This is a genomic window from Streptomyces sp. NBC_00012 (genome assembly GCF_045040875.1).
Lineage (GTDB): Bacteria > Actinomycetota > Actinomycetes > Streptomycetales > Streptomycetaceae > Streptomyces.
This window is the reverse complement of the sequence record NZ_CP108309.1, coordinates 2,055,775-2,286,460: the sequence shown is the minus strand read 5'-3', so window position 1 is coordinate 2,286,460 and position 230,686 is coordinate 2,055,775. Positions and strand designations below refer to the sequence as shown.

Annotated in this window: 190 protein-coding genes, 5 pseudogenes and 1 riboswitch (2 of these 196 running past the window's edge); of the genes and pseudogenes, 133 read left to right on the top strand and 62 right to left on the bottom strand. The window is 70.5% G+C overall.

The genetic code is table 11. The annotated features are described in order from the left end of the window. The 6 genes from OHA19_RS10525 to OHA19_RS10500 all read left to right on the top strand — a co-directional run. Positions 1-816, top strand: the final stretch of a protein-coding gene (locus OHA19_RS10525) for a DNA topoisomerase IV subunit B (protein WP_317862319.1). The gene continues 1,305 nt to the left of window position 1, outside the view; 816 of the gene's 2,121 nt are visible here — the last part of the coding sequence; its start codon lies beyond the left edge, outside the window; it ends in the stop codon at positions 814-816. Positions 817-943: 127 nt separating this feature from the next. Next, complete coding sequence (locus OHA19_RS10520; RefSeq protein ID WP_405717001.1) at positions 944-1,489, top strand: DUF1453 domain-containing protein; 546 nt, start codon at positions 944-946, stop codon at positions 1,487-1,489. Beyond that, complete coding sequence (locus tag OHA19_RS10515; protein WP_405717002.1) at positions 1,486-2,649, top strand: sensor histidine kinase; 1,164 nt, start codon at positions 1,486-1,488, stop codon at positions 2,647-2,649. The genes OHA19_RS10520 and OHA19_RS10515 overlap by 4 nt, the downstream gene beginning before the upstream one ends. Further along, positions 2,646-3,320: a response regulator gene (locus OHA19_RS10510; RefSeq protein ID WP_405717003.1), complete on the top strand. Its 675-nt coding sequence runs from the start codon at positions 2,646-2,648 to the stop codon at positions 3,318-3,320. Before OHA19_RS10515 ends, OHA19_RS10510 begins: the two co-directional genes overlap by 4 nt. Before the next feature lie 131 nt (positions 3,321-3,451). Next, positions 3,452-3,895: a DUF485 domain-containing protein gene (locus OHA19_RS10505; RefSeq protein ID WP_405721936.1), complete on the top strand. Its 444-nt coding sequence runs from the start codon at positions 3,452-3,454 to the stop codon at positions 3,893-3,895. Beyond that, positions 3,892-5,484: a cation acetate symporter gene (locus tag OHA19_RS10500; protein ID WP_405717004.1), complete on the top strand. Its 1,593-nt coding sequence runs from the start codon at positions 3,892-3,894 to the stop codon at positions 5,482-5,484. Before OHA19_RS10505 ends, OHA19_RS10500 begins: the two co-directional genes overlap by 4 nt. A gap of 82 nt (positions 5,485-5,566) precedes the next feature. On the opposite strand, the gene OHA19_RS10495 is transcribed toward OHA19_RS10500, so the two are convergent. The 3 genes from OHA19_RS10495 to OHA19_RS10485 form a co-directional block, all read right to left on the bottom strand. Beyond that, the gene (locus tag OHA19_RS10495; RefSeq protein WP_405717005.1) at positions 5,567-6,250 is read right to left on the bottom strand and encodes a response regulator; all 684 of its coding nucleotides are present in this window, start codon (positions 6,248-6,250) and stop codon (positions 5,567-5,569) included. Next, a complete protein-coding gene (locus tag OHA19_RS10490; RefSeq protein ID WP_405717006.1) occupies positions 6,247-7,911 on the bottom strand; it encodes an ATP-binding protein in 1,665 nt (554 codons plus the stop codon). Before OHA19_RS10490 ends, OHA19_RS10495 begins: the two co-directional genes overlap by 4 nt. A 93-nt stretch (positions 7,912-8,004) precedes the next feature. Next, positions 8,005-9,321, bottom strand: coding sequence for a citrate/2-methylcitrate synthase (locus OHA19_RS10485; protein ID WP_405717007.1), 1,317 nt, complete (start codon positions 9,319-9,321; stop codon positions 8,005-8,007). 108 nt (positions 9,322-9,429) lie between these two features. On the opposite strand from OHA19_RS10485, the gene OHA19_RS10480 reads away from it, so the two are divergent. Both OHA19_RS10480 and OHA19_RS10475 read left to right on the top strand, forming a co-directional pair. After that, entirely contained in the window at positions 9,430-10,590 is a 1,161-nt protein-coding gene (locus tag OHA19_RS10480) for a citrate/2-methylcitrate synthase (RefSeq protein ID WP_405717008.1), read from the top strand. 21 nt (positions 10,591-10,611) lie between these two features. Next, a complete protein-coding gene (locus OHA19_RS10475; RefSeq protein ID WP_405717009.1) occupies positions 10,612-11,724 on the top strand; it encodes a CobW family GTP-binding protein in 1,113 nt (370 codons plus the stop codon). A gap of 27 nt (positions 11,725-11,751) precedes the next feature. Here the strand turns inward: OHA19_RS10475 and OHA19_RS10470 are convergent, their stop codons facing one another. Next, entirely contained in the window at positions 11,752-14,202 is a 2,451-nt protein-coding gene (locus OHA19_RS10470) for a DNA topoisomerase (ATP-hydrolyzing) subunit A (protein WP_405717010.1), read from the bottom strand. A 270-nt stretch (positions 14,203-14,472) separates the two neighbouring features. Here OHA19_RS10470 and OHA19_RS10465 point away from each other — a divergent pair, with 270 nt between their 5' ends. The 4 genes from OHA19_RS10465 to OHA19_RS10450 all read left to right on the top strand — a co-directional run bounded on the left by OHA19_RS10465 (position 14,473) and on the right by OHA19_RS10450 (position 19,448). Beyond that, positions 14,473-15,846, top strand: a complete 1,374-nt coding sequence (locus OHA19_RS10465; protein WP_405749972.1) for a M16 family metallopeptidase — start codon at positions 14,473-14,475, stop codon at positions 15,844-15,846. A gap of 26 nt (positions 15,847-15,872) precedes the next feature. Continuing rightward, a complete protein-coding gene (locus OHA19_RS10460) occupies positions 15,873-17,255 on the top strand; it encodes a M16 family metallopeptidase (RefSeq protein ID WP_405717012.1) in 1,383 nt (460 codons plus the stop codon). A 272-nt stretch (positions 17,256-17,527) separates the two neighbouring features. Beyond that, a riboswitch (cyclic di-AMP (ydaO/yuaA leader) is annotated at positions 17,528-17,693 on the top strand. A gap of 13 nt (positions 17,694-17,706) precedes the next feature. Continuing rightward, a complete protein-coding gene (locus OHA19_RS10455) occupies positions 17,707-18,528 on the top strand; it encodes a M23 family metallopeptidase (protein ID WP_405749971.1) in 822 nt (273 codons plus the stop codon). Positions 18,529-18,752: 224 nt separating this feature from the next. Next, positions 18,753-19,448 carry a GntR family transcriptional regulator gene (locus OHA19_RS10450; RefSeq protein ID WP_405749970.1) on the top strand — a complete coding sequence of 232 codons (696 nt, stop codon included), beginning with the start codon at positions 18,753-18,755 and terminating at the stop codon, positions 19,446-19,448. 280 nt (positions 19,449-19,728) lie between these two features. Here the strand turns inward: OHA19_RS10450 and OHA19_RS10445 are convergent, their stop codons facing one another. Further along, positions 19,729-20,010: an HPr family phosphocarrier protein gene (locus OHA19_RS10445; RefSeq protein WP_405717015.1), complete on the bottom strand. Its 282-nt coding sequence runs from the start codon at positions 20,008-20,010 to the stop codon at positions 19,729-19,731. A gap of 173 nt (positions 20,011-20,183) precedes the next feature. Here OHA19_RS10445 and OHA19_RS10440 point away from each other — a divergent pair, with 173 nt between their 5' ends. The 5 genes from OHA19_RS10440 to OHA19_RS10420 all read left to right on the top strand — a co-directional run bounded on the left by OHA19_RS10440 (position 20,184) and on the right by OHA19_RS10420 (position 26,570). Beyond that, a complete protein-coding gene (locus OHA19_RS10440) occupies positions 20,184-23,057 on the top strand; it encodes a GNAT family N-acetyltransferase (RefSeq protein ID WP_405717016.1) in 2,874 nt (957 codons plus the stop codon). Positions 23,058-23,152: 95 nt separating this feature from the next. After that, on the top strand, positions 23,153-23,749 hold the full coding sequence (locus OHA19_RS10435) for a DUF5998 family protein (protein ID WP_093539487.1): 597 nt from the start codon (positions 23,153-23,155) through the stop codon (positions 23,747-23,749). Then, positions 23,749-24,936: an alkaline phosphatase family protein gene (locus tag OHA19_RS10430; protein WP_405749968.1), complete on the top strand. Its 1,188-nt coding sequence runs from the start codon at positions 23,749-23,751 to the stop codon at positions 24,934-24,936. The genes OHA19_RS10435 and OHA19_RS10430 overlap by 1 nt, the downstream gene beginning before the upstream one ends. 67 nt (positions 24,937-25,003) lie before the next feature. Then, positions 25,004-25,654 carry a thymidine kinase gene (locus OHA19_RS10425; RefSeq protein ID WP_266729269.1) on the top strand — a complete coding sequence of 217 codons (651 nt, stop codon included), beginning with the start codon at positions 25,004-25,006 and terminating at the stop codon, positions 25,652-25,654. A gap of 43 nt (positions 25,655-25,697) precedes the next feature. After that, on the top strand, positions 25,698-26,570 hold the full coding sequence (locus tag OHA19_RS10420; RefSeq protein WP_405717018.1) for a PaaX family transcriptional regulator C-terminal domain-containing protein: 873 nt from the start codon (positions 25,698-25,700) through the stop codon (positions 26,568-26,570). A 19-nt stretch (positions 26,571-26,589) separates the two neighbouring features. On the opposite strand, the gene OHA19_RS10415 is transcribed toward OHA19_RS10420, so the two are convergent. After that, a complete protein-coding gene (locus OHA19_RS10415) occupies positions 26,590-27,366 on the bottom strand; it encodes a VOC family protein (protein WP_405717019.1) in 777 nt (258 codons plus the stop codon). Between the two features lie 235 nt (positions 27,367-27,601). Between OHA19_RS10415 and OHA19_RS10410 the strand changes: the two genes are divergently transcribed. Continuing rightward, positions 27,602-28,429, top strand: a complete 828-nt coding sequence (locus tag OHA19_RS10410; RefSeq protein WP_405749966.1) for a sulfurtransferase — start codon at positions 27,602-27,604, stop codon at positions 28,427-28,429. Positions 28,430-28,553: 124 nt separating this feature from the next. On the opposite strand, the gene sepH is transcribed toward OHA19_RS10410, so the two are convergent. Beyond that, a complete protein-coding gene (gene sepH, locus OHA19_RS10405; protein ID WP_351262554.1) occupies positions 28,554-29,621 on the bottom strand; it encodes a septation protein SepH in 1,068 nt (355 codons plus the stop codon). Between the two features lie 497 nt (positions 29,622-30,118). Here sepH and OHA19_RS10400 point away from each other — a divergent pair, with 497 nt between their 5' ends. Continuing rightward, positions 30,119-31,141, top strand: a complete 1,023-nt coding sequence (locus tag OHA19_RS10400; protein ID WP_405749965.1) for a hypothetical protein — start codon at positions 30,119-30,121, stop codon at positions 31,139-31,141. Positions 31,142-31,207: 66 nt separating this feature from the next. Here the strand turns inward: OHA19_RS10400 and OHA19_RS10395 are convergent, their stop codons facing one another. Both OHA19_RS10395 and OHA19_RS10390 read right to left on the bottom strand, forming a co-directional pair. Then, positions 31,208-32,524 carry a D-arabinono-1,4-lactone oxidase gene (locus OHA19_RS10395; RefSeq protein WP_405717022.1) on the bottom strand — a complete coding sequence of 439 codons (1,317 nt, stop codon included), beginning with the start codon at positions 32,522-32,524 and terminating at the stop codon, positions 31,208-31,210. Continuing rightward, positions 32,487-33,728: an MFS transporter gene (locus OHA19_RS10390; RefSeq protein ID WP_405717023.1), complete on the bottom strand. Its 1,242-nt coding sequence runs from the start codon at positions 33,726-33,728 to the stop codon at positions 32,487-32,489. Before OHA19_RS10390 ends, OHA19_RS10395 begins: the two co-directional genes overlap by 38 nt. 153 nt (positions 33,729-33,881) lie before the next feature. On the opposite strand from OHA19_RS10390, the gene OHA19_RS10385 reads away from it, so the two are divergent. Beyond that, positions 33,882-35,009, top strand: a complete 1,128-nt coding sequence (locus OHA19_RS10385) for a ferrochelatase (protein WP_405717024.1) — start codon at positions 33,882-33,884, stop codon at positions 35,007-35,009. A gap of 35 nt (positions 35,010-35,044) precedes the next feature. Continuing rightward, entirely contained in the window at positions 35,045-35,863 is an 819-nt protein-coding gene (locus OHA19_RS10380; RefSeq protein WP_405717025.1) for an inositol monophosphatase family protein, read from the top strand. Positions 35,864-35,978: 115 nt separating this feature from the next. Here the strand turns inward: OHA19_RS10380 and OHA19_RS10375 are convergent, their stop codons facing one another. Beyond that, positions 35,979-36,152, bottom strand: a complete 174-nt coding sequence (locus OHA19_RS10375) for a hypothetical protein (RefSeq protein ID WP_164495334.1) — start codon at positions 36,150-36,152, stop codon at positions 35,979-35,981. 372 nt (positions 36,153-36,524) lie between these two features. On the opposite strand from OHA19_RS10375, the gene OHA19_RS10370 reads away from it, so the two are divergent. The 4 genes from OHA19_RS10370 to OHA19_RS10355 all read left to right on the top strand — a co-directional run bounded on the left by OHA19_RS10370 (position 36,525) and on the right by OHA19_RS10355 (position 40,084). Further along, a complete protein-coding gene (locus OHA19_RS10370) occupies positions 36,525-37,178 on the top strand; it encodes a response regulator transcription factor (RefSeq protein WP_072485872.1) in 654 nt (217 codons plus the stop codon). A gap of 6 nt (positions 37,179-37,184) precedes the next feature. After that, a complete protein-coding gene (locus tag OHA19_RS10365; RefSeq protein ID WP_405717026.1) occupies positions 37,185-38,414 on the top strand; it encodes a sensor histidine kinase in 1,230 nt (409 codons plus the stop codon). 404 nt (positions 38,415-38,818) lie between these two features. Beyond that, a complete protein-coding gene (locus OHA19_RS10360) occupies positions 38,819-39,115 on the top strand; it encodes a DUF4193 domain-containing protein (protein WP_003965732.1) in 297 nt (98 codons plus the stop codon). 12 nt (positions 39,116-39,127) lie between these two features. Further along, complete coding sequence (locus OHA19_RS10355) at positions 39,128-40,084, top strand: hypothetical protein (RefSeq protein ID WP_405717027.1); 957 nt, start codon at positions 39,128-39,130, stop codon at positions 40,082-40,084. A 108-nt stretch (positions 40,085-40,192) separates the two neighbouring features. On the opposite strand, the gene OHA19_RS10350 is transcribed toward OHA19_RS10355, so the two are convergent. Further along, the gene (locus OHA19_RS10350; protein WP_405717028.1) at positions 40,193-40,648 is read right to left on the bottom strand and encodes a DUF3093 domain-containing protein; all 456 of its coding nucleotides are present in this window, start codon (positions 40,646-40,648) and stop codon (positions 40,193-40,195) included. Between the two features lie 58 nt (positions 40,649-40,706). Between OHA19_RS10350 and OHA19_RS10345 the strand changes: the two genes are divergently transcribed. The 7 genes from OHA19_RS10345 to OHA19_RS10315 all read left to right on the top strand — a co-directional run bounded on the left by OHA19_RS10345 (position 40,707) and on the right by OHA19_RS10315 (position 47,508). Then, positions 40,707-41,291: a PaaI family thioesterase gene (locus OHA19_RS10345; RefSeq protein ID WP_405717029.1), complete on the top strand. Its 585-nt coding sequence runs from the start codon at positions 40,707-40,709 to the stop codon at positions 41,289-41,291. Then, positions 41,291-41,824 carry a dUTP diphosphatase gene (gene dut / locus OHA19_RS10340; protein ID WP_405717030.1) on the top strand — a complete coding sequence of 178 codons (534 nt, stop codon included), beginning with the start codon at positions 41,291-41,293 and terminating at the stop codon, positions 41,822-41,824. The genes OHA19_RS10345 and dut overlap by 1 nt, the downstream gene beginning before the upstream one ends. Before the next feature lies 1 nt (position 41,825). Further along, a complete protein-coding gene (locus OHA19_RS10335; protein ID WP_405717031.1) occupies positions 41,826-42,590 on the top strand; it encodes a DUF3710 domain-containing protein in 765 nt (254 codons plus the stop codon). A 347-nt stretch (positions 42,591-42,937) separates the two neighbouring features. After that, entirely contained in the window at positions 42,938-43,027 is a 90-nt protein-coding gene (kdpF, locus tag OHA19_RS10330) for a K(+)-transporting ATPase subunit F (RefSeq protein ID WP_078075662.1), read from the top strand. Between the two features lie 7 nt (positions 43,028-43,034). Beyond that, positions 43,035-44,699, top strand: coding sequence for a potassium-transporting ATPase subunit KdpA (kdpA, locus tag OHA19_RS10325; protein ID WP_405717032.1), 1,665 nt, complete (start codon positions 43,035-43,037; stop codon positions 44,697-44,699). Next, on the top strand, positions 44,696-46,822 hold the full coding sequence (gene kdpB / locus OHA19_RS10320; protein ID WP_405717033.1) for a potassium-transporting ATPase subunit KdpB: 2,127 nt from the start codon (positions 44,696-44,698) through the stop codon (positions 46,820-46,822). Before kdpA ends, kdpB begins: the two co-directional genes overlap by 4 nt. A gap of 23 nt (positions 46,823-46,845) precedes the next feature. After that, positions 46,846-47,508: a potassium-transporting ATPase subunit C gene (locus OHA19_RS10315; protein ID WP_405717034.1), complete on the top strand. Its 663-nt coding sequence runs from the start codon at positions 46,846-46,848 to the stop codon at positions 47,506-47,508. Between the two features lie 60 nt (positions 47,509-47,568). Here the strand turns inward: OHA19_RS10315 and OHA19_RS10310 are convergent, their stop codons facing one another. Beyond that, entirely contained in the window at positions 47,569-49,014 is a 1,446-nt protein-coding gene (locus OHA19_RS10310; protein WP_405717035.1) for a M1 family metallopeptidase, read from the bottom strand. A 23-nt stretch (positions 49,015-49,037) separates the two neighbouring features. After that, positions 49,038-49,594, bottom strand: a pseudogene (locus OHA19_RS10305) (M28 family peptidase). A gap of 616 nt (positions 49,595-50,210) precedes the next feature. Between OHA19_RS10305 and OHA19_RS10300 the strand changes: the two are divergent. The 5 genes from OHA19_RS10300 to OHA19_RS10280 all read left to right on the top strand — a co-directional run bounded on the left by OHA19_RS10300 (position 50,211) and on the right by OHA19_RS10280 (position 55,844). Further along, on the top strand, positions 50,211-50,960 hold the full coding sequence (locus OHA19_RS10300; protein ID WP_405717037.1) for an ABC transporter ATP-binding protein: 750 nt from the start codon (positions 50,211-50,213) through the stop codon (positions 50,958-50,960). A 174-nt stretch (positions 50,961-51,134) separates the two neighbouring features. Beyond that, positions 51,135-53,678 (top strand): ATP-binding protein, encoded by a 2,544-nt coding sequence (locus OHA19_RS10295; protein ID WP_405717038.1) that lies wholly within the window; start codon positions 51,135-51,137, stop codon positions 53,676-53,678. A 131-nt stretch (positions 53,679-53,809) separates the two neighbouring features. After that, positions 53,810-54,502, top strand: a complete 693-nt coding sequence (locus OHA19_RS10290) for a response regulator (protein WP_124721532.1) — start codon at positions 53,810-53,812, stop codon at positions 54,500-54,502. 151 nt (positions 54,503-54,653) lie between these two features. Then, positions 54,654-55,070, top strand: coding sequence for an OB-fold nucleic acid binding domain-containing protein (locus OHA19_RS10285; protein WP_405717039.1), 417 nt, complete (start codon positions 54,654-54,656; stop codon positions 55,068-55,070). A gap of 3 nt (positions 55,071-55,073) precedes the next feature. Continuing rightward, positions 55,074-55,844: a DUF3159 domain-containing protein gene (locus OHA19_RS10280; protein ID WP_405717040.1), complete on the top strand. Its 771-nt coding sequence runs from the start codon at positions 55,074-55,076 to the stop codon at positions 55,842-55,844. A gap of 98 nt (positions 55,845-55,942) precedes the next feature. Here OHA19_RS10280 and OHA19_RS10275 read toward each other — a convergent pair whose 3' ends face one another. Both OHA19_RS10275 and OHA19_RS10270 read right to left on the bottom strand, forming a co-directional pair. Then, positions 55,943-56,620, bottom strand: coding sequence for a TrkA family potassium uptake protein (locus tag OHA19_RS10275; RefSeq protein ID WP_189544837.1), 678 nt, complete (start codon positions 56,618-56,620; stop codon positions 55,943-55,945). Then, a complete protein-coding gene (locus tag OHA19_RS10270; protein ID WP_124721011.1) occupies positions 56,620-57,288 on the bottom strand; it encodes a TrkA family potassium uptake protein in 669 nt (222 codons plus the stop codon). Before OHA19_RS10270 ends, OHA19_RS10275 begins: the two co-directional genes overlap by 1 nt. A gap of 348 nt (positions 57,289-57,636) precedes the next feature. Between OHA19_RS10270 and OHA19_RS10265 the strand changes: the two genes are divergently transcribed. The 4 genes from OHA19_RS10265 to OHA19_RS10250 all read left to right on the top strand — a co-directional run bounded on the left by OHA19_RS10265 (position 57,637) and on the right by OHA19_RS10250 (position 63,007). After that, complete coding sequence (locus OHA19_RS10265; RefSeq protein ID WP_405717041.1) at positions 57,637-58,293, top strand: GntR family transcriptional regulator; 657 nt, start codon at positions 57,637-57,639, stop codon at positions 58,291-58,293. A gap of 93 nt (positions 58,294-58,386) precedes the next feature. After that, positions 58,387-59,412 (top strand): 1-aminocyclopropane-1-carboxylate deaminase, encoded by a 1,026-nt coding sequence (locus tag OHA19_RS10260; RefSeq protein WP_405721939.1) that lies wholly within the window; start codon positions 58,387-58,389, stop codon positions 59,410-59,412. Between the two features lie 112 nt (positions 59,413-59,524). After that, a complete protein-coding gene (locus tag OHA19_RS10255; protein ID WP_405717042.1) occupies positions 59,525-61,573 on the top strand; it encodes an APC family permease in 2,049 nt (682 codons plus the stop codon). Positions 61,574-61,678: 105 nt separating this feature from the next. Then, complete coding sequence (locus tag OHA19_RS10250) at positions 61,679-63,007, top strand: class I SAM-dependent RNA methyltransferase (RefSeq protein WP_405717043.1); 1,329 nt, start codon at positions 61,679-61,681, stop codon at positions 63,005-63,007. Between the two features lie 884 nt (positions 63,008-63,891). On the opposite strand, the gene OHA19_RS10245 is transcribed toward OHA19_RS10250, so the two are convergent. After that, positions 63,892-64,296, bottom strand: a complete 405-nt coding sequence (locus OHA19_RS10245) for a hypothetical protein (protein WP_405722199.1) — start codon at positions 64,294-64,296, stop codon at positions 63,892-63,894. Between the two features lie 7 nt (positions 64,297-64,303). On the opposite strand from OHA19_RS10245, the pseudogene OHA19_RS10240 reads away from it, so the two are divergent. The 3 genes and pseudogenes from OHA19_RS10240 to OHA19_RS10230 all read left to right on the top strand — a co-directional run. Then, positions 64,304-64,546 (top strand): annotated as a pseudogene (locus OHA19_RS10240) (hypothetical protein); the annotation flags it as partial. A gap of 339 nt (positions 64,547-64,885) precedes the next feature. Further along, complete coding sequence (locus OHA19_RS10235; protein ID WP_405717044.1) at positions 64,886-65,740, top strand: alpha/beta hydrolase family protein; 855 nt, start codon at positions 64,886-64,888, stop codon at positions 65,738-65,740. A gap of 118 nt (positions 65,741-65,858) precedes the next feature. Then, entirely contained in the window at positions 65,859-67,259 is a 1,401-nt protein-coding gene (locus OHA19_RS10230; RefSeq protein ID WP_405717045.1) for a carboxylesterase/lipase family protein, read from the top strand. Between the two features lie 39 nt (positions 67,260-67,298). Here the strand turns inward: OHA19_RS10230 and OHA19_RS10225 are convergent, their stop codons facing one another. After that, the gene (locus tag OHA19_RS10225; RefSeq protein ID WP_405749964.1) at positions 67,299-68,480 is read right to left on the bottom strand and encodes a PucR family transcriptional regulator; all 1,182 of its coding nucleotides are present in this window, start codon (positions 68,478-68,480) and stop codon (positions 67,299-67,301) included. Positions 68,481-68,581: 101 nt separating this feature from the next. Between OHA19_RS10225 and OHA19_RS10220 the strand changes: the two are divergent. From OHA19_RS10220 to OHA19_RS10200, 5 genes and pseudogenes are all read left to right on the top strand, one after another. After that, a pseudogene (locus OHA19_RS10220) lies at positions 68,582-68,776 on the top strand (RHS repeat-associated core domain-containing protein); the annotation flags it as partial. Positions 68,777-69,211: 435 nt separating this feature from the next. Next, on the top strand, positions 69,212-69,631 hold the full coding sequence (locus OHA19_RS10215; protein WP_405717049.1) for an ankyrin repeat domain-containing protein: 420 nt from the start codon (positions 69,212-69,214) through the stop codon (positions 69,629-69,631). 618 nt (positions 69,632-70,249) lie between these two features. Next, entirely contained in the window at positions 70,250-71,443 is a 1,194-nt protein-coding gene (locus OHA19_RS10210; RefSeq protein ID WP_405717050.1) for a serine/threonine-protein kinase, read from the top strand. 106 nt (positions 71,444-71,549) lie between these two features. Continuing rightward, complete coding sequence (locus tag OHA19_RS10205) at positions 71,550-74,582, top strand: SNF2-related protein (RefSeq protein ID WP_405717051.1); 3,033 nt, start codon at positions 71,550-71,552, stop codon at positions 74,580-74,582. A gap of 1 nt (position 74,583) precedes the next feature. Beyond that, on the top strand, positions 74,584-80,130 hold the full coding sequence (locus OHA19_RS10200; protein WP_405717053.1) for a DNA methyltransferase: 5,547 nt from the start codon (positions 74,584-74,586) through the stop codon (positions 80,128-80,130). 45 nt (positions 80,131-80,175) lie between these two features. Here the strand turns inward: OHA19_RS10200 and OHA19_RS10195 are convergent, their stop codons facing one another. Next, positions 80,176-80,361: a DUF397 domain-containing protein gene (locus OHA19_RS10195; protein ID WP_405717055.1), complete on the bottom strand. Its 186-nt coding sequence runs from the start codon at positions 80,359-80,361 to the stop codon at positions 80,176-80,178. After that, entirely contained in the window at positions 80,358-81,245 is an 888-nt protein-coding gene (locus OHA19_RS10190; RefSeq protein WP_405753234.1) for a helix-turn-helix domain-containing protein, read from the bottom strand. The genes OHA19_RS10195 and OHA19_RS10190 overlap by 4 nt, the downstream gene beginning before the upstream one ends. Positions 81,246-81,882: 637 nt before the next feature. Here OHA19_RS10190 and OHA19_RS10185 point away from each other — a divergent pair. Continuing rightward, on the top strand, positions 81,883-82,947 hold the full coding sequence (locus tag OHA19_RS10185) for a MarR family transcriptional regulator (protein ID WP_405749962.1): 1,065 nt from the start codon (positions 81,883-81,885) through the stop codon (positions 82,945-82,947). A 105-nt stretch (positions 82,948-83,052) separates the two neighbouring features. On the opposite strand, the gene OHA19_RS10180 is transcribed toward OHA19_RS10185, so the two are convergent. From OHA19_RS10180 to OHA19_RS10170, 3 genes are all read right to left on the bottom strand, one after another. Then, complete coding sequence (locus tag OHA19_RS10180; RefSeq protein ID WP_405717059.1) at positions 83,053-83,763, bottom strand: class I SAM-dependent methyltransferase; 711 nt, start codon at positions 83,761-83,763, stop codon at positions 83,053-83,055. 393 nt (positions 83,764-84,156) lie between these two features. Then, a complete protein-coding gene (locus tag OHA19_RS10175; protein WP_405717061.1) occupies positions 84,157-84,903 on the bottom strand; it encodes a hypothetical protein in 747 nt (248 codons plus the stop codon). A gap of 227 nt (positions 84,904-85,130) precedes the next feature. Next, positions 85,131-85,388: a hypothetical protein gene (locus tag OHA19_RS10170; protein WP_405717064.1), complete on the bottom strand. Its 258-nt coding sequence runs from the start codon at positions 85,386-85,388 to the stop codon at positions 85,131-85,133. 9 nt (positions 85,389-85,397) lie between these two features. Between OHA19_RS10170 and OHA19_RS10165 the strand changes: the two are divergent. Further along, positions 85,398-85,634 (top strand): annotated as a pseudogene (locus OHA19_RS10165) (hypothetical protein); the annotation flags it as partial. A 24-nt stretch (positions 85,635-85,658) separates the two neighbouring features. Next, positions 85,659-86,198 carry an SMI1/KNR4 family protein gene (locus tag OHA19_RS10160; protein ID WP_405749961.1) on the top strand — a complete coding sequence of 180 codons (540 nt, stop codon included), beginning with the start codon at positions 85,659-85,661 and terminating at the stop codon, positions 86,196-86,198. 257 nt (positions 86,199-86,455) lie between these two features. On the opposite strand, the gene OHA19_RS10155 is transcribed toward OHA19_RS10160, so the two are convergent. The 4 genes and pseudogenes from OHA19_RS10155 to OHA19_RS10140 all read right to left on the bottom strand — a co-directional run. Then, on the bottom strand, positions 86,456-86,860 hold the full coding sequence (locus OHA19_RS10155) for a hypothetical protein (RefSeq protein ID WP_405749959.1): 405 nt from the start codon (positions 86,858-86,860) through the stop codon (positions 86,456-86,458). A 303-nt stretch (positions 86,861-87,163) separates the two neighbouring features. Next, positions 87,164-89,404, bottom strand: a complete 2,241-nt coding sequence (locus OHA19_RS10150; protein WP_405717071.1) for a hypothetical protein — start codon at positions 89,402-89,404, stop codon at positions 87,164-87,166. Positions 89,405-89,471: 67 nt separating this feature from the next. Beyond that, positions 89,472-89,924 (bottom strand): hypothetical protein, encoded by a 453-nt coding sequence (locus OHA19_RS10145; protein WP_405749958.1) that lies wholly within the window; start codon positions 89,922-89,924, stop codon positions 89,472-89,474. Positions 89,925-90,009: 85 nt separating this feature from the next. After that, a pseudogene (locus OHA19_RS10140) lies at positions 90,010-90,157 on the bottom strand (SAM-dependent methyltransferase); the annotation flags it as partial. A gap of 516 nt (positions 90,158-90,673) precedes the next feature. Between OHA19_RS10140 and OHA19_RS10135 the strand changes: the two are divergent. From OHA19_RS10135 to OHA19_RS10100, 8 genes are all read left to right on the top strand, one after another. After that, complete coding sequence (locus OHA19_RS10135; RefSeq protein WP_405717076.1) at positions 90,674-91,021, top strand: IS3 family transposase; 348 nt, start codon at positions 90,674-90,676, stop codon at positions 91,019-91,021. After that, the gene (locus OHA19_RS10130) at positions 91,018-91,482 is read left to right on the top strand and encodes a histone-like nucleoid-structuring protein Lsr2 (protein ID WP_405749956.1); all 465 of its coding nucleotides are present in this window, start codon (positions 91,018-91,020) and stop codon (positions 91,480-91,482) included. The genes OHA19_RS10135 and OHA19_RS10130 overlap by 4 nt, the downstream gene beginning before the upstream one ends. 127 nt (positions 91,483-91,609) lie before the next feature. Beyond that, the gene (locus OHA19_RS10125) at positions 91,610-92,068 is read left to right on the top strand and encodes an ATP-binding protein (RefSeq protein ID WP_405717082.1); all 459 of its coding nucleotides are present in this window, start codon (positions 91,610-91,612) and stop codon (positions 92,066-92,068) included. 165 nt (positions 92,069-92,233) lie between these two features. Then, the gene (locus OHA19_RS10120; protein ID WP_405717084.1) at positions 92,234-93,466 is read left to right on the top strand and encodes a DUF262 domain-containing protein; all 1,233 of its coding nucleotides are present in this window, start codon (positions 92,234-92,236) and stop codon (positions 93,464-93,466) included. Next, positions 93,463-94,653 (top strand): DUF3696 domain-containing protein, encoded by a 1,191-nt coding sequence (locus OHA19_RS10115; protein ID WP_405717087.1) that lies wholly within the window; start codon positions 93,463-93,465, stop codon positions 94,651-94,653. The genes OHA19_RS10120 and OHA19_RS10115 overlap by 4 nt, the downstream gene beginning before the upstream one ends. A 52-nt stretch (positions 94,654-94,705) precedes the next feature. Further along, entirely contained in the window at positions 94,706-95,653 is a 948-nt protein-coding gene (locus OHA19_RS10110) for a hypothetical protein (RefSeq protein WP_405717089.1), read from the top strand. A 105-nt stretch (positions 95,654-95,758) separates the two neighbouring features. Continuing rightward, positions 95,759-102,514, top strand: a complete 6,756-nt coding sequence (locus tag OHA19_RS10105; protein ID WP_405717091.1) for a DEAD/DEAH box helicase — start codon at positions 95,759-95,761, stop codon at positions 102,512-102,514. Continuing rightward, positions 102,511-104,775, top strand: coding sequence for a UvrD-helicase domain-containing protein (locus tag OHA19_RS10100; RefSeq protein ID WP_405717093.1), 2,265 nt, complete (start codon positions 102,511-102,513; stop codon positions 104,773-104,775). Before OHA19_RS10105 ends, OHA19_RS10100 begins: the two co-directional genes overlap by 4 nt. Positions 104,776-105,103: 328 nt before the next feature. Here OHA19_RS10100 and OHA19_RS10095 read toward each other — a convergent pair whose 3' ends face one another. Continuing rightward, a complete protein-coding gene (locus OHA19_RS10095; protein ID WP_405717095.1) occupies positions 105,104-105,373 on the bottom strand; it encodes a hypothetical protein in 270 nt (89 codons plus the stop codon). A 58-nt stretch (positions 105,374-105,431) separates the two neighbouring features. On the opposite strand from OHA19_RS10095, the gene OHA19_RS10090 reads away from it, so the two are divergent. The 4 genes from OHA19_RS10090 (at position 105,432) to OHA19_RS10075 (ending at position 108,253) form a co-directional block, all read left to right on the top strand. Continuing rightward, on the top strand, positions 105,432-105,749 hold the full coding sequence (locus tag OHA19_RS10090; protein ID WP_405717097.1) for an SDR family oxidoreductase: 318 nt from the start codon (positions 105,432-105,434) through the stop codon (positions 105,747-105,749). A 263-nt stretch (positions 105,750-106,012) separates the two neighbouring features. Next, positions 106,013-106,879 carry a peptidoglycan-binding protein gene (locus OHA19_RS10085; protein WP_405721944.1) on the top strand — a complete coding sequence of 289 codons (867 nt, stop codon included), beginning with the start codon at positions 106,013-106,015 and terminating at the stop codon, positions 106,877-106,879. 127 nt (positions 106,880-107,006) lie between these two features. Then, positions 107,007-107,621 (top strand): GNAT family N-acetyltransferase, encoded by a 615-nt coding sequence (locus OHA19_RS10080; protein WP_405717099.1) that lies wholly within the window; start codon positions 107,007-107,009, stop codon positions 107,619-107,621. Between the two features lie 2 nt (positions 107,622-107,623). Further along, entirely contained in the window at positions 107,624-108,253 is a 630-nt protein-coding gene (locus OHA19_RS10075) for a TIGR03086 family metal-binding protein (protein WP_405717102.1), read from the top strand. Positions 108,254-108,258: 5 nt separating this feature from the next. Here the strand turns inward: OHA19_RS10075 and OHA19_RS10070 are convergent, their stop codons facing one another. The 3 genes from OHA19_RS10070 to OHA19_RS10060 all read right to left on the bottom strand — a co-directional run bounded on the left by OHA19_RS10070 (position 108,259) and on the right by OHA19_RS10060 (position 109,669). Next, positions 108,259-108,462 (bottom strand): hotdog domain-containing protein, encoded by a 204-nt coding sequence (locus OHA19_RS10070; protein ID WP_405749954.1) that lies wholly within the window; start codon positions 108,460-108,462, stop codon positions 108,259-108,261. Between the two features lie 582 nt (positions 108,463-109,044). After that, entirely contained in the window at positions 109,045-109,410 is a 366-nt protein-coding gene (locus OHA19_RS10065) for a PH domain-containing protein (protein ID WP_405717105.1), read from the bottom strand. Between the two features lie 43 nt (positions 109,411-109,453). Further along, positions 109,454-109,669, bottom strand: coding sequence for a hypothetical protein (locus OHA19_RS10060; protein WP_405749953.1), 216 nt, complete (start codon positions 109,667-109,669; stop codon positions 109,454-109,456). A 329-nt stretch (positions 109,670-109,998) separates the two neighbouring features. On the opposite strand from OHA19_RS10060, the gene OHA19_RS10055 reads away from it, so the two are divergent. From OHA19_RS10055 to OHA19_RS10005, 11 genes are all read left to right on the top strand, one after another. Further along, entirely contained in the window at positions 109,999-110,538 is a 540-nt protein-coding gene (locus OHA19_RS10055) for a hypothetical protein (RefSeq protein WP_405749952.1), read from the top strand. A gap of 347 nt (positions 110,539-110,885) precedes the next feature. Continuing rightward, positions 110,886-111,746, top strand: coding sequence for a Gfo/Idh/MocA family protein (locus OHA19_RS10050; RefSeq protein WP_405749950.1), 861 nt, complete (start codon positions 110,886-110,888; stop codon positions 111,744-111,746). Between the two features lie 326 nt (positions 111,747-112,072). Beyond that, positions 112,073-113,005, top strand: coding sequence for an ArsR/SmtB family transcription factor (locus OHA19_RS10045; RefSeq protein ID WP_405749949.1), 933 nt, complete (start codon positions 112,073-112,075; stop codon positions 113,003-113,005). Between the two features lie 290 nt (positions 113,006-113,295). Further along, positions 113,296-114,360 (top strand): phytanoyl-CoA dioxygenase family protein, encoded by a 1,065-nt coding sequence (locus OHA19_RS10040; RefSeq protein ID WP_405717119.1) that lies wholly within the window; start codon positions 113,296-113,298, stop codon positions 114,358-114,360. Beyond that, entirely contained in the window at positions 114,342-115,700 is a 1,359-nt protein-coding gene (locus tag OHA19_RS10035) for a DUF6271 family protein (protein WP_405717121.1), read from the top strand. The genes OHA19_RS10040 and OHA19_RS10035 overlap by 19 nt, the downstream gene beginning before the upstream one ends. Before the next feature lie 20 nt (positions 115,701-115,720). Further along, a complete protein-coding gene (locus OHA19_RS10030) occupies positions 115,721-116,872 on the top strand; it encodes a type III PLP-dependent enzyme (RefSeq protein ID WP_405721947.1) in 1,152 nt (383 codons plus the stop codon). Then, positions 116,873-117,442 carry a GNAT family N-acetyltransferase gene (locus tag OHA19_RS10025; RefSeq protein ID WP_405749947.1) on the top strand — a complete coding sequence of 190 codons (570 nt, stop codon included), beginning with the start codon at positions 116,873-116,875 and terminating at the stop codon, positions 117,440-117,442. A 6-nt stretch (positions 117,443-117,448) separates the two neighbouring features. Further along, on the top strand, positions 117,449-118,663 hold the full coding sequence (locus OHA19_RS10020; RefSeq protein ID WP_405717126.1) for an MFS transporter: 1,215 nt from the start codon (positions 117,449-117,451) through the stop codon (positions 118,661-118,663). Positions 118,664-118,769: 106 nt separating this feature from the next. After that, a complete protein-coding gene (locus OHA19_RS10015) occupies positions 118,770-119,450 on the top strand; it encodes a 4'-phosphopantetheinyl transferase (protein ID WP_405717128.1) in 681 nt (226 codons plus the stop codon). Between the two features lie 11 nt (positions 119,451-119,461). Continuing rightward, positions 119,462-120,604, top strand: a complete 1,143-nt coding sequence (locus tag OHA19_RS10010) for a P1 family peptidase (RefSeq protein WP_405717130.1) — start codon at positions 119,462-119,464, stop codon at positions 120,602-120,604. A gap of 79 nt (positions 120,605-120,683) precedes the next feature. Continuing rightward, positions 120,684-121,259, top strand: coding sequence for a hypothetical protein (locus OHA19_RS10005; RefSeq protein WP_405749945.1), 576 nt, complete (start codon positions 120,684-120,686; stop codon positions 121,257-121,259). Here the strand turns inward: OHA19_RS10005 and OHA19_RS10000 are convergent. Next, on the bottom strand, positions 121,241-122,278 hold the full coding sequence (locus tag OHA19_RS10000) for an acyl-CoA thioester hydrolase/BAAT C-terminal domain-containing protein (protein WP_405749943.1): 1,038 nt from the start codon (positions 122,276-122,278) through the stop codon (positions 121,241-121,243). The two genes, OHA19_RS10005 and OHA19_RS10000, sit on opposite strands and share 19 nt — an antisense overlap. Before the next feature lie 7 nt (positions 122,279-122,285). Further along, on the bottom strand, positions 122,286-123,170 hold the full coding sequence (locus OHA19_RS09995; RefSeq protein WP_405717138.1) for an SIS domain-containing protein: 885 nt from the start codon (positions 123,168-123,170) through the stop codon (positions 122,286-122,288). 185 nt (positions 123,171-123,355) lie between these two features. Between OHA19_RS09995 and OHA19_RS09990 the strand changes: the two genes are divergently transcribed. From OHA19_RS09990 to OHA19_RS09900, 19 genes are all read left to right on the top strand, one after another. Next, positions 123,356-124,156 carry a DeoR/GlpR family DNA-binding transcription regulator gene (locus tag OHA19_RS09990; protein ID WP_405749941.1) on the top strand — a complete coding sequence of 267 codons (801 nt, stop codon included), beginning with the start codon at positions 123,356-123,358 and terminating at the stop codon, positions 124,154-124,156. Between the two features lie 257 nt (positions 124,157-124,413). After that, a complete protein-coding gene (locus tag OHA19_RS09985; protein ID WP_405749940.1) occupies positions 124,414-125,586 on the top strand; it encodes a Gfo/Idh/MocA family protein in 1,173 nt (390 codons plus the stop codon). 347 nt (positions 125,587-125,933) lie between these two features. After that, complete coding sequence (locus OHA19_RS09980; RefSeq protein WP_405717144.1) at positions 125,934-126,935, top strand: MBL fold metallo-hydrolase; 1,002 nt, start codon at positions 125,934-125,936, stop codon at positions 126,933-126,935. A gap of 50 nt (positions 126,936-126,985) precedes the next feature. Then, positions 126,986-128,356 carry an ATP-binding protein gene (locus tag OHA19_RS09975; RefSeq protein WP_405749939.1) on the top strand — a complete coding sequence of 457 codons (1,371 nt, stop codon included), beginning with the start codon at positions 126,986-126,988 and terminating at the stop codon, positions 128,354-128,356. Beyond that, positions 128,353-128,775, top strand: a complete 423-nt coding sequence (locus OHA19_RS09970; RefSeq protein ID WP_405717149.1) for a roadblock/LC7 domain-containing protein — start codon at positions 128,353-128,355, stop codon at positions 128,773-128,775. Before OHA19_RS09975 ends, OHA19_RS09970 begins: the two co-directional genes overlap by 4 nt. Then, a complete protein-coding gene (locus OHA19_RS09965; protein ID WP_405717152.1) occupies positions 128,772-129,125 on the top strand; it encodes a DUF742 domain-containing protein in 354 nt (117 codons plus the stop codon). Before OHA19_RS09970 ends, OHA19_RS09965 begins: the two co-directional genes overlap by 4 nt. Continuing rightward, positions 129,103-129,717 carry a GTP-binding protein gene (locus tag OHA19_RS09960; RefSeq protein WP_405717155.1) on the top strand — a complete coding sequence of 205 codons (615 nt, stop codon included), beginning with the start codon at positions 129,103-129,105 and terminating at the stop codon, positions 129,715-129,717. Before OHA19_RS09965 ends, OHA19_RS09960 begins: the two co-directional genes overlap by 23 nt. After that, entirely contained in the window at positions 129,714-130,988 is a 1,275-nt protein-coding gene (locus OHA19_RS09955) for a cytochrome P450 (protein ID WP_405717158.1), read from the top strand. Before OHA19_RS09960 ends, OHA19_RS09955 begins: the two co-directional genes overlap by 4 nt. Positions 130,989-131,092: 104 nt before the next feature. Further along, positions 131,093-131,488, top strand: a complete 396-nt coding sequence (locus tag OHA19_RS09950; RefSeq protein WP_266621820.1) for a cell division protein SepF — start codon at positions 131,093-131,095, stop codon at positions 131,486-131,488. 239 nt (positions 131,489-131,727) lie between these two features. Further along, positions 131,728-132,939: an ATP-binding protein gene (locus tag OHA19_RS09945; protein ID WP_405717160.1), complete on the top strand. Its 1,212-nt coding sequence runs from the start codon at positions 131,728-131,730 to the stop codon at positions 132,937-132,939. After that, entirely contained in the window at positions 132,936-133,304 is a 369-nt protein-coding gene (locus OHA19_RS09940) for a nucleotide pyrophosphohydrolase (protein ID WP_405749937.1), read from the top strand. The genes OHA19_RS09945 and OHA19_RS09940 overlap by 4 nt, the downstream gene beginning before the upstream one ends. Before the next feature lie 123 nt (positions 133,305-133,427). Further along, positions 133,428-134,003, top strand: a complete 576-nt coding sequence (locus OHA19_RS09935) for a DUF6099 family protein (RefSeq protein WP_405717164.1) — start codon at positions 133,428-133,430, stop codon at positions 134,001-134,003. A 157-nt stretch (positions 134,004-134,160) separates the two neighbouring features. Continuing rightward, positions 134,161-135,084 carry an LLM class F420-dependent oxidoreductase gene (locus tag OHA19_RS09930; RefSeq protein WP_405717166.1) on the top strand — a complete coding sequence of 308 codons (924 nt, stop codon included), beginning with the start codon at positions 134,161-134,163 and terminating at the stop codon, positions 135,082-135,084. A 136-nt stretch (positions 135,085-135,220) separates the two neighbouring features. After that, a complete protein-coding gene (gene mmuM / locus OHA19_RS09925; RefSeq protein ID WP_405749935.1) occupies positions 135,221-136,201 on the top strand; it encodes a homocysteine S-methyltransferase in 981 nt (326 codons plus the stop codon). Positions 136,202-136,490: 289 nt separating this feature from the next. Continuing rightward, positions 136,491-137,990, top strand: coding sequence for a 3' terminal RNA ribose 2'-O-methyltransferase Hen1 (locus OHA19_RS09920; RefSeq protein WP_405749933.1), 1,500 nt, complete (start codon positions 136,491-136,493; stop codon positions 137,988-137,990). Then, entirely contained in the window at positions 137,987-140,551 is a 2,565-nt protein-coding gene (locus OHA19_RS09915; RefSeq protein ID WP_405749932.1) for a polynucleotide kinase-phosphatase, read from the top strand. The genes OHA19_RS09920 and OHA19_RS09915 overlap by 4 nt, the downstream gene beginning before the upstream one ends. 112 nt (positions 140,552-140,663) lie before the next feature. Then, positions 140,664-141,896, top strand: coding sequence for an arginine deiminase (locus OHA19_RS09910; protein ID WP_405717176.1), 1,233 nt, complete (start codon positions 140,664-140,666; stop codon positions 141,894-141,896). A gap of 147 nt (positions 141,897-142,043) precedes the next feature. Beyond that, entirely contained in the window at positions 142,044-143,060 is a 1,017-nt protein-coding gene (gene argF, locus OHA19_RS09905; protein WP_405749930.1) for an ornithine carbamoyltransferase, read from the top strand. 174 nt (positions 143,061-143,234) lie between these two features. Then, positions 143,235-144,677, top strand: coding sequence for an amino acid permease (locus tag OHA19_RS09900; protein WP_405717182.1), 1,443 nt, complete (start codon positions 143,235-143,237; stop codon positions 144,675-144,677). Positions 144,678-144,687: 10 nt separating this feature from the next. Here OHA19_RS09900 and OHA19_RS09895 read toward each other — a convergent pair whose 3' ends face one another. Next, positions 144,688-145,119: an ATP-binding protein gene (locus tag OHA19_RS09895; protein ID WP_405717185.1), complete on the bottom strand. Its 432-nt coding sequence runs from the start codon at positions 145,117-145,119 to the stop codon at positions 144,688-144,690. A 297-nt stretch (positions 145,120-145,416) separates the two neighbouring features. Here OHA19_RS09895 and OHA19_RS09890 point away from each other — a divergent pair, with 297 nt between their 5' ends. Both OHA19_RS09890 and OHA19_RS09885 read left to right on the top strand, forming a co-directional pair. Continuing rightward, positions 145,417-146,244 (top strand): enoyl-CoA hydratase family protein, encoded by an 828-nt coding sequence (locus OHA19_RS09890; protein ID WP_405717188.1) that lies wholly within the window; start codon positions 145,417-145,419, stop codon positions 146,242-146,244. 4 nt (positions 146,245-146,248) lie between these two features. Beyond that, positions 146,249-148,561 carry a bifunctional salicylyl-CoA 5-hydroxylase/oxidoreductase gene (locus OHA19_RS09885; RefSeq protein WP_405749928.1) on the top strand — a complete coding sequence of 771 codons (2,313 nt, stop codon included), beginning with the start codon at positions 146,249-146,251 and terminating at the stop codon, positions 148,559-148,561. Here OHA19_RS09885 and OHA19_RS09880 read toward each other — a convergent pair. The 3 genes from OHA19_RS09880 to OHA19_RS09870 are packed head-to-tail and all read right to left on the bottom strand — an operon-like array spanning position 148,548 to position 151,449. Next, positions 148,548-148,979, bottom strand: a complete 432-nt coding sequence (locus OHA19_RS09880) for a hypothetical protein (protein ID WP_405749927.1) — start codon at positions 148,977-148,979, stop codon at positions 148,548-148,550. The two genes, OHA19_RS09885 and OHA19_RS09880, sit on opposite strands and share 14 nt — an antisense overlap. Then, positions 148,976-149,797, bottom strand: a complete 822-nt coding sequence (locus OHA19_RS09875) for a GNAT family N-acetyltransferase (protein ID WP_405749925.1) — start codon at positions 149,795-149,797, stop codon at positions 148,976-148,978. Before OHA19_RS09875 ends, OHA19_RS09880 begins: the two co-directional genes overlap by 4 nt. Before the next feature lie 47 nt (positions 149,798-149,844). After that, entirely contained in the window at positions 149,845-151,449 is a 1,605-nt protein-coding gene (locus tag OHA19_RS09870) for an AMP-binding protein (protein WP_405717197.1), read from the bottom strand. A 197-nt stretch (positions 151,450-151,646) separates the two neighbouring features. Here OHA19_RS09870 and OHA19_RS09865 point away from each other — a divergent pair, with 197 nt between their 5' ends. Together OHA19_RS09865 and OHA19_RS09860 are read left to right on the top strand one after the other, a co-directional pair. Further along, a complete protein-coding gene (locus OHA19_RS09865) occupies positions 151,647-152,774 on the top strand; it encodes an acyl-CoA dehydrogenase family protein (protein ID WP_405717199.1) in 1,128 nt (375 codons plus the stop codon). After that, positions 152,771-153,172, top strand: coding sequence for a RidA family protein (locus OHA19_RS09860; RefSeq protein WP_405717202.1), 402 nt, complete (start codon positions 152,771-152,773; stop codon positions 153,170-153,172). The genes OHA19_RS09865 and OHA19_RS09860 overlap by 4 nt, the downstream gene beginning before the upstream one ends. Positions 153,173-153,299: 127 nt before the next feature. Here OHA19_RS09860 and OHA19_RS09855 read toward each other — a convergent pair whose 3' ends face one another. The 5 genes from OHA19_RS09855 to OHA19_RS09835 are packed head-to-tail and all read right to left on the bottom strand — an operon-like array spanning position 153,300 to position 158,764. Beyond that, on the bottom strand, positions 153,300-154,433 hold the full coding sequence (locus OHA19_RS09855) for an FAD-dependent monooxygenase (RefSeq protein WP_405717204.1): 1,134 nt from the start codon (positions 154,431-154,433) through the stop codon (positions 153,300-153,302). 52 nt (positions 154,434-154,485) lie between these two features. Further along, positions 154,486-155,055 (bottom strand): GTP-binding protein, encoded by a 570-nt coding sequence (locus tag OHA19_RS09850; RefSeq protein ID WP_405717207.1) that lies wholly within the window; start codon positions 155,053-155,055, stop codon positions 154,486-154,488. A 6-nt stretch (positions 155,056-155,061) separates the two neighbouring features. Beyond that, the gene (locus tag OHA19_RS09845; RefSeq protein ID WP_405717209.1) at positions 155,062-155,463 is read right to left on the bottom strand and encodes a DUF742 domain-containing protein; all 402 of its coding nucleotides are present in this window, start codon (positions 155,461-155,463) and stop codon (positions 155,062-155,064) included. After that, on the bottom strand, positions 155,460-155,897 hold the full coding sequence (locus tag OHA19_RS09840; protein ID WP_405717212.1) for a roadblock/LC7 domain-containing protein: 438 nt from the start codon (positions 155,895-155,897) through the stop codon (positions 155,460-155,462). The genes OHA19_RS09845 and OHA19_RS09840 overlap by 4 nt, the downstream gene beginning before the upstream one ends. Continuing rightward, on the bottom strand, positions 155,894-158,764 hold the full coding sequence (locus OHA19_RS09835; protein WP_405717214.1) for a nitrate- and nitrite sensing domain-containing protein: 2,871 nt from the start codon (positions 158,762-158,764) through the stop codon (positions 155,894-155,896). Before OHA19_RS09835 ends, OHA19_RS09840 begins: the two co-directional genes overlap by 4 nt. A 163-nt stretch (positions 158,765-158,927) precedes the next feature. Here OHA19_RS09835 and OHA19_RS09830 point away from each other — a divergent pair, with 163 nt between their 5' ends. From OHA19_RS09830 to OHA19_RS09795, 8 genes are all read left to right on the top strand, one after another. Further along, the gene (locus OHA19_RS09830) at positions 158,928-159,404 is read left to right on the top strand and encodes a (4Fe-4S)-binding protein (RefSeq protein ID WP_405717216.1); all 477 of its coding nucleotides are present in this window, start codon (positions 158,928-158,930) and stop codon (positions 159,402-159,404) included. A 146-nt stretch (positions 159,405-159,550) separates the two neighbouring features. Next, the gene (locus OHA19_RS09825; RefSeq protein WP_405749924.1) at positions 159,551-162,475 is read left to right on the top strand and encodes a Na+/H+ antiporter subunit A; all 2,925 of its coding nucleotides are present in this window, start codon (positions 159,551-159,553) and stop codon (positions 162,473-162,475) included. Then, the gene (locus OHA19_RS09820) at positions 162,472-163,074 is read left to right on the top strand and encodes a Na(+)/H(+) antiporter subunit C (protein WP_405717221.1); all 603 of its coding nucleotides are present in this window, start codon (positions 162,472-162,474) and stop codon (positions 163,072-163,074) included. Before OHA19_RS09825 ends, OHA19_RS09820 begins: the two co-directional genes overlap by 4 nt. After that, entirely contained in the window at positions 163,071-164,726 is a 1,656-nt protein-coding gene (locus OHA19_RS09815; protein ID WP_405717224.1) for a Na+/H+ antiporter subunit D, read from the top strand. Before OHA19_RS09820 ends, OHA19_RS09815 begins: the two co-directional genes overlap by 4 nt. Further along, positions 164,723-165,361, top strand: a complete 639-nt coding sequence (locus tag OHA19_RS09810) for a Na+/H+ antiporter subunit E (protein WP_405717226.1) — start codon at positions 164,723-164,725, stop codon at positions 165,359-165,361. The genes OHA19_RS09815 and OHA19_RS09810 overlap by 4 nt, the downstream gene beginning before the upstream one ends. Next, entirely contained in the window at positions 165,358-165,696 is a 339-nt protein-coding gene (locus tag OHA19_RS09805; protein ID WP_405717228.1) for a monovalent cation/H+ antiporter complex subunit F, read from the top strand. Before OHA19_RS09810 ends, OHA19_RS09805 begins: the two co-directional genes overlap by 4 nt. Continuing rightward, on the top strand, positions 165,693-166,046 hold the full coding sequence (gene mnhG / locus OHA19_RS09800) for a monovalent cation/H(+) antiporter subunit G (RefSeq protein WP_405749922.1): 354 nt from the start codon (positions 165,693-165,695) through the stop codon (positions 166,044-166,046). The genes OHA19_RS09805 and mnhG overlap by 4 nt, the downstream gene beginning before the upstream one ends. Positions 166,047-166,136: 90 nt before the next feature. Beyond that, the gene (locus OHA19_RS09795) at positions 166,137-166,976 is read left to right on the top strand and encodes a hypothetical protein (RefSeq protein WP_405717234.1); all 840 of its coding nucleotides are present in this window, start codon (positions 166,137-166,139) and stop codon (positions 166,974-166,976) included. A 43-nt stretch (positions 166,977-167,019) separates the two neighbouring features. Here OHA19_RS09795 and OHA19_RS09790 read toward each other — a convergent pair whose 3' ends face one another. Beyond that, positions 167,020-167,790: an AraC family transcriptional regulator gene (locus tag OHA19_RS09790; protein WP_405749921.1), complete on the bottom strand. Its 771-nt coding sequence runs from the start codon at positions 167,788-167,790 to the stop codon at positions 167,020-167,022. 101 nt (positions 167,791-167,891) lie between these two features. Here OHA19_RS09790 and OHA19_RS09785 point away from each other — a divergent pair, with 101 nt between their 5' ends. Continuing rightward, positions 167,892-168,704 (top strand): sulfite exporter TauE/SafE family protein, encoded by an 813-nt coding sequence (locus OHA19_RS09785; protein WP_405749919.1) that lies wholly within the window; start codon positions 167,892-167,894, stop codon positions 168,702-168,704. 76 nt (positions 168,705-168,780) lie between these two features. Here OHA19_RS09785 and OHA19_RS09780 read toward each other — a convergent pair whose 3' ends face one another. The 3 genes from OHA19_RS09780 to OHA19_RS09770 all read right to left on the bottom strand — a co-directional run bounded on the left by OHA19_RS09780 (position 168,781) and on the right by OHA19_RS09770 (position 171,730). After that, positions 168,781-170,310: a helix-turn-helix domain-containing protein gene (locus tag OHA19_RS09780; RefSeq protein ID WP_405717355.1), complete on the bottom strand. Its 1,530-nt coding sequence runs from the start codon at positions 170,308-170,310 to the stop codon at positions 168,781-168,783. Between the two features lie 266 nt (positions 170,311-170,576). Continuing rightward, positions 170,577-171,209, bottom strand: a complete 633-nt coding sequence (locus tag OHA19_RS09775; RefSeq protein WP_405717358.1) for an RraA family protein — start codon at positions 171,207-171,209, stop codon at positions 170,577-170,579. Positions 171,210-171,235: 26 nt separating this feature from the next. Then, positions 171,236-171,730: a hypothetical protein gene (locus OHA19_RS09770; protein ID WP_405717361.1), complete on the bottom strand. Its 495-nt coding sequence runs from the start codon at positions 171,728-171,730 to the stop codon at positions 171,236-171,238. A gap of 36 nt (positions 171,731-171,766) precedes the next feature. Between OHA19_RS09770 and OHA19_RS09765 the strand changes: the two genes are divergently transcribed. Together OHA19_RS09765 and OHA19_RS09760 are read left to right on the top strand one after the other, a co-directional pair. Next, the gene (locus OHA19_RS09765; RefSeq protein WP_405749918.1) at positions 171,767-173,155 is read left to right on the top strand and encodes a hypothetical protein; all 1,389 of its coding nucleotides are present in this window, start codon (positions 171,767-171,769) and stop codon (positions 173,153-173,155) included. An 84-nt stretch (positions 173,156-173,239) separates the two neighbouring features. Next, complete coding sequence (locus tag OHA19_RS09760) at positions 173,240-174,166, top strand: hypothetical protein (RefSeq protein WP_405749917.1); 927 nt, start codon at positions 173,240-173,242, stop codon at positions 174,164-174,166. A gap of 185 nt (positions 174,167-174,351) precedes the next feature. Here the strand turns inward: OHA19_RS09760 and OHA19_RS09755 are convergent, their stop codons facing one another. Beyond that, positions 174,352-175,374: a S1 family peptidase gene (locus tag OHA19_RS09755; RefSeq protein WP_405749916.1), complete on the bottom strand. Its 1,023-nt coding sequence runs from the start codon at positions 175,372-175,374 to the stop codon at positions 174,352-174,354. Positions 175,375-175,562: 188 nt separating this feature from the next. Next, complete coding sequence (locus OHA19_RS09750) at positions 175,563-176,207, bottom strand: hypothetical protein (RefSeq protein WP_405749915.1); 645 nt, start codon at positions 176,205-176,207, stop codon at positions 175,563-175,565. Between the two features lie 254 nt (positions 176,208-176,461). Between OHA19_RS09750 and acnA the strand changes: the two genes are divergently transcribed. Beyond that, positions 176,462-179,176 carry an aconitate hydratase AcnA gene (gene acnA / locus OHA19_RS09745; RefSeq protein WP_405717375.1) on the top strand — a complete coding sequence of 905 codons (2,715 nt, stop codon included), beginning with the start codon at positions 176,462-176,464 and terminating at the stop codon, positions 179,174-179,176. A gap of 81 nt (positions 179,177-179,257) precedes the next feature. Here acnA and OHA19_RS09740 read toward each other — a convergent pair whose 3' ends face one another. Together OHA19_RS09740 and OHA19_RS09735 are read right to left on the bottom strand one after the other, a co-directional pair. After that, positions 179,258-179,455, bottom strand: coding sequence for a DUF397 domain-containing protein (locus OHA19_RS09740; protein ID WP_405717377.1), 198 nt, complete (start codon positions 179,453-179,455; stop codon positions 179,258-179,260). After that, complete coding sequence (locus OHA19_RS09735) at positions 179,439-180,284, bottom strand: Scr1 family TA system antitoxin-like transcriptional regulator (protein ID WP_405749913.1); 846 nt, start codon at positions 180,282-180,284, stop codon at positions 179,439-179,441. The genes OHA19_RS09740 and OHA19_RS09735 overlap by 17 nt, the downstream gene beginning before the upstream one ends. 190 nt (positions 180,285-180,474) lie before the next feature. On the opposite strand from OHA19_RS09735, the gene OHA19_RS09730 reads away from it, so the two are divergent. Together OHA19_RS09730 and OHA19_RS09725 are read left to right on the top strand one after the other, a co-directional pair. Continuing rightward, positions 180,475-181,374 (top strand): aminoglycoside phosphotransferase family protein, encoded by a 900-nt coding sequence (locus OHA19_RS09730; RefSeq protein ID WP_405717386.1) that lies wholly within the window; start codon positions 180,475-180,477, stop codon positions 181,372-181,374. 347 nt (positions 181,375-181,721) lie between these two features. Then, positions 181,722-182,381 carry a histidine phosphatase family protein gene (locus OHA19_RS09725; protein WP_405717389.1) on the top strand — a complete coding sequence of 220 codons (660 nt, stop codon included), beginning with the start codon at positions 181,722-181,724 and terminating at the stop codon, positions 182,379-182,381. Positions 182,382-182,464: 83 nt separating this feature from the next. On the opposite strand, the gene OHA19_RS09720 is transcribed toward OHA19_RS09725, so the two are convergent. Next, a complete protein-coding gene (locus OHA19_RS09720) occupies positions 182,465-186,310 on the bottom strand; it encodes a GH92 family glycosyl hydrolase (protein WP_405749912.1) in 3,846 nt (1,281 codons plus the stop codon). A 498-nt stretch (positions 186,311-186,808) separates the two neighbouring features. Between OHA19_RS09720 and ngcE the strand changes: the two genes are divergently transcribed. The 9 genes from ngcE (at position 186,809) to OHA19_RS09675 (ending at position 199,060) form a co-directional block, all read left to right on the top strand. Next, a complete protein-coding gene (gene ngcE, locus OHA19_RS09715; protein WP_405717395.1) occupies positions 186,809-188,257 on the top strand; it encodes an N-acetylglucosamine/diacetylchitobiose ABC transporter substrate-binding protein in 1,449 nt (482 codons plus the stop codon). Positions 188,258-188,307: 50 nt separating this feature from the next. Further along, positions 188,308-189,231: a carbohydrate ABC transporter permease gene (locus OHA19_RS09710; protein ID WP_405717398.1), complete on the top strand. Its 924-nt coding sequence runs from the start codon at positions 188,308-188,310 to the stop codon at positions 189,229-189,231. Between the two features lie 91 nt (positions 189,232-189,322). Further along, positions 189,323-190,240: a carbohydrate ABC transporter permease gene (locus OHA19_RS09705; RefSeq protein WP_405749910.1), complete on the top strand. Its 918-nt coding sequence runs from the start codon at positions 189,323-189,325 to the stop codon at positions 190,238-190,240. Positions 190,241-190,430: 190 nt separating this feature from the next. Continuing rightward, the gene (locus OHA19_RS09700; RefSeq protein ID WP_405717403.1) at positions 190,431-191,633 is read left to right on the top strand and encodes an ROK family protein; all 1,203 of its coding nucleotides are present in this window, start codon (positions 190,431-190,433) and stop codon (positions 191,631-191,633) included. A 118-nt stretch (positions 191,634-191,751) separates the two neighbouring features. Then, positions 191,752-192,849: a substrate-binding domain-containing protein gene (locus OHA19_RS09695; RefSeq protein ID WP_405717406.1), complete on the top strand. Its 1,098-nt coding sequence runs from the start codon at positions 191,752-191,754 to the stop codon at positions 192,847-192,849. Positions 192,850-193,153: 304 nt separating this feature from the next. Then, entirely contained in the window at positions 193,154-193,948 is a 795-nt protein-coding gene (locus OHA19_RS09690) for an ATP-binding cassette domain-containing protein (protein ID WP_405717408.1), read from the top strand. Then, positions 193,945-195,285 carry a sugar ABC transporter permease gene (locus OHA19_RS09685; protein WP_405717411.1) on the top strand — a complete coding sequence of 447 codons (1,341 nt, stop codon included), beginning with the start codon at positions 193,945-193,947 and terminating at the stop codon, positions 195,283-195,285. The genes OHA19_RS09690 and OHA19_RS09685 overlap by 4 nt, the downstream gene beginning before the upstream one ends. Positions 195,286-195,458: 173 nt before the next feature. Continuing rightward, a complete protein-coding gene (dxs, locus tag OHA19_RS09680; RefSeq protein ID WP_405749909.1) occupies positions 195,459-197,387 on the top strand; it encodes a 1-deoxy-D-xylulose-5-phosphate synthase in 1,929 nt (642 codons plus the stop codon). A 161-nt stretch (positions 197,388-197,548) separates the two neighbouring features. After that, entirely contained in the window at positions 197,549-199,060 is a 1,512-nt protein-coding gene (locus tag OHA19_RS09675; RefSeq protein WP_405717416.1) for an amino acid permease, read from the top strand. Between the two features lie 49 nt (positions 199,061-199,109). Here the strand turns inward: OHA19_RS09675 and OHA19_RS09670 are convergent, their stop codons facing one another. Beyond that, on the bottom strand, positions 199,110-200,216 hold the full coding sequence (locus OHA19_RS09670) for an LCP family protein (protein WP_405749907.1): 1,107 nt from the start codon (positions 200,214-200,216) through the stop codon (positions 199,110-199,112). A 181-nt stretch (positions 200,217-200,397) separates the two neighbouring features. On the opposite strand from OHA19_RS09670, the gene galE reads away from it, so the two are divergent. The 9 genes from galE (at position 200,398) to OHA19_RS09625 (ending at position 213,519) form a co-directional block, all read left to right on the top strand. Then, positions 200,398-201,408, top strand: coding sequence for a UDP-glucose 4-epimerase GalE (gene galE, locus OHA19_RS09665; protein WP_405749906.1), 1,011 nt, complete (start codon positions 200,398-200,400; stop codon positions 201,406-201,408). Between the two features lie 128 nt (positions 201,409-201,536). Beyond that, a complete protein-coding gene (locus tag OHA19_RS09660) occupies positions 201,537-202,598 on the top strand; it encodes a hypothetical protein (protein WP_405717425.1) in 1,062 nt (353 codons plus the stop codon). Continuing rightward, positions 202,595-204,130: a hypothetical protein gene (locus OHA19_RS09655; RefSeq protein WP_405749904.1), complete on the top strand. Its 1,536-nt coding sequence runs from the start codon at positions 202,595-202,597 to the stop codon at positions 204,128-204,130. The genes OHA19_RS09660 and OHA19_RS09655 overlap by 4 nt, the downstream gene beginning before the upstream one ends. Before the next feature lie 182 nt (positions 204,131-204,312). Further along, complete coding sequence (locus OHA19_RS09650; protein WP_405749902.1) at positions 204,313-205,602, top strand: CDP-alcohol phosphatidyltransferase family protein; 1,290 nt, start codon at positions 204,313-204,315, stop codon at positions 205,600-205,602. Beyond that, complete coding sequence (locus tag OHA19_RS09645; RefSeq protein ID WP_405717433.1) at positions 205,599-210,152, top strand: glycosyltransferase; 4,554 nt, start codon at positions 205,599-205,601, stop codon at positions 210,150-210,152. The genes OHA19_RS09650 and OHA19_RS09645 overlap by 4 nt, the downstream gene beginning before the upstream one ends. Beyond that, complete coding sequence (locus OHA19_RS09640; protein ID WP_405749901.1) at positions 210,142-210,945, top strand: rhamnogalacturonan acetylesterase; 804 nt, start codon at positions 210,142-210,144, stop codon at positions 210,943-210,945. The genes OHA19_RS09645 and OHA19_RS09640 overlap by 11 nt, the downstream gene beginning before the upstream one ends. Before the next feature lie 13 nt (positions 210,946-210,958). Further along, a complete protein-coding gene (locus OHA19_RS09635) occupies positions 210,959-211,702 on the top strand; it encodes an Ig-like domain-containing protein (protein WP_405717438.1) in 744 nt (247 codons plus the stop codon). Positions 211,703-211,755: 53 nt separating this feature from the next. After that, positions 211,756-212,997, top strand: a complete 1,242-nt coding sequence (locus OHA19_RS09630) for a phosphodiester glycosidase family protein (RefSeq protein ID WP_405749899.1) — start codon at positions 211,756-211,758, stop codon at positions 212,995-212,997. A gap of 171 nt (positions 212,998-213,168) precedes the next feature. Beyond that, a complete protein-coding gene (locus tag OHA19_RS09625; protein ID WP_405717444.1) occupies positions 213,169-213,519 on the top strand; it encodes an ArsR/SmtB family transcription factor in 351 nt (116 codons plus the stop codon). A gap of 266 nt (positions 213,520-213,785) precedes the next feature. On the opposite strand, the gene OHA19_RS09620 is transcribed toward OHA19_RS09625, so the two are convergent. The 5 genes from OHA19_RS09620 to OHA19_RS09600 form a co-directional block, all read right to left on the bottom strand. After that, positions 213,786-215,915 (bottom strand): 3-hydroxyacyl-CoA dehydrogenase NAD-binding domain-containing protein, encoded by a 2,130-nt coding sequence (locus OHA19_RS09620; RefSeq protein WP_405749897.1) that lies wholly within the window; start codon positions 215,913-215,915, stop codon positions 213,786-213,788. After that, on the bottom strand, positions 215,912-217,141 hold the full coding sequence (locus OHA19_RS09615; RefSeq protein WP_405717450.1) for a thiolase family protein: 1,230 nt from the start codon (positions 217,139-217,141) through the stop codon (positions 215,912-215,914). The genes OHA19_RS09620 and OHA19_RS09615 overlap by 4 nt, the downstream gene beginning before the upstream one ends. Before the next feature lie 329 nt (positions 217,142-217,470). Beyond that, positions 217,471-218,745, bottom strand: a complete 1,275-nt coding sequence (locus tag OHA19_RS09610; protein WP_405717453.1) for an HRDC domain-containing protein — start codon at positions 218,743-218,745, stop codon at positions 217,471-217,473. A 115-nt stretch (positions 218,746-218,860) separates the two neighbouring features. Beyond that, on the bottom strand, positions 218,861-219,523 hold the full coding sequence (locus tag OHA19_RS09605; protein ID WP_024488613.1) for a response regulator transcription factor: 663 nt from the start codon (positions 219,521-219,523) through the stop codon (positions 218,861-218,863). Positions 219,524-219,779: 256 nt separating this feature from the next. Next, positions 219,780-220,439 carry a DUF3000 domain-containing protein gene (locus OHA19_RS09600; RefSeq protein ID WP_405717456.1) on the bottom strand — a complete coding sequence of 220 codons (660 nt, stop codon included), beginning with the start codon at positions 220,437-220,439 and terminating at the stop codon, positions 219,780-219,782. A 128-nt stretch (positions 220,440-220,567) separates the two neighbouring features. Between OHA19_RS09600 and hemE the strand changes: the two genes are divergently transcribed. Next, a complete protein-coding gene (gene hemE, locus OHA19_RS09595) occupies positions 220,568-221,641 on the top strand; it encodes a uroporphyrinogen decarboxylase (protein WP_405717459.1) in 1,074 nt (357 codons plus the stop codon). Between the two features lie 84 nt (positions 221,642-221,725). On the opposite strand, the gene OHA19_RS09590 is transcribed toward hemE, so the two are convergent. Together OHA19_RS09590 and OHA19_RS09585 are read right to left on the bottom strand one after the other, a co-directional pair. After that, positions 221,726-223,111, bottom strand: coding sequence for an FAD-dependent oxidoreductase (locus OHA19_RS09590; RefSeq protein WP_405717462.1), 1,386 nt, complete (start codon positions 223,109-223,111; stop codon positions 221,726-221,728). Between the two features lie 82 nt (positions 223,112-223,193). Further along, positions 223,194-224,165, bottom strand: coding sequence for a DUF4349 domain-containing protein (locus tag OHA19_RS09585; RefSeq protein WP_405717465.1), 972 nt, complete (start codon positions 224,163-224,165; stop codon positions 223,194-223,196). Positions 224,166-224,291: 126 nt separating this feature from the next. Here OHA19_RS09585 and hemG point away from each other — a divergent pair, with 126 nt between their 5' ends. After that, complete coding sequence (gene hemG, locus OHA19_RS09580; protein ID WP_405717467.1) at positions 224,292-225,779, top strand: protoporphyrinogen oxidase; 1,488 nt, start codon at positions 224,292-224,294, stop codon at positions 225,777-225,779. A gap of 4 nt (positions 225,780-225,783) precedes the next feature. Next, positions 225,784-226,512: a hydrogen peroxide-dependent heme synthase gene (gene hemQ, locus OHA19_RS09575; RefSeq protein ID WP_360922655.1), complete on the top strand. Its 729-nt coding sequence runs from the start codon at positions 225,784-225,786 to the stop codon at positions 226,510-226,512. A 179-nt stretch (positions 226,513-226,691) separates the two neighbouring features. Here hemQ and OHA19_RS09570 read toward each other — a convergent pair whose 3' ends face one another. The 4 genes from OHA19_RS09570 to OHA19_RS09555 form a co-directional block, all read right to left on the bottom strand. Further along, on the bottom strand, positions 226,692-227,492 hold the full coding sequence (locus OHA19_RS09570) for a TIGR04222 domain-containing membrane protein (RefSeq protein ID WP_405717473.1): 801 nt from the start codon (positions 227,490-227,492) through the stop codon (positions 226,692-226,694). A 127-nt stretch (positions 227,493-227,619) separates the two neighbouring features. Then, positions 227,620-228,663 carry a TIGR04222 domain-containing membrane protein gene (locus OHA19_RS09565; RefSeq protein WP_405749895.1) on the bottom strand — a complete coding sequence of 348 codons (1,044 nt, stop codon included), beginning with the start codon at positions 228,661-228,663 and terminating at the stop codon, positions 227,620-227,622. Between the two features lie 5 nt (positions 228,664-228,668). Continuing rightward, positions 228,669-229,967, bottom strand: coding sequence for a DUF692 domain-containing protein (locus OHA19_RS09560; RefSeq protein WP_405717477.1), 1,299 nt, complete (start codon positions 229,965-229,967; stop codon positions 228,669-228,671). Between the two features lie 114 nt (positions 229,968-230,081). After that, positions 230,082-230,686 carry the 3' portion of a peptidyl-tRNA hydrolase gene (locus tag OHA19_RS09555; protein WP_405717480.1) on the bottom strand. It continues 145 nt past the right edge of the window, so 605 of the gene's 750 nt are visible here — the last part of the coding sequence; its start codon lies beyond the right edge, outside the window; its stop codon occupies positions 230,082-230,084.

Below are 230,686 nucleotides of genomic sequence, written 5' to 3'. Positions count from 1 at the left end.
GCCGTCGCGGCCGCGCGGACGCGCATCGCGGCCCGCCAGCACAAGGACGCACAGCGTCGCAAGACGGCGCTGGAGTCCTCCTCGCTGCCGGCGAAGCTCGCCGACTGCCGCAGCGACGACGTGGACCGCAGTGAACTGTTCATCGTCGAGGGCGACTCCGCGCTCGGTACGGCGAAGCTCGCCCGGAACAGTGAGTTCCAGGCGCTGCTGCCGATTCGGGGCAAGATTCTCAACGTTCAGAAGGCGTCCGTCTCGGACATGCTGAAGAACGCCGAGTGCGGCGCGATCATCCAGGTCATAGGAGCCGGGTCCGGCCGGACCTTCGATATCGACGCGGCTCGCTACGGGAAGATCGTCCTGCTGGTGGACGCCGATGTCGACGGCGCGCACATCCGCGTTCTGCTGCTGACGCTCTTTCAGCGGTACATGCGGCCCATGGTCGAGGCCGGACGGGTCTTCGCCGCGGTGCCCCCGCTCCACCGGATCGAGCTGGTCCAGCCGAAGAAGGGCCAGGACAAGTACATCTACACGTACTCGGACAACGAGCTGCGCCAGCGGCTGCTGGAGCTCCAGCGGAAGAACGTCCGGTACAAGGACTCGATCCAGCGGTACAAGGGCCTGGGCGAGATGGACGCCGACCAGTTGGCGGAGACCACGATGGACCCGCGCCACCGCACCCTGCGGAGGATCAACATCGGTGACCTGGAAGCGTCTGAGCAGGTCTTCGATCTGCTGATGGGCAATGAGGTGGCGCCGCGCAAGGAGTTCATCACCAGCTCCGCCGCCACCCTGGACCGCTCGCGCATCGACGTCTGAGCGACGCCGTCTCCACCCACGGGTGGAGACGGCACCTCCACCCGTGATCAACCCGTGAGCCCATGCTCCGGCCCGGCCGCTTCCGTAGCGTCGAAGGCGTTCACCTTCCCGCACGTCGGAGGCAGCCATGTCAGGGCTCGTCAACGTTCTGGTGATCGGCGCAGTGATCGCTGTTGTCGTCGTTCGTCAGTGCTCGGCACAGCAGATCACGGACGACCGGCGCTGGTGGATCCTGCCGGGTGTACTTCTCGTCCTGTCGCTGCGCGAGTCCGGGCTGGCGGATCCGCGTCACACGGCGCTGTCCATGGCGATCCTGGGCGCGGAGCTGATGGTGGGGCTCGTGACGGGCGCCGGCTGGGCCTGGACCACTCGGCTGTGGCGTGAGGCGGACAGCTCGCTTTGGTGCAAGGGCACCAAGGCCACCGTCTTCGTCTGGACAGCCGGACTGGTGCTGCGGGCGGCCCTCTACGGGGCTGCCGCACTGATGGGCATACACCAGGGCACCGCGGCCCTACTGGCGGCCCTCGCTGTGATGCTGGCGGCGCGCGGAGGTGCGCTGATGTGGCGGGCGGGGCAGATACGTCCGGCGTACGGCGACTCCGCGTACGGTGGATCCGGGTATGGGGGCGGCGACGGGATGATGTCGCGGTCGGCGTGGAAGGACCGCGTATGACGCGTACGACCTGGACCAGCTGGCCGTCCTGGGAAGCCCTGTCGGGGACGAGCCACACCCGTCCGCGGAGGGTGCTCACCTGGTCCGTCCGGGTGGGGCTGCTCACCGCCATGCTCTGGGGCACATTCAGTGGTGGACGGTTCGGGCCCTGGGAGATCGTGCTCGGTCTGGTGGGCGTACTGGGCTGTGCGTTCGCCGCATGGGCACTCTTCCGGACCAGTCTGGAACACCGGCTGTGGCTGTCGCTCGGACTGCTGGCGTTGTTGATGCTCATGGCGTTCGGGGCGCAGCAGGCCGGTGCCGATGTGCCTGCAGTGATCCTGTGGTGCGGCTGTGCGATCGCCGCGCTGGAGCGGTTGCCGCTCACGGCGGGCCTTCCGGCCGCGGCCGTCGCACTCGGCGCGTACGCCGCCGTCAGCACCGATGGCTGGCTCTCCACAGTCCTGTCCACAGCGGGTCTCTCGCTGGCGGGCTACGTGCTCCGGCTGGATGCCGAAGCCCGGGGCAACGCCCAGCGGCTCCTGGTGCAGGAGCGTGCTGCCCGCAAGGCCGAGGCCGAGACGGCCGCGCTGGACGAGCGGGCCAGGATAGCGCGGGAGATACACGATGTGCTTGCCCACAGCCTCTCCGCCCAGTTGGTGCATCTGGAGGCGGCACGGCTGCTGATCGAGCGGGAGCCCGCAGGGGAGTTCCGGGACCAAGTGCTGGAACGGGTCGTGGCGGCACGTTCCATGGCACGTGAGGGGCTCGCGGAGACCCACCAGGCTCTCTCCGCGCTTCGGGGGGAGGTGTCTCCGGTGGAGGAGTTCCTGCGGCAGCTGGTAGTCGGGGATCCGGCGCAGGTCAGCGTGGAGGGCGAGCAGCGTTCACTGACCGCCGAGGCATCGCAGACGGTCCGGCGGGTGGCGCAGGAGGCCCTGACCAATGTGCGCAAGCACGCACCCGGAGCCAGGGTTCTCGTACGGCTGGAGTATTTGCCGGACGAAGTCGCCTTGGAGGTCAGTGATTCGGGTGGACGAAGACCCGAGGGCGAGCTGTCCGGCAGTGGGGCCGGATACGGTCTGCTCGGGATGAGGGAACGGGCCGCGCTGTTGGGCGGGACGCTGGAGGCCGGTCCCGGCGAGGAGGGTTTTGTGGTGAGTCTGCGAGTGCCGGCGTGAACGCGCGGGTCGTGGTCGCCGACGACCAGTCGGTGGTGCGTGAGGGGATCGTGATGCTGTTGGGGCTGTTGCCCGGAATCGAGGTGGTCGGATCGGCGAAGGACGGTGAGGAGGCCGTGGAGCTCGTGGCCGAACTGGCCCCCGATGTCGTCCTGATGGATCTGCGGATGCCCCGGTGCGACGGGGCGGAGGCGACGCGACGGATCCGCAGGGAGCATCCGGGGACCCAGGTGGTGGTGCTCACGACCTTCGCGGACGACGACTCGCTCTTCCCGGCGCTGAGGGCAGGAGCCCGCGGCTATCTCACCAAGGACGCCGGGGGCGAGGAGATCGTGCGGGCCATCCAGGCGGTGCTGTCCGGCGAAGCCGGCCTCTCCCCCAGCGTGCAGCGCCGTCTGCTGGAGCGCGTGACCACGGACCCGCTGCCCCCGGTGGCGCCCGACCCGGAGTTGCCCGACGGCCTGACGCCACGTGAGCTGGAAGTGCTGGTGCTGATCGCGGAGGGGCTGTCCAATCCGGAGATCGCCCGCAGCCTGCACATCTCGCAGGCCACCGTGAAAAGCCACATCAATAATCTCTTCGCCAAGGCCGGAGTGCGTGACCGGGCACAGGCCGTTCGCTATGCGTACGTTCGGGGCCTCGCACAGCCGCCCGGACGAGCCGTCACCTGAAGAGGTGAAGACCGGCGAATGAACTGCCCGGGATCTTCCCGATCTGCCCATTCTTGGGTACACGGCCGAAGTGGTCCGTGGACAAGGGGAGTTGTTCCGTAGAGAAGGAAGCAGGGCGTGAGGCCGCAGCGATGCGACTCGACGACCCGTGGTACGACGCGCTGGCCTCCGGATGGGGCGAGCTGGACGGTACGGGAAGCTTCGCTCCCGCCGGGCCACCCGGGCCCGCGGACCCGCGGCGCGGCCACAGCGCGGCCGACATCTATCTGGAGGTGCAGCGCAGCGAGGCATTCCAGGAGGTGCGCCGTCGGTACCGGCGGTTCGTCGTCCCCGCCACCCTCGCCTTCCTCGCCTGGTACCTCGTCTACGTCGTCGCCGCGATCACCGCGCCCGGACTGATGGCCCGCCCGGTGGCGGGGGTGGTCAATGTGGCGATGGTCGCGGGGCTCGGGCAGTTCCTCACGACCTTCCTGCTCACCGGGGCGTACGCGCGCCACGCGCGGCTGCGCAGGGACCGGGCCGCACTCGAACTGCGCTGGGAGACACAGGAGATGACGAGAGGGGCCGGACGTTGAACGGGAACCATCAGACGCTGGCGCTTCTGCTGTTCAGCGCCTTCATCGCGGTGACACTCGCCATCACCGCCTGGGTGAGCCGCAACCGCCATGGTTCGGCGGAGGAGTTCTACGCGGGCGGCCGTCTGTTCTCTCCCATGGAGAACGGTTTCGCCATCGCGGGCGACTACATGTCGGCCGCCTCATTCCTCGGCATCTCGGGTCTGATCGCCCTCTTCGGCTATGACGGCATGCTCTATTCGGTCGGCTTCCTCGTCGCCTGGCTCGTCGTCCTGCTGCTCGTCGCCGAACTGGTGCGCAACTGCGGCCGGTTCACGCTCGCCGACGTGGTGGCGGCGCGGATGGCGGAGCGCCCGGTCCGGATCGCGGCAGGCACTTCGTCCGTCACCGTCTCCGTGCTCTATCTGGTGGCGCAGATGGTGGGCGCGGGCAGCCTGGTCGCTCTGCTCCTCGGCGGTACGAGCGGCGCCGCCCGCTCCTGGACCGTCATCGGTGTCGGGGCACTCATGGTCATCTACGTGTCACTCGGCGGTATGCGCGCCACCACCTGGATCCAGATCGTCAAGGCCGTTCTGCTGATGGCGGGAGCGGTCGTGCTCACCGTTCTCGTCCTGCTCCGCTTCCACGGCGATTTCAACGCCCTGCTCGACTCCGCCGCCGAACGCAGTGGTAACGGAAGCAGGTTCCTCGCGCCGGGTCTCCGGTACGGCGGATCGTGGACCGCGCGTATCGACTTCATCAGCCTGGGACTGGCGCTGGTGCTCGGTACCGCCGGGCTGCCGCACATCCTGTCGCGGTTCTACACCGTGCCCACCGCGCGTGCGGCCCGCCGTTCGGTCGTCTGGTCGATCGTGCTCATCGGCAGCTTCTATCTGATGACGATCGCGCTCGGGTTCGGAGCGGCCGCTCTGGTCGGTTCGGCCGACGTGCGGGCGTCCAACGCCGCGGGCAACACGGCGATCCCGCTGCTGGCCATGGAGCTGGGCGGCGGTGAGGGGTCCACTGGGGGCGCGATCCTGTTCGCTGTGGTCGCCGCGGTAGCCTTCGCGACCATCCTCGCGGTCGTCGCGGGGATCACCCTCGCCTCATCCGCCTCAGTGGCCCATGACCTCTACGCCTCGATCAGGCGCCCGGGCTCCAAGCAGTACAGCGAGGTCGCCGTGGCCAGGATGGCCGCGGCCGCGATCGGGGTGGCCGCCATCGGGCTGGGGCTGATCGCCCAGGACCTGAATGTGGCGTTCCTGGTGGGGCTCGCTTTCGCAGTCGCCGCCTCGGCCAACCTTCCGGTGCTCCTGTTCTCCCTGTTCTGGCGGAATTTCACCACCCGGGGCGCGGTCTGGTCCGTCTACGGCGGGCTGATTCCCGCAGTGCTGCTCGTGTTGCTTTCGCCGGTCGTCTCCGGCAGCCCCGCCTCGCTCTTCCCGGGCGTCGATTTCCAGCTCTTCCCGCTGGAGAACCCCGGATTGGTCTCCATCCCCCTGGGCTTCCTGGCCGGCTGGGTCGGCACGGTCACCTCCGCCGATCCGCCCGACGAGGCCAAGCACGCGGAGACCGAGGTCCGCGCACTGACCGGGGCGGGTGCGGTGTAGCCCCCCGCCACCGCAGCGCCCGCACCGCCCGGCCGGCCCGGCACGGCGCCGGTACGGACGGGCGGTGCGGGACCGGCCGGGGTCAGGTCTGTGTGCCGGTGGACCAGGTATAGCGGTGCTCCGGGCGGCCCGTCTCGCCGTACCGCAGTGACAGCCGCACCCTGCCGGTTCGTTCCAGCAGTTTCAGATAGCGCTGGGCGGTCTGCCTGCTCATGCCGGCGCTCTCCGCGATCTCCTGCGCGGAGAGCGGCCCGTCGGCACTCCGGAGCGCCTGCCTGACCAGTTCCGCCGTGGTCGGTGAGTGGCCTTTGGGTAGATCGGGTTCGCCCGCCGCCCACAGGGCGCCGAAGAGCCGGTCCACCTCACCCTGTTCGGCCTCGCCGCCGCGTTCCAGCGTGTGGCGCAGCGCCGCGTACGCCTCCAGTTTGGTGCGCAGCCCCGAGTACGCGAACGGCTTCACCAGGTACTGCAGCGCGCCGTGCCGCATGGCCTCCTGGACAGTGGCGACATCGCGCGCCGCCGTCACCATGATCACGTCGGTGTGGTGACCGAGCCTGCGTAGCTCCCGCACCATGGCCAGGCCGTTGCGGTCGGGCATGTAGTGGTCCAGCAGCACCAGGTCCACGGTCCGGCTCTCGATCGTGGTGAGCGCTTCGGCGGCGGAGTGCGCCTGGGCGGTCACCCGGAATCCAGGCACCCTGGCGACATAGGCCGCGTTGACCTTCGCGACCCGGATGTCGTCGTCCACGACCAGGACCTCGATCACTGAGCTTCTCCCACGATTCCGCTATCCGTTTCGGTCATTTCCACCGTGCCGGCGAGGGCCTCCGGCAGCACGACGGTGAACTCGGCGCCGCCCTCCACGCTCTCGTCGACGGTCACGCCGCCACCCTGCCGTTCCGCCAGCCGCCGCACCAGGGCGAGGCCCAGGCCGCGCTTGCCGTGTGCCGGGAGCTCCTTCGTCGACCAGCCCTCCGTGAAGATCGATTCACGCTGTCCGGGCGGCACCCCGGGGCCGCTGTCGCTGACCCGCAGCACCACCGTACGGCCCTCGGCACGCAGACCCACCTCGACCAGAGCGCCGTCCGTGCCGGCCGCCGCGTCCAGCGCGTTGTCCACGAGGTTGCCGACGACAGTGACCAGCCCGCGAGGGTCCACCAGCCGGTCCGGGAGGAGTGTCCCCGGGGCCAGACGCAGTGCGGTACCGCGCTCCGCCGCCACGGTCGCCTTGCCGACCAGGAGCGCGGCCAGCAACGGATCGTGCACCTTCTCGGTGACCTGCTCGGCGGTCGCCCGGTGGACGCCCACGATCTCGGTGACGTACTCCATGGCGTCCTCGTGCATGTCCAGTTCCAGCAGCCCAAGGAGCGTGTGCATCCGGTTGGCGTGCTCGTGGTCCTGGGCCCGCAGCGCGTCGATCAGGCCACGCGTCGAGTCGAGCTCGCGGCCGAGGTGTTCGAGTTCGGTGCGGTCGCGGAGCGTAGCGACGGCACCGCCGTCGTCGGTCGGCATCCGGTTGGCGAGCAGGACACGGGTGCCCTGCACCGTCAGCAGATTGTCGCCGAGCACCCGGCCCGCCAGCACATCGGCGGTCCGCCCCGCGCCGAGCACGGTGTCCAGCGGACGGCCCGCGGCGTCCGGACCGAGCCCGAGCAAGCGCTGCGCCTCGTCGTTCAGGAGGCGTATCCGGCCCGTCCGGTCGAGGGCGACCACCCCTTCCCTGATGCCGTGCAGCATCGCCTCGCGCTCCGTCAGCAGCGCGGAGATGTCGGAGAACGCGAGATCGTGGGTCTGCCGCTGGAGGCGCCGGGAGATCAGATAGGCGGCCAGCGCCCCGACGGCGAGAGCACCGCCCGCGTAGGCGAACAGCCCGGGGATCGTGGCGAGGAGCCGGGCGCGGACGCTGTCGTACGCGATTCCGACGGAGACGGCGCCCACGATGTGCTGCGTCTCATCGCGCAGTGGCACCTTCCCGCGGGCGGAGCGGCCGAGCGTCCCGCTGTCGATCTCCATGACGTTCCGGCCCGCGAGCGCGTCGCTCGGGTCGGTGGAGACGATCTTGCCGATCTCGTCGGCGTCGGTGTGCGACCAGCGCACCCCGTGCCGGTCCATGACGACGACGTACTCGGCGCCGGTGGCGCGCCTGATCCGCTCGGCCGCGGACTGCACCGGTCCGGCGGGGGACGGGGCCGTGGCGAGCAGCGCCTCGGTGACCTGCGGCTGGGCCGCCGTGCTCTGCGCGATGGCCAGGGCACGGCGCATCGCCTGGTCGTCGAGCTGCGCGCTGAGCGGTGCCAGGAAGAGACCGGTGGCGAGCACGGTGACGCCGGTGGCGATGGCCAGCTGCATCAGAAGCACCTGGGAGAAGACGCGCTGCGGCCAGACGGGCCGGCGTGCTCTCCTGGCGGTGGGCGGTGGGGCGCTCATCGTATGAACGGTAAGGGGCATTCCGGTGCTTTCCGAATTCCCCTCACGCATTCCTCTTGCGCATTCGCCTCGCGCGCTTCTCCCGCGGACTGTCTATCGCGGCGGTACGGGCGTGGCGGCGGGCAACGGCTGAGGCGGCCGGGGACCGCCGTACTGGCCGCTGGGCCGCATCCGCAGGGGCCGCTCGCCGTACTCCTCCAGGGCATGGGCGATCCAGCCGGCCGTGCGGGACACCGCGAACACCGTCTCGCCGGCCTCCGCGGACATGCCGCAGGAGACCGAGAGCACGGCTAGCGCCAGGTCGACATTGGCGTGCAGGGGAGCGTGCCGGGCCGTCGTGGCGACCACGTCACGCGCGGCCGCCAGCGCCGCGGCCGCCTGCGGCACCTCCGAGAGCAGGGCGAACAGTGCTCGCGCCCGCGGGTCCTCGGAGGTGTAGAGCCGGTGGCCGAGTCCGGGCACCCTGCGTCCGGTACGGAGATGGTCCGCGACCACCGGTACGGCGCTGCCCCGCTCCAGGACCTCGGTCAGCATCCGGTGCGCCAGTCCGCTCGCCGCCCCGTGCAACTGGCCCTCCAGGACTCCGAGGCCCGCAGAGACCACCGCGTACGGATGGGCGCGGGCGGACGCGGCGACCCTGGCGGCCAGCGTCGAGGCCGCCAGGTCGTGGTCGATCAGCAGGGCGAGGGCGGTGTCCAGCGCGGCGATTGACGGTTCGTCTGCCGGCCGGGGGGTGAGTTTCGGCCACAGCCGGTGGGCCAGACCGGCGTCGCCCCCCTCCGCCGGATCCTCGGACCCCCCGGCCGCCGACGGCGTGCCGACGGCCGGGGGCAGTGCGCCGACCAGCGTCGGGACGAGGCTCCGCGCGGCGGCGAGGACCGCTTCGTGCGAGAGGTCGAAGCGGAGCGGATCGGCGGTCGACGAGGCGACCACCGCCACCCGCAACCGGTCCGTCGACCCACTGTGCGCGGGCAGCGCGTCGACCGCCCGGCGCGCCGAGGCCAGCGCTTCGACCGGTGCCGTGAAGCGGACGCCGGGCCGCAGTTCGCCGGTCCAGAGCCACTCGGCGACCTCCTCGTAGGCGTACTGCCGGGCCAGCTCGACGGCGTCGACCCCACGGAAGTAGTAGCGGTCGTCCTCGATCAGCGTGATGCCGGTGCGGAAGACCAGGTCGCCGGCGGCGGGGGAGGGGGCCTTGCGGCCCGTGCGGCGGGCCAGCGCATCGACCTCGGCGGCGTCGAACGTGCTGCCGCGTCCGCCCGGAGCGCGCCTGCTGCTCAGCTGGCCCCGGCTGACGTACGCGTACACCGTCTCGGGCTTCACTCCGAGGCGTTCGGCCGTCTCCCGGGTGCTGAGCCGCTGCTGAGCCGTCGCCCCAGGACCGTTGCCGGGCGCTGCTTGATCCGTCATGTCGTAACCGTATCCATATTGATTCAATCAACATTGACAGGATTCCAGTCAAGCATGGAAGGTCTGAATCAATATCAATGAACCGTCGGAACGTCCACGGAGGAAGAGATGCCGACCATGACCAGCGGAACCCCGCTCGACGTACCCCGAGGCCTCGCCGGCGTCGTCGTCACCGACACGGCCCTCGGCGATGTCCGGGGGCGCGAGGGCTTCTACCACTACCGGCAGTACTCGGCGATCGAACTGGCACAGGTCCGCAGCTTCGAGGACGTCTGGTACCTGATGTCCGAGGGCACGCTGCCCGATGCCGACGCCCGTACCGAATTCGCCGCCCGCACTGCCACGCTGCGCCGGCTGCCCGCCGAGGTGCGCGAGGCGCTGCCCGCCATCGCACGCGCCGGTGCCGCCTCGGGGCCTCTGGCCGGTCTGCGCACCGCCCTCTCGCTCCTCGGCGCCGCGGCCGGCTTCCGGCCGGTGTACGACATCGACGCCGACCGGCGCCGCGCCGACGCCCTGGCCGTCTGCGCCGCCGTCCCCACCGTGCTCACCGCCCTGCACCGCCTCGGCCTGGGCCTCGAACCGGTCGAGCCGCGCGACGACCTGCCCCATGCGGCCAACTACCTCTACATGCTCACCGGCTCCGTACCGGACCCCGTGCGCGCCAGGGCCGTGGAGCAGTACCTGATCTCCACCATCGACCACGGCTTCAACGCCTCGACGTTCACCGGCCGAGTCGTCGCCTCCACCGGCGCCGACATGGCGGCCTGCCTGGTCGCGGCCGTCGGCGCGCTCTCCGGACCGCTGCACGGCGGAGCACCCAGCCGGGCGCTCGACACCCTGGACGCCATCGGTACCCCCGACCGCATCGACGGCTGGATCCGTGAACGAGTGCTCGCCGGCGAGCGGATCATGGGCTTCGGACACCCCGTCTACCGCACCGAGGACCCCCGCTCACGGATGCTCCGGGGCATCGCCCAAGGCTTCGGAGGCCCGCTCGTCGACTTCGCCGTCGAGGTCGAGCGCCAGGTCGAGGCGATACTCGCCGAACTCAAGCCGGGCCGGGAGCTGCACACCAACGTGGAGTTCTACGCCGGAGTCGTCATGGAGCTGTGCGGACTGCCGCGCGAGATGTTCACGCCGACGTTCTGCGCGGCGAGGGTGGTCGGCTGGAGCGCCAATATCCTGGAGCAGGCGGAGGACTCGAAGATCATCCGCCCGGCGGCCCGCTACGTCGGTACGCCCCCGCCGCAGCCGGTCCCCATGCCCTGAGGTCCCCGAGAGAGGTCCCCGTTGAACGCGTCGTCCCCGCCCCGCAAGCAGCAGATCCCGGTCGTCGTCCTTGCGGGGTTCCTGGGCTCGGGCAAGACGACGCTGCTCAATCACCTCCTGCGCAACCGCGCCGGAAACCGGATCGGTGTGATCGTCAACGACTTCGGGTCCATCGAGATCGACGCCATGACGGTCTCCGGACAGGTCGGCTCCACGGTCTCGCTGGGAAACGGCTGCCTGTGCTGCGCGGTAGACGCGAGTGAACTCGACACCTTCCTGGAGACACTGACCGGGCCCGCCGCCCGTCTGGACGTGATCGTGATCGAGGCCAGCGGACTGGCCGAACCGCAGGAACTCGTACGCATGATCCTGGCCAGCGAGAATCCGCACATCGTGTACGGGGGACTGGTCGAGGTCGTCGACGCCGCCGAGTTCGACGCCACCCGGGACCGCCATCCGGAGCTCGACCGCCATCTCGCCGTCGCCGACCTAGTCGTGCTGAACAAGACCGACCGGGTCGGGAGCGAGGAACAGGCCCGCATCCAGGACGTCATCGCCGCGGCCGGAGCTCCCGGCGGCGCAGCGGCCGTCATCGGTGCCGCGTACGGACGCATCGACCCGGAACTGCTATTCGACCCGGCACTGCGGCCGGACGGTGAGGAGAGGGTGCGCCAGCTCACCTTCGAGGATCTGCTCCGGGCCGAGCGCGAGAAGGAAGAGGGCGGGGCCGGGCACGCGCAGCACCTGCATGCTGCGTACGACAGCGTGTCCTTCACCGCGGACGTGCCGATGAACCCCCGTCGTCTGATGGAGTTCCTCGACTCTCGGCCGCAGGGCCTCTACCGGATCAAGGGATTCGTCGACTTCGGCGTGGGCGACCGGACCAACAAGTACGTCCTGCACGCGGTCGGCAGGTTCCTGCGGTTCGACCCGCAGCCCTGGAAGCGCGACGAACCGCGCCGGACCCAGCTGGTACTGATCGGCTCGGGCATCGCCCCTCAGGCGCTGCACAAGGAGCTGGCCGACTGCGGCGAAAGTGCCGCACCGGGCCCGGACGCGACGCAGGACGCCGCACATGAGCGAAGCATGTGGGGCGTCCTGCGGTACGTACAACGGCCCGACGACGACGCGTAGCGCTCCGCCACGCGTCGCCCGGCCGGGCTACACCGGTCCGGCGACCACCGCGACCGGCTTGGCCAGCGGCGTCCCCGAACCGTCGCGCCGCGGGTCCGGCTCCGGCAGCTCGCTCGGCGTGCCGTTCTCCTGCGCGGCGCGGGCGGGCGTCGCACCCGCCCAGCCGAACACCAGAACGTCCTCGCCCTTGAGGAACCGCTGGCAGCGCACCCCACCGGTGGCCCGGCCCTTGCGCGGGTACTGGTCGAACGGGGTGAGCTTGCACGTCAGCACCGAGTCGTCCAGCGTGCCGTGCGAGCCCGCGACGGTGAACACCACCGCGTCCGCTGCCGGATCCACCGCGGTGAACGAGATCACCTCCGAGTCCGCAGTGAGCTTGACCCCCGCCATGCCACCGGCGGGACGGCCTTGCGGCCGGACCTGCGACGCCGGGTAGCGCAGCAGCTGCGCGTCGGACGTGATGAAGACCAGATCCTCCTCGCCGGTCCGCAGCTCGGCGGCGCCGACGATTCGGTCGCCCTCCTTGAGGGTGATGACCTCCAGCTCGTCCTTGTTGGCCGGGTAGTCCGGCACCACCCGCTTCACGATGCCCTGGAGGGTGCCGATCGCCAGCCCGGGGGAGGCCTCGTCGAGCGTGGTGAGGCAGACGACGGATTCGTCGCTCTCCAGCGTGAGGAACTCCGCGATCATCGCCCCGCCCGACAGATTGGGCGCCGCGTGGGTGTCCGGCAGCTGGGGCAGATCGATCACCGCGAGCCGCAGCAGCCTCCCCGCCGACGTCACCACGCCCACATCGCCGCGGGCCGTTGCCGGCACAGCCGAAACGATCACATCGTGCTTGGCACGCTTGGCGTCCTCGGCGAACACGATCGGTTCGTCATTGGCCGTACGGGCCAGCAGCCCGGTCGAGGACAGCAGGACCCGGCACGGGTCGTCAGCGACCTCCAGCGGCACCGAGGCGACCTGCGCACCGGCTGACTCCAGCAGCACCGTACGCCGGTCGGTGCCGAACTTCTTGGCGACCGCGGCCAGTTCCGAAGAGACCAGCTTGCGCAGCTCGGTGTCCGATTCGAGGATGGCGGTCAACTCGTCGATCTCGCCGTTGAGCCGGTCCCGCTCGCTCTCCAGCTCGATCCGGTCGAACCGGGTCAGTCGGCGCAGCGGGGTGTCCAGGATGTACTGCGTCTGGATCTCGCTCAGCGAGAAGCGCTCGATGAGCCGTTCTTTTGCCTGCGCCGAATTGTCACTGGACCGGATGATCCGGATGACCTCGTCGATGTCGATCAGCGCGACGAGCAGGCCCTCGACCAGATGCAGCCGGTCGCGGCGCTTGCCCCGGCGGAACTCGCTGCGCCGGCGCACCACGTCGAAGCGGTGGTCGAGATAGACCTCCAGGAGCTCCTTGAGCCCCAGCGTGAGCGGCTGTCCGTCGACCAGCGCCACATTGTTGATGCCGAAGGACTCCTCCATCGGCGTCAGCTTGTAGAGCTGCTCCAGAACGGCCTCCGGCACGAAGCCGTTCTTCACCTCGATGACCAGGCGCAGGCCGTGCTCGCGGTCGGTCAGGTCCTTCACGTCCGCGATGCCCTGGAGCTTCTTGGCCGAGACCAGATCCTTGATCTTGGCGATCACCTTCTCCGGGCCGACGGAGAAGGGAAGTTCGGTGACGACCAGGCCCTTGCGGCGGGCCGTCACGTTCTCCACCGAGACGGTCGCGCGGATCTTGAACGTACCGCGGCCGCGGTAGTACGCGTCCTTGATGCCGCCCAGGCCCACGATCCGGCCCCCGGTGGGCAGATCGGGACCCGGCACGAACCGCATCAGGGTCTCCAGGTCCGCGCCCGGATGCTTGATCAGGTGCCGGGCGGCGGCGATGACCTCGCCCAGGTTGTGCGGCGGCATGTTCGTCGCCATGCCGACCGCGATCCCGGACGACCCGTTGACCAGGAGGTTCGGGTACGCGGCGGGGAGAACGGTCGGCTCCGTCTCCTGGCCGTCGTAATTCGACTGGAATGCGACGGTGTCCTCGTCGATCGACTCCGTCATCAGTGACGTCGCGTCGGCCATCCGGCACTCGGTGTACCGCATGGCGGCCGGCGGGTCGTCGTTTCCGAGCGAGCCGAAGTTGCCGTGGCCGTCGACCAGGGGGAGCCGCATGGAGAACGGCTGCGCCAGACGGACCAGCGCGTCGTAGATCGACGCGTCCCCGTGCGGGTGCAATTTACCCATGACCTCGCCGACCACGCGGGCGCACTTCACGAAGCCGCGATCGGGGCGCAGGCCCATCTCGTTCATCTGGTACACGATGCGGCGGTGCACCGGCTTCATGCCGTCACGGGCATCGGGCAGGGCCCGTGAGTAGATCACCGAGTACGCGTACTCGAGGAAGGAGCCCTGCATTTCGTCGACGACGTCGATGTCGAGGATCTTCTCCTCGAAGTCGTCCGGCGGCGGGGTCTTCGTGCTGCGGCGGGCCATCGCTGCTGCGACTCCTTCACGGATTCTGTTCGGGCAACCTCAGGTTCTGACGCGGACCATTGTGGACCGCCGCACTGACATCGCCGACCTCGACCCGTCCCAAGGGGTGTTCCGGGCCCCGGCCGAGGCGCTTTCGCGCCCCGCCGCGCGGGGGATGCGCCCCCCTTTCACGCGAACTTCCGCGATATGGGAACTTCGCCAGGTGTCCGCGCGCTTGCTTAAGGTGGCAGGTCTCGCAGGAAATCCAGTATCGCGATCGAAGGGACGTACATGCCCATGGGTCACACGGCCACCGCTCAGGCCGGCTCCGGCGGCTTGACAGCGACCGAGCACCGCCTGGCCAACGGCCTGCGCGTGGTGCTCTCCGAGGACCATCTGACCCCGGTCGCCGCGGTCTGCCTCTGGTACGACGTCGGTTCCCGCCACGAGGTCAAGGGGCGTACCGGTCTGGCTCACCTCTTCGAGCACCTGATGTTCCAGGGCTCCGGCCAGGTCAAGGGGAACGGCCACTTCGAGCTGGTGCAGGGGGCAGGCGGCTCGCTCAACGGGACCACCAGCTTCGAGCGCACCAACTACTTCGAGACCATGCCCACGCACCAGCTGGAGCTGGCCCTGTGGCTGGAAGCCGACCGCATGGGCTCGCTGCTCGCCGCACTCGACGAAGAGTCGATGGAGAACCAGCGCGACGTCGTCAAGAACGAGCGCCGCCAGCGTTACGACAACGTCCCCTACGGCACGGCGTTCGAGAAGCTGACGGCACTGGCCTACCCCGAGGGCCACCCGTACCACCACACCCCGATCGGCTCGATGGCCGACCTGGACGCCGCGACCCTGGAGGACGCGCGCACCTTCTTCCGTACGTACTACGCGCCCAACAACGCGGTGCTCTCGGTCGTCGGCGACATCGACCCCGAGCAGACCCTCGCCTGGATCGAGAAGTACTTCGGCTCCATCCCGTCCCACGACGGCAAGCAGCCGCCGCGCGACGGCACGCTCCCCGAGATCATCGGCGAGCAGCTGCGCGAGGAGGTGCGCGAGGAGGTCCCGGCACGCGCGCTGATGGCCGCCTACCGGCTGCCGCACGACGGCACCCGCGAGTGCGACGCGGCGGACCTCGCGCTGACCGTGCTCGGCGGCGGGGAGTCGTCGCGGCTGCACAATCGCCTGGTGCGCCGTGACCGTACGGCCGTGGCGGCCGGGTTCGGGCTGTTGCGGCTGGCCGGTGCGCCCTCGCTGGGCTGGCTGGACGTCAAGATGTCCGGCGGCGTCGAGGTGCCGCAGGTCGAGGCCGCGGTCGACGAGGAGCTCGCCCGGTTCGCCGCCGAGGGCCCCACGCCCGAGGAAATGGAGCGCGCGCAGGCCCAGTTGGAGCGCGAGTGGCTGGACCGCCTCGGTACGGTCGCCGGCCGCGCCGACGAACTGTGCCGGTTCGCCGTGCTGTTCGGCGACCCGCAGCTCGCCCTGACCGCTGTTCAGCGGGTGCTCGATGTCTCCGCGGAGGAGGTCCAGGCGGCCGCCAAGGCCCAGCTGCGCCCCGACAACCGTGCGGTGCTGGTCTACGAGCCGGTCGAACCGGCAGAGTCAGCTGACGCAGCGGACACCGACGAGACCGACACCGACGCGCACGAGGGGGCGGACCAGTGACCGACGCTGCCGCGACTGGAGTTTCGATGCAGTACCACCCACAGCCGGTCCCCGGCGTCGCCCGCCCCTGGGCCTTCCCCGCGCCCGAGCGCGGCGCCCTGCCCAATGGCCTCACGGTGCTGCGCTGCCACCGCCCCGGTCAGCAGGTCGTGGCCGTCGAGATCTTCCTCGACGCCCCGCTGGACGCCGAGCCCCAGGGCCTCGACGGCGTGGCCACGATCATGTCGCGGGCGCTGAACGAGGGCACCGACAAGCACACCGCGGAGGAGTTCGCCGCCGAGCTGGAGCGCTGCGGCGCCACTCTCGACGCGCACGCCGACCACCCCGGCGTCAGGGTCTCCCTGGAGGTCCCGGCCTCCCGGCTGGCCAAGGCCCTCGCGCTGGTCGCCGAGGCGCTGCGGGCGCCCGCCTTCGCCGAGAGCGAGATCGAGCGGCTGGTGCGCAACCGGCTCGACGAGATCCCGCACGAGCAGGCCAACCCGGCCCGGCGCGCCGCCAAGCAGCTCTCCAAGGAGCTCTTCCCGGCCACGGCGCGGATGTCGCGCCCGCGCCAGGGCACCGAGGAGACGGTGGAGCGGATCGACTCGGCCGCCGTGCGCGCCTTCTTCGACGCCCACGTCCGGCCGTCCACGGCGACCGCCGTGGTTGTCGGGGACCTCACCGGCATCGACCTGGACGCCCTGCTCGCCGACACCCTCGGTGACTGGTCGGGGGACACCGCCGCGCCCCGCCCCGCCCCGCCGATCACCGCAGACGACACCGGGCGGGTGGTGATCGTCGACCGTCCGGGCGCGGTGCAGACGCAGCTGCTGATCGGCCGGATCGGCGCCGACCGGCACGACAGCGTGTGGCCGGCCCAGGTGCTCGGCACGTACTGCCTGGGCGGCACCCTCACCTCCCGTCTCGACCGGGTGCTGCGCGAGGAGAAGGGCTACACGTACGGCGTACGGGCCTTCGGCCAGGTGCTGCGGTCGTCGGCCCCGGACTCCGCCTCGGGGGCGACCGGCGCCGCGATGCTCGCCATCAGCGGGTCGGTGGACACGGAGTCCACCGAGCCGGCGCTCAAGGACCTGTGGACCGTCCTGCGGACCCTGGCGGCCGAGGGCCTGACCGACGCGGAGCGCGAGACGGCCGTGCAGAACCTCGTGGGTGTGGCGCCCCTGAAGTTCGAGACGGCGGCCTCCGTCGCGGGCACCCTCGCCGACCAGGTCGAGCAGCACCTCCCCGACGACTACCAGGCGCAGCTGTACGCCCGGCTCGCGGAGACCGGCACGGTCGAGGCGACCGCGGCGGTAGTCAACGCCTTCCCGGGTGACCGGCTGGTCACGATCCTCGTCGGCGACGCGGCACGGATCGAGGAGCCCGTCCGGGCGCTGGGCATCGGCGAGGTATCGGTGGTCACCGGCTGACGACCGGCCCGGCGGGCGTCAGGACGGGGCCGGTCGACGGCCCCGCCCCGGCCGCTTCCCCTCGCCTTATCGCAAGATATCGGGACAAAAGGGAAGGTCCTTGCGAGTGCGATCTCGCCAGGGCCTTCCCTTTTGTCCGTTCTGGGTGGGAGGTTGCCTGTCTGCCCTGTGGGATGCGCTACAAAGCGGCCCGTCCGTTTGGTGAATGAAAGTAACCCCGCTTAGCGTCGGTTCGACTGCCCGTCACTCGTATGCCGCATCCGCGACGTACCGGACAGTCATCGCCGAGTCCCCGTCAGGCGCGAGCCTGGGGAGCCGGGGACCCACGCAGTCCCTGGGGTGAATCGGATGCCTGAGCCCGGACGGGCCGGGGTGTCCGTAGGAGACCTTCCTGCTCCGAACCCGTCAGCTAACCCGGTAGGCGAGAAGGAAGGAAAGGATCAGCCACTCCATGGCGTTCACCCGTGCCACCGGGAAGCACCGTGCCCCGAGCCGACTGACGCGCGGCAGCGCGAAGGTTGTCGGCGTCGCGGCTCTGGCCACCACCGGCGTCATCGGCGGCCTGGCCGCTCCCGCCTTCGCTGCGGACTCCGACGCCCCCTCCGCGAGCGAGACCGGCCTCAACCAGGTCATCGCCATCGACAAGACCCTTGCCGACCGGATCGACGCCCAGGCCGACGCCCAGCAGCATCAGGCCGACGCCGCGGCGAAGGCGAAGGCCGAGGCCCACCGGAAGGCCGAGGCCAAGAAGAAGGCCGAGGCGAAGGCCAAGGCAGCGGCGAAGGCCAGGGCCGAAGCGAAGCGCGCCGCCGAGGCCCGCGCCGAGAAGGCCCGCGCCGCCCGGTCCGCCGAGCGCACCCGACTGGGCGCCTTCCAGCTCCCGGTCGCCGGTTCGTACGTCTCCACCGGCTACAAGTCCAGCGGCTCGCTCTGGTCCTCCGGCAGCCACTCGGGCATCGACTTCCACGCCGCGTCCGGCAGCTCCGTCGTCGCCGTCGGCGCTGGCACGGTCGTCGAGGCGGGCTGGGGCGGCGCGTACGGCAACAACATCGTGCTTCGGATGACGGACGGCACGTACACGCAGTACGGCCACCTCTCCTCGATCGGGGTCTCCGTAGGCCAGAGCGTCGGCGCGGGCCAGCAGATCGGCCTCTCCGGCTCCACCGGCAACTCCACCGGACCGCACCTCCACTTCGAGGCCCGGACGACGCCGTCGTACGGCTCCGACATGGACCCGGTCGTGTACCTGCGCGCCCACGGCGTCAACGTCTGACCGACGCTCCACCGCACCACCTCGTCGAAGGCCCCGGCAGCGCGCCGGGGCCTTCGGTATTCCCGCCGCCTGCCCGCGGGGTACGACTGCCCGCCGACCGCCCCGTGGCCAAAAGATATTCATTGATTTCCGCCCGGCATCGGAAATGCAGCCGCATTGCAATAGGGTCGCGTAACCGGCGTCGGCCGGCCGCGTTTCGCGGGGATTGAGGCGGAGGTTCGGACATGCGCATTCCGGCGCATTCGGTATGCACGGCGATCCGTGACGACATCGTCTCCGGTGTCTTCGAACGCGGCAGTCGTCTCACGGAGGAGTTGCTGGCCCGCCGTTACGGGGTCTCCCGCGTCCCGGTGCGGGAGGCGCTGCGCACCCTGGAGTCCGAGGGCTTCGTGGTCACCCGCCGGCATGCGGGCGCCTGTGTCGCCGAGCCCACCGAGCTGGAGGCGGCCGACCTCCTGGAGGTCCGCACACTGCTGGAGCCGCTGGGTGCCGCCCGTGCCGCGCAGCGCCGCACCGAGGCTCACCTCAAGGTGCTCCGCGGGCTCGTGCGGCTCGGCCAGGACCGGGCCCGGTGCGGTGAGGGCGAGGACCTGCGCGCACTGGGCGGCTGGTTCCACGAGACACTGGCGCAGGCCTCCGGCAGTCCCGGCCTGATCGCGCTGCTCACCCAGCTGCGACACAAGATCGCCTGGATGTACGCGGTCGAGCAGCCCGCCCGCCCGGTGGACTCCTGGGCCGAGCACGGGGCCATCGTGGACGCGGTGGCGCGCGGCGACGCGGAACGTGCCAGGGCGCTGGCAGCGCACCACGCGGAACGGGCAGCGGCCGCGCACCGGTTGCGACGGTGGCCCGCCGCTCCCCGCGCCGGCCGGGTGAGGACCTCGCAACATTCCGTAAACACGGCGGGCGCCCGGCATTAACAATTGCGCCGTATACAAGAGAAGTAATTGCTCGGGATTTTCCCGGTCAGGTAGTTGCTCGGGATGTTCCCCGGCCGGTCGTCCCGCATTTCGCCCCGACCGAATTTCGCGCGCTGGGATCCCGGGTGGCCGAGGTCTGCTGCTCGAATTCCGACTCCCCGCATCTCGGTCATCCGGATTTCCGCCGGGCGGCCCGTTCCGGAAACAAAGCGGCCCGTTCCGGAAACAAAAGAGCCGTGGCCCCGTTCCAGGGTGCCACGGCTCTCTCTCGGAGCATGGTTCAGACGGTCTCCGGGAGCTCCTCGAGCCCCTCGGTGACGAGCTTCGCCAGGCGGTCCAGGGCGGCTTCGGAGTTGTCGGCCTCGGATGCGAGCACGATCTCCTCGCCACCCTGCGCGCCGAGACCGAGGACCGCGAGCATGGAGGCTGCGTTCACCGGGTTGCCGTCGGCCTTGGCGATCGTCATGGGGACGCCGGAAGCCGTGGCGGCACGGACGAAGATGGAAGCGGGGCGGGCGTGCAGGCCCTCGGCCCAACCGACGTTGACGCGGCGCTCAGCCATGGTTCTGCCCTTCACGAATCAACAGTTGTCTAGACCAGTCTCTCACGCGGTGCGCAGTGCTCCGGCCGACCCCGGGAGCAGCCCGCGATGCCTGCGGCCCCGCCGATCGGCCCTCTCAGACTGCCCCGGCCCCGGGACCTACGCGACCGCTGACGGAGCCGTACTCTTTGCCCATGCAGCCCGCGCCGGAGCAGAGTCCGCATCACGCTTATCCCGACCACTGGGAAGCGGACGTGGTGCTCCGCGACGGAGGCACCGCGCGCATCAGGCCCATCACCACGGACGACGCCGAACTGCTGGTCAGTTTCTACGAGCAGGTCTCCGACGAGTCGAAGTACTACCGGTTCTTCGCGCCGCACCCACGGCTGTCCGACCGGGACGTGCACCGCTTCACCCATCACGACTACGTCGACCGGGTGGGGCTCGCCGTCACGGTCGGCGGCGAGTTCATCGCGACCGTCCGCTACGACCGGATCGACGAGCGCGGCAGGCCCGCCTCCGCCCCCGCCGACGAGGCCGAGGTCGCCTTCCTCGTCCAGGACGCGCACCAGGGACGCGGCGTGGCCTCGGCGCTCCTCGAACACATCGCCGCCGTCGCCCGCGAGCGCGGCATCCGCCGCTTCGCCGCCGAGGTGCTGCCCGCCAACACCAAGATGATCAAGGTGTTCCGGGACGCCGGCTACACCCAGCAGCGCAGCTTCGAGGACGGCTCCGTCCACCTCACCCTTGACCTCGAACCGACAGCGGAGTCCCTCGCCGTCCAGCGCGGCCGTGAGCAGCGGGCGGAGGCGCGGTCCGTGCAGCGCCTGCTGGCCCCCGGATCCGTCGCGGTCATCGGCGTCGGCCGGACCCCCGGCGGCGTCGGCCGCACGGTCCTGCGCAACCTCCTCGGGGCCGGCTTCACCGGCCGCACGTACGCCGTGAACCGCGCCCTCGCCGCCGGCCAGGTGACCATCGACGGCGTCCCCGCCCACCGCTCGATCGGCGACATCGACGAGCAGGTCGACCTCGCGGTCGTCGCCGTCCCGGCCGACCGGGTCCCGGAAGCCGTCGCGGACTGCGGCGAGCACGGCGTCCAGGGTTTGGTCGTCCTCTCCGCCGGATACGCCGAATGGGGCGCCGAGGGCCGGGAACGGCAGCGCGAACTGGTCCGGCAGGCCCGCTCGTACGGAATGCGGATCATCGGGCCGAACGCCTTCGGTCTGATCAACAACGCCGAAACGGTTCGGCTGAACGCCTCGCTCGCCCCCGAGCCGCCCGCCCCCGGGCGCATCGGCCTCTTCACCCAGTCCGGCGCGATCGGCATCGCGCTGCTCTCCGGGCTCTACCGGCGCGGCGCGGGCCTGTCCACCTTCATCTCCGCGGGCAACCGCGCCGACATCTCCGGCAACGACTTCCTCCAGTACTGGTACGAGGACCCCGACACCGACGTCGCCCTGCTGTACCTCGAATCGCTCGGCAACCCCCGCAAGTTCACCCGCCTCGCGCGGCGCACCGCGGCGGTCAAGCCGGTGGTCGTGGTGAAGGGCGCCAGGCACAGCGGCTCCACCCCGCCCGGCCACGCGGTACCGATCAGCCGGATCCCGGACGCGACGGTCTCGGCGCTGATGCGGCAGGCGGGCGTGATCCGGGTCGACACGGTGACGGAGATGGTCGACGCGGGCCTCCTCCTCGCCGACCAGCCGCTCCCGGCCGGCCCCCGGGTCGCGATCCTCGGCAATTCCGAATCGCTCGGTCTCCTCACGTACGACGCCTGCCTCGCCGAGGGGCTGCGCCCGCGCCCGCCCCTCGACCTCACCACCGCCGCCACCCCTCAGGACTTCAGGAACGCCCTGGCCGAAGCCCTCGCCGACGACGGCTGCGACTCGGTGGTGGTGACGGCGATCCCGTGGGTCGGCGAGGACGGCGAGGCGGAGTCGGGCGACGGAGAGGTGCTCGCGGCCGCCCTGCACACGGCCGCCGCCGCAGGCCCGGCCAAGCCGGTGGCCGTCGTGCACGTCGAGATCGGCGGGCTGGCCGAGGCCCTCGCCGCGGCCACAAGCACGGTCGCCCAGCCCCGCCCGACCCCGGCCCCGACCTCGACCCCGGACCCGCCTTCGGTCCGGACCGCCCCGCCCGAGCCCGGCCCGGCATCCGCAGCCCCACTCACCAGCGCCCCCGGCACCCGGAACGGCCGGATCCCCGCCTACCCCGCCGCCGAACGGGCGGTGCGCGCACTGGCCGAAGCGGTGCGGTACGCGCAGTGGCGACGGCAGGCCGCCGTGCCCGGCAAGGTGCCCGAGTTCCTCGACGACACCATCGACGAGCCCGGCACCGCCGCCCTCATCGACACCCTCCTCGGCCCCGACCCCGACCCGAGGGGCCTCCAGCTGGTGCCCGACCAGGCCCGCGAACTCCTGGGCCACTACGGCATCACCGTACGGCCGACGCTCCCGGCATCCGACCCGGACGCCGCGGTCGCGGCGGCGGCCCGGCTCGGTTATCCCGTGGCGCTCAAGACCACCGCGCCGCACCTGCGTCACCGGGCCGATCTCGGCGGCGTCCGGCTCGACCTCGCCAACGAGACCGCGCTGCGCCGGGCGTACGGCGAACTGACCGACCTGCTCGGCAAGCCCGCCGAACTCCAGCCCGTGGTCCAGTCCATGGCGCCGCGCGGCGTCGACACCGTCGTACGGGCCACGATCGACCCCGCGGCCGGCGCCGTCCTCTCCTTCGGGCTCGCGGGCGCGCCCTCCGAACTCCTCGGCGACACCGCCCACCGCCTCGTCCCAGCCACCGACCGCGACGCCGCCGAGCTGATCCGGTCCATCCGGGCGGCCCCGGTGCTGTTCGGCTGGCGCGGCGCGGCACCGGTGGACACCGCCTCGCTCGAAGAGCTGCTGCTGCGGGTCTCCCGGCTGGTCGACGACCATCCCGAGGTGGTCTCCATCGCCCTGGAACCGGTCGTGGTCGCCACCCAGGGGCTGACCGTCCTCGGTGCGAGCGTCCGCCTCTCACCGCCTCCGGCCCGCACCGATCTCGGCCCCCGCCGCCTCCCCAACTACTGACGCCGACGGGGGCGGGCGCCGTCCTGCCCGGGGCTCCGGTCCGCCGTGGCGCACAACGTCCCCGGCAGTCATCCGCCCCCCGTAGGATGGTCCTCATGGCAAAGACCGGTACGACGACCCAGGGGCTGCGCGCGGCGATCGAGCGCAGTGGCTACTACCCGGCCCTCGTGGCCGAGGCGGTGGAGGCCGCCGTGGGCGGTGAGCCGGTCGCTTCGTACCTGGTGCACCAGGAGACCACCTTCGACTCCAACGAGGTGCGCCGCCACGTCACGGTCCTGGTCCTGACGGACAACCGCTTCATCGTCAGCCACACCGACGAGCAGAACGCCGACACCAGCTCCCCGACCCCGTACGCCACCACCTCCACGGAGTCGGTCAAGCTCGACCGGATCTCGTCGGTCGTGGTCAGCCGCGTCGTGGCCAACCCCGAGAAGTACGTACCGGGCACGCTGCCCCGCGAGGTCGTCCTCACCATCGGCTGGGGCGCCGTCTCCCGGATCGACCTGGAACCGGCCGCCTGCGGCGACCCCAACTGCGAGGCCGACCACGGCTACACCGGCAACTCCACCGCCGACGACCTGAGCCTGCGGGTCAGCGAGGCCGGTGACGGCCCGGACACCGTGCGCCAGACCCTCGCCTTCGCCCAGTCGCTCTCCGAGGCCACGGCCGCGACTGCGGCGACCGGCCGCTGATGGCGCAGCCGGCCTGGCAGGACCCCGTTCCGCTCTCCGTCGACAGCGCCCCGGTGCCGGAGTACGGCCGCGGATCGCTCGCCGATCTGCTGCCCACGCTCGCCGCCGGACAGGGCGTCGCCGGCTTCACCGCGGCGATCCCCGAACTCACCCCCGCCGACCGGAACTGCGTGTTCCTGATCGACGGCCTCGGCTGGGAACAGATCAGGGCCCACCCCGACGAGGCCCCGTTTCTGCACTCCCTGCTCCCCACCTCGCGCGGCGGCACGGGCCGTCCGATCACGGCGGGCTTCCCGGCCACCACGGCGACCTCGCTGGCCTCGGTGGGCACCGGCCTTCCGCCCGGGGAACACGGCCTGCCCGGCTACAGCGCACGCAATCCGGAGACCGGCGAGCTGATGAACCAGCTCCGCTGGAAGCCCTGGACCTCCCCGAAGGCATGGCAGCCCTACCCCACCGTCTTCCAGCTCGCCGACGCCGCGGGTGTGCGCACTGCCCAGGTCTCCGCCCCCGCCTTCGAGCAGACCCCGCTCACCAAGGTCGCGCTCAGCGGCGGCTCGTTCCTGGGACGGCTCTCCGGCGAGGAGCGGATGGACACCGCCGCCGAACGGCTCGCCGCGGGTGACCGGTCGCTCGTCTACACGTACTACAGCGAGGTCGACGGCAAGGGTCACCGCTTCGGTGTCGACTCCGACGCCTGGCGCGGACAGCTGATGTACGTGGACGGCCTGGCGCGGCGCCTGGCCGAACAGCTCCCGCCCCGCTCGGCGCTCTACATCACCGCCGACCACGGAATGATCGACATCCCGTTCGACGAGCAGTCCCGGATCGACTTCGACGAGGACTGGGAGCTGCGCGCGGGCGTCGCCCTGCTCGGCGGCGAGGGCCGGTGCCGGCATGTGTACGCCGTCCCGGGGGCCGAGGCGGACGTGCTGACCGTCTGGCAGGAAGTGCTCGGCGAGCAGTTCTGGGTGGCGAGCCGGGACGAGGCGATCGCGGCCGGCTGGTTCGGCCCGAAGATCGACGAACGGGTCCACGGCAGGATAGGCGACGTCGTCGCGGCGGCCCACGACGACGTGGTGATCACCGCCTCCGTCAACGAACCGAACGAGTCCGCGATGGTCGGCATGCACGGCTCGATGACCCCCGTCGAGCAGCTCGTCCCGCTCCTCGAAGTACGCTCGTAACCGCGTTTTTCCCTCCGCTGCCGTCCCCGCCCCCGATCAGCCCCGCCCGAAAGGTGCTCAACCCCTCATGCCCGAGCTTGTGTTCTTCTCCGGAACGATGGACTGCGGAAAGAGCACGCTGGCGCTCCAGATCGGCCACAACCGTTCGGCCCGCGGCCTGCAGGGCGTGATCTTCACCCGCGACGACCGGGCGGGGGAGGGCAAGCTCTCCTCACGCCTGGGGCTGGTCACCGAGGCCGTCGAGGCCGACGAGGGCATGGACCTGTACGCCCATCTCGTCGACCGGATAAGCCGGGGCGGCCGGGCGGACTACGTGATCGTCGACGAGGCGCAGTTCCTGGCTCCCGTCCAGATCGACCAGCTCGCACGCATCGTCGACGACCTCGACCTGGACGTCTTCGCGTTCGGCATCACCACCGACTTCCGGACCAAGCTGTTCCCCGGCTCCCAGCGGCTGATCGAACTGGCCGACCGGGTGGAGACGCTCCAGGTCGAAGCGCTCTGCTGGTGCGGCGCACGGGCCACCCACAACGCCCGGACGGTCGGCGGCGAGATGGTCGTCGAAGGCGCCCAGGTGGTCGTGGGAGACGTCAACCAGCAGGCGGGCGAGGTCGGTTACGAGGTGTTGTGCCGGCGCCACCACCAGCGCAGGACCACCAGCGCCACCGCTCGTGCGGGCGTGCTGTCGCCCGACGTGCTGCCCGTCACCTCCGCCTGAACCACCCGTCGGCCGCCCGCCCGGGGCTGCTTAGGATGAGGCCGTGAACACGGTGAGCGCGGAAGAGGACGACTCCGGACCGGGCCCGCTGGGCAAGGTGCAGCCCAGGCAGCTGATCGTGACCGTCTACGGGCTGTACGCGCGCGACACCGACGGCTGGATGTCGGTGGCCTCGCTGATCCAGCTGCTCGCCGACCTCGGCGTCGAGGCACCGACCGTACGCTCCTGTGTCTCCCGGCTGAAGCGGGCCGGACTGCTCGAAGCCCGGTCGGTCTCCGGAGCGGCCGGCTACCGGATCTCGCCCGAGACCGAGCGGATGCTGCGCGACGGCGATCCGCGCATCTTCGCGGCCCGGCGGGCCACCGTGTCCGAGGGCTGGGTGCTGGTCGTCTTCTCGGTGCCCGAGTCGGAACGCGCCAGGCGGCACACCCTGCGTACTCAGCTCACCCGGCTCGGCTTCGGTTCCGTTTCCGCCGGGGTGTGGATCGCACCGGGACACGTGCACGACGAGGCGGAGTCCATGCTGGCCAGGCACGGCCTGCGCTCGTACGCCGACCTCTTCCGGGCCGACTACCTGTCGGCCGGCGGGGGAGACGGCGAGGAACTCGCCGCGAAGGTCCGTTCCTGGTGGGACACCGCCCGGCTGCAGCGGCTGTACGTCGAATTCCTCGCCGCGCACCGCCCGGTGGCCGAGCGGATCGCGAACGGCACCGCGGTGACGGACCGGGAAGCCTTCACGACGTACATCAGGGTGCTCACCGACTGGCGCCGGCTCGTCTACCTCGATCCCGGTGTCGCGCGTGAGCTGCTGCCCGCCGAATGGAGCGGAACCCACGCGTCCGAGATCTTCGACGAGATGCACGCCCGGCTGGCCGGCCCCGCCCGTCGGCACGTCGAACGGGTCCGGGCCGGCTGAGACCTCCGCAGCCGGGCGGTCAGCGGGGGGTCGACCGGACGATCGTGAACGCCGCGCCCTCCGGATCCGCCACGGTCGCCACCCGGCCGCTCGACCCCTCCCTGGGCGGCTGGAGGATGTACCCGCCGAGCTCCACCACCCGCCGGGCGGCCTCGTCGGTGTCGGAGACCTCGAAGTACGTCATCCAGTGCGGGCCCCGGTCGCGCGGCAGGGCGTGGCCGACACCGTGTAGCGAGGCCACCGGGCGGCCCGCCAGATGCAGGGTCTGGTAGTCGAAGTCGGCAGAGACGACTGCCTCCGCCTCGTAGCCGAAGACCGTCTGGTAGAACTTGCAGACCGTCGCGGTCTCGCGGGTCACCAGCTCGTTCCAGACCGGCGTGCCGGGAGCACCGGCGAGCGCGGTACCGACGTGCGCGGCGGCCTGCCAGATGCCGAAGACCGCACCTCCGGGGTCGGAGGCGATGGCGAGCCGGCCCGCCTCACCCGCGTCGAGCGGCCCCACGGCGACTGTGCCGCCGCAGGACCGGATGGTCTCCGCCGTGAGATCCGCGTCGTCGGTGGCCAGGTAGGTCGTCCAGGCCACCGGCAGATGGCGGTCGGGCGGCAGCTGTCCGAGGCCCGCCACCACCTTTCCGTCGAGCAGCGCCCGGACGTACGGACCCAGCTGGTCCGGACCCGGCACGAATTCCCAGCCGAACAGATCGGCGTAGAAGTCCTGGGTCGTGCTCAGGCCGTGCACGATCAGACTCACCCAGCAGGGTGTTCCGGGCGTACGCGGGGCGGCAGCCTCGGTCATCGTCACTCTCTCCTCGGACCAGCGGGGTGGTGGCCGTACGGGGGGAACGGGGCCGGTGCGCTCTCGTGCGGTACGGGTTGTGTACGCCCCGTGCAGATGTTGGCACCACCCGGCGCACGATGCGCTCCGGCCGCGCCGCACTTTCCGGATCTCGACGCAGGGAGACTGATTTGCTGCGGTGCGCCCGTTTCGAGGGTGTTCCGGGTGGGGTGCCTCCTGCGCGAGGATGGCACCCATGAAGCCCATCATCACCGCATCGGAATACGCGAGCGAGTCGGCGGGGCCACGTCCGCCGGTGCTCCTGGACGTACGTTGGCGGCTCGGCGGCCCGAACGGGCGGCCCGACTACGAGGCCGGGCACATTCCCGGTGCGGTCTTCGTCGACCTGGACGCGGAACTCGCCGGACCCGCGGGCAGCGGCGGCCGCCATCCACTGCCCGATCCGGACGAATTCGGGGCGGTGATGCGCCGGGCCGGTGTCTCCCGGGACACCCCGGTGGTCGTGTACGACGGCGGCCAGGGCTGGGCGGCGGCCCGAGCCTGGTGGCTGCTGCGCTGGACGGGCCACCCGGACGTCAGGGTCCTGGACGGCGGTCTCGCCGCCTGGACGGGTGACCTCCAGACCGGGATCCCGGCCCCGGCCGAGGGCGACTTCCGGCCCGCTCCCGGTGCGCTGCCGCTGCTCGACGCGGACGGGGCGGCGGCGCTGGCCCGCTCGGGGCTGCTGCTCGACGCACGGGCCGCCGAGCGTTACCGGGGAGATGTGGAGCCGATCGACCGGGTGGGGGGCCACATCCCGGGCGCCGTCTCGGCCCCGACCTCCGAGAACACGGGGGAGGACGGCCGGTTCCTGGCCCCGGAGGCGCTGACGGTCCGCTTCAAGGAGCTCGGTGCCGACCAGGCGGCGGAGATCGGCGTCTACTGCGGCTCCGGGGTCTCCGGCGCCCACGAAGTCCTGGCCCTGGCCGTCGCCGGTATTCCCGCGGCGCTGTACGCGGGCTCCTGGTCCGAGTGGTCCGGCGACGAGTCCCGCCCGGTCGCCACGGGGCCCGAGCCCCAGTAACGGCGGGCGCGCCGAACGGGACCGCCGCACCCGGCCCCGTGAGTGAGGGGCACGGCCGGCGCGAACGGCGCGAGGGCCCGTACGCAGTGGCGTACGGGCCCTCGTCATGTCGCGGCTTCCCCGCTCAGTCCTGCTTCTTGCGCCGGGTACCGAAGACGATCTCGTCCCAGGTCGGTACGGCGGCCCGGCGGCCCGGCCGGACGCCGTCCGCCTCGGCCTGGCGGTCCGTCGTACCGGTCAGCCGGTCGCGGTGGCCGGCCACCGCTCGCGGCATCAGCACGTCCGCGTAGGCGGAACCGGCGCCCGCGGAGGCTGCCGCGGCCGGCGGCTCGTCGGCCTCCGGTTCCTGTGCGGCGGGCTCGATGGCGGGCGGCTCGGGCTGCGTCGGCCGTTCCGGCACCACCATGTCGCCGCGGAAGCTCGGCACCGCCTCCAGCAGGCTGGTCAGCGAATCGCGCTCACCGGCCGAGACGGACGCGATGTGCTCCTCGGGCTCGGGCGGGGGCGGCGGGGCCGTCGGCCGCTCCATCTGACGGTCCAGGGCTCGGTCCAGCGGCCGGTCCCGGGGCAGCCGGGCGATCCGGGGCACGAACGGGAAGCTCGGCTCGGGCGCGGCGACATCGTCGGTCTCGCCGATCAGCGAACGCGCCTCGTCGTCAACGGCCTGGACCAGGCGGCGCGGCGGGTCGTACGTCCAGCTGGCCGAGTGCGGCTCGCCCGCGACCCGGTAGACCAGCAGGACCTCCCAGGTGCCGTCGTCGCGGCGCCAGGAGTCCCACTGGACGGTCTCCTTGTCGGCGCCGCGCAGCAGCAGCCGCTCCTGCACCGCCTCGCCGAGCTGGGGGCCGGTGTTCTCGCCGGGACGGCGCACGGGAGTCTTCCGGGCCCGCTCGGCCATGAAGGCGCGCTCCGCGAGCACGGGGCCCTCGAAGCGTCGGACACGGTCGACGGGGATCCCGGCGAACTGGGCGACCTCCTCCGCGGAGGCACCGGCTCGTATCCGCGCCTGGATGTCGCGGGGGCGGAGGTGGCTCTCCACCTCGATCTCGATCTGGCCGAGTCGCGCGCGGTCGTTGCGCACGGCGGCGCGCAGCCGCTCGTCGATGGGAAGCGTGTACTCCGTGCTGTCCGCAGCCTTGAGCACCAGTCGTGTGCCGTCGTTGGAGACGGCCACGACACGCAGTTCGGGCATGGGGACCTCCCGGGTGGTGCCTGCCGACGTCACGTGCGTCGCTGCTTCCGCTAGTCGAGTGTGGCCTGCCCGGGTGCAGCCTGCCACAACATTGCCGTGTTGCCCGGCGTGTCGGGCGTGAGCCCTTGATCGCCGGTATGACACGGTGACCTATTCTGCAACAGAAAGTGACCGCTGGTCACCTCTTGTAGCCAGTCCCCGTGCGATGCCGTGGCGCCGCCGGATCGAGTGCCTCCTTCGGCCCCCTCCCGAAGATCCCGGACACCCGCTCGGGAGTCCGGCCCCAGGGCTCGCCACAGTACTCCATTCGGGCCACCAGAGTGGACCGCCGCGCCGTCGAAGTTCTCGTGAGGTGCGGGAGTTGGGTCATCGGGCCCGGGGTGGTGCGCCCCGCGCGCGTGTCCTGCTTCACAGAATCTCCGGAAGCGGAACTATTCACTTCGCTCAAGTGTCCCTTTCTGTTGCATGGTGGGAGAGATGTCAATCAAGGGCTGGAAATGGTGCAGAAGCCGGAAAGTGACATAGAACCCAAAGAAAGGCGTATCGATCTGAGCCTGCCGCAGGTGGCGGGCAGTGCCGTGGCAGCGGTCGCGGCAGCGGTGGCCGCCTCCCAGCTGGGTGTGTACGGAACGATCCTCGGCGCCGGAGTGATGAGCGTCGTCGCCACCTGCGGCGGTTCGGTCTTCCAGCACTTCTTCCGTCGCACGGGGGAGCAGATCCGCGAGGTCACGGTCCAGGTGAAGCACCCGGACCGCGAGGTGACGGTGCATACGCGAGAGACGAGCGGTGCGCGTGCGACGAAGGGGACACGACGTTCACCGGCCGGAACCGCGGGCGCCGCGGACGCCACCACCGTGCTGCCCGCCATGGACGCCACGACCGTGCTCCGCAGGGCGGACGCCACGGTCCCGCCGCCTGCCCCGGGCGAGGATCCGGACCGCACGCGCGTGCTGCGGCCCCTCGACGCCACCCAACTGCTCACCACGGCGCATCCGGAGCCGGACGAGGAGTTCTCCGAAGCCAGTACGCACGGCACCCGGATCCGGGGCTGGAAGCGGTCGGCGCTCGGCGCGGCGGTGGTCTTCGTCCTCACGATGGCCGGAATCACCACGTACGAGCTGGTCTCCGGCAACGACCTGAGTGGCGGTCAGGGCACGACCGTCGGTTCCGTGGTGCGCGGCGGGGAGCGGAATTCCGGGTCGGACGATCCGGCGCCGTCGACGAACACCGGACCCGGCCAGGAGCGGACGCCGGGCCGGGAGAGCAGTGCGACGCCCGGTACGGACCCGCAGGGCGGCGCGAGCCGGAGTCCGGACCCGGGACAGGGCGGCCGCTCCTCGGCCGATCCGACGCCCGGCCCCACGCAGTCCGGCAGCACCGGTGACCGTACGAGCCCGTCCCCGGCGGCCACGCCCTCCCCGTCGGCCCCCGCCGACGGCGCCACCGCCGGCACGGATCCCGCGGGCGAGGCCCCGGCGCAGGGCAACGCCGCCACCGCGGGCGCGGACACCGGGCAGTGAGGAACGGCCCCGCGCCCCGGGCGGGTACGCCTGGGGCGCGCGGGGCCGTCGCGGGCCGGGAAGGACCTACTCGCCCAGGACCCGGCGCAGGTAGTCGTTGGCGAAGAGCCGGTCCGGATCGAGCCGGTCGCGTACCGCGGTGAACTCGCCGAACCGCGGGTACACCCCGGCGAGGTACTCGGCGTCACGGGTATTGACCTTGCCCCAGTGCGGGCGGCCGCCATGGGCGGTCATGATGCGCTCAACCGCCGTGAAGTACGCCTGGTAGGGCGTGCCCTTGTAGAGATGGACGGCGATGTACGCGCTGTCGCGGCCCGAGGCGGTGGAGAGCGCGATGTCGTCCGCGGGGGCGGTACGGACCTCCACCGGGAAGCTGATCCGCAGCGGCGAACGCTCGACCATCGCCTTCACCTCGCGCAGCGCCTCCACGGCGGCCTCGCGCGGCACCGCGTACTCCATCTCCACGAAGCGGACCCGGCGCGGGCTGGTGAAGACCTTGTAGGGGATGTCGGTGTACGTACGGGCCGACAGGGCGCGGCTGGAGAGCTTGGCGATCGAGGGAATGGTGGCGGGCACCGCCCGGCCCAGCGAACAGGCCACCTGGAAGATCCCGTTGGAGAGGAGCTCGTCCTCGATCCAGCCGCTGACCTTTCCGGGCGGGGCGGCGGGGCCGGCGCTGCGGTTGTTGCGCTTGGTGTTGCAGTTCCCGGTGTGCGGGAACCAGTAGAACTCGAAGTGCTCGTTCTCGGCGACCAGCTCGTCGAAGCCGCCCATGACCCGGTCGAAGGTCATCGGCTCCTCACGGGCCGTCAGCAGGAAGACCGGCTCCACGGCGAAGGTGATCGCCGTGATGACACCCAGCGCGCCGAGCCCGATCCGGGCGACGGCGAAGATATCGGCGTTCTCCTTCTTCGAGCAGGTCAGCACCGTGCCGTCGGCGGTGACCAGTTCGAGGGCGCGGATCTGCGCGGATATGGACGCCGAGTCGCGGCCGGTGCCGTGGGTGCCGGTCGAGGTGGCGCCCGCGACCGTCTGCTCCATGATGTCGCCCATGTTGGTGAGCGAGAGGCCCTCGCGGGCCAGCGCGGTGTTCAGCCGCTTCAGCGGGGTGCCGGCCTCGACAGTCACCGTCATCGCCTCGCGGTCGATGTTCCGGATGCCGGTGAGCAGGTCCGGGCGGATCAGTACGCCGTCGGTGGCCGCCGTCGCCGTGAAGGAGTGCCCGGTGCCGACCGGCTTCACCCGCAGACCGTCCTCGGACGCCCGGCGCAGCACCTCGGCGAGTTCCGGTACGGAGGCCGGGGACACGGCCCGTACCGGCCGGGCGGTGACGTTTCCCGCCCAGTTACGCCACGCGTTCGTCGTCGTCCGTGCGTCGGTCATCTTCCGCGCGCCCTTCCATGAGAACCGGCCCGCTGAGCCGGCGATACCCCAGGAACGCCACCGCGGCCGCGAGCGCTCCCGCCACGACGGGCACCGCGTACCCCGCCTCGGCACCCGACGCGTCGACCACCCAGCCGGCGGCCGAGGAGCCGAGCGCCACTCCGACGGCCAGCCCGGTGCTGGTCCAGGTCATGCCCTCGGTCAGTTCGGTGCGCGGTACGTGCTGTTCGACGAGGGCCATGGTGGTGACCATCGTCGGTGCGATGGCGAGACCCGCGACAAAGAGCGCCACGGCCAGGAACGGCAGGTTCCCGGCCAGTTGGAGGGGGATCATACTCACGGCCATCGCGCACACGCCCACCAGCCACCTGGTGGACGCCTTCCCCTTGAGGTGGAGCAGCCCGAAGACCGCTCCGGCCAGACAGGACCCCAGCGCGTACACGGCCAGTACGAGGCTCGCGGCGGCCTTGTGGCCACGCTCCTCGGCGAAGGCCACCGTCACCACGTCGATCGCCCCGAAGATCGCGCCGGTGGCCACGAACGTCACCACGAGCACCTGGAGGCCCCGGGAGCGCAACGCCGTGCCGCCGGTGTGCTGCCGGCGCGGATGCGGGACGGGCTCGGTGGCCCGCTGCGCGGTCAGCCAGAAGACGCCGACCATCAGGAACCCGGCCGCCAGGAGCGGCCCGGCCTCCGGGAACCAGGCGGTGGACAGACCGATCGAGATGATCGGCCCGAAGATGAAGCACACCTCGTCGACGATCGACTCCCACGCGTACGCGGTGTGCAGCTGCCGCGGCGAACCGCGGTAGATCTCCGCCCAGCGCGACCGGATCATCGAACCCACGCTGGGCACACAGCCGGCGCCCGCCGCGAAGACGAAGAGCGTCCAGTCGGCCAGCCGCTGCTGCGCGCAGATCAGCAGCCCGGCCACCGCCGCCAGCGCGACCAGGGTGGCGGGACGCAGGACCCGGCGCTGTCCGTGCCGGTCGACGAGCCGGGAGATCAGCGGTCCGATCACCGCCGCCGACATCGCCAGCGTCGCGGAGAGCGCGCCGGCCAGCCCGTATCGGCCGGTGAGCTGGGAAATCATGGTCACCACACCGATGCCCATCATGGACAGCGGCATCCGGCCGAGGAATCCGGCCGCCGAGAACCCCTTGGTGCCGGGGGCGGCGAATATCGCGCGATAGGGACTGGGCAAGGAGGACTCCGGAACAGCGTGCTCGCACGCGCCTGTAATGCATGAAACCAACCGATACAGCCTACGTTCCGGGCGATCGGTCCGGCAGAGGGGTGGGTTCCGGAGCCGATGTCGGTGGGAGGGCTGTCCGAAGCGGGTGGCAGGATCGGTGTCATGTCCGATCTGCGCGATCCCGCTCCCTACGACGCCCTGCTGCTGCTCTCCTTCGGCGGCCCCGAAGGCCCGGACGACGTGGTTCCGTTCCTGGCGAACGTGACCCGTGGCCGAGGCATCCCCGAGGAGCGGCTGAAGGAGGTCGGCAAGCACTACTTCCTGTTCGGCGGCGTCAGTCCGATCAACGCCCAGAACAGGGCGCTGCTGGACGCCCTGCGCAAGGACTTCGCCGAGCACGGTCTGGATCTTCCGGTGTACTGGGGCAACCGCAACTGGGCGCCGTACCTCACCGACACGCTGCGCGAGATGACCACCGCCGGGCACCGCCGCATCGCCGTCCTCGCCACCAGCGCCTACGCCTCCTACTCCGGCTGCCGCCAGTACCGCGAGAACCTCGCCGAGTCGCTGGCCGCCCTGGCGGCGGAGGGGCTGCCGGTGCCCCGGGTGGACAAGCTCCGGCACTACTTCAACCATCCCGGGTTCGTGGCCCCCATGGTGGACGGCGTCCTCGCCTCCCTGGCCGACCTCCCCGAGGACGTACGGGCCGGGGCGCACCTCGCCTTCACCACGCACTCCATCCCCACCTCCGCCGCCGACACCTCCGGCCCCGTGGCGGCGCACGGCGACGGCGGCGCCTATGTCGCCGAGCACCTCGACGTCGCCCGGCTGATCGTCGACGCGGTGCGCGAGGAGACCGGCATCGAGTACCCCTGGCGGCTCGTCTACCAGTCGCGCAGCGGAGCCCCGCACATCCCGTGGCTGGAGCCCGACATCTGCGACCACCTGGAGGCGCTGCACGCGGACGGTGTGCCCGCCGCGGTGATGGCCCCCGTCGGATTCGTCTCGGACCACATGGAGGTCCTGTACGACCTCGACACGGAGGCCACCGCGAAGGCCGCCGAGCTGGGGCTGCCGGTGCGACGGTCGGCGACCGTCGGCGCCGATCCGCGGTTCGCCGCGGCCGTGCGCGAGCTCGTGCTGGAGCGCGCCGCCACGGAGCGGGGTCAGGGCGGACAGCGGTGCGCGCTGGGCGCGCTCGGACCGAGCCACGATCTCTGCCCGGTCGGCTGCTGCCCGGCCCGGGCCCCGAAGCCCGCCGCAGCGGGGGCCGACAGCCCCTACGCGTAACCGCCCCGTCGTACGCCCACGACCCCTGGAGAGCCGTGACCGACCCGAACCTGTCAGAACTGCTCGCCCTCGCCCTGGAGGCCGCCTCACGCGCGGGCGCGCTGCTCCGTGACGGCCGCCCGGCCGACCTGGGAGTGGCCGCGACCAAGTCCAGCCCGATCGATGTCGTCACCGAGATGGACATCGCCGCCGAGAAGCTGATCACCGGCTTCCTCAGCGAACGCCGCCCGCAGGACGGCTTCCTCGGCGAGGAAGGGTCCAGCGCCGAGGGCAGCAGCGGCGTCCGCTGGGTCATCGACCCGCTCGACGGCACCGTGAACTACCTCTACGGGCTGCCCACCTGGGCCGTGTCCATCGCCGCCGAACGGGACGGTGTGCGGGTCGTGGGCGTGGTGGAGGCCCCGATGCGCCGCGAGACCTACCGGGCGGTGCTCGGCGGCGGGGCGTACGCCGAGGGCGGCGCGTACGGGGACGGCGCCGCGCTGCGCTGCCGGCCCGCGCCACCGCTCGACCAGGCGCTCGTCTCGACCGGTTTCAACTACGTCAGCGACGTCCGTACGCACCAGGCGGCCGTGGCCCAGAAGCTGATCCCGCGGCTCCGTGACATCCGGCGCGGCGGCTCCGCCGCCGTGGACCTCTGCGATGTGGCCGCGGGCCGCCTGGACGGCTACTACGAGCGCGGGCTCCACCCGTGGGACCTGGCGGCCGGTGATCTCATCGCCCGCGAGGCGGGCGCGCACACCGGCGGGCGTCCCGGGCTGCCCGCCGACGGCGAACTGACGGTCGCCGCGACGCCGGGCGTCTTCGAGCCGCTCCAGGCCCTCCTGGAGGAGTTCGGCGCCTGGCACGACTAGGCCCTGTCGTCAAACTGCCGTCTGCCGCGCCTCGGGGCCCGACCAGGTCCGCCCGGCGCGCGAGAAGGGCCCCCGACGTCGGTCACGGCATCGGGGGCCCTTCTTATCGACGTGCTCAGACGCTGGTGGCGCCGATTTCGACGCCGTGCTCGGCGGCGAGGCGGTGAAGGTCGTCCAGCTCGCTCTGCTCGACATCCGCGAGGAAGTCGTCGCCCGTCTCCCGAGCTCTCGTGAGGTCGTACTCGGTGGTCTTGATCCGCTGCAGCAGACCTGCGGTGAAAGCGTCCATAATGCGCCCCCTCATCGTGGGTCGGTGGCACGGGGGTGTGCCCGGGGTTTCCCTCCGCACGGAGGCGGTAGGGCGGGTGATCACGCGCTCTCCGGGGACGGAGTGGCCTGTGGCACGCCACATTCAAGGCGTGATCTCGGGTGTGAATGCGTCCTCCCCGGGCCGGAACCCGGGGAAACCTCAACTGGCCCGAAAATCCGGCGAATTCTGCCGAGTCCCAGGTCGCGCAGCGTCGTCTTACCGCCGGTTTATGCGCGTTGCGGGCAGGATGGTGCCGGACACACCCGTGCCGACGGGCGTCCGGACCACGGACCGTGGGCACTCCGGGACGTTCTGCAGTTTCTACGTAGGTTTCTAAGGAAGGACAGCGCCGTGCGCGTACTCGTCGTGGAGGACGAGCAGCTGCTCGCCGATGCGGTGGCCACCGGATTGCGCCGGGAGGCCATGGCCGTCGATGTCGTGTACGACGGTGCGGCGGCCCTGGAGCGCATCGAGGTCAACGACTACGACGTCGTGGTGCTGGACCGGGACCTCCCCCTGGTCCACGGCGACGACGTCTGCCGTCGGATCGTCGAGCTGGGCATGCCCACCCGAGTGCTGATGCTCACCGCGTCCGGCGACGTCAGCGACCGCGTCGAGGGCCTGGAGCTGGGCGCCGACGACTACCTGCCCAAGCCGTTCGCCTTCAGCGAGCTCACCGCGCGGGTGCGGGCGCTCGGCCGGCGTACGACGGTGGCCCTGCCGCCCGTCCTGGAGCGGGCCGGCATCAAGCTCGACCCCAACCGGCGCGAGGTCTTCCGGGGCGAGACGGAGGTCCAGCTCGCACCGAAGGAGTTCGCCGTGCTGGAGGTCCTGATGCGCAGCGAGGGCGCGGTCGTCTCGGCCGAGCAGCTGCTGGAGAAGGCCTGGGACGAGAACACCGACCCGTTCACCAATGTCGTCCGGGTGACGGTCATGACGCTGCGCCGGAAACTCGGCGAGCCACCGGTGATCGTCACCGTGCCCGGTTCCGGCTACCGGATCTGACGGCCGATGCCCACCGCCCCCGCGCCGCCGACGGCGCCCCCGAAGCCCACCTGGGAGCCCAAACAGCAGGAGCCCCCCTACTGGCTGCGCCCGACCATCCGGATACGGCTCACGCTGCTCTACGGCGGCATGTTCCTGATTGCCGGAATCCTGCTGCTGTCGATCATCTACATGCTGGCCGCGCAGGCCCTGCACGTGGGCAGCGAGCTGCCGTTCGAGATCGTCAACGGGCAGGTCACCAGCGATGTCTGCAACCTGCCCGAGAAGGCATCTCCGAAAGCCTTCAACGCGGCGATGAACTCCTGCGTCAACCACCAGCGGCAGCAGGCGCTCGACACGCTCCTGAACCGCTCGCTGCTGGCCCTGGTCGGGCTGAGCGTCATCGCCTTCGCCTTCGGTTACGCGATGGCCGGGCGCGTGCTCTCGCCGCTGGGCCGGATCACCCGCACCGCCCGCCGGGTGGCCGGAACCGACCTGTCCCGCCGGATCGAGCTGGACGGCCCGGACGACGAGCTGAAGGAGCTCGCCGACACCTTCGACGAGATGCTCGACCGCCTGGAGCGGGCCTTCACCGCCCAGCAGCGGTTCGTCGGCAACGCGTCGCACGAGCTGCGCACGCCGCTCGCGATCAACCGCACGCTGCTGGAGGTCCACCTGTCCGACCCCCAGGCCCCGCCGGAGCTGAAACAGCTCGGCAAGACCCTGCTGGCCACCAACGAGCGCAGTGAGCAGCTGGTCGAGGGCCTGCTGCTGCTGGCCCGCAGTGACAACCAGATCGTCGAGCGCAAACCGGTCGACCTCGCGGAGGTCGCCTCACGGGCGATCGACCAGACTCGCGGCGAGGCCGAGGAACGTGGTGTGGAGATCCGCGGCGGGCGGGCCCCCGCCGTCGTCCAGGGCAATGGCGTCCTGCTGGAGCGGATCGCGCTGAACCTCGTGCAGAACGCCGTGCGCTACAACGTCCCGGCGGACGGCTGGGTGGAGGTCACCACCGAGCTCCAGGGCGGCCAGGCGCTGCTGGTGGTCTCGAACACCGGCCCCGTGGTGCCGGCGTACGAGATCGACAACCTCTTCGAGCCCTTCAGACGGCTGCGTACGGAGCGAACGGGCAGCGACAAGGGGGTCGGGCTCGGCCTGTCGATCGCGCGGTCCGTGGCGCGCGCTCACGGTGGCCGTATCATCGCGGAGCCCCGGGAAGGCGGTGGCCTTGTGATGCGCGTCTCGCTACCCGTCTGAGAGGTCGGGTGGAGCGATCCGGGCACGAATTATTTTGTTCGCTTTGAGCGGAATTTTCGGGACCTGCGCCCGGATCGTCCGTGTGTGATCGATCACAGGAGCGAATTTCCGACCGTCAACGCTCCGTGACCAGGGGCTCCCCCGGAAAACCCGCAAAAGTCGGGGTTTTCGGGGCCCGATATCACGGGAAGTACACGGGGTGGCGCCCGTGGAGCGCGACACCGGGACCGTGTACGGTCCCCATCGCCACCCAAGCCGGCCACTCCTGAGCGGCCCTTTTGGGTGTCGATTGAGTAACAGACCTTGATGTGAGGCAAAATCTCCGCCTCGGGTCGGGCACAAGTCCGGCCTCTCACGCGTTACGTGCGCTGAGACACCGCAGACACCCAGAGGGGGAGAGCGACATGGCAACGGATTACGACACCCCACGCAAGACCGATGACGACGTCGACCAGGACAGCCTCGAAGAACTCAAGGCTCGCCGGAGCGACAAGACGGCGTCCGCCGTCGACGTCGACGAATTCGACGCGGCCGAAGGACTGGAGCTGCCCGGCGCAGACCTTTCCAACGAAGAACTGGCCGTGAGGGTCCTGCCCAAGCAGGCCGACGAGTTCACGTGCATGAGCTGCTTCCTCGTGCATCACAGGAGCCAGCTGGCACGCGAGAAGAACGGCCAGCCGATCTGCCGCGACTGCGACTAGGTCGCACCGACCGTGGCAGGCGACACACCGTTCCGGAAACGGCGCTTGCGGCGCAAGAGGTCGTCGGAGGCGTATCAGGGCGGCACAGGCCCGGCAGAAGGCGTGACAGCGTCTGCCGAGCGGTCCGCCCTGCCACCCTCCCCGGGCGAGCGGGATGACGAGCGAGGCCGGCCGGCCTCGCTCGAAGCGGTCGTCGCGGCGATCGAAGAAGTCGACGCGGCCGATAGGGCCGGACAGGTCGACAGGACGGAGCCCGTGACCGGGGCAGGCCGTCTGAGTTCAGTGAAACGGGGCGTGCGCAAGGGCGGGGAGAGTGCCAAGGCGGCGGTCGGTCATATCGCCGACCTGATCATCGAGAACGCTCCCCGCATCCCTGTGCGCGATCTGGCAACCCTGCGCAAGCAGTTCCCCGGGCTCGGCCCGGAGGAGCTCGCCGACAAACTCATCGCAGGCGCGAGCAAGGGCACCGCCACCGTCGGCGCCGGAATCGGCGCGGCGGCGATGCTGCCCGTACCGCCCGCCATGCTCGCCGAGCTGGCGGCGGAGATCACCGGTGTGGCCGCGATAGAGATGAAGCTCGTCGCCGAGCTGCACGAGGTCTACGGACAGCGCCCGCCGGGCGGCCTCGGCCAGCGTTCCACCGCCTACCTCACGTCCTGGACGGAGGAGCGCGGAATCGATGTCGCGCACCCCGCGACGGTCAACGCCGCGCTGGGCGGCCAGATGAAGCGCGAGCTGCGCCAGCAGATCACGAAGCGCATGGCACGCGATCTGCCGAACCTGGTCCCGTTCCTGATCGGCGCGGCCGTCGGCGCCATGATGAACCGGCGCGACACCAGAAAGCTCGCCGAACGGGTCAGGAAGGACCTGCGCAAGCGCCAGATCCCCTGGGACCGGCTCCCCGAGCTGCCTCCGCTGGAGCGGCAGCTGGGCCCGAGCACGGCCCTGCCGGGAGAGCTGGAGGCATAAGGGCTGCCGTCCGCCGCGAGGCGTCCGGTGGTGCGCACGCTCGGCAGCCCTGGGGCCTGTGAACGGCCCTGACGGCTCCGCCGAGGGCCTGGGCACCCCCTGCTCCGGTCAGGCGCGTACGGCCGTGAGCGCCGCCACCAGGGCCTGCGGCTCGCGGGTCGAGAGATAGACGTATGGGGTCGGGTCCTGCGGGTCGGTGATCTCCACCCGGACCGCCGTCGGGATGTAGCTGCGCAGCAGCATGAACGCCCGGGTGTCCGCCTTGTACGAGCGCCACGCGCGCGCTTCCTCCTCGTCCAGCACCTCGGCCTCGCCGAGCGCCGTCACGGGGATCCGCGCGTCGCCGGCGACCAGGGCGCCCGCCACGACCCGGATCCTGGCCGAGCCGTAGGAGCTCACCGCGACCGCCGACAGGGCCGTGCCGCCCACCAGGCCGGCCAGCAGCGGCAGGGTGCCGAGCGGCAGCAGCATCAGCGCACAGGCGATGCCGACCAGAAGGGCGATGAGCCACCACGAACGGGGTGCGGTCAGTCGTTCGTCGAAAGGCGGGGTGGAAGGCTGCATGAACCCAAGCTTGGCACGGTGCGACCCGCGGGTAGCCGCGCGGGTAAGGTCTGCGCCTGTGAGTGGAACATCTGCGGCTCTGAAGCCCCCGGCCGACGCGGTGAAACCGGTCCGGCACCCCGAAGCCCCCGCCCCCGGCGAACTCCTCGGCGCGCACTACGAACACTGTTTCGGCTGCGGCGACGGGCAGCAGCACGGGCTGCACCTCCAGGCGCGGGCCGGTGACGGCGTCAGCGTCACCGCCGAGTTCACGGTGAAGGCCGCCCATCAGGGCGCCCCGGGGCTGGCGCACGGCGGCATTCTGACCACAGCGCTGGACGAGACGCTCGGCTCGCTGAACTGGCTCCTGCGGGTGATCGCCGTGACCGGCCGGCTGGAGACCGACTTCGTGCGTCCGGTGCCGGTGGACACCGTGCTGCACCTCGACGCCGAGATCACCGCGGTCCACGGCCGGAAGATCTACTCCCGGGCGACCGGCCGGATCGGCGGCCCGGACGGGCCCGTGGCGGTCCGGGCCGAGGCCCTCTTCATCGAGGTCAAGGTCGACCACTTCATCGAGAACGGCCGCCCGGCCGAGATCCAGGCGGCGATGGCCGACCCGGACCAGGTCAGGCGCGCCCGTGCCTTCGAGGTGAACCCCTGATGCGCCGGCCCGTGGACGTACTGATCCGCCGGGTCGATCCGGACGTGCCGATTCCGGACTACGGACACCCGGGCGACGCCGGGGCGGATCTCGTGACCACCGAGGCCGCCGAACTGGCCCCCGGCGAGCGGGCGGTGCTGCCCACCGGGGTCTCGATCGCGCTGCCCGACGGATACGCCGCGTTCGTGCACCCGCGCTCCGGCCTCGCCGCACGCTGCGGAGTCGCCCTGGTGAATGCCCCGGGGACGGTTGATGCCGGGTACCGTGGAGAGATCAAGGTGATCGTCATCAACCTCGACCCGCGAGAGCCCGTGCGGTTCGAGCGGTTCGACCGGATTGCCCAACTGGTCGTCCAGCAGGTCGAGAAAGTGAGCTTCCACGAGGTGGCGGAGCTGCCCGGCTCGGCCCGCGGCGAGGGAGGCTTCGGATCCACCGGAGGGCATGCTTCCGGTGATGTCGATGGCGTCAGGGGCGGGATTACCCAGGGCGGGAACAGCTACGCTTCGGTCGTACCCGACCGGGAAGGACAGTGACGTGTTCGGACGTCGCAAGAAGAGTGGTTCCGCCGAGGACGTGGCGGACGAAGCGCGCGAGGCCGAGCAGGTCGTCGACGAGCTCGATGACACCGACAGCGGCTCGCGTCGGGTGAACCTCCCGCCGGCGCCTCGGCCGGACGGGCCGTGGGACGTCTCCGAGGTCTCCCAGCCCGCCGAGGGCCGGGTCGACCTGGGCGGCATCTTCGTGCCCGGCGTCGAGGGCATGGAACTGCGCGTCGAGGTGGCCGGTGACGCGATCGTCGCCGCGACCGTGGTGCTGCGCGACAGCGCCGTCCAGCTCCAGGCCTTCGCCGCGCCCAAGAAGGAGGGCATCTGGGGCGAGGTCCGCGAGGAGATCGCCTCCGGCATCACCCAGCAGGGCGGGATCATCGACGAGGTCGAGGGCCCGCTGGGCTGGGAGCTGCGTGCCCAGGTCCCCGTACAGCTCCCGGACGGGGCGAATGGCGTGCAGCTGGTGCGCTTCGTCGGCGTCGACGGTCCGCGCTGGTTCCTGCGCGGAGTGATCTCCGGCCAGGGCGCCGTGCAGCCGGAGGCCGCCGGGCTGCTGGAGACGATCTTCCGGGACACCGTGGTCGTCCGGGGCGAGGGTCCTATGGCGCCGCGCGATCCGATCGTCCTCAAGCTGCCCGACGATGCCCAGATGGTCCCCGAAGGGGTCCAGCAGGAGAGCCAGGAGGGCTCGAAGTTCTCCGGTGGCATGGGACAGCTCCAGCGCGGCCCCGAGATCACCGAGGTGCGCTGAGCGGGTCCGGGCAGCCGCCCGGCACAGCTTCGGCCGGTGGGCCGTATCCCCTTGCGAGGGGGTGCGGCCCACCGGCCGTTCTGCGTACGGGGCGGTTTCCGGACAGCGCGCAGAGGGAGCGCGTATGGGGCGCGTATGGGGCACGTATATGCGCCGTCAAGGGCCCGCCGTTCTCCGTAAGGAAGCCATCAACGCAGGCCAGGAGGGTCGCGGCGGGAGGTTTGCTCAAGAGGTCCGAGAAATCCGTACCTCATCTAGGAGCACACGATGGCCGATGTGGCCTTCGTCGTCACCACGATCGCGGTCTTCGCACTGGTGGCTCTCGTCGCCAAGGGGGTGGCGAAGCTGTGACTGCCGAGAACATCGTCGGTCTGGTAGTGGCCGTCGCCCTGCTGGGCTATCTCGTCCTCGCCCTTCTGTACCCGGAGAGGTTCTGAGCGCGATATGAGCCCCGTCCTCGCTGGTGTGCTCCAGGTCCTCGCGCTCGTGGTGGCGCTGGGGCTGGCGTACCGTCCGCTCGGCGACTACATGGCCGGCGTCTACTCCTCGACGAAGCACCTCCGGGTCGAGAAGTGGATGTACAAGGCCGTCGGAGCCGACCCGAACACGCAGATGCGCTGGCCCGCGTACCTGCGCGGAGTGCTCGCCTTCTCCGCGGTGAGCGTCCTCTTCCTCTATCTGCTGCAGCGGCTCCAGGGCTCGCTGCCCGGCTCGCTCGGCTTCGCGTCGATCGACCCGGACCAGGCGTTCAACACGGCGGCGTCGTTCGTCGCCAACACCAACTGGCAGTCGTACTACGGCGAACAGGCCATGGGCCACGTCGTGCAGACCGGCGGCCTCGCCGTGCAGAACTTCGTCTCGGCCGCCGTCGGCATGGCCGTGGCGGTGGCCCTCGTACGCGGCTTCGCCAGGTCCCGCACCGGAGAACTCGGCAACTTCTGGTCCGACCTGGTGCGCGGCACCGTACGGATCCTGCTGCCGATCGCCGTGGTCGGCGCGCTGCTGCTGGTGGCCTGCGGCGCGATCCAGAACTTCGCCGGCATCCACGAGGTCGGGCAGTTCATGGGCGGCTCGCAGCAGTGGAACGGCGGCGCCGTGGCCTCCCAGGAGGCCATCAAGGAGCTGGGCACGAACGGCGGCGGCTACTTCAACGCCAACTCGGCCCACCCGTTCGAGAACCCCAATGGGCTGTCCAACCTGCTGGAGATCTTCCTGATCCTGGTCATCCCCTTCGCGATGACGCGGACCTTCGGCCGGATGGTCGGCTCGCTCAAGCAGGGTTACGCGATCCTCGCGACGATGGGCGTCATCTGGCTGGGCTTCACCACCCTGATGATGTGGACCGAATTCGCCCACCACGGGCCCGCGTTCGAGATCGCGGGCGGGGCGATGGAGGGCAAGGAGACCCGGTTCGGGATCGCCGGCTCGTCGATCTTCGCGGTGGCCACGACGCTCACCTCCACCGGTGCGGTGAACTCCTTCCACGACTCGTACACGGGATTCGGCGGCGGGATCACGATGCTGGGCATGCAGCTCGGCGAGATCGCGCCCGGAGGTGTCGGTTCCGGCCTCTACGGCATGCTCGTCATGGCGATCATCGCGGTGTTCATCGCCGGGCTGATGGTCGGCCGCACGCCGGAGTACCTGGGGAAGAAGATCGGCACCCGGGAGATCAAGCTCGCGGCCTGCTACATCCTGATCACCCCGGCTCTGGTGCTCTGCTTCACCGCCGCCGCGATGGCGCTGCCCACCCCGCCCCACTCGATGACCAACACCGGCGCACACGGATTCTCCGAAATCCTCTACGCCTACACCTCGGGCGCGAACAACAACGGTTCGGCGTTCGCCGGGCTCAACGCGGACACGCAGTGGTTCAACACCACGATCGGTCTCGCGATGCTGCTCGGCCGGTTCCTGCCGATGGTGTTCATCCTGGCGCTGGCCGGCTCGCTCGCCGAGCAGAAACCCGTACCGGCGACCGTGGGAACCCTGGGCACGCACAAGCCGCTGTTCAGCGGACTGCTGGTCGGCACGATCCTGATCATCACCGGGCTGACCTACTTCCCGGCCCTGGCGCTGGGGCCGCTGGCCGAAGGGCTGGCGTCATGACCACTCGTACGGAGCAAGAGGACTCGATGTCCACTGTCACCCCCACCCGGGCACCGCACCAGGACGCGCCCACGGGTCACCAGAGCGAAGGGCGCGTCGGCGCGGGCCTGTTCGATCCCGCGCAGCTGATCCGGTCCTTCCCCGACGCCGTACGCAAGCTCGACCCCCGGGTGATGGTCAAGTCCCCGGTCATGTTCGTCGTGCTGATCGGTTCGGTGTTCACCACCGTGCTGGCGTGCCTGGACCCGGGGGAGTGGTTCGGCTGGGCGATCGCGGCCTGGCTCTGGCTGACCACGATCTTCGCCAACCTGGCGGAGGCGGTCGCCGAGGGCCGCGGCAAGGCGCAGGCCGACACGCTGCGCAAGGCCAAGACCGACACCGTCGCCCGGCGGCTGATCGGCAGGAACGAGGAGCGGGTGCCCGGCACCGAGCTGCGCGTCGGCGACCTGGTGGTCTGCGAGGCCGGTGACATCATCCCCGGCGACGGAGACGTCGTCGAGGGCGTCGCGAGCGTCGACGAATCGGCGATCACCGGCGAGTCCGCGCCCGTCATCCGGGAGTCCGGCGGTGACCGCAGCGCCGTCACCGGGGGTACGAAGGTGCTCTCCGACCGCATCGTCGTCAAGATCACCACCAAGCCCGGCGAGACGTTCATCGACCGGATGATCGCCCTGGTCGAGGGCGCCGCCCGGCAGAAGACGCCCAACGAGATCGCGCTGAACATTCTCCTCGCGTCCCTCACCATCGTCTTCCTGCTCGCCGTCGTCACCCTCCAGCCCTTCGCGATCTACGCCGGGCAGCGGCAGTCGATGATCGTGCTGACCGCGCTGCTGGTCTGCCTGATCCCGACGACGATCGGCGCACTGCTCTCCGCGATCGGCATCGCCGGCATGGACCGCCTCGTGCAGCGCAATGTCCTCGCCATGTCGGGGCGGGCCGTCGAGGCCGCCGGTGACGTGTCGACACTGCTGCTCGACAAGACCGGCACCATCACGCTCGGCAACCGGCAGGCCGCCGAGTTCGTACCCGTCAAGGGCACGACGGAGGCCGAACTGGCCGACGCGGCCCAGCTCTCCTCGCTGGCCGACGAGACGCCGGAGGGCCGCTCGATCGTCGTGCTCGCCAAGGAGAAGTACGGGCTGCGCGAGCGCCACCAGGGTGAGCTGCGGCAGGCCGAGTGGGTCGCGTTCACCGCCCAGACGCGCATGTCCGGCGTCGACGTGGACGGGCGCAAGGTCCGCAAGGGCGCCACCGGCTCGGTCCTCGCCTGGGTCGAGGAGCGCGGCGGCACCGTCGCGCAGGAGGCGCAGGCACTCACCGACAGGATCTCCGAGGCGGGCGGCACACCGCTGCTGGTGGCCCTGGAGGACGGGCGGGGGGCCCGGGTCCTCGGTGTCATCCACCTCAAGGACGTCGTCAAGGAGGGCATGCGGGAGCGGTTCGACGAGCTGCGCCGGATGGGCATCCGTACGGTCATGATCACCGGCGACAACCCGCTGACCGCGAAGGCCATCGCCGATGAGGCCGGCGTCGACGACTTCCTCGCCGAGGCCACGCCCGAGGACAAGATGGCCCTCATCAAGCGGGAGCAGGCGGGCGGCAAGCTCGTCGCGATGACCGGGGACGGCACGAACGACGCCCCGGCGCTCGCCCAGGCGGATGTCGGCGTGGCCATGAACACCGGCACCTCGGCCGCCAAGGAGGCCGGGAACATGGTGGACCTGGACTCCAACCCCACGAAGCTGATCGAGATCGTCGAGATCGGCAAGCAGCTGCTCATCACCCGTGGCGCCCTGACGACGTTCTCGATCGCCAACGACGTCGCGAAGTACTTCGCGATCATCCCCGCGATGTTCGCGGTGGTCTATCCGGGCCTGGACAAGCTCAACATCATGCAGCTGTCCTCGCCCCAGTCCGCGATCCTGTCGGCAGTGATCTTCAACGCGCTGATCATCGTCGCGCTGGTGCCGCTCGCCCTGAAGGGCGTGCGCTACCGGCCCAGCAGCGCCGACTCGATGCTCCGGCGCAACCTCGGGATCTACGGACTCGGCGGTCTGGTCGCCCCGTTCATCGGCATCAAGATCATCGACATGGTCATCTCCCTCGTACCCGGGCTGAACTGAATTTAGGAATCGGCTGACCTGCCATGAACAACTCCCTGACAAACACAGCCCGGTTGCTCTGGGCCGGGCTGCGCGCCCTGCTCGTCCTCACCGTCGTCTGCGGCGTGCTCTACCCGCTCGCCGTCACCGGCGTCGCCCAGGGCGTCTTCCCCCACCAGGCCAACGGCTCCGAGATCACCGCGAACGGCAAGGTCGTCGGCTCCGAACTCATCGGCCAGCGCTACGACCTGCCGCTGAAGAAGGGGCAGGAGACCGCGGCCCCGGACCTCAAGTGGTTCCAGCCGCGCCCCTCCAACGGCCTGGGCACCAACAGCGTCAACAACCAGTACAAGCTGATCCTCTCCGGTGCGACCAACCGCTCCGGCGACAACAAGGAACTCATCGACTGGGTGACGGCCGCCAAGGCCGCCGTGGTCAAGGACAACTCCGTCCCCGGCCACCCGGTCAGCTCCTCGGACGTGCCGGCCGACGCCGTCACCTCCTCCGGCTCCGGCCTCGACCCGGCCATCTCCCCGGCGTACGCGCAGCTCCAGGTGCGCCGGGTGGCCGAGCGGAACCACCTCTCCGTCGGCCAGGTGGAGAAGCTCGTCGAGCAGCACACGGACGGCCGGATCCTGGGCTTCGTGGGGGAGCCGAGGGTCAATGTCCTCCAGCTCAACATCGCCCTCGGGGAACTGGTGAAGTGAGGGCCGAGGAAGCCGCGTGGCGGGGCGCCGGGGCCCGACCCGGCGCCCCGCCACGCCTGTTCACCGGGCCGGGGTGCCCAGGGTGCCGGGGTACAGGTACTTCCGCGGCGGGACCACCGTGCCGTCCACCCACGCCGCGAAGAAGCCCTTGAGGTCCTTGCCCGAGACCTTCGCCGCCAGCTCCTCGAACTGCCGGAACGAGGCATTGCCGTACGCGTGCTCGCGGGTCCAGGTCCGCAGCGTCCGGAAGAACGCCTCGTCGCCCACCGTGCGGCGCAGGGCGTGCAGCATCAGCGAGCCCTTGGAGTACAGGGCCGGGTCCAGCTCCCGGCCCGGTCCCGGGTCGTAGAGCCTGACGGACCAGAACGACGGGTCGTCGGCGTACTCCTCCACCTCGGACCGGTAGTAGTCCCGGTCCAGGTCGGCGCCCTTGTGCTCCTCCCACAACTGCCCCGCGTACTGGGCGAAGCACTCGGCGACGCAGCCGTCCCGCCAGTCCTTGAACGAGACGCTGTCACCGAACCACTGGTGGGTGTTCTCGTGGACCATCGAGGCGTCGAAGAGCATGGCGCCGTAGGTGGGGCGGCTCTGTGTCTCCAGGGCGAGGGGGCCGTCGGAAGGTCCTTCGGCGGCCCCGACGACGATGGCGCCCGCGGAGGAGAACGGGTACGGGCCGAACTTCGCGGCCAGGAAGTCCAGGATCTCCGTCTGCTGGGCCTCCGCCTCGGCGTCGATGACGGCATCCGGGCTGTACGCCGTGATGACCGGTGTCCCGGCGGCGGTCCGGCCGCGGTGGACGGTGAACCGGTCGATGGCGACCGTGCTGAGGTAGGTGGCCATCGGCCGGTTCTCGAACCAGCGGAAGGTCCTGCTGCCGTCCTTGACGCTCGAAGGGCCGGGCAGGCCGTTGCCGATGGCCGTCCAGCCGTTGGGGACCGTCGCCGTGAGGGCGAAGGTGGCCTTGTCGGACGGGTGGTCGTTGGCGGGGTACCAGGAGGTCGCGGAGTGCGGTTCGCCCGCCACGTTCGCGCCGCCGGTCCGCAGCGTGTGCCAGCCCTCGGGGTCGGGTCGGCCCGCATACTTCACCCGGGTCCTGAAAGTGGTGCCCTTGGCCACCGGGCGGGCCGGGGTGATGACCAGTTCATGGGCGCCGGAACGGGAGACCGCCTTCGCCGGGACGCCGTCGACCTCGACCGATGCGACGGTGAAGCCCTTGAGGTCCAGGCTGAACCGGTCCAGACGGGTCAGGGCGCGGGCGGTGACGGTGGTGTCGCCGTCGAGCCGGTCGGTGTGCGCCGGGTCGTAGGCGATGCGGACGTCGTAGTGGGAGACGTCGTACCCGGGATTGCCGTCGTCGGGGAAGTACGGGTCGCCGAGACCCGGTGCGCCGGTGGTGGCCGAGGCGGGAACGGCGGCCGAGGCGGGGAGCGCGGTCAGTACGATGCCGCTCACGACGGCGGCCGCGAGGGCGGCGGTTGTGCGGCGGTGGTTCGGCAGTCTGCGCATGTCTCGATTCCTGGGGCGGCCGGTCAGTGCCGGGGTGTGGTGGCGGCGAGTTTCCACAGCACGCCGACGAGGGCGTCGGTGCTGGTCCGTTCCGTCTCCGGATCCACGTTGGAGAGGTCGTCGCACGCCTCGTGGATGCAGTCCGAGATGCCGGTGCTGAAGCCGGAGGACGGGATGCCCGCGTTGCCGAACGACTCGTGGTCCGAGCCGCCGACGCCGATGTCGAAGGTGGGGATGTCCCGCTCGGCGAACCATGCCTCGAACGCCTGCTGGGCCTCCGTCTCACCGTGCTCGTCGTCGTGGATCACGAGCCACTGCCGGGTGTTCCTGCTGCCTGCCTGATCGAAGTTGAGGTAGACGTCGATCCTGCGGCGCTCGGCGGCGGAGAGCTTCCTGACGTACTCCGCCGAGCCGATCAGCCCGGCTCCTCGGCGCCCCACCACGCGAACCGCAGGTGCCGTTCGGGCTTCAGGCCGGTCCTGGCCACCTGGAGTGCGGTGGCCAGGACCGCGGCCGACCCCGAGCCGTTGTCGTTGATCCCCGGACCCTCCTTCACGCTGTCGAGGTGGGCGCCGGTCATCAGCACATGGTCCGGGTCGCCGCCCGGCCAGTCGGCGATCAGGTTGTTGCCTGCGGCGCCGTCATGGGTGAAGGGGACCAGCTTCGTACGGAATCCGGCCCGGTCCAGGGCGCGTTTCACGTACGCCACCGACTCCGCGTACCCCTTAGTGCCGTGCGCGCGGTTGCCGCCGTTGCGGTCCGCGATGCGCTGGAGGGCGCGCAGGTGGGGCATGACCTGCTGCTCGGAGACGGTGGGGGCGGTAGGGGCCGTGGGGGACCGGGTGTCCGCGGTGGCGGCGGGGACCGCGGACAGGGTCAGGGATACCCCGAGAACCGCGGCCGCCAGCCGGGGAAGGCTCCTGCGTGACGTCATACGCACCCTTTCGAGACGGTCCGGACGGTCAGGACGGGGCGCTCGCCCCGCCGGCCCGGACGTCGGCCAGGCTGGTCGGCCGGTGTCAGAAAGTTGTCGTGAAGTTGTCGGGAAGCGGTAGCACTTCGCAGGGCGGCGCGGCACGGCCGCCACATCGGCGTCCGGTCGGCCGGGGGCCGACAGCCGTCGGCCATTGTCCAGCGCTGTGCGCATTGCACATACTGGCGGCCTACGGGGACCGAGCACGTTTACGGGGAGAGACATGACCGAGAGCACCGACCGGGCGGGCGTCGACGGACAGGGCGGTACCGCGGTCGCGGAGGAACGGGCCGGCGGACCCATGGTCCGGGTCGAGGACCTGCACCGTTCGTACGGATCCGGCGCCGGAGCGGTGCACGCGCTGCGCGGGGTGTCCTTCGAGGTGCCGCGCGGTGAGCTGGTCGCGCTCAAGGGCCGCTCGGGCTCGGGCAAGACGACCCTCCTCAACCTGCTCGGCGGGCTCGACAGCCCCGACGGCGGCCGGATCACCGTCGACGGCACGGACCTCGCCGAACTCGGCGAGGACGGACTCCTGGAACTGCGCCGGGAACGGATCGGCTTCATCTTCCAGTCGTTCGGCCTCATACCGATCCTGACCGCGGCGGAGAACGTCGGCGTGCCCATGCGGCTGCGCAAGGCGGACCCGCGCGAGCGCGAGGACCGGGTGGCACTGCTGCTCTCCCTGGTCGGCCTCGCCGACCACGCCGCCCAGCGCCCGGGCGAGCTCTCCGGGGGCCAGCAGCAGCGCGTCGCCATCGCCCGCGCACTCGCCAACCGGCCCGCCCTGCTGATCGCGGACGAGCCGACCGGACAGCTCGACGCGGAGACCGGACTCGCGGTGATGGAGCTGCTACGGGCGGTGGTGCGGAGCGAGGGCGTCACCGCGCTGGTGGCGACGCACGACGCCCAGCTGCTGGGGCTGGCGGACCGGGTGCTGGAGCTGAGCGACGGCCACATCGTCGAGCACGCGTAGCGAGCGGGGCCGCGGGAGCCTTCCGGGGGCGCCAGCGGCCCGTCCTCGGCGTCAGAATCCTGTCAATTCGGTCCCTCACCCCACCCGCCGCCCCATTTGTCGACAATTCGCGGGGTAGCTTCGAAGCGGCTGCCACATCGGACGCAGCCGGGTTCAAGAGAAGACAATGGGGCCATGGCACGCGGCAAGCTTCGGATCTACCTGGGTGCGGCACCCGGCGTCGGCAAGACGTACGCGATGCTCTCCGAGGCCCATCGACGGGTGGAGCGGGGCACCGACTGCGTCGTCGCCTTCGTGGAGCACCACGACCGGCCGCGCACCGAGGTGATGCTGCACGGCCTGGAGCAGGTCCGGCGCCGCGAGATCGAGTACCGCTCCGCCGCCTTCACCGAGATGGACGTCGACGCGGTCCTGGAGCGCGCCCCCGCCGTCGCCCTGGTGGACGAACTGGCGCACACCAACGTGCCGGGCTCCCGCAACGCCAAACGCTGGCAGGACGTCGAGGAACTCCTCCAGGCCGGCATCGACGTGGTGTCCACCGTCAACATCCAGCACCTGGAGTCGCTCGGTGACGTCGTCGAGGCGATAACCGGCGTTCGGCAGCGCGAGACCGTCCCCGACGAGGTCGTCCGCCGGGCCGACCAGCTCGAACTCGTCGACATGTCGCCACAGGCGCTGCGCCGCCGGATGGCCCACGGCAACATCTACAAGCCGGACCGGATCGACGCCTCGCTGTCCAACTACTTCCGCCCCGGCAACCTGACCGCCCTGCGCGAGCTGGCCCTGCTATGGGTCGCCGACCGGGTCGACGAATACCTCCAGCAGTACCGCGGCGAGCACAACATCCGCACCACCTGGCAGGCCCGCGAACGCATCGTCGTCGGACTCACCGGCGGCCCCGAGGGCCGTACGCTCATCCGCCGCGCGTCCCGGATGGCGGCCAAGGGATCGGGCAGCGAGATCCTCGCCGTCTACATCGCCCGCAGCGACGGGCTGACCTCCGCGTCGCCCAAGGAACTCACCGTCCAGCGCACCCTCGTGGAGGACCTCGGCGGCACCTTCCACCACGTCATCGGCGACGACATACCCTCGGCGCTCCTCGAATTCGCCCGTGGGGTGAACGCCACCCAGATCGTCCTCGGCTCCAGCCGCCGCAAAGCCTGGCAGTACATCTACGGGCCCGGGGTGGGCGCCACCGTCGCCCGCGACTCCGGGCCCGACCTCGACGTCCACATCGTCACCCATGAAGAGGTCGCCAAGGGGCGCGGCCTGCCCATCGCCCGCGGCGCCCGGCTGGGCCGGGTCCGGATCATCTGGGGCTGGCTGGTCGGGGTGGGCGGCCCGGCCCTCCTCACGCTGCTCCTGACCCACCTGGGCAACGGCCCGGGGCTCGCCAACGACGTACTGCTCTACCTCTTCATGACGGTCGCCGCGGCCCTGATCGGCGGACTGCTGCCCGCCCTCGCGTCGGCCGCCGCGGGCTCGCTGCTGCTGAACTACTGGTTCACCCCGCCCACCCACACCCTGACGGTGCAGGACCCGGAGAACTTCGTCGCCATCTTGATCTTCTTCGCGGTGGGGGTCTCGGTCGCCTCGGTCGTGGATCTGGCGGCCCGCCGCACCCATCAGGCGGCCCGGCTGCGCGCCGAGTCGGAGATCCTCTCGTTCCTGGCGGGCAGTGTGCTGCGCGGCGAGACGACGCTGGACGCCCTCCTCGACCGGGTCCGCGAGACCTTCGGCATGGAGTCCGTCGCGCTGCTGGAACGCGAGAGCGACGTCGACCCGTGGACATGCGCCGGGAGCGTCGGGCCGGGCCCGGTGGCCCGGCCGGAGGACGCCGACGTGGACATGCCCGTCGGCGACCACATGGCACTGGCGCTCTCCGGGCGGGTGCTGCCCGCCGAGGACCGGCGGGTGCTCGGCGCGTTCGCCGCACAGGCCGCCGTCGTACTGGAGCGGGAGCGCCTGGTCGACGAGGCGGAGGAGGCCCGGCGGCTCGCCGAGGGCAACCGGATCAGGACGGCGCTGCTCGCCGCCGTCAGCCATGATCTGCGCACCCCGCTCGCCGCCATCAAGGCCGCCGTCAGCTCCCTGCGCTCCGACGACGTCGCCTGGTCCGACGAGGACCAGGCCGAACTCCTGGAGGGCATCGAGAACGGCGCCGACCGCCTCGACCACCTCGTGGGCAACCTCCTGGACATGTCCAGGCTCCAGACCGGCACCGTCAACCCGCTGATCCGCGAGATCGACCTCGACGAGGTGGTCCCGATGGCGCTCGGCGGTGTCCCCGAGGACAGCGTCGACCTGGACATCCCCGAGACCCTGCCGATGGTCGAGGTCGATCCCGGGCTGCTCGAGCGGGCCGTCGCCAACATCGTCGAGAACGCCGTGAAGTACAGCCGCTACGCGGAACGCGTCACCGTGGCCGCCAGCGCACTCGGCGGACGCGTCGAGCTACGGGTGGCCGACCGCGGCCCCGGCGTCCCCGACGAGGCCAAGGAGCGCATCTTCGAGCCCTTCCAGCGCTACGGCGACGCCCCGCGCGGCGCGGGCGTCGGGCTGGGGCTCGCCGTGGCCCGCGGTTTCGTGGAGTCCATGGGCGGCACGCTGGACGCCGAGGACACTCCCGGCGGCGGCCTCACCATGGTCCTGACCCTCAAGGCGGCGTCGGGATACGTTCCGGTCAGCCCCGGCCTGCCCGCGCGGGTCACCTCATGACCACGCGGGACACCTCATGACCGCGCGGACCATCTCCGTGAGCACGCGGTTCACCGCATGATCACGCAGTTCACCTCATGATCTCCGGTACCTCCCGGGAGATCGCCGTACAGCAGAAAGGCAGGGCCCCCATGACCCGGGTGCTTGTGGTCGACGACGAGCCGCAGATCGTACGCGCCCTCGTGATCAACCTGAAGGCGCGCAAGTACGAGGTGGACGCGGCGCCCGACGGCGCGACCGCCCTCCAGCTCGCCGCCGCCCGCCACCCCGACGTCGTCGTCCTCGACCTCGGGCTGCCGGACATGGACGGCGTCGAGGTGATCAAGGGGCTGCGCGGCTGGACCCGGGTGCCGATTCTCGTGCTGTCCGCCCGTCACACCTCCGACGAGAAGGTGGAGGCGCTGGACGCCGGCGCGGACGACTACGTCACCAAGCCGTTCGGCATGGACGAGCTGCTGGCCCGGCTGCGCGCCTCGGTCCGCCGCGCCGAGCCCGTCGGGCAGCAGGGCTCCGACGACATCGTGATCGTCGAGACCGAGGGGTTCACCGTCGACCTGGCGGCCAAGAAGGTCCACCGCGAGGGGCGCGACGTACGGCTCACCCCCACCGAGTGGCACCTGCTGGAGGTCCTGGTCCGCAACAGCGGCCGACTGGTCAGCCAGAAGCAGCTGCTCCAGGAGGTCTGGGGGCCCTCGTACGGCACCGAGACCAACTATCTGCGGGTCTACATGGCCCAGCTGCGGCGCAAACTGGAGGCCGACCCCTCGCACCCCCGGCACTTCGTCACCGAACCGGGCATGGGGTACCGCTTCGAGCGCGGCTGAACGGGCGGCAGGGCCGGACAGCAGGCTGGGCGGGCCGTCCTCCGTGACCCGCACGGGTGGCGGGCCGCCTTTCGCGCCCTATGTCCGGCCACTCGTTCGAGTGAGACCGGAGGCACCCGCTCGGAGCAGCCGGGACCGGTACCCTTCGGGTATGAGTGCTGTTCCTCGATCCGACAAGTCCGGCAAGGCGGAAAAGCCGTCCGGCCGCTTCCGTCGGATGCTCGACCGGCTTTCCAGCTCCCAGGAGGACCTCGAGTCCGAGGAGCTGCAGGAGGACTCGCAGGCCTCGGGCTGCACGCGGATCTCCGAATGCACCGACCGCCAGATCGTGAAGGTGACTGGTACCTTGCGGACCGTCACCCTGCGGCCGCGCGCCGGAGTGCCCGCCCTGGAGGCCGAGCTCTTCGACGGCACCGCGCCGCTGGACGTTGTCTGGCTGGGCCGGCGCTCCATCGTGGGCATAGAACCGGGCCGCAAGCTCATCGCCTCGGGCCGGATCGCCATGAGTCACGGACGCCGGGTGCTGTTCAATCCCAAATACGAACTCCGACCGCTCGGCAAGGAGTAGCCGGTGACGTCTCTCGACAAGCCGACGTCCGACACGGACCGCACCACCCGCACCGACCAGCAGGAGGCCGAAGCGAAGGCGGTCACCGAGGCCGCGCTCTTCGAGGCCTTCGGCGGTGTCCGGGGCATGGTGGAGACGGTCCTTCCCGGGCTGCTGTTCGTCACCATCTTCACGATCAACAAGGATCTGCACAGCTCGGCCATCGCGGCCCTGGCGGTGTCCCTGATCCTCGTCGCCGTGCGGCTGATCCGGAAGGACACCGTCAAGCACGCCTTCAGCGGCGTCTTCGGTGTGGCCTTCGGCGTGGTCTTCGCGATGATGACGGGCAACGCCAAGGACTTCTATCTGCCGGGCATGCTCTACACGCTCGGTCTGGCCCTCGCCTACCTGATCACCACCCTTGCCGGGGTGCCGCTGATCGGTCTGATCCTGGGGCCGGTGTTCAAGGAGAACCTCTCCTGGCGCACCAGGAACCCCGGCCGTAAGAAGGCGTACGCCAAGGCCAGCTACGCCTGGGGCCTGATCCTGCTCGCCAAGTGCGCGATCCTCTTCCCGCTGTACTGGTGGGCCGACACCACGCAGCTCGGCTGGATCCTGGTCGCCCTGAAGATCCCGCCGTTCCTGCTCGCGGTCTATCTGACCTGGGTCTTCCTCGCCAAGGCTCCGCCGCCCATCGACGTCTTCGCCGAGATGGAGGCCGAGGAGCAGGCGGAGAAGGACCGTAAGGCGGCCGAGGCGGCAGCGGCCGCCGTGGCGCGCAACCAGGAGTTCTGAGACGTACGGGAGTCCCGAGGCGTACGGGAGGGGCCCGGAACCGTGTCACACGGTTCCGGGCCCCTCCCGTACCTCTGCCCTGATGCACGCCTTGTGGATCAGTCGTCCGAGTCGCCCCGGCGTACCGACAGCAGGTCCTCCAGCTGCTCCTCGCGTGCCTGCGCGGCTACGAACAGCAGCTCGTCGCCGGCTTCCAGGGTCTCCTCGGTGCTCGGCGTGAGAACCCGCTGCCCGCGGATGATGGTGACCAGCGAGGTGTCCTCGGGCCAGGCCACTTCGCCGACCTGGGTGCCGGCCAGCGCCGACTCCGGGGGCAGCGTCAGCTCGACCAGGTTGGCGTCACCGTGACTGAAGCGCAGCAGCCGCACCAGATCGCCGACGCTCACCGCCTCCTCGACCAGGGCCGACATCAGGCGAGGCGTCGAGACCGCGACATCGACGCCCCAGGCCTCGTTGAACAGCCACTCGTTCTTCGGGTTGTTGACCCGGGCGACGACCCTCGGCACGCCGTACTCCGTCTTGGCGAGCAGCGAGACGACCAGGTTCACCTTGTCGTCGCCGGTCGCGGCGATCACGACGTTGCAGCGTTGCAGCGCCGCCTCGTCGAGCGAGGTGATCTCGCAGGCGTCCGCCAGCAGCCACTCGGCCATCGGCACCCGCTCCACCGAGATGGCGGTCGGTGCCTTGTCGACGAGCAGCACCTCGTGCCCGTTCTCCAGCAGCTCGCCCGCGATGGAACGGCCCACCGCACCGGCCCCGGCAATTGCGACGCGCATCAGTGACCGCCCTCCTCAGGACCCTCGGCGAAGGCCGCCTCGACCTTCGCGATCTCGTCCGTACGCATCATCACGTGGACCAGGTCGCCCTCCTGCAGCACCGTCTGCGAGGTGGGCAGTATGGCTTCGCCCAGCCGGGTGAGGAACGCCACGCGGACGCCCGTCTCCTCCTGCAGCGTGCTGATCTTGTGGCCGATCCAGGACGGGGTGGTGTGCACCTCCGCGAGCTGCACGCCGCCGCTCGGATCCCGCCACAGCGGCTCGGCGCCGGAAGGCAGCAGCCGCCGCAGCATCTGGTCCGCGGTCCAGCGCACGGTGGCGACCGTGGGGATACCGAGACGCTGGTAGACCTCGGCACGCCGGGGGTCGTAGATCCGCGCCGCGACATTCTCGATGCCGAACATCTCGCGGGCCACCCGGGCGGCGATGATGTTCGAGTTGTCGCCGCTGCTCACCGCGGCGAACGCACCGGCCTCCTCGATACCCGCCTCGCGGAGGGTGTCCTGGTCGAAGCCGACACCCGTGACGCGCCGTCCGCCGAATCCGGACCCGAGACGGCGGAAGGCCGTCGGGTCCTGGTCGACGACGGCGACCGTGTGCCCCTGCTGCTCCAGGGTCTGCGCGAGAGCGGCTCCTACTCGCCCGCAGCCCATGATGACGATGTGCACCTTGCGCCTACCTCGCAGTCCTGGTTGTCCGGCTGACCTGCGAAAACACCCTGCTCACACTTCTTTCTCAGCTTGCCGGGCAAACAACGGGGCAACGGTGTGTCCCGTTGCCCAGGATGAGCTTATGCGGCCCGAAGTGCGAAGCCTCATCCGACTGCGCTTTCGCCGTGCCCCGCGCGGTGGACGGCGAAGACCGCCGATCGCGGCCGCCGACGGGTGAACTCGCGAGGCGACCCACCCCCGGACGTATCCGTGAAGCGCATGAGGCGAACCCATCGGACGACCCCCGCGTGACCTACTGGACGGACCCTTGAGTACGGAGCGCACAGACATCTAACATGTCAGTCCATGGAGACCCTGCGCCCCGTCCGGCGGACCCTGTTGCGGGACACCGCCTACGAAGCGATCCGCGACGCCATCGTCCGCGGCGACATCCCGCCCGGAGCCCCCGTCCGCGACGCCGACCTCGCCGAACGCCTCGGACTCTCCCGGGCCCCGGTCCGCGACGCACTGTCCCGGCTCACCGGTGAGGGCCTCGTCGAGTCCAAGCCGCAGAGCTACACCCGGGTGACCCGGCTGGTGCCGGGCGACGTCCGGGACGCCGCGGCCGTCGTACGGGCCATGCAGGAACTGGCGGCCAGGACCGCCGTACCCCACCTGACGGACGCGGACATCACTGTGATGCGCGCGGCCAACGACCGGTTCCGGAAAGCGGCCGACCGTGGCGACGTGGCGGAGGCGCTGCGCGCCGACGACCGGCTCCACGACGTCCTCGTCACCGCCTGCGGCAACCGGGCCGTGGACGCCACCGTCGAGCGCTACACGCCCTTGATCCGGCGTCTGGAATGGCGGCAGTTCGGCACGGCCGGCTCCGCGCACGGCTCCGCAGAACTGCACGATCAGCTGATCGAGGCGTGCGCGGCGCGTGACGCCGAAGCCGCGGTCCGGATCACCGCCGAGATCTGGCGGGCGCTCGAAGAGCTGGCCGACGAACCGTTCGAGTAGCCCGCAACGCGCGATGCCCACCGGCCGAGCGATTCCGAGCGCCAGCGGACCCACCCCACCTCACCCACCCCGACCAAGGGAGCCCCAGTGTCGATCTCGATCTCTTCGTACGACCGTTACCCCCTCCTCTTCGGCCCCTCTCCCGTGCACCGGCTCGACCGGCTCACCGAGCACCTCGGCGGCGCCGAGGTCTGGGCCAAGCGGGAGGACTGCAACTCCGGCATCGCCTACGGCGGCAACAAGACCCGCAAGCTCGAATACCTCGTCGCCGACGCCCTCGCGAAGGGCTGCGACACCCTCGTGTCCATCGGCGGCGTCCAGTCCAACCACACCCGCCAGGTCGCGGCGGTGGCCGCCCGCGCCGGTCTGAAGTGCGTACTCATCCAGGAGAGCTGGGTCGAGTGGCCCGACGCCGTCTACGACAAGGTCGGCAACATCCTGATCAGCCGTCTGGCCGGTGCCGACGTCCGTCTGGTGCGCGCCGGGTTCGGCATCGGGGTCAAGGAGAGCTGGGAGCAGGCGCTGCGCGAGGTGGAGGAGAGCGGCGGCAGGCCGTACGCCATTCCTGCGGGCGCGTCCGACCACCCGCTGGGCGGGCTCGGCTTCGCCAACTGGGCCTACGAGGTCGCCGAGCAGGAACGCGCACTCGGCGTGTTCTTCGACACCGTGGTGGTCTGCTCGGTGACCGGCTCCACCCAGGCCGGCATGGTCGCGGGCTTCGCCGCGCTGGAGGAGGAGGGCGCCCGCCCGCGACGCGTACTGGGCATCGACGCATCCGCCGAGCCCGTCCGTACCCGCGAGCAGATCGCCCGGATCGCGGCGGCCACCGCACGGCTCATCGGGCTGCGCCGGGAGCTCACCGTGGACGACATCGAGCTCGACGAGCGCTACCACGCGGGCACCTACGGCATCCCCGACGACACGACCCTCGACGCCATGCGGCTCGCCGCCCGCACCGAGGGAATGGTCACCGACCCCGTGTACGAGGGGAAGTCGATGGCGGGGACGATCGACCTCGTGACACGTGGCGAGATCGCCCGCGATTCCACCGTCCTTTACGCACATCTCGGCGGTCAGCCCGCATTGAATGGTTACAGCGCCCTTTTCGCGGACGCCTAGTGCAAGGATTCCGTTAAGGATTTCGTGGCTTTTTCCTCCGAGTGCAGGAGATTGCGGGGCCACGGGGGTGGTGCGTCTGCGGCTTCCATACGGAACGCTTACGATCCTCTGCGTGTCCAAACTGACCGACGTGCCCAAACGGATCCTGATCGGGCGCGCACTGCGCAGTGACCGGCTCGGAGAAACGCTCCTGCCGAAGCGCATCGCCCTCCCCGTCTTCGCCTCCGACGCCCTGTCCTCTGTTGCCTACGCGCCTGGCGAGGTTCTGCTCGTCCTGTCCGTCGCGGGCGTGTCGGCGTACCACTTCAGCCCGTGGATCGCCCTGGCGGTCGTGGTGGTGATGTTCACCGTGGTGGCGTCGTACCGGCAGAACGTGCACGCGTACCCGAGCGGTGGCGGCGACTACGAGGTCGCCACCACCAACCTCGGCCCCAAGGCCGGCCTGACGGTCGCCAGCGCGCTGCTCGTGGACTACGTCCTCACCGTCGCCGTCTCCATCACCTCCGGCATCGAGAACCTGGGCTCGGCGATCCCGTTCGTGGTCGAGCACAAGGTGCTGTGCGCTGTCGCGGTGATCCTGCTGCTGACGCTGATGAACCTGCGCGGCGTCAAGGAGTCCGGGTCGCTCTTCGCGATTCCGACGTACGTGTTCGTCGTGGGCGTCTTCATCATGATCGCGTGGGGCGCCTACCGCGCTCTCGTGCTCGGCGACACCATGCGCGCGCCCACCGCCGGCTTCCACATCAAGGCAGAGCAGGAGGGCCTCGCGGGCTTCGCCCTTGTCTTCCTGCTGCTGCGTGCCTTCTCCTCCGGCTGTGCCGCGCTCACCGGCGTCGAGGCGGTCTCCAACGGCGTCCCGGCCTTCCGTAAGCCCAAGTCCAAGAACGCGGCGACGACGCTGTCGATGATGGGCGTGCTCGCCATCACCATGCTCGTCGGCATCATCGCCCTGGCTCTGGTCACCAAGGTCCGGATGGCCGAGGACCCTGGACACGACCTGCTCAAGGGCGGTGTGCCGGTCGGCCCCGGCTATGTGCAGGACCCGGTGATCACGCAGGTCGCCGAGGCCGTCTTCGGCAACGGCAGCTTCTTCTTCATCGTGCTCGCAGCGGCCACCGCCCTGGTGCTGTTCCTCGCGGCGAACACGGCGTACAACGGCTTCCCGGTGCTCGGCTCGATCCTCGCCCAGGACCGCTACCTGCCGCGCCAGCTGCACACCCGCGGCGACCGCCTCGCCTTCTCCAACGGCATCGTGCTGCTCGCCGGCGCGGCCGCCCTGCTCGTCGTCATCTACGGCGCCGACTCGACCCGGCTGATCCAGCTCTACATCGTCGGCGTGTTCGTGTCCTTCACGCTCAGCCAGACCGGCATGGTCCGCCACTGGAACCGCCACCTGCGCACCGAGAAGGACGCCGACAAGCGCCGCCACATGATCCGCTCCCGCGCGATCAACGCCTTCGGTGCCTTCCTGACCGGCCTCGTCCTCGTGGTCGTCCTGGTCACCAAGTTCACCCACGGTGCCTGGGTCGCCCTGCTCGGCATGTGCATCTTCTTCGCGACGATGACCGCGATCCGCAGGCACTACGACCGGGTTGCCGAGGAGATCGCCGCCGACGAGACCCCGTCCGACGAGACGATCCGGCCCTCCAGGGTCCACTCGATCGTCCTGGTCTCCAAGCTCCACCGTCCCACCCTGCGCGCCCTCGCCTACGCCAAGCTGATCCGCTCGGACCGGCTGGAGGCGCTCTCCATCAGCGTCGACCCGGCCGAGACGAAGGCGCTCAAGGACGACTGGGAGCGGCGCGGCATCGACATCCCGCTGAAGATTCTCGACTCCCCGTACCGGGAGGTGACCCGGCCGGTCATCGACTACGTGAAGAGCCTGCGCCGGGAGAGCCCGCGCGACGTGGTGAGCGTGTACATCCCGGAGTACGTGGTCGGCCACTGGTACGAGCACCTCCTCCACAACCAGAGCGCCCTGCGCCTCAAGGGGCGGCTGCTGTTCACCCCGGGGGTCATGGTGACCTCCGTGCCGTATCAGCTGGAGTCCTCCGAGGCGGCCAAGAAGCGCGCCAGGAAGCACGCCGAGTGGAACGCGCCGGGCTCGGTGCGCCGCGGCCCGGTGGAGCGCAGGCCCAAGGAACCCAGTAGCAAGAACTGACCGCCCCTCTCCGCTTCCGCTCGTGGTAAACGGTCGGACGACACCCACGTAGAATCGTAGGTTGTTGTCCGGCCGTTTCCCCTTGATCTCTGGAGCCACCCCCTCATGCAGAACGAACCCACGTCGTCGCTGGTCGGGGAGGAGTACGAGGTCGAGGTCGGCCCCGTCGCACACGGCGGCCACTGCATCGCCCGCACCTCGGAGGGCCGGGTCCTCTTCGTACGGCACACGCTCCCCGGCGAGAAGGTGATCGCCAGGGTCACCGACGGCGAGAGCGACTCCCGCTTCCTGCGCGCCGACGCGGTACGGATCATCGAGGCATCCAAGGACCGCGTCGAGGCGCCCTGCCCGTACGCCGGCCCCGGCAAGTGCGGCGGCTGCGACTGGCAGCACGCCAAGCCCGGCGCCCAGCGCCGCCTCAAGGGCGAAGTGATCGCCGAACAGCTCCAGCGCCTCGCGGGCCTCACCCCCGAGGAGGCGGGCTGGGACGGCACGGTCATGCCGGCCGAGGGCGACAAACTCCCGGCGGGCGAGGTTCCCGCCTGGCGGACCCGCGTCCAGTACGCCATCGACGAGGACGGCAAAGTCGGCCTGCGCAAGCACCGCTCGCACGACGTGGAGCCCGTCGAGCGCTGCCTGATCGCGGCCCCCGGCGTCACGGAGCTCGGCATCGAGAAGCGCGACTGGCCCGGCATGGCCTCGGTGGAGGCCATCGCCGCCACGGGTTCGCACGACCGTCAGGTCATCCTCACTCCGAGGCCCGGCGGCCGACTGCCCCTGGTCGAGCTCGACAAGCCCGTCTCGGTAATGCGCGTCGACGAACGCGACGGCGGTGTCCACCGCGTGCACGGCCGTGCCTTCGTCCGCGAGCGCGCCGACGACCGCACCTACCGCGTCGGCTCCGGCGGCTTCTGGCAGGTCCACCCGCAGGCCGCCGACACTCTGGTCCGCGCCGTCATGCAGGGCCTCCTGCCCCGCAAGAACGACATGGCCCTCGACCTCTACTGCGGCGTCGGCCTGTTCGCCGGCGCCATCGGCCAGCGCATCGGCGAGAAGGGCGCCGTCCTCGGCATCGAGTCCGGCAAGCGCGCCGTCGAGGACGCCCGCCACAACCTGAAGGACCTGGACCGGGTCCGCATCGAACACGGCAAAGTCGACCAGGTCCTGCCGCGCACCGGCATCACCGAGTGCGACCTGATCGTCCTCGACCCGCCCCGCGCAGGCGCCGGCAAGCAGGTCGTCAAGCACCTGACGGGCCTCGGCGCCCGCCGCATCGCGTACGTCGCGTGCGACCCGGCGGCGCTGGCACGCGACCTGGCGTACTTCCGGGAGGGCGGGTACCGGGTGCGGACGTTGCGGGCGTTCGATCTGTTTCCGATGACGCATCATGTGGAGTGCGTGGCGATCCTTGAACCGGCCGACAAGGGTGCCTGACCTGCGGGTTTGTCGGGGAGGGGCCTCGTCCGGGCTGCACCTCCACCTGATTCCACACCGCCACCGGGTGTAGCCCGCTCCCCGCTCCCCGCTCGCCCGAGAAGGGTGCTGATCTGTGGTTTCGTGAAGGAAGGGGGGTGGGCCCGGGCATCCGTCGCCCAATTGAGGGTGCGGTCCGGCGGCACTCTTGACGCTCGTCTGACGCTGTTTCTGGTGAAGCGTCAGAAGGCCTCGAACACCCGAGACTCGCCACCGTCGGTGCTCGGGACGGCGTCATCCCCCGCGCTTCCGTCGTCCAGCGCCACCGCGACACCGATCCGAAGCGCCTCGCCCGCGAGGAATTGAAGGCGCGCTCCCTGCGCTTCGCGGCGGCCACCCGAGCCCGCGACACTCTGCGCATCAGCTGGCACGGTAAGGCGAGCCCGTATCTGCCGAGGTAGTAAGTGAACCCGCTCAGAAACCGGACCTGTCGAGCGGAGGGCATGGCCGGCGATGAGGCACGTCGTGTTCAACCCAGGAAACGAACGTGTGAGCCTTGCGCTGCTGCCCGATCAGGGGGCGGTTGCCGGAACAGCCAGTCAGGAAACAGCCTGCTGCCCGGCCGATGCCGACCCGCATCAGCCGGGCGGCCGCCAACGGCTGGAAGCGATGACCCACTCACCTCGCCGAAGTGCGGCTGGTCATCTTGGCCACCTATGTCGAGGGCGACGTGCTACGCGGGGTAGAAGAGCCTGAAGACCGCAGCCGTAGAGGAGACAGCCGGTGCCATCCTAGGGTGCGTAATTCGTCTCACCCGGGTGCCTTGGCGGGGTGAGGACCTCCTGGGCGCGCTCGTCGACGTGTGAGGGGAGCGCGCCCTTCCTGAAGATTCGGCGCTCGCGCGCTCAGGCTGTGTCCCGACTCTGCCAGCGGTCCCGGAACCATGCCAAGGTCTCGGCGAGCAGGTCGCGGTTTTGATCCTTCTCCAGCAGTGACAGACGGAAGTTGGGGCGCAACTCCAGCTTGCCCTCCGGGATGTCGACGCCCTCCAGGGCGTTGAGCTGCCTGAGGAATTCAGAACGCAATGCGCGGTCGGTGAACGGTTCGCGTGACGCCAGGTGCTGGAACACCACCTCCGCCGTGCCGCCACGCCCGCCGCCCGGGTAGAGCGTCAACGGCCAGATCCCGCGGCCCGGCGCGCCGGCTTCCCCGAGCATGAGGAAAGCGCTCGTAGTGACCTGGCCCGCTCCGTGCCCGATCCAGCCGCCGAGTTCTTCCCAGCGGGCGAAGATCGCGCGTACCGCCTCCACTGTCTGGCTGGAGTTGGGTCATGGCGGGCTTGCGGCGGAGTTCGAGACGTTCTGTGGGCGTTGGGAGTGGGGTGTGCGGGCTCTGACGCAGAAGGGCAACAACTTCGCTGTGGGGGTCGGGTTGTCGGCGGGTTCCTTCGCGGAGCAGGAGCAGTACGTCAAGGACTCGTTCAAGACCGGTGTGAACTCGCTGAACGGGAATCCGCACCTGTCCGAGGACGAGGTCCAGAAGATGAGCTGGGACACGATCCCGCACCGCTTCCCGCTGCCGGCCCCCGTCCGGGCCTCCCGAGTCCCTCTCGAGAGGACCTGCCTGGACGGGGGCCTCGTCGCATGTGCCTGTACGGGCACCCGCGGGCCTGGCGGATCGGCCCCAGCGGCTCGCGCTCCGCCGGACGTCGTAGCGGCGGAACCGAGCATGGCACCCTCACCGCGCTCAGGCCTCTCGGCATGTTGCACAAACTCCGACGCCGCTGCTTGCCGCGATTGCGCAGAGACGGGTCTCGAACCGTGCTTCAGGATGTGCGATCAGACAAGGCGTGAGCCGGATGAAACATCCAGTTCACCGTGACGACATCGGGAGTCCGCTGTGCTCTGGAGAAAACTGCTCGTCCCCCTGACCTCGCTCCTGCTCCTGCTGACGGCTTCTGCCGGCGCGGGAGCGGCAGCGGCGTCCACCGGTTCCCCTGCCGGTGCCAGTGCCGAGGCGGCCGCGGCCGACTACGGCGCTCCCGGCCCCTACGCCACCGCGGTGGAGGTCGGGGCGGTGACCACCCTGTACTACCCGCGTGACATCGCGACCAGCGACCGCCGCCACCCCGTGATCGTGTGGGGAAACGGCACCTTCGCCTTCCCGGTCGTCTACCGCGACCTGTTGCTCCACTGGGCCAGTCAGGGCTTCATCGTCGCCGCCGCCAACACCCCGCAGTCCAACCTCGGCATCTCCATGCGCGCCGGGATCGACCTGCTCACCCGTCGCAACGCCGACCAGGCCAGCCCCTTCCACGACCGTGTCGACCTGGAGCACATCGGCGCGTCCGGTCACTCGCAGGGCGGCGCCGCCGCCATCGTCGTCGGCGCGGACCCGCGCATCGACACCATCCTGCCCATCCAGCCCGGGCCGCTCGCCGACATCGACGACGTACACGTACCCGCGCTCCTTCTGGCCGGGCAGAAGGACAGCATCGTCTTCCCCTTCCTGGTCAAGGCCTTCTACAACGACGCCGACCACATACCGGCCATCTACGGGGAACTGCGCGGCGCCGATCACCTCACGGTCGTGGGCGACCCCGGCCCGTTCGCCGCGCCCACCACCGCCTGGTTCAAGGCACACCTGATGGGGGACCAGACGGCGAGGGCACAGTTCTTCGGGGCCGACTGCGGGATCTGCACCGACAGCGGCACCTGGTCCGACGTCCGCCGCAACGGCCTCGCAAGCCAGTGACCCGCTCCCGGAGATCCCTTCCGCCGTGACCGGCGGCCGTCCCGATCCACGCCGCCCGCCCCTGACGCTCCCGCGACCAGGGGCGGCCGGCCCCCCGTTCGCACATGGAAGGACCGCCATGGACCTCATCGCGACCACCGGGCAGGGCAAGGTCCGAGGCCGTTTCCACAACGGGATCGCCACCTTCCTCGGCATCCCCTACGCCGCCCCGCCCTTCGGCGCCCACCGCTTCCGCGCTCCCGCCCCGGTCGAGTCCTGGGAAGGGGTACGAGACGCTCTGGAGTACGGGCCGACCGCCCCCAAACGCCCCTACCGCCCGCCCCTCGACCGGCTGATACCCGATCCGAGCATCGCCGGGGACGACTGCCTCAACCTCAACGTCTGGACCCCATCCGTCGGCGAGGGCCGGCTGCCCGTCATGGTCTGGATCCACGGGGGTTCCCTGCGCAACGGCTCGGCGAGCCTGCCGCTCTACGACGGGGGCGCCTTCGCGCGCGACGGGGTGGTCCTCGTCTCCGTCAACTACCGGCTCGGCGTCGAGGGGTTCGGGGTCTTCCCCGACGCCCCCGTCAACCGGGGCCTCCTCGACCAGATCGCAGCCCTGATCTGGGTCCGCGACAACATCTCCGCCTTCGGCGGAGATCCGGCGAACGTCACCGTGTGCGGGGAGTCCGCCGGCGCGATCAGCGTCGCGGCCCTCATGACCAGCCCCGGCGCGGCCGGGCTGTTCCACCGGGCGATCCTGCAGAGCGGCCCGCCGCACACGGTGTCGCGCCGCGAGGGCGCGAAGACCGTACGGTCGATGGCGAAGAGACTGCGGATCCCGGCCACCGCCGAGGCGTTCGCGGCGGTGGACCGAGACCTGCTGCTGGACGCGCAGGCCGCCGTCGTCGACCGGTCCGACCCCATCGGCGGCGGTCCCGGCTTCCACATCGTGGTCGACGGCGACGTGGTGCCCGCCGCCCCGCCCCTTCCCGAGGCCGACCTGCTGCTGGGCTGCAACCGGGAGGAGTACCGGCTGTGGTTCGTACCCGGCGGAACCGTGGACCGGATCAGCCGGCTCACCCTGCGGCTGGCACTGCTGAAGATCCGTGTCCCGCAACGCGTGGCACGCCTGTACCGAGCCACCCGGCCGCACGCCAAACCCGGTGAGATCCTGGGAGAGATGGCCACCGACCTGCTGCTGCGGGGGCCGCTCAACCGCCTCGCCGACTCCCGGCCCGCCCGCACCTTCGTCTACGAATTCTGCTGGCGCTCGCCCGTGATGGGACTCGGCGCGTGCCATGCGCTGGAACTCGGCTTCGTCTTCGACAACCTGCGCGCCGCCGAGGACCTGACCGGGCCCGGCGCGCCCCAGCCACTGGCCGACGCCATGCACCGGGCCTGGGTCGCCTTCGCCACCACCGGACAGCCGGGCTGGTCCGGCTGGAACGCGGACCGGCCCGTCATGGTCTTCGACCACCCCGGCGCCGGCCCGGTCCTCGCACCCCGGCACGAGGAACTCGGCGCCTGGCTCTGACAGATGACAGGCCGAGCGCTCGCCGACGCCGGCCGTGGTTCATCCGCTTTCCGCTGCTCCTGCGGATCCCTGCCATCCGGTGACCCCGCGGTGATCCGCGGGCCCGGCCAGGTCCCTGGCGACGAGCGCCGCCTGGATCAGCCGCGCCTGCGCGGGAACCGCGAGGTCGAGGCCCGTCAGCGCGCTCACTCGCTGCAACCGGTAGTCCAGGGTGTTGCGGTGGACGCACAGCTCCAACGCCGTCTGGCGGCGGTTGAGCCCCCGCTCCACGAACACGCGCAGCGTCTCAAGCAGGTACGGATGCTCCTCCAAGGGGTCGAGTTTGGCCGCCAGCCGCACCAGACCGTCCCCGGGGCGCGCGAGCTGGTGCTCCAGCAGCACGTCGTCGAGGCGGTAGCACCCGGGCGGGCGTCCCAGGCGCCGGACGAGATCCAGCACGCGGACGGCCTCCTGCGCCGCCGAGGAGATGGCCGCCGGTACGGAGGAGCGGGCGGCGGCGGCGCGCACGGGCTGCCCCACGTCCTTCTCCAGCCGGGCCACCAGGCCCGGCACGTCGGACCTGCCCGGCAACAAGGCGATCCGAGCGACGTGGTCCATCAGCACAGGGATCCCGGTGAAGGCGTCGAGCGAGGACTGCACCAATCTGCTCGGCGGGTCGGACTCGAACGCGAAGGCAACTACCTCGTACTCACCCACCACGGCCACCCGCGCCACGCCCGCCAGCTCCTCGTACGGCCGTCCTGCCAGCAGGGCGCCGAGCAGAGCCCGCCGTACGCGCTTGTCCTCGCTGTGGAGGTCCTCCTGGGCGTTCTGGTGGGCGAGGACGACCGCGGGCAGCGCGGCGTGCAGGCAGGCGAGCAGCTTGCCGCCCGCCCCGGCCAGCTCGCCGGGCTCCGCGACCTCGGTCAGCGTCTGCCACCACACCTCGGCGCCGATCAGGTACGCGGCGATCACCGCCTCCAGGGGGACGCGCTCCTCGGCCCGGCGCGCCGACCACTCGATGAGCCGGGTCAGATCGCCCGGCCCCATCGGCCCCCCGCCGCCGTCGCGCAGTGCCCTGAGCAACAGCGCGTGCACCGCCGCGATGGACCGCGCCACCTCGCCCTGGAGGGTGGCACGGGGCAGCGCCGCGTAGAACGGCGCCTCCGCCGCGCAGCGCGCGACCACGACGGCCGTGAGGTCACCGACCCGGGCGGCCATCCGGGCGTGCAGGTCCGACATCGGCGCATCGTCACACCGCCCCGGCCGTGCCGTCAATCGGAGCCCCGGGTCCGGCGGCGCGGGCAGTGCGTCGGGCGTGTCCCCGAACCGCTCCCGGCCGCCAACTCGTCGACGAAAGAGGCGACGTCACGTGGCACACCCGTAGCACTCTGTGGGGTACTACTGTCTGGACAGCGACAAGCTCGACGTACACACCGTTGCGCTTCCCCGGTCAGCACTTCGACTCGGAAACAGGACTCCACTACGACTACTTCCACCACTACGACCCCGAATCCGGTCGACGGTGGCTGGCGCCCGGGGGTGAGCATCGACCGGTGATTCCGCACATCTGACGTCCTTGTTTCCGGCAGTGTGCGGGACTGCCGTCGACACCCGTCGAGCAGGGCCGACCCGTCTCGGCCGTGACGCTCGTTTGACGCTCCGGGCACATGCAGGCCGCTTCTCGGGAGAGGTCATAGTGCGTCTGACCTCCAGGTTCCCTGAATGTCACTTCCGGTGGCGTGCTTCCGATGACCGCGCACGTGGAGTGCGTTGCAGCGGCGATTTCAGGGCCTTGCTTGAAAGCGGGTCACTTTTGATCCGCCGTCAGAGGGTCAGGATCCAGAACCAGGATTCAAGCGACGCCGAGAGATGTACAAGCCCAGATCAGCAAGAAGTACGGAAAGGGGTACCGGGCGCACCACTGCACCTTCCGCAGCTCCAGGCAGTAGGCCCCGCGCCCGTGAAAGCACGTGAACAACAGAAAGCGTAAGAAGCTGCCGAAGCGGCTCGCCGCGGCTGCCGGTGACGGACACGTCGGATTTCTCCAGCGACTCCTCGCCCAAGGGGCCGATCCAGACACCCGCGACCCTGACGGAGCCACACCGCTCTACCTCGCCGCCGTCCAAGACGAAAACCGCTGTGCCGAGCTGCTCCTGGCGGCCGGGGCCTTGCCCAATGCCGAATCCCGGGGATGGCGCAGCGGACTACCACTCGCCGCAGCCGCTACCAAAGCGAACCTGCCCCTCGTCGAGCTGCTGCTACGTCATGGAGCCGACCCGCACCTTCGGGAGTCGGGGGGCGGCTCGGCGCTTGACTGGGCACAGGGATGGAGCGACGACACCGAAGAGCGGCAAGCCGTCCTGGACCGGCTGCGCAACCTCACCGCTTGAGCCGTCCCCACCGGACGGCCGGCACCTCCGGTTTGCCGAGTGCTGCTGGGGGTGCCTCTATTTGTTTCGTCAACCCTGGCTGGGGTTGACCGACGCCGTCGGTAACAAGGCCACGTAAACCTACGACAAGTTGGGCCGCCTGTTCACCAGCGTCTCGCCGCGCGGCCATGTCACCGGTGCCGCCCCGGCCGCCCGCGCCACGAGCTGCACCTACGACGCGGTGGGCAACCGGACCATGGTCACCGGTCCGACCGGTACATCCACCACGACGAACTACGGCGCCGTCAACCGACCGCTGGTGGTCACCGACCCGCTGGGCCACACCACCGGCTGCGCGTACGACGCCAACGACAGCGTCACCAAGGTCACCGACGCACTCGGTGAGACGGTCGCCTCCGTCCATGACAAGAACAACCGGCTGACGGTGGTGCCGTGGTCCAGAAACGGCAGATGCATTCACCGCTCAAGTCGCGACCCCCGCTCGCTGCTCCGGTCGCGCGGGCACCCGCCCGAAGAGGCAGCACAGGGAAGTGCGGGCTTGCATAGACTGACTCCGGTCCGGCTCTGCCCGCAGTCCAGAGCAGCGGTTGCAAGCCATACAGGGGGAGGCGTAGCGCCGTGGAACCACTTGGAGACAACGACCCGAAGTCGATCGGGGGCTTTGCGCTCGTTTGCCGGATCGGGGCCGGCGGCATGGGGCAGGTCTATCTCGGAGAGTCCGCGGCCGGACATCAGGCCGCCGTGAAGGTCATCAAGGCCTCCGTGCTCGACGAGGACACCCGTGCCCGGTTCCTGTCCGAAGTGGACAGCATGCGCACCGTGTATGGGCCGTTCGTCGCGGGCTTCGTGGGCGCCGACGCGGCCGCGGAGCAGCCCTGGCTCGCCGTGGAATACGTCCCCGGCCCGGATCTGCGCACCTACGTCGCCGGGCATGGCCCTCTCCCTCTCGTCGAGACCGCCAGTCTCGGGGCGCTGCTGGCCGAGGGCCTCGGCACGGTCCACGATGCGGGGCTGCTCCACCGTGACCTGAAACCGCAGAACATCCTGCTGTCCGAGTACGGTCCCAAAGTGATCGACTTCGGCCTCGCCGTGCTCGCCGAGCGTCGCACCATGCTGACGGCGACCGGCTTCGTCGTCGGCAGTGTGTTGTGCATGCCGCCGGAGCAGGCCCGGGGCGAGCACCAGCTGGAGCGGTCGGCCGATGTCTACGCGCTGGGTGCGGTGCTGCTGTTCGCCGCGACCGGACACTACCCGTACGAAGGGCCGACCTGGCAGGCCGTCGCGCTGAAGATCGAGGACCCCGCGACGCCGCCCGACCTGACCGGCCTGCCCCTGGAACTGGACGGCCTGGTCACGGACATGCTGGCGCTGGATCCTGCGGCCCGGCCGACGCTGCCGCAGGTCATTGGGAGGCTCGTACAGGTCATCCGCGGTTTGGGTCTGACCGCCCTCCAGGCCAAGCGCCGGCTCGCCGACCTGACCCCCGAGATCGTGGTGCCGCAACTGCCCCCACCCGCTTTCGAACCCGGTAGCGTAGACGCGCCCTACACACCCACCATCGTCGACGCGACAGCGGCCGAGGACGACGAGGAGAGCGGCGCACCGGCGCCCGCCGGAGCCGAACGGCCCGGCGGCGCCACGGAGCCCGGCGAGGAACCCGAGGACGCCGTTGCCGCCGCACTGCCGGGGGCGGGCCTCCGGCCTGGCGGAACCCCGTCCCGCGGCCGCGTGGCCACCGCCGTCCGCCCCGCAGCTCCCTTGCGGATCGCCGAGCGGATCCGTGCCGCCTACGCCCGGGAGGCGCGCTTCTGAGCTGTGGCGTCGCCCCTCTCAAAGGCACGGCCGGCCGCCCTTGCCTCACGTGACAGACTTGGTGTCGCAGGGCCGCACGACGCGGGCGACGACGGAGGGACGACGGGTGACCGACCAGGGGGCGGAGCCGAGGGAGACCCGGTTCCCGCCGGGGGCGCAGATCCTCGTACGAGACGAGGAATGGCTGGTCCGCAACACCGCCCCGACCGATCACGACGGCGAGCGCATCGATGCGGTCGGCGTCTCGGAGTTCGTCCGCGACGAGGAGGCCGTCTTCTTCAGCGGGATCGACCGCGTGGATCTGCTCGACCCGGAGAAGACCCGTCTGGTCCCCGACACGTCCTCGTACTTCCGGCGCAGCCGCCTCTTCCTCGAAGCGATCTTGCGCAAGACGCCGCTGCCCCAGTCCGAGCGGGGCCTGGCCCTCGCCGACCGCTTCCTGCTCGACCCGCTCGTCTACCAGCAGCGCCCCGCCGAGCTCGCCCTGTCCATGCGCAACCTCCGGCCCCGGGTCCTGATCGCCGACGTCGTGGGGCTCGGCAAGACGCTCGAGATCGGTCTGACCCTCGCGGAACTCATCCGCCGCGGCCGGGGCGAGCGCCTCCTGATCGTGACCCCGCAGAGCATCCTGGAACAGTTCCAGCACGAGCTGTGGACCCGCTTCTCGATCCCGCTCGTGCGGCTCGACTCCCTCGGTATCCAGCGCATCCAGCGCGAGATCCCGGCCGGCCGGAACCCGTTCACGCACTACAAGCGCGTGATCATCTCCGTCGACACGCTCAAGAACATCGGCCAGTACCGGCACCACCTGGAGCGCATCCGCTGGGACGCCGTCGTCATCGACGAGTCGCACAACCTGATCAACCCCGGCAGTCAGCGGCGCGCCCTCGCCGAGATCCTCGCCCCGCGCACGGACGCCCTGCTGCTCGCCAGCGCCACCCCGCACAACGGGGACAAACGCTCCTTCGCCGACCTGATCTCGCTCCTCGACCCGGCCGCCATCGCCGACCCCGACCACTACGACCCGGCCGAGGACCTCGGCCACCTCTACATCCGGCGGACCAAGATCAGCCCCGAGGTCCGGGACGAGATGGGCACAGAGTGGCCCGACCGCGGCCCCACCGTCTCCCTCCACTGCGCCGCCGGTGAGGCGGAGGAGCGGATCTTCGCCGAGCTCGCCGAGCACTGGCTCCCTGCCCCACAGGTGAGTGCGGAGTTCGGCACGGCCGACCAGGACCGCACCTCGGTCGCCACCGAGCAGCTCTTCGCCTACAACCTGCTCAAGACGTTTCTGTCCTCCCATGTCGCACTTGGCGAGACGGTCGACAACCGTGTCGCCACGCTCGGCGAGCGGGTCCGCAAGGCCGGGGAGAAGGGGCTGCGGCCCGACCCGGCCATCGCCCCGGAGCAGGCTGCCCTGGCCCGGCTGCGGGAGATCGTCGCGGGCATGGGCGACGGCACCGCACCCGGTGACTCCGCCAAACTCGACGCACTCGTCGAGCAGTTGAAGGACATCGGTGTGGGCCCCCGGTCCGCGACCCGGGCCGTGGTCTTCTCCGAACGCGTCCGCACGCTCACCTGGCTGGCCGAGGTCGTCCCGGCCCGCCTCGGCTTCACGGTCGGGGCCGACGGCACGGCGAAGGCCGTCACGGTCATGCACGGCGGCCTCAGCGACGACGAGCAGGCCAAGGTCCTGGAGGCGTTCGGCCTGGCCGACAACCCGGTCCGGCTGCTGTTCACCGGCGACGTCGCCTCCGAGGGCGTCAACCTGCACCGCCAGTGCCACCACCTGATCCACTACGACATCCCGTGGTCGCTGATCCGCATCGAGCAGCGCAACGGCCGTATCGACCGGTACGGGCAGAAGCACGAGCCCCAGTTCCGTGCCCTGATCCTGACCTCGGCGATCCCCGGTGCCAAAGATGACCGCACGGTCGCCGAGAAGCTGCTCCTCCGGGAGGAGGAGGCGCACAAGCTGGACGGGACGGCCGAGGCCGTGTCCGGTCTCTACCGGGCCGAGGAGGAGGAGCGCCGGCTCATCAGGGAACTGGTTCGCGGCGGCACGGTCGAGGACTTCCTGGAGTCCGCCCCCGCCGAGGACACCGCCCTCGCCGACCTCTTCGGCCAGGTGGGCACGATCACCGAGCAGGAACTGCCCGCACGCGCCGAACTGATCTCCCTCTTCGAAGGGGATACGGCCGACTTCGTCGACACCGCTCTCGACGAGCTGTACGAGGACCGCGCCGAGGACCTGATCGGCCTGGCGTCCGGCACCGACGCCAAGGGCGGCGCGTACTTCTCGCTCTCCCCGGCTCTGGCCCCCGATCTGCTGCACCGCCTCAAGGCGCTGCCGCCCTCCTACCTGAAGGAGCAGCGTGTCGCCGAGCGGATGCTGGTCACCTTCGACCGCGCCCTCGCGCAGCGCAAGCTCACGGAGGCCAGGGAGAGCAGCGGCACCATGTGGCCGGAGGTGTCCTTCCTCACCGAGATCCACCCGGTGGTGGAGTGGCTGACGGACAAGGTCCTCGTCGAGTTCGGCAGGCAGGAGGCCCCGGTCATCACCACACCTCACGTCGAGGGGCCCGTGTTCCTCGTCCAGGGCATTCACTCCAACGCTCTCGGCCGCCCCACCGTGGTGCGGTGGATGGCCGTGACCGGGCTCGGCGCCGACGGCACCGGGACACCCGAGGTGCGTCCCATGGCGGACGCGCTGCGGGACGCGAAGGTCGGTCCGAGGCTCGCCCGCACCGGCGGACCGCGCGACCCGGACCGGCTCCAGGCCCTCGTGCCGGCCGCCGTCGCCGCCGCCCGCGCACACCTGGAGACGGGAAGGGCCGCCTGGGAGGAGCAGATCAGCGAGCCGCTCGCCACCTACCGCGCCCATGTCGCCCAGTGGCGTACGGAGTCCCTGCTGCCCGGCATCACCGGCCGCCGTGAACGCCTCGTTGAGGAGACCGCCGACGAACTGGCCCGGCTGCTCGACCAGTTGCACACCACCGGCCGTCCGCTGCTGCGCGTCCTGGCCGTCCTCGACCGGCCCGGCGACCCGGATGCCCCCGGCGCCGGGGACGGCGCGGACCCGACGGCCGAGCCGTTCACCTCCGATTCTCACCCGTCCGACGCCCAGGCGGAGAACTGACGTGACGTACGACTCGCTGGTCAACCACGGCGACTACCTCTCGGCCCACTATCTCGCCGAGGTCCTCCCCAAGGACCTGAAGGCCAAGGACGGCCTCCTCGCCCGCTGGGCCGCCTTCGAGGAGGAGGAACGCCGCCGCCACGCCGACGCCGTCGCGGACGCCAAGCGCCAGGGCTTCGACCCCGCCTCCGTACCCCCGCGCGCCCGCACCCCCCGCGAGGGACTGCGCGCCCTGCGCGGCCCCTACTTCGCGGGCCGCGCCGCCCTCGCCGAGGACGCGGAAACGTTCGCCGAACCCGATGCGCCCGAGCCCGAGGGCTGGCAGAAGCGGTGCACCGAAGTCCATCTGGACACCCTGCACGCCCTCGGCTACACCGCCGCCCACGAGCAGACCGTCACCGTCCACCGCGCCGACCACGAGTACACCGTCCAGGTCGCCCACGCCGAACCCGGCCTGTACGCCGTCTCCTGCGGCTGGACCACCGAGCCCGACGCCGCTCTCGACCCGGACGGCGCCGGCCGCCTGCTCCACCCCGTCGCCCTGGAGGCTTCGGCGACCCTCGACGACGCCAAGGCCCTCACCGACTTCCTCTTCGCCTGCGACACACCCCCGCGCTATGTCCTGCTGCTCGTCGGCGGCGTCATCGTCCTCGCCGACCGCCTCGCCTGGCACGAGGGCCGCTACCTCGCCGCCGACCTCGACGCGGCCCTCAACCGCCGCGACGACCGCCACGGCGGCGAACTCGACACGGTGGCCGCCCTGTTCGGCGCGGACTCGCTGCGCGTCCCCACCGAGGGCGGCACCGCGCCGCTCGCCGCATTCCTCGACAAGTCCGGCAAGCACGCCGTCGGAGTCTCCACCGAACTGCGCGAGGGCCTGCGCCTGAGCGTCGAGTGGATCGCGGGCGAGGTCCTGGACCGCCTGCGCGAACCGGAGAACGGCATCACCCCGGCCGAACTCGACGACCCGGCCCGCCTGGCCAAGGAGCTCAGCCGCGAGTCGCTGCGCTACCTGTACCGGATCCTGTTCCTGTTGTACGCGGAGGCCAGCCCCGCGCTCGGCATCCTGCCCTCCGACTACCCCGAGTACGAGCGGGGTTACGGCCTCCAGCGCCTCGGCGACCTCGTCCTGCGCGACCTCGTCGGCGAGCGCTCCCGGCGCGGCTTCCATCTGTACGAGTCGCTGGACCTGCTCTTCGACAAGGTCGAGAACGGCCACCGCCGCTACGGCACCGAGCCCGAGGACCTGGTGACCGAGGCCGCCGTCCGCGAGGCCGCCCGGGCCGAGCAGGAGGCGGCCGAACTCCTCGCCGCCGGCACGATCACCCGGGCCGAGCACACCGAACGCGTCCGCGAGGCCGACCGGGCCCGCCGCGCCGCAGCCCGCAGCACCAGCGCGGGACTGCGCTTCGAGGCCCTGCGCTCCGAACTGTTCACCAAGGAGGCCGTCCGCCTCATCTCGGACGACCAGATCGAGAACCCGGCGTACCGGGGCGGCGAGGGCGAGCGCCGCCGCCCGTTCCTGGACACCCGGCTGCGCAACGAGACACTCCACAAGGTGCTGCGCCGCCTGATGCTCACCCAGGGCAAGGGGAGGGAACGCGGCGGTTTCATCTCCTACGCCCAGCTCGGCATCAACCAGCTCGGCGCGGTGTACGAGGGTCTGATGTCGTACACCGGTTTCATCGCCGAGGAGGAGCTGTACGAGGTCGCCAAGGGCGGCGACCCCTCGGGCGGCAGCTGGATGATCCCCGCCTCCCGCGTCCAGGAGTACCGGGACGAGGTCTTCGTCCAGCGGACGAACGCCGAGACCGGCCGCCAGGAGCGGGTGGTCCACCCGAAGGACACGTTCGTCTACCGGCTGGCCGGCCGTGACCGCCAGACCTCCGCCTCGTACTACACGCCGAAGTCACTGACCGAGGTCACGGTCGAACTGGCCCTCAAGCACCGCCTGGACCAGCACGACACCACGACCCCGGCCAGGGAACTCCTGGAGTGGAAGATCTGCGAGCCGGCTCTCGGCTCGGGCGCGTTCCTCAACGAGGCGATCGACCAGGTGGCCGCCGAGTACCTGAGGCGGCGCGAACACGAGCTGGGCCGCCGCATCGACCCCGAACTGCGGCAGATCGAGCTCCAGAAGGCCAAGGCGTACATCGCCCTGCACAACGCCTACGGCGTCGACCTCAACGCCACGGCGGTGGAGCTGGCCGAGGTCTCGCTGTGGCTCAACTCCATGCACCCGGGCATGCGGGCCCCCTGGTTCGGCCTGCACCTGCGGCGCGGCAATTCACTCATCGGCGCGGGCCGCAAGGTCTACCAGGCAGACGTCCTGACGGACGGCCAGTGGCTCGCGAAGAAGAACACCCTGCCGCCGACCGACCTGCCGTTCCGGGACGGCCCGCTGCCCGAGGGCGCGGTGCACCAGTTCCTGCTGCCCGCGATCGGATGGGGCGCGGTCGCGGGCGAGGCTGAGGCGAAGAAGCTCGCAGAGGACGCGGCGAAGGCTCTCGGTAAGTGGCGCAAGGGCGTACAGAAGGCCCCGAAGGGGCCGAAGCCGTTCCAGGAGCGCGGCGACGAGACCGACGAGGCACGGCAGAAGCGCTACGACCGCTGGCGCAAGGCGGCGGAGAAGACCGAACTGGGCCGGCTGCAGGGCGTGGCCCGGCGCGCCGAGTTCCTGTGGTCCCTGGTCGCCACCCGGCTGGAACTCTCCGAGCGGACGATCGCCCGCCGCATCGACGTGTGGGGGGCGGACTGGCTGGAGCAGTCCTCGGAGTCAGCGGACAAACAGAAGGTCCTCGACGACCTGACGCGCCACGGCACGCCGTACTGGCGGCTGAAGACCGTGATGGACGCCTGGTGCGCGCTGTGGTTCTGGCCCCTGGACAAGACCGGCGAACTCGACGGCACGGCCCCGGTGTACGGGACGGGAGGCGCGTTCGTCGACGAGTCGTCGGTGGCGGGGCTGCTGAGCGGTGCGTGGGCGACGGTGGCCACCGAGGTGCCGGTGGAGTCGACCGAACCCGCCCCCGGCGACCAGCTGTGGCAGGCGACCGGGCTGTTCGACGACCCGGACGGCGAACAGGAGGAGCTGGGCGCGGGCGCCGGGCTGGCGACCGGGTCCAAGCGGGGCTCGTCGGGCCGCCGGGCCCAGGTCAAGGACCAGCGGCGCGCGTGCATCCCTCTGGTGACGTTCGCCGACTGGCTGGACTTCCTGGAGTCGGTCCTGGGCAAGGAGGACCTGCCCGAGGGCTCGTACCTCGCGGGGATCGACGACCTGGCCCCGGACGATGCGCTGGGGCTGCTGAGCGATGTGGAGGACCGCCTGGAGGGCCTCCTCGGCATGGACACCCCGGCGCGGCTGCCGTTCCGCTATCCGTGGCTGAACACGGTCGAGGACATCGCCGGCACGACGGAGAAGGACATAAAGGCGGAGGACGGCCACGGCTTCTTCCACTGGGAGCTGCACTTCGCGCACGTGTTCCGTGGGGCGGGGGGCGGGTTCGACCTTCAGGTGGGGAACCCGCCTTGGGTGCGGCCGAGGTGGGAGGAGAACCCGATTCTCGCCGAGTACGAACCGTGGTTCATGCTCACTGAGAAGCCGACCAAGGCGGAACGGACGCGGCGGCGCGACGAACTGCTGACGTCGGAGCGCGTACGCGCGTATCTGCTTGCCGAGCTCGCATCGACGAGCGGCATGGGCGAGATGCTGGGTTCCGGTCCGGTGTACCCCTTGCTCGTGGGCACGCAACCGGACCTGTACCGGGCGTTTATGTGCCAGACCTGGCAGCACACGGCGGACAACGGCTCCGTGGGCCTGGTCCACCCGGACTCGCACTTCAGCGGCGACAAGGAAGGGCGGCTGCGTGAGGCCGCCTACACCAGGCTGCGGGTACACGGCGACTTCGTGAACGCGGGCAACCGATTCTTCCCACCACCCGTCGGCCGATCCAGCCACTTCGGCGTACACATCTACGGACAGGTGGGCGAGATCGGCTTCGACCATCTTTCCTGGCTCTTCTCCGTGGACGCCCTGCGCCTGTCGGCGGACGACGACGGCACGGCTCCCGACCCCGGGGTCCGCTACGGCGACAGCTGGGACGAACGCCCGCACCGCAAGCGAATCGTCCGGGTGGACGAGGCGATGCTCGGCCGGTGGCAGAGGCTGACCGGCGACGAGGTACAGCCCGTCCGCAGGGCCCGGCTGCTGTCGCCGGTGAGTACGGCGGAGGCGCAGGCGATCGAGGCGCTGGCGGACTACTCGCTGCGGCTTGCGGAGTACGAGCCGCAGATCAGCAGCGGCTACCACGAGAGCGGGGCCAAGGCGGCCGACCTTATCGACTACAACGCGCCGGATGACACAGGTGTGGTCCGGCGACCGGCCGACTGGTCCGAGGTGATCCTCAGAGGACCGCAGATCGGCCTTGCCAACTCCATGTTCAAGCAGCCGAGCCAGGGCGGCGGCGAGGTCCTGGGGCTGAACCCCATGACTCTGGCGGATGACGCCGTGCCCGAGTCCGAGTACGTGTATGTGGCGAAGCCCGAGGTCTACCGGGCCGCCCAGGACGTGTGGAGCGATGGCAGGGCGCTGGAGCAGCTCAAGGCGTCCGCACGCGAGGTGGCCCGGGCGCGGAACGCCGCAGCCGGGCGCTTCGGGGTGTCATCGGCCGACGTCACGGACGAGCAGGTGGAGGCGGAGCTCCTGCGACGGCTGCGGCGGCCGTACACGGAGTTCTACCGAGTGGCGTGGCGGCGCCAGATCGCACCGGATACGGAGCGGGCACTGTATGCGGCGCTGGTGCCCCCAGGACCCGCTCACATCCATATGGTCCACAGCCTGACCGCCGGAAACGACAGAAGTACAGCGCTCATTGGTGCCTTCTGGGTTTCCCTCCCCGTCGACTACTTCCTGCGAACGACAGGTCGAGGAGACCTGCAAGTTCGGGGTGCGCGATCCCTGCCCGCGCCGAGAGCAGATCACCCACTCGCTTCCTCTTTGCTCCTCCGTACGCTCCGTCTCAACTGCCTTACCAGGGCCTATTCGGACCTCTGGGAGGAGCTGTACGACCCCACATGGCCTGCTTACGAACCGTGGGCGTGCAACTGGCCGGATCTCCAACCATTGCACGCTGTCGGCTCGGCGTGGACTCGGCATACCGCCCTCCGCTCAGAGCGTGCGCGGCGAGCGGCCCTCGTGGAGATTGACGCACTCGTCGCCGTCTGGCTCGGCGTCAGCGCTGACGCGCTCGTCGCCATGTACAAGTCCCGCTTCCCGATCATGCAGGACTTCGACGCCGTCACGTGGTTCGACTCCAACGAACGTAAGATCGCGGGCAATCGGTATACGTACGGCTTCGGCCAGACCAAGGAGCACTACGAGCACTTCCTTGCCTTCCGGAAGAAGGAGCGGCACGAGCCTCCCGAGGGCTACACCGCACCCTTCTACAAGGCCAACCGGGAGAAGGAGATGCGCGCAGCGCACGCGCACTTCTCCGCACGGCTGCAGGAAGCCATCGACAGGGGGAAGTGGACGCCGCCTGCCCAGTGAACGGCAGCGCCCCGCGCCGGACGGGTCCGGCGCGGGGCGTGAGGGTCAGCCCTGGGCGGCGTAGGTGACGAAGTCGTCCCACGCGGTGGGGGAGAGGGTGAGTTCGGGGCTCAGCTGGTCCTTGGAGTCGCGGACGTGGATCGCCTCCGTCCCCTTCGCCACCTCGATGCAATCGTCACCCTGCGAGCCGCTGTAACTGCTCTTGAACCAGGCCAGTTCGGACGTGCTCATAGCGCTCCTCGCAATCGCTTCAACAGGCCCAGAGAGTCCTCGGGGGGCAGGGCCTGTGAGCGCAGTTTCGCATATCGCTGCTGAAGCAGGCTGATCTCTTTCGCGTTGGCGATCAGCCGCCCGTTCTGCTGCCCTTCGGAGTAGGCGAACCACTGATTGTCCGGAGTCTCGGCCAGACGCATCGGTCCGTCCATCCCCGCGTGCGACGGCTGCCGCAGCGGCATCACCTGAAACTCCACGTTCCAGTTCCGCTCGATCAACTCCAGCAATCGGTCGAACTGTTCCCGTGTCACCGCCTCCCCGCCCGTCCACCGCTCCAGCACCGCCTGCTCCACGATGAAGCTGAACGCCGTCGGCGGCTTCCGAGCCACAGCCAGGAGTTCCTGCCGGGCGAGCCGCGCTGCGATCCGCTGCTCCAGCTCCTCCGGGTCGGGCAACGGCGGCACGTCCAGCGACACCGCTCGCGCGTACGCCTCCGTCTGCAACAGGCCCGGCACCACCCGGCATTCGTACGTGTACAGGCTGATCGCCGTCGTCTCCACTCGCGCCCACTGGCGGAACCAACTCGCCAGCCCCGCCTGCCGCGTCAAATGTGGCGCCGCCTTCCGCAGCGCGCCCGTGTTCCCGAGCGCCGCCTCCGCGCGTTCCACGAAGTCGCGGTCCGGCATCCGGCGGCCCTGCTCGATCGAGGCGACCGTGTGCTTGGAGAAGCGCACCAGGTCGCCGAACTCCTCGCGGCTGAAGCCCGCGTGCTCCCGTAAAGCCTGGACGAACGCGCCGAACGTACGCAGACTGTCCGACATCCCTGGTTCGGCGCCGGCTCCCGCGCCCGTTCCTCCCGTAGCCGCTCCAGCAATGCAGCCATCCGTGTTCTCGTAGGCCACCGTCGGCCACCTTTCGCGCGCACCCGCCCCGCCGTACCGTTTCTGACTCGGCTCCATCGTCACGCGGAGTGATGCGTACTGTCCACTCATTGTGCGCGTACGCTGACGCAGCGTACGTGCGGCGAGGGTGGTGCATCGCAGTGTTCGCCCCATGCGCGGGGCGCCCGACCGCTTGCCCCCTCCCCGCCCGTCGAAGAGGCGGCAGGTGTACTTCAGTTCAGGTGGAAGCGCGCGGTGGCTCACCTCGACGGTGATGCCGGGCTTGGCGGAGGCCCGGACGCCGGCCCCGGAACTCGGGTCCCGAGTCTTGAGGTTCGAGCACCGTGCGCCGTCCTGTCACTCGTTCGGGGGTCCGGGAGAGGTGCGCTGCCCGACGCTTGAGCTCCGGGGGCCGAGGGTCGGGATCCGGGGTCCGGGGTCCGAGCGGTGTTGTTCATCCGGGAGGTAGGTAGGGGGTTTTGGGGAAACCTCCTCTGCCTCCCCACCCGTCGCGGCCAGCAAGTATGACTAAATGTGAGTGAGTTGCAGCGGAGGGTTGCAGCTGCTTACGGTGCGCCCAACGAAACGACCCCGACGCGGTGTTAGCAGCACCGGCCGGGGTCTCACCTCAAGATCGCACCCATAGAAAGACGATCTCGTGGCTATCCAGCACCCTAACTCCGCGTTGCCCACCCCCGCAGCCTCACGCCCGTACCACAAGGCCCACACCGGCTACGGCAAGCAGTCCGTCCCCGGCCAAGGCCGGCCCGGCGGCGACGACTTCGCCTTCCTGCCGGAGCGTGAGCGGTATGTCGCCGGATATGTCGACCACCTGCCCGACGGCGCCGCCATGGATATCAAGTCGCTGGCCAAAGACCTGCCCCTGTACGGCCAGATGGCCATCGGTACCGCCCTGCGCGCCCTCGCCGTGGCCGGGCACCTGCGCCGTGTACGCTGCCGCGTCGAGAGCGGCGGTCAGCACCGGTGGGTGACGCTCACCTACTGGTCACGCGCTGCCCACGACAACGAGTGGTGGGCAGCCAGGCTCGCAGATGGAGCTGCCGCGCCGGAGCAGGCATCCGCACCCTCCGCCGAGCCGGGGCCCGAACCGGTCGTACCCCGGCAGCGCACCGCGGAGTCGCCCCCGGACCGGCCGCTGGAAGCAGGCACCACGACGCCCCCTGGCCCGAACCCGCCGCTACCCCCGGCGCCGGAATGCGAGCCGGTCGCAGCCGCCCCTTCGGCTGCCGCGGCTCCTTCCCCCGCGTACCTCGCCCTGGCCGAACTCGGGCGCCGCGAAACCCGCTTGGCGCTCTCCGCCGCCGACTGCGCCGCCCTGGAGCCACTTGCCGCCGCCTGGTTCGCACGAGGTGTCAGCGCCGACTACCTGACGTCGGCGCTCACCGCCGGGCTTCCCGAGCGGATCGGATCACCCATCGGCCTGGTGCGCCGTCGCCTCACCGACAAGATGCCGCCCCAACTGCCCGTGGCACCGGCACCGGCACGGGCATCGGGCCTGCCCGGCACTCCCGTGCGCAGTCTCCTGGTCGAGTGCACTGAATGCGGCCGTCCCGGCCCGGCCGAGGCACTCCCGGACGGCCTCTGCCGCCCTTGCCGTACCCGGGCAGCGGGCGCGACACCGGCCGCCCCGGTCGAGCCGCCCGTCGAAAGCGACGTCCAAGCGCTGGTCGGCGGCCTCCGGGACCTGCTGCGAACCTCCTGAGCGCGGAGGCCGAAGGGGAGTCGGGTTACGACGTTCCGCTGTTTGTACGCATGGGGGTCGCCCAATTATTGAGGGGGACCAGTTCTGCGCTTGGACCTGACCGTCCTATGGCCGACGGTTCCTTGCCCGGAAGACAGCAGTCGTCATCGATGCGGCCCCCTCGGGACCCGGGTCGCGAATCACGTCGCAGCCCAGCAATTCGAAGCCATGCCCGTCCAGCAGCTTCTCCCAGACGGGCGTATCCAGGACCCACCGTTGCAGAGTCCCCGAACTGCCGTCCGGCAGGCGCATCGGGATGTTGGCCGGCCGGCACTCCGTCGCGGGCGGTTCACCGTTGTTGTAGTGGCCGAGGGTGGAGAAGATCAGGCGCCCGCCCGGCCGAAGCGCCACGACGACCGCGGGGAGCAGCGTCTCCGGGTCACAGAAGTCCACCGCGCCGAACAGGGAGTAGGCCACATCGAGCGTGTCCGGGTGTTCGGTCAGGTACGTGGACGCGTCCGCTTGGACCAGGTCCAAGCGGGGGACGTCGCCGTACAGGGCCACGCTGCGGGCGTGCTGCGTCGCGGAGCTGTCCAGCGCGATGACTCGGGCCGGTTCCATGACCTGGGCCACGTACGCGGCCTGTCGGGAGGATCCTGCGCCGAGCTCGGCGACGTCGCGGCCGAAGATGTCGCCGAGCAGCTCTTCGCCGGGGCCTGTGCTCTGGTACCAGTCCCAGTGCAGGCGGGGGAGCGCGGGGCGGGCCTGGGAGGCGGGTGCCCCGTAGTCGTGCCAGAGGTCAGGCGCGGCCGTTGAGGTCGGTGAGGTTGGATTCACGGGCACATACTGTCCCGCGCCTCATGATCGGTGTGGTGGCCTCGCAGGATTGCACCTTTCCGCGTGGGCTCAAGTCGAAGGCGGGCGGGCAGAGGATCGCGATCGCTCGTCCAGCACGGGCAGTTGGGTGACTGTACGGCCCTGGCCGGTCAGGACCTCCGACCCGCTCACGCACACCGCGATCACGTCCTGGAGAGCCGTGCACAGCGAGGACGCCACACGCAGCCGCAGCGCCCCGACGGGGCGGGTGCCGAGCCAGGTCCGGGCAACCGGCGGCGTTGCTCTCCGCCACCGGCCGATCCCCGCTTGCGAGTCGGCATCGGTCGTCACCGCGCACGCGGAAACCAGCAGGTCCGCCACGAGACACCCGCAGCCGACCGGGCTGTCCGCCCTTCAGCGCACCAAAGGTCGGTCAGGCGATTTCTCGGACGTTTTCGGTGTGCTGTGCGTCAGCGATGTCCACGACGTCGGGGGTGGGCCGAATGCACGACGGGCGGCTCTCACAGCAAGCGTGGAGACGGCAGCGTTGGCGCCACCACCGATCACAGCGCCGATACCGAACGGTGCCACTCGACCGAGAACGATGATTCCTTGCTTGGTCCCGTACTTCGTGACGAAGTTCCTCCCCAAGATTCTGTTGATCTGACGCAACGTCTCGACCGGCACCTTGGCGACAACCTGACGTCCCCAGTGCTGCCCCGTGCGCTCGGCGACCTTGCCGATGGTGGTGGAGCCGGAACCACCGAGCAGGATTCCCATGGCGATCGTTCGGCGGCGCTCGATCTCGTCGATAGGTACTTCGTGTATTTCGGCGATCGAGAGCGCGAAGAGGGCGCTCAGCTCAAGAGATGAGAGAGCCTCGCCTGCCGACAGCGCCAGGGCGACTCCCGTGCCGACGCCGGGAGCGGCCGCAGCACTGCCAACTGCGGCACCCGTTCCGGTCACGGCACTGACGTACATCCGCTCCAGATTGCGGATCACCTGGGCCGGCGTTGCCTCCGGGTTCCGCTGGCGGGCCCGGGCGATGTTCTTGCGCACCAGTGGGCTCTGGATGTTGATCGCCTTGTCCAGGAGATCGAGGACTTGCTGTCCGCGACCGGACCCCGATGGAGCGGTTTCGTCGAAGAAATCTGTTGCCACGCCTTGATCTCCTCAGGTCGTTACGTCCCGACCGAGTCTCCCAGCCGACCAGCAGGTCGGTCCTTGGTTCGGATGAACTCGCCCGGCCCAACGCCGGATTGCGACCCGATGCGCTCCCCCAGGAGGGCTTTCCCGCCGCCGTGAACGTAATGACCGCCGCCCGCGAGGGTGTTCGTGCAGCGAGCCGCCGAAGCCCGCGAAGTGAGGGCGAGTGGCTGCGACCGAGGTCAGTTCGCGCCCGTCGCGCGACGGGACCGCGCGGCCTTCTCGTGAGCGTCCAGCAAGGCGTTGAACGCCTGCGGTTCCTCACCGGGCTCCGCGTCGCCCGACGAGCGCAGCAGGGCGAGGTAGGCGCGTATGGCTTCGGTGACGGAGTCGTCGGGGGCGAGTACCAGGACGCAGTCGGCGAGCAGCTGCTCGAGGGCCGGGATGCCCGATGGCCGGATCACCGTCGAGATGGCCCCGCGCTTCGGCCAGACAGCCACGGAGCATGAGCCAACTCTCCGGTCCTGCGGAGAATCGAAGAACAGGTCAGGGAAGCCGTCGACAAGAGAGGGGAAACCATCGAGTACACCGTCACGCCCGTCTACCGGACCAACGACCCTACCGACGTCGTGCCGATCGGCCTGACGATAGAAGCCCAGGGCGACAAGGGTTTCAGCTTCACGCCCTACGAAGGCGGCAGCAACAGCAACATCGTCACTAACCTGAACGTCCCCAAACGCATCTGACCCGGCGCAGGAAGAGATCACACCATGCACCCCGCCGTGGAAAGCCTCACTGAAATCGTCGCGCCCTCCGGTCCGCGCCGCTCCCGGGACTGGCCGGCTGCCGAACGGGAACTCGGCACCACGCTGCCAACCGACTACCGGCAGCTCGTCGAGACGTATGGAGGAGGCGTCTTCGACGAGACGATCTGGCTCCTGGACCCTGCCTGTCCAGACGACAATTACGACCTCCTAGCCCAAGCCGCCGAAAGGGCCGAGATCCTCGAGAAGCTGTGGGAGGTCGAGCCCAGGCCGGCCCAGCTCGAAGAGTCCGGCACCAAGGTCCTGCCTTGGGCTTACATCGAGGGCACCGGAGCGATGCTGTACTGGCTGGTGAAGCCGGGGCAGGAGCCCGATGAATGGACAGTCATGTTCAATGAGGGCCGTGGTCCCTTGTGGGAACATCACGACGCTCAGTGCGCATCCTTCCTCCTGGCTGTCCTCACCGGGCAGGCGGAGACCGAGTACTTTCCAGAACTCCCCGCTGACCAGCACCAGTTCGATTCCAACGACGAGATCCTGGGTTAGCTGCGCAGGTGGGCCTGTTGAACAAACGACCCTGACTCGCTCTGGCGGAAGCGTCGCACGCACACGGCGAGCACGGCTCGGCTGGGCAGTCCGTGGGGACTGAATAGCCCTGTCTGGACGGCTTCCCTGGCCCGCGGGTGTGGACGACCAGTCGCTGTGCCAACCGGCGGGCGAATTCGCCGGACCTGGCTGCCGTGGAGGATCGTGATTCGGGGGGGGGGGGGGGGGGGGTCCTCCCAGGTCGTAACTGGTCCCGCTCAGGAGACCTTTACTGAGGCGGGCAGCGTGCTGGGCACGACGGGCTCGTTCTGGCAATCGAGTGTGTTGGCCATGACGCGGGCCGAATGGAGGAGGAGCGTGAGGTGGTCTCGAACGGTCACACCGTCGGTGAGCGTGTCGGTCAGCTCGCCCGTCAGAGGGACTTCGCGCTCCTGTCCTGCCGGGGTATCCGGTACCTTGCACTGCACGTAGACCTGGTATCTGGCTTCCCTGTATTCATCGGCCCCGTAAACGAGCTTCACGTCCGAATTGACCTGCGTCAGACGAGGCTCCGAAAGGATTCCGTTCTTGGTCCCTTTGTCGAACGCAGTATCGAAAGGGAAGGGGGAAGGTTTGTACGTGAGGCCGATTTGCATCCCCGTGGAAATGTCGGTCCGGATCATGCACATGTTCGACTCGACGTACCGGGTTGGCTTACTCGCGGGAGTCCACTTCCGGACTTGATCATGGTGGCGAGATCGGGCATCAGCCAGAGAGGCCGGGCTCCTGAAACGCAACTCTTCGGATCCTTCGACCCCACGGTCTATCTGTTTCAGCCCGGACGTGCCGAACAGTTCCTGGCATGCCTTGCGCTGTGCGGCTGCCACATCCGCGTCTGTTTCATTCGTCGTTTCCGAGCAGGCGCTCACTCCGAGAGCCAAGGAACACATCAGGAGGATGTGGACAGGTGTAAGTGTGCGCATACGTCACCACCCCCGGGCGTCGTCGGTGTCGCTGAGTCGTCCGCCCCTGTTGTACGAGTCCTCGGCCGTCCCCATCAGTTTGCGGACCTCGCCGCTCTCCATGTTGTGTGCCTCCACGTAGTTGAGGAGGGGCCCCATCGCGTTCTGCCGCCCTTCAGCCTTGGCCTTGTCGATTCCCTGGGCTGCATCGTCGTGGTTCTCGAACTCATGGTCCTTGAGCCACTGCATGGTTTCGTTGCCGAACTGTGTGTTGGCAGCGCCGCCAATGGTCTCGATGGCCAGAGGAACAGCAACCACGGCTACTGGTCCAGCGGGAACTATCGCCGCCGTCGTGACACCCACCGCAACGCCGATCGTGGCCTCGGCAGCGAAGTCGCGCCATGCGCCCTGTTGTTCCAGCTTCAGGTTACGTTCGGTCTTGTCGTCCGCGAATTCTTTGCCTATGGCCTCGATACGGGATTCGTCCAGCATGCCGTGCATCTTGACGCTGTGCAGGCCGGCTGCGACGGCGGAGTCACTGTTGTCGCCTTGAGCCGTCATGAGGCTCGACCCATAGACCTGTTGGGCCACGGAGAGGGTCGCGTGCGAATCCTCGTCGGCTCCCAGGGCCCGCATGAACTGCATGCTGCCCGTCTCGCCGAAATCACGGAGACGATGGGTGTCCTTCCCGAACAAGCCGTCTCGATCCACGAGATCGCCACTACCGCCCATGTTGTCCATGGAGTAGTTCAGGCTGTCGATATGGCCTGCCGCCATGTTGGTCAGGCTGTCGCGGATTCCGTCCTGCTTCTCGATCGCGTCGGCGGTCTTGTAATGGTCGACGACCTTCTCCATGAGCTCGGTTCGCTCGTCGCGCGCCGCGTTCTGCGCCTCGGAGCCCAGCTCTGGAATCGAGGGCGGCGAGGCATCGTACGCGTACCCGAGTGTTGCCGACTCCAGGGCGTGCCCAAGGTTCGTGTAGCCGGTCGTCTTGCCGTCGTCGTCGAGCGGCCAGGTGCGGGCGTCCTTGCTGTCCTTGTCGACCAGATAGTCCCAGTTGCTGACGGTGTCCAGGTCGTCCTTCTCGCCCTCGCCGGACGAGCCGTTGAAGAAGTCCAGGGAAGCCTCGGGGTTGTGCCCAAGCGCCTCCATGAACCCGGCGACCGGGTCGTTGTCCGGCTTGTTGGTGTTCGGGGGGTAGTCGAGCTGAGCCGTGTGGCCCGGGTTGCCCCAGAGCCAGTCCGGGCCGGCCTGCTTGTTGCTGCGTTCGAACGCGATCAGACTGTCGCCGTAGTCGTTGAGGAAGGCCCCGTCCCACTTCCCCTTGGTCATCAGACTGCTCATGACCTGGTATCCGTACGGGGCACTCATGATCCCCGGATGCTTGATCCGGTCATCGCCCGCGGCGATGATCCCGTCCTTCCACTCCTGCATGGCAGGCGAGTCGACACGTGAAGCGGTGGCCAGCGTCAGGCCGAGATTGTCCTGCACCGTGGACAGGATCTTCGCGCGGTCGCCGGTCGGGGCGTCACCGTGGCCGGGATCGGCAAGGCTGCGCCAGAACTGGAGCGTGCCCTCCGGCCCCAACTTCGTCGCGAAGCGTTCGGCGAAAGCCGGATTGTCCCGTTGGTACTTGGCGACCTCGTTGAAGTGTTTCAGCTGCGCGTCGGTCATCCCGTCGGCCTTGGCCGCGAGCTTCAGCATCGCATCCGCGTCCTCGATGCCCTGCTTACGGTCCGCGTCCTCCAGGCCCTTGTAGCCTGCCTCGCTGAAGTTGTACTTCCCCGCCGCGTGCTTACGCAGGGCACGTGCGGCGATCCTGTCGATCTCGTCCGCCGCCGAGAGGATCCGGCCCACCTCGGCGGCAGCCGTGTCGACCTCGTCCTGGGTCGCCGGCTGGATCTTTGCCGTGCCGGCCGCCGCTCCGGATGGCACGGAGCTGACCGCCCCCCCGTCCTCGTTGATGTGCACATTGCGCCTTGCCCACCGATCGATGGTGGTCTGAAGGTCTTCCTTGTGCTTCTTGAGATCGTCATGGGAGTCCTGCAGAATCTTGTGTACGCTGCGCGCCTCGGTCACCACATCGGTGAACTCCGCCGCGGTCTTGGTGACGAACTGCCGTGTGACACTGGCGTTCTGCCCTTCCCATTCGGCGGTCTCCGCCTGCATCCTGAGCTCCGAGGCGTTCACGCCACCGGTGCCCGCGGAGCCTTCGCCGGTGGCCAGGGACTGGAGCTTGGAGACCATCTGCCCCCAGTCGGCCACCGCCGAATGCAGCTTCCCCAGGCGCAGGTTGAGCAGTTCTGAGACCTTCAGCATGCTGCTTCCCCGTCTACTTCCAGTAATCCTGTATGCGCGACTCAGTCATGGGCGTTCCCTCTGCATCCCGCATCGTGGTCGCGATCTGCACTTCGTCCTCGGCGTGCTGTGCTCGCGAGTAGTCGAGATGGTTGGAGATGTGGGCGCAGGCTTCCTTGAGCGTCCCGACCTTGGTGCTCCACGCGTCGTGGAGCTCGGTGAGGGCGGAGCCCATGTCCAGACCGTCGTTGAAGAGCTCGATGGAGGCGTCGAAGGTGTTCTGACGCGCATGATCCGCGTCAACGCGCAGACCCTCCCGCAGCGCGTAGGCCAGGTTGCCGAGCTTTCCCAGCTGGTCGTTGTGGACAACCAGATCCTTCTGGCTGCCCCCGCCGCCTGAGGCAGCCGCCTGGTTCAGTTGCATTTGCGCCGCGCTACGTTCCGCCGCAACCTCGGCCTTTAACTGGTCCCACTCGTCCCATGCCATGCGACAGCCAGCTCCCCCGTGCGATCAGAAAGTCCGTGCGCACGCCAACGTATCAAGGAGCCCCTTCCGGCCTGACGGTATGGACCGGGCGGCCGGCGGCCCAGTGGGCGGGGTTGCCGAAGACGGCTGCGGTGGTTCTGCGCGGACATGAAGGAGACCGTGCCGCCCAGCAGTTGGCCCTCGGTGGTGCCGTCGCCCGTGACGGTCAGCAGCACACGGGCGTATCCGTAGAGTCAGCCAGCCGTCGGCTGGCTTGGGCCGGTTCCAGAGGCTGGTGCTGGCGGGGCCCGGCGACCGGGTCACGCCGCGGCGGCTGGTGGGGGTGCATTTGTCCAGGCTCGCCAGCATCGTTGGAGGCTGGTCCAGGGGTCGAGCCAGGCCCGGACGGCGCGTATTGCTTTGGGCCAGCTGGCCGTGTGGGGCTGGTGGGGTCTGGTTGGGCCCCCTCTCGGGCCGGCCCGGTTCTTCGGGCGGCTCCGGTGGTGCAGTGCCGGGCGAAACCTCGGGTGGCGGACTGAACCAGGCGACGACATCCTGAAGGCGGCGGCGTCTTTCTTCGCGGCCGAGCTCGACCGGCCACACACGCACTCGTAACGTTCGTCGACGAGTTCAAGGGCCGCTTCGGCGGCGTTGAGCCGATCTGCAGGACGCTCACCGAGTACGACTGCAAGATCGCCCCCTCCACGTATTACGCGGCGAAGAAGCGCCAGGCCACACCCTCGGCCCGGCGCGTGCGGGACGCCGCCCTCATGGAGCTGATCACCGAGGTCCACGAGACCAACGTCCATGTCTGCGGGGCCAGGAAAGCCTGGCGCGAACTGCACCGCCAGGGCCACGGGGTGGCCCGGTGCACCGTCGAGCGCCTGATGCGCGATCTCGGCATCACCGGCGCCGTCCGGGGCAAGAAGGTGATCAGCACGATCCCGGACGGCTCCGTCGAGCGGGCACCGGAACCCGGGGCGGTTCACAGGAAGGATTCCGTGCCGAAGTGGATACAGATGGAGGGTAATGGATCAAGTGGCTTCCACCTTGACAAGCAGTTCGAAAATCCTGACCACGCAGACCAGCAAGTACGACGCGCCAGAGGAATCCAATGACCGCCTTCGCCGCCCTGACCCGGCTTTGCCCGCCACCACAAGAGCCGCGTCGCCGCCCCATCGACTGGCGCCAGGTCGAGGACGTTCTCGGCGTGCGACTGCCCGAGGACTACAAGCAGCTCGCATCCGCCTACGGCCCCGGGGCCTTCGCCGACTACGTGTGCATCTATCAACCCGACGGGGTCACCGAATGGGTCGACCTCACCGGCCCGATGAGAGTTCCTCGTCTCCGTTCTGAGCGGGGAGACGACCGTGCCCCAGTTCCCCAAGGACATCCTCGAGCCGACGACGGACTTCTTCCCCTCGGCCCCACGCTCTGGGCCGCACCTCAGGCCCCGACCCGGCCACCCGTCGACAGCGAAACCATCCGGGAATGGGCTCGTGCCAACGGTCACCAGGTATCCAGCAGCGGACGCATTCCAGCCGCGATCCGCGAGGCATGGGAGAGCGCCCGCAGCTAGTGGGCGAACTCCCCGGGTTTCTGCCGGCGGCGCCTTTCCTTCGGTCCATAGTGGGTGTGCGTACGCTGACAGGGCGTACGCGGGTTCCTGCTGGTGAACGGTCCGGATATACCGCCAGATTGGGCACATGACACCATCGCCCACCCCCGCGACCGGTCAAGCGCTGCCCACCGTAGGCGCGTTCGTCCAGCGCTTCAGCTCCACCCCGCGCGGCGCACGCCTCGCCCGCCGGCTCGTACTGCACCAGCTCGATACCTGGGGCGTGCCGCACGGCAGCGAGGCGTCCGACACCGCCGCCGTGCTGGTCGCAGAGCTCGCCGCCAACGCCGTCACGCACGGCCGCGTCCCCGGACGGGACTTCGAGGTCACCGCCGAGATGCTCGGCCGGACCCTGCGTATCGCGGTCTGCGACACCCGGGGCGAACTTTGGCCCCCCGCCCCGGGCGAGCCACGCCCCCCGACGCCGCCGCTCGCGGAGGCCGGCCGGGGCATGCTCCTGGTGGAGGCGCTCGCCGACCGGTGGGACGTCCTCGACCGCGTGCCCGTCGGCAAGACGGTCGTGGCCGAGCTGGACCTGCCGCGCTGACGGTGCCGGACGTTGCCCGGTGGCCCCGGACGGTCGCGCTGACAGGCCGTAAGGCCCGTCTATAGGCTGGGCCGGGAACGGTATCGGGCGGCGGCGGAGGGCAACGGGGTCATGACGGACCTGGAGGACAGTGCCGGTGGCCAAAGCGCCGGACGGAACCGACCGGTGGGGCCCCAGAGGTACGCCGGGGCGGAGGACGTCGACGAGCCGGACGCGCTCTTCCTGCCGCTCGGGGCGCCCCTGGAAATCGGATCCGACGGCCGACCGACCGGCGTGGAGCTGGAGCTGCCCGCCGACGAAGAGGGCGAGGACTACAGCGACGCCGACGGCATCTCCGCCCCGTTCCGGCCCGACAGCATCAAGATCCATACGGAGACCACCACCGTGGATCTGCTGCTGTCCCGGCTGCGGGAGGGCATGATCGACCTCGCGCCGGACTTCCAGCGCCGGGCCGGGATCTGGAGCGACCGTTCGCAGAGCCGGCTGATCGAGTCGCTGCTGCTGCGCATCCCGATCTCCAACTTCCACATGGCCCAGGACGACGAGGACAAGTGGGCCGTGGTGGACGGCGTCCAGCGGCTCACCGCCATCGCCCGGTTCATGGAGCCCAAGGTCACGGGCCTCGGCCCGCTGACCCTCCGGGGCCTGGACTACCTCTGGAGATTCAACGGCAGCACGTACCAGGACCTGACCGGGCGGCTGAAGATCCGGTTGCGTGAAACCCAGCTCACCGTCCACATCATGCAGCAGGGCACCCCGGAGGCCGTCAAGTACAACGTGTTCTCCCGGATCAACACCGGCGGCATGCCACTGAAACCGCAGGAGCTGCGGCACGCACTGGTGCGGGGTCCCGTCCGGGCGTTTCTCGCCGACCTGGCCGAGGACCCGGCATTCGGTGAAGCCACCCGGTGGAGCGTGTCCGACGAACGGATGGCCGACCGGGAGATGGTGCTGCGCTTCCTCGCCTTCCGCCTGACCAATCCGGCCGAACACACCGAGAAGGACTTCGACCAGTTCCTCACCAACGCGATGTACAAGGTCAACGGCCTTGCCGAGGAGCGGCGGGAGCAGCTGACACGAGAGTTCCGGGTGGCCATGGGGTGCGCGCGGGAACTGTTCGGTGAGCACGCCTTCCGCAAGTGGCGTGGGGGGCAGCGGAGTTCCCCCGCTGTCAACAAAGCGCTGTTCGAGACGATCTCCGTCCATCTCGCGCTACTCGACGATCACGAGCGGGACAGACTGGTAGCGTCTCGGGCGAAGGTGCACAGCAGGTTCTTCGAGCTCATGGACGACTGGGACTTCGACCGGTCGATCTCCGTGGGCACTGGGGATCCGGGGAAGGTACGCACCCGATTCCAGGAAGTGGCACGACTGTTCCGAGGGGTGGCCGAACAGTGATCGACTGTCTGACGCTGCACAACTTCAAGGCGTTCCAACAGGCGGAGCTCCAGCTCGGCCCGCTCACCCTTCTCACCGGACTCAACTCGTCCGGCAAGAGCAGCGTCCTCCAGTCGATCGCCCTGCTGCGTCAGTCCTTCGAGGCGGGCGATCTCGCGGTCTCCGAGCGCCGGTCCGAGGCACGACGGGGCGGATCCCAGGGGAGTGTCGCCGATCAGGGCTTCCTGCTCAACGGCGAACTCGTCGGCCTCGGCACCGGTGTCGACGTCCTGCACGAGGACTTCCCGGGAGGCGGCGAGCCCCTGATCGGCCTCGGTGTCGACGAGGGCCCGTACCACTACGGCTGGCTCGTCGAGTACGAGGCCGAGCAGAACCTGCTGCCCCTGTTCCAAGCGGATCTTCCGCTGACCTCGGAGGGGGCCGCCGCGCCCACCGGACCCGAGGCCGTTACGCCGTCGTTTTTCACCGCCCCCTTCCAGTACCTGCACGCCGATCGGATCTCGCCCGCCGAGTTCTACCCGCGCGACCACCACGCGGTCATCGGCCGCGGCTTCCTCGGCGTACGTGGCGAACACACCGTCAACTTCCTGCGGCACCACGCGGGGGACCCGGTTCTCGAAGGGCCGTTGCGTCATCCGCGTGCCGCGTCCGTCCTGCTGCGCGACCAGGCCGCCGCCTGGATGGGCGATCTGTGCCCCGGGGTGGACATCCAGGCGGACGCCATCGAGGGTGCCGACGCCGTACGCCTCTCGTACGGGTTTCAGGGCCAGGAGGGCGCCACCCGGCGCCGCCGTCCCAGCAACGTCGGATTCGGTCTCACCTACGTCCTGCCCATTGTGGTCGCCTGCCTCACAGCCCGCCCCAGCTCCCTGGTCCTCCTGGAGAACCCGGAGGCGCACCTGCACCCGCAAGGCCAGACCCGGATGGCGGAGCTCGCCGCCGCGGCCGCCGCGCAGGGTGCTCAGGTGATCATGGAGACCCATAGTGACCACGTCCTCAACGGCGTACGGCTCGCCGTGAAAAAGGGACGCCTCGCCCCCGAACAGGCGGTGTTCCACTACTTTCGCGGGGACGGCACCGGGGTGGAGGTCGTCAGTCCGCGGGTCAATCCGGACGGCAAGCTCGACCAGTGGCCCACCGGGTTCTTCGACGAGCTGGAGAACACGCTCGACCAGCTCATCGGCTGACACCTGCCGGGGAGGGCGAGCAAGGCGCACACATCGTGGCGGAGGGGGAGACATGCCGCAGCTGTTCCTGAACGAGAAGTCCTGTGAGACGACGGCCGACCCGGACCGGGTCAACCGCGCCATGACCGAGATGGTCAAGGCCGTCCTCGCCGTCGCCAGAGAGGACCGGCGGGGCACGGCACTGGTCACCCAGGAGAGCTCCCTGATGGCGTTACAGCTGGCCCAGGGGCACCACATCAGCAAGTGGATGGGAGCTCAGGGCACCGAGGAACTGCGGGTGCTGCTGAAGCGTCTTGAGGACAAGTCGCCCTACGAGACGGTCTTCCCCGAAGGCGAGACCTTCTCCGACATCGCGTACCGTCACGGCGGTGAGCCCGTGAAAGGGCTGGGCTTCGCGCATCTGCTGGGCGGGATCGGTATCTCCTTGCCGCTGGAGGCCCGTTGGGTCGAGGACCGGATCACCCTCGTCCAGGAAGAGCTCGTGGACGACGAGGACACCGGCTCCGTGCTCACCGAGGTGGAGGTCCGGCACGCCGCCCATGCTGAGCATGTCGACTCCCACCTGCCGTGGATCCGTGAGGAGAAGGAAGCCGCCCTGCGCGGCGATCTGAGTGCCATGCGCACCGGGGCCGAGCTGTGGGAACGGTGCACCGATCTCTTCCCTCACCTTCGCTTCCTTCCTCACGTCGAAGCACAAGTGCGGGAGCTGAAGCAGTACTGGGTCCACCCGGTCCGCAAGCGGCTCGCGGAGATGGACCGCGCGGTCCTGCTCTGGGACGAGGCGGCCGAGCCCGAGGGACCCCAGTGGGGTTCGATCGTGACGCCGGAGCACTCGGCTCGCAAGCGTGACCACTGCCTCTTCACCGACCTCGACGGCGTGTCCAAGTACTTCGACACCCACCTGCGCTTCACACCCGACGAGGGACGGCTGCACTTCCGGTTCATGAAGGAGATCCGGCGGGTCCACATTGCCCACATCGGGCGGAAGCTCGGCATCTGAGGCCCATCTGAGCCGCCAGGCCGCCCCCGTTACCGTAGGGCGGTGAACGGGCGCTCCTGCCTGCCCCGCTTTCACCCGCCCCACCAGCACCAAGGAGGACCGCGCGTGCGTCCCACACTCGCCGCCGACCAGGTACGGGCCAGTCTGAGCCAGTACCTCGCGACGACGTACGCGCTGGCCGACGAGAGCACCCGCCGCGCCCTGGAGGGCTTCCTCGGCGACGCCGACGACGGCATCTTCCGCGGCCCCTACCTCCGCATCCGCACACCCTTCCGGAGCGCCGAGGGCGACGACTGGCAGCGGCACCTGACCTGGTGGCCCCGCGACTTCACCCCGCACCGGCACCAGGAGCTCGCCTGGGAGCGGCTGTCCACGCTGCACGGGCCGGCGCGGCCCACCCTCGTCACCACCGGCACCGGGTCGGGGAAGACCGAGTCGTTCCTGATCCCGCTGCTCGACCACTGCCGCCGCGAGCGTGAGGCGGGCCGGGAGGGCGTCAAGGCGATCCTGCTCTACCCCATGAACGCCCTCGCCACCGACCAGGCCCACCGCATCAACAAGCGGCTCGACGACCCCCGGGACACCCGGCTGCGTGATGCGGGTGTGCGGGCCGGGCTCTACATCGGCGACAAGCCGTCGCAGGAGTTCAAGCAGGCCAACCCCGCGATCACCGTCGACCGGGACGAGATCCGGCGCACCCGGCCGGACATCCTGATCACCAACTACAAGATGCTCGACCTGCTCCTCCAGCGTCCCGAGGACCAGCGGCTGTGGCAGGACCCCGCGCTCGCGTACGTCGTCCTCGACGAGTTCCACACCTATGACGGTGCCCAGGGCACGGATGTCGCCATGCTGCTGCGCCGCCTCGGGTCCGTCACCGGACTCGCGGAACCCGGCCGCCCGCTGGGGCCGGTCTGCCCCGTCGCCACGTCGGCCACGCTGGGGGAGAACGGCCCCGGCGGGACCGGGCGGGCGGGCGGCGGGCCCGGCATGCTGGAGGTCGCCGAGCAGGTCTTCGGCGTGCCGTTCCCGCTCGAGTCGGTCGTCGGTGAGGATCGGCGCTCCACCAAGGACTTCACCGGCGAGAGCGACTTCACGCTGCCGTTCCCCTCCCCGCAGGAGGTCGCCGAGCTCGGCGACCCCACCCGCGATCCGGACGCCATGGACGGCCTCGTCGCCGCGTTCACCGGTCTGAACGGGCCCAGCCCGGAGGAGCTCGGCGGCGTGCTGCGCCGCCACCGGCTCACCGCCGCCGTCCTGGAGATTCTCGACGGCACCCCCAGGACCCTCGCCGAGATCACCGAGGTACTGCCTCGCTACGCCTACCACTGGGGCATGGCCGTGCAGCAACGGCCGCGCATCGCCGCCCAGGCACTCGCCCGCTACATCGCCCTCCTGTCGTACGCCCGCGACCCCGAGCACCCCGGGCGGCCCCTGCTGGCCATCGAGATCCACCACTGGGTACGGTCGGTCTCCCGTGTGCTGCGCGGCATCAGCGCGGCCCGTGCCGAGTTCCGCTGGGACGATGAACGCGTCACCTCTCACGGCGCACTGGCCCGCAAGGACCACGGAGCGGCCGCCCGGACCTCGCCGTACGACGGGGAGGGCCCCGTCGTACCGGCCGACGTGGCCGAGCAGGCCGCCGTACCGGCCGACGACAGCGCCCCGCCGCCCGCCGAGGTGTTCCTGCCGGCGGTCTTCTGCCGCGAGTGCGGACGCTCCGGCTGGGCCGCGTACTCGCCGGAGGTCGACCCGGCCGAGCTCGACCTGAACGCCTCGAAGATCCGCCGTGCCTCGGTCGGCCGCGACAAGCGCCGGGTGCGCAACATGATCGCCGCGACCCCGCAGGAAGTGCACGACGCCGCCTTCGCGGCCGGGGCGGAACGCCGACGTGGTGGACCCGCCGTCATGGTCCTGGAAGGTGCCGGCGGACGGCTGCGCCCCCTCTCGCCCGAGACCGACTTCACCGCTCCCGCCGACGGCGACGGACCCCGTCGGCCCAGGCCCCTCCACAACGCCGCGTTCGTCCACGCCGACCTCGACGGCGACCGGGCCGCCGAACGCGACCAGTGCCCCGCCTGCCGCACCTTCAACTCCATCCGCTACCTCGGCACCGGCCTCGCCGCGCTCGCCGCCGCGGCCGTCACCCAGCTCTTCACCGGCGGCGAACTGGACAAGAACAAGGGCGAGAACAAGACCCTCCTCTTCAACGACTCCGTCCAGGACGCCGCCCACCGCGCCGGATACGTCGCCAGCCGCTCCTACACGTTCTCGCTGCGCGCGCTGCTCGCCAGCCGCATCGACGAGGACGAGCCGATCACCCTGAGCGATCTGGCCGCCGACCTGATCGCCGACGTCGTCGACAGCAAGGCGGTGCAGGCCGCCGTCATCCCGCCGGACCTGCACCTGATCCGGGGCGTGGACACCCTGCTCTCCGGACGCAGCCGCGGGTCCCGGGCCACCTGGGAACTGATCGCGCAGCGCCTGGCGTTCGCCACCGTCATGGAGTTCGGCCTGCGGTCCCGGCAGGGCCGCACCCTGGAACTCACCCGCACCGTCGCCGCCGACGTGCCCCTGCCGGACGCCGACGCCGTCGCCGACCTCGTGCGGGAGACGCTGCTCACCACGCCCGGAGAGATCGCGCTGCCCGACGGATCGGTGCCCGGCCCCGACCGGTACACCGGCTTCGTCCGGGGCCTGCTGGAGCGGCTGCGTATCCGGGGTGCCGTCCGGCACGCATGGCTGGACCCCTGGCTCGACCAGGCAGGGGTGCGCCGGTGGGCGATCTGGGGCGGACGCGAGACCGGCATGCCGGCCTTCCCCCGCGGGGTCTCCGCGCCCGCGTTCCTGCTCGGCGCCCCCAAGCAGGGCAGTGAGGACTTCGACGTCCTCACCGGCCGACTCGGCTGGTACCAGGACTGGGCCGTACGTGCTCTCGGGCTGCGCAGGGAGGCCGCCACCGACTTCCTGACCCGGCTGCTGCCCGCCCTCGCCGACACCGGGGTCCTCGCCGTGCGCACCGCACTCGACGGGGCCACTCGCGTCTACGGCCTCCAGCCCGGACACATCCAGGTCCGCAGACTCGCCGACGACACGCTGCCCGACGCCACCGCGCACTGCCCGGTCTGTTTCTGGGAGCAGACCGTCCACCCCGACCTCGCCGACCAGTGGCACGGACAGCCGTGTCCGCGCTACCGCTGCGCCGGAATCCTCGCCACCGGTCGCGACCTCGACAGCGGCCTGCGGCAACGGGACTTCACCGACGACTTCTACCGGCGTATGTACCGCGAGGCCGGCGTATTCACGATCAACACGGCGGAACACACGGGCACACTCAGCCGCGCCCAACGAGAGGCCGTCGAGAAGGCCTTCCGCGAGGGCACCGACGTCCACTACGCCAACCCGCAGGTGCTGTCCTGCACCCCCACCCTCGAACTCGGCATCGACATCGGCGACCTGTCGGCCGTCGTTCTCGCCTCCCTGCCGAAGGGGCCGGCCAACTACATCCAGCGTGTGGGCCGGGCCGGTCGGTCCACCGGTAACGCGTATCTGCTCACCATGGTCGACCGCGGTCCGCGCGACCGCTATTACCTGGAAGAACCCCGGCTCATGATCGCCGGGGACGTTCTGCCGCCCGGCTGCTACCTGTCCGCGGCCGAGATCCTGCGCCGCCAGTACCTCGCCCATCTCCTCGACCTCGCGGGCGCCGGACGGCTGACCGCCCCCGACGGGACGCCACTGCGGCCGCTGCCCCAACGCGCCACCGATCTGTTCGGGGCCTCGGGCTGGCAGGCCGAGTTCGCCGAAGCCGCGCTCGCCGACGGACAACGGCTCGTGCAGGGCTTCCTCGACCTGTTTCCCGCGTACGACGAGAGCCGCGGCACCGGCGTCAGTCCGCAGGCCCGCGCCGCCCTCGTCACCTACGCGACCGACCCCGGCGAGGAGGGACTGGGAGGCGCCCTGGAAGCCGCGTGCCGGCGCTGGGAGGACCGCCGCGCCGACCTGCAGCGCCGGACCGAGGCCATCGACCGGGCCCACGGACTGCTCGTCGCCGGCGACCCCGACCAGGAGCGGCAGGGGCGCGAACTGCGTGCCGAGCGCCGGGACGTGGCACGCGTCTCCCGCGAGATCAGCCGTACCACCGCGCACGGCGCGCTCGTCGACCTCGGCCTGCTGCCGAACTACAGCCTGATCGACTCGGCCACCGAACTGGAGGCCACCCTCACCTGGACGGAGAAGCAGGCCGACGGCACCCGTAAGGACCACAGCAAGACCCTCCACCACAGTCGCCCCGCGCGCCTCGCCCTCTCCGAATTCGCCCCTGGCAACCACTACTACGCCCAGGGCTACAAGCACCGTGTCACCGGACTGGACATCGGCAGTCCCGGCCGCCCGGCCTGGATCTGGTGGCGCGTCTGCCCCGACTGCGGGCACGTCCGCACCCACCGTGCCGAGCAGGACCCCTCGCCCTGCCCCCGCTGCCGGTCCGCGGCCATCGGAGACGTCGGCTGCCTGCACAAGGTCCTGGTGCCGCGCCGCGTCACCTCCCGGGACGAACGCGACGACGTCCGCGTCCGCGACGACAGCGACGAGCGGGAGAGGCGGCACTACACCGTCGTGCCCGCCGTCGACATCGACGCGAAAGACGTCGAACAGGCGTGGAAGCACGAACACGCCACCTTCGGTTGGGAGTTCACCCGCCAGGCACGCATCCGCCACATCAACACCGGAGCCACCCGGGTGGACGGCGGCGCCGACACGTCCTTCGCCGGGCGGGAGGTCCGCCTCAATCCCTTCTGGGTCTGCGACGCGTGCGGCTTCGCGGACCCCGACGGCGGGCCCGTCGCCCAGGACACCGGTGACGCGGCCGCATACGGCAAGTACCACCGGCCCTGGTGCCCCAGGAGGCGTGGCGGGGCGGATATCGCACGGCGGGGCGAGAAGGTGCTGCTCGCCCACGAGCTGCGCACCGACGCCCTGCGCATCCTCATCCCCGCCGTCACCGCCCACACCCAGGAACGGCTCGTCTCCTTCAAGGCGCTGCTGCTGGCCGGTATCGCCCGCAGCTACGGCGGCGACCCCGACCACCTCGCCGTCGTCACCGACTCCATGCCCGAGGAACGCGGCGAGGCCGCCCTGCGCCGTCACTTCCTCGTGCTGTACGACACGCTGCCCGGGGGCACCGGATATCTGCACCGCCTCGCCGGCCAGGACGGGCTCAGGGGCGTCCTGGACGACGCCCGCCAGGTGATCGAGACCTGCGTGTGCGTCGGCCAGGGCCGGCCCGCGTGCCACCGTTGCCTGCTGCGGCACGTCACCGACGGCGAGTACGAACTCGTCTCCCGCGAGCACGCGCTGGACATGCTCGGTGACCTCTTCGGCCGCACCGCCGACCGGTGGAGTACCGAACCCGTCGCCACCGCCCGGGACATCACCCTCGTGCACCAGGTGGAGAGCGAACTGGAGGCACTCTTCCGGCGCGGGCTGCTCGAATGGGCCGAGCGGGTGGACGAGGTCAGCGTCCGCACCGCGCTCACCGCCGACGGCACCAGGGACACGACCCTGCGCTTCACCGCACCCGACGGCACGGTCCGCGGCTGGCAGATGCAGACGCAGACGCCGCTCGGCTTCACCCGGCCCGACGTCGTCTTCCACAGCACCGACGACGACCGGCGGGTGGCCGTCTACCTCGACGGCTATCGCTACCACGCGAGCCCCGAGCACCTCACCGCCGAGGACGACGCAGGCAAACGCACCCGCCTGCGGGCGGAAGGCTGGCAGGTCTTCCAGCTCACCTGGGACGACGTGCAGGCGTGGACAGGGCGGACGAAGCCGCAGGCCGACCCCGTCTGGAAGCCGTACCCGAACACCGCGCAGAAGACGGCCATGGACGTCCACCGGCGCATGCACGGTGGAGACACCCGGGACCTGTCGCGCTTCGTGTGGGCCAACCCCGTCGAGACACTGATCGGGTACCTCACCGACCCGGACCCCGACGCCTGGCGGCGCCGCACCCAGAGCGCGCTCGCGGGCTTCGCCGCCGTGTCGGCGACCAGCAGGGCGCTGGCCGACGGCCAGGAAACCGGCCGCAGGATCGACGAGGCGCTGCACGGGCGGCGGCTCGCCGGAGGACAGGGCGCCGTCCAGGTCATGGCGACGCGGGACACATCCGGGTGTCCGCTCACCATCGCGCTCGACCTGCGCAGGGGACAGACCGGGGCGGCCTGGACCGCACTGACCGTGCTCGACGACAGCACGGACACGGTCACGGCGGACGAGGCCGCCCACCGGCGGCGCTGGCAGGCCTGGCTCTACTGGAGCAACCTGCTCCAGTTCCTCGACGCGGGCGAGGGAGAAGGGGTCCAGCTCACGGCCGGCATGCTGCCGGGATTCGACGCGGCCGAACTGGCGGTCACCGGCGGCGCAGGGTGGCTCACCTCCCAGCGGCGGGCACACGAACCCGAGGCGGTCGGGCAGACCGCAGAGGAGGCCCCCGCGGCCGTCCGCGACCCCGCCTGGGACGAGGTCATCGAGTTCCTCATCGACGACCCCGGTCTCCCCGGCCTCGCCCGTGTCCTCGCCGGCCTCGGCCTGCCCGCGCCCGAGGCCGGCTACGAACTCGGAGCAGCCGCCTGGCCTGCCGAACTCGCCTGGCCTGCCCGGCGGATCGGCGTTGTCCTCGCGCACCGGCCGGACCCGGGCAACAACCGGGACATCGACGCCGAACAACGCGACCGGGCCTACCGGGACGCGGGCTGGCAGGTTCGCACCGCGACGGAATGGGACGCCGACGAACTCGCCGGGCTGGTGAGCCCAGTCGCCGGTCCGGCCACGAACGAACACGAGGAGAACGAGCGATGACGGTCACCGGCGCGCCCAGGACTGGCGTGACCCTGCGCCTGCTGGACAAGGCCGACAAGGAAATCGTCAAACTGGACCGCGCCGTCCTCGGCGCGTTCTACAAGTTCCAGCACGACTTCCGCCGCAACCCGGACGCCGGCGGCTTCGACCTCAAGCAGCTGGAAGGCCACGACCGGCTCTGGTCGGCGCGCGTCAACCGCGAGTGGCGGGCCCTGATGATCCGCCTGGGCGGTGACGACTGGCTTCTCGTCTCGGTCAAGCACCGCGGCCACGTCCACAAGAACCTGGACCGGCTCAACTACGGCATCAACCACATCACCGGCGCCATCGAATACGTGGACCTTCAGGTCGTCGAGGAGCACGTGCAGCGCCGCGAACCCACGCCGCCCGCAACCCCCGCTCCGGAACCCGCCCCCCGCAGGCCGGTAGAAGAGCACCTGTTCGCCGCGTACACCGACGAACAGCTCGCGGACCTAGGCGTCGCCGAACCGCTCATCCCGATCGTCCGGAAACTCACCACGGACGACGAACTGCTCGGTCTCGCCGAGTACGCGCCCCGCCACACCGGGGAGGTCCTCCTGCGGCTGCGCGACGGCGTCCCCTACGACGCGGTCATGGACCAGGTCACCGCGCCCGTCGCCGTGAGTGAACCCGAGCAGAACCTCGACACCGACGACTGGCAGGCGGCCGTCGACCGCTCCCAGACCGTGGTGATCACCGACGACGAGTCCCTGCAGAGCATCCTGGAGGAGGGCGACTTCGGGCGATGGAAGATCTTCCTCCACCCCACCCAGGAAAAGCTGGTCCACCGGCGCTACTCCGGCCCGGCACGGGTCGGCGGCGGGCCGGGGACGGGCAAGACGATCGTCGCCCTCCACCGTGTGTGCCACCTGGTGCGAGGGCTCCCGCCCGGTCGCAACAAGCCCGTCCTGCTCACCACGTTCAACAAGAACCTCGCCGCCGATCTGCGGGCCCGGCTCCTCTCGCTCGGCGGCCCCGACGTACTCGCCCGGGTCGACATCGCCCACGTCGACCAGCTCGCGACCCGCCTCGTCAGCGAGGCCGACCCGGGCAGCGCCAAGCGGCGGATCGACGACACAGCAGCCTTGCGTGAGTGGCGGGAGCTGCTGGTGGAGGCGGGGGAGACCCGCTGGAGCGCCGAGTTCCTCAGTGACGAGTGGAACCAGGTCATCCTCGGCCAGGCCGTGACCTCCCGGAGCGACTACTTCGCCGCCCGGCGCGCGGGCCGAGGACGCAGCGTCACACGTGCCGAGCGAGCCGGCATCTGGCAGCTCGCCGAACGTTTCACCCAGCGCCTGGAGACCAAGGGGCTGGAGACCCACCGGCAGGTCGCCGAGCGAGCGGCACGGCTGGAGATCGCTCGCAAGACCAGAATCGACCGGCGATCCGAGGAACGTGACGACCGGGGGGGCCTGGACAACCTCCACGTCGAGGCCGGTTCCGGTGCCTGGCTGCGCTACCGCTACCGGCACATCGTGGTCGACGAGGCGCAGGACCTCAGCGCCGCCCACTGGAAGATGCTGCGCGCCATGGTGCCGGCCGAGCCCGACGACATCTTCCTCGTCGGCGACACGCACCAGCGGATCTACGACAACCAGGTCACGCTCGGCAGCCTCGGCGTCCACATCCGCGGCCGGTCCTCCCGGTTGACCCTCAGCTACCGCACCACGCGGGAGATCCTGCGGGACGCCATCCGGGTCCTGGACGACGCGGAGTACGACGACCTCGACGGCAGTGCGGAGACGATCGCCGGATACCGCTCCGTCCTCCAAGGCTCGAGCCCGTCCCTGCGGGGCGCACGGAGTTGGGACGAGGAGATGGACCTCGTCGTCGAGCAGCTGCGCGACTGGCACGACGTGCCCCGCGAGTCCACGGCGATCTGCGTCCCCACCAACGACATGGTCACCCAGCTCGCCGACCGCCTCGCGCGACGCGGCATCACCCCGACGGAGATCACACAGGACGGACCGCGGAACGACCAGGGCGTCCACATCGGCACCATGTACCGGTTCAAGGGACTGGAGTACCGCTGCCTGATCATCGCCGGGGTGGCTGAGGGACTCGTACCCCGCACCTCTGTGGACGCGTGGGAACGCACGGACCCGAGCCGCCACCAGCGTGAACTGCACCGGGCGCGCTCGTTGCTCTTCGTCGCGGCTACCCGCGCCCGTGACGCGCTCGCCATCACCTGGCACGGTGAGCCGAGTCGCTTCCTGGCACCGCTGCTTCCGCCCCGGTGATAAGGCGCGCTTCTCCCCACCAGCGTTGCTGACCGTTGAGGCGTGATGTCGTTGAAGCGGTCGGAGTGCGAGAACGCTTGGGTGCGCTGCCAGAAGGCAGTCGTGGTGGTTCCTACGAGGAGCAGCGGCGGGCCGTGGTGGATCGGCTGCAGAAGACCCTGGAGGCCGCTGCCCTCGAGAAGGCAGCCGGTCGCTGCCGAGGCGGGCGCTATCGGGGGTGGGCGGCTTCGTCCTCACCCGGGCGCTTCGGCGCCGCTGGGACCGCCAGGGCGCCGTCCTCGACGCATGAGTGGAGGGCGTTCGACCCAGCGGCTCGCCGCCCGCGCGCTCAGGCTGTGTCCCGGTTCCCCCAGCGGTCCCGGAACCAAACCAAGGTCTCGGTGAGCAGTTTGCGGTTGTGGTCCCTCTCCAGCAATGACAGACGGAAGTTGGGACGCAGCTCCAGCTTGCCTTCCGGGATGTCGACGCCCTCCATGTCGTTGAGCCGCCTGAGGAATTCAGCACGCAATGCGCGGTCGATGAACGGTTCACGTGCGGCCAGATGCTGAAACACCACCTCCGCCGTGCCGCCGCGCCCACCGCCCGGGTAGAGCGTCAACGGCCAGATCCCACGACCTGGCGCACCCGCCTCCCCGAGCATGAGGAAAGCGCTCGTCGTGACCTGGCCCGCTCCGTGCCCGATCCAGCCGCCGAACTCCTCCCAGCGACCGAAGAGCCTCGCCTGGGAGGCCGGCCGGGATGGCGTCCTCGTCAACGTGGTCGCCCCCGGTCTCACCCTCACCGACAGTCGCCCGCCCATCCCCTCGTTCATCACCGACAAGCTCGCCGCGGGCACGCCCACGCGCCGTCTCTCCGACTCGGACGACGCCGCCAGGCTGGTGCTCTTCCTCGGCTCGGGAGCCAACGGGAACCTCACGGGCGAGGGGGTCCGCGACGGTTCGTCCGCCGCGCGCGCTGCCCACGTCGGCCCCTGACGCGCCGCACCCCCACCGGGGTTCCGTCCGATGCGGTCGCGCGGAACCCCGGCCTTTTGGCCCCGCCGGGCCCTGGAGCGCCGCTCTTCCCTCTGGCATGCTCTCGCCAAGCAACGCGCGTAGAACGAGTGAGAACCCAAGGAGGACGGGACATGTGTGAGCAGTGCGGTCCGGCCGACGGCGCCGCTGAAGAACCACAGGACCTGCGACCGGCGGGCCCGTCGCGCAGAAAGCTGATGCTCGGCGTCGGTGCCGGGCTCGGGGTGGTGTTGACGGGCGTACCGGCGCTGACCTCGTCGGCTTCGGCGGCCACGCTCAAGGACGGCCGGTGGTGCAACCCCGCCCGGGGCCACTTCCCCGCAGGGGGTTACTACGGGGCTCCGCGCGGCCCCTACCCGCACGCGGGCCAGGACGTCACCAACTCGACTGGCACGGCCGTCTACGCCGCGGCCGCCGGCACCGTGGTACGTCGCGGGAGAAGCGTCCTGTCGGGGCGCACCGGGAACGGCCTGGTCATCTCGCACGGCGGTGGGCGGTACACCTACTACGGGCACCTCAGCGCGTTCCGGGTCCCGCTCAACGCCAAGGTCGCCGCAGGACAGCGCATCGCCGACATGGGCGCCACGGGCAATGTGACCGGCCCCCACCTCCACTTCGAGACCCACAGCGGAGGGCTGGGTGCCACGGTCAACCCGGTCTCGTACCTCGCCGCCCGGGGCGTGGACCTGGGCGGTGGCTGGCCGGCCATCGACCCCGGCGCCGTGGGCGCGACCGTGAAGGCCGTCCAGTACCTGATCACCCGGCGCGGTACCGCGCTGGCCACCGATGGCGACTACGGCTCGGTTTCGGTCGCAGCGGTCAAGAAGTTCCAGTCCTCCCGAGGTCTGGTGGCGGACGGTCAGATCGGTCCGAAGACCTGGCCGAGCTTGGTCTACTCGCTCAAGCGGGGTAGCTCCGGAGAGCATGTGCGCGGCCTTCAGGTGGTGCTGAACAAGCACAGCGCGGGGCTCGCCGTCGACGGCGACTACGGCTCGGTGACCAACTCTGCCGTCCGCGCCTATCAGAGCGTCAACCGCCTCGCCGTCGACGGTGAGGCAGGCCCGAAGACCTGGGAGGCCCTCGTCGGGTGACGGCGGTGCCGGTTGACGGTGCGACTGTGGGCGGGGTGGTCGGCACGTTGTCCACCCCGCCGCATCGCGCAGGGCTTTCCCGCATGATGGGAGGTCGATCACGGATCGCCGAGGAAGCCGGGTACGTATGAACGCGATATTTGACTTACAGCCGTTGAGGACGGATCGGCTGACGCTCCGCCTGTTCGCGGAGACCGACCTGGACGATATGTACGCGTATCAAGGACTGCCCGAGGTGGCCAGGTATCTGTACCGGCCGCCGCGTGATCGCGCGCGCTGCGCGGAGGTCATCGAACTCATCGGACAGGGCACCCCCTGGAAGGAGGACGGCGACAGCCTCACGCTGGCGGTCTGCCGTCGCGACGCACCCGGGGTGATCGGTGAGGTGATGGTCTCGCTGTCGGCCGCGCACACCGGGCAGGCCGAGATCGGATGGGTCTTCCACCCCGACCACGGGGGCCGGGGCTATGCCACCGAGGCCGCACTCGCCCTGCGCGATCTGGCCTTTCAACAGCTTTCCGTGCACCGCGTGTTCGCCCGCGTCGATGTGGAGAACGCGGCCTCCGTGCGGATCTGCGAGCGGCTGTCGATGCGCCGGGAGGCGCACTTGATCGAGAACGATCGCGACGACCGGGGCTGGGGCAGCGAGTACGTCTACGCGATCCTCGCCCGGGAGGCCGAAACCACCCGGACCGACCAGGGCCCGCGACCGTGCACCGGCATCCTTGACGAGATGGGCTGACCATGACCGGAACGGACGCGACAGCGGACACGCTGAAGGGCAGGCTCCAGGAGCTCGACCGCCGGGCCGTGCTGCGCAGCGCGGAGATCGTCGCGCAGGTCCGCGACGACCAGTGGGACGATCCCACCCCGTGCGGCACCTGGTCGCTGCGGCGTCTCCTCGCCCATATGGCCGCACAACACCTCGGCTTCGCCGCGGCCGCCGAGGGCGGACCGGTCGACGAGGCGGTCTGGCAGGAGACGCCGCTCGACGACCCCCGCCACGCGTACGCCGACTCCGTCGACCGGGTCCTCGACGCGTTCGCCGAAGACGGCGTACTGGACCGCGAGGTCGTCCTGCCGTGGATCCACCCGACGTTGAGGTTCGCGGCCCCGCGCGCGATCGGCTTCCACCTCGTGGACTACGTGGTGCACGGCTGGGACGTCGCGGCTTCGCTCGGCATCCGGGCGGCGTACGACGAGGACCTCGTGCTTGCCGCCGCCGAAGTGGCCCGCAAGGAGGTGCCTGACGGGCCGTCGCGGGAGCGGCCCGGTGCTTCGTTCCGCCCGGCGGTCGAGCTTGCCGGCGCGGCGAGCGCCGAGGACCGCCTGCTCGCGGCGCTGGGCCGCGACCCGCGGTGGTCGCCGAAGTAAGGGGTTCAGTCGCCGCTCTCGGGGGCCGGCCGACCCCCGAGAGCGCGGCTCTGGCCCCGGAACTCGGCGATCGGCACCCCGTCCGAACGGCGCACGGTCACGTCGTACACGCCGCTGCGCCCGGCGCGGCTCCGCTCCACCGCCTCCGCGACCAGGTCGTCGCCCACTTCGGCGGGGCGGAGGAAGGTGACCTGTGCCCCCTGGGCCACGGTCGCCGGGCCGTGCGTGTGTTGCAGGCGAAAGCGAAGGCCGCGTCGGCCAGCAGGAAGAGGAAGCCGCCGTGCCCCGTGCCGTGGCCGTTCACCATGGTCTCCGCGACCCGCATCCCCACGGTCGCCCGGCCCGGCCAGGCGTCCCGCAGGTCGATGCCGAGCAGTTCACAGGTGCGGTCCTTGGCGTACAGGTCCTCGGCGCGGCGGCGGGCCGCTCGGGCAGGCGTTCCGACGGGCCTCTTCGGTGCTGGGCGGGGTGGACCGCGGTGCGGGCGGCGCCCATGCGCTCGCCGTCCTGTACGACCTGGACGAGGCACTGGGGGAAAGCCGCGTGCTTGCCGACGTGTTGCCGGGACTGCCGGCCGCCGCCATGCCCGGGGACCAGGCCGCGGCCGGCACCGAGGAGCTGATGCGGCAGTCCGCCCAGGTCGCCGACCGGGTCGGGAGCGAACGCGGCGCGCCGCGACCAACTGCGCCCGGTTCTCCAGTGTCAGGCTCCACGGTCGGCCCTTGCGGACCGCATCCCTGGCTGAGGATGCTGTCCGGGCTGCATGAGCGGTTCGCTGGGCGTTTTGGCGGTCAGCGCGCGACGAACTGCGTCAGAATCGCCTGCACCTCATAAATGTTGACCCCCTTGGTGAAGGTCTTCTCGATCGGTGTCGCGCTCCCCGACACCCAGATCTTCAGCTCGGCATCCAGGTCGAAGTGGCCGGCCGTCTCGACGGAGAAGTGCGTGATGCTGCGGTACGGCAGCGAGTGGTACTCGACCTTCTTGCCGGTCAGCCCCTGCTTGTCGATAAGGATCATGCGCCGGTCCGTGAGCAGGATGGCGTCACGTATCAGCTGATAGGCGCCGTGGACCTGCTCTCCTTGGCCAAGCAGCCGGGCGTACTCCTGCGCCGCCTTGCCCGGATCGATGGTGTGCGCGTTGCCGAACAGTGCCACTGGGGTCCCCGTCTGCCGCCCTGCCGTTCTGTCCTTCGGTCGTTCAGTGAACGGGTGAGTCCGTGGGCGAGTTCCCCAGCGCTCCGAGGACCCACTTGTAGTGGCCGACGGCCTCGGCGACGCCGAGTAGCCCGGTCATCCACAGCAAGGTCCCGGAGCCGAGCGCGAGTACGGCCTCGAACCGGCTGTGCGCGGCGTACGATCCGCCGAAAGTGCCCCACAGTCCGGCGATGCAGGCAGGAAGGACAGCAGCAGCCACGTGAGGCCGTACCCGGGCGCGGACTACCTGCGCACGGCGCAGGAATACACTCGCTACAGCATTCGCGAGAAGTACCCATGAGATCCAGGACTGGCTGAAGAATCCGCCTCCTAACCCGCCGAGCAAGTTCATCACGGTGTGCGAGGTGACCGGTGAGGGCCCGCTCCCGGGGAAGGCCGTGACGGGAACCACCGTCGCGGTGGATTCCGAAAGCGACGCGATTCAGCCCGTCAGGGCCGCTCACGGGGTGACCACGAAGCTCGGTACGATCCCGACCTCGACCCGCCGTTCGTCGTCCACGCCTCGGCGCCTGAGTGATGGAGCGAATCATGCAAGAAGGCATGCTCGACGCTCGGGCGTGGTCGGATGCTCTCAAACTGTACGAGCGGCTGTGCACGTTCGTCGGTGTCGGTGCACGCGAACACGACGAATGGTGGCTGGACGCAGGGGCGATCATGCGGCTCGAGTTCCAGGACCCGCGGGGCTGGGAGTCCATCGACCCGTACGAGGGAGAGGAAGAGCGCCTGGAGGACCCGCTGTTCCCGTGGCTGGATACGCCGGCGACTCTTGGAGATGCGGAACGCTGTCGGTCGATGGTGCGGGGACTTCCCCGTTCGTCCGTGCGGTCGCTGATCGTCCTGCTCGGAGTCGGAACCAACCGTACGGACCTCACGGAGTCGCTGAACTGGGAGAAACACAGGCCGGAGCGGGAGCGCCGGGCGGATGCGATTCTGTCGCGTTTCGCTGACGGCACCCGCTTCTGCACCAACCTTTCCTGGAAGGGCGACCGCCCCGACTTCTACCGGCAGTCCAGCCGGGGTACAACTCCTTCAGCCAATTCGACTGGGACGCCGGTCTCATCGCCGTGAACGACGATGAAGTCGCCGTTCTCTGGAACTTCCTGTCCACCTGATCGCAACCGGCCGGGAAGCCGAGCGCTCACCGGATCCCCGACTCGAACAGCGCGGTTACGGAGGCTTCATGCTGGCAAAAGGCGCCGGCATTCGCGAGGGTTTGAATACGAAGAGTCAGTAGAACCAACAAGAGCGGGGCAGCCGGTCGAGGGCCTGTGGCCTGCCCTTCGACGGGACTTCGGGCGCCTGGACGGCTGTGCGAAACTCGACCGTGCGCCGCGCTGCACCGACCGGGCTGCCGGGTTTTGGTCAATCGGGCGGTGCGGGCGGCAAGCCTGTCACCTCGAAGGGAAGCTCTCCGGATGCGCATCGGGATCGTCGGCACCGACAACAGCCATGTCGACCAGATCGTCCGCCACCTCAACGTCGAGGAGGCGGGCGGCGACGCGCGCGTCGTGGCTCTCAGCGGTGGGCGCGGGCGGCGCAACGACGCGCTGGCGAGCACCGGAGGGATACCGGCGATCGTCGACGAGCCCACCGGCCTGCTCGGGCTGGTCGACGCCGTCGTCGTCGCGGACCGGGACGGCGCGAACCACCGGGACCAGGCGATCCCCTTCCTGGCCGAGGGCCTTCCGGTCTTCGTCGACAAGCCCCTCAGCCACACCGTCGCGGATGCCCGGGCCATGATCGACACCGCGCGCGGCCACGGTGCGCCGCTCACCTCGTCCTCGGCGCTCCGCTGGATCCCCGACACCGAGGCGCTGGTGGCCCGGTCCGCGCCGGGAGGCCGCCCGGAGCTGGTCGTGGTGTCCGGGCCCGCCGACCCCGCCGGCGACCACGGCGGGATCTTCTTCTACGGCATCCACGCGGTGGACATCGCGCTCAGGCTCGCCCCCGGCGAGATCTCCGGCGTACGGACCGACATCACCGGCACCACCGTCGTCGCATCGTTCACCGCCGGTGACACCCGCGTCGTCGTGAACCTCGTCAAGCCGGGCAGCACGGATCAGATTCCCTTTCACGCGATGACGTTCACCCGGCAGAGCATGGTCCAGCAGACCCTCACACCGGGCGCGGACTACTGCGTACCCGGCCTCGAAGTGTTTCTGGAGATGGCGCGTACCGGCAGGCCGCCGATCGGATACGGGGACCTGCTGCGCCCCGTCGAGGTTCTGGAGGCGGTCGCCACCGCCCTGCGTGAGGCGTCGTCCGACGCCCGCTGAGCCGCGCCGACGCCCGCTGAGCCGCGCTGAGTCGCGCGCACCGAACCGCACCGCCGGGCCCCCGAGGCGCGGTGCGTCATGATGCCCGCCCGGGTTGCCGGCGGGCGAAGGGCATCGGTCCGACAGGCGTATCCCGTAAGGCAATTGACCTACGGGGATCACCGTACGCGCGCGTCGGATCGCCATGAGTGATGCCTCTGTGGCCTGAGTCACAAGATCCTTGACAGTGGCCGGAGGGTTGCCGAAAGCTCGTTCATCATTGGTCTGGACCACAATGGATGGGCGGAGTTCGTGTTCGAGCTGTCGCGTGCTGCCGTGGAGAGCTGATGGATTGTCAACTATCCGATGTGCGGCTGGCGTTGTGTGAGTTATGGCAGGCGTTCGGCGCCGCCGCGCTGCTGGCCCGGTTCGGTCCCGACGTGCCCTGGCCGCATTCCTCCTGGGCTCGTGAGGCGCATGGCGCGCTGACGCCGCGACTGAGGTCGATGGTCGCCCTGGCCCGGACGCGCGGGCGCATCCCCTCGTTCCTGACCGGGGGTGTCGCCTTCCGGAAGGCGAGTGTCGCGGACGAGCTCGACGGTCTGGCGCGGACTCCGGCCGGGCTCGTCCGCGACGAGCTCGCCCGTGAGTATCCGCAGGCGTTCACCGATCCGTTGATCGCCGCCTTGATCCGCGAACCGGAAGTGCAACTCCGTTATCTGTCCTTAGAGTTGGCCAACTTCTGGCGATCGGCGATCGAGCCGCGCGGGGTCGGGCTCGCACGCTCGCTGGAGGAGGAGATCCTCTTCCGTTCGCGCACCCTGGCGATGGGCGGCGGAGCGGCGCTGCTCCGCGATCTCGGGCTCCCGGCCGAGCGCATGGACGGTGCGGACCGCGTGACCGCCGTGCCGATGCTCTTCGCGGACGGCACCCACTGGTGGTCGGTCGCCGACGGGCGGACCGTGGTCGCCTTCGCCGCGCGGGGAGCGGGGCTCCTGCACGCCGATCCGGAGCGTAGCGGCGCCGTTCCGCCACCGCGCGAGGACCGGCTGGCGATCCTGCTGGGCCGGGGGCGCGCGTCCGTGGTCCGTGAACTGGCCGTACCGATCACCACCTCCGCGCTCGCGGACCATCTGGGGCTGGCCGCGAGTACGGTCTCGCAGCACCTCTCGGCACTCGTCTCCGCGGGCGTGGTGCAACGCCACCGGGCCGGCACCCGCGTCCTGTACGAGCTGAACGGCTCGGGTGTGACGCTGACGCAGTGCCTGAGGAATCAGTGAGGCCGGCGGGGCCGTCCAGCAGGTGTGACGGACCGTCAAGTCGGAGGATGCGGGCCCCGTTCCGAGGCGATTCGGTGTACACCGAAAAGCTTGTCCGCCGCCTTGTGGTCGACAAAAGTCGAGGTGGGGAGTAGCTCGGGCCACATCCGTCACCTGACCCGGTGCCCGGCACCGACGGCCGCGCCGAAGTCGTTCCCCGGCACCCACCGCGGTGATTCGCCCGGTCCGAAAGCGCTGGGGGAGCGGCCGGTCCGCTCGGTCACCGAGAAATTCGAACCTGGAGTGACTGCATGCCGACGCCCGTCCCGTATCTGCATCGAGCCCCCTCGGACCTGCCGTACTTCAGCTCGGACGGCGAGGCCTATCTGGCGCGGATGCCCCTGAGGGACATCCGCAAGTCGAAGGAGCTGCGAGTGCTGTCCCAGGACGACTTCGACTTCTGGCAGACCTATGGGTACGTCATCGTCAGGGAGGCGATTCCCGCCGCCGCGGCGAAGCGCCTGCTGGACTTCACCTGGGGCTTCCAGGGGCTCGATCCGGCGCGGCCCGAGAGCTGGTACGAGGACCGGCCGTTCCGGACCGATCTGGACCGGGAGCTGCATGTCTACGGCTTCGTCGAGGCCTACCACCACCAGCTCATCTGGGACAGCCGACAGGCCCGGCGGGTCTATGACGCGTTCGTCGACGTGTGGGACTGCGAAGAGCTGTGGGTGACGCTGGACCGGCTCAATCTCAATCCGCCCAACATCAAGAACCGTGACCGCGCGCTCATCGCGCCCACGGACAAGGGCTTCGACATCGAGCTCCACTGGGATGTCGACACCACGCTCGGCGTACTGCCCCAAAGGGTCCAGGGGATCATCGCCCTGAACGACACCCGGCCCGAGTCGGGCGGCTTCCAGTGCTCGCCCGAGCTGTTCCGCCGGTTCGAGCAGTGGAAGACCACGCAGCCCCAGGACCGGGACCCGATCAGGCCGGACGCCGACCGGGCGGAGTTCCCCGTGGTCCGGCCCGAACTGCGCGCCGGTGACCTGCTGATCTGGAACGGGCTGCTCGCGCACGGAGTGGCACGCAACACCTCGCAGGACGGTGTGCGCGCGGTGCAGTACCTCTCCATGATGCCCGCGCTGGAGTCGCACGGAGAGCTGAGGCGGTCCCGGATCGAGTCGTGGCGCCGGCTCAGCACGCCGGACTGGAACAGGACGCTGGTCGGCGACGCCACACAACACGAATCCCTCAGGTACGGCACCGCCGCGCTGAACGGCCTCGGCGAGAGGTTGCTGGGGCTGACGTCCTGGAACGGGCAGGAATCCGAATGGGCGACGGGGGAGCCGGTATGCGCAGAATCTGCCTGACCCTTCCGACCGACAGGGCCTGCGCCGAGACGATCTCGGCGATCGGCGAGGAGGCGGACTACGCGGCCGGCCACTTCGGTGTCGAGGTCCATCTGCTGATCCTGGACTCCTCCGGGAAGCAGACGTTCACCGAGCACGCCGAGGTCGTCGCCAGGGCCCGCCGGGACCGGAACGTGATCACGCATCACCTCGGCGAAGCGGAACAGCGGGACTTCCTGCGCCGGGTGATCCGGCGTTCCGGTGCCGTCAAGCCGGACCTGATGCTCGACCTCATGCTCCCGTCCGGAGTCTCCTACGGCGCCTGCACCAACCGCGCTTTCCTGATCGCCGCCGCGCTCGGCTGCCGGTCGGTGCACCGCAGGGACTCCGACAGTACGTATCAGACCCTGAACAGTAAGACCATCTTCCCCGTCCACCATGAGCTCACCTCGCTGGGGAAGACAGCGGCGGACGCGACGGACGGTGTGTCCGAGACGGTGCTCGCCCCGGAACACACCGCCAAGCCAGTGGTGATGGTGGGCAGTTCGTTCGTGGGTGAACTGTCGGTGGACATCGGTGAGATCTCCCGGCTGGACAGCGGCATCTACCACGACGTCGTCAGCCTGTGGGCGCCTCGCCACTGGCCGGACGAGCGGAAGAGGGAGCTGGTCGACGAATCCTTCAAGGGAGCGGGCAGCGACCCGTTCGTCCGCGATCACTCGACCCTGACCCATGTCGATCCCATGCGGGTGGACATGTGCAACATCAGCTTCCTGCACGAGGTGTACGAGCGGGTGCCCCTGCCGCCCGCGAAGGACACCATCGGCAGTGACTACTTCCTGATGCACCTGGTCCACGACGGCACGCTGCCCGGCGTGCTGCACAACCGCAACATCGTGAACTTCTACACGGCAGAGCGCCGGACCGACGCCGGGTTCATGGCCTATCAGCTGCGGCTGACGAAGTTCTTCCTGTCGATGCTCTACTTCAACCTCATCTACGACCGGATGGCGGCGGCCGGTGCCACGCTGCTCGACGACGATTTCCACGTCCGGCCGGAAGTGGTGGCCGGGCTGGCCAGGGAGAGCGCCGGGGCGGACCGCGAGGAGAACGTGCACCGGCTGGACGTGCTCGATCGCTCCTACCGCGAACTGGGCGGCCGATATGCCGAGTTCGCCGACATCCTGGCATCGCGCGGCCGGCAGTGGCTCGAAGAGGCCCGATCGGACATCGAGGACTTCGCACTGCTGACCGAGGCCTGGCAATCCCTGGTGCGGGCGAGCAGGTCCACCGGCCTTCATCGGCCGGGTATGCCCACCGGCGTTCAGCAGCACAGCGGCCAGGGCGGTCCCGGGGCGTGATCACGCATCTGAACGCCCGTATGCGCGCCGCGCTGGAAGCCTCCGACGAGGACCGGATCGTCTTCGATCTCGCGGGAATCGAGGAGCAATACGACTCACTGCTCCGGGAGCTGCCCGGAATCTCCGTCCGGTTCGCCATGAAATCCTGCCCGGTGGACGAGGTGCTCGCCCGTCTCGCGGAGAAGGGGGCGGGTTTCGACGCGGCAAGTCCCAACGAGATCGCACAGGCCCTCAGGACCGGTGTGGCGGTCGACCGGGTTCATTACGGCAACACCATCAAGTCCGACGAGAACATCGCCGATGCCCACCGTCTCGGCGTGCGGACCTTCGCGACCGACAGCCTGGAGGACGTGGCGGCGATAGCGGACCGTGCCGCCGGAGCCCGGGTCTTCTGCAGACTGGCCACCAGCGGCGACGGGGCGCTGTGGGGCCTCAGCCGGAAATTCGGCTGCTCCGGAACCGACGCGGTACTCGTCATGGAGGCCGCGCGGGCGGCCGGACTGACACCGTCCGGCCTGTCCGTCCATGTCGGCTCGCAGCAAATGACGTCGGAAGCCTGGCAGGACGCCTTCGAGCGTCTCGCCGACGTGCTCACGGTCCTGAACCGGCGGGACATCTTCCCGGACCACATCAACCTCGGTGGCGGACTGCCCGCTCTCGGCTATCTCGACAGCCGCGGAATCCCCCTGGACCCTCCGGTGGACAAGATGTTCGCCGTGATCCGGGACGGAATCCAGCACCTCGGAGCGGTCTCGGAATCCCCGCTGGAATTCGTCATGGAACCGGGCCGTCATCTCGTCGCGGACCACGGCGCGATCAGGGCACATGTGGCCCGGCTCTCCTCCCGGAGACAGCCGGACGGCGAACGCGAGCACTGGCTCTATCTGAGCTGCGGAAAGTTCAACGGCCTCTACGAGATGGATCAGTTGCAGTACCGGCTGCTGTTCCCCTCCCACCCCGGGACGGAACACGTCCGGGCCGTTGTAGCGGGTCCCACGTGCGACAGCGACGACGCCTTCGACCACACGCACGATCGCGTTTCCGTACCCGGAGCCGCCGCCTCGGGAGACCCGGTCTGGATTCTCTCCAGCGGCGCCTATGCCACCGGCTACACGACCCAGGGATTCAACGGTTTCGATCCACTCCCGTACATCTGCGTCCAGGGCGAATAGATGAGCCAAGATCTGCGTGTACGACATATCTCCGGCAGCGACTGGGACGCCGTCGTGGAGCTGGAGGCCGGTGCGTACGCCGGCGTCGGACTCTCGGAGGGGCGGGCGGCGCTGCGGTCCCGGGCCGATGCCTCCCCGGCCACCTGCTTCGTACTGGACCACGGGAACCGGACGGTGGGCTATCTGCTGGCACTGCCCTACCCGATGTTCGAGTATCCGGATCTGAACCGGATGGAGGACCTCGTCCTCCACTCGCGGAACCTGCATCTGCACGATCTCGTCATCGCCGGGGAATTCCGTGGCAGGGGCCTGGCGAAATGCCTTCTGCGGCACTTCACCGCAACGGCGGGGGCGAAGGGGTACGAGGGAATCTCCCTGATCGCCGTCTCCGGCAGCGACACCTTCTGGTCGGCGAACGGATACCGGGCCCATCGGGAGGTCGCGCCTCCGACGGGTTACGGCGCGGACGCGGTGTACATGTCCCGGACCGTGCCGGGCGTCCGCACCAGGAGAACGACCCTCGCCCACGCGTCATCGCATCGGGCACCTCTGGAAGACGAAGTGAGCTGATTACCTGTGTCTGGCGTCACCGATCAATTCCGCCGAGCTCAGCTCGCGATCGCGGCGTTGTTCTGTTCTCTCGGCTTCCAGTACGCGACCTGGGCGTCCCGGCTCCCGGCCATCAAGACGCGGCTGGACCTGACGGAGGCGGAACTGGGCTTGCTGCTGATGGCCTGCGGTGCGGGTGCGGCCGCGTCGTTCCCTCTCGTGGCGGTGCTGATGAAGCGCATGGGCTCGCGCCGCCTCGCGGTCCTGTCGGCCGTGTGCCTGAGTCTGCTTCTGCCGGCGCTGTCGGCGGCGCCCGACTACCCGGTCGCACTTGTAGTCATCTGCTGCGACGGCGTTGCCGTCGGCAGCCTGAACGTGGCGATGAACGCTCAGGGGGCCGCTCTGGAAGTCACCTATCAGCGCACCGCCATGGCCAGACTGCACGCGACGTTCAGCGCCGGTTCGCTGTTCGCCGCGCTCCTCGCGTCCGGTGTGAACACGGTGACCACGGATGTCGCGGTGCACTTCGGTGTGGCCGCGGCCCTGCTGCTCCTGCTGGTCGGACTGACCCGGTCGGGTCTGCTGACCGACGATCAGCAGACCAGGTCCGAGACCTCCATCGGGACCCCCGCCGAGGATCCGGCCCCGGTGAAGCGCCGTCGCAAGTTGAGCATGCCGTCCCGCGTGACGATATGGATGGGCTGCGCGATGGTGTTCGGCACGGTCACCGAGGGTGCCATGAACGACTGGTCCGCGCTGTACATGAAGGATGTCGTCGGTGCGGCGCCGGAACTGGCGCCCATGGGCATCGCGGTGGTCTCGGTCATGATGGTGCTGGCCCGCATCTTCGCCGACGGCTGGCGCAGCCGCTGGGGCGACGGGCGCATCGTCCGCGTCGGCGGCGTGGTGGCCGGTGCGGGGCTGGGGCTGGCCCTGTCGGCCGGTGGTGTCGTGCCGGCGCTGATCGGCTTCGCCTGCGTCGGCCTGGGCGTCGCGGCCGTGACACCGTGCATCTACGTGGCGGCGGCGGCACAGGGCACGGACGCACTGGCTCTGGTCGCCGCCATGGGGACGACGGGCCTGCTGGCCGGACCCGCGCTGATCGGCTTCATAGCGAGCGCCGGCAGCCTGGTCTGGGGAATGGGGGCCGTCGCGGCCTCGGCGCTCCTGGTGTCCCTGTGCGCCACGCAGATCCACTGGCCGAGGCCGGCCGACTCCCGGGTCCTGGCTCCCGGGTCCTGATTCCCGGGTCCTGAGGACCTGTGCCCGGAGGCTCTGTGGCACCGGGCGGTTGGGCGAGCTCCCGGCACCAGGCAGGATGGTGCCGTCCAGCCTGTAGGGGGAGATCATGATCGAGAAAATTCTGCCGTCCCGGGTAGCGGTGGCAGAGGCGTTCTCCGACCTGCCCGATGCCGTACTCCTGCCCGGTGAGGAGGAGTTGGCCCACAGCTTCGTGGACAAGCGGCGCGGGGAGTTCGCCACGACGCGTCACTGTGCCCGCACCGCCCTCGGATCGCTGGGCATCGCTCCCGTCCCCATCCTCAAGGGCGAGCGCGGTGCCCCGCTCTGGCCGGAGAACACGGTCGGAAGCCTGACCCACTGCACCGGCTACCGGGGCGCTGTCGTGGCCCACCGGACGGACGTGCGCAGCGTCGGCATCGATGCCGAGGGCGACGCGCCCCTGCCCGGTGACGTGCACAACAGCATCGCGCTGGTGACGGAGCAGCGGCGCGAGCGCGGACTGCGTTCGGCGCACCCCGGGATCAACTGGGACCGTCTGCTGTTCAGCGCGAAGGAGGCCGTGTACAAGGCGTGGTTCCCGCTCACCCACCGCTGGCTGGGCTTCGAGGAGGCCGACATCGAGCTCCGCCCGGACGGCAGCTTCACCGCCGAACTGCTGGTCTCCGACCTTCGACCGGCGGCCGGGACGGGAGCGCCGGTGGTTCCCGCGGGATTCAGCGGCCGCTGGCTGGCCGAGGACGGACTGCTGCTGACCGCGATCGTTGTCGAGAACAACCCCGCCCCGTAACCTCTGTCCGCATGAGCGGAGATCACCCGGGCCAAGAGCGCAGGCGCGCACGTGAGTTGGGCATTCCCCTGACCGGCGAGCCGGGGAGGTGGAACGCGATCACGGACGTGCCGGGTGTCGAGGTCGGCTACGTCACCCTCGTCGACGGCGACGACGTGCGCACCGGAGTGACCGCGCTGCTGCCGCGTGGCCGGGACGGTGTGGGCACCCCCTGCGCGGCCGGCTGGCACTCGTTCAACGGCAACGGTGAGATGACCGGGACCGCGTGGATCGAGGAGGCCGGCTCGCTCGCCGTTCCGGTGGTCATCACCAACACGTACGCGGTCGGCCCGGTCCACCGGGGCGTGGTCGAGTGGGTACGCGCCAACTGCCGGGGCATGGCGCCGGAGTGGCTGCTGCCGGTCGTCACGGAGACCTGGGACGGCCACCTCAACGACATCCACGGCTCGGCCGTGGAGTCCCGTCACGCGGCACAGGCGATCGGGGCGGCGGCGTCCGGACCGGTCGAGGAGGGATGCGTCGGCGGCGGCACGGGCATGCGCTGTTACGGCTTCAAGGGCGGCTCGGGCACCGCGTCGCGCGTGGTGGAGTACGGCGAGGACCGGTACACCGTCGGAGCCTTCGTCCAGGCCAACTTCGGCGCACGGCGCGAACTGGTGGTGGCGGGTGTGCCGGTGGGGCGCGAGCTGTCCGACCCGGTCGGGGCGCAGGCCCCCGCGGCGGAGTCCGGCGGGGAGCGGCCGGTGCCGCCCGGCGCGGGCTCGGTGATCGTGGTCGTGGCGACCGACGCCCCGCTGCTGCCGGGTCAGTGCAAGGCGCTGGCCCGCCGGGTCACGCTCGGGCTGGCCCGCACCGGTACCACCGGCAGCCACTTCTCCGGGGACCTGTTCCTGGCCTTCTCCACGGCCAACCCGTCCGCGCTGACCAGTACGTTCCCCGAGGACGACGGCAGCGCGCCGTACGAGTCGATGAGGTTCGTGCCCTGGGGCCGGATGGATCCCTTCTACTGCGCGGTGGTCGAGTCGGTGGAGGAGGCGGTGCTCAATGTGCTCACCGGCGCGCACCCGATGACCGGCCGGGCAGGCCATCACGTCCCGGCACTCCCGCTGGACCGGGTGAGCGAACTGCTGGCGGCACGGGGAGCGGTTTCGTAGCCGGTCGCCGAGGGCGTTCACAGGCGCTTCGCGGCGGGTTCGTTGGCCTGGTACAGGTTCGTCGGCCATACTGCCCGCCGTGGAGCAGCGCATAGATCCGAACACTCAGCCCGGATACGCCGCAGGGACAGACCCGGCGTTCATCCCCGGTCTCACGGCCCCCGTCACGGCCAGGAAACCGGACACGAGCCTGGAGCAGCCAGACCTGGAACAGACAGAACCGGAACAGGCGGAGCAGGAACAGCGGGAGCCGGAAGCGGCGGAGGAGGGAGCGGTCGACGCCGCCGCCCCCGGCAACGGGGCGGAGGCCCCTGCGGCGGACGGCAAGGCGGACGACAAGGCGGACGACAAGGCGGACGAGGGGAAGGCGGCGGACGGCCCCTCGTTCGAGGTGAGCGACCGCCGCGGCTCGATCACCGTGGACCGCGAGGGAGTCCGGTTCCGGCTGGACGACCAGGAAGCCGATTTCCGATGGGACGAGATCGGCGCCGTCGAGGTGAAGACGCCCCGGTTCGGCCGCCGGTTCACCGTCACGGTCCACATGTCGACCCGCAGATGGTTCAACGCCGAGGTCGAAGCGCCGGCCAGGAGCAGCCTCAAGGGGTGGGCGGCGGAGCTCGACGAGGTACTGGACGCCTACTTCGAGGAGTCCTGACCCGAGGCCGGTCCGGTGGGCGAGGCCGGTGACCGTCCCGTCCGCCGGCCTCCGGCGGCGTCTTCGACCGGGCCGTGCGGGCCGCAGAGCGCGTCGAGGATCTGCGGCCAGGCGGCTTCCCCGAGTGCCGCGTCCGCCGCGGTCGAACCTCCGTACCGGTACTGCGCGGAGGCGGCTGCCGGGCCCTCGCCCGGCAGCCGCGGGCGGTGGCCCGCTTCCGGGCTGCTGACGACCCGTACGGGCCGGCCGGCCGCTTCGCGGCGGGCGGCCAGTTCCTGTGCGCAGGGCAGTGAAGGCCACATCGCGTCGTCGCCGCCCGCGACCAGGACGAGTTCGGCGCCGGACCTCTCCACCGGGATCCTCGCCGCGTCGACGAGGTCGGCGAACGTGCTCCGGCTCTGCTCGTACCAGCCGCGGACGGCGACCGGACCGCCCTCGGGCCGTGCGGGCGCGGGTGCCCAGGAGTCGTCGTAGGGGACGAACGGCAGCGGCTCACCGCGCCAGGTCCAGGAAGACCGGTACGGCCGGTCCTGTCCGTCCTTCCCGGGCCCGACGTTCGCCCAGGTGAGGGACGTGGGCGAGAGCGCCACCACGGCGTCCACGCCGGGCAGGAGCACCGACAGGTGCAGAGCGGCCTCCGCACCCTTGGACGTACCGAGGATGCCGATCCGCCGGGCGCCGCCCGCGCGGAGCACCTCGATCGCGGGCCCGAACGTCTCCAGCGGGACCTCGCAGATGCCCGGCGGCTGGCCGGAGCCGCCGAACCAGCGGACCGACAGGGCGGCCATGCCCTCCCGGGCCAGGATCCGGCACCGCTCGTCCTCGATCCGCCCGCTGGACCCGGAGAGCACGAGCACCCCGACCCCGGGGTCACCGTCCGGTCCGTGCGCGGGCCTGGCGAGGAACCCCTCGCGAACGCCCCGGTGAAGGGCCTCGTGAGGGGTTGCGCGTGCAGTCCCGCGAGCAGTCCCGCGAGCGCCTTCGCCGGGATCGCCGAAGGTGCGCTCGATGATGCGCATCGGCCGCTCAGGCCTCCGTGAGCACGACGGAGCGGGTGAGGTGGCGCGGGCTGTCCGGGTCCAGGCCGCGGGCGGTGGCCCGGGCGATCGCCAGACGCTGCACGCGCACCAGGTCGGCCAGCGGGTCCAGTCCGCTCTCCACCCAACGGGCGCCGGTCGCCAGCACCTGCTCGGCGAGCCCCTCGGGGGCGGTGCCGAACATCCAGGTCGCGGTGCCGGCGGTGGCGATGCTGATCGGACCGTGGCGGTACTCCATGGCGGGGTACGACTCGGTCCAGGACAGCGACGCCTCCTTCATCTTCAGCGCCGCCTCGTTGGCGAGCCCCGCCGTCCAGCCGCGGCCGAGGAAGGTGAACTGGGTGCACTCCACCAGGCCCTCGGGCAGCGGCTCGGCCAGCGCGGTCTCCGCGTCGCGCACCGCTTCCTCGGTGTGCAGGCCGAGGTGGGCACGGAGCAGGGTGAACGCGGTGGTTGCGAACCGGGTCTGCACGACGGACTGTTCGTCGGCGAACTCGAGCACGACGACATCGTCGGCCGCCGTCATGACCGGGGTGTTCGGGTCGGCGGTGATGGCCACGGTACGGGTGACACCACCAAGCCGGTCGAGCAGTTCCAGCACCTCGGTCGTGGTCCCCGAGCGGGTGAGGGCGACGACCCGGTCGTAACCGCGGCCGAACGGGAACTCCGAGGCGGCGAAGGCGTCGGACTCGCCCTGGCCGGACCCCTCACGGAGCGCGGCGTACGCCTGAGCCATGTAGAACGAGGTGCCGCAGCCGACGACCGCGATGCGCTCGCCGGCGGCGGGCAGCGCGGCCGACTGCGTCTCGGCCAGCTCGGCGGCGCGACGCCAGCATTCCGGCTGACTGGCTGTCTCGATCTCGACAAACGACACTTTTGCACTCCGTACTCGTAGTGGGATGCTCGTTTACGCACGCTATACGGGATCTACAAGCATTATCAAGCATTCTGTGTGCAGGAAGCTTGACTGAGTGGAGCCTTGTGCGACGCTTGCGCGTGTCCGGTGACCGTACCCAAGGGGCTGGGTGCCCGAAGCCCGGACCCGTGAGGAGAGTTGCCTTGTCCAGGGATGCCCGGTGGAACGCGCTGCTGGAACTCGTCGGTAAGAACGGCCGGGTGGACGTCGAGGACGCCGCCACGACGCTGGACGTCTCGGCCGCGACCATCCGCCGCGACCTGGATCAGCTCGCCGAGCAGCAGCTGCTCACCCGCACCCGTGGTGGCGCCGTGGCGCACGGTGTCAGTTACGAGCTGGCCCTGCGCTACAAGACCGGGCGCCACGCCCCGGAGAAGCAGGCCATCGGTCGCGCGGTCTCCGAACTGGTGGCGGTGGGCGAGGTGGTGGGACTGACCGGCGGCACCACGCTGACCGAGGTCGCCCGGTCGCTGGCGGTGCGCTCCGACGTCGTCGGTGAGGGTGCGACCGGGATGAGCGGCCAGCCGACCCTGACCGTGGTCACCAACGCCCTCAACATCGCCAACGAGCTGGTGATCCGGCCGCAGATCAAGATCGTGGTGACCGGCGGGGTGGCCAGGCCCCAGTCGTACGAGCTGACGGGCCCGCTGGCCAGTGGGGTGCTGGGCGAGATCACGCTGGACGTCGCCGTGCTGGGCGTGAACGCGATCGACACCGAGCGCGGGGCGTACGTCCACCACGAGGGCGAGGCCAGCATCAACCGTCTGCTCGCCGAGCAGGCCCAGCGGGTGGTGGTGGCCGCCGACTCGTCGAAGATCGGCAAGCGCGCCTTCGCCCGGGTCTGCGATCTGTCCCGGGTCGACTTCCTGGTCACCGACGAGGGGATCACCCCCGAGGCGACCGCCCGCTTCACGGAGGCCGGGGTCACGGTCATCGCGGTGTGAGCACCGGCCGCCCGACGGCGGGGCGCCACCCCGGCACATGGGGGCGGCGCCCCGCCGTTTTCATGCATGCTGCTTCTTTGTTCGTACTGAGCGGCCCGATGCCAATTGATGCTTGTTAGGTCCACGAAACGAACAACTCTTGCCACTTGCGTGTGCTGTCGTGAACTATGTGCGTGTCGCCGTGCGGGAAAACCGGCCCCACCCATCCCCCGTACGAACCCGCCCGCACCACCAGCACAACCAGAGAAGGGACCCCCGTGTCAGACCTGCGACTCGGCGTCATCGGGCTCGGCCTGCGCCGTTCCATCGCGACCTCCGCCCACCACCCCGGACAGGGTTCGGCGATCACCGCCGTCTGCGACCTCGACCCCGAGGTGCGGCGGCGCGAGGCCGAGCAGTTCGGTGCCGATGTCGCGGTCGAGGACTACAGAGTGCTCCTCGGCCGGGACGATCTCGACGCGATCATCGTCGCCACTCCCGACGACACCCACGAGACCATCGCCATCGACGCGCTGCGGGCCGGCAAGGCCGTCTTCGTCGAGAAGCCGCTCGGGATCACCGTCGAGAGCTGCGACAACATCCTGCGCGCCGCGTACGAGACCGGGACCCGGCTGTACGTCGGGCACAACATGCGCCACATGGGCGTCGTGCGGCTGATGCGCGACATCATCGCCCGCGGCGACATCGGCGAGCCCAGGACCGTGTGGGTGCGGCACTTCGTCGGATACGGCGGTGACTACTACTTCAAGGACTGGCACGCCGACCGGACCCGCACCACCGGTCTGCTGCTCCAGAAGGCCGCGCACGACATCGACGTACTGCACTGGCTGGCCGGCGGCTACACCCGCCGCGTCAACGCACTCGGCGACCTCCTCGTCTACGGCGACCTGCCGCGCCGGGAGCCGGACACCCCGCGCCCGGCGAACTGGCTGCGCGAGTTCGACTGGCCGCCGACGGCCCGCAAGGACCTGCACCACATCGTGGACGTCGAGGACGTCTCGGTGATGAACATGCAGCTCGACAACGGCGTCGTGGCCGCCTATCAGCAGTGCCACTTCACCCCCGACTACTGGCGGAACTACACCGTCATCGGCACCGAGGGGCGCCTGGAGAACTTCGGTGACGGCCCCGGCGACGAGGTCAAGGTCTGGAACACCGGCCCCAGCGGATACCGGGCCGAGGCCGACATCACCTACCGGGTGCCGGCGGCCGACGGCACCCACGGAGGCGGGGACAGCCGGATCATGGCGGAGTTCTGCCGGTTCGTGCGCGACGGGGGCGTCACCGACACCTCGCCGGTCGCCGCCCGGATGAGCGTCGCCGCCGGTGTGCTCGCGACCCGGTCGCTGCGCGAGGGCGGCGCACCGTTCGAGGTGCCGTCCCTCGACCCGGAGCTGATCGCCTACTTCGAGGGCGGCCAGGTCCGGTAACGCGCGACCGGTGCTGCTGGTCCGCAGCCACGGAGATCTTCGGGGACGGTGCCTTCCGGCGTCGTCCCCGAAGATCTCCGCGCGATTGTTTTCAGCCATGCTCGGTGGGTAATCGGCTCATTCCCGTTTAGCGGCCGCCCGGTGGGCCTCCGGTGAGCTGCGTGACGCGGCCTGGCGAATTGTGCGGGATGAACCGGTAGGTGACGGGTGTGGGTGAGGCGCGTCGGTCTCGCAGGGTTACCGAGGCCGGGCCGCCGAGGAGTGTGAGCGTCGATTTTGCGCCAATAGAGCCTCATGATGGCCGACTTCGAACGCGTGGCCGGATTTCGGTCGGCATAATCGCGTCCATGTCGATCACGGGTGGAGACGTCGTTGACCTGGGTCGGGGCCTGTACGCATGGCTCCCGCCGAAACGGGGCTGGGGGCTGGCCAACTGCGGTCTGCTCGTCTCGCCCCGGGGCGCGCTCTGGATCGACACCCCCTACGACGCCGTGCTGGCCGGTCAGTTCCTGGCCGAGTCCACGAAGCGGCTGCCGGACGGCGTCCAGGTCGACCGGGTGATCGTCACCCATGCCAACGGGGACCACTTCTGGGGCGCGGGCGTACTCCCGGACGCGGAGATCATCGCGACCCGTGAGGCCCGCGAGCACATCCACTACGAACCCACGCCGAAGCAGCAGCACGCCCTCGTCGCCGCAGGCGATCCGGCCACCCCGCTCGGCGGCTATCTCGCGCGTCACTTCGGCCCCTTCGACTGGTCGCAGACCGAGCCGGTGGTGCCGACCACCTACTTCACCGGCGAGCTCGAACTGACGCTGGGGGAGTACCCGGTCCAGATCTCCGCACTGCCGTCCGCGCACACCACCGGTGACCTGATGGTCCATCTGCCCGCGCAGGGTGCCGTGTTCACCGGGGACATCATCTTCTCCTCCACCCCCGAGCAGCCGGGCGACCACCCGGTGCACTGGGCGGGGCCGCTGAGCAATATCGTCTCGGCCTGCGAACGGGTACTGGCCACCGGTGCCGAGACCGTCGTCCCGGGACACGGCCCGCTCCTCGACCGGGCCGGGGTGCGCGACCACATCGTGTACCTGGAGTACGTGCGCGAGCGCGCCCATGCCTTCCACACGGCCGGAATCCCCGCCGTCGAGGCCGCCCGCCGGGTCATCGCCGAGGGGCGCTACCCGGAGCTGGGGCTTCCCGAGCGGCTGGTGGTGACCATCGGCAGCGAGTACCGGCAGCTCGACGGCTCCGAACTGCCCGGCGTGCTCCAGGTGATGACCGAGGTCGCCGTGGTCGCTCAGGAATTGGAGCAGCCGGATGAGCCGGCCGGATCCGCGCAGCAGTAGGCGGGGTCTCGCCGCCGCTTCGGATCCGACAACAGAAACGCGGTGACGGTATGGGATGGATAGTGGCGGTGATCGCCGTCGCCGTTGCCGTGACGGCAGCGGTCCGCGCACAGAACTCGGCGCGCGCCGAACGCATCGCCGCGGCCCGCGCCGAGCTGGCCGAACGGCAGGCGAAGGCAGCCGAGGCCCGTACCGCGGCCCTCACCGACGAGATCCGCCAGCTGGCCCGGGAGCGGATACCCGTCGCCGCGCTCGCCCTCTCCCACCCCACCGCCAAGGTCCCCGGACTGCGGGAGGCGGCCGAGGTCGACGGCGGCTCCGCTCGGCTGCTCACCGAGGCGGTGCAGGCCGCGCGCACGGCCGTCCTCGAGGAGCGCGGCCGCGTCGACGCGGCCGCCCGCGCGGCGATGCGCGGCACCTCCGCCAAGATCCAGTCCCTGCTCAACCAGTCCCAGCAGCTGCTGCACGAGCTCCAGCACGAGTACGACGACCCGCGCATCCTGCAACTGGACTTCCGCAACGAACTGGCGCTGCGACGCACCCAGGCCACCGCGGTGCTCTGCGACGCCTGGCCCGGTCTCGCCCGCCAGAACTCGCCGCTCGTCGAGGTAGTGCTCGGCGCCCAGTCCCGGGTCGCCGGCTACGAACGCATCAAGGTCGCCAACCACCTGCGCGACGAACGGCTCGCCCTCGTCGCCCGCGCCGCCGAACCCCTCGCCATCGCCCTGGCCGAACTGCTGGCCAACGCCACCGCCTACTCGCACCCCGACACCGATGTCCAGGTCACCCTCCAGCAGAGCGGCGGCCGGGGCGCGTTCCTGGTGGTCGACGACGCGGGCATCGGCATGGACGACGACGCGCTCGACCGGGCACGGGCCCTGCTGACGGGTCCGCCGGAGGTCCTGCTGACCGAGCTGGGCGATCCGCCGCAGACCGGCTTCGCCGTCGTCGGCCGGCTGGTGCTGCAGTACGGCTTCGACTGCCACATCGAGGCATCGCCGTTCGGCGGCATGCGCACGATCCTGCGCGTCCCCGCTCATCTGCTGACCGTGATGGAGGACGACCACAGCCTCTCCGCCCTCGCCCCGAAGCCGGTGCGAACGCACGCCTCGCCCGCCGTTCCCGACCCGACCGAGCAGGAGACCGCCGCCGTGCCGCAACCCGCCGGCGGCCGGGCACCCGCGCTGCCCAGCCGACGCCGGCGCACACCACGTCCGGCTCCGGCCCGCCCGGCGTCCACCGACGCCGCCCCCGACCGCGAACAGGTGCCCCGTACACCCGAACAGGCGGGGGCTTCCTGGGCGGCACTGCAGCAGGGCACCCTCAACGGCAGGAGCGTCGCCGGGCAGTCATCCGCGCCGGCACCGGACGACCACGACCACCCGGGCGACCGGGACGAGCAAGGAGACGACCAGACGTGAGCGCCCCCACTTCCACCACCGGTGACCTCGCATGGGTGCTGACCCCGCTGCTGGAACTGCCTGGAGTCCAGCACGCCGTGGTCGCCACCGGCGACGGCCTCGTCGAGGGCGCCTCGTCCGGCCTGGACCGGGCCTCCGGCGAACGGGTCGCCGCCATGACCGCCACGCTGCACGCCGCGGCACGCGCCTTCACCACGGCCTTCACCGACGTCGAGGCACCGCGCCTGGCCCAGACGGTCGTCGAGTCCGACCAGGGCTTCGCCATCGTCGTACCGGCCGGGAACAACACCACGCTCGCCCTGTTCGCGGAACCCGGAGCCAAGCTCGGCGACATCGCGTACCAGATGCAGGTGCAGGTCACCGCCCTGACCCGGGCGATGAACGCACCCGCCCGCCTGCCGGACACCGCCCGGCCATGACCTCCGGCCACGGGCGCCGACTGATACCCGCCTATCTGGTCACCGGCGGGCGGACCCGGCCCGCCGGTCCCGCGCTCGACCGGCTCGACGTACTCGTGCGCGCCGACACCGAGCTGCCCCCGGACACCGGCTCGGAACAGCGCAGGTTCTGCGAGCTGCTCGAACCGGGGGCGCTCACCGTCGTCGAGTGCGCGGCCCACCTGGACCTGCCGGTCAGCGCCACCGTCTTCCTGGCCACGGACCTCGCGGCCGCCGGACATCTGCACACCCGACCGCCCGTCCCCAGCGCCGGGGAGATCGACCGGTCGCTCGTCGAGAGGCTGCTCGTTGGACTCCGCTCCCTCCACTGACCGCACCGGCATCGGCTATCTGCCGCCCGCCGCCCGAACCCTGATGAAGATCGTCGTCACGGGTCCGTTCGGAGTCGGCAAGACCACCCTGATCCGTACGCTGTCGGAGATCGCCACGCTCCACACCGAAGAGGCGATGACCCAGTCCAGCACCCGGCTCGACGACACCGCAGGGCTGCCGGACAAGACCACGACCACCGTCGCCGTCGACTTCGGCCGGCTCACCGTCCTGGACGACCTGGTGCTCTACATGTTCGGCACCCCGGGCCAGCAGCGGTTCCTGCCGCTCTGGGAGGACATCGCGCGCGGTGCGCTCGGGGCGCTCGTCCTGGTCGACACCCGCAGGCTGGCCGACTCCTTCGCGGTCATGGACATGGTCGAGGAGCAGGGCCTTCCGTACGCGGTCGCGGTCAACCGCTTCCCCGACGCCCCCGCCCACTCCGACGAGGTCCTGCGCAATCACCTCGACCTCGCCCCGGAGACGCCGCTGGTGCAGTGCGACGCCCGCGAACGCCGCGGCAGCATCGACGCGCTGATCGCACTGGCCGAGCACGTACTCACCAAGATGCCGAGGCCCGAGGACCCGTCATGACACCGTACGCACAGCCGCCGGAACCTCTCGCCCTGTACGGTCCGGAATTCGCCGCCGACCCGCGAAGCCACTACCGGCGCCTGCGCGAGCACGGCCCCCTCGCGCCCGTCCGGCTCGCCCCCGGCATCGACGCCCTGCTGGTCACCGACTACCAGGCCGCCGTCGATCTGCTCCGCGACACCCACACCTTCACCAAGGACCCGCGCGCCTGGCAGGCCACCGTCCCCGAGGACTCGCCGGTCCTGCCGATGCTCGGCTACCGGCCCACCGCGCTGTTCAGCGACGGCGACGTGCACGCCCGCTACCGCGGTGCCATCAACGACAGCCTCGCCCTGATCGAACCGCACGTCCTGCGGGCCGAGGTCGCCCGGGTCGCGGGGCGCCTGATCGGCGAATTCGCCGCCACCGGCAACGCCGATCTCATCGCCCAGTACGCCCGACGGCTTCCGCTGCACGTCTTCGTCACCTGGTTCGGCGTGGCGCCGGGCGACGGCGAACGCGTCGTCAACGGCATCGCGGGCATGTTCAACTCCGCCGAGAACGCCGCCACCGCCTACGCCGATCTCGTCGAGGTCGTCACCGCACTGGTCGCCGACCGTCGCGCCCGGCCGCGCCGCGACCTCACCTCGTACCTGCTCGGCCACCCGGCGAATCTCGACAACGACGAGACTGTGCGTCAGATCACCCTGATCATGAGCGCGGGCCACGATCCGACCACCAACCTGATCGGCAACGCGCTGCTGCACATGCTCACCGACGCCCGCTACGCCGGTTCGCTGCACGGCGGCGCGATGACGGCGCACGAGGCGATCAACGAGGTCCTCTGGCAGGACCCTCCGCTAGCCAACCTCGCGGCCCACTATCCGCGGCACGACACGGAGTTCCACGGCGTGCGGCTGCGCGCTGGGCAACTCCTCCTGGTCTCCTACGCCGCAGCCAACACCCGTTCGACGCCCGGCCCTTCGGGCTCCGCGGTCCGCTCCGGTGCCAGCGCCCACCTGGCCTGGTCCGCGGGCCCGCACCGCTGCCCGGCGAAGCAGCCGGCGCTGCTCATCGCCATGACCGCGATCGAGCAGCTCACCAGCCAGCTGTGCGACGCGGAACTGGCCGTTCCGGTCAGTGGGCTGAGGTGGCGTCCGGGACCCTTCCACCGTGCGCTGGTCCGGCTTCCGGTACGGTTCACCCCCATCGACATGAGTGCGGAAGCGCACCGGCTCAGGGCCGCCGGCGAAGCCGCGGACGGGGCGCCGGCGGTGTCGATCGGCCCATGAACCGTGTCGGTGGTACGCCGAACGGGTGAGTGGCGAGAGAATTGCCCGATGAACAGCGAGCGCAGCCGGCGCAACGCCGACCGAAGTACAGACGGGGTGGTCCGGTGAGCAGGTACGACAGGTACGACGTCACGGACGAGCAGTGGGAGGGGCTTGCCCAGGTCGTACCTCTGCGCAGCCGCAACGAGTGGCCGTCCAGGGTGGATCACCGCACGGTCGAGGAGGCCGAAGCGGCCGAGCAACGGCGACTCGTCGTGCTGCGGGTGCAGGTCTTCGCGGACGCACGGGAGGTGGCCGAATACCTGGTCGCACAGATTCCGGTGCTGCTCGACCTGACCAGCGCCGAGACGGATGTCGCCAAGCGCATCCTGGACTTCACCAGCGGGGTGGTCTTCGGCCTCGGCAGCGGAATGCACCGGGTCGACCGGAACGTCTTCCTGTTGTCCCCGGTCGGCATGGAGGTCGAGGGAGTCACGGCGGCGGGCCTTCCCGGTTCGTAGGAGGGCGGCCGGGCGGACAGTGGCCGGGCACGCGCGAGGCGGCCGGTGGCCGGGGCGTGCGGGGTCGAGGGCGTGCGGGTCGGCGGTGGCCGGGGCGTGCGGGGTCGAGGGCGTGCGGGTCGGTGGCGTGCGGGGTCGACAGCGGCCGAGTGCGTGAGAGGCGGTCGACGTACTCCGATCGTAGGAAGGTCGTTCAGGCGGAACGGTTCTCCTGTCCGCGGCCTGCATACCGTCCGCCCATGACCGCACTCCGCCCCGAAACCTCCCCGATGCCGCCCACCGGTTCGATCGCGCCGGACGGCGCATCCCCCCGTACGCGCATGCGGGTCCGCCCCGCCGGGCCCGTCGTCACCGAACTGCGGCTGTCCGCCTTCGCCTCGCACCGGGGCGCCGTCTTCCCCGTCGGCCCGGTCACGCTCTTCGGCGGGCCCGGTGGCAGCGGCAAGTCGAGCGCGTTACGGGCGTACGAGGCACTGGCGCGGCTGGGCGGCGGAGACCCGCTCGACGAGGTCTTCCCCGATCCGGCGGCCTGCGTACCGGAGAGAGCCGCGCCCGACGCCCAGGGCCGCCGGGGTTTCCGGATCGGCTGCACGGCGGACGGCCCGGCGGGACCGGTACGGCTCGACGTCGCCGTCCAGGCGGAGCCCACGCTCCGCATCGTCGGTGAACGGCTGACCGGCGGCGGCGAGACCCTGCTCACCACCGCCTTGCGCGACCCGGGACGTGCCACGGTCCAGGCGGCCTGGCACACCGCGGGCGCGGTCCCGGTGACGAGGGCACCCCTGCCGGACGACCGACTCGGCACGGCCCTGCTGCCGCTGCGGGTCGCGGGCCGGACCGAGGGGCAGTTGCGGGTCCTGGCCGCCGCCGAACAGATGGTGGTGGCCCTCCGGACGGTCTTCGCGTGCGAACCGCAACCACAGCGGATGCGGGCCCCCGTGCCGGCCGGCGACGGCAGGCTGCGACGCGGCTGCGACAACCTCGCGGCGGTACTGGAGCGTACGCACACGCGGTGCGTACAGCGCCATGCCCGGCTGGTCGCCGCGGTGCATGCCGGATGCGCGGGGCCGGTGACCGCGCTGGGCGTCGAACGGCTCACGGACGGGTCGCTGCGGGCGATCCTCGGGCGGGGCGGGGGACCGGCCACCCCGGTCGGGTGGCTCGGTGACGGCGAGCTGAGGTATCTCGCCCTCGCCCTGGTGCTGCTCACCGGCCCCGGAGTGCTGGCGGTGGACGCCGCGGGAGAGGTTCCGCAGGCCATGCAGACCCTCACCGTGCTGGCCGACGGGCTCGACCGGGACCTGGACGGAAGGCAGTTGCGCGAGCTGCTTACCCTGGCCGTGTCGACCGGGGCGGCCGGCCACCTCAGACTGGTCGGGACGGTCACGGAGCCGGGTGCGGTACGGGCCCGGGAAACGCCCGGGGTGACGGTGGTAGACCTGGAGCCGTGACAGAACTCGATGTACGGACCCTGCAGCGACGGCTCGCCGCATTCGCGGCCGCACGGGACTGGGAGCGGTACCACACCCCGAAGAACCTGGCGTCGGCGCTGAGCGTCGAGGCCTCCGAACTGGTCGAGATCTTCCAGTGGCTGACGCCGGAGGAGTCGGCGCGGGTGATGGAGCTGCCCGGGACGGCGCATCGGGTGGCGGACGAGGTCGCGGATGTCCTCGCGTATCTGCTGCAGTTCTGCGAGGTGTTGGGGATCGACGCGCTCGCGGCCCTGTCGGAGAAGATCGACCGGAACGAGTCCCGATTCCCGGTGCCGGGGTGCCAGGAGTCCACGAAATCAGGCGACCGTCACTCTTCGGAGTGATCCACTTGTCCACAATCGATTTAGTGTCCACAGATTTCCGAATTCCCCTGGCTTTTCGATACCGGTGACCTCACTGTGGGTAATGAATGAGGTGAGCGGCTTTTCGTACGGACGGGGGAACGCATGGAAGCGGAACGGCTTGTGGGAGTCAGCCGACGTGCTCTGGCACAGAGCAAGGGGACGCCGGACATCATCGCGGAGGCCTGGCAGGCGCAGGCGCTGGCTCAGGCGATCGGCAGCCGTCTGGCGGCCGACGGGCCCAAGGAGTTACGGGGCGAGGCGCGCGGGCTGAGCGAGATCGGCGGGCGGAGCAGCGGGTCGCTGGACCATCCGGCGGCGCGGGCCGGGGTGGCGCGGGCCACGCAGCTCTCCGAGCTCGCCGAACCCCGGGCGACGCTGACGGGGCTGGCCACCTTGCTGGGGGAGGTGGGGATGGCCCTGGTCGGGGTCGCCTGCGAGACCGATGAGCAGGGGCTGTACTGGCAGTGCATGGAAGCGATCGACGCGGCCGACGAGTCGATGGACCGGGTGCACGGAATGCTCCGCCGCCTCGACGAGCACGACAGGGAGCGGCAGCAGGATCTGGAGCGCGGCCGGGAGCGGGACGGCCCCTATGGAGCGAATGGCGCGTACGGCGGGGTCGGTGGACCGGCGGGTACGACCGCAGTCGTCCGCGGTCGCGCACGACTTCGGGAGTGACCGGGGCGGCTCGGGGCCCATGCCGGACGGGAAGGGAGACGGACGGGAAGGGAGACGAGCGCGAGACGGGGCGGGACCATACAGGAGTCCGGCAGCGTCGGCGCAGGGGAGACGGGAGGAGAAGAACGACCGGTGTCCGGAGGTGCAGGATGGATGCATGGATCTTCGAATCTTCACCGAGCCCCAGCAAGGGGCGAGCTACGACACCCTGCTCACCGTCGCCAAGGCGACCGAGGACCTCGGCTTCGACGCCTTCTACCGATCCGACCACTACCTCCGCATGGGGCCGGGGGACGGGCTGCCCGGCCCGACCGACGCGTGGATCACCCTGGCCGGGCTGGCGCGTGAGACCAAGCGGATCCGGCTCGGCACGCTGATGACCGCGGGGACCTTCCGGCTGCCCGGCGTGCTCGCCATTCAGGTCGCACAGGTCGACCAGATGTCCGGCGGGCGCGTCGAGCTCGGTCTCGGCGCGGGTTGGTTCGAGGAGGAGCACAAGGCCTACGGCATTCCGTTCCCCAAGGAGAAGTTCGGCAGGCTGGAGGAGCAGCTGGAGATCATCACCGGGCTGTGGGCGACCGAGATCGGCAAGACGTTCGACTTCGAGGGCACTTACTACCAGCTCACCGACTCGCCCGCGCTGCCCAAGCCGGCCCAGGCCAGGGTGCCGGTGCTGATCGGCGGACACGGTGCGACGCGCACACCGCGACTGGCCGCCCGCTACGCGGATGAGTTCAATATCCCCTTCGCGTCGCTGGAGGACAGCGAGAAGCAGTTCGGCCGGGTCAGGGAGGCGGCCAGGACGGCCGGCCGCGAACCGGACGATCTGGTGTACTCCAATGCCCTGGTGGTCTGCGTCGGCAAGAACGACGCGGAGGTGGCACGCCGCGCCTCCGTCATCGGCCGTGAGGTGGCGGAGCTGAAGGCGAACGGGCTCGCGGGCTCGCCCGCCGAAGTGGTCGACAAGATCGGCCGGTACGGTGCGATCGGCTCGTCCCGGATCTACCTCCAGGTGCTGGACCTCGAAGACCTGGAGCACTTGGAGCTGATCTCCGCCCAGGTCCAGTCCCAGCTCGGCTGAGGTCAGCCGACCGAGGGCAGCCGGGCTGAGGACAGCCGAGGGCGGCTCGGCCGAGGAACAAGGACAGAGGGAGTCATCTGTGCACCCAGCCCACTCGGCCGACGGCCGCCCGCCAGACCGACGTCCTCCCGGCGACATGCGTCTCGGCACACCGGGCGGCACCCCCGGCGGCACGCCTGCCCGCACACCTGATCGCGCACCTCTCCGCACGCTCGGGCGCGCTCTCGCGGCGGGGCCGGTCCTGCTCGACGGAGGTCTGTCCAATCAATTGGAGGCGCAGGGCTGCGATCTGTCCGACGCCCTGTGGTCGGCCAGGCTGCTGACCGACGGGCCCGGACAGATCGAGGCGGCCCACGCCGCCTACGTGCGTGCGGGTGCACAGGTGCTCATCACGGCCGGCTACCAGGCGAGTTTCGAGGGGTTCGCGCGGCGGGGGATCGGACGGGCGGAGGCGGTGGGGCTGTTCGCCCGCAGCGTCCGGCTGGCGCGACAGGCTGCGGGGGCGGTGGAGCGGGATGTCTGGGTCGCCGCTTCGGTCGGCCCGTACGGGGCGATGCTGGCGGACGGCAGCGAGTACCGGGGCCGGTATGGGCTCACCGGCCGGGAGCTGGAGCGCTTCCACCGGCCCCGGATCGAGGCGCTGGCCGCCGCAGGGCCCGATGTGCTGGCGCTGGAGACGGTGCCGGACATCGATGAGGCCGAGGCGCTGTTGCGGGCGGTCGAGGGATGCGGGCTGCCGGTCTGGCTCTCGTACAGCGTGGCGGGCGACCGCACCCGGGCGGGCCAGTCGCTGGAGACGGCCTTCGGGCTGGTCCGGGGGCACGACGAGGTGGTGGCCGTGGGGGTGAACTGCTGCGATCCGGCTGATGCCGAGGGAGTGGTGCGGGTGGCCGCGGAGGTGACCGGTAAGCCGGTCGTGGTCTACCCGAACAGCGGTGAGCGGTGGGATGCGGGGGGCCGGGGATGGGCCGGCGCCCCCACGTTCGACCCGGGCGGGGCAAGGGCCTGGCAGGACGCCGGGGCCCGGCTGATCGGCGGCTGCTGCCGGGTCGGACCGGAGACCATCGCGGAATTGGCCGGGCTGCTCGGCACGACGGCGGCCGAAGGGTGGGCGTAGCGCCGACGAGCCGATGTGATGCCGAAGAGTGGGCGTGAGTCCGAAGAGAGTCCGAAGAGAGGGTGTGAGGCCGGAGGGCCGATGTGAGGCCGGAGAGCCGATGCGAGTCCGAAGATTCGGCGTGAGTCCGAAGAACCGGCGTGACGCCGACGAGACGACCTGGCTCGGGAGCGGCCCGGCCGGGTGTTGTGCCGAGCTGCGCGGCCGGCTCGGTGTGTGTGCCGGGCGATGCCCGGGACACGTGAAAATACCTGGTGGGGGGCAAGTGGAGCGGACCATACTCGGACGTGTGTTCCTGACAATCAGTACGACCGGCGACCCGGAACGTCCAGCGACCGACCTCGGCTTTCTGCTGCACAAGCACCCCGAGAAGGCGCAGACGTTCTCCACCTCCCACGGCACCGCGCATGTCTTCTACCCCGAGGCATCCGCCGAGCGCTGCACCGCGGCGCTCCTGCTGGAGGTTGACCCCGTGGCGCTGGTGCGCCGCGGCAAGGGCAAGGGCCGGGGCGGCGCTCCCGACGCGGCGCTCGCGCAGTACGTCAACGACCGCCCGTACGCGGCCTCCTCGCTGCTGTCCGTCGCCATGAGCGCGGTCTTCAAGTCCGCGCTGAACGGCGTGTGCCGGGCACTGCCCGAGCGCGCGCAGGCGCCGATGCCGCTGCGGATCGAGGTGCCCGCACTGCCGGCTCGTGGCGGTGCGGAGCTGGTGCGCAAGCTCTTCGGGCCGCTCGGCTGGACGAGCGTGGACGCCGTGGCCGTACCGCTGGACGAGCAGTTCCCGGAGTGGGGGGACTCCAGGTACGTACGGCTGGTGCTCGAAGGCGAGCTGCGGCTGGCGGACGCGTTGCGCCAGCTGTACGTGCTGCTGCCGGTGCTGGACGACGCCAAGCACTACTGGGTCGCCCCGGACGAGGTGGACAAGCTGTTGCGGGCGGGTGAGGGCTGGCTCGCCGCCCACCCCGAGCAGAAGCTGATCACCAGCCGCTATCTGTCCCGGCGCTGGGGGCTGACCCGGCAGGCGATGCAGCAGCTCGAACTGGTGCGGCTCGCGGAGTCGGACGACCTCGAGGTCGAGAGCATCGACAACGCCGTGGACGAGACGACCGACACCGAGGAGAAGCCGGTACCGCTCGCCGAGCAGCGGCGCGCCGCCATCCTCGAAGCGCTGCGAACCGCCGGCGCGAGCCGGGTCCTCGACCTGGGCTGCGGCCAGGGCCAGTTGGTGCAGGCACTCCTCAAGGACGTGGCCTTCACCGAGATCGTCGGCGTCGACGTCTCCATGCGCGCCCTCACCATCGCCTCACGACGGCTGAAGCTGGACCGGATGGGAGAGCGGCAGGCCGCCCGGGTCACACTCCGGCAGGGCTCGCTGACCTACACCGACAAGCGGCTCAAGGGGTATGACGCGGCCGTGCTCAGCGAGGTCGTCGAACACCTTGACCTGCCGCGGCTGCCCGCGCTGGAGTACGCCGTGTTCGGTTCGGCCCGTCCGCGGACCGTGCTCGTGACGACGCCGAACGTCGAGTACAACGTCCGGTGGGAGACCCTTCCCGCCGGGCATGTGCGCCACGGCGACCACCGGTTCGAATGGACCAGGGCCGAATTCCGCGGCTGGGCCAGGGATGTGGCGCAGCGGCACGGATACGGGGTCGACTTCGTCCCCGTGGGGACGGACGACCCCGAGGTGGGGCCGCCCACACAGATGGCCGTGTTCACGATGACCTCGGCCGACGAGACCGCGAAGCAGAGCGGGAACCGGACCGAGAAGGAGGCGAATGCCGCATGACCAGTACCGCACGCACCCTGCCGGTGACCGACCTCTCCCTCGTGGTCCTCATCGGGGCCAGCGGCTCCGGCAAGTCCACCTTCGCCCGCAGGCACTTCAAGCCCACTCAGATCGTCTCCTCGGACTTCTGCCGGGGCCTGGTCGCCGACGACGAGAACGACCAGAGCGCCAGTCGCGACGCCTTCGACGTACTGCACTACATCGTGGGCAAGCGGCTGGAAGCCGGGCGGCTGACCGTCGTGGACGCCACCAGCGTCCAGTCCGAGAGCCGCAAGCAACTGGTCCAGCTGGCCAGGAGCCATGACGTGCTGCCCATCGCGATCGTCCTCGACCTGCCGGAAGAGGTCTGTATCGCGCGCAACGCGGCCCGCCCCGACCGCGCCGACATGCCGCGCCACGTCATCCAGCGCCACCGTCGCGAACTGCGCCGTTCGCTGCGGGGCCTGGAGCGCGAGGGCTTCCGCAAGGTGCACATCCTGCGCACCGAGGAAGAGGCGGACCACGCCGAAGTGGTGCTGGAGCGCCGCTACAACGACCTGCGCCACCTCACCGGCCCCTTCGACATCATCGGCGACATCCACGGCTGCAGCTCCGAGCTGGAGTCCCTGCTCGGCAAGCTCGGCTACGTCGACGGCGCGCACCCCGAAGGGCGTACGGCGGTCTTCGTCGGCGACCTCGTCGACCGCGGCCCCGACAGCCCCGGAGTGCTGCGCCGCGTCATGGCCATGGTGTCGGCGGGCAACGCCCTGTGCGTACCGGGCAACCACGAGAACAAGCTCGGCCGTTACCTCAAGGGCCGCAACGTCCAGCACACCCATGGACTCGCCGAGACCATCGAGCAGCTGGACCGGGAGGACGAGAAGGACCCGGCCTTCCGCGAGCAGGTGCGGGAGTTCATCGACGGGCTCGTCAGCCACTACGTGCTCGACGACGGCAAGCTCGTCGTCTGTCACGCCGGGCTGCCCGAGAAGTACCACGGCCGCACCTCCGGACGGGTCCGCTCGCACGCCCTGTACGGGGACACCACCGGCGAGACCGACGAGTTCGGCCTGCCCGTGCGCTACCCCTGGGCGGAGGAGTACCGCGGCAGTGCCGCCGTGGTCTACGGACACACCCCGGTGCCCAACACCTCCTGGGTCAACAACACCATCTGCCTGGACACCGGGGCGGTCTTCGGCGGGAAGATGACCGCGCTGCGCTGGCCGGAGCGCGAGCTCGTCGACGTGCCGGCCGAGCAGGTCTGGTACGAGCCGGCCAAGCCGCTGGCCACCGAGGCACCCGGTGGCCGGGAGGGACGGCCGCTCGACCTTGCCGATGTGCAGGGCCGGCGGATCGTCGAGACCCGGCACATGGGCCGCATCGCGGTCCGTGAGGAGAACGCCGCCGCCGCGCTCGAAGTCATGAGCCGGTTCGCCGTCGATCCCCAGCTGCTCGGATACCTCCCGCCGACCATGGCGCCCACCGCCACCTCGCACGAGGACGGATATCTGGAGCACCCGGCCGAGGCCTTCGCGCAGTACCGGGCGGACGGCGTCGCCGAGGTGGTGTGCGAGGAGAAGCACATGGGCTCGCGTGCGGTCGCCCTGGTCTGCCGTGACGAGGCCGCCGCCCGTGAGCGGTTCGGCGTCGGTGGCGCCCCCGGTACGGAGGGCGGTCCGACCGGGGCGCTGTACACCCGTACCGGACGGCCGTTCCTCGACGACGCCGCACTCACCGAGGTGATCCTCGGCAGGCTGCGCGCCGCCGTCACAGCCGCCGGACTCTGGGAGGAGTGGGGCACCGACTGGGTGCTGTTCGACGCCGAGCTGATGCCCTGGTCCCTCAAGGCGGCCGGGCTGCTGCGCTCGCAGTACGCCGCCGTCGGCGCCGCGTCCGGCGCCGTCCTCCCGGAGGCCAACGCGGCCCTCGCGGCGGCGGCCGCCCGAGGGGTGGACGTCGGTCCGCTCGCGGAGCGCCAGCAGGGGCGGGCCGAGGACGCCGCCGCGTTCACCGAGGCGTACCGCCGGTACTGCTGGTCCACCCAGGGCCTGGACGGGGTGCGGCTCGCGCCGTTCCAGATCCTCGCCGTCCAGGGCCGCTCGCTGGCCTCCGTACCGCACGACGAGCAGCTGGCCTGGCTCGACCGGCTGGTCGAGCACGACCCGACCGGGCTGCTCCAGGTCACCCGTCGGCTCGTCGTCGCCACCGGGGACGAGGCATCGGTGCGCGCCGGTGTCGACTGGTGGCTGGAGATGACCGGACGCGGCGGCGAAGGCATGGTCGTCAAGCCGCTCGCCGCGCAGGTACGGGACGGCAAGGGCAGGCTGGTCCAGCCGGGCATCAAGGTGCGCGGCCGGGAGTACCTCCGGATCATCTACGGGCCCGAGTACACCCGCCCGGAGAATCTGGAGCGGCTGCGCGGACGGTTCCTCGGGCACAAGCGCTCGCTGGCGCTGAGGGAGTACGCGCTGGGGCTCGAAGCGCTGGACCGGCTGGCCGACGGGGAGCCGCTGTGGCGGGTCCACGAGGCGGTGTTCGCGGTGCTGGCCCTGGAGTCCGAGCCGGTCGACCCGCGGCTCTGAACCGAGGCGCGAAGGCGGCGTGGTGTCGCCGGTGGGTTTTCCGGAGAGGTCGACGGAGAACCCACTGGCGATTCGCAGGGTTCACGGGCCCGCGCACGGTGAGGATGGAGGCATGGGATTCCATGTCGACTCCGAGGCCGGGCGGCTGCGCCGCGTCATCCTGCACCGCCCCGATCTGGAACTGAAGCGGCTCACCCCCAGCAACAAGGACGCGCTCCTCTTCGATGACGTGCTCTGGGTGCGCCGGGCCCGCCAGGAGCACGACGGCTTCGCGGACGTGCTGCGCGACCGCGGCGTGGAGGTGCACCTCTTCGGTGACCTGCTCCGCGAGTCGCTGGACATCCCGGTGGCCAGACGGCTCGTCCTGGACCGGGTCTTCGAGGAGAAGGAGTACGGACCGCTCGCCACCGAGCACCTGCGGGCCGCGTTCGAGGAGTTGCCCAGTGCCGAGCTGGCCGACGCACTCGTCGGCGGCATGACCAAGCGGGAGTTCCTGACGGGGCACGGCGAGCCGACCTCCGTCCGCTTCCACGTGATGGACCTGGACGACTTCCTGCTGGACCCGCTGCCGAACCACCTCTTCACGCGGGACACCTCGGCCTGGATATACGACGGGGTGTCGATCAACGCGATGCGCTGGCCGGCCCGGCAGCGCGAGACCGTCCACTTCGAGGCGATCTACCGCCACCACCCCCTCTTCACCGGGCCCGAAGCGGGTGCCTTCCACCACTGGTCCCAGGGGCAGGACGACTACCCGTCCACCATCGAGGGCGGCGACGTCCTGGTCATCGGCCACGGCGCCGTCCTCATCGGGATGAGCGAACGCACCACCCCGCAGGCGGTGGAGATGCTGGCCCGCGGGCTGTTCGACGCCGGCTCGGCCCACACGATCGTGGCGCTCGACATGCCCAAGCGCCGCGCGTTCATGCACCTCGACACGGTGATGACGATGGTCGACGGCGACACCTTCACCAAGTACGCCGGCCTGGGCATGCTCCGCTCGTACACCATCGAGCCCGGCGCGGGGCCGCGGGACCTGAAGGTCACCGACCATCCGCCCGAGCACATGCACCAGGCGATCGCGCACGCCCTGGGGCTGGACTCGGTCCGGGTCCTCACCGCCACCCAGGACGTGCACGCCGCCGAGCGCGAGCAGTGGGACGACGGCTGCAACGTGCTGGCCGTCGAGCCGGGTGTCGTCGTCGCGTACGAGCGCAACGCCACCACCAACACCTTTCTGCGCAAGGAGGGCATCGAGGTCATCGAGATCCGCGGCAGCGAACTCGGCCGGGGCCGGGGCGGCCCCCGTTGCATGAGCTGTCCGGTGGTGCGCGATCCGGTGTAGGGCCGGTCCGGCGGGTCGGGCCGGGCAGGCCCCTGGGGACGGGACCGGGCACAGGGCCGCGGCGGGCTCCGTATAGCGATGCAGAGCGTCGTATAGACTTCCAGAGTTACCGTACGCGCGACCCTCGCCCGACCCAGGAGCTGTCCCATGGCCATAGACCTCACAGGCCGCCACTTCCTCAAGGAGCTGGACTTCACGGCCGAGGAGTTCCGCGGCCTGATCGAGCTCGCGGCCGAGCTCAAGAGCGCCAAGAAGTCGGGGACCGAGGCGCAGTGGCTGCGCGGCAGGAACATCGCGCTGATCTTCGAGAAGACCTCGACCCGCACCCGCTGTGCCTTCGAGGTGGCCGCTGCCGACCAGGGGGCCTCCACGACATATCTGGACCCCTCCGGCTCCCAGCTGGGGCACAAGGAGTCGGTGAAGGACACGGCTCGCGTCCTCGGCCGGATGTTCGACGGCATCGAGTACCGCGGTGACAGCCAGGCGGCCGTGGAGGAACTGGCCGCCCACGGTGGCGTGCCGGTCTTCAACGGGCTCACCGACGACTGGCACCCGACCCAGATGCTCGCCGACGTCCTCACCATGACCGAGCACAGCGACAAGCCGCTGGAGCGGATCGCCTTCGCCTACCTCGGCGACGCCCGGTTCAACATGGGCAACTCCTACCTGGTCACCGGCGCACTGCTGGGCATGGACGTCCGGATCGTCGCGCCGAAGGCGTACTGGCCCGCCGAGGAGATCGTCGCCGAGGCCCACCGGCTGGCCGGCGCGAGCGGTGCGACCGTCACCCTCACCGAGGACATCGCCGAAGGCGTCAAGGGCGCCGACTTCGTCGCCACCGACGTCTGGGTCTCCATGGGTGAGCCCAAGGAGGTCTGGGCCGAGCGCATCGAGGCCCTGGCGCCGTACAGCGTGACCATGGACGTGCTCCGCGCCACCGGCAACGCCGACGTGAAGTTCCTGCACTGCCTCCCGGCCTACCACGACCTCGGCACCGGGATCGGGCGGCAGATCGAGGCCGATCACGGGCTGGCGGAGCTGGAGGTCACCGACGAGGTCTTCGAGTCCGCGCACTCGGTCGTCTTCGACGAGGCGGAGAACCGGATGCACACGATCAAGGCCGTTCTGGTGGCGACCCTGGCGGGCCCGGCGGTCAACGGCTGATCGCTGCATGATCATGCGCCCGATTGGGTGAACATGCACGGAGGTGACTAATATGTTGCCTCTTGGTGGGGTTCGGGCTCGCACGCTCGAACCCCACTTTTCTGTGTGTCGCCGGAGCCCCCACAGCCCCGGACGCGCACCCCCACATGCTCCACCAGAGAAGAGACCATCCCCGTGAGTCCGCTGCGCCCACCGAGGCCCCCGCAACTGTCAGGGTCGCGCGTCAAGAATCCCCACCAGCTGATCGCCGAGTCCGGCGCCGACCTGGAGGGGCACGGCCTCAAGCGCACCATGGGGCTCTTCCAGCTGGTGTGCTTCGGTGTCGGCGCCGTCGTCGGGACCGGCATCTTCGTCGGCCTCTCCGACTCCGTCGCCGAAGCGGGGCCCGCGGTCGTGCTCTCCTTCGTGCTGGCCGCGATCACCTGCATCTTCACCGCGTTCTCCTTCGCCGAGCTGGGCAGCGCCATCCCGGTCTCCGGCAGCTCCTACTCCTTCGCCTACGCGACCCTCGGCGAACGCGTCGCGTTCCTCGTCGGCTGGTGTCTGCTGCTGGAGTACGGCGTCTCGGTCTCCGCGGTCGCCGTCGGCTGGAGCCAGTACGTCAACGAGCTGCTGGACAGCCTGTTCGGCACGCAGCTGCCGGCCGCCCTCTCGGCGGGCCCCGGTGACGGCGGCGTGATCAATCTGCCCGCCGTCCTGGTGGTCATGATGGCCGCGACACTGCTGGCGCGCGGAGTCCGGGAGAGCGCCGGGGCCACCGCCGCGATGGCGGTCCTCAAGATCACCATCCTGGCCCTGTTCTGCGTCATCGCCTTCACGGCCTTCGAGCGCGGCAACCTCACGCCGTTCTTCACCCACGGCGCGGGCGGGGTCACGGCAGGCGCGTCGCTGGCGTTCTTCTCGTACATCGGCTTCGACGCCATCACCACCGCGGGCGAGGAGGTCAGGAATCCGCGGCGGAACATCCCGATCGCGATCATGGTCTGCATCGGTCTGGTCACCCTGCTCTACTGCGCCGTCGCGCTCGCCGCCATCGGCGCGCTGGGGCCGAAGGCCGTGGCCGACCGGCCCGCGGCGCTCTCGATCGTCGTCGACCAGGTCACCGACTCGACCGTCGGCGGCGGAATCATCGCCTTCGGCGCGGTCGTCGCGATCGCGTCGGTCGTGCTCGCGGTGATGTACGGGCAGACCCGCATCCTGATGTCGATGTCGCGGGACGGACTGATCCCGCGGGTCTTCGAGCGGGTCTCGCCGCGCACATCGACGCCGGTCGCCAACACCTGGATCGTGGCGGTCGTCTTCGCGGTCCCGGCGGCCTTCTCGTCGCTCGACGTGGTGGTGAACCTGACGACCATCGGCGCACTGGCCACCATGGTCGCGGTGAACCTCGCGGTGATCGTGCTGCGGCGGCGCAACCCGGAGGTGAAGGGCTCGTTCCGGGTGCCGCTCTATCCGCTGAGCCCGCTCCTGGGCGTCGGTTTCTGCCTCTATCTGATGTACGGGACGGGCTGGGCGACCTGGGTCCAGTTCGCGGTCTTCCTGGCCGTCGGCTCGGCGGTGTACACCTTTTACGGCCGCGGCCGCTCGCGGCTGGCCGGCGCCGCGGCGACCGGCTGAGGCGGGCCGTTCAGCTCTGCGGCGTGAGGGACGGCAGGGTGAACCACACCGCCTTGCCGTGCTCCGTCGTGCGATGACCGCAGGACGAGCTGAGGGTACGGATCAGCAGCAGACCCCGGCCGTGTTCCTGCCAGGGGTCCGGCTCGCTGCCGGGCCGGGGAAAGGACAGGCCGCCCGGCGGGGTGGGGTCGCGGTCGTGGACCTCGACCTGGCAGCCGGTCGGCAGGAGCTCCACCACCAGCTCGATGGGCTCGTCGCTCCGGGTGTGCTCGACCGCGTTGGCGACCAGCTCCGCGGTGAGGAGTTCGGCGGTGTCGCTGTCGGCCGGGGCGTCGATGTCCGCGAGTGCGGTACGGATCAGGGCGCGGGCAATCGGTACGGCCGCCGTCGAATGCGGCAGGGTGATCCGCCAGGAGGCGGGGCGGGGGACATCGGGGGGCACGGCATGGTTTCCGTTCCGGGGTGGGTGTGCGGGTTCACGGGTGCGGACTCTCCGGCGGCCCGCAGGTGCGCGGACTCTCCGGCGGTCCGCGGGGGCGGACTCTCTGGCGGTCAAGACTTCTCGGTTTCAACCTTACGAACCGCAACGACACAGACAAGGGCCTGTCGACCGGTATGAAAGGGACGTTGGCCACTGCGTCCTCACGCTCCGCGTATCGCGTGCTCGTGACGGAAGTCACGTACGAGTGATAAGTTCGAGGGCAGGTAGCGGCCCGACGGCTGAAGGGGAGCCCCCTCCATGAGCCCGTTTCCCAGCTCCGCCCCGCACACGGACGACTGGCGCCATCTGCGGCTGACGACGGACGACGGGGTTGCCACCGTCACGCTCGCCCGGCCCGAGAAACTCAACGCGCTCACCTTCGGCGCCTATGCCGACCTGCGCGATCTGCTCGCCGAACTGTCCCGCGAACGCAGCGTGCGCGCTCTGGTACTCGCGGGGGAGGGCCGCGGATTCTGCTCCGGCGGAGACGTCGACGACATCATCGGCGCGACACTCGCCATGGACACCGCCCAGCTCCTCGATTTCAACCGCATGACCGGGCAGGTGGTGCGGGCCCTCCGAGAGACCCCCTTCCCCGTCATCGCCGCCGTACACGGGGTGGCGGCGGGCGCGGGGGCCGTCCTGGCGCTGGCCGCCGACTTCCGGGTCGCCGATCCGTCGGCCCGTTTCGCCTTCCTGTTCACCAGGGTCGGCCTCTCCGGCGGCGACATGGGCGCCGCCTACCTGCTGCCACGCGTCGTCGGCCTCGGCCACGCCACCCGGCTGCTGATGCTCGGCGAACCGGTCCGGGCACCCGAAGCGGAACGGATCGGGCTGATCAGCGAGCTGACCGACGAGGGCCAGGCCGACGTGCGCGCGGCGGCGCTCGCCCGCCGCCTCGCCGACGGACCCGCCCTCGCCCTCGCCCAGACCAAGGCACTGCTCACCGCCGAGCTCGACATGCCGCTCGCCGCCGCCATCGAGATGGACGCCGCCACCCAGGCCCTGCTGATGCACGGCGACGACTACGCGGAATTCCATGCCGCCTTCACCGAGAAGCGGCCCCCGAAGTGGCGGGGCAGGTAGCGCGATGCCGTCCGAAGAGGCTCCGGCCGGCGCGACCCGGACCGGCGTGCGGCGCATCGCGGTCATCGGCGGCGGGCCCGGCGGGCTCTACGCCGCGGCCCTGCTCAAGCGGCTCGACCCGGAACGCGACATCACCGTCTGGGAGCGCAATGCCCCCGAGGACACCTTCGGCTTCGGCGTCGTCCTCTCCGACGAGACCCTCGGCGGCATCGAACACGCCGACCCCGCCGTGTACCGGGCCCTCCAGGCCGAATTCGTACGGTGGGACGACATCGACATCGTCCACCGGGGCGTCACCCAGACGTCCGGCGGCCACGGCTTCGCCGCGCTGGGCAGACGCAGGCTGCTGCGGATACTGCACGAGCGCTGCGCTTCCCTCGGTGTACACCTCCGCTTCGGCACCGAGGCACCGCCGGCCGCCGAGCTGGCCACCACCCACGACCTGGTGATCGCCGCCGACGGGGTGCACAGCCTCACCCGCGCCGCCCACGCCGGCACCTTCGCCCCCCGCCTCACCACCCACCGCTGCCGCTACATCTGGCTCGCCGCCGACTTCGCCCTCGACGCCTTCCGCTTCGAGACCGCCGAGACCGCCCACGGGGTGATGCAGCTCCACGGCTACCCCTTCTCGGCCGACGCCTCCACCGTCGTCGTCGAGATGCGCGAGGAGGTCTGGCGGGCCGCCGGATTCGACACCTGCGAGGTCGAGCACTCCACGCTGCGCTGCGCCAAGATCTTCACCGAGGCGCTCGGCGGCCGGCCGCTGCGCTCCAACAGTTCCTCCTGGACCGCCTTCCGCACCGTCGTCAACGCCCACTGGTCGCACGGCAACACGGTCCTCATCGGCGACGCCGCCCACACCGCGCACTTCTCCATCGGCTCCGGCACCAAGCTCGCCGTCGAGGACGCCCTCGCCCTCGTCGCCTGCATCGAGGAACAGACCGACCTGCCGCGCGCACTGTCCGCATACGAGGCGGAGCGCCGACCGGTCGTGGAATCGACCCAGCGGGCCGCCGCGGCCAGCCTGCGCTGGTTCGAGGAGCTGGGCACCTACGTCGACCAGCCGCCCCGCCAGTTCGCCTTCAACCTCCTCACCCGCAGCCGCCGCGTCACCCACGACAACCTCTCGCTGCGCGACGCCTCCTTCACCGCCGCCGTCGAGACGGAGTTCGGCTGCGCCCCGGGCGTCCCGCCGATGTTCACCCCGCTGCGGCTGCGCGGCCTCGAACTCCGCAACCGTGTCGTCGTCTCACCCATGGACATGTACTCGGCCGTCGACGGCGTCCCCGGCGATTTCCACCTCGTCCACCTGGGCGCACGCGCGCTCGGCGGCGCCGGACTGGTCATGACGGAGATGGTGTGCGTCAGCGCCGAGGGCCGCATCACCCCCGGCTGCACCGGGCTCTACACCCCCGAACAGGCCGCCGCCTGGACCCGGATCACCGGCTTCGTCCATGCGAGCGCGCCCGGCGCGGCCATCGGCGTGCAGCTCGGCCACTCCGGACGCAAGGGCTCCACCAGACTGATGTGGGAAGGCATCGACCAGCCCCTCGACCACGGCAACTGGCCGCTCGCCGCGGCCTCCCCGATCCCTTACGCGGCCGGCGTCAACCAGGTCCCGCACGCCCTGGACCGGGCCGGACTCGTTGCCGTGCGCGACCAGTTCGCGGCGGCGGCCCGGCGCGCCGACCACTGCGGCTTCGACCTGCTCGAACTGCACTGCGCCCACGGATACCTGCTCTCCGGCTTCCTCTCACCGCTCACCAACCACCGCACCGACGAGTACGGCGGCTCCCTGCGCAACCGGCTCCGCTTCCCCCTGGAAGTCTTCGACACGATCCGCGCCGACTGGCCCGACGACCGGCCCATGACCGTCCGGATCTCCGCCACCGACTGGGCCGAGGGCGGCACCACGGCCGAGGACGCCGTCGAGATCGCCCGCGCCTTCGTCGCCCACGGGGCCGACGCCATCGACGTCTCCACCGGCCAGGTCGTCCCCGACGAGCACCCCGAGTACGGCCGCTCCTACCAGACCCCGTACGCCGACCGGATCCGCAACACCCTGTGCGTGCCCGTCATCGCGGTGGGTGCGATCTCCTCCTGGGACGACGTCAACTCCCTGCTGCTCGCGGGCCGGGCCGACCTCTGTGCCCTGGCCCGCCCCCACCTCTACGACCCGCAGTGGACGCTGCACGCGGCGGCCGAGCAGGGCTACGAAGGACCGGGCGCGCCCTGGCCGCTCCCGTACCGCGCGGGCAGCCGCACCCCGCCGACGGGCCGCACGGACGCACCGAAGCCGCGGCTCACCCTGGAGTGACGGTCAGGCACTCGTGGCACAGACACCCCTGAGGGTGCGGGGCCGCGTGGTGCGCGTGCCGCTCCTCGCGGGCGATGCGCTCCAGCAGCGCGGCCAGCTCCTCGGCCTCCTCCCGCGTACCGGACCCCCGTCCGCCGCAACGCTTCAGCACGGCCGGGGCGTACACCAACTGCGGCCGGAAGGTGCGCAGATGGCGGGTCCCCGTGTCGATGGTGATCCAGTGGCCGTTGTGCCGCCCGTGCCCCACCGTGGTCAGCTGCTGGTGCCCCATCCCCGGATAGGTGTCGACGACGTACACCCTCGCCCCGCCCCGGTACGCCTTCGTGCCCGGACGGAGCTCCTGGCCGAGATCCCCGTACCGCCGCCACAGCACCACGTTCGCGGCGACCAGCCAGACCGGCGCGGGCGGCCCGCTCACCGCTCCACCGCACTGATCAGCAGCCGGTCCGAGACCGCCCGGTAGCCGATGCGCCGGTACACGCCGTTGCTGGTGGGGTTCGCCAGGTCGGTGAAGAGCAGCACGTCCCGCGCGCCGGCCTCCCTCGCCGCCCGGCTGATCTCCGCCGCCACGGCGGCCGCGTAGCCACGGCCGCGGTTCTCCGGCGGGGTGTAGACCGCGGCGACGCGGACCGTGCCCGCGACCCGTGGCGAGATCCCCGCCATCGACACCGGGACGCCGTCGTCCTCCCAGAGCATCAGCCCGCCGTTCGCCGTGCGCTCGTCCACCACCCGCTCGGCATGGATGCCGGGCTGGCCGATCTGCTCGGCGAAGGCGAGATGCCAGCGCACCAGCAGCTCCCGGTCGGCGACGACGGCGGCCCTGGGCCGTCCCGAGGGGGTGGGGGAGGGCGGGATCAGCGTGGCCAGCCGGTAGAGCCGCTGCTCCTGGTCGACCCGGTGACCGGGCCAGCCGGCGGCGATCGCCTCGGCGGCGGCCCGGTCCGCGTTGATCCGGGTGAGCGGGAGCGCGGCGGCCAGCGGACCGACCGCCTCCGGGGCGACGGTCCCCAGCATGGGCGGGTACGGCGGGGTCCGCACCAGCGTCCCCGCGACCTCGCCGTCCGCCCCGCGCCACCAGCCGAGCAGCGGGGCGGCGTCGCCGTAGGCGTGCGGGCCGCGCCGCCGCAGGGTCTCGGTGACGGTCAGGATCAGGGTGTTCTCGGCGGGCCGGGCGGCCAGCGAGGCGGCGGCCGCGTCGAGGAAGACGTCGACGTCGTCGGTGAAGGTCCAGGGCATGGTTCATCCTGCCGGGTGCGCGGGGAGCGCGGCACCCGCATTTCCGGTCAGCCCTCCCGCAGCCGGAAGCGCTGGAGCTTGCCGGTGGCGGTGCGGGGGAGGGCGGGCAGGAACTCGATGACGCGGGGGCACTTGTGCGGGGCCAGTTCGGTCTTCATGTACGCACGCAGTTCGTCCGCCGCCGTCTCGGCGCCCTCGCGCAGCACCACGTACGCCACCACGATCTGGCCGCGCAGTTCGTCCGCCCGGCCCACCACCGCCGCCTCGGCCACCGAGGGGTGGTGCAGCAGGGCGTCCTCGATCTCGGGGCCCGCGATGTTGTAGCCGGAGGAGATGATCATGTCGTCGGCGCGGGCCACGTAACGGAAGTAGCCGTCCGGGTCCCTCACGTAGGTGTCCCCGGTGATGTTCCAGCCGTGCGCAACATAGTCCCGCTGGCGCTCGTCGGCGAGATAGCGGCAGCCGACCGGGCCGCGTACGGCGAGCAGTCCGGGCTCCCCGTCCGGCACCGGGCGGCCCTCGCGGTCCATTACCCGGGCCTGCCAGCCGGGGACGGGGATGCCGGTGGTGCCGGGGCGGATCGTCTCGTCGGCGGCCGAGATGAAGATGTGCAGCAGCTCGGTGGCGCCGATCCCGTTGATGATGCGCAGCCCGGTCCGCTCGTGCCACGAACGCCAGGTGGCGACGGGGAGGTTCTCCCCGGCCGAGACGCAGCGTCGCAGCGCGCTCAGATCGTGGTGGTCCATGTGGTCGAGCATCACGCGGTAGGCGGTCGGTGCGGTGAACAGCACCGAGACGCGGTGGGCGGCCAGCGCGGGCAGCAGCTGTGCCGGGCCGGACTGTTCGAGCAGCAGGGCACTGGCACCGGCCCGCAGCGGGAAGACCACCAGACCGCCGAGCCCGAAGGTGAAGCCGAGCGGCGGGCTGCCCGCGAACACGTCGTCGGGAGTGGGCCGCAGGACATGGGCCGAGAAGGTGTCGGCGATGGCGAGCACATCGCGGTGGAAGTGCATGCAGCCCTTCGGGCGTCCCGTGGTGCCCGAGGTGAACGCGATCAGCGCGACGTCGTCCGCCGCCGTCACCACGGCCTCGTACGGCCGCCCGGTCCTGGCCTCGGCCAGCCGCAGCAGATCGTCCGGGGCGTCACCTCCGTACGCCGTGATCCGCAGCCCCGGCACCTCGGCCTTCACCAGGTCGTCGACCGCCCGTGCGTCGCACAGTGCGTGACTCACCCGGGCGATGGAGCACATGGTGGACAGCTCGGCCGACCGCTGCCGGTCCAGCACCGTGACGGCGATCGCGCCGGCCTTCAGCACCGCGAGCCAGCAGGCCGCCAGATGGGGTGTGGTGGGGCCGCGCAGCAGGACGCGGTTGCCGGGCACGACCCCCAGGTCGGAGGTGAGGACATGGGCGATCCGGTCCACCCGCTCCCGCAGCTCCCGGTAGCTCCAGACCACGCCGTCCGGCGTGCGGAAGGCGGGGCGGTCGGGGCCGAAGCGGTCGGCCGTACGGTCCAGCAGTTCCGCCGCGCAGTTGAGGCGGTCCGGATATCGCAGCTCGGGAAGGCCGAAGAGCAGTTCCGGCCACTGGTCCCGCGGTGGCAGGTGCTCCCTGGCGAAGGTGTCGACGTGCGCTGAGGTCTTCGGGTCCATGACGGCTCGCCCCCTTGTCGCCTCTGGAGCGTATCGTTTGGGTGACGGTAGTCAACGGTCCGCGATAGACCGGGTGGAACGGAAACGGGCGGACGGGAGACGGGACATCGGACGGACGGGGAAACGGGCAGGAACACGGACGGGAAAAACGGGAACGAGAGACCAGGAAGACGAGACGCGACCCGAAAGGTGCCCGTATGACGGCATTCTCACTCGATCCGCCACAGACCGCCTGGTGTGAAGAGCTAAGAACCCTTGCCGAGCGGCAACTGCGGCCCCTCGCCGAGAAGGGCGACCCGGGCCACGTCAACCGCCCCCTGATCGCCGCACTCGGCGAGTCGGGCCTGCTCGACCGGCTGCTGAGCTCGGGCGCCCTCGACCTCTGCCTGCTCCGCGAGTCACTGGCCCGCGGCTGCACCGAGGCCGAGACCGCGCTGGCCCTCCAGGGTCTGGGCACCCACCCAGTGCTCCGGTCGGGCACCCCGGCCCACCGCGAGCGCTGGCTCCCCGAGGTGCGGGCGGGCCGCGCCGTCGCCGCCTTCGCACTGAGCGAACCGGGCGCGGGCTCCGACGCGGCGGCCCTGGCCCTGAGCGCCGAACCCGCCCCCGGCGGCTGGCGGCTGACCGGCGAGAAGCGCTGGATCTCCAACGCGCCGGAGGCCGACTTCTACACCGTGTTCGCCCGCACGACCCCGGGCGCGGGCTCCCGCGGCATCACCGCGTTCCTGGTCCCCGCCGACCGACCCGGACTGACCGGCACCGCCCTCGACATGCTCTCGCCGCACCCCATCGGCGCCCTGGCCTTCGACGGTGTCCCGGTCACCGCCGACGACGTACTCGGTGAACCCGACCGGGGTTTCCGGGTCGCCATGGACACCCTCAACCTCTTCCGCCCCAGTGTCGGCGCGTTCGCCGTCGGCATGGCCCGCGCCGCACTCGACGCCACCGTGGAACACACCGCCCTCCGCACCGCGTTCGGCGGCCCCCTGAAAGACCTTCAGGCCGTCTCCCATCAGGTCGCCGAGATGGCCACCCGGACCGAGGCGGCCCGGCTCCTGGTGTTCGCTGCGGCCGCCGCGTACGACGCGGGGGAGCCCGGAGTGCCGGGCCGGGCCGCCATGGCGAAGCTGTACGCCACCGAGACCGCGCAGTACGTCGTCGACACCGCCGTCCAGCTGCACGGCGCCCGCGCCCTGCACCGCGGCCATCTTCTCGAACACCTTTACCGCGAGGTCCGTGCGCCGCGGATCTACGAGGGCGCCAGCGAGGTCCAGCGCACGATCATCGCCAAGGAGCTGTACGCGACCCGGGAGGCGTCCGTATGAGTCCGGTCCACCGGATCAACCCCGTCGACCTGTCACCGCCCACCGGCTTCTCGCACGCCGTCACGGCCACCGGAAGTCAACTGGTCTTCCTGGCGGGGCAGACCGCCCTCGACGTGGGCGGCAAGATCGTCGGTGACGGCCTGCCCGAGCAGTTCGCCACCGCGCTCGCCAATCTGCTCACCGCCCTGCGCGCGGCGGGCGGCGCCCCGGCGGACCTCGCCCGGGTCACCGTGTACGCCACCGACGTGGCCGACTACCGCGAACGGTCCGCCGAACTGGGCCGGATCTGGCGGCGGCTGGCGGGCCGCGACTTCCCGGCCATGGCGGTCATCGGGGTGGCCAGGCTCTGGGACGAGCAGGCCCTGGTCGAGATCGACGGCGTGGCGGTACTGCCCTGAACGCACCGTACGGGCCCGGTGACCCGGGCCCGTACGGCAATTCGGCGCATCAGCACGCATCAGCGCGGATCAGTGACGACCGCTGGCGGTCGGTACGGCTCCGCGGACCAGCGCTGACGGGTGCCGGTCAGTACGGCTTCACCAGCACGTGGGCGGCGCCCGGAATGCCGACCTTCAGCAGCTCGTCCTCCTCGGGCGTCGTCTCGTTGCCCGTCTCCTGCTTGAGCACCGCACGCGACATGGCCTGCACCCACATGGCCCGGGGGCGGCGGCGCGCCTCCCACGCTTCGAGCGCCGCGGCCACATCGGCCTCGGCGTCCAGCGATTCGGCGAGCACCAGCGCGTCCTCGACGGCCATCGCGGCGCCCTGGGCGATGTGCGGGGTGGAGGCGTGCGCGGCGTCACCGGCCAGGACGACCCGGCCGACGTGCCACGGCTCCTCGACCGTCACCTGGGAGATCCGCGAGTACACCACCGAGGCCGGGTCGGTGACGGTGGCCAGCGCCTCGGCGACCGGTCCGGAGAACATCGCGAGGCGCTCCGTGAGCTGCTCGTGGGCCCGCTCAGGGTCCGGCCGGAAGTCCTCGGACTCCGCGAACACCGCGCCCAGGTACATCAGTTCCTGGGTGATCGGGGTGAGCAGCGCCTTCGCGTCCTTGCCCGCGGTGCCCATCACCACGCCCCGCACCTGCGGCTGCCGGGGAACCGTCACCCGCCAGTTGGCGAATCCGGTGTACTCGGGCGTGTAGCGGTCCCCGTAGAGCCGGGTGCGCAGCGGCGAACCGATGCCGTCGAAGCCGACCACCAGGTCCCGGCGGCCCGAGGAGCCGTCGGACAGGGTGACGTCCACGCCGGAGCCGTCGTCGGTCAGCTCGGTGATGGTGGTGCCGAAGCGGATCTTCGCACCCGCGGCGACGGCGGCGGAGTTCAGTACCTGGGCCAGGGCGGGGCGCGGGATGCCGTTGTTGGAAGGGGCGTCGCCCATCCGCGGCTGGGGTATCTCGGCGAGCGTGTTGCCGGCCGGGTCGGCGATGGTCAGGATCTCCCACTCGAAGCCCGCCTTCAGGCAGTCGTCGAGAACCCCGATCTCCCGCATGACGTGCAGGGCGTTGGACGGCTGGATGATGCCGACGCCGAGCGCGTCCACCTCGTCACGGAGCTCGGCGACCTCGACGGTGTGGCCGAGCCGGGCCAGTGCGGTGGCGAGCGTGAGCCCGCCGATGCCGCCGCCGTGAATCAGGACGCGCAGGGGTGTTGCCATCTCAGGTGTCTCCAGAACGGGAAAAGTGCGGGGAGTTACGGGGAGCTGACGGTCAGCCGGCCGCGACGGGCAGGCTCATCAGGTGGTCCACCAGGGCCAGCAGCACGTCCCGGCCGAACGCCCGCTCGCGGACGTCGCCGATCAGCAGCGGCACGTGCGGGTCGAGGTCGAGAGCGGCCCTGATCTCGTCCGGGGTACGGGTGTTGTGGCCGTGGAAGCAGTTGATCGCCACCACGAACGGGATGTCCCGGCTCTCGTAGAAGTCGATCGAGGCGAAGCTCGTCTCCAGCCTGCGGGTGTCGGCGATCACCACGCCGCCGAGCGCCCCGTTGACCAGGTCGTTCCACATGAACCAGAAGCGTTCCTGGCCGGGGGTGCCGAAGAGGTAGACCACCAGCTCGGGACTGACCGTGATGCGGCCGAAGTCCAGCGCCACGGTGGTGGTGTCCTTCTGGCCGACACCGGCCAGGTCGTCGACCCCGATGCTGGCCTTGGTCAGGTACTCCTCGGTGCGCAGCGGGGCGACCTCGCTGACCGCGCCCACCAGGGTGGTCTTGCCGACGCCGAAGCCTCCGGCGATAAGGATCTTGACGGCGGCGGGGGCCGCCTGACTGCTTGTCATCTTGGTTCAGAGTCTCCGGAGTCCGTCACGAACGGCGGCCAGCAGGCCCATGTCGCGCCCTCCCGCCACCCGCGCCACCGAGAGCGGGGCGCGGGCGAGCAGCAGGCCCTGGGCGACGAGGTCGGCCAGCAGGATCTTGGTCACCGACACCGGGAGGCCGAGGTCGGAGGCGACTTCGGCGACCGCGGCCGGGCGGCGGCAGCGCTCCAGGATCATCCGGTGTTCCGGCTGGAGCCTCCCGGGCCGCACCGGCGCACCGTGCTCGTCCCGGGGGTCCTGCGCGGTCGTGAGCACGGTGATCAGGCTGAAGTCGTCCCGCTCGGGAGCGGTCCGGCCCCGGGTGATGGTGTACGGGCGCACCATCGTGCCCGCCCCGTCCTCCTCGGCCTCCTCCCAGTACGGGGTCACGCGCGCTGCCCGTCCCCGGTACCGAAGGCGTCGAACCCACCGCGGGCCGGCGTGGTGAGCTTCTGGCCGACCTGCTGGACGAGGTTGTGCATGGCGAGCGACATGATCTCGGCGTCGACCTCCTGGGAGGCGATCACGGCGAGGTGGGTGCCCTGGGCGGCCGCGATGATGAAGAGCCAGAGTTCGTTCAGCTCGACGATGACCTGGTGTACGCCGCCGCCGTTGAAGAGCTGGCCGACGCCGCGGGCCAGGCTCTGCTGGCCGGTGCAGATGGCGGCCAGCCGCTCGGCGTCGGCGCGGTCGATGGTGCGCGAGTGGCTCACCACAAGGCCGTCGTCGGACAGCAGGACGGCGTTCTGGGTCTCGGCCACCGAGTCCACCAGGCCGTCGAGCAGCCAGTCGAGATCCTGGTGGGTGGCGGTTGTGCGTGTCATGGCCGTTCTTCTCTCGTGGGGAGCGGGATGGCTGGCGGTGCCGGCTGCTTCGGTGTCTCGTCGGTCGCGCGGGCGGCACGGGACCGGCGCTGGAACGCCCCGATCGCGGCTCCGGCCCGGCGTGGCGCCGGTCGCGGCTGCGGGTTCCGGGGCAGGTCCGGCGGCTGCGGTGCGGCGGGCCGGGAGGCCGCCGGGTCGAGCCGCAGCTCGTCGGCAAGGCTGGCCTGCCGTACCCGACGCGGCAACGGGGGTTCCGCACCGGGCCCGGGAAGAGCGGGCCGGTCGGACCCGTGCCCCGTGCTCGGCGCGTGGACGGCCGCCACGTCCGGCGGTGCCGGGTGGTCGGGTTCCGACACCGGCAGCCCGGCGGGCGGGATGCTTTCCGGCTCGGACGGCCGGGTCGCGGGAACCGGGAGGGGCGTGTGGCCCGGCCCGGGGGCGGAGGGGTACGGAGCCGCGTACGGCTGCTGCGGAGTCGCGTAGGGCTCCGGGTCGCCGGGGTACTGGCCCTCGGGGGCCGGGTACGGCGGCTGGTCCACGGGGTACTGCCCGGCGGCCGTCATGTACGGCTGTCCGGCCTGGCCGTACGGGTTCTCCTGCGCGGTGTACGGCGCGGCCGGCGGAGCGTACGGCTGCTCCTGTTCCGGCCGGTACGGCTCCGGTTCGGGGGCCGGGTGGGGTTGTTCGGTGACCGGGTACGGCTGCTCGGTGGTGGCGTACGGGGCGACTGCCGTGTGCAGCGCGGTGACTCCGGCCAGCGCCTGACCCTGTACGCGGGTGGGCAGCGCGCCGTCGGCCTCGGGGGCCGCGGGTGCGGCGGGGGCGGTGGGAGCGGCGGCGGCAGGGGCGGCCGGGGTCGGCACGCCGACCGGGCCGGTCCGCGGTTCGGGGACGGTGAGCTCGTCGGGGACGAGCAGCACCACGCGGGTACCGCCGTAAGCGGAGGAGCGGAACTCCACCCGCAGGCCGTGCTGGTCCGCGAGCCGTGCGATCACGTACAGACCGAGACGGATGTCGTCGGAGTGGGCGAGCACGTCCATCCGGGGCGGCCGGACCATCAGTTCGTTGGCCGCCGCCAGCTGGTCCTCCTCCATCCCGAGTCCGCGGTCCTCGACCTCGATGGCCAGCCCGCGGCTCACCTTCGCGGCCCTGACCTCGACCGGGCTCGGCGGCCGGGAGAAGCTGAGCGCGTTCTCGATGAGCTCGGCGAGCACGTGGGAGACAGGGCCGACGGCCCGCTCCGACAGCCAGGGGCTGCCGTCGAGATCCAGCACCACGCGCCGGTAGTCCTGCACCTCGCCCTGGGCGGAACGCATCACGTCCAGCAGCGGAACCGGCTTGCGCCAGCGCCGGTGCGGGGAACCGCCCGCGAGGATCACCAGGTTCTCCTCGTACCGCCGCAGCCGGGCGGTGAGGTGGTCCAGGTCGAAGAGGCCGTCGAGCACCTCGGGGTCCTCGTGCTTGCGCTCCAGCTCGTCCAGCTTCTTCAGCTGCTGGCCGATCAGCTGCTGGGTACGGCGGGCGATGCGCTGGAGCAGCCGCTCGAAGCCGCGGTGCTGGTCGGCCTGTTTGACGGCCGCGGCCAGCGCGCTGGTGCGCGCCAGGTTGAGCGCGTCGCCCAGCTGCGTCAGTTCGTCGCTCCGGCTGTCCTTGCCGTCGGACTCGATGGCCCGCGCCTCGGCCTCGACGTCGATCCGCTCGCCCTGGGCGAGCCGCTCGACGACCTCCGGCAGGGCCCTCTCCAGCTCCTCGGCACGCTCCTGGAGGCTGCCGATCCGGCGGCGGAGATTACGGGTGAGGCGCCAGGTGGTCCAGATGACCGCGATCACGGCCAGCAGACCGACGACCGTGGTCAGCACCATCTTGAACAGCAGCGACATGACGCTGCCCTTGCCCTCCTCGACCACACTGGCGGTGCGGTGCTCGAGGAGCTTCTCGATCTGCGGGGTGAGTTCGTCCATCGCCCCGCGCCAGTTCTTCTCCTGGGCGTCGAGGGTGACGAACCCCTTCGCGTCGGCATCGGCCGGCCGCAGCACGTCGTTCTCCACCTGCGTCTTGGTCTTCCAGGCCGCGCTGCGGGTGATCTTCTCCCACATGGCCTTCTCGTCCGAGGGCAGTTGGGGAACGACCTTGGTGGAGTACTGGAGTTCCTGGCCGGAAACAGCCTCCCGGACCAGCTTCAGGTCCTCGGTGCTCAGCTTCCCCTCGGACCAGCCGCGCGCCAGCAGGGCGTCCGAGCGGGAGATCATCTCCTTGGTCCAGAACAGGTCGACCAACGGCTGCGAGAGCGTGGTGATCCGGCCGTTGTCGACGTGGCTGAGCGCCGCGAAGAGCTGGAGGTCGACCGAGATCAGATCCGTGTAGTAGCCGTACACGGCCTTCTGCTGCTCGCTGCCGCCGTCGTCGACGAGGGCACGCTGGGCAGGCAGCTGGCCGATGGCCGCGCGGGCCTCGCCGACCGCGTCACGGACCTCGGCGGGTGCGTCGTCGGTCGCCACGTCGGAGAGCGTCTGGAAGCTCTTGACGGCCTCGTCGGTCAGCTTGCGCTGCCGCTTGAGTTCGTCGGTGGCGCCCTTGTGCCGGGCGAGCGCCTCGGCACTGAGCAGGCGCTCCGCCTGGAGGTTGTAGTACACGATGTTGGACGGCTGGCCGGCTTTCTCGGCCAACTGCCCCTGAGCAGCCTGGCGTTGGAAGTCCAGCAGGGTCTGGCCACTGGTGACGGCCCAGAGGGCGGCCAGTGCGACGCCGGGAACGATGGCCAGAACGAGCAGGGCTGTCCGCAACGACATGGTGGTCGATGCGGTCCGCCGTGAGGCGCGCGTGCGCAGGGCGTGCTCCTTGATGATGCCAGCCTCGGGACTGGTCAAATCCGTTGAGAACTTCGACAGATAGATATTAGTCACAGTGAAAAAACGAAACTAAAGCGGGCTCACACGGGCATCACTGATCACACACAGTTTCGCCATCATGTTCCGGAGGTATCGGGTCCGTCCGGCTCCGAGTAGCGGCCCGAGAGGTCCGGGGGGACGCTTGAGCCGTCCGTACGGAGTCACGAACCGACCCGGGAAGGTCACCGGTGGCCACCGAACAACCCCCGCGCCCCGCGGCAGGTCGTACGACGGTGAAGGCATCACCGTCGAGTACGACGTGCACCGCTGTCTGCACGCGGCCGAATGCGTACGCGGTCTCCCGTCGGTCTTCGATACCGGCCGCAAGCCGTGGATCCGGCCCGCCGGCGCCCCGGCCGACGACATCGCCGACGTCATCCAACGCTGCCCCAGCGGTGCCCTGCAGTACCACCGCACCGACGGCGCCCCCGACGAGGAGCCCGAGGTGCCGACCCATGTCTCGCTGCACTCCGACGGAGTGCTGCACCTGCGCGGGGACCTCGAAGTGGCCACCCCCGACGGGCCGCGCCAGGAGACCCGGGTGATGCTCTGCGGCTGCGGGCGCACCGGGAGCCGGCCGTACTGCGACCACAGCGGGGTCTGCGGCGAACACGGGTGAACCCGTCGCGCGGTGCCGGGCGCGGCGCGCCGTACGGGTGAAGCGCGGTCGGGGATATATCTGTATTGAGTGCCATTTGCCCGTTACGTATCGCCTGGCTCCGGGACGCCCGTCCGCGGCGGGCGCGGAACGCCCCCCGGGGTCGTATGACCGCGCTCATCGTCTGCCACTTCGTCCTGGCCGCCTTCGCGCGCCCGCTGGTACGGAGGCTGGGCACACGAGCCTTCGTCGTTCTCGCGCTGCCACCGGCCGCCGCCACCGTGTGGGCGGTCACGCAGTGGAACACCGCCGCGTCCGGCTCCGCAGTCACCTGGTCGTGGCGGTGGATGCCCGCGTACGACGTCACCGTCGCGCTGCGGTTCGACGCGCTCGCCGAACTGATGGTGCTGCTCGCGGCCGGGATCGGCACGCTCGTCCTGCTCTACTGCGCCTCGTACTTCACCGACGGGACCCCGCAACTGGCCGGATTCGCCGGGAACCTCCTGGCGTTCGCGGGCGCCATGCTCGCCCTCGTCCTCGCCGACGACTTGATCTCGCTCTATGTGTTCTGGGAGCTGACCACGGTCTTCTCGTTCCTGCTGATCGGGTACGACAGCGAGCAGAAGCACAGCCGCCGCTCCGCGCTCCAGGCGCTCACCGTGACCACCCTCGGCGGCCTCGCGATGTTCGTCGGCCTGATCATCGGTCGGTCGGCGGGCACGTACCGCATCTCCGCCATCCTCGCCGACCCGCCCCGGACGAGCATCGCCGTCTCCGTCGCGGTGGTGCTGATCCTGTGCGGAGCCCTGTCGAAGTCGGCGATCTGGCCGTTCAGCCTCTGGCTGCCGAACGCCATGGCCGCGCCCACACCGGTCAGCGCCTATCTGCACGCCGCCGCGATGGTGAAGGCCGGGGTCTACCTCGTCGCGCGGCTCGCGCCCGGCTTCGCCGACGTGCCCGTCTGGCGGCCCGTCGTGATCGTCCTCGGCGCCGCGACCATGCTGCTGGGCGGCTGGCGGGCGCTGCGCCTGAACGACCTCAAACTCGTCCTCGCCTACGGCACCGTCAGCCAGCTCGGCTTCCTCACCCTGCTCGCCGGGGCCGGTAACCGGGACACCGCGCTGGCCGCCGCCGTCATGATCCTGGCCCACGCACTGTTCAAGGCCCCGCTGTTCCTCGTCACCGGCATCGTCGACCATGCCGCGGGCACCCGTGATCTGCGCCGGCTCTCCGGCATCGGCCGGGCACTGCCGCACGTCTGCGCGGTCGCGGTGCTCGCCGCCGCGTCCATGGCGGCCCTGCCCCCGCTGCTCGGATTCGCCGCCAAGGAGGCCGCGTTCGACGCGCTGCTGCACGGATCGACCGCCGACCGCTGGGCGCTGGGCGTCACGGTCGCGGGCTCGGCGCTGACCGTCGCCTACACCGTGCGGTTCGTCTGGGGCGCGTTCTTCCGCAAGCCCGGGACCGAGGACACCCTGGTGCACCGGGTCGGCCCGGCGTTCCTCGCACCGCCCGCCCTGCTCGCACTCTGCGGGCTGGTGCTGGGGCCGGGCATCGGCTGGACCGACCGGCTGTTCAGCGCGTACGCCGACGCCTCCCCGCCGTCCGCGCATCCGTACCACCTCGCCCTCTGGCACGGCTTCGGGACAGCTCTGCTGCTCTCGGCCGTCGCCACCGCGGGCGGTGTGCTGCTCTTCACGGGGCGCGCCGCCGTGACCCGGCTCTCCCGGCGGATCGCCTGGCCGACCGCCGACAGCGTCTTCGGACACCTGCTGCTCGGCCTGGAACGGCTCTCCCTCCAGCTCACCGGCTTCGTCCAGCGCGGCTCGCTCTCCGTCTACCTCGCCACCACCCTGCTCGTGATGCTGGCCGGCCAGCTCACCGTCCTCGTCATGGACCGGCCCTGGCGGGGAGCCGTGGCCCCGAGGGTCTGGGACGTCCCCCTCCAGGGCGCCGTCGCCGTACTGACCTGCGCGGCCGCACTCCTCTGTCTCACCGTCCGCCGCCGGATGAAGGCCGTGGTCCTGGCCGGGCTGACCGGATACGGCGCGGCGCTGCTCTTCGTCGTCCAGGGCGGCCCGGACCTGGCGCTCACCCAGTTCTGCGTCGAGACCGTGTCGATGATCGTGTTCGTGCTGGTACTGCGGCGGATGCCGGTGCACTTCCAGGAGTCGGTCAGCACCTGGCGGCGCGCGGTGCGCATCCCGGTGGCCCTGGCCGCGGCGGCGACGCTCGGCGTGGTGGTGTGGGTCGCGGCGGCCGCCCGCGAGGCCGACCCGGCGGGCGCGGCCATGGTCGAGGAGGTCTCCCACCACGGGCTCAAGGACGTCGTGGCCACCATCCTGGTCGACCTGCGGTCCTGGGACACGATGGGGGAGTCGGCCGTGCTCGCCGCGGCGGCGGTCGGCGTCACGAGCCTGATCTATCTGCACCGCCGGACCGAGGGCCCGTCCCTGCGCGAAGAGGCACGGGGACCTACCGCCTGGTCATTGGCGGCACCCGGGATGACGGGGCTCCCGCTCGGCGACGAAGGGGCACCGGAGCGCGGCTGGCTCGCGGCCGGCTCGACACTGGCGCCCGAGCACCGCTCCGTCGTCTTCGAGGTGGTGGCCCGGCTGCTGTTCCACCCGGTCCTGGTGCTCTCGGTGTACCTGCTGTTCTGCGCCGAGAACGTGCCGGGCGGCGGCTTCGTCGCCGGGCTCGTCGCCGGACTCGCCCTGATCACCCGCTACCTGGCGGGCGGCCGGTTCGAACTGGCCGAGGCCGCCCCGCTCCAGCCCGGACTCTTCACCGGCCTCGGACTGTTCGTCTCCACCGGCGTCGCCCTCCTCGGCCTCGCCGACGGAACGGTCCTGCACACCTGGACGCACCACGGGCGGCTGCCGCTGATCGGCGAGTACCACATCGGTACGCCCGTCCTCTTCGACTTCGGGGTCTATCTGCTGGTCCTGGGCGTGGTGCTGGACATCGTGCGCGCGCTCGGCGCCAAGATCGACCGCCAGATCGAGCGCGAGGCGGCCGAACAGGCGGCCGCGGCGGTCACCGCCGCACCACCGCGCCCGGCACCCGGCACGGAAGGCACCCCCGGATGACCGTCAGCGCCTCCCTCCTGGCCACCGCCGCGGTGCTCTGCGCGGTCGGCGGCATCCTCATGCTCACCCGCCCGCTCACCCGCATCCTGCTCGGCGCGGTCATCGCCGGCAACGGCATCAACCTCCTCGTCCTCGCCGCGGGCGGCCGCGCCGGTGCGGAACCGCTCCTCTACGGCGTACCGCTGGGACGGGTCACCGACCCGCTGCCGCAGGCGATCGCGCTCACCGCGATCGTCATCACCCTCGCCACCACCGCGTTCCTCCTCGCCATGGCCTACCGCAGCCACCAGCTGACCGGCACCGACGAGGTCCACGACGACCTGGAGGACCGCCGGATCGCGCTGCGCGCCGAGGTACTGGGGGAGCGGGACGAACTGCGCGAGCGCTACCGGGCCGCCGACGACGTCACGGACGAGGAACGCACCCGGTACCGCGAGGAGCGCCGCCGGCTGCGGGCCCGGCTGCGTGCCGACCGCGCCCTCCAGGCCCGCGGCCGGGACGCCACCGGGGACCTCTGGCACGACGTACTGGGCGCCGACGCCGAGGACTACGCGGCCCAGCAGGCCCGCCCCGACGCCGACCCGGGAGCCGCCGGATGAACGCACTCGTCCCTCTGCCGGTGCTGCTGCCGCTCTGCGCCACCGGCCTCAGCCTCGCCTTCGGCACCCGCCTCAAACAGCTCCAGCGCCTCATCAGCCTCGCCGTGCTCACCGCCGTGCTCGGGCTCTCCGTCACCCTGATGACCGTCGCCGACACCCGCGGCCCGCTCACCGTCCACCTCGGCGACTTCGCCCCGCCGCTCGGCATCACGCTGGTCGCCGACCGGCTGTCCGGACTGATGCTGACCGTCTCCTCGACCGTCACCCTCTGCGTGCTGGTCTACTCGCTGGGCCAGGGCATGGCCGACCGGGAGGAGGAGACACCCGTCGCGGTCTTCCACCCGGCGTATCTGATCCTGGTCGCCGGGGTCTCCTGCACCTTCCTCGCCGGCGACCTCGTCAACCTCTACGTCGGCTTCGAGATCATGCTCGTCGCCAGCTTCGTCCTGCTCACCCTCGGCGGCACCGGCCCCCGCATCCGCGCGGGCTCCACGTACGTGATCATCTCGCTGTTCTCGTCGATGCTGTTCCTCACCGCCATCGCCATGACGTACGCGGCGACCGGTACCGCGAACTTCGCCCAGTTGGCCGGCCGCCTCGCCGGACTCCCGCTCGGCGTCCAGACCCTGATCCAGGCGATGCTGCTCACCGTCTTCGCCATCAAGGCCGCCGTCTTCCCGCTCGCCGCCTGGCTCCCCGACTCCTACCCGACCGCACCCGCCCCGGTCACCGCCGTCTTCGCCGGTCTACTCACCAAGGTCGGCGTCTACTGCATGCTGCGCACCGAGACCCTGCTCTTTCCCGGCAACCGGCTCGGTGATCTGCTGATGGCCGCGGCACTCGCCTCGATGGTCGTCGGGATCCTCGGAGCCGTGGCCCAGACCGACCTGAAGCGGCTGCTCTCCTTCACCCTCATCAGCCACATCGGCTACATGGTCTTCGGGATCGGCCTCGCCACCCGGGACGCGTACGGCGGCGCGATCGTCTACGTCGCCCACCACATCACCGTCCAGACCACGCTGTTCCTGGTGGCGGGGCTGATCGAACGCCGGGGCGGCACCACCGAACTCACCCGGATCGGCGGCCTCGCCAAGGCCGCCCCGCTGCTCGCCGCCCTCTTCTTCGTCCCCGCCATGAACCTCGCCGGCATCCCGCCGCTCTCCGGCTTCATCGGCAAGCTCGGACTGATGAGGGCCGGTGTCGCCGACGGCGGCGTCTGGGCGTGGATCCTCGTCATCGGGTCGGCGGTGGCCAGCCTCCTGACCCTGTACGTGATGGCCAAGGTCTGGAACCTGGCGTTCTGGCGGGCCGCACCCCCCGGACAGGCCGCCACCGGAACCGTCCTGGAGTCCGACTCGGACGAGGACGACGACGATGGGGACGCGGGCCCCGACCGGATCCCCGGCACCGGCGACGAACCGGTCCGCCCCCGCCACCAGCCCGCCGGGCGGGCGGTCGCGGCCACCCTGCACGGGCATGCCGTCACCACCACGACGAAACTGCCCCTGCCGATGACCGGGGCCACCGCCGCGACCGTCGCGCTCGGTCTCGCCTTCACCGTGTTCGCGGGCCCCCTGACCTCCTACACCGACCGCGCGGCCGCCGAACTCATCGCGCGGGCCCCCTACGTACAGGCGGTGCTCGGCCGTTGAAACGCCTGCTCAGGCTGTCCTTCCGGAACAAGGACCTGCCGCCCTTCAGCTGTGAGTTCGCCGGGCGCCGACGACGCGTGCTCGACCTCCCGCTCATCGCCTGGCTCACCCTCATCTGGGTGCTGCTCTGGTCCAGCCCGAACCCGGCCAACCTGCTCACCGGAGCGATCGTCGCCGTGGCCGTCTGCCTGGCCTTCCCGCTGCCCCGGGTCGACCTGGGGCTGCGCCTGCACCCCTGGGGCATCCTGATGCTCGCCGGGTACCTGCTCTACGACATGTACACCTCGGGCGTACGCGTCACCCGGCAGATCTTCGTCGACCACCCGCACCGGGCCGCCGTCATCGCGGTACCACTGCGCTGCCGCTCCGACCTGATGCTCGCGGCCACCGCCGTCGCCGTGTCCAACGTGCCCGGCGGATCGGTCGTCGAGGTACGCCGCGCCACGGCCACCGTCTTCCTGCACGTCCTCGACGCGGACCGGCCGGCCGTGCTCGACGCGGCTCGCCGCTCCGTCTGGCGCCTGGAACGGCTGACCGTACGGGCCTTCGGTACCGCGGACGAGATCGCCCGAGTGGCCGCACCGCCTCCACCGATCACCCCACTCACACCATCCGACAGGGAGGGCGACGCGTGAGCGCGCCGGAGACCGTCGACCGGGCGCTGCTCACCGCGGCCGTCGTGGTGATCGTCATCGCCGGAGCGGCACTGCTCGAACGCATCCGGCGAGGCCCCTCCATGCTGGACCGGGCCATCTCGCTCGATGTGTGCGCCGCCCTCATCATCGCGGGCCTCGGCGCGAAGTCCGCCTTCGCGCGCGACTCGTTCTACTTCCCGATCATGCTGGTGCTGGCGTTCCTCGGGTTCACCGGCTCGGTCGGCATCGCCCGCTTCATCGCCGTACGCGACCGGCCGCCCCGACGCCGCACGGACGGGGACGGCCCCGACAGCTCCGAGGGGAAACAGCGGTGAACGCCTGGCTCCGGATCCTCGACACGGCAGGCGCGGTCCTGGTCCTCATCGGCGCGGCCATCTGCCTGCTCGGTGTGATCGGGATGCTGCGGCTGCCGGACGTGCTCTCCCGCAGCCATGCCGCGACCAAACCGCAGACCCTCGGCATGCTCCTGGTCCTCGCCGGGGTCGCCCTGCGCCTGCGCAGCGGCATGGATCTGGCGACCCTCGGGCTGATCGGCTTCTTCCAGCTGATGACCGGCCCCGTCGCCGCCCATCTGGTGGCGCGATCCGCCTACCGGACCGGCCAGATCGACCACGGCGAGCTGCTCTTCGACGAACTGGACGAGCAGCTGACCGAGGAGAAGTGACGGCGACGGGGAAGGCCGCGCGAGGCGGCCATACGAATGCCCCGGACGGCTTCCCACCTGCGGGAGGCTCCCGCGACTAGCCTCCGCACCATGCTGCGCATCGCCGACACCCGCACCGGTCACCTCGTGGAAGTCCCCGCCGCACCGCGCCGACTGCTGCGCAGCTGCGTCCATCTGCCGGACATCGGCACAGGACCGGACACCGGCACCGGCGCTGGCATCGGCCCGCTGCACCTGCGCGTCCCACTGATCGGCGACGTCCTGGCCCGCACCGCGGAACTGAACGGCCTCCAGGTCGTCACGGTCCTCACCACCCCCGAGCTGACCCCCGACCGGGCCCGTGCGCTGGACCGGGTCATGGCGGTGCTCGGCATCCACCCGCCTGCCGTCATCGGCCCCCACCGCCCGGAGGCGGCCCTCGGCGGCCCGGCCGACGTCCACGTGGCCGCCCGGGACGCCGCCCCGGGCGACCTCGGGGGCGGAGCCCGGATCGAGGTGGGCGAGGTCGGCACGGCCCCGCAGGAGCAGGGCACCCCCACCCGGGAACTCCCGGGCGCACCTGACCCGTCGGACACCGCCGACCCCCTGGCCGTGCGCCTGCTGCTGCTCAGCAGCCCCTACGGAACGCCGGTCACGGTCACCGGCGCCGCGCTCGCCGAGGCCAGGCGGACGCTGCGCGACTGGCGCCGGTCGGTCGCCGACTGGGCGCAGGAGCCGTCCAGGCCGATCCCCGCCGACCTGCTGCGTCAGTCGTACGCGGCGCTCGCCGATGATCTCGACGTCGCCGCCGTCCTGGCCCTGCTGGCCGACCTGGCGGGACGCTCCGATGTGCCGCCGGGCGCCAAGTTCGAGACCTTCGCCCACCTCGACCGGGTCCTCGGCCTGGACCTGGCCCGCGACGTCGGCCACCAGCGCCCCGCGTCCGTGTGAGCGGGACAGCCGAGCGGACCGGCCCGCCGCGAAGGCCCGTCGATCAAACATCCCGGCTCCGGTACGCCGTCGGCGGACGGCCCAGGAGCTTCTTGAACGCGGCCGTGTAGGCGGCGGGGTTGTCGTAGCCGAGCAGGGCCGCGATGCGTGTGACGGGCGTACCCGCGGTGAGGTGCTGGAGGGAGTGCAGGACGCAGGCGCGCTGCCGCCACTGCGAGAAGGTCAGGCCGGTGCCGCGCCGGAACAGCCGGGCCAGGGTGCGTTCGCTGATGTTGAGCGCCGCGCACCAGCGCGCGGGCGGGTCGTGGACGTGCGGCTTCTGCAGGAACGCCTCGCACAGGCCGCGCAGCCGCGGATCGGACGGCAGCGGCACATCGAGGGGCAGCGGGGTGAGGTTCCTGAGCTCGTGGAGGATGAGGGCCGCGACCGCCGCGTCGCGGCTGTGCTCGGGGTAGTGCGGCTCCATCTCGACCGCTTCCAGGATCAGTTCCCGGAGCAGGGCGGAGACGTCGACGGCCTGGCAGCGGGACGGGAACCACGGCACGGCGGCGGGCTCGATGTAGAGGCTGCGGGTGCTGACGCCCCTCATAGCGACCTGGTGCCTGGTCCTGGGCGGGATCAGTACGGCGCGGGCGGTGGGGATCGTCCAGTTGCCGTCCGCCGTCTCGACCCGCATGACGCCGGTGGCCGCGTACAGGACCTGGGCACGGCGGTGCTCGTGCCGGGCGAGCAGGTGGTCAGGGGGGTAGTCGGTGCCGATGGCCAGCACCGCACGATCGAGCCCGTCCACCTCCGCGACCGGAATGTTCCGCATGCCGCGAGGCTACGCGGGATCACGAGCCATGTCTGCTGCGCGTAGACAGTAGGCAATTCATCGATTGCCCGCCAAGCCTGGCGCTCCCTAGTGTCGGACCAGTGCTGACCTCCTTCCTCACCCTCCTGTCCCTCGGCTGCCTGACCGGCATCACGACCGTGCTCTTCGGCTTCGGCGGCGGTTTCATCACGGTCCCAGTCGTCTACGGCGTCCTGACCATGACGGCACGCCCCGGAGCGGACGCGGACGCCATGCACATCGCCGTGGCGACCTCGGCGGCGGTCATGGTCGTCAACGCCGCGGCGGCGGCCCTGGCCCAGTGGCGTCAGGGCCGGCTGCGCCGTGAGTACGTCTGGCCGCTGGCGGCGTTCATCGCAGTGGGTGCCGTCGCCGGGGCCTTCGCGACGACCCTGATCGGCGGCACGGCGCTGCGCCTGCTGTTCGCCGCCTACCTGCTGATCACGATTGCCGACAGCCTGCTGAGGAAGGGCTTCCTCTCCGTGGCGCAACGGACCCGCCCGCAACCCCTGGAACGGCGAACCGTCACCTTCGGTGGCGTCGGCATCGGCCTCGTGGCGGCCGGCCTGGGGGTGGGCGGCAGCGTCATGACCGTCCCGCTCCTGCGGCGCAGGGGCCTTCCGATGGCCGAGGCGACCGCCATGGCCAACCCCCTCAGTGTCCCCGTAGCCGTGGCCGGAACCCTGGTCTACGCCCTCGCCCCCACCACTGCCGCCGGCCCGGGACAGCTCGGCTACGTCGACCTCACCGCGGGCGCCGCCCTGCTCATCGGCTCACTCCCCACCATCGCGGTGGCCAGACGCCTCACCGGCCGGGTCCCGGACCGGGTCCACTCCATCGCGTACGTCGCGCTGCTCGTGGTGGTACTGATCGTGATGCTGGCCATGGGACTCTGACGCCCGCCACGGACTCCGCCGCACGCCCACCCGGTCCGTGCGTACGGATCGGGCGGCCTGCGGCGGTGATTGTGTGTCAGATGTCCCGGAAGATCTCGATCTGCGCGCCCACGGAGTTGAGCCTTTCCGCCAGCTCCTCGTAACCGCGGTTGATCACATACACGTTGCGCAGTACGGACGTGCCCTCCGCCGCCATCATGGCGAGCAGCACCACCACGGCGGGCCGCAGTGCCGGCGGGCACATCATCTCGGCGGCGCGCCAACGGGTCGGGCCCTCGACCAGTACCCGGTGCGGGTCCAGGAGTTGGAGCCTGCCGCCGAGGCGGTTCAGGTCGGTGAGGTAGATGGCCCGGTTGTCGTAGACCCAGTCGTGGATGAGGGTCTGGCCCTGGGCCGAGGCGGCGATCGCCGCGAAGAAGGGCACATTGTCGATGTTGAGCCCGGGGAACGGCATGGGGTGGATCTTGTCGATCGGGGCCTCCAGCTTGGAGGGCCGGACCGTGAGGTCGACCAGGCGGGTGCGGCCGTTGTCGGCGGCGTACTCCGTCGTGCGGTCGCAGTCGACGCCCATCTCCTCCAGCACCGCGAGTTCGATCTCCAGGAACTCGATCGGCACCCGGCGGATCGTCAGTTCGGACTCCGTCACCACGGCGGCGGCGAGAAGGCTCATCGCCTCGACCGGGTCCTCGGAGGGGGAGTAGTCGACGTCCACGTCTATGTGCGGAACTCCGTGCACGGTCAGCGTGGTCGTGCCGATGCCGTCCACGCGTATGCCGAGCGCCTCCAGGAAGAAGCAGAGGTCCTGGACCATGTAGTTGGAGGATGCGTTGCGGATGACGGTCGTGCCGTCGTGCCGGGCGGCGGCCAGCAGCGCGTTCTCGGTCACGGTGTCGCCGCGCTCGGTCAGCACGATGGGGCGGCCGGGGGTGACCGAGTGGTCGACCTGGGCGTGGTAGATCCCCTCCGTCGCGGCGATCTCCAGACCGAAGCGGCGCAGCGCGATCATGTGCGGCTCGATGGTCCGCGTACCGAGGTCGCAGCCGCCCGCGTACGGGAGCTTGAACCGGTCCATGCGGTGCAGAAGCGGGCCGAGGAACATGATGATGGAGCGGGTCCGGCGGGCGGCGTCCGCGTCGATGGCGTCCATGTCGAGCCGCGCGGGAGGGATGATCTCCAGATCGGTTCCCTCGTTGATCCACCGGGTCCGCACGCCTATGGAGTTCAGCACCTCCAGGAGGCGGTAGACCTCCTCGATCCGGGCCACCCTGCGCAGCACCGTGCGGCCCTTGTTGAGCAGCGAGGCGCAGAGGAGTGCCACGCACGCGTTCTTGCTCGTCTTGACGTCGATGGAGCCCGAGAGCCGACGGCCGCCGACCACCCGCAGGTGCATGGGCCCGGCGTAGCCGAGCGACACGATCTCGCTGTCGAGTGCCTCACCGATGCGCGCGATCATCTCAAGGCTGATGTTTTGATTGCCGCGCTCGATGCGGTTCACGGCGCTCTGGCTGGTGGCGAGCGCCTCGGCGAGCTGACTCTGCGTCCAGCCCCGGTGCTGGCGGGCGTCACGGATGAGCTTGCCGATGCGTACGAGGTAATCGTCTGACATGGCGAAAGGCTATCTCAGATATGAGATGAGACCTGTGCCGGGGTGTGGTGTTCGGGTGACACCCGGGCGTGTCGGCACGGCATTTGCAGGCCGGGCCGGTATGAAATGCCCGGGTTCGGTGCGTACCGTGCGTTCCGTGCGTTCCATGGTGCGCCCGGACCGCCGAGTCCGCGTGCGGTGCGCGTCCGTACGGGGGACGGGGGTGGCCAGGGTGTCCGGAGCCGGTCTCCGGGAGCTTCCGGAGACCGGCGGTCGACTCCCGGCGGTCAGTCCTCGAAGCCGTTGTCGCGCAGGATGCCGTCGATACGGGCGCGATGCGCGGCCTCCCACGCGTCCAGGGATTCGCCGGCCTCCTTCGCCGCCTTCGCCCGGGCGTCGAGGAGCACCTGCTCGTGCCGGGCGCGGGGAACCACCACGATGCCTTCCTCGTCCGCCACCACGATGTCACCGGCGTCCACGTCCACACCGCCGCACCGCACGGGGCCATTGAGCGGCGCGACCGCCTTCTTCGTGCCGGGGATGGGGATGACGCCCCTGGCGAAGACGGGAAATCCCATCTCGCGCACCTCGGCGAGATCGCGGATCACGCCGTCGGCCACGAACGCCGCGATGCCCCGGCGTCGGGCGACGGCGCAGACGTTCCCGCCGGCCAACGCGTGGTCCACGTCCCCGGATTCGACGACGATGACGGCGCCGGGCTCCGCGCGGTGGATGGCCGCGTGGAGCATGAGGTTGTCGCCCGGAGGACACCGTACGGTGAACGCCGGACCGGCGACCCGCGGGACCGAGGGCCACAGCGGGCGGATGCCGATGTCCATGACCTGCCCGCGTCCCAGGAGATCGGCGAGGGTGGTCGGGGAGATGTCCTTGAACTCCTTGAACTCACCGGTGTCGTTCATGTTCCTCCATCGTCCGGGCCCACACGTCAGGTGTCGTACTGGCCGTCCCAGGGAGCGTAGAAGCCGAGCTGGTCGGGGTAGAGCTCGGCCCAGTCGTCCTCGCCGTCACTGTCTTCGTCGTCGCGGTGTTCGACGACCAGCCCGAAGAGCACGCCGTCGACCGTCAGCCGGAAGGGCCGGATGGCGATGTCGCCGTACTCGCGCTCGGGGAGGCCGTCGAGCAGCGCCGCCATCCACGCCTCCGCCCGTGCCGTCACGGAGTCGTCGCCATGGGGGTGTTCCCGCTGTTCGGCCCACGTTCCCGCGCATCGGATGTCCGAGCCGAGGTGCCGGCCCTCGTGGTCGAACCGGTGCAGGACGGCATAGAGGCGCTTGTGCTCCTCCCAGTCGTCGCCGACCGTGTACCCGTCCGGGAAGGCGTAGGTGACCGAGGCCAGGAACTGTCCGTCCGTGTACCGTCCGATGGTGTCGGTCCGGTAGTCCGGCTCGTGGGCGATGGGGATGATCTCGGGGACTGCCATGGCGAAACCATAGACGGACACGGACGGGCGCCGAGCGTGGTGGATCTCGGTCAACCCGCAGTGCGCACAGGTTGTTTCGGTGACCGGGGCGGTATCGCCTTCGCGGGGAGGGGCGAGTTGGTGATGGTGCGGATGCGCGAGCTGTACTACTACGACTACGTGCACGACTTCGGGCTCAGTGGCTTCGCCGCCGCGCTGTGCTCGCGGGTGACGCTCCGCACCGAAGAGCCGGTGGTGCTCGCTCTCGCCGGGGCGCAGGCGGAGGACGAGGACGACCAGCTCGGCAGGGACGTCCGGCTCCTGTTGGACTCCCCGTTGCCGGACGAGGTGCTCCACGCCGTGTGGCTGGCCGCCGTGCGCCGGAGCTTCGACCCGGCCGACGAAGGCACCGGCATTCGCCACTGGTTGCGCCGGGTCGCGGAGGTCTGCCCACCGCGCACGCGGGAGCGGGGACAGGCCGAGGCGGAGATCCTGGACGGGGCGCGGCCGACGGTGTCGGAGGAGGAGCTGCGCGAGGTCGTGGCGGCGGAGATCGAATCGGCCGCGGCCGCGCTCCGTCGCGCAGTGGCGGTACCGGACATCGTCCCGGCGCTGCTACGGGTCGTGCGCGAGGTGGATGCCGACCTCGGGTTCCGGCTGTTCCTGCGGGCCGCGAAGGCGTACTCCGTACCGATCGGCAAGGAGTCGTACGACCGGCTGCTGGGGATCGGTGAACTGCTGGCCCATCCCCTGATCGCCGTCCACGACGAGCTGAACGTGCGGTGGCCCGCCATCGACCCCGGCCGGCGCAACTTCGACCTCGGGCGTTTCGGGCTGCCGGTGCTCGCGAGCATGTTCCACGGCACGGACTGGAAGTACCAGGGCACCGTGGCGGAGAACCTCCGGAGTCTGGTCGGCAGCGACGCGGTATCCGCTCCGGGCTCGTACGCGGCGGTGCTGCTGGAGGACGTACGGCGGCTGCTGGACTCCGCACTGTCCGACGAGGCGGTCACCGCAATGTGGCGGACCGCCTCGAAGCGGTTGTACGTCGATGCGGCGTACGACAACGACGAGGGGTTCGATGCCGACGTGCGGGCCTGGCTGGAGCGGGTGGCTCGGGCGTGCCTGGATCGGCTGAGGGAGGTCGACCCCGTCTACGTGCCGTACCTGTCGCCCGCCCGGACCGATCTGACCGGGGCAGTGCTGCGCGAGGTCCGCGAGGCGGCGCGCACCGAAGCGGCCGAGGTGCGGGACGTGGCGCGCGTACTGGAGGACGTGGTCATCACCGTGGACCCGGACCTGGGCTTCCGTCTCCTCCTCCAGATCCTCTTCACGCACGACGTCCCCGTCCCCGACGCCCGGCGCGACCGCTACCGGACCCTCGGCGAACGGCTCGGATTCAGCCCTGACCACCTGGACGACCAGCTGCCGCGCCGGAAGGACTGATCCGCTGCCCGGCCGCGCGGCGGGGTTGCCCGCTGAGTACGGGTACTCATGTGCGGCAGGGCGCCGGTTGACAGGCTCCGCGGCATGACGAGTGGCAGAGGGGCGCTCACGGCCCTGCATCTCTTTCTGGTCTGGGCGATCATGGCGACCGCGGTGCCGACGCTCGGTTTCGGGCTGGTGGCGGTGGCCTGGGGCGGTGGTGCCGGTGCGACGGTGCCGGTCCTGGCCTTGGGCGCGCCGCTGATGGTGGCCCTGCTGGCCATGGCGGGGCTGCCGGTGAAGGACGTGGTGCCGCTGTGCGGTTCGGTGCCGCGGCGGTTGGGCTGGGCGGTACTGGTCTTCGTCCTCGGCACGCTCGGCGTCCTGTCGGGTCTGGCCGCCTACGGTGGGAACGTCGACCTGGGGAGCGCGGGTACCCGGATCGCGCTGACGGGGGTGCCGTACGCCGTGGCCGCGGCGTTCTTCGTGCCGGGCCGCTGGGTGCGGTCGGGGGCGCTGGTGGTGCTGGCGGCCGGGGTGGTCTACGGGGGCTTCGTCGGTCCGGCGCAGTCGCAGCGGCGTCAGCACGACGCGGAGGTCGCGCGGTACCGGGAGAAGCCGGAGCTGCTGTACCTGGGCGCCGCCCCGCCGGGCATGCAGGTGTCCCGAGCGGAGCTCGGTCCGGCCACCTTCGTCGTCGACTACCGCCCCGTCCGGGAGGGATACGAGTCGGGGTACGTGAGCCTCGTCGTGCGCTCGTCGTACACGCCGGAACCCCGGTGCCCCGAACTCGCGGAGAAGGACGTCACCTGCACGGTGGACGCGAACCGGGAGATGGCCATGGTCCGCGAATTTCCCGACGGCACCCGCGAGTTCACCCTTGTCCGCCGCCACGGGAAGGCGGAGGTCGCGGTCGCCAGCCAGACCCTTGACGAAACCGGGCTGCGCCGTCTCCTGGACACTCTGCACCCGCTGTCGGACCCGGAGCTGGGGGAGCTGATGCGGGAGAAGAAGATCGACCACCGGCTCTGAGCCCAGTTCGCTCCGGATCCCGGCAGCGGTCCCGCGCGCTCGGCCTCCGCCGGGAATCGCGCGGGCTGTGTCACGGTGCGAGTGAGTTCGAGTGCGACGGCGGTGGCACCCCCCGCCGAGGGAGCGCCACCCGCGTGTCGCACCGGCACCGACCTTGTGCCGCCCCTGCGTTGCGCCGGTTCCGCTCAGGCGGCGCGGCGGGCCCTGCGGCGGCGCACTGCGACGGCGGTGCCACCACCCGCGACGATCAGCGCGGCGGCCACACCGGCGATCGCCGCGGTGCTGTCGTTCGTGCCGGTCTCGGCGAGGTCGGAGCCCTTGGCCGCAGTCGACGGAGCGCTGTTGTTCGTGCCGGTCTCGGCGAGGTCGGAGCCCTTGGCCGCGGCCGGCCGGACGCTGTTGGTCTTCATGGTCTTGTCGATCCAGCCCGCGTAGGCGGGCGCGCTGGTGTAGAGGCCCGGTCCCTGCGAGCACGGCACGTTCGGGGCCCCGGGCCCCGAGGTGACGCCGATCAGTTCCCAGCGTCCGCCCCGGCCCTTTTGGACCTGCGGTCCGCCGGAGTCCCCGAAGCACGCCATGGCCTTGGGCACGGTGGTGATCGTGCACAGCCGGGTCCGGTCCGCGTAGCCGGGGGCGCACTCGGATTCGGCGCCCCTGCGGGTGTTCAGCTCCTGCAGCCGGTCCGGGAACTTGAACTCGGTGTCGACGGTGGTGCCGAAGCCCAGGAGCCGGGTCGGCGTGCCGGGCTTCCCGGGCTGATCGGCGATCTTGATGGGTTGCTGGGCGACCGGGCGGTCCAGGCGTATCAGCGCGATGTCGTTCTTGTTGGCGGCCTTGTTGTCGCCGTTCACATAGCCGGGGTGGACGAAGGTCCGGTCGATCTTCCGGACGGTGCCGCCGGACTTGCGATGGTCGCTGCCGACGCGCACGATGCCGTCCAGCTTGATGCCCTCGACCTTCAGGCAGTGAGCCGCCGTCAGCACCCACTGCTGATCGATCAGCGACGCCCCGCAGTTCCCGTCGATCAGACCCTGGTCCGGGGCCGACTCCGGGATGGTCGCCATGAACGGGTAGGTCTCGGTGGAGTCCGACCCGTTGACGATGGCTGAGGCGCTGCCGGCCATAACAGTGACGCAGGCCGCGGCCGCGAGAGCGCCGACTGCAGCGGTGCGGGCGGTACGGCGGCGCGGCGGCTTGAAGCTGAACACAGATGGTTCCCTCTTGCTCGGTGGATCCGTATGCGTTCAGCCTCGTCATCCGAGACCTGCCGGACCATCCGGGCAACCGGCCTCCCGATGCTGTGGTCAGCCCCCCTCGAATACTGAGGAAGGCGTGAGCCGCCCGGCCGCCGCGTCCGCCCGGCCCGGACCGCTGGGCCAGGACCCCGACACCTTTCTCAAGCGAAAACGATGGCCGCTCCGGTCGCGATGGAGAGTTTCGCGGCTCGGAGGAGTTGCAGGCAGCCATAGGACTCGACACCGTAGCGCTGCCATCCCTCGGCGGCCGGCTCCTCGGAATCGGCGGCGTCGACGACCTCTTCGGAATCCGGATCGAGGTCTTCGGGAAGGCCGAGGGCCAATGCGAGCCGACGGACTTCCGCCAGCAGCCGCACCGAGGAGCCGAGGTGGCGGCCCGGCGTCTTCTGGCTCACGATGACGTGGGCGAAGTCCACGGGGACGTAGTAGCCCTCGCAGTCCGAATGATGGATCAGATGGTCGAAAGGTTCAGGAGGATCACTTGGGAGTGCCTCGTAGACCTTCCTCAGGAGGGGATCGTCGCTCGCACGCCGGTCCTCGCCCAGCGGCTCGGGCAAGCACCCGCTCGCCGCCAGGTGAACGGCGAGACGACGAACGGCGTGCAGGCCCGAGTAGCCCCCCATCTCGAACTCCGTGACCTGCACCCCGACCGGATCGGGCTCGGTCCACCGCCCCGCTCCCGCACGCTCCAGCAGCTCGCCGATCGCGACAAAGTCGGCACGGACCATTCCGGCGCAGTCGTCACGGGCGTTGCCGGGCACACCGACGATCATGTTCAGACCCATGCCCCGATCCTTCCAGTACAGATCGGACGACCACGCCTTGCCCTGCCCCCGCATGACCGTGCGGCGGTGATGTACTAGAGTTATCTCGACATCGAGATATATGCCGAAGGCGCACCGCAGTCCGCCGGCCGGTAAGGGTTACCTAACTAAGCCTTACCTTAGCGGATGGTCGAGGGGCCGTAGGCGGCACCACGCGGCGCCCGCCGTAATGAGGCGCGGCGCGGAGTACGCGCACATTGATGAAGGAGACTGTCGTGTCGGCGAACAGCTTCGACGCCCGCAGCACGCTGCGCGTGGGCGACGAGTCGTACGAGATCTTCAAGCTGGACAAGGTCGAGGGCTCCGCGCGCCTCCCCTACAGCCTGAAGGTGCTGCTGGAGAACCTGCTCCGCACCGAGGACGGCGCGAACATCACCGCCGACCACATCCGGGCGCTCGGCGGCTGGGACTCCCAGGCGCAGCCCAGCCAGGAGATCCAGTTCACGCCGGCCCGCGTGATCATGCAGGACTTCACCGGTGTGCCGTGTGTCGTGGACCTCGCCACCATGCGTGAGGCCGTCAAGGAGCTGGGCGGCGACCCGGCCAAGATCAACCCCCTCGCCCCGGCCGAGCTGGTCATCGACCACTCCGTCATCGCCGACAAGTTCGGCACCAACGACGCGTTCGCGCAGAACGTCGAGCTGGAGTACGGCCGCAACAAGGAGCGCTACCAGTTCCTGCGCTGGGGCCAGACCGCCTTCGACGAGTTCAAGGTCGTCCCCCCGGGCACCGGCATCGTCCACCAGGTCAACATCGAGCACCTGGCCCGTACGGTCATGGTCCGGGGTGGCCAGGCGTACCCCGACACCCTCGTCGGCACCGACTCGCACACCACCATGGTCAACGGCCTCGGCGTGCTGGGCTGGGGCGTCGGCGGCATCGAGGCCGAGGCCGCGATGCTCGGCCAGCCGGTCTCCATGCTCATCCCGCGCGTCGTCGGCTTCAAGCTGACCGGCGAGCTCCCGGCCGGCACCACCGCCACCGACCTGGTGCTGACCATCACCGAGATGCTCCGCAAGCACGGTGTCGTCGGCAAGTTCGTCGAGTTCTACGGTGAGGGCGTCGCCGCTACCTCGCTCGCCAACCGCGCCACCATCGGCAACATGTCGCCGGAGTTCGGCTCCACCGCCGCGATCTTCCCGATCGACGACGAGACGCTGAAGTACCTGCGCCTGACCGGCCGCGACGAGCAGCAGGTCGCGCTCGTCGAGGCGTACGCCAAGGAGCAGGGCCTCTGGCTCGACCCGGCCGCCGAGCCGGACTTCTCCGAGAAGCTGGAGCTGGACCTGTCGACGGTCGTCCCGTCGATCGCCGGCCCGAAGCGCCCGCAGGACCGCATCATCCTCGCGAACGCCAAGGAGCAGTTCGCCCAGGACGTGCGCAACTACGTCTCGGACGACGAGGAGTCGGGCAAGGAGTCCTTCCCGGCCTCCGACTCCCCGGCCGCCCACAACGGCGTCCCGTCGAACCCGACCACGGTCACGGCCCCCGACGGCACGACGTACGAGATCGACCACGGCGCCGTCACCGTCGCCGCGATCACCTCCTGCACCAACACCTCGAACCCCTACGTCATGGTCGCCGCGGCGCTCGTGGCGAAGAAGGCGGTCGAGAAGGGCCTGACCCGCAAGCCGTGGGTCAAGACCACCCTCGCCCCGGGCTCGAAGGTCGTCACCGACTACTTCGACAAGGCGGGCCTGACCCCGTACCTCGACAAGGTCGGCTTCAACCTCGTCGGCTACGGCTGCACCACCTGCATCGGCAACTCCGGCCCGCTGCCGGAGGAGGTCTCCAAGGCGGTCAACGAGCACGACCTGGCCGTGACCTCGGTGCTCTCCGGCAACCGTAACTTCGAGGGCCGGATCAACCCCGACGTCAAGATGAACTACCTGGCGTCCCCGCCGCTGGTCGTCGCGTACGCCATCGCCGGTTCGATGAAGGTGGACATCACCAAGGACGCCCTGGGCATCGACCAGGACGGCAAGCCGGTCTACCTCGCGGACATCTGGCCCTCCGAGGCCGAGGTGAACGACGTCGTCGCCAACTCCATCGGCGAGGACATGTTCAACAAGTCCTACCAGGACGTCTTCGCGGGCGACGCCCAGTGGCAGGCGCTGTCGATCCCGACCGGCAACACCTTCGAGTGGGACCCGCAGTCCACCTACGTGCGCAAGCCCCCGTACTTCGAGGGCATGACGATGGAGACGACCCCGGTCGCCGACATCACCGGCGCGCGCGTGCTCGCCAAGCTGGGCGACTCGGTCACCACCGACCACATCTCCCCGGCCGGTGCGATCAAGGCCGACACCCCGGCGGGCAAGTACCTCACGGAGCACGGCGTCGAGCGTCGTGACTTCAACTCCTACGGCTCGCGCCGAGGCAACCACGAGGTCATGATCCGCGGCACGTTCGCCAACATCCGCCTGCGCAACCAGATCGCGCCGGGCACCGAGGGTGGCTTCACCCGCGACTTCACCCAGGCCGACGCGCCGGTGTCGTTCATCTACGACGCCTCGCAGAACTACCAGGCCGCCGGCACCCCGCTGGTCATCCTGGCGGGCAAGGAGTACGGCTCCGGCTCGTCCCGCGACTGGGCCGCCAAGGGCACCGCGCTCCTCGGCGTCAAGGCCGTCATCGCCGAGTCCTACGAGCGCATCCACCGCTCGAATCTCATCGGCATGGGCGTCCTCCCGCTCCAGTTCCCGGAGGGCGCGACCGCCGAGTCCCTCGGCCTGACCGGCGAGGAGACCTTCTCCTTCACCGGCGTCGAGGAGCTCAACAACGGCACCACGCCGCGCACGGTCAAGGTGACCACCGATACCGGTGTGGAGTTCGACGCGGTCGTCCGCATCGACACCCCCGGTGAGGCGGACTACTACCGCAACGGCGGCATCATGCAGTACGTGCTCCGCAGCCTGATCCGCAAGTAGTCGCGAGGCAGGCAGCAGAGCCGAAGGGCCGCACCCCGGAGTCCCGGGGTGCGGCCCTTCGCGTGTCTTCCGCGCCGATGCCTACTGCTTGATGCTCTGCACGAAGGCCGCCCAACTCGCAGTTCGCAGGACCAGGACGGGGCTGTCGGCCAACTTGGTGTCGCGTACGGGGACGAAGTGGGGGACGTTGTCGGCGACCTCGACGCACTCACCGCCGTCGCCGTTGCTGTATGACGACGTACGCCACGCAGCGGTACTCAAGTCAGGTGTGACGCTCATCGGTTGCGAACTCCTTCGCCGCCGACACGATCCGATCCAGAGACGCCTCCGGCGACAGCGCGGCGGCCCTGGCCAGATCGTATGCGGATCGGTACTGCTCCACCAGCATTGGTTCCTCGACGAGTTGGCCGCTGTATGCGCTCTCCGTGTACACGACGGACGGAGCCTCGGTGAACTGCATCAGTGTCATGGACGAGTGCAGGAAGGGGTGTGCCCCGGCGGAGAACGGGAGCACCTGGGCGACCACACGGGGGCGGGAAGCGATTTGCTCGGCAAGATGATTGAGCTGCTCTGCCATGACGGCCGGTCCGCCAACAGGCAGGAGCAACGCTGCTTCGTGGAGCATCACCCAGAGCACGGGCGCCGCGGGTGAGTCGAGAAGACTGGTGCGCTCCATGCGCGTCCTGACGTGTCCTTCGATGACGTCCGCGTCGGCAAACGGATGGGCGGCCCGGGTCAGTGCACGCGCATAGGACGCTGTCTGCAACAGTCCGAGAACCACCATCGATGTGTAACTCTCGATGGACGAGGCCCGCAACTGGAGTTCCGCCGCATCCGCGAAGTACCCCGCCACCTTCGATTTCCGTGCCAGCCGGCACAGCCGCTGAAGGTGCCTGCCGCTCCCCAGCAGTTCATCGAAGGCGCGGGACATCTCCTCCTGCGGGCGGCGCTCCGCCATCTCGAACAGCCCGATGTACGTGCCTGAGCAGAACGCCTTGTCACCCAGTTCGGTCTGGGACATCCCGGCGGCCTCGCGCAGGCGGCGCAACTCGGAGCCGTAGAAGGAGCGGGCGTCGGCGTACGGGTCGAGATCCTTGGGCTGCGGCATGCCCCGGAATGTAGCGACGCACGGACGCGCAGGTTCAGGAATCGGGGAATGCGCCACCCGTACGTGGCTGCCGCCGTCCGGCCTTCGACTTCCGTGCGCGGTAGACGAGTTGACGGGTGGTGCGGGCGAGCGTTCGGATGGCGGTCGGCTGCCAACCGCCGGTCACCGCCCAAACCCCTGAAGGGTGCTCATGCGCAGGGGCAGGATGCATGCCGACGAACCGGACATCGATGAGTCGCTCGTACACAGGCTGATCGCCTCGCAGTTCCCGGACTGGGCCGGACTTCCCGTCGAACCGGTCGTTCCCGTGGGCACCTCCAACGCCATGTACCGGCTCGGCGAGGACATGGTGGTACGGCTGCCCCGTACGGCGGGGACGGCCGATGATGTGGAGAAGGAGCAGCGCTGGTTGCCGCGGCTCGCCCCGTCGCTTCCCGTCGCTGTTCCGGTGCCGCTGGGCAAGGGGGTGCCCGCCGAGGGCTATCCGTGGCACTGGTCGGTCTTGCGGTGGCTCGACGGCGCGAACCCGGTGGTCGGGGAGGCCGTCGAACCCGGCCTGCTTGCGGCGGACCTGGCGGACTTCGCCACCGCGCTGCACCTGATCGATCCCGCCGACGGGCCGCCTTCCTTCCGCAGCGAGCCTCTGGCGGCCCGCGACGCCTCGACGCGCGCCGCGCTCGCGGTGCTGGGCGAGGTCGTGGACACCGGTGCGGCGCTCGTCGTGTGGGAGGCGTCGCTGCGGGCCTCCGCGCCGACCGGTCCGGCCGTCTGGATCCACTCGGATCTGCAACCCGGCAACCTGCTGCTCGCCAATGGGCGGCTCAGCGCCGTCATCGACTTCGGCTGCGTGGGGCTGGGCGATGCCGCCGTCGATCTCATCGCGGCCTGGTACCTGCTCCCCGCGCACGCGCGCGGGATCTTCCGTACGGCACTGAATGCCGATGACGCGGCCTGGGCACGAGGGCGTGGCTGGGCGCTGTCGACCGCGCTCGGCGAACTGCGCTACTACCGGAAGTCGAATCCGGCCATGGCGGCGATCGCCCGGCACGTCATCCGCGAAGTCCTCGCGGACGACGGAACGGCTCCGTGACGCGGCTCCGACGTCCACGCCTCAGTCAGGCGCCTCGTGCCGTGCGCCGTCGTCCTCGCCTGCTGCGCGGCGGCGACCGCCGGAAGTGGCAGGCGAGGCCCCTCGGGTGGATTTTTGCATGTTCATGGCGAACTTGGCGAACCCGGCCTGGCCTGGCTCGTCCGTGCCACGCTCAGGGACTGACCGGCTGAGGCATTTGACGGAATGTCGCCAACCATGTGGCTGCCGCACCCGGAAACGGGTCATCTGCCACCTCGTCGTGGGCGCGCGGAATGCGAAGGTGTACCAGCGGGTTCACGGATGTGCGAACCACGCGGAACGAACGGCACAGAGAGCGGATGAGACCCATGGGCGAGCTGATCCTGATCCGGCACGGCGAGACGGAGTGGTCGCGGTCCGGGCAGCACACGAGCTACACCGATCTGCCCCTGACCGCGTTCGGGGAACGGCAGGCACGGGCCCTGGCGCCGCTGCTCGCCGACCGGCGGATCGCGCTCACCCTCGTCTCTCCCGCCGTACGGGCCCGGCGCACCGCCGAGCTCGCCGGGCTCGCCGCGCCCCGCATCACACCCGAGCTGCGCGAATGGGACTACGGCGGCTACGAAGGGGTGACCACCGACGAGATCCGCCGCACCCGCCCGGATTGGAACCTCTGGACCGACGGCGTCGCCCCCGGGCCCGAGGCGCATCCCGGTGAGACCCCGGCCGAGGTCGGGGCGCGCGCCGACCGGGTGCTGGCCGAAGCCGCGGAGGCGGCAAGCCGTGACACGGACGAGGACATCGCGCTCGTCGCGCACTCCCATTTCCTGCGTGTGCTCACCGCCCGCTATCTCAATCTGACGCCGGCCGAGGGCACGCTGTTCCAGCTCGCCACGGGCGCCGTGTCCCGGCTCGGCACCGAGCACGGGAAGCCGGTCATCACGGCCTGGAACGTGACGTTGCCCGAGAGTCTGTTCCCCCGGGCCGTTCCGGAGGCACCGGAACAGGACTGGCAGGAACGGGACTGACAGGAACGGGGCTGAGCGGACCGACGGCCGGTACCCCGCCCCGGGGCACCGGCCGTCGGCCGTGAAGCGGGTGGAGCACAGGGTCAGGCGAGCAACTCCAGCTCCGCGAGCGTGCCTTCACCGGCGAACACCAGGCGGTAGTGCGCGTACGAGCCCGGATCGGTCACCGAGAACACCCTCGTCTGCCTGTCCCAGGCGAACGACTCGGCCGACCGCTTGTCGAGGTCCTTCCAGGTCGTGCCGTCCGACGAGCCCTGGAGGACCCAGCCGGCCGGGGCCTCGGCCGCCTGGTCCGAGGTCAGCGTGTAGCGGATCGCGTCCGTGGCCGGGTCGACCGGCAGATCCACCGTGGCGACCTTCGCCGAGGTGGCCGAGGTGTTGTCGAACAGAGGACCGTCGCCCTTCACCACGTCCGCCTGCGGCGTCGCCACCTTGTCGTCCGTGGTGATGGACGTCGGTGCCGCGTTCTTGCCGGTGCCCCACGACGACGGCTTCGGGCCCATGTCGAAGTCCAGCACGCCGCCCTTGGCCAGCAGGTCGTGCGGCAGCGAAGTCGAGGTCCACTTCTTGCCGTTGACCCGCAGGCCCTGCACATAGATGTTCCGCGCGCTGTTCTTCGGCGCCCTGACGACCAGATCGTGGCCGTTCTCCAGATGGACCGTGGTCTTCTTGAAGAGCGGGGAGCCGATCGCGTATTCGCCGCTGCCCATGACCAGCGGGTAGAAGCCGAGCGAGGAGAAGAGGTACCAGGCCGACTGCTCGCCGTTGTCCTCGTCGCCGTGGTAGCCCTGCCCGATGCCGCTGCCCGTGTAGAGCCGGCTCAGGACCTCGCGGACCTTCTCCTGCGTCTTCCAGGGCTGCGAGGCCGCGTCGTACATGTAGGTGACGTGGTGCGCGACCTGGTTGCTGTGGCCGTACTGGCCCATCCGTACGTCACGCGCCTCGGTCATCTCGTGGATGACTCCGCCGTACGAGCCGACGAACTCGGGGCCCGCCGTCTCGGGAGTGGAGAAGTACGTGTCGAGCTTCTTGGCCAGGCCGTCCCGGCCGCCGTACAGGTTCGCCAGGCCCCGGCTGTCCTGCGGGGCCGTGAACGCGTAGCCCCAGCCGTTGGTCTCCGTGTAGTCGTAGCCCCAGACCCGGGGGTCGTACTGGTCCGAGGGGAGCCGCCAGCCGCCCTCGGCGTCCTTGCCCTGGAAGAAGCCGGCCTTGTCGTCGAAGAGCCGGACGTAGTTGCGGGCGCGGTTCAGGAAGTACTCGGACTCCTCCTTGTACCGGGCCTTCTTCGTCTTCTTGTAGAGGGCCTCGCCCATCCGCGCGATGCCGTAGTCGTTGAGGTAGCCCTCCAGCGACCAGGACAGGCCCTCGTGCGTCGAGGTGTTCGCGTAGCCGGTGAACGGGGACGTCACCATGCCTTTGCGGCCGACGCCGGAGGACGGCGGGACCACGGTGGCGTTCTTCAGCGCCGCGTCGTACGCCGCCTCCGCGTCGAACTCCACGCCCTTGACGTAGGCGTCCGCGAACGCGACGTCCGAGGAGGTGCCGGTCATCAGGTCGGAGTAGCCGGGGGAGGACCAGCGGGAGATCCAGCCGCCGTCCTTGTACTGCTGGACGAAGCCGTCCACCATCTCGCCGGCCCGGTCCGGGGTGAGCAGGGAGTACGCGGGCCACGTCGTGCGGTAGGTGTCCCAGAAGCCGTTGTTGACGTAGACCTTGCCGTCGACGATCTTCGCGCCGGTGTGCGTCGGGGTGTCGGAGCCGACCTGCGGGGAGAAGGGGCTGGCGTACTTGTCCTTGCCGCCGACCTTCTCGAAGCCCGAGTTCGGGTACAGGTACAGCCGGTACAGGCTGGAGTAGAGGGTGGTCAGCTGATCGGCCGTGGCACCCTCGACCTCCACCTTGCCCAGGATGTCGTCCCAGGCCCGCTGCGCCCGGTCCTCGACCCGGCCGAAGGAGCGGGAGGCGGGGATCTCGGAGGCCAGGTTCTGCTTCGCCTGGTCGATGCTGATGAGCGAGGTCGCCAGGCGCAGACCGACCGTGCGGTCCTTGCCCGCGTCGAAGCGGAGGTAGCCGGTGACATCGTCGCCACCGCCGCCGGACAGCTTGCCGCTCGCGGTGACCGGCGCGTCGAAGACGCCGTACACGAAGAGGCGGGTGGCGCCGGTCGAGCCGCCGCTCTTGACGTCGGAGAAGCCGGTGAAGGAGCTGGTCGCCGGGTCGAGGGTGAGGCCGCCGTCGTTGGAGACGTTGTCGAAGACGATGCTCGCGTCGTCACCGGGGTAGGTGAACCGCATCCGGGCCGCGTGGTCGGACGGCGTCATCTCGGCCTTCAGGCCGTTGTCGAACGTCACCCCGTAGTAGTGCGGCTTCGCCGTCTCGTTCTCGTGGTGGAACGGCAGCGCACGCGCCTTGCGGGAGGCGTCCGGGGTGCCGGCGACCGCCGAGGGCATCAGCTGGAAGGTCTGCCGGTCGCCCATCCAGGGGCTCGGCTCATGGCTGGCGCTGAAGGCCTGGAGGGTGGGCAGGTTGTCGTCGTTGTTGCCCCGCGCGTAGTCGTACAGCCAGCTCGTCGAGCCGGCGTTGGTGACCGGTGTCCAGAAGTTGAAGCCGTTCGGGACCGCGGTGGCGGGGAAGTTGTTGCCCCGGGAGAAGGCGCCGCTGGAATTGGTGCCGCGGACCGTCGAGGCGTAGTCCGACAGGTGCGCTCGGCGCTTCTCGGGAGCCCTCGGGGCGATCTCGATGTCGTCGATCCAGCCCTGGAACTTCGCCGTGCCCTCGGGGGAGTCGTACGCCACCAGGATCCGGTCCACGGTCCTGCCCGCCGCGACCGTGCCGATCGTCGACTCGACCTTGTTCCACTGGTTGACGTACAGCCGCTTGGCATCGGCCTGGCCCTGCGGGGTCAGCAGGCCGCCGTTGCTGTCGGTGGCCCGCAGATCGCTCAGATACGTGCCGTCCGTGAACGCCAGGTCCACCGCGACATGCGTCGCCGGGTAGGAGAGGTCGGTCTCGCCCATCTGGGGATAGACCAGATAGGACAGTGAGGTGTCACGGGTGACAGCCGTGTTCACGTCGAAGACCTTGTTGTACGAGTACGCCCGGCCGTCCGCCTTGTGCGTACCGGCGTACCGCAGCGCCCGCTTTCCGGTGAAGCCCGCGCCCGCCTTGGCGGTGGGGGAGCCGGAGGGGCCGCGGTCGGCCTGGCTGCGCATCTCCTCGGGGGCCGGGGTGGAGGTGTCGCCGTCGGAGAACTGGACGTCGGCGAGCTGGGTGGCGTCGGTGGCGCCGTTGTTCTTCGTGATCTGCAGGCGGAAGTGCTGGTATGAGGTGTCAGATGTGAAATCGTACGACTTCGTCTGGAACCGTTCGGTGAAGCTCTGACCGGTCCGGGAGTCGAGGTCCTTCCAGTCCTTGCCGTCGGCGGAGCCCTGGAGGGTCCAGTCCTTCGGGTCGCGCTCGTCGTGGTCATTGGCCGAAGTAAGGGCGTATGTCACGACCTTGACCGGTTCGTCGAGATCGAACTCGGCCCAGCCGGCGGGCTCGAAGGTCAGCCACTTGGAGCCGGACTCCCCGTCGATCAGATTTTCCTTGACCTCCCCGCCGCCGGTGTTCTCACCGCTGGCGCGGACGTCTGTCACCTTGTCGGTCACATTGCCCGGTATTCCTGCGGAGAAGCCGCCATCGACACCCGATGACCGCTTCTTTCCGTCCGGACCCTCTTCTACGGTGTTGCGCCAGTCCGGCTGCTTTTCATCCGCTTCGAACGACGAGCTGAATGTCCGGTCTCCCGAAGGCGACCGGCCCTTTTCGTGTGCGCCGGCCGACTGTGCGGCGGCCATGGAGGGGGCGGTCACGACGAGAACGAGTGAAGCCGCGATCAGTGCGGCCGTACGGCTTTGCCTCTTGCGAGAACCATGTCGGGGCTGCATGCCGAGCCATTCCTCCCGAGGAGTGCATCTGGACAACGTTGTCAGAGAGATGCGCAAGGTCCAGTAGGGAGCCAAGTGCCGGGATGTGTCAAGGGTGTTGGACAGGAAGCGCAAGCCGAATCGACCGTATTGCGGAAATCGTTACACCGGGGCCAGGAGCGTGCGGGGGCCATGTATCCGCGAGGTCTCAACTCGGGAAAGACTGCTGCTCAAAGTCGCATTCGATCTTGCTCAGTCGGCGGGAAGTGGACTATACCTGTCGGCGTCCGCACAGCTTTTCCGGCGACGCGGGCAAGGGGGACACGGGGAACGGCCGAGGGCAGCGCGACGGGCGCGTCCGATGCCGGATCTCCCCGACCCCCCACTGCACATGGCTAGCCTGAAATCAGCACTACCCAAGCGCAACTGACCGCGGTGGCGGGGCCCTTCGCCTGAGGCGAATATCTACGGGCGACCGGTACACACCGCCTGAGTCCTGGAGAAGGCGAGGACTTGAGCATGGGATCCACCTCCGCCCACAAGAATGAGGGCCTTGGCCGTCGCGATGTGATCAAGCGATCGGCCGCACTCGGCCTGATCAGCGTTCCGGCGATGGGCTTCCTGTCGGCGTGCGCCAGCGGCGACAGCGGCAGCGACAAGAAGGTCGAGAAGGGCAAGGTCACCAAGGCCAACCCGCTCGGCGTCAACGAGACGGCCCCGCTCGAGGTGGTCATCTTCGACGGCGGCTTCGGCCAGCAGTACGCGATCGACGCGGAGAAGAAGTACAACACGGCGTTCCCGAAGGCCCCGAAGGTCAAGCACGTCGCGACCCAGAAGATCCAGTCGCAGCTGCAGCCCCGGTTCAACGGCGGCACCCCGCCGGACCTGATCGACAACTCCGGCGCCGAGCAGATGGACATGGGTGTCCTGGTCGGCAAGAAGCAGCTGCTCGACCTGACGCCGCTGATGGACGCCCCGTCCATCGACGACCCCAGCAAGAAGGTCCGCGACACGCTGCGTCCCGGTGTCCTGGAGATGGGTCAGTTCGACGGCGACCCGGTCTGGATCATGTACTACGCGTACACCGTGTACGGCGTCTGGTACTCGCAGACCGCGCTGGAGAAGCTCGACGCGCAGTACCCCGAGAACTGGGACGACATGCTCGCCCTCTGCGCGAAGGCGAAGAAGCAGGGCATCGCGGGCTGGACGTACGCCGGTAAGTACCCGTACTACCTGCCGTTCTCGCTCTACCCGTTCATCGCCAAGATCGGTGGCCGGGAGGTTCTCGACAAGATCGACAACCTGGAGCCGAACGCCTGGAAGGACCCCGCGGTCAAGGCGGCCTTCGAGGCGTACTACGAGCTGTACAAGAAGGGGTACATCCTCAAGGGCACCCCCGGTCTGACCCACATCCAGTCGCAGACCGAGTGGACCAAGGGCAAGGCGCTCTTCCTCCCGAATGGTTCGTGGGTGGAGAACGAGGCCGCGCCGACCACGCCCAAGGACTTCAAGATGATGGTCGCGGCGCCGTCCAGCCTGGACTCGTCCGACAAGATGCCGTTCGGCACCATCTGGGCCTCCGGCGGCGAGCCCTTCGTCGTCCCGGCCAACGCGAAGAACCCCCAGGGCGGCATGGAGCAGCTGCGCATCATGCTCTCCGAGGAGTCCTCGAAGAACTTCACCAAGCAGGTCAAGTCGCTCAGCGCGTTCAACGGCGGCACCGACGGTCTGACCCTGTCGACCGCCATGCAGTCCGGTGTCGACGCGCTGAAGAAGGCCGGCGACAACGTGGTGAACCCGCGCATGCAGGACTGGTACGTGAAGCTCCAGAAGGAGCAGATCGGTGTCGCCGGTATCGGCGAGATGATGGCCGGCCGCGCGACCCCTGCGGAAGCCATCAAGAAGATCCAGGCCTTCGCCGACGCGGCGGCCAAGGACCAGTCCATCAAGCACTACAAGCACCAGTGAGCAACCGTCACCAGCGGCGGCACCCGCGGAAAGATCGGGGTCGGTAAACGATGCAGCATGGCAAGTACCGTTTCATAGTGGGATTCCTGGTACTCCCACTCGCGTTGTACGCGGTCTTCGTCATTTGGCCGTTCATCCAGTCCATCTACTACTCGTTCACGGACTGGACCGGCCTGAGCCCGGACTTCAAGATGGTCGGGTTCGACAACTACACGAGGATGCTGAAGGACGACATCTTCTGGAAGTCGTTGCAGCACAGCGTGTTGCTTGTGGTGCTGCTGCCGCTGGTGACGCTGGGCCTGGCGCTCTTCTTCGCCTTCATGCTCAATGTCGGGGGCCGGCGGCGCAAGAACGCCGCGGTCTCCGGCGTGCGCGGCTCCAGTTTCTACAAGATCGCCTATTTCTTCCCGCAGGTGCTCTCGATCGTGATCGTGGCCCTGCTCTTCCAGTTCGCGTTCAACCCCACCAGTGGGATGCTGAATTCGACACTGAAGACGATCGGCCTGGGTTCCGTCCAGCCGGACTGGCTGGGCGACCCGAACCTCGCGCTGATCTGCGTCATGACGGTTCTGATCTGGTCGACGGTCGGATTCTTCGTCGTGCTGTTCTCGGCCGGAATGGCGTCCATCCCGAAGGACTTCTACGAGGCGGCGCTCCTCGACGGGGCCAACCGTTTCACCACTTTCTTCCGGATCACCCTTCCGCTGCTCTGGGACACGGTGCAGTCGGGCTGGGTCTACATGGGCATCCTGGCCCTCGGTGTGGAGGCGTTCACCGCCGTACAGGTCATGACCGTGGGCCCCGGCGGCCCCGACTACTCGACCACCGTCCTGCCGCTGTACGTGTACCAGACGGCCTTCCGCGACGGGCAGGCCGGCTACGCGACGACGATCGGTGTCGGACTGCTCATCGTCACCCTGGCCTTCGCCGCCATCGTGATGCGACTGGGCCGCCGCGATCGGCTGGAGTTCTGATGCTGCGATTCCCGGGAGACGCCCTCCGGACCCCCAGCAGGCACCACAGGTCGGCCTCCGTGTCCGGCTCGACAGTACGAGGTGAGTACACGTGAAGACGACTGACACTCCCCCCGCGGCCCCGGCCGCGGACCCGGATCCGGTGGCCAAGGCGCCCGCACCCGCCGCCAAGGAGAAGAGCAGCGAGGGCCAGGTCCTCAACGTCTTCTCGCACGGTGTGCTGATCATCTGGGCGATCCTGGTCGTCCTGCCGCTGCTCTGGGCGGTGATGGCGTCGTTCAAGACGGACGACTCGATCCTGTCGACGCCGTGGGCGCTGCCCGACAAGCTGCACTTCGAGAACTGGTCGCGCGCCTGGAGTCAGGCGCACATGAGCGACTACTTCTTCAACACTGTCGTGGTGGTGGGCTGTTCGCTCGTCGGCACCCTGCTGCTCGGTTCGATGGCGGCATACGTACTGGCGCGGTTCGACTTCCCCGGAAACCGCTTCATCTACTTCCTGTTCATCGGCGGGATGAGCTTCCCGATCATCCTGGCGCTGGTCCCGCTGTTCTTCGTCATGAACAACATGGCCCTGCTGAACACGCGGCACGGACTGATCATGGTCTACATCGCGTACTCGCTGCCGTTCACCGTCTTCTTCCTCACCTCGTTCTTCCGTACGCTGCCGAGCTCGGTGGCGGAGGCGGCGATGCTCGACGGCGCCTCGCACACCCGGACGTTCTTCCAGGTGATGCTGCCGATGGCGAAGCCCGGCCTGATCAGCGTCGGTATCTTCAACTTCCTCGGGCAGTGGAACCAGTACATGCTGCCGACGGTGCTCAACACCGAACCGAAATACCGGGTGCTCTCCCAGGGCCTGGTCGAACTGGCCACCAGTCAGGGGTACAAGGGCGACTGGTCCGGTCTCTTCGCTGGTCTGGTGATGGCGATGCTGCCGGTCCTCGCGGCCTACATCATCTTCCAGCGCCAGGTCGTCGCAGGCCTCACCGCGGGCGCGGTGAAGTAGCGGCCAGGTCCCGCCCCCGTACACACGAACCGCCCGTCGGCCACGCGCCGGCGGGCGGTTCGCGCGTACGCAGGGCCGTCCCACTGCGCTCGTCCGAGGCTTCGCTTGCTCAAGGTCTTGACGGGGGGTGCTGCAAAACGCTGAGCTTAGAGTTCACATGTTAGAGAAAACGGTAGGAGTGAGAGAGTCGATGGAGACCCCGGGGTCGCAGACATCTCTGCATCGCGCCAACCTTGAGCGGGTCGTGCGTGCGGTACGCATGGCCGGTTCGCTCACCCAGGCGGAGATCGCACGGAGCACCGGCCTGTCAGCGGCCACCGTCTCCAACATCGTTCGTGAACTGAAGGACGGCGGCACGGTCGAGGTCACCCCCACCTCGGCGGGCGGCCGCCGGGCCCGCAGCGTCTCGCTCAGCGGAGACGCGGGCATCGTGATCGGGGTCGACTTCGGCCATACGCATCTGCGCGTCGCCGTCGGCAACCTCGCCCACCAGGTGCTCGCCGAGGAGGCCGAGCCGCTGGACGTCGACGCCTCGTCCGCGGAGGGGTTCGGGCGGGCGGAGCAACTGGTCAGGCGGCTGATCGAGACGACCGGGATCGGTCCGGACAAGGTGATCGGGGTGGGCCTCGGTGTACCCGGCCCGATCGACGTGGAGTCCGGCACGCTGGGCTCCACGTCGATCCTGCCGGGCTGGACGGGCATCAATCCCAGCAAGGAGCTGGAGGGCCGGCTCGGGGTGCCGGTGTACGTGGACAACGACGCCAACCTCGGCGCGCTCGGCGAGCTGGTGTGGGGGAGCGGCCGGGGCGTCAAGGATCTCGCCTACATCAAGGTCGCCAGCGGGGTCGGTGCCGGTCTGGTGATCGACGGGCGCATCTACCGGGGGCCGGGCGGCACGGCCGGCGAGATCGGGCACATCACGCTCGACGAGTCGGGCCCGGTCTGCCGATGCGGCAACCGCGGCTGCCTGGAGACCTTCACGGCCGCCCGGTACGTCCTGCCGCTGCTCCAGCCCAGCCACGGGCCCGATCTCACCATGGAGCGGGTGGTCCAGCTGGCCCGCGAGGGCGATCCGGGCTGCCGCCGGGTGATCGGGGACGTGGGGCGGTACATCGGCAGCGGGGTGGCCAATCTCTGCAACCTGCTCAATCCCAGCCGGGTGGTCCTCGGCGGATCGCTCGCCGAGGCGGGCGAGTTGGTGCTCGCACCGATCCGTGACTCGGTCTCGCGCTACGCCATCCCGAGCGCCGCCCGGCAGCTCTCGGTGCTGCCCGGGGCACTGGGCGGGCGGGCCGAAGTCCTGGGCGCCCTGGCCCTGGTGCTGAGCGAGATGGGGGATTCAACCCTTTTGGAAAGTGCCTTGCCGAAGGCGACCCTGCCTTCACTTAGATAACGGATGGCACCGTTGTCATCTCGTTAAGGATTTACTCCTTGACGCCGCCGTCGTAGCCGAGTTGACTTCCAGCCACCTCGGCCGCGACGTCGCGGCCTCGTCAGGGAGGCAACCCGTAATGAACGCAACGACGCGACGCATCGTCATAGGCACGGCCGCGATTTCCATGGCCGTCTCCCTCGCTGCCTGTGGCAAGGCCGGTGACGACAAGGACTCCGGCAGCGGTGGCGACAACAAGACCATCGGCCTGCTCCTGCCGGAGAACAAGACCACGCGTTACGAGACGTTCGACCGCCCCATCATGGAGGCGAAGATCAAGGCGCTGTGCTCCGACTGCGAGGTCAAGTACAACAACGCCGCGCAGGACAGCGAGACCCAGAAGAAGCAGTTCGACGCGCTCGTCACGCAGGGTGTGAAGGTCATCATCCTCGACACCGTCGACTACAAGGCCGCGAAGTCCTGGGTCCAGCAGGCCGCGAAGAAGGACGTCAAGGTCGTCGCGTACGACCGTCTCGCCGAGGGCCCGATCTCCGCCTACGTGTCGTACGACAACGAGAAGATCGGCCAGCTCCAGGGCGAGGCGCTGGTCAAGGCGATGGGCGCCAAGGCCAAGGACAGCAACGTTGTCATGATCAACGGCTCGCCGACCGACCCGAACGCCCCCTTCTTCAAGAGGGGCGCGCACAGCGTCCTCGACAAGCAGGTCAAGAAGGTCGTCTACGAGCAGGACATCCCGGACTGGTCGGCGGACGAGGCCAACAAGAAGATGGGCGCGGCCATCGACTCCCTGGGCAAGGACGGCTTCCAGGGCGTCTACTCCGCCAACGACGGCATGGCCGGCGGCATCATCACGGCCCTGAAGAAGCAGGGTGTGAAGGTTCCGGTCGGCGGTCAGGACTCCGAGCTCGCCGGTCTGCAGCGCATCCTCTCGGGCGAGCAGGCCTTCTCGATCTACAAGCAGATCAAGCCGGAGGCCGAGACCACCGCCGAGATCGCCGTCCGGCTGCTCAAGGGCGAGAAGATCGACGACCTGGCCCCGATCAAGGTCGACAGCCTCTCGGGCGAGTTCAAGGGCACCCCGTCGAAGCTGTACGACGCCTCGGTCGTGACCAAGGAGAACATCGCTTCCACGATCGTCGCCGACAAGGTCTACAAGGTCGAGGAGATCTGCACCGCCCAGTACAAGGCGGCCTGCGACGCAGCCGGCATCAAGTAGTACGCCCGCCGGCAGGCGTCACCCGATCCGGTCCGGCACCCGCCCCGTCAATGCCCCGCAGCAAGGGGCGGGCGCCGGACTTCTCACCGGTCCCGGTCACCGCACACGGCCGCCCTCCGGGGCGCACCGAGGGCCCCGGCCGGCACGGAACCCCGTCCCGGGCGCGGTCTCGGCGCGTGGTCGTCCCCCGGCGACGACGTTCCGAGACGGACCCGTAGACGTTCCGTTCTTCCCGGCGGCCCGGTGACCGGCACCGCCCCCTGTGCTCAGCAGCACCATCCCCGCCGGTCAGGCGGCGAAGGAGATGATTCACGTGTCCGCTACGCCCGTGCTGGCGTTGCGCGGAATCTCCAAGCGGTTCGGCGCCGTCCAGGCGCTCACCGACGTGGACCTGGAGATTCGTTCCGGCGAAGTGGTCGCCCTGGTCGGCGACAACGGCGCCGGCAAGTCGACGCTCGTCAAGACCATTTCGGGTGTCCACCCGATCGACGAAGGCGCCATCGAGTGGGAGGGCAGGACGGTCCGGATCAACCGGCCCAACGACGCCCAGGACCTCGGAGTCGCCACCGTCTACCAGGACTTGGCCCTCTGCGACAACCTCGATGTGGTCGCCAACCTCTTCCTCGGCAGCGAACTGCGCAAGGCCTCCGTGCTCGACGAGATCGCGATGGAGAAGCGCGCCAAGGAACTGCTGGACACCCTGTCCATCCGGATCCCCAGCGTCCGTATCCCGGTCGCCTCGCTCTCCGGCGGTCAGCGCCAGGTCGTGGCCATCGCCCGCGCCCTGATCGGTGACCCCAAGGTCGTCATCCTCGACGAGCCGACCGCCGCCCTCGGCGTGGAGCAGACCGCCCAGGTCCTCGACCTCGTCGAGCGGCTGCGCGAGCGCGGCCACGGCGTCATCCTCATCAGCCACAACATGGCCGACGTGCGCGCCGTCGCCGACAAGGTGGCGGTGCTGCGGCTGGGCCGCAACAACGGAGTCTTCGACGTGGCGACCACGTCCCACGAGGAGATCATCTCCGCGATCACCGGTGCCACGGAAAACGCCGTCACGCGCCGCCAGGCCCGCACAGCCACGAAGGAGGACGCGAAGTGAGCGACCTCGCCAAGACCCCCGAGTCCCCCGGGACCCCCAAGGTCTCCACCGAGAAGTCCGCGACCGGGAAGCCCGCCGCCCCGGCGGCCGAGCCGTCCGCGGCGCCCATACCCGCGGTGGACCCGCGCCTGCTGGTCCGCGCGGAGGGCTTCGCGGGCTACTGGACCGAGTTCACCCGCAAGGTGCGCGGCGGCGAACTCGGCTCGCTGCCGGTCCTCGTCGGCCTGATCGTCATCGCGATCGTCTTCCAGCTCCAGAACAGCAACTTCCTCTCCGCCAGCTCCCTCGCCAACATCGCCGTCTACAGCTCCGGCCTCGGCATCATGGCGGTCGGCATCGTCTTCGTGCTGCTGCTCGGCGAGATCGACCTGTCCGTCGGCTCGGTCGCCGGCGTCGGCGCGGCCGTCTGGGCCGTGCTCAGCGTCAACCACGGCTGGAACGACTGGACGGCGGTGCTCGTCGCGGTGCTCTCCGGCATGGTGCTCGGCGCACTGCACGGCTTCTTCTTCGCCAAGATCGGGGTGCCGGCCTTCGTCGTCACCCTGGCCGGCTTCCTCGGCTGGAGCGGTCTGCAGGAGTGGATGATGGGCGGTGAGGGCTCGATCAACACGCCGTCCGGCAGCATCGTCGAGAACCTCACCAACTACTTCTTCGAGGACAAGGCCGTCGCGTACGGTGTCGCCCTGGTAGCCGTCCTCGCCTACGCCTTCTCGCTCCTGATGGACAGCCGACGCCGCGGGGCCGCCGGTCTGCCGGCCCGTCCGACCACCGAGATCCTGCTCCGTACGGGCGTCGTCGCCGTCCTGTGCTTCGCCGTCGCGTACGTGCTGAACGAGCCCTCCGGTGCCCGCGGACTGCCGCTGGCCCTGGTGCTCTTCCTCGCCGTACTGGTCATCGCGGACTTCGTGGCCCGCCGGACCACCTTCGGCCGTCAGGTCTTCGCGGTGGGCGGCAACGCGGAGGCGGCACGCCGCGCCGGTATCAACGTCGACCGGATCCGGATCACCGTCTTCGCGCTCTCCGGAATGCTGGGCGCCTTCGGCGGCCTCTTCATCGCCAGCCTCTCCGGCGGCGCCACCAAGAGCGCCGGCGGCGGCAACACGCTGATGCTGGTCATCGCGGCCGCCGTCATCGGCGGCACCAGCCTCTTCGGCGGCCGGGGCAAGGTCTGGTCCGCGCTGCTCGGCATGATCGTGATCCAGTCGATCCAGCAGGGCCTGAACATGATCGGGATGGCCAACGCCATCCAGTACATGATCACCGGTGCGGTGCTGCTGGCCGCCGTGATCATCGACTCGGTCTCCCGCCGCACGCAGAAGACCGCAGGCCGCGCGTAGCAGGCACGCCGCATCGGTCCAGTGCCCGGCACCCCGGACGGGGGCCGGGCACTGACGGTTGCGGGGCACGGGGTGTGACAGCCCACTCCATGCCCGATGCCCGCGAGTGCGGACGGAACATTAGACTCATCGGATCGGCATGCTCGACCAGCTCAATACGCAAGGAGGCACGGGTGGCTCTGCTGACCCGCATCGGTGGACCGCGTGACCTGGACCGGCTCACTCCCGAGCAGCTGGACCAGCTCGCCGAAGAGATCCGGACCTTCCTGGTCGACGCCGTATCGAAGACCGGCGGCCACCTCGGCCCCAACCTGGGTGTGGTCGAGCTGACCATCGCCCTGCACCGGGTCTTCGAGTCGCCGAAGGACAAGGTCCTCTGGGACACCGGCCACCAGAGCTACGTGCACAAGCTGCTCACTGGCCGCCAGGACTTCTCCAAGCTCAAGATGAAGGGCGGCCTGTCCGGTTACCCCTCGCAGGCCGAGTCCGAGCACGACGTCATCGAGAACTCGCACGCCTCCACGGTCCTCGGCTGGGCCGACGGCCTCGCCAAGGCCAACGAGGTGCTGGGCAAGGACGACCACGTCGTCGCGGTCATCGGTGACGGCGCGCTCACCGGCGGCATGGCCTGGGAGGCGCTGAACAACATCGCCGCCGCCAAGGACCGCCCGCTCGTCATCGTCGTCAACGACAACGAGCGCTCCTACGCGCCGACCATCGGCGGCCTCGCCAACCACCTCGCGACGCTGCGCACCACCGACGGCTACGAGCGTTTCCTGGCCCGCGGCAAGGACCTCCTGGAGCGCACCCCCGTCGTCGGCAGGCCGCTGTACGAGACGCTGCACGGCGCCAAGAAGGGGCTGAAGGACTTCATCGCCCCGCAGGGCATGTTCGAGGACCTCGGTCTGAAGTACGTCGGCCCGATCGACGGCCACGACATCGAGGCCCTGGAGTCCGCGCTCCAGCGCGCCAAGCGCTTCGGCGGACCCGTCATCGTGCACTGCCTCACCGAGAAGGGCCGCGGCTACACCCCCGCCCTGCTCGACGAGGCGGACCGCTTCCACGCCGTCGGCAAGATCCACCCCGACACCGGCCTCCCGGTCGCCACCTCCGGCCTCGACTGGACCTCCGTCTTCGGCGAGGAGATGGTCAAGCTCGGCAAGGAGCGCGAGGACATCGTCGCGATCACCGCGGCCATGCTCCAGCCGGTCGGCCTGACCAAGTTCGAGAAGGCGTTCCCGGACCGGATCTACGACGTGGGCATCGCCGAGCAGCACGGCGCGGTCTCCGCGGCCGGCCTCGCCACCGGCGGACTGCACCCCGTCTTCGCGGTGTACGCCACCTTCCTCAACCGCGCCTTCGACCAGGTCCTGATGGACGTCGCGCTGCACAAGTGCGGTGTGACGTTCGTCCTGGACCGGGCCGGGGTCACCGGCACCGACGGCGCCTCGCACAACGGCATGTGGGACATGTCGATCCTCCAGTGCGTGCCCACCCTCCGGATCGCCGCCCCGCGCGACGCCGACCAGGTCCGCGCCCAGCTGCGCGAGGCCGTCCAGGTCGACGACGCACCGACCGTGGTCCGCTTCTCCAAGGGCGCGGTCGGCCCGGCGGTCAAGGCCGTCGGCAGGGTCGGCGGCATGGACGTGTTGCGTGAGCCCGGCACCACCCGTCCGGACGTACTGCTGGTCTCCGTCGGCGCGCTCGCCCCGATGTGCCTGGAGATCGCCGACCTGCTGGAGGCCCAGGGCATCTCGACGACCGTCGTCGACCCGCGCTGGGTCAAGCCGGTCGACGAGGCCATGGCCCCGCTCGCCGAACAGCACCGGGTCGTCGTCACCGTCGAGGACAACAGCCGGGCCGGCGGCGTCGGCTCCGCCGTCGCCCAGGCGCTGCGCGACGCCGGGGTCGACGTACCGCTGCGTGACTTCGGCATCCCGCCGCGCTTCCTCGACCACGCCTCCCGCAAGGAGGTCATGGCCGAGATCGGGCTGACCGCGCCGGACATCGCCCGCCAGGTCACCGGCCTCGTGGCCAAGCTGGACGGCCGCTTCGAGAGCGCTGACGACAGCCGCTCCGTGATCGAGCCCGCCCGCGACTGACGCTGGGGCCAGCGGACACCAGTACGACCGATGGGCCGGTCGGGTCGCCCTGTACGGGTGGTCCGACCGGCCCATTCGCGTGAAATCGCCCGGTCCGGCGCGCTGTGCCGCCGGTGCGGTCCCAATCATGGCGTACACGACGAGTGCGTGGAGGTACGCCGGTGACTGCCCAGCAGGACACACCACCCAGCAGTGACGGACTGTTCCGGACCAAGACGGTCGAGCAGTCCATCCGCGACACCGAGGAGCCGGAGCACGCACTGCGCAAATCCCTCTCCGCCCTGGACCTCACGGTCTTCGGAGTGGGCGTCATCATCGGCACCGGCATCTTCGTCCTCACCGGCAAGGTGGCCAAGGAGACGGCGGGGCCCGCCACCGCCCTCGCCTTCGTGGTCGCCGGTGTCGTCTGCGCGCTGGCGGCGCTCTGCTACGCCGAGTTCGCCTCCACCGTCCCGGTCGCCGGCTCCGCCTACACGTTCTCGTACGCTTCGCTCGGCGAACTGGTCGCCTGGATCATCGGCTGGGACCTGGTGCTGGAATTCGCGCTGGGCACGGCGGTGGTGGCGGTCGGCTGGTCGGGCTACGTCCGCTCACTGATGGACAACTTCGGCTGGAGCATGCCCGCCGCGCTCTCCGGAACCGATGTGGCAAAAGGATTCGGCTTCGACATCCTGGCCTTCGCCCTGGTGCTGGTCCTGACGGTGGTGCTGGTGCTCGGCATGAAGCTGTCCGCCCGGGTCACCACCATCGTGGTCGCCATCAAACTCGTGGTGGTCCTGATCGTGATCGTCGCGGGGCTGTTCTTCGTGAAGGCCGCCAACTACTCGCCGTTCATCCCCGAGGCACAGCCGCAGCCCTCGGGCTCCGGACTGACCGCGCCGCTGGTCCAGCTGATGTTCGGTTACGCGCCCACCAACTTCGGCGTCATGGGCATCTTCACCGCCGCCTCCGTCGTCTTCTTCGCTTTCATCGGCTTCGACGTGGTGGCCACCGCCGCCGAGGAGACCAAGCTTCCGCAACGTGACATGCCGCGCGGCATCCTCGCCTCGCTCTTCATCTGCACCGTGCTCTACGTGGCCGTGTCACTGGTGGTCACGGGCATGGAGCACTACACCGAACTGTCGGTGGAGGCCCCGCTGGCCGACGCCTTCAAGGCCGTCGGCCATCCCGTCTACGCCGGGTTCATCAGCTTCGGTGCCGCGATCGGGCTCACCACGGTCTGTCTGATCCTGCTGCTGGGCCAGACCCGGGTCTTCTTCGCGATGAGCCGGGACGGGCTGCTCCCGAGGTTCTTCTCCAAGACGCACCCGAAGTTCGGCACCCCGTACCGCCCGACCGTCCTGCTCGGTGTGATCATCGCGATCGTCGCCGGATTCACCAGCATCAACGAGCTGGCGACGCTGGTGAACATCGGCACGCTCTTCGCGTTCGTCGTCGTGGCCCTGGGGGTGATGGTGCTGCGCCGCACCCGCCCCGATCTCCACCGCGCCTTCCGCACCCCCTGGGTACCGCTGATCCCCATCGTCTCGGTGGCCGCTTCGGTGTGGCTGATGCTCAATCTGCCCGCGGAGACCTGGCTGCGTTTCGGCGTCTGGATGGCCATCGGCGTGGTCGTCTACTTCTCCTACGGGCGTGGGCACAGCCGGATCAACGAGCCCGTCGGCCGGCCGTAGTACGGACAGGGCCGGTGCCCGACGGAGCGCCGGCCGGCCGTCCCTGTCGTCAGCCGCCGGTGGCGGGGGACTTCTTCGCGGACTCCGGGATCGTGGCGTCCTCGCGGATGGCCTTCCAGAGATCTCCGGCCTGCGGCTGGGCCGCCACCACGCGGTTGCGGTCCTGCTTGTCGTACGCCACCGGAAGCATGATCGTCTCCATGGTGCCCGGGTCCACGCCGTTCATCGAGCGGCCGAACTCCGCGAGGGACTTGAGTGAGGCGAGCCCGTCGTCGGTGGTCAGCGACTTGGTGGCCGAGCTGGCGATCTTGTAGGACTTGGTCGGACTGCCCAGCAGGTCCTGCGACTTGACCTCGCTCAGCAGGGCGAGCAGGAACTGCTGCTGGAGCCCGATCCGGCCGAGGTCGCTGCCGTCCCCGATGCCGTGGCGGGTACGGACGTAGGCGAGGGACTCGGTGCCGTCGAGCTTGTGGGGGCCCTTGGCGAGATCGAGGCCGGACGACTTGTCGTGGATGTCCTGCGGGACATCGACCGTCACGCCCCCGATGGCATCCACCAGATCCTTGAACCCGGCGAAGTTGATCTCCAGGTAGTGGTCGATCCGGACCTCGGACATCTTCTCCACGGTCTTGACCACGCAGGCCGGACCGACCTGTGAGTAGACGGAGTTGAACATCACGCGGTTCGCCGACGGCACCGTCGAGCCGTCCGCCTTGGTGCACTCGGGCCGGGTCACCAGGGTGTCGCGGGGTATGGACACGGCGACCGCCTTGGAGCGGCCCTCGGCGATGTGCACCACCATCGCGGTGTCGGACCGGGCGCCGCTGACGTCACCGCCGCCGCCCAGCTCCTTGTTCTCGGCACCGGCCCGTGAGTCGGAGCCCAGCACCAGCAGGTTCTGGCCGCTGGTCGGCAGCTTCTCGGGGCGGTCCTCACCGAGCGTCTTGTCGATGTCCACGCCCTGGATATTCCCGTCGAGGCGGCTGTAGAGCCAGTAGACGGTGCCGCCGCCGGCGAGCAGCAGGACGAGCAGGACACCGAGGGTGATCTTGAGGCCGCGGCGGCGCTTGCGAGGGCCTTGCCCGCGCTTGCGTCCGCCGCCATGTGACGCCGAACGGCCTTCGCGCGTGCCCTGGGACATGGCGTCGTGGCTCATCGTGATCGAGTCCTCAAATCTCGTGGCCCGGGGTGGGCCGTGGAGTGCGTGGGACTCGGGTGGGGGGTGTGGCCGGTCCGTGCGTGCATGACTGAGCGTGCACTATAGAACAGAGGATCGTGCGAATGGGTGTTTTGGCCCCCGGAATCACCATCTGCGCAACTCGAACTACTATTCGTTCATGACTTGGTTGATCACGGGTGGGGCCGGCTTCATCGGGGCGCATGTCGTCCGTGCCATGCGCGAGGCCGGTGAGCGGGTCGCCGTGTACGACGACCTCTCGACGGGCGACCGCTCGCGCGTGCCCGCCGACGTCCCGTTCGTCCAGGGCTCGACGCTCGACGCGGACCGGCTGCGGCGCACCCTGGCGGAACTGCGGGTGCGTGGGGTGGTGCACCTCGCCGCGAAGAAGCAGGTGGCGGAGTCCGTCGAGCGCCCGCTGTTCTACTACCGGGAGAACGTGCGGGGCCTGCAGACCCTGCTGGAGGCCGTGGCCGACAGCGAGGTGCGGGCGTTCCTCTTCTCGTCGTCGGCGGCCGTCTACGGCATGCCCGATGTGCGAGTCGTCACGGAGACGACCCCGTGCGCCCCGATCAACCCCTACGGCGAGACCAAGCTGGCGGGCGAGTGGATGGTGCGCGCGGCCGGGAAGGCGCACGGCATCGCCACGGCCTCGATGCGGTACTTCAACGTGGCCGGCGCGGCCGCGCCCGAGCTCGCCGACACGGGCGTCTACAACCTGGTGCCCATGGTCTTCGAGAAGCTGACGCGGGGCGAGGCCCCGGTGATCTTCGGCGACGACTACGACACCGCGGACGGCACCTGCGTACGCGACTTCATCCACGTCGACGACATTGCCTCGGCCCACCTTGCCGCGGCGCGTGCCCTCCTCGACCGGGAGCCGGGCACCGACCTGACCGTCAACGTCGGCCGGGGCGAGGGCGTTTCGGTGCGCGAGATGATCGAGCTGATCGGTGATGTGACGGGGTACGGGGCCGTGGCGGCCCCGGTCTCGAAGCCGCGCCGGGCGGGCGACCCGGCGAGAGTGGTCGCCTCGGCCGACCGGATCCGCACCGAGCTGGGCTGGTCCGCCCGGCACGACGCCCGCGAGATGGTCGCCTCCGCGTGGGAGGGCTGGCGCCTCGGGCACCCCGGTGCGCGTCGGCCCGCCGACGCCACCAGCTCGGCCTGAGCCTGCCATGGCTTGTTTATGATGTCTCGATCCAGCGCCCGTGATCTGTGCGGGCCTGCTCACAGGGAGGGTGACGAACAGCGATGCGCAGCGCCTCCCCACGTGAAGCGAAGCAGCGGAACGAGCCCGTGGCGGAGGATTCCGCGCAGCCTGCCCAGGCCCTCGGCGGCCCTTGGCTGCTGACCGGGCACGACGGCAGGCTGACCGCCTACGTCCACGTCGAGGGTGCCGTGCTGCGCTGGACGGAGTCCGCCCCCGGTGGCCGGCGGTGGACGGGGCCGGACGTCCTGCCCGCGAAAGACATCGACCGGCTCACCGTGGTGCAGGGGCAGAATCGTTACGCCCATCTGCTGGGGCGCCGGGTCCGGCCCCGTGCCGACGGCTGGACGAACGTGGACATCATGTATGCCACTCAGTACCAGACGGCCCGCCCGATGACGCAGTGGCGCTCACTGGGCAATCCGTTCAAGGAGATCGACAAGGCGGTCGAGACGGGCGTCCCGGCCGCCGCCGTCACCGGCGACGGCGCGCTGTACGTCTGTGTCCCGACCGGACCGGGCGGAGTCGCCCTGCGCCGCGAGGACAAACGCGGCCGGTGGGAGGCCTGGACCCAGCTCCAGGTGTCCGGCGGCACCGACGCCCCGGTGCCGGCGGCGACCTCGTCCGGCCTGGTGGAGGTCCTCGTCCCCACCCGTACCGCAGCGGTCCAGCTGCGGCAGCCTGAGCCGGGCGGCGCCCTGGTGCGCGGCTACGACGCGGCGGTGCCCCCGCTGCCCGGATCGTTGACCGCGCTGGAGACCGCCCCGGGCCGGCTGACGTACTACCTGACCGATGCGCGGGGCAGCGGTGTCGTCGCGGTCCGGGCGGGCAGCTGGCCCGTACCGCTGGGGGGCAACCCCGGGGACGGCCGCATCGCCGCGGTCCGGACGACGGTCGACGGCTTCGACTGCACGGTGCTCGCGGTCCGCGGGGCCGACGGGACGGTCAACCTCGGGGTCTGCGCGACCGAGGGCGAGCAGGCCGGCTTCTGGTGGACCGGCACCGGAATGAGCTGCGCCGGAGATCCGGCACTGGCGGCCGACGGCTACGGAAGAGCGGTCGTCGCGGCTCTCGGCGCCGACGGCGCACTGCTCGTCGCACGCCAGGAGGACGGCCAGGGGCTGACCCTCGGAGACTGGAGCCGGGTATGAATACCACGGGACCGGCCCGGCGGGTGACGATCGTCGCCGCACGCCATCGCGAGGCGGTGGCACTCGTCGCGGCGGAGGGGTCCGGCGCGGAGCTCAGCGTGCTCTGCGTCGAGGAGGACGGCAAGGACGGCCGGGCGGCACTGGACCGCGCACTCGCGGAGGCCGAACGGCGCGGCTGCCGGGTCATGGGTCCCCCGCGGACCGTCGGCGGAGAGAACGGCGGCGGCCACGCCGCGCTGCTCCGGGAGCTGCGCGCACTGAACCCGCAGCGGGTGCGCCTGGCGGACCCCGATCCGGTGCATGTGTCCTACGACGGGGAACGCGATGTCCCCGTGCACGACGAGCCGGCCGAGAACGCCGACGCCGCGCTCGCCGGGCTGGCCGCGGCCGGCGAACTCCAGCGGGAATCGGGGACCCCGGTCTTCGTCGACTGTCACCGTGCCGGTGCGGACGGACGGTCCGGCACCGCCGCGCAGCCGCGCTATCCGCACCCGGCGTACTGGCTGACCGAGGGATTCGACGGCAGGCTCTCCGCCTTCCTGCCCTCGGCGGCGGGCGTCGTGAGATGGACGCAGCGCGAACCGGGGGGCACGGCCTGGCGGGGACCGGAGCTCCTGCCCGGCCCGCGGCTGATGCCCGGCCTCCGGGTGGTCCGGGACGCGCACGGCTTCCCGCATCTCTTCGCGCTGCGCCGGACCCCGCTGAAGGGCGGCGGCGACGACATCGCGGTGGTGCGGGCCACGCAGTACCGCACCGGGCACCCGCTCACCCCGTGGCACTCCCTGGGCGGCCCGAACCCCGGCAGCGGGCGCAAGAGCCGCGAGGTCGGCTTCCCGGCGGCCGGGTTCGACGGCGTGGGCGGCCTCTTCGTCTTCGTACGCAACTTCGGGCACAGCGTGAGCTACCGGCACCAGGGGGCCGACGGTGTCTGGACTCCCTGGCAGCACCTGCGCGGTGTCCGCGTCGCCGACGAACTCGTCACCGTGACCACGGCCGGGGGAGAGGTCGAACTCTTCGCCCGGGCCCGGGACTCCGCCGCCGTGCTGCGCTGGTACCGCTCGGGGCCCGACGGCGCGTGGACCGAGGACCGGGCGGTGCCGTTCTCGCCCCGTCCGGGATCCATGGCGGCCGGGCCCGAGCCCGGGACGGTTCTCTTCCGTGATTCGAGGACCAACGAGCCCTGTGTGTGGTGGCCGGGCGCGACGGGCCCGGTGCCGCTCGGCGGCGCCGACGACGGTGCGGGACTCGTCACCGGTGTCCGAGGCGTCGAGGCGGACGGCTGGTCGTACTCCCTGCTGGTCCGCTCCGGACCCGGACGCGCCTGCGCGGTGGGGGTGCATGCCGAGGGCCGGGCGGACGCGGGCGTGTGGTGGAACGCACTTCCTGTCGATTCTGCTGTGATGCCCGCAGTTGTCCGGGATCGTACGGGCACTGTTACCTTGGCGACCCTCGTGGCCGGATTTCGACTGAGGCTCTCTCACCGAGCGTCACCGTCCGACGGGTTCGAGTTCGGTCACTGGTACACAGTGTGACGATCCGGTGGCTCTGGTGATCTTTTTTGCCACTCGATTGGCCGAAACCTGTTTAGTTCTTGATAAAGTCTGTGAATCTTTCATGTGAAGGATTCGGGGGAGTCTCGTGAACATTCGGGTGTCCCTCGGCCGTGTATGGATTGACGGGGGCCTGCCGCTGTCGTTCTCGTGACTGAGGGGTTATGGCCAAGCTGTCCTTGCGTGCCGTCCAGAAACTCACCTGCAAGAAGCGTGACGCCTGGTGGACGGTGATCCTGGTCGATCCCGTGGCCACCCGCATGCTCATCGTGATGGCGCGGTTCAACTTCATCACGCCCAACCGCGTGACGTGGGCGGCGTTGTTCGTCGGACTCGGTTCCGCCGGGTTCTTCCTCAAGGGCGACATGCAGTCCCTGATCATCGGGGCGGCTCTCTACCACCTGAGCTTCATCCTCGACTGCATCGACGGAAAGCTGGCGAGGCTCAAGGGCAACGGCACCGTCTTCGGCGGCTGGCTCGACTACGTCTTCGACCGCATCAGGGTGCTCTTCTGCGCCCTCGCCCTGATGGGCGGGCAGTACCTGCGCAACGGTGACGAAAGGTTTCTGCTTGCCGCACTGATGGTCGTCTTCCTCGACATGCTCCGGTACGTCGACGCGCTTCAGATCTACAAGATGCGCATGTCGATGCGGACGAAGATCGAGAAGGTCACCCGGGAACGCCAGGAGGCCGAACGCGCGGCCGCAGCCGAGGGCCCGGCCGAGCCCGAGGCGCAGCAGATCCGGTTCATGGAGGACCTGCTGCGGGAGAACCCCGAGGCCGAGGCGGAGTTGCTCAAGGAGCAGGCGGGCGCCGGGCACGTCGTCGACCTGCACGCCCAGTTCCGCCACCGCTTCCCCTGGTACCTGCGGGTGCGGCAGGCGCTGCTGCGCAGCCGGATCAGGCCGCACCTCATCAGCGGCATCGAGTTCCAGATGTTCGTCTTCATCGTGGGACCGCTGATCGGCCAGATCCTCCTGACCACGGTGATCTCCGCGATCCTGCTGGGGATCTTCGAGCTGGTCATCATGTACAAGTTCTGGCTCTCCACCCGCGACTTCACCCAGGTGATGGCCGACCTGGCGCAGCCGCCGTCCGGCGCGGGCTCCATCGCCCCCCACCTCCACCGGGGCCGGCACCGCCGCGGCGTGGCCGGTGACCCGCTCGCCGCCCCGGAGTTCCAGGCGCCGCCGCCCTACGAGGACCCCGGATTCCAGCCGTACCCCGAGCCCTGCCTCCCGTACGGGGCAGCGGACCAGCTGCCCCTGGAACAGCAGCCGACGCAGGTGTTCCAGCCGCTGCCGGAGCCGGCGTACCAGCAGATGACGCAGGCGTACCAGCAGGTGCGCACGCCGGGGTACGACCAGCCGGTGCAGGGCCGACCGGCGTACGGCGCCCCCGGTGCCATGCCGGCCGGTCACGGCTACCCGGGCGATCGGGAGGGCGTCGGATGAACCTCGAACAGGACACACCCGACGCCTGGGTCACGGTGGTCATCCCCGCGTACAACGCGGCCACGACCATCGGCAAGGCGCTCCAGTCCGCCGTGAACCAGACGTACGAGCTGGTCGAGGTCGTCGTCGTCGACGACGCCTCCACGGACAACACCCTCGACGTCGTGAAGAACTTCGCCGGGAACAACAGCCGTGTCCGCGTGCTGCGCAGGCCCACGAACAGCGGCGGCGTGGGCGCGCCCCGCAACCTGGGCATCGCACAGGCCGCCGGCCGGTACGTGATGTTCCTCGACGCCGACGACGAGCTGCCGCCCCGCGCCTGCGAGCTGCTGCTGGCCGGCGCGCTGGAGAGCGGCAGCGACATCACCGCGGGCAAGGCCGTCCGGGTCAACCGGGCCACCGGCGAGAGCGAGGGCTGGGCCCCCGAGGTGTACGCGCTGGGGCGCACCGTGCCGGGCCTGGCGGAGTTCCCGCTGATGCTCGCCGACCCGATCGCGGCGGCCAAGCTGTACCGGGTGGACTTCCTGCGCTCGGGCGGCGTCTGGTTCCCCGAGGGCGTCTTCTACGAGGACACGTACTTCTCCACCGTGGCGGGCTGCCTCGCCGACGGCATCACCGTCATCACCGACCCCGTCTACCGCTGGATGTGGGAACCCGAGGGCGGATCCATCACCGGCCGCACGGGCGAACTGCGCTCCATCAGCGACCGGGTCGCCGTGCACCGCGCCACCGACGCGTTCCTTCTCGACCGCGGCCTCTGGCAGCTCAAGGTCCGCAAGGACTCCAAGTTCCTCGCCCACGACCTGCGGCTGTACATGCGGGCGCTCGCGGAGGGCGACCCGGAGTTCCAGCAGGGGTTCGCCGAGATCGCGAGCAACTACCTCTTCTCCATCAGCGACGAGGCGTTCGAGCTGTGCGACCCGGTCGACCGGGTCAGGGCCTACCTCGTCATGTACCAGGAGACCGAGGCCGCGCTCACCACGCTCGACTACGTGCAGCGCAAGAGCGTGCTGTCGTCCTTCCTCGTGGAGGAGGACGGCCGGGTGTACTGGTCGGGCGACCATCTGCACCTGCCGGACGCCCGGCGCATGCTCGATGTGACGGAGCTCGGCCTCTCGGCGGCGAAGCTCGCCCAGGAACCGCTCTTCGCCCAACTCGACGAGTGGTCCGTGGACGACGGGAAGCTCCGGTTCGACGGCAGGCTGGTCAACCGCTTCGGGCGGATCGAGCCCGGACACGACCTCAAGCTGACGCTGGCCGTACGCAACCGTCACACGAAGAAGGACGTCACGGTCCCGGTCGACGGCGTCGACGTCGACGAACGGTTCGTCGGCTTCGGCGGCACCGTCGACCTGACGGCCGTCCTCGGCGACGAGTTCTCCGAGAGCACGGTCTGGAACGTATCGGTCGTCGTCGAGTGGAACCGGGCCAGGTCCCGTTCCCCGCTCAACGTGCGCGACGTGGACCTCGCCGGGCTGACCTTCCGGGCGAACGGGGAGGAGCTGGAGGGCTACCGCACGGTCAGCGGCAATCTCGCCCTGCGAGCCGCCACGGCGGGCCGCAAGTCCTTCGAGTCCGCGCAGAACGACCCCGACGCGCCGTGGATGTGGTGGCGCGACCGGCTCCACCCGCCGATCTCCCGCCTCGACCATCCCTTCGAGATGGCCGTCGTCGTGCCCTGCTACAACGTGGCCAAGTACCTGGACGACTGCCTCGGCTCGATCGCGGCCCAGGAGGGCTTCGCCGCCACCCAGGTCATCCTGGTGGACGACGGCGCCACCGACGAGACGCCCCGGATCCTCGACAACTTCGCGCAGTACTACGCCAATGTGACCGTCGTCCACCAGACCAACGGCGGACTCGGAAACGCCCGGAACAACGGCCTCGACCGGGTCACCGCGCCGTACGTCACCTTCCTCGACTCCGACGACATCCTCGGCGAGCGGGCCCTGTCGCACATGCTCCAGGCGGCCTGGCGGGACGGTTCCGAGCTGGTCGTGGGCGACCTGGTGAACTTCCCCGACCGGCCCTACGGCCCGTGGAAGCAGTACTTCGGCCAGGGCGACCGCCTCGTCGACGACTTCGCCTCCGTACCCGACCTGATCTTCAGCGGATCCGCGTGCAACAAGCTGTTCAGCACTCAGCTGCTGCGCCGGCTCGGGGTGCGCTTCGGCGAAGGGGTCCACTTCGAGGACTCCTGGGTGACGCTGCCGAGCATGCTGCGGGCCAACGCCATCAGCCTGGTCGACCGCCCGGTGTACTACTACCGCGGGCGCCCCGACGGGTCCTCCATCATGGACTCGCTGTGGAGCAAGCCGGCGAACTACCGGGACCACCTGCGGCTCAACCACTTCCTGCTGGACTACACCGCCACCGAGCGGGCCGACATCCGGCGCATGTTCCAGCGCTATGTGACCCGCACCTACAAGGGCTTCCTTTGCAACGCCCGTAACGTCATGGGCCGGACGCAGCTGGAGGAGATGTTCCCGGGCATCTGCCGCCACTACGCGCAGATACCCGACGAGGTCATCCTCGAATACGCCACCAACCCCGCCCAGCAGCTCGACCACTACGCGGCGAAGAGCGGAAACCTCGAACTCTTCTGCAACCCGGAACCGGCGCTGGAGAACGCCCCGCTGGTGCTGGAGATCGACGACGACGGCTTCCACCGGACCTTCGAGGGAGGCACCAGGAACACCCGGACCGCCCGCGTCAACGACCCCAACGTCGTCGTCGAATCGGTCCGGACCCGGGGCGACGTGCTGGTCGTGGAGGGCTGCCTGGCCTTCCCCGGCATGGACATCAGCGGCCCCATGGAGAACCCGCTGGAGTTCGTCCACCAGACCGCGCACGCCAAGATCGCCGTACCGCTGCGCCAGGTCGCCCGCCGCGACCTGTGGAACACCCGCAACGGCCGCGACCTGTACGCCGGCTGGTACGCGGAGATTCCGGTCGCGGAGCTGGCACGCGGGGGATTCGGGGTCGGTGACTTCCGGCTCCGGGTGCACCGCGTGGACCGTTCGCGGCAGCGCAATGTCGTCATGAAGGCGCGCCTTCCGCTGCACCGGCTGAAGGGCCCCGGCCGGATCGCCGGCCACCCCTACATGCTGACCATCGGCGGCCAGGACGCGCTGCATCTGCGCCTGATCGACCGGAAGCCCGTCGCGCGGGCGAAGCACGCCCTGTGGCGGACCGCCCGTGAGATCCGCATCCTCAAGACCCGCAACCCGGGCTGGCGCATGCGCCTCGCCTACTGGCTCGTGTACCCGTTCCTCAACTCCCGTGAGATCTGGCTCATCGGCGAACGGTCGGACACGGCCCAGGACAACTCGTACCACTTCTTCAAGTGGATGCGGACCCATCGCAAGCGGCGCAAGGCGTACTACGTCATCGACGGGAACTCCCCCGACTACAAGAAGGTCGCCCCCTACGGCCGCGTGATCAAACTCGGTTCGTTCAAGCACCGGATGTATCTGCTGCACGCGACCAAGCTGATCGGGTCGTACGACTCCGAGTCGTACCTGCTGCCCGAGGGCTACCGGAAGGTTCTCTTCCTGCACCGGTTCGGTGAGCTGCTGAAGTACCAGCGGGTCTTCCTCCAGCACGGAATCATCTACAACGACGTGACGTCCGGGGTGGACCAGCGGATCACCAGTTACGACATGATCGTGACCACCGGCCGTCAGGAGCGCGCCTACCTGGCGCGCGAGGCCGGCTTCGGCGACCGCGCGGTGCTGGCGGGCCTGCCCAGGTTCGACGCGCTGCGACGGGAGCCGGCAGAGCGTCCGCGCATCCTGCTCATGCCGACCTGGCGGCAGTGGATCGTCACGGCCTCCTACAAGAAGTCCGCGGGTCCGGCCAAGACCGCCTTCACCCAGTCCGAGTACTTCCGGTTCTACCGGTCGCTGCTCTCCGACCGGAGGCTCGTCGCGGCGCTGGAACACTTCGGCGTCGACCTGGAGTTCTTCCCGCACTACGAGATCCGGCCCTACCTGCACAACTTCCGGATCGACTCGCCCGCGATCGAGGTCGCCGACCCCGGCACGCGCAACGTCCAGGAAGCCATGAAGGAGTGCTCCCTCATGGTCACGGACTACTCCTCGGTCTTCTTCGACGTGGCCTACATGGGGATCCCTCTCGTCCATGTGCCCTTCGACGAGGAGGACTTCTACGGACGGCACTACAAGCGGGGCTACTTCAACCTGACGGAGCACGGCTTCGGCCCGGTCTGCCGCACGGTCGACCAGGCCGTGGACGAGATCATCGCCTCGATGGCCAGGGGTTTCACCGTCGAGAGCCCGTACCGCGAGCGTGCGGAACACTTCTTCGCGCACCGCGGCGAGGGCAACTGCGAGCGGGTGTACGAGGCGATCGACGCCCTGGGGACGGCGAGCGCCGCCGATTTGGGCCCCTCGGGACCCGTCGCGGCCCTGCCCGCCACCCGCGCGCACGCGGACGGAGACATGCACGGCGCACCGGACGCCGGTGCGGCGGCTTTTGACATGGCGGGCCACGAGACGTACGAAAGCGGGTGGGACCGTGCTGTCTGACCGGAATCCCGAGCAGGGCGGGCCGCGCCGGATCTTCCTCGCGGGCGGCTCCGCCATGGTGACGCGGGAAGCGAGCAAGGCGCCGATGGCCGGCTGGGGCCAGGTGCTCCACTTCTTCCTCGACGCGCGGCAGGTGGAGATCGTCAACTGCGCACGGGCCGGATCCAGTGCCCGCACGTTCAGCGAGCGGGGCAGGCTCGACTGGATCCTCCAGAGCATCCGCCCCGGGGACTATCTGCTCACCTCGTTCGGCACCAATGATGCCAAGCCGGAGAAGTGGCTCCGCTCGGAGCCGTACGGCGACTTCCCGCACCACCTGCGGAGGTTCGTCGACGGCGCGCGCGAACGCAATGCCCACGCGGTGCTGATCAGCCCGCCGGAACGGGACACCCACGATGTGCACGGCAACATGCCGAGGAGCATCCCGGAGTATCCGATGGCGATGCGTGACCTCGCTGCCGAGTGCAGCGTCCCGTACATCAATCTCTACGACCGGACCCACAGCTGGTGGGAGGGGCTGGGGCCGGAAGGCGTACGCCCCTTCTTCATCCATCTCGAACCGCAGGAACACCCGAACTACCCGGAGGGGTTCCACGACCCCGGTCACATGGCGCCTCAGGGCGCCATCGCGTGCGCACGCTATGTCGCCTACGCGCTGGTGGAGCAGCGGATCGTGCCACCGCACTGGGGCGTCAACCTCGACCGTACGGATCTTCCCCCGGACTGGGTGACCTGGCTCGACGACGAGACGCACGCCGAGCTGACCAGGTCCCGCACACTGGGCACGAACTGAGAGCCGGACGAACATGAGCCCCTTCACCCTCGCCGGGATACGCAGCGTCCAGCAGGACAACCCCTCGATCGTGGCGCACCTGGAGCTGCGGTCCGCCGTGGACCCCCGGCTGCCCGTCGAGCCCGGCACGCAGATCGACTTCGAGTGGATCCTCACCCCGCAGGGCGACGGCACCCGCTACTACGGGTACCTCATGGCCGACTCGTTCGACTCGGTCGCCACCATCGAGAACATGGCCGGAATGAGCCTGCTGCCCTCGGGCAACCGGTACGCGACATCGACGGGCCCCGGCGTCGAGCGTGTCGCCAGGTTCACGCTCCGGGTGAACCGGCATGCCGCGCCCGACGCCGTCCTCGTCCCCGTCCTCAGAGCGGGCATCATCGCCGATGGCGGAAAGAGCCTCACCTCCACCACGTTCTCCCTGAAGAACCACGGCTTCCGGATAGCTCCGCTGGCCCCGCAGGGACGGAGCATGACGGTGGTGCCCGGACACCGCGGGGTGCTGACGAACCTCAGCGCCGGAATGGGGGAGGACGTCAGGCTGGTCGGGGTCGGACCCGCCCGGCACGGGGTGACGAGCGTCGAGGTGGACGGAGCGGTGACGTACCACCCGTTCAACGGCCACCTGGGCTACGACTGGTTCGACTACGTCCTCGACGCCGGCGCCGGGCGCCTGGTACCCGGCCGGGTGACCGTCCATGTCGGCGACCTCGGCCCGACGCCCGGCGTGCTCGGAGGCTGGGCACCGGCACCGTGAGACCGCACCGGGACCGCCTCGTGCGCCGGTGCGCGGTCCTGCTGGTCCTGGCTGTGACGGCCGCAGGGTGCACCGGCCGAGGCCCCGCCCGGCGCGACGACTCACCGCGCCCGGCCCCATCGGCCGGAGCGTGCGGGCAGACCCTGCCGTGCGGGGTGGCGGCGGAGCGGATCAGCCGCCGGCTGGCGGACGGGGCGCGGGTCCTCATCAGCACGGTGACCGTCCGGCCGTCCGCCCGGGTCACGGTGAAGCCGGTCTTCGGCGACCATCTCGCGACCACCGAGTCCGTCGGCCGGACGGCGCGGCGCGAACGAGCGGTGGCTGCGGTGAACGGCTCCTTCTTCGACACCGCCGACTCCGCCGTCTCCAGCGGCTACCCAGGAGATCCGCTGGGCGTTCTGGCCATCGACGGCCGACTGATCAGCGAGGCGGCGAACGGACGTACCGCCCTGATCCTGCCCGGCCCCGGAGCCCGGCCCCGTATCGACGAAGTGCGATCCGCGATGTGGCTGACCGCGCCGGACGGAGCGGTGCGCGCGCTGGACGGGGTGAACCGGGTGCCGGGAAGAATCGTCGGCTGCGGGGGAACGGGCGGGGACCGCCTGGCCCGTTCGGGTCTGCCGGAGCAGCGGCCCCGGCACAACCAACTCTGCCTGGACGACAGCGAGATCGTCGCCTTCACTCCCGAATGGGGCGCGCATTCACCACCCGGCGCACCCGGCAGCGCGGAGGCCGTGCTCGACGCGGACGGCCGGGTGACGGCGCTCCGCAGCCCCGCGGGCGGGGAGATCCCACGGTCCGGCTCCACCCTCACCGGCGTGGGGGAGGGCGCCGACTGGCTGCGGGCGCACGCACGTCAGGGGCCGCCGTTCGGCCGGCGGACGAGCGTGACGGACAGCGGCGGCCGGAACATCCTGACCCCGGAGGCCTCCGTGCTGGGCGCGGGCCCCGCGCTGCTGCGCGGCGGAGCGACCTGGATCAACGGCGCGGCCAACGGGTTCACCGGCGATACGTCGACCGAGCGCCAGCCCCGTACGGTCGTCGGCATCAAGGCGGACGGCACGTTGATCCTCGCCGTCTTCGACGGCCGGGGCCCGGACAGCGCGGGCGTCACACTGCGGGAGGCGGCGGCGCTCCTGCGCGACCTGGGGGCTGTGGACGCCCTCAATCTCGACGGCGGCGGGTCCAGCACGATGGTGGTGAACGGACGGCTCCACAACAGGCCCAGGGGTGCGGAAGGCGCACCGGTACGGGAACGAGCCGTGGCCGACGCACTGGTCGTCCTGCAGCGCTGACGGGCGGGCGCGCGCGGGCGGCGACGGCCGCCCTCGGCCTGCCTTCGCCGCCGCTGTCGGCGGTGGCGCAACGGTGTCGGGCCCGGCGTCCGTCCGCGGCCGGGACGCGCGCGAGAATGGATGTGTCCGCCACAGCATCAGCATGCCGACCGGAGAAGGGGTGAGTGAGCGGTGAAGCCCGCCGTTCCGCTGTACCAGGCCAAGGCCGAGTTCTTCCGGATGCTCGGGCACCCGGTACGCATCCGGGTGCTGGAACTCCTCCAGGACGGCCCGATGCCGGTCCGCGAGCTGCTCACGAAGATCGAGATCGAGCCCGCCGCGCTCTCCCAGCAGCTGGCGGTTCTGCGCCGCTCGGGGATCGTCACCGCGACCCGCGAGGGCTCGACGGTGGTGTACGAGCTGGCCGGCGGGGACGTGGCGGAGCTGATGCGCGCGGCGCGGCGGATCCTGACGGAGATGCTGGCCGGCCAGCAGGACCTGCTCGCCGAGCTGCACACGGCCGACACCCGGACCGGGCCGTGACCCGATACCGACGGCGCAATCCCTGACGCACCCGGCCCCGCCCCCGAAGCCGGGAAGGACCCGGCAGCTCATGGGCCGGACGCACGGTCCACGGCTCGCCCCCGGCCATCGCGTGTCAGCGGTCCGGCTCGGCGGCGACGGCCTGCCGCGGTGCCTGCCACAGCAACTCGATGTCCATGTCCCCATCATCGCGCCCGGCCGCATGGCGCCGGGCGGGCAGTACGGGGATCTCCCCGTACGGCCCGCCCGTCGATACCGGCCTGGCGTTACGCCGGAACGCTCGCCACGCCCTGAGCCAGGAACTTCTTGCCGTTCACCCGCTCCGAGACGCCCTCACGGTCCAGGTACGGCGTGATGCCGCCCAGGTGGAAGGGCCAGCCCGCGCCGGTGATCAGGCACAGGTCGATGTCCTGGGCCTCGGCGACGACGCCCTCTCCCAGCATCAGACCGATCTCCTGCGCCACCGCGTCCAGGACCCGGTCGCGGACCTGCTCCTCGGACAGGACGACATCGCCCTGCTCGAGAAGGGCGGCGACCTCCGGGTCCAGCTCCGGCTTGCCGGAGTCGTAGACGTAGAAGCCGCGCTTGCCGGCCTTGACGACCGCGGCCAGGTTCTCCGAGACGGTGAACCGGTCCGGGAAGGCGCGGTTCAGGGTCTCCGAGACATGCAGCCCGATGGCCGGGCCGACCAGCTCCAGGAGCACCAGCGGGGACATCGGAAGGCCGAGCGGCTCGATGGCCTTCTCGGCGGCCTCGACCGGGGTGCCCTCGTCGATGACGTTCTGGATCTCGCCCATGAAGCGGGTGAGGATGCGGTTGACGACGAACGCCGGGGCGTCCTTCACCAGCACCGCGGTCTTCTTCAGCTTCCGCGCCACACCGAACGCGGTGGCCAGCGAGGCGTCGTCGGTCTGCTCGCCGCGCACGATCTCCAGCAGCGGCAGGATCGCGACCGGGTTGAAGAAGTGGAAGCCGACGACCCGCTCGGGGTGGGTCAGCTTCGACGCCATCTCGGTGACCGAGAGGGACGAGGTGTTGGTGGCGAGGATCGCGTGCGCCGGGGCGACCGCCTCGACCTCCGCGAACACCTGCTGCTTGACGCCGATCTCCTCGAAGACGGCCTCGATGATGAAGTCGGCGTCGGAGAAGCCCTCCGCCTTGTCCAGCACACCGGAGACCAGGGCCTTGAGGCGGTTGGCCTTGTCCTGGTTGATCCGGCCCTTGCCGAGCAGCTTCTCGATCTCGGAGTGGACGTAGCCCACACCCTTGTCGACGCGCTCCTGGTCGATGTCGGTCAGCACGACCGGCACCTCGAGGCGGCGCAGGAACAGCAGCGCCAGCTGCGAGGCCATCAGGCCGGCACCCACGACGCCGACCTTGGTGACCGGACGGGCCAGGTTCTTGTCCGGGGCACCGGCCGGGCGCTTGGCGCGCTTCTGGACCAGGTTGAAGGAGTAGATCCCGGAGCGCAGCTCGCCGCCCATGATCAGGTCCGCGAGGGCCCGGTCCTCGGCGTCGAAGCCGGCGCCCAGGTCGCCGTCCTTCGCCGCGGCGATGATCTCCAGCGCGCGGTACGCGGCCGGGGCGGCGCCGTGCACCTTGGAGTCGGCGATGGCCTTGCCGCGCGCGACGGCCTGGTCCCAGGCGTCACCGCGGTCGACCTCGGGACGCTCCACCGTGACCGTGCCGTTCAGCACGTCCGCGGTCCAGATCAGCGACTGCTCCAGGAAGTCCGCGCCCTCGAAGAGCGCGTCGGCGATCCCGAGCTCGAAGACCTGCTTGCCCTTGAGCTGACGGTTCTGGTTCAGCGAGTTCTCGATGATGACCGAGACCGCGCGGTCGGCACCGATCAGGTTGGGAAGCAGCGCGCAGCCGCCCCAGCCCGGAACCAGACCGAGGAAGACCTCGGGCAGCGAGAAGGCGGGCAGCGCCTTGGAGACGGTGCGGTAGGTGCAGTGCAGACCGACCTCGACACCGCCGCCCATCGCCGCGCCGTTGTAGTACGCGAACGTCGGGACCGCGAGACCGGAGAGGCGGCGGAAGACGTCGTGGCCGCCCTTGCCGATGGCGAGCGCGTCGTCGTGGTTCTTCAGCAGCTCGACGCCCTTGAGGTCGGCGCCGACCGCGAAGATGAACGGCTTGCCGGTGATGCCGATACCGGTGATCGCACCCTCGGCGGCCTCCTTCTCGACCTGGTCGACGGCGGCGTTCAGGTTCGCCAGCGACTGCGGTCCGAAGGTGGTCGGCTTGGTGTGGTCCAGGCCGTTGTCCAGCGTGATGAGGGCGAAGCGGCCCGCACCGGCCGGAAGGTCCAGGTGGCGTACGTGCGCCTGCGTGACGACCTCGCCGGGGAACAGCTCGGCCGCGCCCTTCAGAAGCTCAGTGGTGGAGCTCACTTGTTGCCTCCGTCTGCCTTGTCGAAGTGCGGGTTCTCCCAGATGACCGATGCGCCCATGCCGAAGCCGACGCACATCGTCGTCAGGCCGTAGCGGACCTCCGGCTGCTCCTCGAACTGGCGGGCCAGCTGCGTCATCAGACGCACACCGGAGGAGGCAAGCGGGTGACCGTAGGCGATGGCGCCGCCGTACTGGTTGACGCGCGCGTCGTCGTCGGCGATGCCGTAGTGCTCCAGGAACGCGAGCACCTGGACGGCGAACGCCTCGTTGATCTCGAACAGACCGATGTCGTCGATGGTCAGACCGGCCTTGGCCAGGGCCTTCTCGGTCGACGGGATCGGGCCGTAGCCCATGACCTCGGGCTCGACGCCCGCGAAGGCGTACGAGACGAGGCGCATCTTCACCGGGAGGCCCAGCTCGCGGGCGACGTCCTCGGCGGCGAGCAGGGAGGCGGTGGCGCCGTCGTTGAGCCCCGCGGCGTTGCCGGCCGTCACGCGGCCGTGGGCGCGGAAGGGGGTCTTCAGACCGGCCAGCGACTCCATCGTGGTGCCCGGGCGCATCGGCTCGTCGGCGGTGACCAGGCCCCAGCCGGTCTCGCCGGCCTCGGCGTTGGTGCGGCGCACCGAGATAGGCACCAGGTCCTGCTGGATCTTGCCGTTGGCGTACGCCTTGGCGGCCTTCTCCTGGGAGCGGACCGCGTACTCGTCGGCGCGCTGCTTGGTGATCGTGGGGTACCGGTCGTGCAGGTTCTCCGCGGTCATGCCCATGAACAGGGCGGACTCGTCGACCAGCTTCTCCGACACGAAGCGCGGGTTCGGGTCCACGCCCTCGCCCATCGGGTGGCGGCCCATGTGCTCGACACCACCGGCGACGACGACGTCGTACGCACCGAAGGCGATGGAGCCGGCCGTCGAGGTGACGGCGGTCAGGGCGCCGGCGCACATGCGGTCGATGGAGTAACCGGGCACGGACTGCGGCAGCCCGGCCAGGATCCCGGCGGTACGGCCCAGCGTCAGACCCTGGTCGCCGATCTGGGTGGTCGCGGCGATGGCGACCTCGTCGATCTTCGCGGGGTCCAGGGCCGGGTTGCGGCGCAGCAGCTCCCGGATGGCCTTCACGACGAGATCGTCGGCGCGGGTCTCGTGGTAGATGCCCTTCGGGCCCGCTTTGCCGAACGGGGTGCGGACGCCGTCGACGAAGACGACGTCCCGGATGGTACGAGGCACGGTGGCTCTCCTCCAGGGTGCGGTATGGCACTGCTGCGCGGCACGCCCGGAAGCGCGCCGCCACCATCATGCTACTTGCGGGTAACCAGACTGCCCACCCCTCGGGGCGGGAGCGGCGAAGGTCACACGCGGCGGGGCCGGGTACGGGGGCCGCTCCGGCCCCGTAACGCCGATCGCCGGACGCGGCTGACTTCAGCCCCGTCCGGCGATCGGGAACACGACGCGGCCGCGGCCCGCACAACCTGGCGCGATTACGCCCCTGGGGCCCGCCCTCCGCCGCGCGGCGACGGCAGTGCGACGACAGGCCCTGGGTCCGCTCCGGCTGCCGCTCAGGCCGCCGACGCCAGCGCGCGGACCAGCAGCGGGGCCACCTGCTCGATCTGCCAGCGACGCGCCCCGTAACCGGCGAGCGCGGTCTCGACCGTGTCCGGCGTCGGATGTTTGGGCGGCTCCCAGCAGACCCGGCGCACCGTGTCCGGGGTGATCAGGTTCTCCTGCGGCATGTGCAGCCGCTCGGCGAGCTCCGACACCGCGGCGCGGGCGGCCGAGAGCCGGGCCGCCGCGGCGGGGTCCTTGTCCGCCCACGCACGGGGCGGCGGCGGACCGGCGAGGGCCTGGCCGGGCTGCGGGAGCTCGGTGTCCGGCAGCGCCTTGGCCCGGTCGACGGCCGCCTGCCACTGCTCCAGCTGGCGACGCCCCATGCGGTGGCCGAACCCGGGCAGCGCGGTCAGTGCCTGGACGTTCGGCGGGAGCGCGAGCGCGGCCTCGACGATCGCGGCGTCGCCCAGCACCTTGCCCGGCGAGATGTCACGGCGACGGGCGACCAGGTCGCGCGCCGTCCACAGCTCCCGTACCACCGCCATCTGGCGGCGACGGCGGACCTTGTGCATGCCGGACGTGCGGCGCCAGGGGTCCTTGCGCGGAGGAGCGGGCGGTGCCGCGGCGATCGAGTCGAACTCCTCACGGGCCCAATCCAGCTTGCCCTGCCGGTCGAGCTCCTCCTCCAGGGAGTTGCGCAGGTCGATCAGCAGCTCGACGTCGAGCGCCGCGTAGCGCAGCCAGGGGTCGGGCAGCGGGCGGGTGGACCAGTCGACGGCGGAGTGCCCCTTCTCCAGCGAGTAGCCGAGCACGCTCTCGACCATGGCGCCGAGGCCGACGCGCGGGAAGCCGGCCAGCCGCCCGGCCAGCTCCGTGTCGAAGAGCCCGGTGGGGGTCATCCCTATTTCGCGCAGACAGGGCAGGTCCTGGGTGGCGGCGTGCAGGATCCACTCGCTGCCGCTCAGGGCCTCGCCGAGCCCCGACAGATCGGGACAGCCGACGGGGTCGATCAGCGCACTGCCCGCGCCGTCACGGCGCAGCTGTACGAGGTAGGCGCGCTGGCCGTAGCGGTAGCCGGAGGCTCGCTCGGCGTCGACGGCCACCGGGCCGGAGCCGGCCGCGAAGGCGGCGACCACCCGGGCGAGGGCGTCGTCGGACGCCACCACCGGGGGAATGCCCTCGCGAGGTTCGAGCAAGGGGATCGGCGCCGGGGCGACGTCGTCCGGGGGAGCGCCCCCGGTGGTTCGCAGTGAAGTGTCTGCTGCGGTCTCTTGGGCGTCGGTCACGTGTCAAGGGTATCTGTGTATGTACGGCGCCCGTCGACGGAACGTTCCGTCGACGGGCGCCGATGAATGCAAACCAGCCGGTCCGCGGCTGCGCGGACCCGCCGGGGTGCGGGCGTCAGTGGATGATTCCCGTTCGCAGGGCGACGGCGACCATTCCGGCGCGGTCTCCGGTGCCGAGCTTGCGGGCGATTCGGGCGAGGTGGCTCTTGACGGTAAGGGCGGACAGGCCCATCGAGACGCCGATGGCCTTGTTGGACTGGCCCTCGGCGACCAGCCGGAGGACCTCGACCTCGCGGCCGGACAGTTCGCGGTAGCCGCCCGGGTGGCTCGGGGTACCGGGGGGCCGGCGGTGCATACGGGCGGCATTGGCGCCGATGGGGGCGACGCCGGGACGGGTGGGGTGGCCGATATTGGTACGTGTGCCGGTGACCACATAGCCCTTCACGCCGCCCGCGAGGGCGTTGCGTACGGCGCCGATGTCATCGGCGGCGGAGAGGGCGAGGCCGTTCGGCCAGCCGGCTGCTCGGGTCTCGGACAACAGGGTCAGCCCGGAACCGTCGGGCAGGTGGACGTCGGCTACGCAGATGTCGCGCGGGTTGCCGACGCGGGGACGAGCCTCCGCGATGGACGACGCCTCGATGACGTCACGTACTCCGAGTGCCCACAGATGGCGGGTGACGGTGGAACGGACGCGCGGGTCGGCCACGACGACCATGGCCGTCGGCTTGTTCGGGCGGTAGGCGACCAGGCTTGCGGGCTGCTCTAGGAGAACGGACACCAGGCCTCCTGGGGGCGTGGACGGGACGGGCCGGCTCGGGGATGAAGCCGGGGCGAACCGTGCTTGAAGGGTCATTGACCTCTTCGGCAGCAGACCCGTGCTCCTTTAGGGGAAGATCACGATTTGGTGAGTAACAATTCGGGCAAATCGGACATGCGATCGATTGTACGAAAAAATCGCCGGTGACCGTGCATGAAATATGACGCACAGTTACCGGCGAGGGTAGGGATTCAGCCAGAGAATTCAGAACAGAAGATCAGGAAACCTGCGGACCGCGCCGCTGCGGGAGCGTCACCACCGCCGCGTCCGCGGCGCCCGACGGCGGCAGGCCGGCGATCTGGCACAGCAGGTCGCCCCACGCCATGAGATGCGCCGCCGTGTCCGGCACCCCGCCGCGGCCCTCACGGGGCGTCCACGACGCCCGGATCTCGATCTGGGTCGCCGGGCGTCTCGTGCCCAGCGCGCCGAAGTAGTGCGACCCCGCCCGGGTCACCGTGCCGCCCGCCTCCCCGTACGACAGGCCGCGCGCCTCCAGCGCACCGGTCAGCCAGGACCAGCACACCTCCGGCAGCAACGGATCGGAGGCCATCTCCGGCTCCAGCTCGGCCCGCACCAGCGTCACCAGGCGGAAGGTGCCCTGCCAGGCGTCGTGCCCGGCCGGGTCGTGGAGCAGCACGAGGCGGCCATCGGCGAGATCGTCCTCGCCGTCGACGACCGCCGCCTCCAGGGCGTACGCGTACGGAGCGAGCCGCTTGGGCGGCCTCGTCGGCTCCACCTCCAGCTCGGGGCGTAGGTGCGCGGAGTGCAACGCGTCCACCGCCGACCGGAACGCGGGCGGGACGGAACCACCCTCCTCGCTGTCCTTGCTGTCAGCGCCATCGGTTTGATCGGAGAACTGTCCCTGAGCCGGAGCCATGCGGGGAAGAGTAGGCGGAACCGGCGCTTCGCGCAGGGAGGGACACCCTGGCGGGCTCGGCTGCTTACGACCTCGGCCACGATCGGGCAGTGGGCGAGGCCGTCACGGCTTCGTGCGAAGATTCCAGTGTGAGTGCCAACGACCGCCCCACGGGCCAGCAGACGAAGACCTCCGCCACCCATGAGTCGGCGTTCCTGAAGGCGTGCCGGCGCGAGCCCGTACCGCACACGCCGGTCTGGTTCATGCGTCAGGCGGGGCGCTCGCTGCCGGAGTACCTGAAGGTCCGCGAGGGCATCCCGATGCTCGACTCCTGCATGATTCCGGAGCTGGTCGCGGAGATCACGATGCAGCCCGTCCGCCGCCACAAGGTCGACGCCGCGATCTACTTCAGCGACATCGTCGTACCGCTCAAGGCCATCGGGATCGACCTCGACATCAAGCCCGGTGTCGGCCCGGTCATCGCCGACCCGATCCGCACCCGCGCAGACCTGGCCCGGCTGCGCGACCTCACGCCCGAGGACGTCGGTTACGTCACCGAGGCCATCGGTCTGCTCACCGCCGAGCTGGGCGCCACCCCCCTGATCGGCTTCGCCGGGGCGCCGTTCACCCTCGCCAGCTACCTGGTGGAGGGCGGCCCGTCCCGCAACCACGAGCACACCAAGGCCCTGATGTACGGCGACCCGCAGCTCTGGGCGGATCTCCTGGACCGGCTCGCCGAGATCACCGGCGCCTTCCTCAAGGTGCAGATCGAGGCGGGCGCCTCGGCCGTCCAGCTCTTCGACTCCTGGGTGGGCGCGCTGGCCCCCGCCGACTACCGGCGCTCCGTGCTGCCCGCATCGGCGAAGGTCTTCGAGGCCGTCGCCCCGTACGGCGTCCCGCGCATCCACTTCGGCGTCGGCACCGGCGAACTCCTCGGCCTGATGGGCGAGGCGGGCGCGGACGTCGTCGGCGTCGACTGGCGCGTCCCGCTGGACGAGGCCGCGCGCCGGGTCGGTCCCGGCAAGGCACTCCAGGGCAACCTCGACCCGGCGGTGCTGTTCGCGCCGACGGCGACGGTGCAGGAGAAGGCCCAGGAAGTGCTGGACGCGGCCGCCGGTCTCGAAGGCCATGTCTTCAACCTGGGCCACGGCGTCATGCCCTCGATGGACCCCGACGCGCTGACCCGGCTCGTCGAGTACGTGCACACCAGCACCGAGCGCTGAGCGGTCCGGGCCGGGCACCGCGCACGCAGGGCCCGAGCGGCGGATCATGGCCGGGGCTGCGGCCATGATCCGCCACACCGGACCTCAGGCGGTGCCCGCCCGCCGCACCGCGGTCACCGCCTTGCGGGCCGCCACCAGGACCGGGTCCCAGACCGGCGAGAACGGCGGGGCGTAGCCCAGGTCCAGGGCGGTCATCTGCTCCACCGTCATCCCGGCCGTGAGCGCCACCGCCGCGATGTCCACGCGCTTGGCCGCCCCGTCCCGGCCCACGATCTGCACTCCGAGCAGCCGGCCCGTGCGGTACTCCGCCAGCATCTTCACGGTCATGGGCCGCGCCCCCGGGTAGTAGCCCGCCCGGCCCGTCGACTCGATCGTCGCCGTGACGTACCGCAGACCCACCGCGCGGGCGTCCTTCTCGCGCAGACCGGTGCGGGCGATCTCCAGATCGCACACCTTGCTCACCGCGGTGCCGACCACCCCCGGGAACGTCCCGTAGCCGCCGCCGACATTGGACCCGATGATCTGGCCGTGCTTGTTGGCGTGGGTGCCCAGCGCGATGTGGCGGGTACGGCCCGCCACCAGGTCCAGGACCTCCACGCAGTCGCCGCCCGCCCAGATGTTGTCGTGCCCGACGACCCGCATCGACAGATCGGTCAGCAGGCCGCCGTGCGGGCCCACCGGGAGGCCGACGGCGCGGGCCAGCGTCGTCTCCGGCTCGACGCCGATCCCGAGCACCACCACGTCCGCCGGGTAGGAGGCGTCGCCCGTGGCGACCGCGCGGACCCGGCCGTCCGAGCCGGTCCGGATAGCGGTGACCTCGGCCCGGTTGACCGTGGTGATGCCCAGGCCGTCCATCGCGTCGTGCACCAGCCGCCCCATGTCGGGGTCGAGCGTCGCCATCGGCTGCTCGCCGCGGTTGAGCACGGTCACCTCGAAGCCGTGCTTCAGCATGGCCTCCGCCATCTCCACGCCGATGTAGCCCGCCCCGACGACGACCGCCCGTTTGCTGCCCGGCACCCGGTCCAGGGACTCCAGCAGCGCCTGCCCGTCGTCCAGGGTCTGCACCCCGTGCACCCCGGGGGCGTCCATGCCGGGCAGCGCCGGGCGCACCGGGCGGGCTCCGGTCGCGATCACCAGCTTGTCGAAGCCCGTCCAGTACGCCTCGCCGGTTTCCAGGTCCAGCGCCCGCACCCGCTGCCCGGCGACATCGATCTCCGTGACCTCGGTGCGCATCCGGAGGTCGATGTCGCGGGCCCGGTGCTCCTCGGGCGTACGCGCGACGAGGTCGTCCCGCGCCGCGACGTCGCCGCCGACCCAGTACGGGATGCCGCAGGCGGAGTACGAGCTGAAATTGCCCCGCTCGAAAGCGACGATGCCCAGCTCGTCGGGGCCCCTGAGCCTGCGGGCCTGGGACGCGGCGGACATGCCCGCCGCGTCACCACCGATGACCACCAGTCGCTCCGCCGTCATTCCTGGTCCCTTCGATACCTCGGAGTCTTTCGTCCGGATCCGGCCTGATCCAAACGGAAGACCCTGGTCCGAAGGGACCACGCTACGACGCCGGGGGAGCGGGCGAGGATCCGTCCGGCCCCGGCGTCCGCCGCGCGCGGCGTCCGGGCAGCCGGCGGCGCAGCAGCCGCCACAGCAGCAGGAGCACGGCCAGCGCGGCCAGGAACGGGGCCGCGGCGCCCAGCGCCATCGCCAGCCACAGCAGCGCCGTCACGAACGCGTGCCAGCCGCCTTCGAGGGCGTCCAGGAAGCCGGGGCCGTCGTCGTCGTCCTTCGCCACCGTCTCCGGCTCGGAGAGGTCGAGGGTGATCGTGGCGAGCGTGGTGCGGTCCTTCAGCGACGCCTGCTGGGCGAGCAGCGACTCCAGGGAGGCCTGACGGCTGCTCAGTTCGCCCTCCAGCGTGACCACGTCGGAGAGCTTCTCCGCCCGGTCCATCAGCTTCCGTACCCGTGCCACACTCGCCCGCTGGGTGGCGATCCGGCTCTCCACGTCGACCACCTGGTCGGTGACGTCCTTCGCCGACGAGGTGCGCGACAACAGCTTTCCGGTGCCCGCGAGCCGCTTCAGCACCGCTTCGTACTCGCCCTGCGGAACGCGCAGCACGAGGTGTGACACCTCATGCGTGTCGTCGATCCGCTCGGTCTCCTCGCCGGCCACCAGACCGCCCGAACCCTCCACGGCCGAACGGGCGACCGCGGCCGCCTTCGCCACGCTCCCCACCTCCACCGAGAGCGTGGCGGTACGGATGACATGGGTGCCGGAGGGCAGGGCGTCGGTCTTCTTCCGCTGCGACGGCGAACCGCCCGTCCCCTGCTCCGCCTGCCCGGCCGCCGCGTCGGCGGCGCCGCGCTCCGGCGCGCCGACCGCCTTCTTGTTGTCGCCGGAACTCGCGTCACTCGCACTGTCCGGGGCGCCGCAGCCGCTCAGCGCGAGCAGGCCGGCCACCAGGCCGGCCGCCAGGACCAGGCGCGGACGACGGACTGATGAACGGCCGGGATGCCGGTGTCTGTACATGACTGCCCCCCAAGGCGGGTCGTTGATCGTGCCGGTTCGACGTGGTGCACCGGGGCACGGGTTGCCGAATACCGGTTTCGAAGCAGTCACGTTCAGGACTCGGAAGGGATTTGAGAGAGTGGGGGCATGCAGCGTTCAATAAACCGCGCGGACCCGGGCACCGGACATGTCGTCGTCATCGGCGGTGGCATCGCCGGTCTCGCCGCCGCCCACCGGCTCCTGGGGACCGGCCTGCGGGTCACCCTGCTGGAGGCCACCGAGCGGCTCGGCGGCAAGCTCATGACCGGCGAGATCGCCGGCACCCGGGTCGACCTCGGTGCCGAGTCGATGCTCGCCCGCCGTCCGGAGGCGGTCGGCCTGGCACGCGACGTCGGGCTCGGCGACCGCCTCCAGCCGCCCGCCACGGCCACCGCCTCGGTCTGGACGCGCGGCGCACTGCGCCCCATGCCCAAGGGCCATGTGATGGGCGTCCCCGGCGACCCGGCGGCGCTCGGCGCACTGCTCAGCCCCGAGGGCCTCGCCCGCATCGCGCAGGAGCGCGACCTCACCCCGACCCCCGTCGGTGACGACGTCGCCGTCGGCGCGTACGTCGCCGACCGCCTGGGCCGCGAGGTCGTCGACCGGCTCGTGGAGCCGCTGCTCGGCGGCGTGTACGCGGGCGACGCCTACCGGATCTCGATGCGCGCCGCCGTACCGCAGCTCTTCGAGGCGGCGCGGGAGGGCGGCTCGCTGCTCGACGGCGTCCGGCGCATCCAGGAACGGGCCGCCGCCCGGCAGCAGACCGGACCGGTCTTCCAGGGCATCGAAGGCGGCATCGGCACCCTGCCCGCAGCGGTGGCCGATGCCGTACGCGCGGGCGGCGGGGAGATCCTCACCGCCACCCCCGTCCTCGGCCTGACCCGTACCGCCGAAGGCTGGGACGTCCGCACGGACACCCGGGTCATCCACGCCGACGGCATCGTGCTCGCCGCCCCCGCCTGGTCCGCCTCCACGCTGCTCGCCGCCGAGTCACCGGCGGCCTCCGCCGAGCTCGCCGGTGTCGAGTACGCGTCGATGGCGCTCGTCACCATGGCCTTCCGCCGCTCCGACATCGCCGCCACGACCGTGCTCGACGGCCGTTCCGGCTTCCTCGTCCCTCCGGTCGACGGCCGCACCATCAAGGCGTCCACCTTCTCCACCCACAAGTGGAACTGGGTCGCCGAGTCCGCCCCGGACCTCGTCGTGCTGCGCACCTCCGTCGGCCGCTACGGCGAGGAGGACCACATCCACCGCGAGGACGGCGAGCTCGTCGACGTGTCGCTGCGCGACCTCGCCGAGGCGACCGGACTGGCCGCGAAGCCCGTGGACACCGAGGTCACCCGGTGGATCGGCGGGCTGCCCCAGTACCCCGTGGGCCATCTCTCCCGGGTCGCCCGGATCCGCGACGAGGTCGCCAAGCTGCCCGCGCTGCGGGTCTGCGGAGCGGTCTACGACGGCGTCGGCATCCCGGCCTGCATCGCGAGCGCCCACCGCGCCGCGGACGAAATCGCGGCCGACATCACCGGCGGCCCCGGGGAAGAGATCATCGCCACGTCGACCCTGGTTAAGGGCACACGGAGCGAGGCGGGACAATAGCCGTATGAGTGCGCCTGAGACTGTGAAATCAAGCAAGGGCCCCAACGCGGGTAAGAAGGCCAAGGACCTCAACGAGGTCATCCGCTACACGCTGTGGTCCGTCTTCAAGCTGCGCGACGTCCTGCCCGCGGACCGGGCCGGCTACGCCGACGAGGTCCAGGAGCTGTTCGACCAGCTCGCGGCCAAGGACATCACCGTCCGCGGCACCTATGACCTCTCCGGCCTGCGTGCCGACGCCGACGTCATGATCTGGTGGCACGCCGAGACGGCGGACGAGCTCCAGGAGGCGTACAACCTCTTCCGGCGCACCAAGCTGGGCCTGGCACTGGAGCCGGTCTGGTCGAACATGGCGCTGCACCGCCCCGCCGAGTTCAACAAGTCGCACATCCCGGCGTTCCTGGCCGACGAGACGCCGCGCAACTACATCAGCGTCTATCCCTTCGTGCGCTCCTACGACTGGTACCTGCTGCCGGACGAGGACCGCCGTCGCATGCTCGCGGACCACGGCAAGATGGCGCGCGGCTACCCCGACGTCCGGGCCAACACCGTCGCCTCCTTCTCGCTCGGCGACTACGAGTGGATCCTCGCCTTCGAGGCCGACGAGCTCTACCGCATCGTCGACCTGATGCGTCACCTGCGGGCCTCCGAGGCGCGGATGCACGTCCGCGAAGAGGTCCCGTTCTACACGGGGCGCAGGAAGTCGGTTGCAGACCTGGTGGCCGGGCTCGCGTAGCGAGCGGGCTCCGACCACCCCGACCCGGAAGATCAGACGACGGGCACCGGCGCGTATCGCGCTGCCCGTCGTTCCAGCGACACCGGGTTCGGCTCCGGGTGCGGCGCGCGTCCAGCGCGCCGCACCGGCGTCCCTTCGACACGCACCACCGCACAGCACCCCGTGACGAACCGGCCGGACTACCGGAGCGGACCGCCCGGAGAGCCGCCGAGCGCGGCCCGCAGCGCCGGATCGTCCACGGCGCGCACACCCCGTACCGCGATCGCCGCCAGGACATCGCGCGGCGCCCCGGCAACCGGCACCTCGTTCTCGGCGAGCAGCCGCTGACCGGCGGGCGACGCCCACGAGCTGTACGGGTGGATCTCCATCCGGGCTATCGCCAGACAGCCGACGGTCAGCGCGAGCGGCAGCCCGAACCGGACGAGCAGCGACACCAGGGGCCCGCCGGGGCCGTGCTCCTGACCGGGCATCAGCAGCGTGACCGCCCCCATCGCGACCACCAGCACGGCCGCACCGCGCACCGCGCGCACCGCGGCGGCGACATCGGTCCCGGCACCGCCGGGCAGGGCCAGACCCGCGGCGACCAGCCGGTCGGCCAGGGCGCGTACGGCGTCGGCGCCGGCCGCGGCCGTCCGTACCGGCGGTATCGGGGACTGGCCCTGCGGCCCTATCGCCCGGATCACCGTACGCTCCATCTCGTCCCGGCCCTCCGGGTCGACGACCGTCGCCCAGCCGGTGTGCGCGAGCAGCAGCCGCCGGCGCAGATGCATCGTGACCAGCGCCAGATCGACCACCCGATGGGGGCCACCGGCCAGGAACGCGGTCTCGTACAGGGTCAGTTCATGACCGGCGCCGTTGCTCCGCACATCATCCGCCGACGCACCGGACAACAGCCCGGTGCGGGCCGAGACGAGGCAGAGCCGGACACAAGTGATGACTGCCGCACCCCATGCGACCAGCAGGAACAGAACCCAGAGCATGCCGGATTTCTATGCGAGGCAGGCGCGGAAAGCCATGGTCTGTTCAACATGCGGACGATTCGGCGGCGTAGGGATCGCCCCAGGGCCTCTCGTCTGGATCACGCCGGGCTGATCCAGACGAAAGACCCTAACTGCCACAACTGGACCCGCCACCACAGCTGGAGCCACCGCCGGAGCAACTGGAACCGCTGTTGCCACCGCAGCCCGATCCGCTCGATCCGCCGCAGCCGGACCCCGATCCACAGCTCGAACCGGAACTGCACCCGCCACCGCCGCCCGATCCGCTGCCCCCGTCGCCGGAGCTCCCGCAACTGCCATGACCGGGACTCGTTCCGGCACACCACACCACCGGCGCGAGGAACAGGGCGGAGGTGCCCGTGGACGCCGCCGCCGCGTGGGTGCGCCGCCCGGCCGGCCGGCCGGGCGGCTGCATCCGGGCCGCCGCGATCAGCTGCGCCTGGAACTCGGGGTCGGGGAGCGCCCGCAGTCCGTGCACGGCCACCGCATGGGCCGGATCCGGGTTGTACGCGTGGGCGGCGCGGAACGCCTGGGCGGCCCGGCGCCCCGGCCCGGTGACGCGCCCCCGGGCGACGCCCGCGCAGATGAAGCCGGTGAGCATGCCGAGGATCACGACCGGGAGCACCATGAGGACGAAGGGCACGGGGGAGTCCGGGGACAGTTGGCCGAACAGGGCCTGCGCGGCGGTCGCCGCGACGGTGAGCGGGACGGCCAGTACGCAGAGCAGCCCCTGGGTGATGCCCCAGCGGCGCCACGTCCGGCTGCCGGCGGGTGCGGCCAGCAGACCGCGGGCCGCCAGCCCGTCGCCGACCTCCTGCACCGCGGGGTGACGCATCACCGCCTCGCGCAGGGTGTGCAGCGCCCCGCTGGGCGCCATGGCGTGTTCCTGGAGCACCGCGCGCTCCACCGGGTCACGGGCCTCGGCCCGCTGGACGGCGACGATTCCGGGGCCCCCGACGGCGAGCCGGCCGTCCGCCTTCATCGCGGTGAGCGCGGTGTCCACGACCCTGCCCGGACCGCCGTTGAGGAAGGCGGCTTCGTGGAGATCGTGGACGGTGCCGCCGGCGCCGCCCCGGGCCCGTGAGAGCCCCACCACCAGGAGCACGGAGGAGACCACGATGCCGAGGTCCACCACGAGCGCGACAGTGTTCATGCCGGTCACCTTCCGATCAGGGCGGCGCGGGCGGCTCGTACCAGCCGGGTGGTGCGGCGCGGCGGGCGAGCGCCGGCCCGGTCCTGCCACCAGTGGGTCAGCCGGCGTCGGGCGGCGTCGTCGTCGGGCAGGCCCGCGATCAGCAGCTGCTCGGCGAAGTCCAGCGCGTCGCGCCGGTAACCGGCGGACATGGGATGGGTCCTGGCGTACGAGAGAAAGGCGTCCCGGTAGCCGGTGCCCAGGATCTCCGGCAGTTCGGGTGCGACCTTGGCGACGACCCCGGCCCGCTTGGCGGCCAGGGCGCGGCTCTGGATCCCGAGGCGGCGCCGGTCGAAGCCCTGCGGCGCGGGGCCACCGGCGACGAGCGCGGAGAGCAGTGCGGTCTGGGCGGCCGCGAGCCGGTCGCGGGTGGCGTCCGAGGGCGCCGGTGCTCCGGCCCGCGCGGACGGCAGGGCGCCGGGGGCGGGCCGCTTCGTGTTCCCCGCCGCCCGGTCCAAGGTGGCGCGGATCGTGTCCAGTTCGCCCGCCAGTTCGCCGGCCGGCGGGAAGTCGTCGTCGCGCTCCAGCAGGACGCCGGGCGGGTCGACCCGGGAGCGGAGCTCGGCCAGGACGTCGAGGACGGGCTCGGTGACCGGGTGGGCGTGGGTGTCGTGCCAGACACCCTCCTTCTCGACACCGCCCGCCACATGCACGTACGCGATGGCCTCCACCGGCAGTTCGTCGAGCGCGGTGGCCGGGTCCTCGCCCCGGTTGACGTGGTTGGTGTGCAGATTGGCGACGTCGATCAGCAGCCGGACCCCGGTCCGCCCGACCAGCTCCGCGAGGAACTGCCCCTCGGTCAGCTCCTCGTCGGGCCAGGAGATCAGGGCCGCGATGTTCTCCAGGGCCAGCGGCACCGGCAGCGACTCCTGCGCGATGCGCACGTTCTCGCACAGCACGTCCAGCGCGTCCCGGGTCCGCGGCACGGGGAGCAGATGGCCCGCTTCCAGCCCCGGAGAGGAGGTGTGCGACCCCCCGGCCCGTACGAACGCGATGTGCTCGGTCACCAGGGGCGCGGAGAGCAGTTCGGCGCGGGCGGCGAGATCCGCGAGCCGGCCCGGATCGGGGCGGCCGGCTCCGCCGAGGCCCAGCGAGACGCCGTGCGGCACGACCGTGACACCGCGCTCCCTGAGCCGTACCAGCGAATCGGGGAGGTGGCCGGTGCAGATGTTCTCCGCTACCGCCTCCACCCAGTCGATCCCCGGCAGCGTCTCGACGGCCTCCGCGATCTCCGGCCGCCAGCCGATCCCGATACCCAGCTTCATGCCGTCCCCCTCCTCCGCTCCGTGCAGGGCTCATGGCCCCGCAGGGCGGTGGTGAATCCGAACAGGGGGACGTTCAGAGGTCGATTTGAGGTTCCCGCTCCGGCGCTTCGGTGCTCAGCCGCGTCGAAGCGCCGGATGGTCGGCGACCACCGTGCACGACCCGGGCGCGATCTCGGTGAACCCGGCGTCCCGCACCACCGGAAGACCGCTCGCCGTGAGCTCCCGCCAGCCCCCCGCCTCCGCGGTGGCGACCGAGAGCGGGAAGCCCGCCTCGCGCCACGCCTTGCGCTCCGTGTCCGACAGCTCCCACCAGGCGAGCTGCGCCCCGTGCCCGGCCTGCGCCATGGCCTTGCCCGCCGACATGTCCAGCTCCGGGTTGAGCCAGAGCACCGGACCCCGGCGATCCGGCCCGGCCGGCGCCTCCGGGTCGTCCAGATCCGTCCCCGACACCTGGAGCTTCGCCAGCTCCTTGGGCCAGCCGTCCAGCGGCACCGGCGGGAAGACCCGCACCTCGGCGCTCTCGCCCGTGACCGTGATGCCCGGCAGCGCGGACGCCTTGCGCCACTCCGCGCCGCGCGCCCGCCGCACCACCTTGCGGATCCGGGCGTCCTGCCAGTCCCGCATCGCCCGCGCCCACTCGCCCTCGCCGGCCGAGCGCTCGTCGGAGAGCATCACGAGCACCGCGCGGGCCGCGGTCCGCAACGCGTCGGTACGGGCCG

Coding starts and splice junctions, on each gene's coding strand:
- OHA19_RS10520 (WP_405717001.1), top strand. CDS start 944: ATGTCAGGGCTCGTCAACGTTCTGGTGATCGGCGCAGTGATCGCTGTT.
- OHA19_RS10515 (WP_405717002.1), top strand. CDS start 1,486: ATGACGCGTACGACCTGGACCAGCTGGCCGTCCTGGGAAGCCCTGTCG.
- OHA19_RS10505 (WP_405721936.1), top strand. CDS start 3,452: ATGCGACTCGACGACCCGTGGTACGACGCGCTGGCCTCCGGATGGGGC.
- OHA19_RS10490 (WP_405717006.1), bottom strand. CDS start 7,911: ATGAGCGCCCCACCGCCCACCGCCAGGAGAGCACGCCGGCCCGTCTGG.
- OHA19_RS10485 (WP_405717007.1), bottom strand. CDS start 9,321: ATGACGGATCAAGCAGCGCCCGGCAACGGTCCTGGGGCGACGGCTCAG.
- OHA19_RS10480 (WP_405717008.1), top strand. CDS start 9,430: ATGCCGACCATGACCAGCGGAACCCCGCTCGACGTACCCCGAGGCCTC.
- OHA19_RS10470 (WP_405717010.1), bottom strand. CDS start 14,202: ATGGCCCGCCGCAGCACGAAGACCCCGCCGCCGGACGACTTCGAGGAG.
- OHA19_RS10465 (WP_405749972.1), top strand. CDS start 14,473: ATGCCCATGGGTCACACGGCCACCGCTCAGGCCGGCTCCGGCGGCTTG.
- OHA19_RS10460 (WP_405717012.1), top strand. CDS start 15,873: ATGCAGTACCACCCACAGCCGGTCCCCGGCGTCGCCCGCCCCTGGGCC.
- OHA19_RS10455 (WP_405749971.1), top strand. CDS start 17,707: ATGGCGTTCACCCGTGCCACCGGGAAGCACCGTGCCCCGAGCCGACTG.
- OHA19_RS10450 (WP_405749970.1), top strand. CDS start 18,753: ATGCGCATTCCGGCGCATTCGGTATGCACGGCGATCCGTGACGACATC.
- OHA19_RS10445 (WP_405717015.1), bottom strand. CDS start 20,010: ATGGCTGAGCGCCGCGTCAACGTCGGTTGGGCCGAGGGCCTGCACGCC.
- OHA19_RS10440 (WP_405717016.1), top strand. CDS start 20,184: ATGCAGCCCGCGCCGGAGCAGAGTCCGCATCACGCTTATCCCGACCAC.
- OHA19_RS10435 (WP_093539487.1), top strand. CDS start 23,153: ATGGCAAAGACCGGTACGACGACCCAGGGGCTGCGCGCGGCGATCGAG.
- OHA19_RS10430 (WP_405749968.1), top strand. CDS start 23,749: ATGGCGCAGCCGGCCTGGCAGGACCCCGTTCCGCTCTCCGTCGACAGC.
- OHA19_RS10425 (WP_266729269.1), top strand. CDS start 25,004: ATGCCCGAGCTTGTGTTCTTCTCCGGAACGATGGACTGCGGAAAGAGC.
- OHA19_RS10415 (WP_405717019.1), bottom strand. CDS start 27,366: ATGACCGAGGCTGCCGCCCCGCGTACGCCCGGAACACCCTGCTGGGTG.
- OHA19_RS10410 (WP_405749966.1), top strand. CDS start 27,602: ATGAAGCCCATCATCACCGCATCGGAATACGCGAGCGAGTCGGCGGGG.
- sepH (WP_351262554.1), bottom strand. CDS start 29,621: ATGCCCGAACTGCGTGTCGTGGCCGTCTCCAACGACGGCACACGACTG.
- OHA19_RS10400 (WP_405749965.1), top strand. CDS start 30,119: ATGGTGCAGAAGCCGGAAAGTGACATAGAACCCAAAGAAAGGCGTATC.
- OHA19_RS10395 (WP_405717022.1), bottom strand. CDS start 32,524: ATGACCGACGCACGGACGACGACGAACGCGTGGCGTAACTGGGCGGGA.
- OHA19_RS10385 (WP_405717024.1), top strand. CDS start 33,882: ATGTCCGATCTGCGCGATCCCGCTCCCTACGACGCCCTGCTGCTGCTC.
- OHA19_RS10375 (WP_164495334.1), bottom strand. CDS start 36,152: ATGGACGCTTTCACCGCAGGTCTGCTGCAGCGGATCAAGACCACCGAG.
- OHA19_RS10365 (WP_405717026.1), top strand. CDS start 37,185: ATGCCCACCGCCCCCGCGCCGCCGACGGCGCCCCCGAAGCCCACCTGG.
- OHA19_RS10360 (WP_003965732.1), top strand. CDS start 38,819: ATGGCAACGGATTACGACACCCCACGCAAGACCGATGACGACGTCGAC.
- OHA19_RS10350 (WP_405717028.1), bottom strand. CDS start 40,648: ATGCAGCCTTCCACCCCGCCTTTCGACGAACGACTGACCGCACCCCGT.
- dut (WP_405717030.1), top strand. CDS start 41,291: ATGCGCCGGCCCGTGGACGTACTGATCCGCCGGGTCGATCCGGACGTG.
- kdpA (WP_405717032.1), top strand. CDS start 43,035: ATGAGCCCCGTCCTCGCTGGTGTGCTCCAGGTCCTCGCGCTCGTGGTG.
- kdpB (WP_405717033.1), top strand. CDS start 44,696: ATGACCACTCGTACGGAGCAAGAGGACTCGATGTCCACTGTCACCCCC.
- OHA19_RS10315 (WP_405717034.1), top strand. CDS start 46,846: ATGAACAACTCCCTGACAAACACAGCCCGGTTGCTCTGGGCCGGGCTG.
- OHA19_RS10310 (WP_405717035.1), bottom strand. CDS start 49,014: ATGCGCAGACTGCCGAACCACCGCCGCACAACCGCCGCCCTCGCGGCC.
- OHA19_RS10300 (WP_405717037.1), top strand. CDS start 50,211: ATGACCGAGAGCACCGACCGGGCGGGCGTCGACGGACAGGGCGGTACC.
- OHA19_RS10295 (WP_405717038.1), top strand. CDS start 51,135: ATGGCACGCGGCAAGCTTCGGATCTACCTGGGTGCGGCACCCGGCGTC.
- OHA19_RS10290 (WP_124721532.1), top strand. CDS start 53,810: ATGACCCGGGTGCTTGTGGTCGACGACGAGCCGCAGATCGTACGCGCC.
- OHA19_RS10285 (WP_405717039.1), top strand. CDS start 54,654: ATGAGTGCTGTTCCTCGATCCGACAAGTCCGGCAAGGCGGAAAAGCCG.
- OHA19_RS10275 (WP_189544837.1), bottom strand. CDS start 56,620: ATGCGCGTCGCAATTGCCGGGGCCGGTGCGGTGGGCCGTTCCATCGCG.
- OHA19_RS10265 (WP_405717041.1), top strand. CDS start 57,637: ATGGAGACCCTGCGCCCCGTCCGGCGGACCCTGTTGCGGGACACCGCC.
- OHA19_RS10250 (WP_405717043.1), top strand. CDS start 61,679: ATGCAGAACGAACCCACGTCGTCGCTGGTCGGGGAGGAGTACGAGGTC.
- OHA19_RS10230 (WP_405717045.1), top strand. CDS start 65,859: ATGGACCTCATCGCGACCACCGGGCAGGGCAAGGTCCGAGGCCGTTTC.
- OHA19_RS10225 (WP_405749964.1), bottom strand. CDS start 68,480: ATGTCGGACCTGCACGCCCGGATGGCCGCCCGGGTCGGTGACCTCACG.
- OHA19_RS10195 (WP_405717055.1), bottom strand. CDS start 80,361: ATGAGCACGTCCGAACTGGCCTGGTTCAAGAGCAGTTACAGCGGCTCG.
- OHA19_RS10160 (WP_405749961.1), top strand. CDS start 85,659: ATGCACCCCGCCGTGGAAAGCCTCACTGAAATCGTCGCGCCCTCCGGT.
- OHA19_RS10155 (WP_405749959.1), bottom strand. CDS start 86,860: ATGATCCGGACCGACATTTCCACGGGGATGCAAATCGGCCTCACGTAC.
- OHA19_RS10145 (WP_405749958.1), bottom strand. CDS start 89,924: ATGGCATGGGACGAGTGGGACCAGTTAAAGGCCGAGGTTGCGGCGGAA.
- OHA19_RS10135 (WP_405717076.1), top strand. CDS start 90,674: ATGGAGCTGATCACCGAGGTCCACGAGACCAACGTCCATGTCTGCGGG.
- OHA19_RS10130 (WP_405749956.1), top strand. CDS start 91,018: ATGACCGCCTTCGCCGCCCTGACCCGGCTTTGCCCGCCACCACAAGAG.
- OHA19_RS10125 (WP_405717082.1), top strand. CDS start 91,610: ATGACACCATCGCCCACCCCCGCGACCGGTCAAGCGCTGCCCACCGTA.
- OHA19_RS10110 (WP_405717089.1), top strand. CDS start 94,706: ATGCCGCAGCTGTTCCTGAACGAGAAGTCCTGTGAGACGACGGCCGAC.
- OHA19_RS10100 (WP_405717093.1), top strand. CDS start 102,511: ATGACGGTCACCGGCGCGCCCAGGACTGGCGTGACCCTGCGCCTGCTG.
- OHA19_RS10080 (WP_405717099.1), top strand. CDS start 107,007: ATGAACGCGATATTTGACTTACAGCCGTTGAGGACGGATCGGCTGACG.
- OHA19_RS10075 (WP_405717102.1), top strand. CDS start 107,624: ATGACCGGAACGGACGCGACAGCGGACACGCTGAAGGGCAGGCTCCAG.
- OHA19_RS10055 (WP_405749952.1), top strand. CDS start 109,999: ATGCAAGAAGGCATGCTCGACGCTCGGGCGTGGTCGGATGCTCTCAAA.
- OHA19_RS10050 (WP_405749950.1), top strand. CDS start 110,886: ATGCGCATCGGGATCGTCGGCACCGACAACAGCCATGTCGACCAGATC.
- OHA19_RS10045 (WP_405749949.1), top strand. CDS start 112,073: ATGGATTGTCAACTATCCGATGTGCGGCTGGCGTTGTGTGAGTTATGG.
- OHA19_RS10040 (WP_405717119.1), top strand. CDS start 113,296: ATGCCGACGCCCGTCCCGTATCTGCATCGAGCCCCCTCGGACCTGCCG.
- OHA19_RS10035 (WP_405717121.1), top strand. CDS start 114,342: ATGCGCAGAATCTGCCTGACCCTTCCGACCGACAGGGCCTGCGCCGAG.
- OHA19_RS10030 (WP_405721947.1), top strand. CDS start 115,721: ATGCGCGCCGCGCTGGAAGCCTCCGACGAGGACCGGATCGTCTTCGAT.
- OHA19_RS10025 (WP_405749947.1), top strand. CDS start 116,873: ATGAGCCAAGATCTGCGTGTACGACATATCTCCGGCAGCGACTGGGAC.
- OHA19_RS10015 (WP_405717128.1), top strand. CDS start 118,770: ATGATCGAGAAAATTCTGCCGTCCCGGGTAGCGGTGGCAGAGGCGTTC.
- OHA19_RS10010 (WP_405717130.1), top strand. CDS start 119,462: ATGAGCGGAGATCACCCGGGCCAAGAGCGCAGGCGCGCACGTGAGTTG.
- OHA19_RS10000 (WP_405749943.1), bottom strand. CDS start 122,278: ATGCGCATCATCGAGCGCACCTTCGGCGATCCCGGCGAAGGCGCTCGC.
- OHA19_RS09980 (WP_405717144.1), top strand. CDS start 125,934: ATGTCGATCACGGGTGGAGACGTCGTTGACCTGGGTCGGGGCCTGTAC.
- OHA19_RS09975 (WP_405749939.1), top strand. CDS start 126,986: ATGGGATGGATAGTGGCGGTGATCGCCGTCGCCGTTGCCGTGACGGCA.
- OHA19_RS09965 (WP_405717152.1), top strand. CDS start 128,772: ATGACCTCCGGCCACGGGCGCCGACTGATACCCGCCTATCTGGTCACC.
- OHA19_RS09955 (WP_405717158.1), top strand. CDS start 129,714: ATGACACCGTACGCACAGCCGCCGGAACCTCTCGCCCTGTACGGTCCG.
- OHA19_RS09945 (WP_405717160.1), top strand. CDS start 131,728: ATGACCGCACTCCGCCCCGAAACCTCCCCGATGCCGCCCACCGGTTCG.
- OHA19_RS09935 (WP_405717164.1), top strand. CDS start 133,428: ATGGAAGCGGAACGGCTTGTGGGAGTCAGCCGACGTGCTCTGGCACAG.
- OHA19_RS09930 (WP_405717166.1), top strand. CDS start 134,161: ATGGATCTTCGAATCTTCACCGAGCCCCAGCAAGGGGCGAGCTACGAC.
- mmuM (WP_405749935.1), top strand. CDS start 135,221: ATGCGTCTCGGCACACCGGGCGGCACCCCCGGCGGCACGCCTGCCCGC.
- OHA19_RS09915 (WP_405749932.1), top strand. CDS start 137,987: ATGACCAGTACCGCACGCACCCTGCCGGTGACCGACCTCTCCCTCGTG.
- OHA19_RS09910 (WP_405717176.1), top strand. CDS start 140,664: ATGGGATTCCATGTCGACTCCGAGGCCGGGCGGCTGCGCCGCGTCATC.
- argF (WP_405749930.1), top strand. CDS start 142,044: ATGGCCATAGACCTCACAGGCCGCCACTTCCTCAAGGAGCTGGACTTC.
- OHA19_RS09890 (WP_405717188.1), top strand. CDS start 145,417: ATGAGCCCGTTTCCCAGCTCCGCCCCGCACACGGACGACTGGCGCCAT.
- OHA19_RS09885 (WP_405749928.1), top strand. CDS start 146,249: ATGCCGTCCGAAGAGGCTCCGGCCGGCGCGACCCGGACCGGCGTGCGG.
- OHA19_RS09875 (WP_405749925.1), bottom strand. CDS start 149,797: ATGCCCTGGACCTTCACCGACGACGTCGACGTCTTCCTCGACGCGGCC.
- OHA19_RS09870 (WP_405717197.1), bottom strand. CDS start 151,449: ATGGACCCGAAGACCTCAGCGCACGTCGACACCTTCGCCAGGGAGCAC.
- OHA19_RS09865 (WP_405717199.1), top strand. CDS start 151,647: ATGACGGCATTCTCACTCGATCCGCCACAGACCGCCTGGTGTGAAGAG.
- OHA19_RS09860 (WP_405717202.1), top strand. CDS start 152,771: ATGAGTCCGGTCCACCGGATCAACCCCGTCGACCTGTCACCGCCCACC.
- OHA19_RS09855 (WP_405717204.1), bottom strand. CDS start 154,433: ATGGCAACACCCCTGCGCGTCCTGATTCACGGCGGCGGCATCGGCGGG.
- OHA19_RS09850 (WP_405717207.1), bottom strand. CDS start 155,055: ATGACAAGCAGTCAGGCGGCCCCCGCCGCCGTCAAGATCCTTATCGCC.
- OHA19_RS09840 (WP_405717212.1), bottom strand. CDS start 155,897: ATGACACGCACAACCGCCACCCACCAGGATCTCGACTGGCTGCTCGAC.
- OHA19_RS09825 (WP_405749924.1), top strand. CDS start 159,551: ATGACCGCGCTCATCGTCTGCCACTTCGTCCTGGCCGCCTTCGCGCGC.
- OHA19_RS09820 (WP_405717221.1), top strand. CDS start 162,472: ATGACCGTCAGCGCCTCCCTCCTGGCCACCGCCGCGGTGCTCTGCGCG.
- OHA19_RS09815 (WP_405717224.1), top strand. CDS start 163,071: ATGAACGCACTCGTCCCTCTGCCGGTGCTGCTGCCGCTCTGCGCCACC.
- OHA19_RS09795 (WP_405717234.1), top strand. CDS start 166,137: ATGCTGCGCATCGCCGACACCCGCACCGGTCACCTCGTGGAAGTCCCC.
- OHA19_RS09790 (WP_405749921.1), bottom strand. CDS start 167,790: ATGCGGAACATTCCGGTCGCGGAGGTGGACGGGCTCGATCGTGCGGTG.
- OHA19_RS09780 (WP_405717355.1), bottom strand. CDS start 170,310: ATGTCAGACGATTACCTCGTACGCATCGGCAAGCTCATCCGTGACGCC.
- OHA19_RS09775 (WP_405717358.1), bottom strand. CDS start 171,209: ATGAACGACACCGGTGAGTTCAAGGAGTTCAAGGACATCTCCCCGACC.
- OHA19_RS09770 (WP_405717361.1), bottom strand. CDS start 171,730: ATGGCAGTCCCCGAGATCATCCCCATCGCCCACGAGCCGGACTACCGG.
- OHA19_RS09760 (WP_405749917.1), top strand. CDS start 173,240: ATGACGAGTGGCAGAGGGGCGCTCACGGCCCTGCATCTCTTTCTGGTC.
- OHA19_RS09750 (WP_405749915.1), bottom strand. CDS start 176,207: ATGGGTCTGAACATGATCGTCGGTGTGCCCGGCAACGCCCGTGACGAC.
- OHA19_RS09740 (WP_405717377.1), bottom strand. CDS start 179,455: ATGAGCGTCACACCTGACTTGAGTACCGCTGCGTGGCGTACGTCGTCA.
- OHA19_RS09735 (WP_405749913.1), bottom strand. CDS start 180,284: ATGCCGCAGCCCAAGGATCTCGACCCGTACGCCGACGCCCGCTCCTTC.
- OHA19_RS09730 (WP_405717386.1), top strand. CDS start 180,475: ATGCGCAGGGGCAGGATGCATGCCGACGAACCGGACATCGATGAGTCG.
- OHA19_RS09725 (WP_405717389.1), top strand. CDS start 181,722: ATGGGCGAGCTGATCCTGATCCGGCACGGCGAGACGGAGTGGTCGCGG.
- OHA19_RS09720 (WP_405749912.1), bottom strand. CDS start 186,310: ATGCAGCCCCGACATGGTTCTCGCAAGAGGCAAAGCCGTACGGCCGCA.
- ngcE (WP_405717395.1), top strand. CDS start 186,809: ATGGGATCCACCTCCGCCCACAAGAATGAGGGCCTTGGCCGTCGCGAT.
- OHA19_RS09710 (WP_405717398.1), top strand. CDS start 188,308: ATGCAGCATGGCAAGTACCGTTTCATAGTGGGATTCCTGGTACTCCCA.
- OHA19_RS09700 (WP_405717403.1), top strand. CDS start 190,431: ATGGAGACCCCGGGGTCGCAGACATCTCTGCATCGCGCCAACCTTGAG.
- OHA19_RS09695 (WP_405717406.1), top strand. CDS start 191,752: ATGAACGCAACGACGCGACGCATCGTCATAGGCACGGCCGCGATTTCC.
- OHA19_RS09690 (WP_405717408.1), top strand. CDS start 193,154: ATGATTCACGTGTCCGCTACGCCCGTGCTGGCGTTGCGCGGAATCTCC.
- OHA19_RS09670 (WP_405749907.1), bottom strand. CDS start 200,216: ATGAGCCACGACGCCATGTCCCAGGGCACGCGCGAAGGCCGTTCGGCG.
- galE (WP_405749906.1), top strand. CDS start 200,398: ATGACTTGGTTGATCACGGGTGGGGCCGGCTTCATCGGGGCGCATGTC.
- OHA19_RS09655 (WP_405749904.1), top strand. CDS start 202,595: ATGAATACCACGGGACCGGCCCGGCGGGTGACGATCGTCGCCGCACGC.
- OHA19_RS09650 (WP_405749902.1), top strand. CDS start 204,313: ATGGCCAAGCTGTCCTTGCGTGCCGTCCAGAAACTCACCTGCAAGAAG.
- OHA19_RS09645 (WP_405717433.1), top strand. CDS start 205,599: ATGAACCTCGAACAGGACACACCCGACGCCTGGGTCACGGTGGTCATC.
- OHA19_RS09635 (WP_405717438.1), top strand. CDS start 210,959: ATGAGCCCCTTCACCCTCGCCGGGATACGCAGCGTCCAGCAGGACAAC.
- OHA19_RS09600 (WP_405717456.1), bottom strand. CDS start 220,439: ATGGCTCCGGCTCAGGGACAGTTCTCCGATCAAACCGATGGCGCTGAC.
- OHA19_RS09590 (WP_405717462.1), bottom strand. CDS start 223,111: ATGACGGCGGAGCGACTGGTGGTCATCGGTGGTGACGCGGCGGGCATG.
- OHA19_RS09585 (WP_405717465.1), bottom strand. CDS start 224,165: ATGTACAGACACCGGCATCCCGGCCGTTCATCAGTCCGTCGTCCGCGC.
- hemG (WP_405717467.1), top strand. CDS start 224,292: ATGCAGCGTTCAATAAACCGCGCGGACCCGGGCACCGGACATGTCGTC.
- hemQ (WP_360922655.1), top strand. CDS start 225,784: ATGAGTGCGCCTGAGACTGTGAAATCAAGCAAGGGCCCCAACGCGGGT.
- OHA19_RS09570 (WP_405717473.1), bottom strand. CDS start 227,492: ATGCTCTGGGTTCTGTTCCTGCTGGTCGCATGGGGTGCGGCAGTCATC.
- OHA19_RS09565 (WP_405749895.1), bottom strand. CDS start 228,663: ATGAACACTGTCGCGCTCGTGGTGGACCTCGGCATCGTGGTCTCCTCC.
- OHA19_RS09560 (WP_405717477.1), bottom strand. CDS start 229,967: ATGAAGCTGGGTATCGGGATCGGCTGGCGGCCGGAGATCGCGGAGGCC.